Source organism: Candidatus Blochmannia vicinus (assembly GCA_030020825.1).
Lineage (GTDB): Bacteria > Pseudomonadota > Gammaproteobacteria > Enterobacterales > Enterobacteriaceae > Blochmanniella > Blochmanniella vicinus_A.
Map to the genome: position 1 here is coordinate 1 of CP125213.1, position 230,686 is coordinate 230,686.

Annotated in this window: 183 protein-coding genes, 6 tRNA genes, 1 rRNA gene, 1 other RNA gene and 11 pseudogenes (1 of these 202 cut by a window edge); 78 read left to right on the forward strand and 124 right to left on the reverse strand. The window is 27.9% G+C overall.

What is annotated here, in order from left to right:
- A partial coding sequence (locus QMA81_00005; GenBank protein WHL24735.1) for an FtsX-like permease family protein occupies positions 1–1,108 on the forward strand: 1,108 nt, incomplete at its 5' end.
- 471 nt (positions 1,109–1,579) lie between these two features.
- On the opposite strand, the pseudogene purB reads toward QMA81_00005, so the two are convergent.
- Together purB and mnmA are read right to left on the reverse strand one after the other, a co-directional pair.
- Positions 1,580–2,959, reverse strand: a pseudogene (purB, locus tag QMA81_00010) (adenylosuccinate lyase).
- Between the two features lie 468 nt (positions 2,960–3,427).
- Positions 3,428–4,540: a tRNA 2-thiouridine(34) synthase MnmA gene (gene mnmA, locus QMA81_00015; GenBank protein WHL24736.1), complete on the reverse strand. Its 1,113-nt coding sequence runs from the start codon at positions 4,538–4,540 to the stop codon at positions 3,428–3,430.
- A gap of 759 nt (positions 4,541–5,299) precedes the next feature.
- Here mnmA and mntR point away from each other — a divergent pair.
- Entirely contained in the window at positions 5,300–5,716 is a 417-nt protein-coding gene (gene mntR, locus QMA81_00020) for a manganese-binding transcriptional regulator MntR (GenBank protein ID WHL24737.1), read from the forward strand.
- Between the two features lie 458 nt (positions 5,717–6,174).
- On the forward strand, positions 6,175–6,741 hold the full coding sequence (locus QMA81_00025) for a transglycosylase SLT domain-containing protein (GenBank protein ID WHL24738.1): 567 nt from the start codon (positions 6,175–6,177) through the stop codon (positions 6,739–6,741).
- 869 nt (positions 6,742–7,610) lie between these two features.
- Here QMA81_00025 and QMA81_00030 read toward each other — a convergent pair.
- A complete protein-coding gene (locus QMA81_00030) occupies positions 7,611–8,249 on the reverse strand; it encodes a transcriptional regulator (protein ID WHL24739.1) in 639 nt (212 codons plus the stop codon).
- A gap of 606 nt (positions 8,250–8,855) precedes the next feature.
- On the opposite strand from QMA81_00030, the gene QMA81_00035 reads away from it, so the two are divergent.
- Complete coding sequence (locus tag QMA81_00035) at positions 8,856–11,012, forward strand: TonB-dependent copper receptor (protein WHL24740.1); 2,157 nt, start codon at positions 8,856–8,858, stop codon at positions 11,010–11,012.
- A 117-nt stretch (positions 11,013–11,129) separates the two neighbouring features.
- Here the strand turns inward: QMA81_00035 and infA are convergent, their stop codons facing one another.
- Positions 11,130–11,348, reverse strand: a complete 219-nt coding sequence (gene infA, locus QMA81_00040; GenBank protein WHL24741.1) for a translation initiation factor IF-1 — start codon at positions 11,346–11,348, stop codon at positions 11,130–11,132.
- A gap of 352 nt (positions 11,349–11,700) precedes the next feature.
- Positions 11,701–12,675, reverse strand: a complete 975-nt coding sequence (gene trxB / locus QMA81_00045; protein ID WHL24742.1) for a thioredoxin-disulfide reductase — start codon at positions 12,673–12,675, stop codon at positions 11,701–11,703.
- A 499-nt stretch (positions 12,676–13,174) separates the two neighbouring features.
- On the opposite strand from trxB, the pseudogene QMA81_00050 reads away from it, so the two are divergent.
- The 13 genes and pseudogenes from QMA81_00050 to QMA81_00110 all read left to right on the forward strand — a co-directional run bounded on the left by QMA81_00050 (position 13,175) and on the right by QMA81_00110 (position 28,973).
- Positions 13,175–13,723: pseudogene (locus QMA81_00050) on the forward strand (DNA translocase FtsK 4TM domain-containing protein).
- Between the two features lie 693 nt (positions 13,724–14,416).
- Positions 14,417–15,586, forward strand: a pseudogene (locus QMA81_00055) (DNA translocase FtsK).
- A gap of 173 nt (positions 15,587–15,759) precedes the next feature.
- The gene (gene lolA, locus QMA81_00060; GenBank protein WHL24743.1) at positions 15,760–16,377 is read left to right on the forward strand and encodes an outer membrane lipoprotein chaperone LolA; all 618 of its coding nucleotides are present in this window, start codon (positions 15,760–15,762) and stop codon (positions 16,375–16,377) included.
- 683 nt (positions 16,378–17,060) lie between these two features.
- Positions 17,061–18,347 carry a serine--tRNA ligase gene (gene serS / locus QMA81_00065; GenBank protein WHL24744.1) on the forward strand — a complete coding sequence of 429 codons (1,287 nt, stop codon included), beginning with the start codon at positions 17,061–17,063 and terminating at the stop codon, positions 18,345–18,347.
- Positions 18,348–18,650: 303 nt separating this feature from the next.
- Positions 18,651–19,739 (forward strand): 3-phosphoserine/phosphohydroxythreonine transaminase, encoded by a 1,089-nt coding sequence (gene serC / locus QMA81_00070; GenBank protein ID WHL24745.1) that lies wholly within the window; start codon positions 18,651–18,653, stop codon positions 19,737–19,739.
- A 135-nt stretch (positions 19,740–19,874) separates the two neighbouring features.
- Positions 19,875–21,176, forward strand: a pseudogene (aroA, locus tag QMA81_00075) (3-phosphoshikimate 1-carboxyvinyltransferase).
- Positions 21,177–21,307: 131 nt separating this feature from the next.
- A complete protein-coding gene (gene cmk, locus QMA81_00080) occupies positions 21,308–22,033 on the forward strand; it encodes a (d)CMP kinase (protein WHL24746.1) in 726 nt (241 codons plus the stop codon).
- 75 nt (positions 22,034–22,108) lie between these two features.
- On the forward strand, positions 22,109–23,800 hold the full coding sequence (gene rpsA / locus QMA81_00085; GenBank protein WHL24747.1) for a 30S ribosomal protein S1: 1,692 nt from the start codon (positions 22,109–22,111) through the stop codon (positions 23,798–23,800).
- A 343-nt stretch (positions 23,801–24,143) separates the two neighbouring features.
- A complete protein-coding gene (gene msbA, locus QMA81_00090) occupies positions 24,144–25,895 on the forward strand; it encodes a lipid A ABC transporter ATP-binding protein/permease MsbA (GenBank protein WHL24748.1) in 1,752 nt (583 codons plus the stop codon).
- Positions 25,895–26,905 carry a tetraacyldisaccharide 4'-kinase gene (gene lpxK / locus QMA81_00095; protein ID WHL24749.1) on the forward strand — a complete coding sequence of 337 codons (1,011 nt, stop codon included), beginning with the start codon at positions 25,895–25,897 and terminating at the stop codon, positions 26,903–26,905. Before msbA ends, lpxK begins: the two co-directional genes overlap by 1 nt.
- A 207-nt stretch (positions 26,906–27,112) precedes the next feature.
- On the forward strand, positions 27,113–27,295 hold the full coding sequence (locus QMA81_00100) for a Trm112 family protein (GenBank protein ID WHL25286.1): 183 nt from the start codon (positions 27,113–27,115) through the stop codon (positions 27,293–27,295).
- Entirely contained in the window at positions 27,292–28,059 is a 768-nt protein-coding gene (kdsB, locus tag QMA81_00105; GenBank protein WHL24750.1) for a 3-deoxy-manno-octulosonate cytidylyltransferase, read from the forward strand. The genes QMA81_00100 and kdsB overlap by 4 nt, the downstream gene beginning before the upstream one ends.
- A gap of 332 nt (positions 28,060–28,391) precedes the next feature.
- Positions 28,392–28,973: a UbiX family flavin prenyltransferase gene (locus QMA81_00110; protein WHL24751.1), complete on the forward strand. Its 582-nt coding sequence runs from the start codon at positions 28,392–28,394 to the stop codon at positions 28,971–28,973.
- A gap of 150 nt (positions 28,974–29,123) precedes the next feature.
- Here QMA81_00110 and QMA81_00115 read toward each other — a convergent pair whose 3' ends face one another.
- Positions 29,124–31,109, reverse strand: coding sequence for an inverse autotransporter beta domain-containing protein (locus QMA81_00115; GenBank protein ID WHL24752.1), 1,986 nt, complete (start codon positions 31,107–31,109; stop codon positions 29,124–29,126).
- A gap of 257 nt (positions 31,110–31,366) precedes the next feature.
- Between QMA81_00115 and fumC the strand changes: the two genes are divergently transcribed.
- Both fumC and nth read left to right on the forward strand, forming a co-directional pair.
- A complete protein-coding gene (gene fumC / locus QMA81_00120; GenBank protein ID WHL24753.1) occupies positions 31,367–32,767 on the forward strand; it encodes a class II fumarate hydratase in 1,401 nt (466 codons plus the stop codon).
- A gap of 100 nt (positions 32,768–32,867) precedes the next feature.
- Complete coding sequence (nth, locus tag QMA81_00125) at positions 32,868–33,497, forward strand: endonuclease III (GenBank protein WHL24754.1); 630 nt, start codon at positions 32,868–32,870, stop codon at positions 33,495–33,497.
- 121 nt (positions 33,498–33,618) lie between these two features.
- Here the strand turns inward: nth and tyrS are convergent, their stop codons facing one another.
- From tyrS to slyA, 3 genes are all read right to left on the reverse strand, one after another.
- The gene (gene tyrS / locus QMA81_00130; protein WHL24755.1) at positions 33,619–34,902 is read right to left on the reverse strand and encodes a tyrosine--tRNA ligase; all 1,284 of its coding nucleotides are present in this window, start codon (positions 34,900–34,902) and stop codon (positions 33,619–33,621) included.
- Between the two features lie 121 nt (positions 34,903–35,023).
- Complete coding sequence (gene pdxH, locus QMA81_00135; GenBank protein ID WHL24756.1) at positions 35,024–35,674, reverse strand: pyridoxamine 5'-phosphate oxidase; 651 nt, start codon at positions 35,672–35,674, stop codon at positions 35,024–35,026.
- Between the two features lie 298 nt (positions 35,675–35,972).
- The gene (gene slyA, locus QMA81_00140) at positions 35,973–36,407 is read right to left on the reverse strand and encodes a transcriptional regulator SlyA (protein WHL24757.1); all 435 of its coding nucleotides are present in this window, start codon (positions 36,405–36,407) and stop codon (positions 35,973–35,975) included.
- 791 nt (positions 36,408–37,198) lie between these two features.
- Between slyA and rnt the strand changes: the two genes are divergently transcribed.
- A complete protein-coding gene (rnt, locus tag QMA81_00145; protein ID WHL24758.1) occupies positions 37,199–37,852 on the forward strand; it encodes a ribonuclease T in 654 nt (217 codons plus the stop codon).
- A gap of 114 nt (positions 37,853–37,966) precedes the next feature.
- Here rnt and grxD read toward each other — a convergent pair whose 3' ends face one another.
- On the reverse strand, positions 37,967–38,299 hold the full coding sequence (gene grxD, locus QMA81_00150; protein WHL24759.1) for a Grx4 family monothiol glutaredoxin: 333 nt from the start codon (positions 38,297–38,299) through the stop codon (positions 37,967–37,969).
- 122 nt (positions 38,300–38,421) lie between these two features.
- The gene (locus tag QMA81_00155; GenBank protein ID WHL24760.1) at positions 38,422–39,063 is read right to left on the reverse strand and encodes a riboflavin synthase subunit alpha; all 642 of its coding nucleotides are present in this window, start codon (positions 39,061–39,063) and stop codon (positions 38,422–38,424) included.
- Positions 39,064–39,386: 323 nt separating this feature from the next.
- On the opposite strand from QMA81_00155, the gene QMA81_00160 reads away from it, so the two are divergent.
- A tRNA-Val gene (locus QMA81_00160) sits at positions 39,387–39,461 on the forward strand.
- Between the two features lie 316 nt (positions 39,462–39,777).
- Positions 39,778–40,014, forward strand: coding sequence for an LPP leucine zipper domain-containing protein (locus tag QMA81_00165; protein WHL24761.1), 237 nt, complete (start codon positions 39,778–39,780; stop codon positions 40,012–40,014).
- A 207-nt stretch (positions 40,015–40,221) separates the two neighbouring features.
- Here QMA81_00165 and QMA81_00170 read toward each other — a convergent pair whose 3' ends face one another.
- The 16 genes from QMA81_00170 to prfA form a co-directional block, all read right to left on the reverse strand.
- Positions 40,222–40,656, reverse strand: coding sequence for a SufE family protein (locus QMA81_00170; protein ID WHL24762.1), 435 nt, complete (start codon positions 40,654–40,656; stop codon positions 40,222–40,224).
- 21 nt (positions 40,657–40,677) lie between these two features.
- Complete coding sequence (locus tag QMA81_00175; GenBank protein WHL24763.1) at positions 40,678–41,910, reverse strand: SufS family cysteine desulfurase; 1,233 nt, start codon at positions 41,908–41,910, stop codon at positions 40,678–40,680.
- Complete coding sequence (sufD, locus tag QMA81_00180) at positions 41,907–43,196, reverse strand: Fe-S cluster assembly protein SufD (protein WHL24764.1); 1,290 nt, start codon at positions 43,194–43,196, stop codon at positions 41,907–41,909. Before sufD ends, QMA81_00175 begins: the two co-directional genes overlap by 4 nt.
- Entirely contained in the window at positions 43,180–43,917 is a 738-nt protein-coding gene (sufC, locus tag QMA81_00185) for a Fe-S cluster assembly ATPase SufC (protein WHL24765.1), read from the reverse strand. Before sufC ends, sufD begins: the two co-directional genes overlap by 17 nt.
- Positions 43,918–43,970: 53 nt before the next feature.
- On the reverse strand, positions 43,971–45,470 hold the full coding sequence (gene sufB / locus QMA81_00190; GenBank protein WHL24766.1) for a Fe-S cluster assembly protein SufB: 1,500 nt from the start codon (positions 45,468–45,470) through the stop codon (positions 43,971–43,973).
- A gap of 14 nt (positions 45,471–45,484) precedes the next feature.
- Positions 45,485–45,865 (reverse strand): Fe-S cluster assembly scaffold SufA, encoded by a 381-nt coding sequence (gene sufA, locus QMA81_00195; GenBank protein WHL24767.1) that lies wholly within the window; start codon positions 45,863–45,865, stop codon positions 45,485–45,487.
- 395 nt (positions 45,866–46,260) lie between these two features.
- Entirely contained in the window at positions 46,261–47,277 is a 1,017-nt protein-coding gene (locus tag QMA81_00200; protein WHL24768.1) for a lipoate--protein ligase, read from the reverse strand.
- A gap of 354 nt (positions 47,278–47,631) precedes the next feature.
- Positions 47,632–50,022: a phenylalanine--tRNA ligase subunit beta gene (gene pheT, locus QMA81_00205; protein ID WHL24769.1), complete on the reverse strand. Its 2,391-nt coding sequence runs from the start codon at positions 50,020–50,022 to the stop codon at positions 47,632–47,634.
- Positions 50,023–50,037: 15 nt separating this feature from the next.
- Positions 50,038–51,030 (reverse strand): phenylalanine--tRNA ligase subunit alpha, encoded by a 993-nt coding sequence (gene pheS, locus QMA81_00210; protein WHL24770.1) that lies wholly within the window; start codon positions 51,028–51,030, stop codon positions 50,038–50,040.
- A gap of 239 nt (positions 51,031–51,269) precedes the next feature.
- Positions 51,270–51,623 (reverse strand): 50S ribosomal protein L20, encoded by a 354-nt coding sequence (gene rplT, locus QMA81_00215; GenBank protein WHL24771.1) that lies wholly within the window; start codon positions 51,621–51,623, stop codon positions 51,270–51,272.
- 79 nt (positions 51,624–51,702) lie between these two features.
- Entirely contained in the window at positions 51,703–51,900 is a 198-nt protein-coding gene (gene rpmI / locus QMA81_00220; protein WHL24772.1) for a 50S ribosomal protein L35, read from the reverse strand.
- 94 nt (positions 51,901–51,994) lie between these two features.
- A complete protein-coding gene (gene infC / locus QMA81_00225) occupies positions 51,995–52,501 on the reverse strand; it encodes a translation initiation factor IF-3 (protein ID WHL24773.1) in 507 nt (168 codons plus the stop codon).
- A 39-nt stretch (positions 52,502–52,540) separates the two neighbouring features.
- Positions 52,541–54,472 (reverse strand): threonine--tRNA ligase, encoded by a 1,932-nt coding sequence (gene thrS / locus QMA81_00230; protein WHL24774.1) that lies wholly within the window; start codon positions 54,470–54,472, stop codon positions 52,541–52,543.
- A gap of 1,355 nt (positions 54,473–55,827) precedes the next feature.
- Positions 55,828–56,661 (reverse strand): 3-deoxy-8-phosphooctulonate synthase, encoded by an 834-nt coding sequence (gene kdsA, locus QMA81_00235; GenBank protein ID WHL24775.1) that lies wholly within the window; start codon positions 56,659–56,661, stop codon positions 55,828–55,830.
- Positions 56,662–56,858: 197 nt separating this feature from the next.
- On the reverse strand, positions 56,859–57,698 hold the full coding sequence (gene prmC / locus QMA81_00240; protein WHL24776.1) for a peptide chain release factor N(5)-glutamine methyltransferase: 840 nt from the start codon (positions 57,696–57,698) through the stop codon (positions 56,859–56,861).
- Entirely contained in the window at positions 57,698–58,780 is a 1,083-nt protein-coding gene (prfA, locus tag QMA81_00245) for a peptide chain release factor 1 (protein ID WHL24777.1), read from the reverse strand. The genes prmC and prfA overlap by 1 nt, the downstream gene beginning before the upstream one ends.
- 687 nt (positions 58,781–59,467) lie before the next feature.
- Here prfA and lolB point away from each other — a divergent pair.
- The 5 genes from lolB (at position 59,468) to ychF (ending at position 63,947) form a co-directional block, all read left to right on the forward strand.
- Positions 59,468–60,085, forward strand: a complete 618-nt coding sequence (lolB, locus tag QMA81_00250; protein ID WHL24778.1) for a lipoprotein insertase outer membrane protein LolB — start codon at positions 59,468–59,470, stop codon at positions 60,083–60,085.
- Positions 60,082–60,954, forward strand: coding sequence for a 4-(cytidine 5'-diphospho)-2-C-methyl-D-erythritol kinase (gene ispE / locus QMA81_00255; protein WHL24779.1), 873 nt, complete (start codon positions 60,082–60,084; stop codon positions 60,952–60,954). Before lolB ends, ispE begins: the two co-directional genes overlap by 4 nt.
- Positions 60,955–61,045: 91 nt before the next feature.
- On the forward strand, positions 61,046–61,984 hold the full coding sequence (locus tag QMA81_00260; GenBank protein WHL24780.1) for a ribose-phosphate pyrophosphokinase: 939 nt from the start codon (positions 61,046–61,048) through the stop codon (positions 61,982–61,984).
- 205 nt (positions 61,985–62,189) lie between these two features.
- A complete protein-coding gene (gene pth / locus QMA81_00265; GenBank protein ID WHL24781.1) occupies positions 62,190–62,780 on the forward strand; it encodes an aminoacyl-tRNA hydrolase in 591 nt (196 codons plus the stop codon).
- A 90-nt stretch (positions 62,781–62,870) separates the two neighbouring features.
- The gene (gene ychF / locus QMA81_00270) at positions 62,871–63,947 is read left to right on the forward strand and encodes a redox-regulated ATPase YchF (protein ID WHL24782.1); all 1,077 of its coding nucleotides are present in this window, start codon (positions 62,871–62,873) and stop codon (positions 63,945–63,947) included.
- A 96-nt stretch (positions 63,948–64,043) separates the two neighbouring features.
- Here the strand turns inward: ychF and QMA81_00275 are convergent, their stop codons facing one another.
- Together QMA81_00275 and gpmA are read right to left on the reverse strand one after the other, a co-directional pair.
- Entirely contained in the window at positions 64,044–64,754 is a 711-nt protein-coding gene (locus QMA81_00275; GenBank protein WHL24783.1) for a Bax inhibitor-1/YccA family protein, read from the reverse strand.
- A gap of 247 nt (positions 64,755–65,001) precedes the next feature.
- Complete coding sequence (gene gpmA, locus QMA81_00280; GenBank protein ID WHL24784.1) at positions 65,002–65,703, reverse strand: 2,3-diphosphoglycerate-dependent phosphoglycerate mutase; 702 nt, start codon at positions 65,701–65,703, stop codon at positions 65,002–65,004.
- A 303-nt stretch (positions 65,704–66,006) separates the two neighbouring features.
- Here gpmA and pgl point away from each other — a divergent pair, with 303 nt between their 5' ends.
- A complete protein-coding gene (gene pgl, locus QMA81_00285) occupies positions 66,007–67,020 on the forward strand; it encodes a 6-phosphogluconolactonase (protein WHL24785.1) in 1,014 nt (337 codons plus the stop codon).
- A gap of 428 nt (positions 67,021–67,448) precedes the next feature.
- Here pgl and ybgF read toward each other — a convergent pair whose 3' ends face one another.
- The 15 genes from ybgF to QMA81_00360 form a co-directional block, all read right to left on the reverse strand.
- Entirely contained in the window at positions 67,449–68,234 is a 786-nt protein-coding gene (gene ybgF / locus QMA81_00290) for a tol-pal system protein YbgF (protein WHL24786.1), read from the reverse strand.
- Between the two features lie 11 nt (positions 68,235–68,245).
- Positions 68,246–68,770, reverse strand: coding sequence for a peptidoglycan-associated lipoprotein Pal (gene pal / locus QMA81_00295; GenBank protein WHL25287.1), 525 nt, complete (start codon positions 68,768–68,770; stop codon positions 68,246–68,248).
- A 61-nt stretch (positions 68,771–68,831) separates the two neighbouring features.
- Positions 68,832–70,202, reverse strand: coding sequence for a Tol-Pal system beta propeller repeat protein TolB (tolB, locus tag QMA81_00300; protein ID WHL25288.1), 1,371 nt, complete (start codon positions 70,200–70,202; stop codon positions 68,832–68,834).
- Between the two features lie 77 nt (positions 70,203–70,279).
- Complete coding sequence (gene tolA, locus QMA81_00305) at positions 70,280–71,779, reverse strand: cell envelope integrity protein TolA (GenBank protein WHL24787.1); 1,500 nt, start codon at positions 71,777–71,779, stop codon at positions 70,280–70,282.
- A gap of 109 nt (positions 71,780–71,888) precedes the next feature.
- Positions 71,889–72,314, reverse strand: coding sequence for a biopolymer transporter ExbD (locus tag QMA81_00310; GenBank protein WHL24788.1), 426 nt, complete (start codon positions 72,312–72,314; stop codon positions 71,889–71,891).
- A complete protein-coding gene (gene tolQ, locus QMA81_00315; protein WHL24789.1) occupies positions 72,283–73,026 on the reverse strand; it encodes a protein TolQ in 744 nt (247 codons plus the stop codon). The genes QMA81_00310 and tolQ overlap by 32 nt, the downstream gene beginning before the upstream one ends.
- A 297-nt stretch (positions 73,027–73,323) precedes the next feature.
- A complete protein-coding gene (sucD, locus tag QMA81_00320) occupies positions 73,324–74,196 on the reverse strand; it encodes a succinate--CoA ligase subunit alpha (GenBank protein ID WHL24790.1) in 873 nt (290 codons plus the stop codon).
- Positions 74,180–75,370: an ADP-forming succinate--CoA ligase subunit beta gene (sucC, locus tag QMA81_00325; GenBank protein ID WHL24791.1), complete on the reverse strand. Its 1,191-nt coding sequence runs from the start codon at positions 75,368–75,370 to the stop codon at positions 74,180–74,182. Before sucC ends, sucD begins: the two co-directional genes overlap by 17 nt.
- A 119-nt stretch (positions 75,371–75,489) precedes the next feature.
- A complete protein-coding gene (odhB, locus tag QMA81_00330; GenBank protein WHL24792.1) occupies positions 75,490–76,743 on the reverse strand; it encodes a 2-oxoglutarate dehydrogenase complex dihydrolipoyllysine-residue succinyltransferase in 1,254 nt (417 codons plus the stop codon).
- A gap of 18 nt (positions 76,744–76,761) precedes the next feature.
- The gene (locus tag QMA81_00335; protein WHL24793.1) at positions 76,762–79,620 is read right to left on the reverse strand and encodes a 2-oxoglutarate dehydrogenase E1 component; all 2,859 of its coding nucleotides are present in this window, start codon (positions 79,618–79,620) and stop codon (positions 76,762–76,764) included.
- Between the two features lie 211 nt (positions 79,621–79,831).
- The gene (locus QMA81_00340; protein WHL24794.1) at positions 79,832–80,572 is read right to left on the reverse strand and encodes a succinate dehydrogenase iron-sulfur subunit; all 741 of its coding nucleotides are present in this window, start codon (positions 80,570–80,572) and stop codon (positions 79,832–79,834) included.
- Between the two features lie 17 nt (positions 80,573–80,589).
- A complete protein-coding gene (gene sdhA, locus QMA81_00345; protein ID WHL24795.1) occupies positions 80,590–82,374 on the reverse strand; it encodes a succinate dehydrogenase flavoprotein subunit in 1,785 nt (594 codons plus the stop codon).
- Positions 82,375–82,722 (reverse strand): succinate dehydrogenase, hydrophobic membrane anchor protein, encoded by a 348-nt coding sequence (gene sdhD / locus QMA81_00350; GenBank protein ID WHL24796.1) that lies wholly within the window; start codon positions 82,720–82,722, stop codon positions 82,375–82,377.
- Positions 82,698–83,105 carry a succinate dehydrogenase, cytochrome b556 subunit gene (sdhC, locus tag QMA81_00355; protein WHL24797.1) on the reverse strand — a complete coding sequence of 136 codons (408 nt, stop codon included), beginning with the start codon at positions 83,103–83,105 and terminating at the stop codon, positions 82,698–82,700. The genes sdhD and sdhC overlap by 25 nt, the downstream gene beginning before the upstream one ends.
- 1,562 nt (positions 83,106–84,667) lie before the next feature.
- Positions 84,668–86,326: a phosphoglucomutase gene (locus QMA81_00360; protein ID WHL24798.1), complete on the reverse strand. Its 1,659-nt coding sequence runs from the start codon at positions 86,324–86,326 to the stop codon at positions 84,668–84,670.
- 137 nt (positions 86,327–86,463) lie between these two features.
- Here QMA81_00360 and QMA81_00365 point away from each other — a divergent pair, with 137 nt between their 5' ends.
- Together QMA81_00365 and fldA are read left to right on the forward strand one after the other, a co-directional pair.
- Positions 86,464–87,228, forward strand: a complete 765-nt coding sequence (locus QMA81_00365; protein WHL24799.1) for an alpha/beta fold hydrolase — start codon at positions 86,464–86,466, stop codon at positions 87,226–87,228.
- Positions 87,229–87,458: 230 nt separating this feature from the next.
- Complete coding sequence (gene fldA / locus QMA81_00370; protein WHL24800.1) at positions 87,459–87,986, forward strand: flavodoxin FldA; 528 nt, start codon at positions 87,459–87,461, stop codon at positions 87,984–87,986.
- A gap of 134 nt (positions 87,987–88,120) precedes the next feature.
- Here the strand turns inward: fldA and glnS are convergent, their stop codons facing one another.
- Positions 88,121–89,785: a glutamine--tRNA ligase gene (glnS, locus tag QMA81_00375; GenBank protein ID WHL24801.1), complete on the reverse strand. Its 1,665-nt coding sequence runs from the start codon at positions 89,783–89,785 to the stop codon at positions 88,121–88,123.
- 587 nt (positions 89,786–90,372) lie between these two features.
- On the opposite strand from glnS, the gene nagB reads away from it, so the two are divergent.
- From nagB to QMA81_00400, 5 genes are all read left to right on the forward strand, one after another.
- Complete coding sequence (gene nagB, locus QMA81_00380) at positions 90,373–91,176, forward strand: glucosamine-6-phosphate deaminase (GenBank protein WHL25289.1); 804 nt, start codon at positions 90,373–90,375, stop codon at positions 91,174–91,176.
- Positions 91,177–91,186: 10 nt separating this feature from the next.
- On the forward strand, positions 91,187–92,338 hold the full coding sequence (gene nagA, locus QMA81_00385; protein WHL24802.1) for an N-acetylglucosamine-6-phosphate deacetylase: 1,152 nt from the start codon (positions 91,187–91,189) through the stop codon (positions 92,336–92,338).
- A 388-nt stretch (positions 92,339–92,726) separates the two neighbouring features.
- Positions 92,727–92,800 (forward strand) — tRNA-Met (locus QMA81_00390).
- Positions 92,801–92,820: 20 nt separating this feature from the next.
- Positions 92,821–92,902 (forward strand) — tRNA-Leu (locus QMA81_00395).
- Between the two features lie 83 nt (positions 92,903–92,985).
- Positions 92,986–93,057 (forward strand) — tRNA-Gln (locus QMA81_00400).
- Positions 93,058–93,230: 173 nt separating this feature from the next.
- Here the strand turns inward: QMA81_00400 and QMA81_00405 are convergent.
- Positions 93,231–94,406, reverse strand: coding sequence for an FAD-dependent monooxygenase (locus QMA81_00405; protein WHL24803.1), 1,176 nt, complete (start codon positions 94,404–94,406; stop codon positions 93,231–93,233).
- A gap of 409 nt (positions 94,407–94,815) precedes the next feature.
- Here QMA81_00405 and QMA81_00410 point away from each other — a divergent pair, with 409 nt between their 5' ends.
- The 10 genes from QMA81_00410 to rodA all read left to right on the forward strand — a co-directional run bounded on the left by QMA81_00410 (position 94,816) and on the right by rodA (position 107,500).
- Positions 94,816–95,847: a PhoH family protein gene (locus QMA81_00410; GenBank protein ID WHL24804.1), complete on the forward strand. Its 1,032-nt coding sequence runs from the start codon at positions 94,816–94,818 to the stop codon at positions 95,845–95,847.
- Positions 95,848–95,903: 56 nt separating this feature from the next.
- Positions 95,904–96,380: an rRNA maturation RNase YbeY gene (gene ybeY, locus QMA81_00415; protein WHL24805.1), complete on the forward strand. Its 477-nt coding sequence runs from the start codon at positions 95,904–95,906 to the stop codon at positions 96,378–96,380.
- Positions 96,381–96,416: 36 nt separating this feature from the next.
- Positions 96,417–97,307 carry a CNNM family magnesium/cobalt transport protein CorC gene (gene corC, locus QMA81_00420; GenBank protein WHL24806.1) on the forward strand — a complete coding sequence of 297 codons (891 nt, stop codon included), beginning with the start codon at positions 96,417–96,419 and terminating at the stop codon, positions 97,305–97,307.
- Entirely contained in the window at positions 97,304–98,863 is a 1,560-nt protein-coding gene (gene lnt, locus QMA81_00425) for an apolipoprotein N-acyltransferase (GenBank protein WHL24807.1), read from the forward strand. The genes corC and lnt overlap by 4 nt, the downstream gene beginning before the upstream one ends.
- A 204-nt stretch (positions 98,864–99,067) precedes the next feature.
- On the forward strand, positions 99,068–101,683 hold the full coding sequence (gene leuS / locus QMA81_00430; GenBank protein ID WHL24808.1) for a leucine--tRNA ligase: 2,616 nt from the start codon (positions 99,068–99,070) through the stop codon (positions 101,681–101,683).
- Between the two features lie 62 nt (positions 101,684–101,745).
- The gene (gene lptE / locus QMA81_00435) at positions 101,746–102,246 is read left to right on the forward strand and encodes an LPS assembly lipoprotein LptE (GenBank protein ID WHL24809.1); all 501 of its coding nucleotides are present in this window, start codon (positions 101,746–101,748) and stop codon (positions 102,244–102,246) included.
- 63 nt (positions 102,247–102,309) lie between these two features.
- Positions 102,310–103,335: a DNA polymerase III subunit delta gene (holA, locus tag QMA81_00440; protein ID WHL24810.1), complete on the forward strand. Its 1,026-nt coding sequence runs from the start codon at positions 102,310–102,312 to the stop codon at positions 103,333–103,335.
- A 711-nt stretch (positions 103,336–104,046) separates the two neighbouring features.
- Entirely contained in the window at positions 104,047–104,349 is a 303-nt protein-coding gene (rsfS, locus tag QMA81_00445) for a ribosome silencing factor (GenBank protein WHL25290.1), read from the forward strand.
- Positions 104,350–104,473: 124 nt separating this feature from the next.
- Entirely contained in the window at positions 104,474–106,324 is a 1,851-nt protein-coding gene (mrdA, locus tag QMA81_00450) for a peptidoglycan DD-transpeptidase MrdA (protein ID WHL24811.1), read from the forward strand.
- A 63-nt stretch (positions 106,325–106,387) separates the two neighbouring features.
- Positions 106,388–107,500: a rod shape-determining protein RodA gene (gene rodA, locus QMA81_00455; GenBank protein ID WHL24812.1), complete on the forward strand. Its 1,113-nt coding sequence runs from the start codon at positions 106,388–106,390 to the stop codon at positions 107,498–107,500.
- A gap of 338 nt (positions 107,501–107,838) precedes the next feature.
- On the opposite strand, the gene QMA81_00460 is transcribed toward rodA, so the two are convergent.
- Together QMA81_00460 and QMA81_00465 are read right to left on the reverse strand one after the other, a co-directional pair.
- Positions 107,839–108,780, reverse strand: a complete 942-nt coding sequence (locus QMA81_00460; GenBank protein ID WHL24813.1) for a DMT family transporter — start codon at positions 108,778–108,780, stop codon at positions 107,839–107,841.
- Between the two features lie 188 nt (positions 108,781–108,968).
- A tRNA-Arg gene (locus QMA81_00465) sits at positions 108,969–109,042 on the reverse strand.
- A 193-nt stretch (positions 109,043–109,235) separates the two neighbouring features.
- Here QMA81_00465 and folD point away from each other — a divergent pair.
- Entirely contained in the window at positions 109,236–110,087 is an 852-nt protein-coding gene (folD, locus tag QMA81_00470; GenBank protein WHL24814.1) for a bifunctional methylenetetrahydrofolate dehydrogenase/methenyltetrahydrofolate cyclohydrolase FolD, read from the forward strand.
- A 45-nt stretch (positions 110,088–110,132) separates the two neighbouring features.
- Here the strand turns inward: folD and cysS are convergent, their stop codons facing one another.
- The gene (gene cysS, locus QMA81_00475; GenBank protein WHL24815.1) at positions 110,133–111,542 is read right to left on the reverse strand and encodes a cysteine--tRNA ligase; all 1,410 of its coding nucleotides are present in this window, start codon (positions 111,540–111,542) and stop codon (positions 110,133–110,135) included.
- A gap of 351 nt (positions 111,543–111,893) precedes the next feature.
- On the opposite strand from cysS, the gene QMA81_00480 reads away from it, so the two are divergent.
- Together QMA81_00480 and QMA81_00485 are read left to right on the forward strand one after the other, a co-directional pair.
- Positions 111,894–112,175 (forward strand): hypothetical protein, encoded by a 282-nt coding sequence (locus tag QMA81_00480; protein WHL24816.1) that lies wholly within the window; start codon positions 111,894–111,896, stop codon positions 112,173–112,175.
- Complete coding sequence (locus QMA81_00485) at positions 112,142–112,645, forward strand: UDP-2,3-diacylglucosamine diphosphatase (protein WHL24817.1); 504 nt, start codon at positions 112,142–112,144, stop codon at positions 112,643–112,645. The genes QMA81_00480 and QMA81_00485 overlap by 34 nt, the downstream gene beginning before the upstream one ends.
- An 883-nt stretch (positions 112,646–113,528) precedes the next feature.
- Here QMA81_00485 and adk read toward each other — a convergent pair.
- From adk to QMA81_00535, 10 genes are all read right to left on the reverse strand, one after another.
- The gene (gene adk / locus QMA81_00490; GenBank protein WHL24818.1) at positions 113,529–114,194 is read right to left on the reverse strand and encodes an adenylate kinase; all 666 of its coding nucleotides are present in this window, start codon (positions 114,192–114,194) and stop codon (positions 113,529–113,531) included.
- 622 nt (positions 114,195–114,816) lie between these two features.
- Positions 114,817–116,886 (reverse strand): DNA polymerase III subunit gamma/tau, encoded by a 2,070-nt coding sequence (gene dnaX, locus QMA81_00495; GenBank protein WHL24819.1) that lies wholly within the window; start codon positions 116,884–116,886, stop codon positions 114,817–114,819.
- A 68-nt stretch (positions 116,887–116,954) separates the two neighbouring features.
- Positions 116,955–117,509 (reverse strand): adenine phosphoribosyltransferase, encoded by a 555-nt coding sequence (apt, locus tag QMA81_00500; protein ID WHL24820.1) that lies wholly within the window; start codon positions 117,507–117,509, stop codon positions 116,955–116,957.
- Positions 117,510–118,331: 822 nt separating this feature from the next.
- Positions 118,332–118,420: signal recognition particle sRNA small type (ffs, locus tag QMA81_00505), an RNA gene on the reverse strand.
- A 529-nt stretch (positions 118,421–118,949) separates the two neighbouring features.
- Positions 118,950–121,313, reverse strand: coding sequence for an endopeptidase La (gene lon, locus QMA81_00510; protein ID WHL24821.1), 2,364 nt, complete (start codon positions 121,311–121,313; stop codon positions 118,950–118,952).
- 1,300 nt (positions 121,314–122,613) lie between these two features.
- Positions 122,614–123,954 (reverse strand): metalloprotease PmbA, encoded by a 1,341-nt coding sequence (gene pmbA, locus QMA81_00515; GenBank protein ID WHL24822.1) that lies wholly within the window; start codon positions 123,952–123,954, stop codon positions 122,614–122,616.
- Between the two features lie 180 nt (positions 123,955–124,134).
- Positions 124,135–125,610, reverse strand: a complete 1,476-nt coding sequence (gene tldD, locus QMA81_00520) for a metalloprotease TldD (protein ID WHL24823.1) — start codon at positions 125,608–125,610, stop codon at positions 124,135–124,137.
- Positions 125,611–126,095: 485 nt separating this feature from the next.
- Positions 126,096–126,545 (reverse strand): rod shape-determining protein MreD, encoded by a 450-nt coding sequence (gene mreD, locus QMA81_00525; protein WHL24824.1) that lies wholly within the window; start codon positions 126,543–126,545, stop codon positions 126,096–126,098.
- A gap of 77 nt (positions 126,546–126,622) precedes the next feature.
- Positions 126,623–127,438: a rod shape-determining protein MreC gene (gene mreC / locus QMA81_00530; protein ID WHL24825.1), complete on the reverse strand. Its 816-nt coding sequence runs from the start codon at positions 127,436–127,438 to the stop codon at positions 126,623–126,625.
- Between the two features lie 120 nt (positions 127,439–127,558).
- A complete protein-coding gene (locus QMA81_00535) occupies positions 127,559–128,602 on the reverse strand; it encodes a rod shape-determining protein (protein ID WHL24826.1) in 1,044 nt (347 codons plus the stop codon).
- 696 nt (positions 128,603–129,298) lie between these two features.
- On the opposite strand from QMA81_00535, the gene aroQ reads away from it, so the two are divergent.
- The 3 genes from aroQ to accC are packed head-to-tail and all read left to right on the forward strand — an operon-like array spanning position 129,299 to position 131,597.
- Entirely contained in the window at positions 129,299–129,757 is a 459-nt protein-coding gene (gene aroQ, locus QMA81_00540) for a type II 3-dehydroquinate dehydratase (GenBank protein ID WHL24827.1), read from the forward strand.
- Between the two features lie 21 nt (positions 129,758–129,778).
- Positions 129,779–130,231, forward strand: a complete 453-nt coding sequence (gene accB, locus QMA81_00545) for an acetyl-CoA carboxylase biotin carboxyl carrier protein (protein WHL24828.1) — start codon at positions 129,779–129,781, stop codon at positions 130,229–130,231.
- Between the two features lie 10 nt (positions 130,232–130,241).
- Positions 130,242–131,597 carry an acetyl-CoA carboxylase biotin carboxylase subunit gene (gene accC, locus QMA81_00550; GenBank protein WHL24829.1) on the forward strand — a complete coding sequence of 452 codons (1,356 nt, stop codon included), beginning with the start codon at positions 130,242–130,244 and terminating at the stop codon, positions 131,595–131,597.
- A gap of 146 nt (positions 131,598–131,743) precedes the next feature.
- On the opposite strand, the gene gmhB is transcribed toward accC, so the two are convergent.
- On the reverse strand, positions 131,744–132,313 hold the full coding sequence (gmhB, locus tag QMA81_00555) for a D-glycero-beta-D-manno-heptose 1,7-bisphosphate 7-phosphatase (GenBank protein WHL24830.1): 570 nt from the start codon (positions 132,311–132,313) through the stop codon (positions 131,744–131,746).
- A gap of 279 nt (positions 132,314–132,592) precedes the next feature.
- Here gmhB and QMA81_00560 point away from each other — a divergent pair, with 279 nt between their 5' ends.
- A complete protein-coding gene (locus QMA81_00560; protein ID WHL24831.1) occupies positions 132,593–134,329 on the forward strand; it encodes a proline--tRNA ligase in 1,737 nt (578 codons plus the stop codon).
- A gap of 195 nt (positions 134,330–134,524) precedes the next feature.
- Here QMA81_00560 and tilS read toward each other — a convergent pair whose 3' ends face one another.
- The 18 genes and pseudogenes from tilS to rpsB all read right to left on the reverse strand — a co-directional run bounded on the left by tilS (position 134,525) and on the right by rpsB (position 155,631).
- On the reverse strand, positions 134,525–136,057 hold the full coding sequence (gene tilS, locus QMA81_00565; GenBank protein ID WHL24832.1) for a tRNA lysidine(34) synthetase TilS: 1,533 nt from the start codon (positions 136,055–136,057) through the stop codon (positions 134,525–134,527).
- A 142-nt stretch (positions 136,058–136,199) separates the two neighbouring features.
- A complete protein-coding gene (gene accA, locus QMA81_00570) occupies positions 136,200–137,159 on the reverse strand; it encodes an acetyl-CoA carboxylase carboxyl transferase subunit alpha (GenBank protein ID WHL24833.1) in 960 nt (319 codons plus the stop codon).
- Between the two features lie 18 nt (positions 137,160–137,177).
- Positions 137,178–140,675: a DNA polymerase III subunit alpha gene (gene dnaE, locus QMA81_00575; protein WHL24834.1), complete on the reverse strand. Its 3,498-nt coding sequence runs from the start codon at positions 140,673–140,675 to the stop codon at positions 137,178–137,180.
- Between the two features lie 43 nt (positions 140,676–140,718).
- Positions 140,719–141,330, reverse strand: coding sequence for a ribonuclease HII (gene rnhB / locus QMA81_00580; GenBank protein WHL24835.1), 612 nt, complete (start codon positions 141,328–141,330; stop codon positions 140,719–140,721).
- A gap of 36 nt (positions 141,331–141,366) precedes the next feature.
- Positions 141,367–142,509 (reverse strand): lipid-A-disaccharide synthase, encoded by a 1,143-nt coding sequence (lpxB, locus tag QMA81_00585; protein ID WHL25291.1) that lies wholly within the window; start codon positions 142,507–142,509, stop codon positions 141,367–141,369.
- A 9-nt stretch (positions 142,510–142,518) separates the two neighbouring features.
- Positions 142,519–143,307 (reverse strand): acyl-ACP--UDP-N-acetylglucosamine O-acyltransferase, encoded by a 789-nt coding sequence (lpxA, locus tag QMA81_00590; GenBank protein ID WHL24836.1) that lies wholly within the window; start codon positions 143,305–143,307, stop codon positions 142,519–142,521.
- A 4-nt stretch (positions 143,308–143,311) separates the two neighbouring features.
- Positions 143,312–143,764 (reverse strand): 3-hydroxyacyl-ACP dehydratase FabZ, encoded by a 453-nt coding sequence (gene fabZ, locus QMA81_00595; protein ID WHL24837.1) that lies wholly within the window; start codon positions 143,762–143,764, stop codon positions 143,312–143,314.
- A 105-nt stretch (positions 143,765–143,869) separates the two neighbouring features.
- Positions 143,870–144,901, reverse strand: a complete 1,032-nt coding sequence (gene lpxD, locus QMA81_00600) for a UDP-3-O-(3-hydroxymyristoyl)glucosamine N-acyltransferase (protein ID WHL24838.1) — start codon at positions 144,899–144,901, stop codon at positions 143,870–143,872.
- Between the two features lie 3 nt (positions 144,902–144,904).
- A pseudogene (locus tag QMA81_00605) lies at positions 144,905–145,405 on the reverse strand (OmpH family outer membrane protein).
- 78 nt (positions 145,406–145,483) lie between these two features.
- Positions 145,484–147,907 (reverse strand): outer membrane protein assembly factor BamA, encoded by a 2,424-nt coding sequence (bamA, locus tag QMA81_00610; protein ID WHL24839.1) that lies wholly within the window; start codon positions 147,905–147,907, stop codon positions 145,484–145,486.
- A gap of 48 nt (positions 147,908–147,955) precedes the next feature.
- Positions 147,956–149,332 (reverse strand): sigma E protease regulator RseP, encoded by a 1,377-nt coding sequence (gene rseP, locus QMA81_00615; protein WHL24840.1) that lies wholly within the window; start codon positions 149,330–149,332, stop codon positions 147,956–147,958.
- 31 nt (positions 149,333–149,363) lie between these two features.
- Positions 149,364–150,224, reverse strand: a pseudogene (locus QMA81_00620) (phosphatidate cytidylyltransferase).
- A gap of 30 nt (positions 150,225–150,254) precedes the next feature.
- Positions 150,255–150,959 carry a polyprenyl diphosphate synthase gene (uppS, locus tag QMA81_00625; protein ID WHL25292.1) on the reverse strand — a complete coding sequence of 235 codons (705 nt, stop codon included), beginning with the start codon at positions 150,957–150,959 and terminating at the stop codon, positions 150,255–150,257.
- Positions 150,960–151,162: 203 nt separating this feature from the next.
- Positions 151,163–152,356 carry a 1-deoxy-D-xylulose-5-phosphate reductoisomerase gene (gene ispC / locus QMA81_00630; GenBank protein WHL24841.1) on the reverse strand — a complete coding sequence of 398 codons (1,194 nt, stop codon included), beginning with the start codon at positions 152,354–152,356 and terminating at the stop codon, positions 151,163–151,165.
- 96 nt (positions 152,357–152,452) lie between these two features.
- Complete coding sequence (gene frr, locus QMA81_00635; protein ID WHL24842.1) at positions 152,453–153,016, reverse strand: ribosome recycling factor; 564 nt, start codon at positions 153,014–153,016, stop codon at positions 152,453–152,455.
- Between the two features lie 85 nt (positions 153,017–153,101).
- The gene (pyrH, locus tag QMA81_00640) at positions 153,102–153,827 is read right to left on the reverse strand and encodes a UMP kinase (protein ID WHL24843.1); all 726 of its coding nucleotides are present in this window, start codon (positions 153,825–153,827) and stop codon (positions 153,102–153,104) included.
- Between the two features lie 221 nt (positions 153,828–154,048).
- Complete coding sequence (tsf, locus tag QMA81_00645; GenBank protein WHL24844.1) at positions 154,049–154,867, reverse strand: translation elongation factor Ts; 819 nt, start codon at positions 154,865–154,867, stop codon at positions 154,049–154,051.
- Between the two features lie 80 nt (positions 154,868–154,947).
- Positions 154,948–155,631, reverse strand: coding sequence for a 30S ribosomal protein S2 (rpsB, locus tag QMA81_00650; protein ID WHL24845.1), 684 nt, complete (start codon positions 155,629–155,631; stop codon positions 154,948–154,950).
- Between the two features lie 327 nt (positions 155,632–155,958).
- On the opposite strand from rpsB, the gene map reads away from it, so the two are divergent.
- From map to recD, 4 genes are all read left to right on the forward strand, one after another.
- Positions 155,959–156,753, forward strand: a complete 795-nt coding sequence (gene map / locus QMA81_00655; protein WHL24846.1) for a type I methionyl aminopeptidase — start codon at positions 155,959–155,961, stop codon at positions 156,751–156,753.
- Between the two features lie 367 nt (positions 156,754–157,120).
- Entirely contained in the window at positions 157,121–157,945 is an 825-nt protein-coding gene (gene dapD, locus QMA81_00660; GenBank protein WHL24847.1) for a 2,3,4,5-tetrahydropyridine-2,6-dicarboxylate N-succinyltransferase, read from the forward strand.
- A 311-nt stretch (positions 157,946–158,256) separates the two neighbouring features.
- Entirely contained in the window at positions 158,257–161,787 is a 3,531-nt protein-coding gene (recB, locus tag QMA81_00665; GenBank protein WHL24848.1) for an exodeoxyribonuclease V subunit beta, read from the forward strand.
- A gap of 316 nt (positions 161,788–162,103) precedes the next feature.
- Positions 162,104–164,020, forward strand: a complete 1,917-nt coding sequence (recD, locus tag QMA81_00670; protein ID WHL24849.1) for an exodeoxyribonuclease V subunit alpha — start codon at positions 162,104–162,106, stop codon at positions 164,018–164,020.
- A 116-nt stretch (positions 164,021–164,136) separates the two neighbouring features.
- Here recD and recC read toward each other — a convergent pair whose 3' ends face one another.
- The 6 genes and pseudogenes from recC to prfB all read right to left on the reverse strand — a co-directional run bounded on the left by recC (position 164,137) and on the right by prfB (position 173,911).
- On the reverse strand, positions 164,137–167,538 hold the full coding sequence (gene recC / locus QMA81_00675; protein WHL24850.1) for an exodeoxyribonuclease V subunit gamma: 3,402 nt from the start codon (positions 167,536–167,538) through the stop codon (positions 164,137–164,139).
- A 95-nt stretch (positions 167,539–167,633) separates the two neighbouring features.
- Positions 167,634–168,491: a prolipoprotein diacylglyceryl transferase gene (gene lgt / locus QMA81_00680; GenBank protein ID WHL24851.1), complete on the reverse strand. Its 858-nt coding sequence runs from the start codon at positions 168,489–168,491 to the stop codon at positions 167,634–167,636.
- A 194-nt stretch (positions 168,492–168,685) separates the two neighbouring features.
- A pseudogene (gene rppH / locus QMA81_00685) lies at positions 168,686–169,162 on the reverse strand (RNA pyrophosphohydrolase).
- A gap of 640 nt (positions 169,163–169,802) precedes the next feature.
- Entirely contained in the window at positions 169,803–171,071 is a 1,269-nt protein-coding gene (gene lysA, locus QMA81_00690) for a diaminopimelate decarboxylase (protein ID WHL24852.1), read from the reverse strand.
- 206 nt (positions 171,072–171,277) lie between these two features.
- Positions 171,278–172,804 (reverse strand): lysine--tRNA ligase, encoded by a 1,527-nt coding sequence (gene lysS / locus QMA81_00695; GenBank protein WHL24853.1) that lies wholly within the window; start codon positions 172,802–172,804, stop codon positions 171,278–171,280.
- Positions 172,804–173,911 (reverse strand): peptide chain release factor 2 gene (gene prfB, locus QMA81_00700; protein WHL24854.1). Its coding sequence is split into 2 segments (ribosomal slippage): positions 172,804–173,856 and positions 173,858–173,911, totalling 1,107 coding nucleotides; the frame shifts between segments, so codons are not numbered across the junction. Before prfB ends, lysS begins: the two co-directional genes overlap by 1 nt.
- Before the next feature lie 521 nt (positions 173,912–174,432).
- Between prfB and ygfZ the strand changes: the two genes are divergently transcribed.
- Positions 174,433–175,452: a tRNA-modifying protein YgfZ gene (gene ygfZ, locus QMA81_00705; GenBank protein WHL24855.1), complete on the forward strand. Its 1,020-nt coding sequence runs from the start codon at positions 174,433–174,435 to the stop codon at positions 175,450–175,452.
- 23 nt (positions 175,453–175,475) lie between these two features.
- Here the strand turns inward: ygfZ and QMA81_00710 are convergent, their stop codons facing one another.
- The 3 genes from QMA81_00710 to QMA81_00720 all read right to left on the reverse strand — a co-directional run bounded on the left by QMA81_00710 (position 175,476) and on the right by QMA81_00720 (position 177,912).
- Positions 175,476–176,168 carry a hypothetical protein gene (locus tag QMA81_00710; GenBank protein ID WHL25293.1) on the reverse strand — a complete coding sequence of 231 codons (693 nt, stop codon included), beginning with the start codon at positions 176,166–176,168 and terminating at the stop codon, positions 175,476–175,478.
- Positions 176,169–176,722: 554 nt separating this feature from the next.
- Positions 176,723–177,430 carry an FAD-dependent monooxygenase gene (locus tag QMA81_00715; protein WHL24856.1) on the reverse strand — a complete coding sequence of 236 codons (708 nt, stop codon included), beginning with the start codon at positions 177,428–177,430 and terminating at the stop codon, positions 176,723–176,725.
- A 38-nt stretch (positions 177,431–177,468) separates the two neighbouring features.
- On the reverse strand, positions 177,469–177,912 hold the full coding sequence (locus QMA81_00720; protein WHL24857.1) for a hypothetical protein: 444 nt from the start codon (positions 177,910–177,912) through the stop codon (positions 177,469–177,471).
- A gap of 723 nt (positions 177,913–178,635) precedes the next feature.
- Between QMA81_00720 and zapA the strand changes: the two genes are divergently transcribed.
- Both zapA and QMA81_00730 read left to right on the forward strand, forming a co-directional pair.
- A complete protein-coding gene (zapA, locus tag QMA81_00725) occupies positions 178,636–178,980 on the forward strand; it encodes a cell division protein ZapA (GenBank protein ID WHL24858.1) in 345 nt (114 codons plus the stop codon).
- 122 nt (positions 178,981–179,102) lie between these two features.
- A complete protein-coding gene (locus QMA81_00730) occupies positions 179,103–179,714 on the forward strand; it encodes a 5-formyltetrahydrofolate cyclo-ligase (GenBank protein WHL24859.1) in 612 nt (203 codons plus the stop codon).
- A gap of 258 nt (positions 179,715–179,972) precedes the next feature.
- Here QMA81_00730 and rpiA read toward each other — a convergent pair whose 3' ends face one another.
- The 4 genes from rpiA to speB all read right to left on the reverse strand — a co-directional run bounded on the left by rpiA (position 179,973) and on the right by speB (position 184,768).
- Positions 179,973–180,629: a ribose-5-phosphate isomerase RpiA gene (gene rpiA / locus QMA81_00735; GenBank protein WHL24860.1), complete on the reverse strand. Its 657-nt coding sequence runs from the start codon at positions 180,627–180,629 to the stop codon at positions 179,973–179,975.
- Between the two features lie 333 nt (positions 180,630–180,962).
- The gene (gene fbaA, locus QMA81_00740) at positions 180,963–182,045 is read right to left on the reverse strand and encodes a class II fructose-bisphosphate aldolase (GenBank protein ID WHL24861.1); all 1,083 of its coding nucleotides are present in this window, start codon (positions 182,043–182,045) and stop codon (positions 180,963–180,965) included.
- A 111-nt stretch (positions 182,046–182,156) separates the two neighbouring features.
- The gene (locus QMA81_00745; GenBank protein ID WHL24862.1) at positions 182,157–183,332 is read right to left on the reverse strand and encodes a phosphoglycerate kinase; all 1,176 of its coding nucleotides are present in this window, start codon (positions 183,330–183,332) and stop codon (positions 182,157–182,159) included.
- A 518-nt stretch (positions 183,333–183,850) separates the two neighbouring features.
- Positions 183,851–184,768 (reverse strand): agmatinase, encoded by a 918-nt coding sequence (speB, locus tag QMA81_00750; protein WHL24863.1) that lies wholly within the window; start codon positions 184,766–184,768, stop codon positions 183,851–183,853.
- 760 nt (positions 184,769–185,528) lie between these two features.
- On the opposite strand from speB, the gene metK reads away from it, so the two are divergent.
- From metK to QMA81_00775, 5 genes are all read left to right on the forward strand, one after another.
- The gene (gene metK / locus QMA81_00755; GenBank protein ID WHL24864.1) at positions 185,529–186,701 is read left to right on the forward strand and encodes a methionine adenosyltransferase; all 1,173 of its coding nucleotides are present in this window, start codon (positions 185,529–185,531) and stop codon (positions 186,699–186,701) included.
- A 557-nt stretch (positions 186,702–187,258) separates the two neighbouring features.
- Entirely contained in the window at positions 187,259–187,834 is a 576-nt protein-coding gene (locus QMA81_00760) for a YqgE/AlgH family protein (protein ID WHL25294.1), read from the forward strand.
- Entirely contained in the window at positions 187,834–188,262 is a 429-nt protein-coding gene (gene ruvX, locus QMA81_00765; protein ID WHL24865.1) for a Holliday junction resolvase RuvX, read from the forward strand. The genes QMA81_00760 and ruvX overlap by 1 nt, the downstream gene beginning before the upstream one ends.
- 961 nt (positions 188,263–189,223) lie before the next feature.
- Positions 189,224–190,273 carry an A/G-specific adenine glycosylase gene (gene mutY, locus QMA81_00770; GenBank protein WHL24866.1) on the forward strand — a complete coding sequence of 350 codons (1,050 nt, stop codon included), beginning with the start codon at positions 189,224–189,226 and terminating at the stop codon, positions 190,271–190,273.
- A 72-nt stretch (positions 190,274–190,345) separates the two neighbouring features.
- Positions 190,346–190,585: an oxidative damage protection protein gene (locus tag QMA81_00775; GenBank protein ID WHL24867.1), complete on the forward strand. Its 240-nt coding sequence runs from the start codon at positions 190,346–190,348 to the stop codon at positions 190,583–190,585.
- 150 nt (positions 190,586–190,735) lie between these two features.
- On the opposite strand, the pseudogene clpX reads toward QMA81_00775, so the two are convergent.
- Positions 190,736–191,977, reverse strand: a pseudogene (gene clpX, locus QMA81_00780) (ATP-dependent Clp protease ATP-binding subunit ClpX).
- A gap of 174 nt (positions 191,978–192,151) precedes the next feature.
- Positions 192,152–192,736 carry an ATP-dependent Clp endopeptidase proteolytic subunit ClpP gene (clpP, locus tag QMA81_00785; protein WHL25295.1) on the reverse strand — a complete coding sequence of 195 codons (585 nt, stop codon included), beginning with the start codon at positions 192,734–192,736 and terminating at the stop codon, positions 192,152–192,154.
- Positions 192,737–194,552: 1,816 nt separating this feature from the next.
- Between clpP and cyoA the strand changes: the two genes are divergently transcribed.
- The 6 genes from cyoA to QMA81_00815 all read left to right on the forward strand — a co-directional run bounded on the left by cyoA (position 194,553) and on the right by QMA81_00815 (position 200,606).
- A complete protein-coding gene (gene cyoA, locus QMA81_00790) occupies positions 194,553–195,419 on the forward strand; it encodes a ubiquinol oxidase subunit II (protein ID WHL24868.1) in 867 nt (288 codons plus the stop codon).
- A gap of 95 nt (positions 195,420–195,514) precedes the next feature.
- Positions 195,515–197,476 (forward strand): cytochrome o ubiquinol oxidase subunit I, encoded by a 1,962-nt coding sequence (gene cyoB / locus QMA81_00795; protein WHL24869.1) that lies wholly within the window; start codon positions 195,515–195,517, stop codon positions 197,474–197,476.
- Complete coding sequence (gene cyoC / locus QMA81_00800; GenBank protein ID WHL24870.1) at positions 197,469–198,041, forward strand: cytochrome o ubiquinol oxidase subunit III; 573 nt, start codon at positions 197,469–197,471, stop codon at positions 198,039–198,041. The genes cyoB and cyoC overlap by 8 nt, the downstream gene beginning before the upstream one ends.
- 3 nt (positions 198,042–198,044) lie before the next feature.
- Positions 198,045–198,347 (forward strand): cytochrome o ubiquinol oxidase subunit IV, encoded by a 303-nt coding sequence (gene cyoD / locus QMA81_00805; protein ID WHL24871.1) that lies wholly within the window; start codon positions 198,045–198,047, stop codon positions 198,345–198,347.
- Positions 198,348–198,370: 23 nt separating this feature from the next.
- Entirely contained in the window at positions 198,371–199,240 is an 870-nt protein-coding gene (cyoE, locus tag QMA81_00810; GenBank protein WHL24872.1) for a heme o synthase, read from the forward strand.
- Between the two features lie 163 nt (positions 199,241–199,403).
- The gene (locus tag QMA81_00815) at positions 199,404–200,606 is read left to right on the forward strand and encodes an MFS transporter (GenBank protein ID WHL24873.1); all 1,203 of its coding nucleotides are present in this window, start codon (positions 199,404–199,406) and stop codon (positions 200,604–200,606) included.
- Between the two features lie 178 nt (positions 200,607–200,784).
- On the opposite strand, the gene thiI is transcribed toward QMA81_00815, so the two are convergent.
- On the reverse strand, positions 200,785–202,248 hold the full coding sequence (gene thiI, locus QMA81_00820) for a tRNA uracil 4-sulfurtransferase ThiI (GenBank protein ID WHL24874.1): 1,464 nt from the start codon (positions 202,246–202,248) through the stop codon (positions 200,785–200,787).
- A 302-nt stretch (positions 202,249–202,550) separates the two neighbouring features.
- Between thiI and ispA the strand changes: the two genes are divergently transcribed.
- Both ispA and dxs read left to right on the forward strand, forming a co-directional pair.
- Positions 202,551–203,477 carry a (2E,6E)-farnesyl diphosphate synthase gene (gene ispA / locus QMA81_00825; protein WHL24875.1) on the forward strand — a complete coding sequence of 309 codons (927 nt, stop codon included), beginning with the start codon at positions 202,551–202,553 and terminating at the stop codon, positions 203,475–203,477.
- Positions 203,478–203,510: 33 nt separating this feature from the next.
- Complete coding sequence (gene dxs / locus QMA81_00830; protein WHL24876.1) at positions 203,511–205,379, forward strand: 1-deoxy-D-xylulose-5-phosphate synthase; 1,869 nt, start codon at positions 203,511–203,513, stop codon at positions 205,377–205,379.
- A gap of 84 nt (positions 205,380–205,463) precedes the next feature.
- On the opposite strand, the gene QMA81_00835 is transcribed toward dxs, so the two are convergent.
- From QMA81_00835 to tgt, 8 genes and pseudogenes are all read right to left on the reverse strand, one after another.
- On the reverse strand, positions 205,464–205,931 hold the full coding sequence (locus QMA81_00835) for a phosphatidylglycerophosphatase A (protein WHL24877.1): 468 nt from the start codon (positions 205,929–205,931) through the stop codon (positions 205,464–205,466).
- A 106-nt stretch (positions 205,932–206,037) separates the two neighbouring features.
- Positions 206,038–206,457: pseudogene (nusB, locus tag QMA81_00840) on the reverse strand (transcription antitermination factor NusB).
- 37 nt (positions 206,458–206,494) lie between these two features.
- A complete protein-coding gene (ribE, locus tag QMA81_00845; protein WHL24878.1) occupies positions 206,495–206,965 on the reverse strand; it encodes a 6,7-dimethyl-8-ribityllumazine synthase in 471 nt (156 codons plus the stop codon).
- A gap of 96 nt (positions 206,966–207,061) precedes the next feature.
- Entirely contained in the window at positions 207,062–208,192 is a 1,131-nt protein-coding gene (ribD, locus tag QMA81_00850; protein ID WHL24879.1) for a bifunctional diaminohydroxyphosphoribosylaminopyrimidine deaminase/5-amino-6-(5-phosphoribosylamino)uracil reductase RibD, read from the reverse strand.
- A gap of 325 nt (positions 208,193–208,517) precedes the next feature.
- Positions 208,518–209,429, reverse strand: a complete 912-nt coding sequence (gene secF / locus QMA81_00855) for a protein translocase subunit SecF (GenBank protein WHL24880.1) — start codon at positions 209,427–209,429, stop codon at positions 208,518–208,520.
- Between the two features lie 63 nt (positions 209,430–209,492).
- The gene (secD, locus tag QMA81_00860; GenBank protein WHL25296.1) at positions 209,493–211,355 is read right to left on the reverse strand and encodes a protein translocase subunit SecD; all 1,863 of its coding nucleotides are present in this window, start codon (positions 211,353–211,355) and stop codon (positions 209,493–209,495) included.
- 30 nt (positions 211,356–211,385) lie between these two features.
- Positions 211,386–211,733, reverse strand: a complete 348-nt coding sequence (gene yajC, locus QMA81_00865; GenBank protein WHL24881.1) for a preprotein translocase subunit YajC — start codon at positions 211,731–211,733, stop codon at positions 211,386–211,388.
- Positions 211,734–211,804: 71 nt separating this feature from the next.
- Positions 211,805–212,911 carry a tRNA guanosine(34) transglycosylase Tgt gene (tgt, locus tag QMA81_00870; protein ID WHL24882.1) on the reverse strand — a complete coding sequence of 369 codons (1,107 nt, stop codon included), beginning with the start codon at positions 212,909–212,911 and terminating at the stop codon, positions 211,805–211,807.
- Between the two features lie 1,475 nt (positions 212,912–214,386).
- Here tgt and QMA81_00875 point away from each other — a divergent pair.
- Entirely contained in the window at positions 214,387–214,989 is a 603-nt protein-coding gene (locus QMA81_00875; GenBank protein WHL24883.1) for a peroxiredoxin C, read from the forward strand.
- 59 nt (positions 214,990–215,048) lie between these two features.
- Positions 215,049–215,125: transfer RNA gene (locus QMA81_00880), tRNA-Thr, on the forward strand.
- Between the two features lie 155 nt (positions 215,126–215,280).
- On the opposite strand, the gene lpcA is transcribed toward QMA81_00880, so the two are convergent.
- Together lpcA and dnaQ are read right to left on the reverse strand one after the other, a co-directional pair.
- On the reverse strand, positions 215,281–215,868 hold the full coding sequence (lpcA, locus tag QMA81_00885; GenBank protein WHL24884.1) for a D-sedoheptulose 7-phosphate isomerase: 588 nt from the start codon (positions 215,866–215,868) through the stop codon (positions 215,281–215,283).
- A gap of 186 nt (positions 215,869–216,054) precedes the next feature.
- On the reverse strand, positions 216,055–216,813 hold the full coding sequence (gene dnaQ, locus QMA81_00890; protein WHL24885.1) for a DNA polymerase III subunit epsilon: 759 nt from the start codon (positions 216,811–216,813) through the stop codon (positions 216,055–216,057).
- A 61-nt stretch (positions 216,814–216,874) separates the two neighbouring features.
- Between dnaQ and rnhA the strand changes: the two genes are divergently transcribed.
- A complete protein-coding gene (rnhA, locus tag QMA81_00895; GenBank protein WHL24886.1) occupies positions 216,875–217,333 on the forward strand; it encodes a ribonuclease HI in 459 nt (152 codons plus the stop codon).
- 267 nt (positions 217,334–217,600) lie between these two features.
- Complete coding sequence (gene gloB, locus QMA81_00900) at positions 217,601–218,356, forward strand: hydroxyacylglutathione hydrolase (GenBank protein WHL24887.1); 756 nt, start codon at positions 217,601–217,603, stop codon at positions 218,354–218,356.
- 285 nt (positions 218,357–218,641) lie between these two features.
- On the opposite strand, the gene rrf is transcribed toward gloB, so the two are convergent.
- The 3 genes from rrf to QMA81_00915 all read right to left on the reverse strand — a co-directional run bounded on the left by rrf (position 218,642) and on the right by QMA81_00915 (position 220,412).
- A 5S ribosomal RNA gene (gene rrf, locus QMA81_00905) occupies positions 218,642–218,757 on the reverse strand.
- A gap of 178 nt (positions 218,758–218,935) precedes the next feature.
- The gene (gene aroE, locus QMA81_00910) at positions 218,936–219,817 is read right to left on the reverse strand and encodes a shikimate dehydrogenase (GenBank protein ID WHL24888.1); all 882 of its coding nucleotides are present in this window, start codon (positions 219,815–219,817) and stop codon (positions 218,936–218,938) included.
- 25 nt (positions 219,818–219,842) lie between these two features.
- Positions 219,843–220,412: a Sua5/YciO/YrdC/YwlC family protein gene (locus QMA81_00915; GenBank protein WHL24889.1), complete on the reverse strand. Its 570-nt coding sequence runs from the start codon at positions 220,410–220,412 to the stop codon at positions 219,843–219,845.
- A gap of 422 nt (positions 220,413–220,834) precedes the next feature.
- Here QMA81_00915 and def point away from each other — a divergent pair, with 422 nt between their 5' ends.
- Complete coding sequence (gene def, locus QMA81_00920; protein ID WHL24890.1) at positions 220,835–221,326, forward strand: peptide deformylase; 492 nt, start codon at positions 220,835–220,837, stop codon at positions 221,324–221,326.
- Positions 221,327–221,368: 42 nt separating this feature from the next.
- Positions 221,369–222,343 carry a methionyl-tRNA formyltransferase gene (fmt, locus tag QMA81_00925; protein ID WHL24891.1) on the forward strand — a complete coding sequence of 325 codons (975 nt, stop codon included), beginning with the start codon at positions 221,369–221,371 and terminating at the stop codon, positions 222,341–222,343.
- Positions 222,344–222,396: 53 nt separating this feature from the next.
- Here fmt and rplQ read toward each other — a convergent pair whose 3' ends face one another.
- The 17 genes and pseudogenes from rplQ to rplN form a co-directional block, all read right to left on the reverse strand.
- Entirely contained in the window at positions 222,397–222,780 is a 384-nt protein-coding gene (rplQ, locus tag QMA81_00930) for a 50S ribosomal protein L17 (GenBank protein WHL24892.1), read from the reverse strand.
- A gap of 46 nt (positions 222,781–222,826) precedes the next feature.
- Positions 222,827–223,819 (reverse strand): DNA-directed RNA polymerase subunit alpha, encoded by a 993-nt coding sequence (rpoA, locus tag QMA81_00935; protein WHL24893.1) that lies wholly within the window; start codon positions 223,817–223,819, stop codon positions 222,827–222,829.
- Between the two features lie 34 nt (positions 223,820–223,853).
- On the reverse strand, positions 223,854–224,477 hold the full coding sequence (rpsD, locus tag QMA81_00940) for a 30S ribosomal protein S4 (protein WHL24894.1): 624 nt from the start codon (positions 224,475–224,477) through the stop codon (positions 223,854–223,856).
- A 38-nt stretch (positions 224,478–224,515) separates the two neighbouring features.
- Positions 224,516–224,908 carry a 30S ribosomal protein S11 gene (gene rpsK / locus QMA81_00945; protein ID WHL24895.1) on the reverse strand — a complete coding sequence of 131 codons (393 nt, stop codon included), beginning with the start codon at positions 224,906–224,908 and terminating at the stop codon, positions 224,516–224,518.
- Positions 224,909–224,945: 37 nt separating this feature from the next.
- Positions 224,946–225,302 (reverse strand): annotated as a pseudogene (gene rpsM, locus QMA81_00950) (30S ribosomal protein S13).
- 33 nt (positions 225,303–225,335) lie between these two features.
- Positions 225,336–225,452 (reverse strand): 50S ribosomal protein L36, encoded by a 117-nt coding sequence (gene rpmJ, locus QMA81_00955; protein ID WHL24896.1) that lies wholly within the window; start codon positions 225,450–225,452, stop codon positions 225,336–225,338.
- A gap of 42 nt (positions 225,453–225,494) precedes the next feature.
- Positions 225,495–226,829 (reverse strand): preprotein translocase subunit SecY, encoded by a 1,335-nt coding sequence (secY, locus tag QMA81_00960; GenBank protein ID WHL25297.1) that lies wholly within the window; start codon positions 226,827–226,829, stop codon positions 225,495–225,497.
- A gap of 10 nt (positions 226,830–226,839) precedes the next feature.
- Entirely contained in the window at positions 226,840–227,280 is a 441-nt protein-coding gene (gene rplO, locus QMA81_00965; protein ID WHL24897.1) for a 50S ribosomal protein L15, read from the reverse strand.
- 3 nt (positions 227,281–227,283) lie between these two features.
- Complete coding sequence (rpmD, locus tag QMA81_00970) at positions 227,284–227,463, reverse strand: 50S ribosomal protein L30 (protein ID WHL24898.1); 180 nt, start codon at positions 227,461–227,463, stop codon at positions 227,284–227,286.
- Positions 227,447–227,971, reverse strand: coding sequence for a 30S ribosomal protein S5 (gene rpsE, locus QMA81_00975; GenBank protein WHL24899.1), 525 nt, complete (start codon positions 227,969–227,971; stop codon positions 227,447–227,449). Before rpsE ends, rpmD begins: the two co-directional genes overlap by 17 nt.
- Before the next feature lie 15 nt (positions 227,972–227,986).
- Entirely contained in the window at positions 227,987–228,340 is a 354-nt protein-coding gene (gene rplR / locus QMA81_00980; protein ID WHL24900.1) for a 50S ribosomal protein L18, read from the reverse strand.
- 31 nt (positions 228,341–228,371) lie between these two features.
- Positions 228,372–228,941: a 50S ribosomal protein L6 gene (gene rplF / locus QMA81_00985; protein WHL24901.1), complete on the reverse strand. Its 570-nt coding sequence runs from the start codon at positions 228,939–228,941 to the stop codon at positions 228,372–228,374.
- The gene (gene rpsH, locus QMA81_00990) at positions 228,931–229,326 is read right to left on the reverse strand and encodes a 30S ribosomal protein S8 (GenBank protein WHL24902.1); all 396 of its coding nucleotides are present in this window, start codon (positions 229,324–229,326) and stop codon (positions 228,931–228,933) included. Before rpsH ends, rplF begins: the two co-directional genes overlap by 11 nt.
- A 29-nt stretch (positions 229,327–229,355) precedes the next feature.
- On the reverse strand, positions 229,356–229,661 hold the full coding sequence (rpsN, locus tag QMA81_00995; protein ID WHL24903.1) for a 30S ribosomal protein S14: 306 nt from the start codon (positions 229,659–229,661) through the stop codon (positions 229,356–229,358).
- Complete coding sequence (gene rplE / locus QMA81_01000) at positions 229,658–230,236, reverse strand: 50S ribosomal protein L5 (GenBank protein ID WHL24904.1); 579 nt, start codon at positions 230,234–230,236, stop codon at positions 229,658–229,660. The genes rpsN and rplE overlap by 4 nt, the downstream gene beginning before the upstream one ends.
- Before the next feature lie 12 nt (positions 230,237–230,248).
- Positions 230,249–230,569: a 50S ribosomal protein L24 gene (gene rplX, locus QMA81_01005; protein WHL24905.1), complete on the reverse strand. Its 321-nt coding sequence runs from the start codon at positions 230,567–230,569 to the stop codon at positions 230,249–230,251.
- Between the two features lie 14 nt (positions 230,570–230,583).
- A pseudogene (gene rplN / locus QMA81_01010) lies at positions 230,584–230,686 on the reverse strand (50S ribosomal protein L14); it runs 269 nt beyond the window's last position.

Genomic DNA, 230,686 nt, shown 5'->3' on the forward strand with positions numbered 1-230,686 from the left:
TAATGGGTTTAAATATGAATTAAGTCATCGTATTTTATCGGTTGTTCCGCATGTAGAGATTAAGCCAGTAGGTGCATCAATTATTGATTGGTTGACGGTTTTGAAGCGTGTTCGCCAAATGCCAGAGATTATTTATGCAAATCCTTGTATTAATTTTTCCGGAGTTATTGAATTTAATAATAAATGGCATGTGGTTTATGTTAGAAGTGTAGATTTAATGAAGAAAGTAGATGAAGAAACACTATCGTGTTTTATAGAGAAAGATTTTTCTTGGAAATATTTTTATGAAAACACGAAACAGATTATTTTAGGGAAAGGAATATCAGATGTTCTAGGAATTAAGGTAGGTGATTGGATTACTATTTTAATTGCTCATAATTTTCGTATGGATAACAAATTATTATCATCTAAAAAGATTCGTTTACAAGTATCTGGTATATTAAATTTGAATAGCCAATTAGATTGCAATATTGCCGTAATGTCTTTATTAGATATACAACAGCATTTATGTCCTCATAACACATCGGACATTTCAGGAATAGCTATTAAAATTAATGATATTTTTGTTGCTGATAGAATAGCACATAAAATTGAAAAAATATTTAATCATCAGGTTTATGTGAAAAGCTGGATGGATACTTATGGGTATATTTATAGAGATATTCAAATAGTTCGTGTAATTGTATATTTATCAATGATATTAATGATAAGTATCTCTTGTTTTAATGTAATCGCTATGCTTATTTTATCAATAAAAGATAAAAATTACGATATTGCTTTAATTTATGCATTAGGAGGTAAAAATGTTTTAATTAGAGGTATATTTTTTTGGTATGGATTAATTATTTATATTATTTCTGGTGTTATAGGAACTGGATTAGGTGTTTTTACTTCTTTTAAGTTAACAAATTTAATTACAATTTGTAATGATTTATTAGGAAATAAGATTTTATCAAAAGGAATCTATTTTATTAATTTTTTACCTATTAAACTAAATGGGTGGGATGTATTATTAGTTTTAGGTATAACATTATTACTTGGGGTAGTTACTAGTTGGTATACGGTTTTAAAAACAAAAAAAATAGATTTATCTAAAATATTAAAATGAGAAATTACAATTGCGATTTTTTAGAGCATAATATTCGTATGGTGTATGTAATGATATAGTTGAGTTATAAATAGAATATGAACATTAATTATAGACAATAGACAATAGACAATAGACAATAGACAATAGCGTATATATTTTAATATTTATAAATATTGAATTTAATGTTATTCAATGTTTATAAAATATGATTGTATGAACAAATTTTTATAAAATAATATATTTTTATACGGAAAATTATAATATTAGTGTAATACATGACAGGTTGTATCTTTTTGGAAGGTAATTTAATTAAATGAGTAAGTTATAGTATTAATATTTAATTTTTGTTTTATTTCGTTTTATTCTATCGCTATGGAATAGATGCATTAAATTAAATAATACAATAACTAATGCCTTAGCTTTAGGGTATACGTTAATATAAATTTATATAATGAAATGTTGATTTATGAAATTGATGATATAACATAATTATGTTATATCATCAATTTCATTTGCCATCTCTGCCGCTAAACCTATATAATCAGTTGGGGTTATTTTTTGTAAGCGTATTTTTTCCGTTGTTGGTAATGGTAGTGATTCAATAAAATTTTTTATTTTTTCAGGATTAATATCTGTACTGTCGATAAATTTTTTTGTATCTTCATAAGATTTGTGAATATTATATCGTCTCATAACTGTTTGAATAGCTTCGCTTAATACTGGCCAATGCTTGTTTAATTCATTTAATACGTATTTTTTATTAACTATCAATTTTTTTATTCCTTTTAATACGCTATGGTAGGCGATTAAGGCGTATCCTATAGCCATTCCTAAGCTTCTTAGAACGGTAGAATCGCTTAAATCGCGTTGCCAACGTGATATTGGTAACTTTTCAGAAAAATGATTAAATATGGCATTTGCTAATCCTAAGTTTCCTTCAGAATTTTCAAAGTCTATAGGATTTACTTTGTGTGGCATAGTAGAAGATCCAATTGAAACTTTATTATGGTGTTGTTTGAAATAGTTGAGTGAAATATAACCCCATATATCTCTATTAAAATCTATTAAGATTGTATTGAATCGTGTAATACAGTCAGATAATTCAGCAATATAATCATGCGGTTCTATTTGTGTTGTATATGGGTTATATTCAATTCCTAAAGATGTAACAAATTCTTTGCTAAATTTACGCCAATTTATTTCTGGGTATGCTATTGTATGAGCGTTGTAATTCCCTACGGCACCGTTCATTTTACCTAAAATTTTTATTGATTTTAATTGATTATATTGGCGTATTAGTCGATAGGCAATATTAGCCATTTCTTTTCCAATAGTAGAAGGAGTAGCAGGTTGTCCATGAGTTCTGGATAATAAAGGAATGTCTTTATAATTAATACTCATTTTTTTTATTTCATTAATAATTTGTTTCCAAATAGGCAGTAAAATAGTTTTTTTAGCATTAGTAAGCATTAATCCATATGCAAGGTTGTTAATATCATCCGAAGTACAAGCAAAGTGAATAAATTCCCTGATTTTTTTTAAGTTAGGCAGTATACTTATTTTTTCTTTTAAAAAATACTCTATTGCTTTGATATCATGCTGAATAATTTGTTCTATTTCTTTAATACGTTCTGCATCTTTGATATTAAAATTAACTACTAATTTATTTAAAAAGTTATATTCGATTTGTGTAAAAGGAGGTATTTCTTTAATAGCTGTTGTGTGAGCTAGTTTTTGTAACCAATGAATTTCAATTTTCACTCGAAATTTTAATAGACTAAATTCACTAAAAATACTACGTAAGGCATCAGTTTGCGTATAGTAACGACCATCGATAGGTGATACTACGGTTAAAGGTGATAACTTTATCACTTTTTCTCCTTGTATAATTAAACTAATGAAAGGCTTATACTTATATGGTTATTTTTAAGTTTAATTTTTTATAAAAAGAACATGTGTATTTTATAGGTCTTTTGTATATATTTATAATGAAAAACTTTATTTTTTTATAATCATGAGTGATTATATGCATAATATCATTAATATTAAAAATGTATAAAATAATTATAATAAATTGTAATTGATTATAGTTATAAGGATTAATTTTCAATAAATTTATACTAGTGATCTATTAATATTCTTATTTAAATAATTTTATTTTCAGATAAATATTGGAAGTGTTTGAAAGATTTATGCATGTATAATGAAATTAAATATCAAATATAATGGTTATTGAGTTGTGTTTACTTGTAGTAGTGTTTAATATGTTTAATAGTATTAAATTAATATTTAAATTGATATTTTTCATATTTATTGGGAAAGAACAATTTTTAGAACTTAAGTAATAAAAGGGGTAGTTTTTTCAATGATTCCGCCACCTAAACAATTTTCATGTGAGTAAAACACTGCTGATTGTCCTGGTGTAATTGCTGATACTGGTTTTTTTAAAATAACTTTGAGGTTATTATTAAAAAGAGGATATATATGGCATTGGATATCTGGGTGTCTGTATCTAGTTTTTACTGTACAATATAACGGTGATGTAAGTAGGTTTCTTTTTATCCATTTTACTTTTTTAGTGATAAATTCAATAGACATAAGAAGAGGATGACAGTGCTCTTGTGCTGCAATTAACGTATTATTTTTTATGTCCTTATCTATTACGTACCATGGTTTACCATTTCCTCGTTTGATCCCACCTATATTTAATCCTTTTCTTTGTCCTAAGGTATAAAATGGTACTCCTTGATGTGTGCCAATTTTATCGCCATTTACATTAATTATGAATCCTGGTTGTATTGGTATGTAATTACTAATAAAATTTCTAAATTTGCGTTTACCGATGAAACAAATACCAGTAGAATCTTTTTTGTTTGCTGTAATTAAGTTTAATTCCTTAGCGATACTCCTAACTTGTGATTTATTTAATGTTCCGATAGGAAATAAACATTGTTTAAGTTGTGTATGGCTGAGTGTATATAGAAAATAGCTTTGATCTTTATTTTTATCTAAACCACGCATTAGATAAGTTTCTTGATTCGTATCAATACGGCGTACGTAATGTCCAGTTGCAATAAAATCCGCTTCTAAATCTTCACGTGCGAATTCTAAAAAACATTTGAATTTAATTTCTTTGTTACAGAGTATATCAGGATTAGGAGTTCGACCCATTTTGTATTCTTTTAGAAAGACTTGAAATACACTTTCCCAATATTCTTTAGAAAAATTTATGGTATGTAAATATATACCCAAATGATTACAGACAGAGTAAGCATCTGCTAAATCAGATGCTGATGAGCAGTTTTCATTGCTGTCATCATCCTCCCAGTTTTTCATAAATAATCCTTCTACTTTATATCCTTTTTGTTGTAATATCCATGCGGATACAGAAGAATCTACCCCTCCAGATATGCCAACAATCACCTTTTTTTTACGATGTGTATGTAACATAATATTTACGATCAGATAAAATCTAAATTATTTGTGTAATTAACGATTCAACATTAAAATAAATGCACTATTTTTAGTCATTTTCATTATAAAAGCTAGATGGATAGTATTATAAATTTTTTTATATGGCAAATTTTATATTCATAAAGATGTGATGATATAAATGTATATATTGGTAATAATGTATTAAATAATTTATACTATTTTGTTACATGAAATATAAATATCATAATATTTATATTATACAGATAATAACAGTATTATTTAAGTATATGTTATAGTTCATTTATTTATTTTATTAGTACAATCTGGTTATTAGTCTTTTGTTAACTATATAGATAAAATATGATAGAGCTATGTAACTTTTAAAATGTAATTGGGCATTAGTTAAGATATATGTAATGATTATGGATGAGTGTAAATAATTTTCTTTTTTTATTTAATAGTATAGTAGAACATTTGATTTTGTTTTTATCTAGGCAACATTATTATGTTAGTTAATTTTGTTTATATGTTGATTATATCTTTATATTTTTGTATATAGATCATTTAATATATTTATTGCATAAATATAGAGTATTATAATATATATGCATATTTTTATATGCATATAAAAATAAAATAATGGTAAAAATGTTATGTTTTGAAGAGATATTATAATCTATATATGTTGATAAGGTTTATTATTTAGAATGTAGCATGATATATTTGTTACAACTAAAATAATATGGAGATATTGCTTAATCATTCAAAATTTTTATGAAAACAGTAGATAATTCACAGGGATTCATCCAGGTTAGAGCAGCACATCGTCGTGAGCTTATTGATGATTATATTGAGTTGATTTCAGACTTAATCCAAGAATGTGGAGAAGCTCGTCAAGTAGATTTAGCTTTACGATTAGGAGTAACACAACCAACAGTAGCAAAAATGTTAAAGAAATTAACTGCTTATTCATTAATTGAACATAAACGTTACTGTAGGGTATTATTAACAGAACAAGGAAGACGATTAGCTGATGAAAATCATATACGACATAAAATTGTAAGAACATTTCTCATGGATTTGGGTATTAATAAAAAAACTGCTCAGAGAGATTCAGAAGGTATTGAGCATCATGTCAGCAATGAAACATTATTAGCATTTAGGCAGTTTTCTAAACGATTTAATAAATAATTAATATAACACATATTTATTTGATTAAGTTATTTATCGGTAATATGTGCGCGGTTAAAATTTATCAAGATATATGATTATTATGTAATATTTGCATTTGTTTCTGATATATATATAACTTACAGATGTATTATTTCTTTAATAAATGAGATATTTTCTGCTGTATATAGTAAATTTGTACTTTATATATTTTGTGATAGATAATACATATGATATATACACATATATATCATATGTATGTTGTATATAACTGTTTATATGTATTTTGCATTATAGGAAAACAGATTTTTAAAACATAAAATATTGTTTTGTTTCATAATATTATATATATATTAAATATATATTTTGATTGTAAAAATCATAAAATTATGAAGATATATATAATATATATAGTTATTATTTTTTTACTAACAACTTGCATACAACATAATAATAATAATAATTGTAAAGATAATGTTATGCGTACATTATCTAATAATTTAAGATGTAAAGTAATTAATTCTTCTAAACAAATTACATCGTCAATATATAATGATTGCATTCATCGTTGTGCTGTGAATTATGGAGTAGATGCATCTTTAGTGAAAGCTATTATTCAAGTAGAATCTAACTATGATCCTACTGTGATTAGCAAATCTAATGCTGTTGGATTAATGCAGCTTAAAGCAGATACAGCAGGAAGAGATGCTTATCGTTTAAAAGGATGGAAGGGAGAGCCTAGTATTCATGAATTAAAAAATGCTGTTGTTAATATTGATCTTGGTACTGCTTATTTATCTATATTACAAAAACAATTAGAAGGTATTATTGATTTAAAAACTAGACGTTATGCTGTTATTGTTGCTTATGTAAATGGTTTAAGTGCGTTGTTAAAAATATTTGCTATTGATCGTAGTTATGCTATTGAAAAAATAAATAAGCTTAGTCCAGATCAGTTTTACCAATACATACAATCTCATCATCCATCTGCACAGGCACAACGTTATTTATCTAAAGTTAACTCTATTTATGTTGATCAGGATTAATTATTAATATAATTTATATTATAGTGCTTTATTTCAATTAAAAATTTTTATTAATATACTAATAATGATACCATTATTAGTATATTTATTTGCTACAAATTTATATATACTACATATATATATTTTCCCCGCAATTACTTATCAAAGTAAATAATAAAAAGAATTTAAATGATGCTTGATTGTGAGGAATATATTAGTTTCTAAAGTGTATAGAATAAAATGGTATTATAAATATAGTAATAGGTTTATTTTATATTATTTAATTAAAAATTGTTATGAATATAAATGAACTGTATGTGATTTAAATAAATAAGATAAAATGTGCGCTTTTTATTTTGATAAAGATCTTAAAATTGTATATATGAAAGACACGCGTTGAGTTTATTTATGGCTTAATTATGTTTATATAGGGAGGAATTATGTTTTGTTAATGGTCAGAATTATTATAATAAATAATCGTGTTTATATTAAATATAAAGATTGTAATTTTATAATATATCTTTCATGATTAGATTAGCACATTTTTATTAAATGTTTGAAACATAGTCTTTTATAAAAAATATTGTTGTGATAATGATTATTAATTATATGTTGATATTTTTAAATTTTAATAAAAAGGGAGAACTAGCTTTAATTTGATTGATTTTTATGATGCGTATAAATGGAAATTTTTTATTAAATAGTTGTTTTTATTAGAATAAAATGTATTGGATACAAGACATTGGTTCTACAATTGAAAGTAGTTGTTAAAATATATTATGGGTTCTGGATATTTATTAGTTTACTGATTAGTAACTTAGGACTGGAGATCATGCGTGATAGAATAAAGCTTTTATAAGTTAGTTTATTATATCATATCTCTGATTATTTCATGTAATTTCTGTACATTGAATAGTACAGCCACTGCAATCCAATCCCGGTTCTGAATGAAAAGTACAAATACTACATGAGTTTATTTCTTTGCAACAATATAATTTAATGTGATCTTTTTTGGTATATAAATAAACAAAACCGATACTGAATAATATTGCTACCGTTGTTGTGAGAGTCATCATATACTTTATATGAGTTTTTATATTTAGTAAAGCAGAAGATGGTATGTTATTATTTTTATCTATGGTTTTATGTAGAGTAGAAGATATACATGATGGAATTTCTTCATTTATTTTTTCTATAGTTAATTGGCTGTTTAGTTTCAAACCTCGTTTAGGCATAGTTATAATAGATGAAGGATCTAATCCAAAATAGGTTAAAGTTTTTCGTATTAAACTAATTTGTTGGTTTAAGTTTCCGTTAGATGGCTCGAGTCCATAAGCTCTCCATACAATTGAAAATAAATGGTCTCGAGTAACTGGGGTATCGGGATCAATATTTTGTTGTCTAATAAGTTCTTCTAACACTCGTCCCGCAGAATTAGATAATTTCACTGATGCGTTAGAGTCAGTTAACGATGTCAAAATGTATTCTGCGGTATTAAATATTATAGTTGATTGAATGACATATTTCATTTAGTTACTCTATATGAACTGTATACGGATTAAGCAACGTTTATGCCAGCTATTTATATATAATCTAAAATAATAGTATTTTATTATTAAAATTTGTGGTTAACATAATGTTAATAATAAGATCATATCTTTTGGCATTTTCATAATCTATTGTTAGATAGTATAATAATATGCTATAAAAATCTAGCACATTAGTAAATGTGTATTGCTTAATAATAATAGATATATGATATGGTTATATATCTATCTATCTATCTATATCGACGATATAGAAGTTGTTTAGTTAATTCTGATATTACATAAATAATATAATATATATGCATTAAAATTTTAGTTGGTTGTAACATAGAAAGTATTTAGGTTTAATTTATATAAAAATAGTATTTTTATATAAATAATTATATGTATGTATAATTTTTTAAGTATTATGATAGTTAAAATGATTTAAAATAATGTATTTGTATAATTAGAAATATGTGTTTAAGTTTAGGTCATTTGTATTATTAAATCACCTGATATTTTATTGAATAATGTTAATTTTTAACATGTATGTTGTAGTTGTTATATTAGTATTTGTAAAATCATTTAATAACTATGAGTATGGATATGAAATGTAGCACATTTTTCTATAGTTTTAAAACATTAGTTTATAAAATATTGTTTTTGATATATTTTGATTTGATTGTGATTATTTTTAATAACTCTCAAGCTAATTTAAATGATATCTCTATTGGGAACAGATCTAAAAATACTTTAATGTCAGTATCTGATGATATACAAAGAACACCTACATTATGTCATCAAATAAAGATGCATGATGATATAATGACTATTATTTCATTAAAAAATTCTCCATTGATTTTTACTGCTTCTCCTGCAAGGTCCTTGCAATCATTGTATGTAACTGATGCAGCTGATTATTTAAAAAATATCACAGGGTTTACTGCTATTCGTAACGGAGGAGTTAATAGCGAACCAGTTTTTCGTGGGATGTTTGGGTCTCGAATACGTATTTTAATGGATAATGGTGAGATACTTGGCGCTTGTTTTTCTCATATGGATCCTATTAGTGCTTATATTGCTCCAGAAACTTTTGATATTTTAAATATTATTAAAGGGCCTCAGACAGTGCTATGGGGGCCTGTAACATCTGGAGCTACATTGCAATTCGAACGATACAATCCTAGTTTTGATAAATCAAAAATTCAATTACGCAGTAATGTAATGATTGGAGCAAATAATAAAGTAGATAAAAATGTAGATAGTATTATAGGAAGTAAATATGGTTATCTTAGATTAATAGGTAATCTTTCTCAGTCAGACGATTATTATGATGGTAATAAACATAGAGTACATTCCGCGTGGTATAAATGGAATGCTGATGCAATTTTGTCGTTAAATTTAAATGAAGATACACATTTAGAGATTAGTTTAGGGCAAGGCAATGGTAATGCAAATTATGCTGTTCGATCTATGGATGGGTTATGTTTTGCTAGAGAAAGTTATGGAATGAAAGTAGAAATTACAGATATGATGAAAAAATTAGATAAAATTGAGTTGCAAACTTGGCATAATTATGTAAGCCATATTATGGCTGATACTGTATCTCGTGTTACAGGTTTATCTGTTAAAAAGTGTTGTGGTTTTAATAATGATATTGAAAATAATGTTGATCGATTAATATGGGGTGCGCGAGGTATTGCAACAACCCAATGGGATAATATTAAATGTTATAGTGGAGCAGATGTGCAAGTTAATAAACATAGAGAACACGTAAAATCTAGTTCTAACTGGGAAAAAGATATTGTGTCTCAAGATATTGGTATATTTACTGAGTTAATTGTGAATTCATTGTCAAGTAAAAGATTTATTGGAGGTACGCGACTGGAATACAGTGTAGTTAATTTCAATAATTGTTCTAAATACAACAAACGGTATAGTATTACATATCCTGCGGGATTTATACGCTATGAGGATAGTGTGAATCCATTGTTATCGTATTATGTTGGTGTAGGAACAAGTTTTCGTTTTCCTGATTATTGGGAGTTATTTTCTAATAGATTTAATCAAAATATTGATAGTAATGTAGAAAATGTTTTAGAACTAAAACCTGAGAAGGTCGTGCAGATGGATATAGGAGCGAATTTTCAACATCTGCAAATGGGTGGATGGATATCATCTTATGCTGGATATGTTAGAGATTTTATTTTATGTAGTTATTATAATGATATTATACCATATGATGGTGGGATTAATTATACAAAAAATATTAATGCTAAGATATTCGGAACTGAAGTAGGATTAAATTATCAATTTAATGATCATTGGCGCACTGAAAGTAATGTATCATGGTTTTGGGGTGTAAATGTAGATGATAATCGTTCTTTACCTAAAATTCCTCCATTGGAAGGCAAAGTAACATGTCAATGGGTAAAGGGATGTTACAGCATTACTGCTTTGTGGAGATTTTCATTTCCACAATCTAATAATTTATTTATTTCTTCAGTTCCTATTACTTCTGAGAATATGTTATTGAATCCTCGAGCAAATTATAATACTTCAGGATTTGGAGTATTATCTACACATGTAGCATGGACTAACTCTCAATTTTATAAATTTAGCATTGGTGTAGATAATTTGTTAAATCATAATTATAGGGAATATTCTAATTTATATGTGCATAAACGGTTTGGATATCCTACTGGAACATTAATGTATGAACCAGGCCGTGTTTGGTGGATGAAATTGGGGATAGTACTATAAGTTAAAACAGATAAATACAAGAAATTTACAATTTATGTAAACACAGTTCAGTTAGTATATATTTAAAATTGTCTAATTTTTTAAAATATGTATGAAAAGTGTTAATTCTTAATGTTATTATCTGCTACGAAAGATAATTCTTCCTTTACTCAAATCATATGGTGTAAGTTCAACAGTTACTTTATCTCCTGTTAGTATTCGAATATAATTTTTTCTTATTTTTCCAGAAATATGCGCTACAATGATATGTCCATTCTCTAATTTTACACGAAACATTGTATTAGGTAAAGTGTCCAATACGACACCATGCATTTCAAAATTATCTTCTTTTGTCATTAGGCCCTCTGCAAAATTAAATTATAATCTAAAATTTTATCATCAGATATTGGATGATTAAGTAGTATCTAGTGACTAATATTTTAGTTCTAAAAAATTTAAAAAATAGTTACTTGTGCATCTTCTTTGATTATTCTATTATTACTGTGATTGTATTATTACAATGACAGTATTGTCAGTGATAAATAAATATACAGTAAGATTTAGTTTAGTATGAACTTTATTTTATTTACGTATTGCTGTGTATGAAATTTAATGTAAATGAACTTACATATGTAAGTGATGCTATTTATTTTATTTTATCATGAATATGTAGTTGTATAATGATTCTTATTTATTATGATTTATTAAGTCATAAGTTAGTATTATTAATAGTGGATAAGTAGCGCTCAGCATCAATTGCGGCCATACAACCAGAGCCAGCAGCAGTAATTGCTTGACGATAGTTGTGATCCATTACGTCTCCTGCTGCAAATATTCCCGGGATAGAAGTGGCTGTTATGTTTCCATTAGTACCAGACTGTACATAAATGTATCCATTATTGTTTAATACGAGTTGATTGCTGAATATAGCAGTGTTTGGATTATATCCAATAGCAATGAATACACCTTGAAGAATTACAGTGTGTTTTTTATTTAGCTGAGTTACGTCTTTTAAACATAATCCAGTAACATTTATACCATCTCCTAATATTTCTTCAACAATATGATTGAGATGTAAAAAAATATTACCATTTTTCACTTTGTTCATAAGTCTGTTAATTAATATTTTTTCTGCTTTAAACTGATTACGACGGTGAATAAGATGAACTTCAGCGGCAATATTAGATAAGTATAAACTTTCTTCTACTGCTGTATTGCCACCTCCAACTACTGCAACAATTTGTTTTTTGAAGAAAAATCCGTCACATGTAGCACATGAGGATACACCTTTGCCTTTATATTTTTCTTCAGAGGGAAGACCAAGGTTGCGAGCAAATCCTCCTGTACTTATGATTAATGCATCGCATGTATATTCATACATATTTCCATATAAATAAAAAGGGTATTGTTTAAAATCTACTTTAATGATATGATCAGGGATGATTTCGGTGTGTAAATGCACAGCATGTGCGTTCATACGATTCATTAATATAGGTCCGGTAAGATTTTTAGGGTCTCCAGGCCAATTTTCTATATCTGTAGTGGTGTTTAGTTGTCCTCCTATCTCTAATCCAGTAATTAGTACAGGACTTAAATTAGCTCGTGCCGCATAGATGGCTGCGGTATATCCAGCGGGACCTGCTCCCAATATAAGTAACTTGCAATGTTTTTTAATTGTTGTCATGTGATGTACCTCATATAGCAATCGAATAAAATTCGATTGCTTCTTTACTTATATTGTATGTAGTATATTTTAATGTCTTAAATATTAATCTTTAAATTTTATTGTATATATAGTTATATAACAGTAATGATACTAATATGTAGTTAGATAATTTAAATTTTTAAATAAGCTTCAAACAAAAATCATGAAAACACTATTTTCTTCGTCATGTAATAAACTTTCGTGACTACTTTTAATTTATATACCCAGTAACATATTATAAGATTATGCATATAATATATGCAAGTCTTTGTAAAAAATTAAAAATGTTTTTAGTTTTTATTTAATAAATTAATGCTTGTTAAATATGTGTACATAGCGTTTAAATAATGTAGTAAACTAATTATCCTTCATAATCTGTATAAATTGGCATGTTAACATAATTATATATAGATATATATAACATTAAACGTTAAATTTTAATATTAATTTAAAAGTATTATTTTTAAATTTAATAAGAATGTTAGATATATACAGATCACTATTAATATATATTATTGGATATTTAAGTAAAGGAAGAGATATTTTAGTGATTAATTTTATATTCATTAGTATAAGTATAATTTTATTATATTTAATTGTCATATTAATTAGTTTTGATCCGGCAGATCCTGGATGGTTACAGATTAAATGGCATGGATCAATACATAATCTCGGAGGAATTTTAGGAGCAAAACTTTCTGATTTTTTGTTTTTTGTTTTTGGCATTCCAGCTTATATGATTCCGTTTTTTATATTATTTTATATTTTCAGGATTTATGCACGAGGGAGTTGTATTACTATTTTTGAATTTTTTTTTAAATTAATAGGAATATTAATATTATTATTTGTGTGTTGTGGATTAACTAATTTAATTGTTGATGATCTTTTTTATTTTTCTTCTGGAGGCATAGTAGGAAGTATATTATGTGATTTTATTTTATTTCATGAAAAAATAACTTATTATACCAGTTTTATTTTGTTTTTTTTGATCGTAATTATTGATCTTATAGTTTTTTTTAATCGATTTTTTAAGATGATTGTAAAAATTATTAAAAATCAATTATATCTTTTTGTATCTTATTTAAGAGTATTATTTTTGTATGATAAAAAATTTAGATTTAAATTTAATTATCGACAATCATGGCGTAACAAGCGTGCATATCCGTCAATTTTTTCCATGCAAGAATCTAATTTCTTTAAAAAAAAATTGGTAAATAATTTATTAAATATACACATTATCCCTAATGTATCTGAAAATATTAATAGATCTATTAAACAGTTTAATCCTGTTTTAAAAAAAAATTTTTTTAAAAAACAATATATTGTACTAATGAAAATATTTATTAAAAATTTCAGTTTTATTAAAAATCTATTGTCTAACTTTAGATTATGTATAAATAAAGCAAGATTCAAGTATTATATAAAAAAATATATTAATAGCATCTTTTTCGTGCGAAAAAGTCGTTCTATAAGAATTAATAAATATAATAAGAAGGTTTTGAACAATTTTAAAATGTGTTGTATTGAAGAAAAAGAACAAAAAAATAATGTTGTATTGGTGCAAGATTCGGATATGGATCGTGTTGATATAAAAGATAGTCAGAATATAAAACCGATTATGTTTATTAATAAAGATAAAATGCAACATGTATCTTTATTTAAGCATATAGGAGCTTCAATGGTACATAGAAAGTTAGGTTATGATAAGAAAGTTTTTATACTGCCGGATATAAATTTATTAACTACATCTAAATCAGAAAAAAATACGAACTTATTGGAATTAAAAAAAATTTCTCGGTTATTGGAATCCAAATTAGCAGAATATCATATTACAGCAAATGTAGCTAATATTATTTCTGGTCCAGTAATTACTCGATTTGAATTAAATTTATCACCAGGTATAAAATCTTCAAAAATTTCCAGTTTATCACGTGATTTGGCACGTGTTTTATATACAGATTCTGTTAGGGTAGTAGAGGTAATTCCTGGTACTCCATATGTAGGATTAGAAATCCCTAATAAAAAGCGTAGTATAGTATATTTGGGCGATATAATAAGTTCAGAGCAATTTAGGAATATTAATACTCTATTACCGTTAGTTTTAGGTAAAGATGTATCTGGACATCCTTTGATAATAGATTTGAAATCTATGCCTCATTTATTAGTTGCTGGAACTACTGGATCAGGTAAGTCTGTAGGAATTAATGCTATGATTGTTAGTATTTTATATAAGGCAACGCCAGAAGAAGTATGTTTTATTATGATTGATCCTAAAATTTTAGAATTATCAATATATTCAGGTATTCCTCATTTGTTAAAGCAGGTTATTACTGATATGGAAGAAGTTTATGAAGCATTACAATGGTGTATAAAAGAAATGGAGCGTCGTTATAAGCTGATGGCTATACTTGGTGTACGGAATTTGGAAAATTATAATAGACGTATAGAGCAATTTTATTCTAAAAAATATATGCAACACGATACTGCAAGTAAATTTATTAATGATAAAACAGTAACTTTTCCTAATGCTTTGGAAAAATTACCTTATATTGTAATTATTGTAGATGAATTTTCAGATTTGATAGTAACAACAAAAAAAGTAAAAGAGTTAGTAATTCGTTTAACACAAAAAGCTCGTGCTGCTGGAATTCATGTAATATTGGCAACACAAAGACCATCGGTAGATGTGATTACTGGATTAATTAAAGCAAATATCCCAGCACGTATAGCTTTTACTGTGTCAAGTAAAATAGATTCTCATACTATTCTTGGTCAATCTGGAGCAGAATCATTGTTAGGTGTAGGTGATATGTTATATTTGGGGCCTAATTCTTCTGTATCTACCCGAGTGCATGGTGCATTTATAGAAGATCAAGAAATATATGAGGTAGCTAATTTTTGGAAAAACCAGGTGGCTAATTTGTAATCTTTTGGATATACTGAAGAAAGATCATGTTATTACGCATGTAGAATTGTTATATAAGTGTAATAAACATATACATATTTTTGTATGGTCTTAATATACGTGGTGTATATCTATCATGAATAGAAATTTAATTAAATATGATTAATCAAGTAGTATATATCATTTTTTTTAGTGTTGCTGTAATTATTTCAGCAATAGCTGATGATACATCTGTTATCACATTACGAAATCGCCTGAAAAAAATAAATGATTTTTATGCACGGTTTACTCAAAAAGTTATTAGTGCTAATAATGACATATTATTAGAGGGCCATGGGGAACTTTGGGTAAAGCGGCCTAACCTATTTAATTGGCATATGATATTTCCTGAAGAAAATTTTTTAATTTCTGATGGGAAAACACTTTGGTTTTATATTCCTTTTATTAAACAAGTTACTGCGTATTGGTTACAGAATTTTTCTGACAATATTTTATTTATGTTATTTTCTGATAACAACGTATATAAATGGGATAATTATAATGTAATTCAGAAAGGAGATTGTTTTTATTTGATACCAATGTGCGATAATTGTAATTTACAAGAATGTAGAGTTAAAATAAGTGACTGTGGTAGAATTGAGCGGTTTAGTGTTTTTGAAAAAAAAGACCAATATGTAGATTATTATTTATTAGATCAAAATAATAATACAATCGATATAAGAAAATTTAATTTTGCTCTTTCTGAAGATATTCAACTAGATGAGCAAAGAGAATAATATATATTAATTAATAAATTTATATTTAGTCTAATAATTATAAAATTATTATTTTTTCCATATAAAAATTGAAAGTATATGTGGTACGTGTAAGTGAAATCTTATTGTTAAGTTAACAAAAAATTGGTGTATCTTATATATTAATATTATTTTAGGAAAATTTGTTACTTACTTTTAGTAACCCAGTTAAATATTATCATTTTATAATAAAAAATTATATCAAATCTATGATTTGGCGTATTTGTAATAATAGAGTTTTTTGAGGTTATTATATTTATGTACACAATTTTTTAAATGAAATATTAATTGCGCATTACATTAAGTAATGTGAGTGAAATTTTCATATGTTGATGTATTTATTATTTAATTAATATGTAATAAAACTATTTTCGCTATTTATAAATAAAAAATTTAATAAACACTAATTACGTAGTATATATAGTTTTATACTAATTGATAAATTTTATATTGTTCTTATAAGAAAGGACAATTTTTTTAAATAAGGAATACTAATTATTATCATGCTTTATAGTGTGCGTATAAAAATTAATAAATAAATTATTTTTATTAAGAGTGGTATTGCTTTATATAAGCAGAATAAATAAGTGGGCAATTTTATTGTGGTAATTAAAATAAACTATTAATGTTTTCATATCTGATGAAACAGATAATGTAGGTTAAATATGTTAGATCCCAATTTATTGCGTAGCAATCTTGATTTGGTTATTGAAAAACTTGCTCGCAGAAAATTTATATTTAATACCGATAAATTTAGTCAACAAGAGAGTTTGCGTAAGATTTTACAGAAAAAAACTGAAAATTTACAGACTGAACGTAAAGTTAAGGCTAAAATTATAGGAATGGCTAAGATGCGTGGGGAGAATGTGGAATTTTTATGTCAAGAAGCATATGTGTTAGGAAAAAAATTAACTTCACTTAAATTAGAAAGTAAAACATTACAAAAAATAATTAGACAGTATGAATTATCTTTACCAAATATTCCAGATGATCAAGTACCTTATGGATTTAGTGATCAAGATAATTTAGAAATAATGCGTTGGGGGGATCCTGGTCAATATAATTTCCCATTGCAGGATCATACGGAACTGGGTGTGTCGACTAATGGTTTAAGTTTTTCTAACGCAACGAAGTTAACTGGGGCGCGTTTTGTTGTAATGAAAGGACAAATAGCACATTTGCACCGTGCTTTATCTCAATTTATGATAGATTTACATACTAAAACCCATGGATATGAAGAATATTATTTGCCATATCTAGTAAATGAAATGTCTTTATATGGCTCAGGTCAATTACCAAAATTTTATGAAGATTTATTTCATATTAAGTACTTAGGATCTGACACTAATCCTTATACATTAATACCTACCGCTGAAGTACCGTTAATAAATTTAGTTCGTGACGTAATTCTTGATGAACAGGAATTACCAATTAAGATGATTGCTCATACTCCATGTTTTCGTTCTGAAGCTGGATCATATGGTCATAATACTCGTGGGTTGATTAGAATGCATCAATTTGATAAAGTTGAACTAGTGCAAATAGTTCATCCAGATAAATCTATGCAGACACTAGAAGAAATAACTGGTCATGCAGAACAAGTCTTACAATTACTTAAGTTACCATATAGAAAAATGTTATTATGTACGGGGAATATTGGATTTTCTTCTTGTAAAACATATGATTTAGAAGTATGGCTTCCAGCATCCAATACTTATTGCGAGATTTCTTCTTGTTCGAATGTTGGAGATTTTCAAGCGCGTCGTATAAAAGCACGCTATCGGGGAAAGAATCATAGAAAAACAAAATTTTTGCACACTTTAAATGCCTCTGGAGTAGCAGTAGGTAGGGCATTAGCGGCAGTGCTTGAAAATTATCAATTAGAAGACGGGCGTATAGCGATCCCCACAGTATTATATTCATATATGGATGGGATAACACATATTAATTAAATGGACTTAATTAAATGGACTATTGCTTTATGTGTAAAATTATTTTATTCAAAAAATATTTTATGTTTGCTATTTTTATTAAAACTTGGGGGTTTATATGTATATATTATTTATTATTAGTAATTAGGTGGGTGATTTAGCCATAATAGTAATTGAATATATTTATTATGTTTATATGTTGTTTTATATGTATAAGGTGTAATTAACTGTTTATGATAGAAATATTTTCGATATTATTTGTTATGATAATTGATTGCGAAAGATATTATTTTGTTAATTTAAGTATTTCTGATAACTTATTATATGAATAAGATATTTAATTTCAGTGCAGGTCCATCAATGTTGCCAAAACAAGTCTTAAGACAAGTTAAAAAGGAATTATATAATTGGGATAATATGGGTGTGTCTGTGATGGAAATAAGTCATCGCAGCAAAGAATTTTTGCAGTTAATGCAAAACGCAAAACAAGATATACGTGAGCTTCTCGATATTCCAGAAAATTATGAAGTGCTGTTTTGCCATGGTGGGGCTAGGGCACAATTTTCAGCAATTCCTATGAATTTATTAAAAACATCTTCAGAAAATGTTGATTATATAAATACTGGGTATTGGGCATACAGTGCAGCAATAGAAGCAAAAAAATACTGTAATCCGCGCATAATTGATGTGACCAACAAAAAAAATGGATTGTATAATATTCAGCCCATATCTAAATGGGATATTTCTACAAATAGTATTTATATACATTATTGTCCTAACGAAACTATTGATGGAACAGCTATATTCGACACTCCAAATTTTTCTGACAAAATAGTAATAGCAGATTGTTCTTCAACTTTATTATCACGCCCGCTTGATATCAGTCGTTTTGGTATAGTTTATGCTACAGCTCAAAAGAATATTGGTATAGCCGGTCTGACAGTAGTTATTATTAGAAAAGATTTATTGCAAATCCCTCGTCTAGAAATTCCTTCTATTTTAAATTATAAAATTTTAGTTGATAATTATTCAATGTTTAATACACCTGTTACTATGTCTTGGTACATTGCTGGTTTAATATTTAAATGGTTAAAAAAACAAGGAGGACTAAAAAAAATTAATAAACGTAATCAAGAAAAATCTGATTTTTTGTATAATGCTATTGATTCTAGTAATTTTTATTATAATAATGTTGAATTATCTAATCGTTCCTGTATGAATGTTCCTTTTTTTTTAAAAAATAACAAATTAAATGACATTTTTTTAAAAGAATCAATATGTTTTGGATTACGTGGATTACAAGGACACAGAATAGTTGGAGGTATGAGAGCATCATTATATAATGCTATGACATTAGAAGGTGTACAAAAATTAGTTGAATTTATGAAATTATTTTCTGAAAAATATAGTTAAATTAGATGTATAAAGATATTTTGTATAAATGCATTATGTGTTCAATATAATTAGTGTGTATGCTGGTTGTTGAACGATAAATAAGCTGTTTATTTTTATTAATTAAATCTAATTTTGTATAAGAGTTGGTGAAATGTGAATAATTTTATTAAATTAGCTCCTATTGAGAAAATACAGGGCAGCGTTTATCTTCCTGGTTCTAAAAGTATATCAAATCGAGCGTTATTATTAGCAGCGCAATCTGTAGGTACTACTCAATTGGATAATTTGTTGGATAGTGATGATGTGCGTTTTATGTTAGATGCGTTACGTGATCTAGGGATAGTATATCGTCTTTCAAATGACAGAAAACATTGTGAAATTAATGGTATTGGTGGTCCACTGCAATCAAAAAGTAATAACCAATTAATTTTATCTTTGGGTAATGCTGGAACTGCTATGAGACCTCTTATTGCAGCATTGTCTATAAAACCACAGAATGTTATTCTTACTGGCCATCCTCGTATGAAAGATAGGCCCATTTTACATTTAGTAGACGCTTTAAGACAAGGAGGAGCTAGTATTGATTATATGGATTGTGATAATTACCCTCCGGTACGTGTATCTGGAGGATATTATGGAGGTGAAATTTCTATTCAAGGAAATATTTCTAGTCAGTTTTTGTCGTCTATTCTTATGATGGCTCCATTGGCCCCTCAAGATACCTATCTTAAAGTAAAAGGAGCATTAGTATCTAGACCATATATTGATATTACTTTGTCTCTTATGAAAAATTTTGGGATCAATATAGAGCATGATGAAAATTACTGTGTTTTTTATTGTAAAGGAAATGCAGTATATCGATCACCTGGGCATTATTTAGTGGAAGGAGATGCTTCAAGCGCTTCTTATTTTTTGGCAGCTTCAGCTATTAGAGGAGGGACTGTTAGAGTTGTAGGCGTTGGCAAACATAGTAAACAGGGAGATATTTATTTTGCTAATATATTAGAAAGGATGGGAGCAAAGATTGCGTGGAACGATAATTATATAGAATGTAGTCGTGGATCTGATCTTAATGCTGTTGATTTAGATGTTAACGATATTCCTGATGCAGCAATGACTCTTGCTACTACTGCATTATTTGTTAGTAATGGTCCTACAATATTACGTAATATTTACAATTGGAGAATTAAAGAGAGTGATCGATTGGTTGCTATGGCTACTGAATTGAGGAAAATAGGAGCAAAAGTAGTAGAGGGTTATGATTATTTGAAAATAACTCCTCCAATTAAAATAAGATCGGCTTATATTAATACTTACAACGATCATCGAATAGCAATGTGTTTTTCTTTGGCGGCATTATCAGATGTTCCTATAGTAATTAATAATCCTCAATGTACATATAAAACTTTTCCTAATTTTTTTAGACAATTATCTAGTATAAGCATATTACGATAACATTTCATACATGGTGTACGGTGCGTATACGTAAATATATGTTATATATGTGAGTATTTATAATTGTTAAGTTTTATTAAAAAATGTGAAATGTAACTTAATTACAATGAATATTGTTCGCTATAAGGAGATTGTATGTGAACAACATATTTCCAGTTATTACTATTGATGGGCCAAGCGGAGTAGGTAAAGGAACCTTATCTAGAAGGTTGGCAAAAATTCTTGGATGGAATCTATTGGATTCAGGAGTTATTTATCGAGTTTTAGCATTAGTAGTTTTAGAAAATAAGATTAATATTGATCATGAAGAAAAAATAGTAGCACTTATTGATACTATACAAATAGCTTTTATAAATAGTAAAAATAGGTTTGTAATATTATTTAATGGCAAGGAAGTTAAAAAAAATATTTTTTCAGAAAATATAGGAAATTGTGCATCTAAAATTGCTACTTTTTCCCAAGTACGTAAAAGTTTGTTGATATATCAACGTACATTTTGTAAGTATCCGGGACTTGTTGCTGATGGACGTGATATGGGAACAGTAGTGTTTCCTAATGCAGAGTTAAAAATTTTTCTTTATGCTTCCTTTAAAGAAAGAAGGAGTCGTAGATTACATCAGTTGCATAAAAAAAGTTTTAATGTTAGTTTTAGAACTTTATTATCACAAATAAGAGAACGAGACGAACGTGATTACAACCGAAAATTAGCACCGTTGATTCCCGCGATTGGTTCATTGATGTTAGATTCAACTCATTTATCTGCAGAAGAAGTAAAAGCTAAAGTACTTATGTATATTAGAGAGAGTCTAGTATTATCAGCAACAGTACTATATAATATCACTCATAATCAAGGATAGTGATGAGATATTTGCTATAACATCATCAGGTATGGATATATGACGGATGTTAATTAAAAATTGAAGATTATAAAGATGACAGAATCATTTGCTCAGCTATTTGAAGAATCTTTAAAAAAAATAGAAACCTGTCCTGGATCTATTGTTCATGGAGTTGTCGTTTCTATTTCTAAAGATATTGTGTTAGTCGATGCAGGATTAAAATCAGAATCTGCTATTCCTATCGAGCAATTTTATAATTCTCAAGGAGAATTAGAAGTTTCAGTTGGTGATCATGTTGATGTTACATTGGATGCGGTAGAAGATGGGTTTGGAGAGACTGTGTTATCTCGTGAAAAAGCCAAACGTTATGAATCTTGGTTATTATTAGAACAAGCATATCAAGAAATGACCACCGTTACGGGAATTATTAACGGTAAAGTAAAAGGAGGGTTTACTGTTGAAGTAAATGGAGTACGTGCATTTTTACCTGGTTCTTTAGTAGATGTTAAACCAATACGTGATACTTCATTTTTAGAAGGACAAGAGTTTGAATTTAAAGTAATTAAATTAGATCATAAACGTAATAATGTTGTAGTGTCTCGTCGTGCTGTGATTGAATCTGAAAATAGTGTTGAACGCGATCAATTATTAAATAAATTACATGAAGGAATAGAAATTAAAGGAATAGTTAAAAATTTAACCGATTATGGTGCTTTTATTGATCTAGGAGGAGTGGATGGATTACTGCATATTACTGATATGGCGTGGAAACGTGTTAAACATCCTAGCGATATAGTAAATGTTGGAGATGAAATTATTGTCAAAGTATTAAAATTTGATCGAGAACGCATTCGTGTATCTTTAGGCCTGAAGCAATTAAGTGCAGATCCATGGACAGAAATTATTAAACGTTATCAGGAAGGAAATAAACTGATAGGAAAAGTAACGAATTTAACTGATTATGGGTGTTTTATTGAAATTGAGGGCGGAGTAGAAGGATTAGTGCATGTATCTGAAATGGATTGGACTAATAAAAATATTCATCCTTCTAAAGTAGTAACGATAGGGGAATCTGTTGAAGTAATAGTATTAAATATTGATGAGGAACGCCGAAGAATTTCTTTGGGATTAAAACAATGTAAAGTTAATCCATGGCAGAAGTTTTCAGAGATATATAATAGAGGTGATCGAGTGATGGGGAAGATAAAATCGATTACTGATTTTGGTATTTTTATAGGATTAGAAGGAGGTATTGATGGATTAGTGCATCTTTCTGATATTTCTTGGTATTTATCAAATGAAGAAGCTGTAAATAAGTATAAAAAAGGCGATGACATAATGGCTGTAGTTCTACAAGTAGATGCTGAACGGGAACGTATTTCTTTAGGTATTAAACAATTAACAGAAGATCCTTTAAATACCTATTTGGTTACTCATAAAAAAGGGAGCATAGTATCTGGAAGAATAAGTTCTATAGATGAAAAGGGGATCACTGTAATATTAGGTGATGATGCTGTAATTGGTTATTTATGTATGACTGATGTATCACATAATAAGTCAATTGATAAGAGAATGTATACGTCATTGCATGTAGGAAATGATATACAAGCAGTATTAGATGGAGTAGATCGAAAAAATAGAATAGTTACTTTATCTGAATATAATATACGTGATGTAAATAAACAATCAGAAATAAATATTATTGGTAATCATAGAAAAGAGAAAGAAAAAAATTTTTCTAATGTTATGGTAGAGGCATTTAAAGCAGCAACTAAAAGTGAATAATTACTATATTGTTAGTTTTTATGTATGTATGTATGTTAATTTATTGATATGTCATACCAAGGAATATGTCAGTAAATAATAAATAAAAAAATAAATGAAATTGTAGTTATATATATAAAATATTTGTATATATATATTTTGTATAATTAAAGTAAAATTATTTAATAGGAAGTAATAAATGTGTATAGATATGGTAGTATTTGTGTTTTAGAATGGTGTATTTTGTAAGAGTTTATACTGAAGATATTTGATAAATTTTAAACTGTGTTATATCTATAGTTGTATTAAGTAATATTTATTTGTATGTTTTAGTAAAAAATAAACTCTGGTTTCAGGGACATAAATGTCGCAGTACAATAAAAATTATTCTTCTACTTGGAAAACCTTTCGTCGTCTTTGGCCAATAATTTTTCCTTTTAGAGTAGGGTTGGTTGTTGCGACTATTACTTTGATTTTAAACGCAACAAGTGATGCTTTAATGTTAGCCTTATTAAAACCTTTACTTGATGATGGATTTGGAAGAGCTAATAAAGATGTATTCATATGGATGCCATTAGCTTTAGTTGGATTGATGAGCATTCGTGGGTTTAGTGGGTTTGCATCTACTTATTGCATATCCTGGGTATCTGGAAAGGTAGTAATGCAGATGAGACGTGCATTGTTTAAGCATATTATGAATATGCCAGTCTCTTTTTTTGTAAAACAATCTACTGGTACGTTGGTGTCTAGAATTACTTATGATTCTGATCAAGTTGCTTCTTCTTCTTCTGGAGCTTTGATCACTGTTATTCGAGAAGGGGCGTCTATTATTGGTTTGTGTATCATGATGTTTTATTATAGTTGGCAATTATCATTAATTTTGGTATTAATTGCTCCAATAGTATCTATCACTATTAAATTTGTTTCTTCTAGATTCAGAGCAATCAGTAAAAAGATGCAAAGCGCTATGGGTCAATTAACTAGTAGCGCTGAACAGATGCTTAAAGGACATAAAGAAGTGTTGGTTTTTGGAGGGCAACATACAGAAAAAGATAGGTTTAATCATGTAAGTAATTGCATGAGACAGCAAAGTATGAAGATGGTACAGACTTCATCCATTTTTGATCCATTGATCCAATTTGTTGCATCATTAGCATTAGCGTGCGTACTGTATGCAGCGAGTATTCCAAGTGTTATGGAAATGCTTACTGCTGGAACGATTACTGTTATTTTTTCATCTATGATAGTATTGATGAAGCCATTAAAATCTTTAACTAATGTTAGCGCTCAATTTCAGCGTGGAATGGCGGCTTGTCAAACTTTATTTTCCATCTTGGATTTAGAGACAGAAAAAGATCAAGGTACGCTTAATATTAAACGAGTAAATGGACATATTGTTTTTGATAATGTTACATTTTTTTATCCTGATAAAAGCACACCATCTCTTTATAAAATTAATTTTACTATTGAAGCAGGAAAAACAGTTGCTTTAGTGGGGCGGTCTGGTTCTGGAAAATCTACTATCGTAAATTTGTTAACTCGTTTTTATGATATAGATAAAGGGTGTATATTGCTTGATGGTTTTAATTTAAATGATTATAAACTCTCTTCTTTACGTAATCAAATAGCTATAGTATCTCAACATGTTCATTTATTTAATGATACTATAGCTAATAATATAGCGTATGCGCGTAAAAATATTTATTCTAGAGAATCTATTGAAACTGCAGCTAGTATGGCATGTGCTATGGATTTTATTTCTAAAATGAAAAATGGATTGGACACTATTGTAGGAGAGAATGGGATTTTGTTATCCAGCGGACAACGTCAACGTATCGCTATTGCACGTGCTTTATTAAGAGATTGCCCGATTTTAATTTTTGATGAAGCTACTTCTGCTTTAGATTCTGAATCAGAGTATGTTATTTATAAATCACTTGATGCGTTAAAAAAAAATAGAACATCATTGGTTATAGCACATCGTTTATCTACTATTGAAAATGCAGATGAAATATTGGTGATTGAAAATGGTTATATTATAGAACGTGGTGTGCATGAAGTTTTAATACGTCAACAAGGAATTTATGCTCAATTATATAGATTACAATTTTCTTAATGTTTGCTTGTATTTGGTTTAAATCATCATTGTGTTATTTATTTTTGCTACCATTTTCTTGGTTATATGGGTTAGTAAGTACGCTTAATCGTATTAGTTATCAGTATGGATGGCGTAAAGTGTATAGATTTTCAGTACCAATAGTAATTATAGGAAATGTAACAATTGGAGGAAATGGGAAAACTCCAATGGTATTATGGTTAGTAGAACAGTTACAGCATCGTGGTTGGAAGGTTGGAGTTGTTTCACGAGGCTATAAAGGTAAATCGAATAATTATCCAATTGTTATTAATATAAATACTCACAGTAATGAGTGTGGGGATGAACCTATGCTGATTTGGAAGCGTACTGGAGTTTTAGTAGCGGTTTCTCCAAAACGTGCTGACGCAGTTGCTGCGTTATTACGAATACAAAAATTAGATATCATAATAAGTGATGATGGACTGCAACATTATGCACTCTTTAGAGACATAGAATGGGTAGTAGTTAATAGTTTACTTCGATTTGGAAATGGTTGTTGGTTGCCAGCAGGTCCTATGCGTGAGCGAATGAACAGACTACATACAGTACAAGCAATTATTGCAAATGGATCAAAAGAAGATACTCTTTCTGGAGAGGTATTAATGCAATTATATCCTAGTATTGTAGTAAATATGTTAACAGGAGAAAGTAGACCTCTTAATTTTTTGAGTAATGTTGTGGCTATAGCAGGAATTGGATATCCTACACAGTTTTTTTGTACTTTACAAAATTATGGCGTTATTCCTGTTAGAACAGTTTCGTTTTCTGATCATCAGATATATTACGAAAAAATGCTAACGTCCTTGACGAAAAAAGATGAAATATTATTAATGACTGAAAAAGATGCAGTTAAATGCTTAGATTTTGCTCATAATAATTGGTGGTATGTACGTATGGAGGTTAAAATAAATAAAATAGATACAGACAATTTATTATATTCAGTGGAGGATAAAATTAGGTGTTATAAAGACTTTAATTCCAATACATAGTAACCATAGGCATTTATCAACAATATGGTTACTATGTATTGGAATTAAACGAATTTATTATGTATTGGTGATGTAAATGTATTTTTGATTTAGTGATGTAAATTGTCGTAATGGAGTGAGTTATTTTGTATTTATAGAATGAATGTATGTGATAAAGATATGTAAACGTGTGAAAAAATTAATATTTGGCGGGTTCATTATATTATGATGAGATATCAGTTATTAAATATAATTGTATGTCCTATATGTTATTCAAAATTATACTTTGATTTAGAACAAAAAGAATTAATATGTAACATTGATAACTTAGCTTTTCCGATTCGGAAAGGAATTCCTGTTCTTTTAAAAAAAGATGCTCGTAATATTATGCCACAAAAGGACCCAAAATGAATTTTGTAGTAATTATACCTGTCCGATTGTTTTCGACACGTTTTCCAGGGAAAGCTTTAGCAGATATTCACGGAAAACCTATGATTGTTCGTGTTATGGAAAGAGCTTTAGATTCTGGTGCTGATAAAGTAATTATTGCTACTGATAGTGTTCTTATAGCGCAAGCAGTTGAATCGGAACAATCTGAAGGAGAAGTATATTTAACGCGTTCTGATCATCAGTCAGGAACGGAGCGTCTTGCAGAAGTAGCCATTAATTATAAATTTCCAGACAATCAAATTATTGTACATCTTCAAGGAGATGAACCTTTAATTTCCCCTATTATGATTCGTAAAGTTGCTAATACTTTGAATTCGGTTAAACTTACTACTGGTATGGCGACTTTAGCAACATCGTTGAATTCTTTAGAAGAAGCATGTGATGATAATGTCGTTAAAGTTGTTATAAATATGAATAACAATGCTCTTTATTTTTCTCGTTCTATGATTCCATGGAATCGGGGGTACTTTGATAATTATTCAGATAGTAGGCCATCTAGAATTTTATTACGTCATATCGGTATTTATTCGTATCAAGTTAATTTTCTGTATCATTATATTGAATGGACTAAAAGTCCATTAGAACAACTCGAACAGCTTGAACAGCTTAGAGTATTATGGCATGGTGAAAAAATATATGTATCTGTAATTGATAATGTGTTTAATATTAGCGTAGATACCCCAGAATCATTGAGACGTGTTAATATGTTATTTAAAAATAATTAAATAAACTTTTTCTTATAATTAACGCACAATCATATTGTGCGTTAATTATACAATAAGATATGCTTTAAATTATTAGTATTATGAGTAAATATTTTAAGTGTTCTATTTATTATTTTTGTTTCCATATTATTGCTGATATCTTAGTTAAAAACTAATACTATTAATAATAGTAAATATAAAGATATATATTTTTAGTATGGACATGAGATTTTATAAAATATATGAGTAGTTTTTATTAATGATAATGTTAAAAAATATTAAATATTATATAGTACTTCATTATTAAAAATGATTAGTATGTTCATTTGAATTGGTATGGAGTATAAATAATCATGCAGCGCCAATTACGTTTGGTGGTAGGAATATCAGGAGCATCTGGAGGTATTTATGGGGTTCGTGCGTTAACTATGTTAAAAGAATGTAATCTAAATGTAGAATCTCATCTTATTATTACTAGAAATGCATTGATTACATTACAGCAAGAACTGAAGATGAATAAACAAGCTATATATGAATTAGCAGACGTTGTTCATTTTCCACAAGATATGGGAGCATCAGTTGCAAGTGGATCATATCCAACTTTAGGTATGTTAATTGCTCCATGTTCTATAAAGACTATGTCAGAAATTAGTTCGGGAATATCGTCATCGTTGATTAGTCGTGTTGCAGATGTAACGTTAAAAGAAAAGCGCAGATTAGTGTTAATGATTAGGGAAACTCCACTACATTTGGGACATTTGCGTACAATGGTTAAATTAACAGAATTTGGAGCAGTAATTATGCCACCTGTTCCTGCATATTATGTACATCCAAAAACTATAGATGATATTGTGCGTTACACTGTGGCAAGGGCTTTAAATTTATTTGGACTTTATACTAATATTTCTTCTATTTGGTTAGGAATCAAACATTAAAATCATAATAATCTTTTTAAGATATTAAATTGAACATTATCAATATGTAAATAATAGATGTTGATAATTTTGTACGATGTCAATAATTTAGATTTAAAATTTTTAAAAATAAAATTAGTCCAGCAATTTTTAATATATACTGAATAGATTTTAATATTTGGAATTAAAGCTATCATTACTATCGTCTGTATCACAATCCTCGCTAATAGATGATGAAGATTGGTTAAGATTTAATTTTAAAAATATTTGTTCCATATCGCTACTAGGGAGTTTATTTTTTTTGCGTTCTGATATGACATTTTCAAGTTTATTTATATGTTCAGTGGTTCCTATTAAAGAAAATTTGGATTTTTTGTGTATTGACAAACGCTGTGATAAATCATCATTTGCATTAAATTCAATATTAGGATATTCCGGAAAATAATTATCATGTGTTATTTGATATTCATCATGGCTTGAAGAATAAGTTTGATGTTTCTTATTAAAAGGAATTGAGCAAGATGGAGATGATAACAATGTATCATTTGGTGTAGAAGATGCCATTGTTGTTGTTGGTTGTTTTTCTGAAAACAGAACAGGAATTGGAGGGGGAGGAGGTGCTGGAAATACAAAATCATCTTTTACCTTATCAATATTTTGAGTTTTTTCTGTTGCAATATCGTCATTTATAATGGGATAGGGAATTGATATATTATTATCTTTGAAGTTATGATGATCATTTTTGTGTATTGTTGGTGAATATTTGATTGAATTTTCTGTAACATTGATTCCAGAGTCATTATTAGTAGTAATAGCAGAGGAGATATGATTTTGTTGTGCGCTGGATAGTTTATTTTGGTAAAAATTTTTCACCAATATGTGTATATTTTGCTTTTTTTGTTGCTGATCATTATTTTTAGTTGTATTAGTAATATATGAAATAAAAATGTCGTCTTCTCTAGTAATAGGATGGTTAGGTAAATAAAGCGCATAGGTATTACTTGTTATTGGGATAATATTACCTCCTTGATTTTGCAATAAATTAAAATTCCATTGCTCGTATTTATCATTATTATCGTTAGTTTCAATTATTTTAATTTCTCCAGGATAACCTGTTATTTGTTGAGTACATGATAATGGTTTTTTATTATTATGATTATTTAGAAATATGCAATTATTGTATTGAACTACAGTAGGTATAAATGGTTGTATTATAGTGTCAAGATATTTCAATAAGGACATGTTATTGTTTTTATTTGTGTACTGTATTTGTTCTGAAATAGGAGTTCCAAATTGGTAATCAATTAATATTTGACAAGCAGTATTACAATATTTCTTGTTTATAAAAATATTATTTATATTAAAACCTAATATGGGAATAGGTTTATAGTTTAAATCTAATGATAAATAGTAGTCATTATTTTTTGTATTAAAAATTTTTTCATATTTTTTGTCATAAAGAAGTCGTTCTAATTTTATTTTACCAGTAAATGCTAAAAAATATGGAAATTTAATTTGAATATGCATTTGATAACCACTATTTGGGTTTTTTATATCATATTGTTGTAATGATTTTTTAGAAGTAAAAATATTATCTAAATTGTAATAATTACTTAACATGAATAATGTATTATGCAGCCAATATTCTACACCGAAATTAATTGAGCATGGTTGGTTGCTTTGATTAGAAATAGGGCAATGATATAAGGTATTGCATCCAATAGCATGTTTGTTGTTATATAGATGTCTCTTTCCTCCCCCAAAATTTAAAATCTGTTTTGATAAAAGGTTATGTATTCCTAATTGCATAAAGGATAGATTTTCTTGATATATATTATTTTGTACTCGAAATGAATGAAATACGTTTATTGAATCATTTTGTAATTGTATTTTAGATCCATAGGTAGAAGAAAATGGGGATATATAGTTGTAATGACTACGAACATTTGGTTTGCCTATTGTATAGGGATAAATGTTTAGAGTATTATGTTTGTGATCATCATATGCATATAGTTTCATTTTTTGTTGATATGAATCAACTTGAAATATATTATCATTAATATTAAATTTAGTACGGTTTTTGAGTATGTCGCACCAAGCGATTTCGTTATATACAAGCGCTTGTAATACTACTCCTAGTATGATAAATATTAACATATTTAGCTTTTTATATTAATTGGTGTATTTATGTATACAAATAATGTATCCTGTATTTACATCTCAATTTTATTATTTTAAATAAGTCAACAATATACTTGAATTTATTAAATTAATAAAATTTAGTTTTAGAATCTAAACCTAGAAATAATACCATTAATAATTTATATAATGTAAAAATTAGTATATATTTTTGATATTAATAAAAATAAATAAATTGATGAGTTTTATAGTTAAAAATTACTACTACTACTATTATGACGGTACGAATAGAGAAAGATATATTTGGTACAGTATTAGTGTCAAATAATCGGTTATGGGGAGCGCAAACACAACGTGCATTGAAATATTTTAATATTTCTAATGAAAAAATGCCTCTTTCATTAATAAATGCATTAGCACAAATTAAACGTGCAGCAGCACAAGTAAATTATGATTTAGGGCTATTAGATTGTAAACGAGCTCGAGCAATTATGCAAGCTGCAGATGAGGTATTGTCTGGAATACATAAAGGTGAGTTTCCAATATCTGTTTGGCAAACCGGATCCGGAACGCAAAGCAATATGAATATGAATGAGGTTTTGGCTAATCGATCTAACGAATTATTGAATAATGAACAAAATGTAAATAACAAATTTATTCATCCAAATGATCATGTCAATAAAAGTCAAAGTTCAAACGATGTTTTTCCTAGTGCAATGCATATCGCAGCAGTAGTGAATTTAAATGAAAAATTAATACCTAAAGTGAAAATGTTACAAAAAACATTGATTGATAAGTCTGTGGAATTTAATGATATTATTAAAATAGGGCGTACTCATCTTCAAGATGCTACCCCGTTGACTTTGGGGCAAGAAATTTCTGCTTGGGTATCTATGCTAAGGCATAGTATAGATCATATAGAAGTTACCATTCCTCATTTATGTGAGTTAGCGTTAGGAGGTACGGCAGTAGGTACAGGTATTAACACTCATCCGGAATATGCTGAACGTATTGCTGATGTTTTATCACTTATTACTAAATATAATTTTATCAGTTCACCAAATAAATTTGAATCGTTATCAACGTGCGATGCATTGGTACATAGTCATGGTTCTTTAAAAGGTTTAGCAGTTTCTATGATGAAAATTGCTAATGATGTACGTTTATTATCTTCTGGTCCTAGATGTGGTATAGGTGAATTAAGTATTCCTGCAAATGAGCCAGGTAGTTCGATTATGCCCGGTAAAGTTAATCCAACCCAATGTGAATCTATGACTATGTTATGTGCTCAAGTTATGGGGAATGATGTTAGTATAAACATTGGTGGATCATCCGGACATCTTGAGTTGAATGTATATAGACCATTAATTATATATAATTTTCTACAATCGGTACGGTTGCTATCAGATGGTATAGATAGCTTTCATAGATATTGTGTTATAGGAATTCAGCCAAATCATCAACGCATTTTAGAATTACTTGATAGTTCTCTTATGTTGGTTACTGCATTGAATCCTTACATTGGATATGATAAAGCAGCTGAAATTGCTAAAAAAGCACATTTAGAAGGGTTAAGTTTAAAAGAATCTGCGTTGCAATTAGGCTATTTGGATGAAAAACAATTTGATGCGTGGGTTTGCCCTAAAAATATGATTAACTCCTCTAAAATATTATAAAAACTATGATTTTTTGTATGGTGATAATAGATAAGATCTAATTAATAGTAGGTATTATGTATTGCTGTATAAAATAATATAGAAAAATGAAGTTTTATTAATGAATCAAATTAAACGTTATCAAATTTTGTGTAAATTACGAGATAATAATACCTACCCAGTTATTGAATTAATTTATCGATCAGAGTTTGAATTGTTAGTTTCGGTATTACTTTCAGCTAAAACAAGTGATATTCAAGTTAATAAAGCAACGAAGAGGTTGTTTCAAGTAGCTAATACCCCAAAGGGTATGTTACGACTTGGTTTGGATGGGGTAAAAAATTATATTAAATCTATTGGTTTATTTAACACTAAAGCCAAAAATATTATTGAAACTTGTCATTTGTTAGTAGAAAATTATAGCAGCACATTACCATCAAGTCGCGTTGAATTGGAATCTTTACCTGGAGTTGGGCGCAAAACTGCTAATATTATTTTAAATGTGATTTTTGGCCGGCCTACAATTGCAGTGGATACACATGTTTTTAGATTTTGTAATCGTAGTTGTTTTGCTTCAGGAAAGAATGTTTTGTCTGTAGAAAAGAAATTGTTGTCAGTGGTTCCAAAAGAATTTAAAAATAATTGTCATCAGTGGTTAATGTTGCATGGTAGAAATATTTGTAAAGCTAAGCGTCCAAATTGCAGGATTTGTGTAATTAAAGATTTGTGTGAATTTAAGGAAAAAATATAATTTATGTGTGATAGAAACATATGTCATTAAAAATATTATTGAATGATGAGGTATAGATTTTTATATTTTTGTTAAAAATAAAAATTTGGTCACATATTAATGCATTATTATTATAGGAATTTTATTCCCATTTGATTAAACAATAGTGTTTTTTTCCGCGCTTTAACAAGGTAAAACGATCATATAATTTATCAGAAGCATTAAACACATATTCTGTTTTTAATTGTTTTTTTGAGTTTATAGTAATGCTGTTAGACATAATTAATTTTCGTGCTTGTGATCGGGAGGATGCTAAGTTAGATTCTACCAGTGCTTGTTGTAATGTAATGCCTAGCTTGAGTAGTACAGACGGCACGCCATCTTGTAATAATTGTTTGAAGTCATTTAAAGTTAGTTTATGTGTTTGTCCTGTGAAAAGATTATTAGTAATATTTTGAGCAGTTTTTAGTCCTTCTTTTCCATGAACCAATCGGGTAATATTTTCTGCTAATATAGTTTGAGCTTGTGGTTTTGTATTACTAATATTATCTTCTTGTTTTAATTTGTTAATTGTATTTGCATCTATATTGGTAAAGATATTAAGAAAATGATATACCTCTTTATCAGAAGAGTTAATCCAATATTGATAAAATTTATAAGGACTAGTTTTTTTTCCATCTAGCCATATTGTATTTTTTTCTGTTTTTCCAAATTTAATATTATCAGATTTAATGAGTAAAGGTACAGTAAGTCCGTAGACAGTGCTTTTATACATTCGATGTACTAAATCGATGCCTGAAACAATATTTCCCCATTGATCAGAACCTCCGATTTGTAGTATTGCGTCGTATTTTTTATATAAATGAACAAAATCGTAACTTTGTAACAAATTATAGGAAAATTCAGAATAAGAGATGCCATAATTTTTTTTTTGTAATCTTTGTTTTATAGAGTCTTTATTAATCATTTTGTTTACAGAAAAAAATTTTCCAATATCTCTTAAAAATGTTAGGAACGAGATAGAAGATAACCAATCATAATTATTAACTATACAAGCTTGTGGATGTGGGTTACAAGAACAATCTATAAATAGAGAAATTTGATGTTTTATTTTTTCTGACCATTTTTGTACTGTATCAATTAAATTGATGTTTCGATTTGATTTTTTAAAACTTGGATCTCCTATTAATCCAGTCCCTCCTCCTATTAGAATTATAGGGCGATGTCCAAATATCTGAAATTGTCTTAAACATAATAGTGGAACTAAGTGTCCTATATGTAGACTATCAGATGTTGGATCAAATCCACAATATAAAGTTATTGATTTTGATTTTAATATTTCAATCAATGATTTTTTATCTGTAATTTGAGCTATTAAATTACGTTCATATAGATATTGTATTATGTTTAAATTTTTATTGTTCATATAGAAATATTTTAGTAAATTAAATAAGGATGTTATATGTACTTATATATTGGATGTTATTATATTAATTTGATTATATTTCGATATATTATCAAATTTATTGGAATCATAGTAATTATAATTAAGGAGACAAACGGTCAATACACCATGTATGATTATATCGTTGATATATAAATCGGTCATGTAATCTATTTATTCCGCCTTGCCAGAATTCCATGCTATTTATATTAATTTTATATCCACCCCAAAATTCAGGAAATGGTATTTTTTTATCTAAATATTTTTTTTTAAACTCTAAAAATTTATTGTTAAGAATATTTTTAGAGGAGATAACTTTGGATTGATTGGATACCCATGTATTGATTTGGTTATTTTTTGGACGTGTATAAAATTGTTTCAAAACTTCTTTTTCTGAAAGTTTACAAACAATTCCGGTTATCAGTATTTGTCTATCTATTATATTCCAAGGAAAGCATAAACTAACTTTTGGGTTATTAGCCAAATGTATAGCTTTACGACTATTAAGATTAGTAAAAAATATCATTTCTTTATTGTTAAATCCTTTTAATAGTACCATACGTTGATAAGGTTGACCAGTATGATCTACTGTAGCTAAGCACATTGCAGTAGGATCAGGTACTTGCGCAAAATAAGCTTGATTTAACCACATTGAAAACAACTGAATAGGTTGGTCAGTCAAGTCTGAATAACGCAGTTGTCCAAATGTATATTCTCGTCTGATATGAGAGATATTAGTGTTATCTACTGACATAAAATATTGATTTAATATTAATTTTTTTAAAATACAATAACATATTTTGTATTATTACTTAAAATAAATAATAGCATGGGAAAAGGTAGGAATAATAATTAATATATTTTAGTACTTGTAATATAAGCTCGTTTATTATATAGAGGTTACAGTTTATAACTGATAAGTAATAATGATTAAGTATTTATAACAGTATAGGGCTTAAGCTGAGGAAGTTTGTTGTTATAAAGTTTACTTATTACTATATAAGTGTATAGGTACTATTGATAAATATATGTTCTAAATTTTATAGATATTCTTAATTTTTATTATGTAAATTTATGATATTTTTTTCTAATTTAGAAATGATGTTATTTAGAAAAATTATTTCTTCATGATTAATGCCATTAAAAATCTCGTTTCTAGTAATAGAAATGACCCGATTTACTTCGATAATAACAGGTTGAGCCTTTTCAGTTAATTTAATTCGCTTAGCTCGTCGATCATTAACACAAGTGTGTCTGATAATTAATGCTTTTTCTTCAAGTTGGTCCAGTGTTCTTACTAAAGATGGTTGTTCAATTCCTATGGCTTTTGCTAATTGGATTTGAGATTGTTCCGGAGGTAATCGACAAATATTATGTAATGTAATCCAATGTGTTTGTGTGAGTTTTAAAGGCTTTAAACGATGATCAATTAAAGCGCGCCATATTCTTACAAGACGCGCTAAATCTGATCCTAATGGTGATTCCAATTTTTTTTCCTTTTAATTAAGTTTATTTTATTTAGATATGTTATTGATTATAAGTAAGTTAATTACCACTTATATAAGTATATTGTTCATAATAATAAACATGGTATATAATGCATGCTTATGATCATAGGTTAGTAATTGTAATATGTTATTATATAGAATTTAATTCATTAAAGTATAGCATATATTTATTATTGTAGGTAAATTATTTTAATATTTATATTAAAATAATTTACCTACAATAATAAATATTTATATAAAATGTAAAAGTAAATAATTATTAATAATTATTTAAAAAATTTTATTATATTAGCATCATTTATATTTAATTGATAAATATATGAAGTAATTAAAATTAAAATTAATAAGAATAGTATATGTTTTTATGTATGTATAGATTAGTATTATCTATAACTTTGTATAAATAATATATATGATGTTTGTATATTTATATAAAATGAAATTATTATAGTCTATTTTTATATTTTAAATATTTTTGGCGTAAGAAATTGTAATTACTTAATTGAATAAAAATATTTTGTTAATAAATAAATAATAAATTTTAATGGTAGTGTTGTATCAAAATTTTAATTAATATTTTAAACTTGCAGGAATGTTTATGTTTATTAAATTATGTTTACAACAAGTAAATTTGTTGTTTAATAAACTGATTGTGTGTTACATATTAATAATAAAACTGTTGTAATTTTATACAATAAATGGTGAAGATATATTAAAATCTGTGATAATATTAGTCGTTTATTTCATGTAGATATAATCTTATAATAAATATGATTTATAAAGATGATCAAAATACTCTTCGAGCGCGATTTCGCGGGTATTATCCAGTCGTAATTGATGTAGAAACGGCAGGTCTGAATGCTAATACTGACGCTTTATTAGAAATTGCTGTTGTTACTCTTAAAATGGACGCATACGGTTGGTTGTGTGTTGATGATTCCATTAATTTTCATATTAAATCATTTCCTGGAGCTATTATCCAACCAGAATCATTAGCTTTTAATAGAATTGACCTAAATAGTCCTTTAAGATCTGCAGTAACAGAACAGGAAGCATTACGTGAAATTTTTGAAATGGTACGTCAGGGTATTGAAACTCAAGAATGTAGTCGTGCTATTATTGTAGCGCATAATGCGTCTTTTGATCATAGTTTTTTAATGGCAGCAGTAGAGCGTGTAAGTTTTATGAAAAATAATCCATTTCATCCTTTTGTTACATTCGATACTGCTACTTTAAGTGGGTTAGTATTTGGACAAACTGTATTGGCTAAGGCGTGCGCTCGTGCAGGAGTTTTTTTTGATAAAAAAAAAGCACATTCTGCGTTATATGATACTGAGCGTACTGCGATGTTATTTTGTGAATTGGTGAATAGATGGAAAAGACTTGGTGGTTGGCCATTAACTCCTTGCGACTCTAATTTCTAATTAGACTATTGTTTAATAATTTTGTATTTTATGGTAAAAATAAAAATTTTTAGATAATGTATATTATATTATATATAATTTGGTATTATTTTAAAAATAAGTGAACTAATCTAGTTATATATTATGTTGTAACTTAACTTGATCGATTAGAATTTTTAGTTCTCCTGTTCGATGCATATTAATTATTATATCTGAACCGCCTATTAATTTTCCCTTTATCCATAATTGTGGGAAAGTAGGCCAGTTAGAAAATTTTGGTAAAGCATACCTAATATCTAAATGAACTAATACATCAACGTAAAGAAAGGATTGTATATAATAAGTAGACAACACTTGTGCAGCTTTTGAAGAAAAGCCACACTTAGGGGCATCCGGAGTACCTTTCATATATAGGACAACGGTATTTTTTTCTATTTGATTTTTAATTTTTTCTATTACATTATTCATTTGTATTTTTTACTAAAAGCTTAAATTATATTTGATAAATTTATTATGTAATTTTATTTATATTTTCATGTTCCAAAGGAGTTTAGTAGTTATAATCAATTTTTGAATTTAGTTATATATTTTTACTTATTGTCAATATAGGTACTATTTTTTAAATTAATAATTGATAATGTTCTTTCAACACTGTTTATAACAGATTTTGTGATAATGTCAATCTCAATATTTATTATATTACCTATTTGTTTATCTCCAAGTGTTGTTTTTATAGCGGTATATGGAGTTAAACAAACACGTATATAATTATTGAGTATTTTACTTACCGTAAGACTTACTCCTTCTACACCAATTGATCCTTGTTTTAGGATATATTTTTGAAAATATTTATTTCTTATACTAAACCATATTATTTTATTATTTCTTGAAGTAATTATTTTTTTAATTTTTCCAGTGCAATCAATATGTCCAGTCATTAAATGCCCACCAATTTCAGAATGATAACTGAGTGGTCTTTCTATATTGATTAAGTCTCCTATTTTTAACATGTCCATATTGGTTATTTTTAATGTTTCATGTATTAGGTTAAAACTGACTAAATTGCGTTTAATTGCAATAACTGTCAAACAACATCCATTATTTGATATAGAACAACCAATTTTTAAATTTGAAAGCAAATGCATGGGTAATGTAATTGTATATGTTTTAAAATTAGTTGTTTCATTAATTTCATAAACAGGAACGATAGCTTGTATAATACCTGAAAACATATTTTTCAATATACTATCATGTATAATGTCAAATTTTATTTGATTCTCAGTATAACATACACCTTTTTTTTGTTAAACATATCTTGAAGACATTTAAATAACTATAATAAAAATGTGCTTTCATGATATAAGATATGTTCAAAATATTTGATGTGTGATAAAATTATGGGTGGTTTTATTTTTTGATGTATAGATTATTTAATTTTCACTTTTGAGGTATCTTAGTTAAGTTTTAGAAAAAAGTCAAATAATTAAAGTTAGTAGAATAACAGTAATATTGATTAGTGTAAGTAAGTAGTAATAGAGTAGTATTGTTGTTGTGTGCGTTCTTAGCTCAGATTGGTTAGAGCACTACCTTGACATGGTAGAGGTCGATGGTTCAAGTCCATTAGAACGCATTGGTTATAATAGTACAACATTACAACATGTTAAATAAAATGATTGTAGTTATTTGTGCATATATGTGAAAATTGTTTAAACTAATGTATTATAGTAGAACTGAAATTTAAAGTAAAACTGTGATTTTTATTTATATAAAAATATAACGTAGTTGCTGTTTTATATAAAAAATATAAAAAGTTATGGTTATATTATTGTGTTTATTGTATGAAGATTTTTTCGTTAAAAAATAGAAATAAGAAACATATCTTAATAGATATGTTTAATACGAGTTATATATAATTTAAATATATTTAATAAAGGAGAATATTGAAGATGAATCGTAATAGATTAGTATGCTCTGCAATTATTTTAAGTTCTTTTGTATTAGTTAGTTGTGCGAGTACAACTAAAATAAAAGAATTATCTTCTGAAGTACATGATTTAAATGAAAAAATTGATCAGATCAGTAGTGATATAGATAATTTACGTCCTGAAGTAGAAAAAAATAAAAGTGAAGCAGCACGAGCTAATCAACGTATCGATAATCAAGTCACTTCTTATCATAAGTAATTTAAGTAGGAATGTATCAAAATATTTATATATGATTTATGGGTTATCGTTATAACGATAATAGAAAGGAAATAAAACACAACATCATTAATTCCTATCAAATATTTGATAGGAATTAATGATGTTGTGTTTTGATGATTTTATTATCAATTTTAAAAAATACATAATTAATTAATCATTTATTAATGTATGTAGAAATATAAAAAATTATTCTTTATATAAAGCATTAGCTTGGGAATGTATAGAGTTTAATATTAAGTATATTCCTTGGGATCGAGATATGGTTAAGTTTTGTTTTAATTGTAATTGATCTATTAAAAATGGTTTAATATCAATGTTAATAGCTTCTTGTAAGCTTAATCCTTGGTATAAGCTGAAAATTATAGTGATGATTCCTTTGACAATAGCAGAATCACTATATCCGTGTAGTTTTATTAAATTATTGTGGAGAATTATAGAGTGAGTTAAAGCAATCCATGTTTGACTTTGGCATCCGGAAATTAAATGTTTTTTTATTCGCATATTTGTTGGAAAATCAGGTAATAGTTTTCCGAGATGGATTATATACATATATCTTTCTTCCCAATTGATACAACTTAAAAAATTTCGTAGTAATTGAGCTTTTGTTGGGAATTTCGTCATTATTTTGTTTTAGTATAATTATTATTGATTAAGTAAATGTTGTACTTTAGTTAGTCCGTGTGCTAACTGGTCGATATCTTCTTTATTTGTATACATAGCTAACGATGCTCGGCACATACCTGGTACTTTAAAATAATTCATAATAGGTATTGCACAATGATGTCCTGTTCGTATAGCAATACCGTATTGATTTAATAACATTCCAATGTCATATGAATGATGCGTGCCTACATTAAAGGCAATAATGCTACTTTTCATGCTTTTTGGCCCATACAATATTAAACCTGGAATTTTTTGTAATATATTTGTAGCATAATGGATTAGTTGGTCTTCATAAGTATGAATTTTGTCAATTCCTATTGATTTGACATATTCTATAGCATTATTTAATCCTATAATACCACCAATGTTAGGAGAACCTGATTCAAATTTCCAAGGAGAATCTATAAACGTCGTGTCTTGAATTAAACTTACATCTTGAACTATTCCTCCCCCTACTATCCATGGGGGCATTTTTTGAAGTAATTCTTTTTTCCCATACATGACACCAATACCAGAAGGTCCATATATTTTATGTCCGGAAAATACATAAAAATCACAATTTAATTTCTGTACATCTACTGGTTGGTGGGCAATTCCTTGCGCTCCATCTATTAGTATTAAAGCATCGCTTTTTTTTCTCACTATATTAGTTATTTCTATTAATGGGTTAATTGTTCCTAAAACATTAGACATATGTGATATCGATAAGAGTCGAGTACGATGATCTATAAGTTTTGGTAAGCTGGATATATCTAATGTGCCGTTAGGAGTTAATGGTATATAACGCAATATTATTTTTTTGTTTTTTGCTAATATTTGCCATGGAATGATATTGGAGTGGTGTTCCATTTCAGTTATAATAATATTGTCTCCGTAATTTGTAAAATTATGACCCCAACTATTGGCAATTAAGTTAATAGCTTCAGTAGTGTTTTTAACAAAAATAATTTCTTCTCTAGATGCATTAATAAAATTAGCTATACGTAAGCGTGCTTTTTCCATTTGATCAGTCGATTCAGTACTTAACGTATGAATACCTCGATGCACAGCAGCATATTCATTGCGATAATAATTAGCTTGTGCGTCTATAACAATATTGGGTTTTTGAGCAGCTGCAGCGTTATCAAGATAAGTAAGAGGGTGTTGATTTATAATACGACTTAATATAGGAAAATCTGATCTAATTTTTTCTATAGGATACATTGTTATCATGTTACTATCCTTGATAAAGCTTTATTTATTCTTGTCAAAACGGTATCTTGTACTACATCATTTTCAATTGATTCTATAATTTCAACAGAAAAAGCGTAAATCAGCATTTTTAATGCATCTTTTTTTAGAATACCTCGTGTACTTAGATAAAATAGATGTTCAGAATCAATTTGTCCTATTGTTGATCCATGACTACATTTTACATCATCGGAGTAAATCTCAAGTTTAGGAGTGCTACTAATGTTTGCATCTTGGTGTAATAGTAAGTTATTGTTTGTCATTTTTCCGTCAGTTTTAATAGAATTTGGATTTACTTTTATTAATCCATTAAATACACCAGTGCTGCAATCGCATGCAATTATTTTATGTAATTGTCTGCTTATAGCGTGTTCTTGATTGTTATGTTCTAAATAAGTTCGCATATCTCCAATATCTTGTTTTGATAGCAATATTAAGCTATTTAGTGATAAAGATGCTCCTGAGTCATTGATCTGTGCGCTAGTTTGATGACATGTAAGTTTAGGACCAAGAATAACAAAGATACTACTGTCTACATTTGCATACTGTCCTACGTTAATATCATTATGTGCTATATGGTAACTTTCACGATTTTCAAATACTAATTTAATATGGTGTAATTTAGCGTTATTTCCTATTTTCATAGATGCACGTGCACCACTAAAGTGTGCATTTTTATTTACACTAATAAAATGTTCTATAATACAGGTATTGGAATGACGTCCGATTTCAAGATAGTGATAATAATGCGATGTAATTAATTTATTTTTTGTATTAGATCCTTCATTAATATATAATAAATACAGTGGTTTTTTTGTTATTTTTTTCGCAGGCAAAGTTATATGTATTGTTGCATCACTTAGGCATTCAGTTAAATATAAGAACATTTCCGGTTGAATTGGATTAGGTAATGCATAACGATTGGAATTACGATTGATTTTAATTATCCATGGATCAATGTTCTTATCACTTAATTCCGGCGAGAATTTACCGTTGATAAATGTTAGACGATAGGAATCTATAGAAAGTCCTAGTTTTTTATATTTAGATTCGTTAAATTCAATATTTTTGGAGGAGTCGAAATTGTAGGTTAACAATTCTTCAAGTGAAGTGTGTTTCCAATTATCACTTTTGAGATCTGGTAATCCGAGCGTTTCAATGTGTTTCCAGTGCTTATTTATTAGATTTGAATTATTACTATTTTTTTGTTTAAATAATTGGTACCACTCATTTAGTACTCTATTTTTATTATCAAGATAACCAGCCATAGCCTTTTTCCTCAAGCTTTTTGACTAAATCGATATTTCCAGATCTTATAATATGACCTTTGTGTAGTACATGAACATAATCTGGTTTAATGTATTCTAAAATTCTTTGGTAATGTGTGATTATGATAAATGAACGTTTTTTATTACTTAACATATTAAGACCGTTATAAACAATTTTTACTGCGTCTATATCTAAACCAGAATCTGTTTCATCAAGAATACATAGTAATGGTTCCAGCATTATCATTTGAAGGATATCATTGCGTTTTTTTTCACCTCCAGAAAAACCAACGTTTACTGATCTAGTTAAAAGATCAGAGGGCATTTTTAATAATTTCATATTTTTTTGAACAAGTTGGATAAAATCAAATCGATCAATAAGAGATTGATTCCGATATTTCCGTACGGCATTAACAGCACTGTGCAAAAATAATTGATTGCTAATTCCTGGAATATCTACTGGATGCTGAAATGCTACAAAAATTCCTTCACCGGCACGTTCTTCTGGTTTTAGAAGTAATAAATTTTTATCTTTAAATAAAATTTCCCCATCAGTAACAACATAATCTTTTTGACCAGATAGTGTAGCAGATAATGTGCTTTTTCCGGATCCATTAGGTCCCATGATAATATGTATTTCACCTGGATTAATTTCTAGATTTAGTTTTTTCAAAATAGATATATCTTTTACACTGACATTCAAATTTTTTATTGATAACATTATTATTTCTCCTTTTTGAATGACTATGTTTTACGATACTTAAAGTAAAAATTTTATCCAATACTGTGTTCTAGAGTAATTTCCAGCAATTTTTGTGCTTCTATAGAAAATTCTAAAGGTAATTTAGAAAATATATCTTTACAAAATCCATTTACAATCATGGAGATTGCATCATCTTCATTAATACCTCGTTGTCTACAATAAAATAGTTGATTATCGCTTATTCGTGAAGTTGTAGCTTCGTGTTCTAGTTGTGTACTATTATTATTTGATTCTATGATTGGAAATGTATGAGAACCGCACTGTTTACCTATCAACATTGAATCGCATTGTGTAAAATTACGTGAATTTGAAGCAGTTTTTTCAATTTTTACTAATCCTCGATAAGTATTTTGACTATTTCCAAGCGCAATTCCTTTTGAAATGATGGTTGAGTGTGTATTTTTTCCAATATGAATCATTTTTGTCCCGGTATCTGCTTGTTGTATGCCATTAGTAATAGCAACGGAAAAAAATTCTCCAATAGAATTATTTCCTTTTAGGATTACACTTGGATATTTCCAAGTAATGGCAGAACCAGACTCGGATTGAGTCCAAGACATTTTGGCATTTTCTCCAGCACATAGTGCTCGTTTAGTAACGAAGTTTAAAATCCCACCTTGAGAACGTTGATTACCAGAAAACCAATTTTGTACTGTTGAATATTTTACTTGGGCATCTTTTAGTACGATAACTTCTACAACTGCTGCGTGAAGTTGATAATTATTGTGTATTGGAGCCGAACATCCTTCAATGTAGCTGACATAACTGCCTGTATCGGCAATTAAAATAGTGCGTTCAAATTGTCCAGTTTTTTTAGAATTCATACGAAAATAAGTTGATAATTCCATAGGGCAGCGTACATTTTTAGGAATATATATGAACGTACCATCAGATACAACTGCAGCGTTGAGTGCAGCAAAAAAATTATCTTTAAAAGATACTACAGTTCCTAAGTATTGACGTACTAAATCTGGATAATCACGAATGGCGTCGTAAAATGAACAGAAAATAATGCCTTTTTTTAATAAAGTAGTACGGAATGTAGTAGATACAGAAACTGAGTCAAAGATAGCGTCAACTGCTACATTTCCTTTTTCTTGTGTTGGTATACCTAGTTTGTTAAAGGTATGCTTTACTTCTTTGGTTAAGTATTTTGATTTATTTAAAAGAGCATCTGCATTTTTTTTTGTTTTTTGATTTTTTTTATTTTCGATGCATGCTGGAGCGGAAAAATAACTATAAGAATTATAGTCAAGTTTTTGATAATGTCCTTTTAACCAATGTGGTTCTTTCATATTGGACCAGGCATGATAACCTGCAAGTCTAAATTCTAACATCCATTTTGGTTCTGATCTTTTTTCTGAAATAGCACATACTACATTTTCGTCAATACCTTTTTTGAGTTCTTCATTTTTTAATTTAGTAAAAAACCCTTCTTTATAATACAAATTGTTATTTTTGGTTAAATTTTTATTAATATCGTCGTATATGTTAAAGTTATTGCGTATCATAATAATACCTGTTTTTAAATTCCAAAACTTTCACCGCATCCACAAGAAAATTGAGCTTTAGGATTATTAAATTTAAACATATGATTTAATCCTTCTTCTACATAATCTAATTCAGTTCCATCAATAAATGGCATTATATCTAATGGTATAAATAATTTAGCTCCATTACGTTCAAATATTAGGTTATTGTCATTTAACGATACAACTTTAGACATAATATATGTAAATCCCGCGCACCCTGATTTTTTTATGGTTACTTTTAATCCTAAAATGTCAGGATCTTTATTTTTTACATAAAGAATTTGTTTCACTGCTGCATCAGTTAAGGTTAGACCACTCCAAGAAACGTGGTTTTTAAGCATATAATGTGTATTTTGTTTGATATTATTTTTCATTATAAATTACCTTTTAAACTTATTGTGTAATATTTTTATTGTTTTTAATGTATTAGATATTTATAATCGTAAAATATTCTCATGTATTATATGGTTTATTTACATACTGTATTATGTCAACATATAACACAATTTTTATAAAGAGCATAGATTTAATTTGTTTAATCAGTGTTTTTAAATTAATTTTTATACTTTCAAATAGTAAATCTAATTTATTTAGAAGCTATATTATATACATACTGTGATGTATATATGATCTCTTTTGTAAGGTCAATGGAAGTATATTGTGTATAATTTCATTATATTCAGTAAGTATAAATATATATATGTAATTATATTAAAATTAATAAATATATCAGTTAGTGATGAAGATCAATAATAAAACTAATAACAAATTATGATATATTCTTAATTAACCAATCAGAAGCTTCTAATAATTCTTTTTTATGTTGAGGCCAGTTTTTTATCCATTGTTTGCAGCAATATGAAACACTTTTAGAATTGTATGCTATACCTATTAATTTTTTTTCTAACATTTCTAAAGGGTCTGGGTCTAAACAATCGGTAAAAATGTGGCAGCAATCAATTATTCCGCGTTTTATATTAAGATGCAATGTTATACTACCCCAATCAAAATGGGTGTCTAGTTGATGTGTAAATATAGGAGTATTGCCAAAATTCCAGTTCCAGTCACGTTGTTTATTGAATTGATCAGAAAATCCTGGCATATGATAAAAATTATCTATAGAGAATATTTCTGGTTTTACTCTCATTTTGTAATAATCGAAGAATGCTTCTGTTAATCCTTGACATACTTCTTCATGATTAATATCAGGTTTTAATTTATTTAAATTAGCAACACGAGATTGAATAGAGGTAATTCCTTTAGTCTCCAATTTTTTAAGATCTGGATTAAGATAATAAGTAAGCTTAGTAATATCAACATGTAGGAGTAATGTCCCGTGATGAAATTGACATCCAGGTGTTTTACGATATGCAGAGCCACTAATTTTACGTTCTCCTTCTGTTGTATTGATGACAATATCATTTCTTCCAGAGAAGATAGCTTTAATTCCAATACGATTTAATCCATCTAAAACTATATTAGTGGATAGGTTTTTGTTATAATTCTTTTGAGTAGATATAAAAGTAAAACAAGTATTACCTAAGTCATGAAACACAGCGCCACCCCCACTGCTTCTTCTCGCTAATTTAATGCCATCTCGTTCCATACGGCGAGTGTTACATTCTTTCCATGCATTTTGAGCGCGTCCTATTACCACTGTGTTTTGATTTCTCCATAAAAATAGTATAGACTGTTTTTTAGGTATATTTTTAAACATATATTCTTCAAGTGATAAATTAAACCATGGATCATAAGAGTTAGATAATAATAATCTTAAATAACACATAAATCTTCCTCTATCAGGATTGAATATTTAATATATGAACTTTTGTATATTTATACATATATATAAACAGAGTACTATATTATTTTAATAATAATAACTTTTTTAAATTATTTTTATCGAATCATTAGTATTGTAAATAACTTTTATATATTTTTTAATTTTTTTTATAAATTCAAAATGCTTATTTAAATGATTCATATGAAACTTTTTTGTTAAAAACTGTGTAACTAAACAATCAAAATACTTGTGCTTATTTTTATAAAATTTATTTAAAATAATTTTTTAATCTATTTTATTTATTTACTGCTCTGTTAGCAATATTTTAATAAGATTTATATAGGACAATATTTGCTCTTATCTTAAGGTGCCATGAAAACGTTTTATTAAAATTATTGAGTATTTATTAACAATATCAGAAATTTCTTCTTCTTTTAAAGTATGAGTTTTACTTTGTAAAAATAATTTAATAGTAAAACTTTTAAAACCTTTTGGTATACCTTGGCCTTTATAGACATCAGATAACTTAATTTCAACTAAGTGGTTTTTATGGGTAATTTTTCTACATTCGGTAATAACAGATTCTGCAGAAATATTTTCCGGTACTATTATAGAAATATCTCGGTAATTTTTCGGAAATTTAGAAATGGTAGTAATTTTAGATAATGTGGATTTAGAAATCATATTCCATGACAGTTCAAATACTAGTGTGTGTAATCGTAAATTTAGTTTCGTTTGTATAGCAGGATGAACCATGCCAATATATCCAATACATATATTGTTTAAATAAATTGCTGCGCTTTGTCCAGAATGTAGTGCGGGATGCATGAATTTTTTAAATTTTACATAATTTAATTTATTGGTTATGTTTAGTAGTGATTCTACGTCTCCTTTTATATCGTAAAAATCTACCGGATGTTCTGTTAAATCCCAATGTTCATTAAATCTAAAACCAGATCGTATTCCAGCTATCATAAAATTTTGATGCACTTTGTTTTCAGCAGTTTTTTCTGGAATAAAACACATACCGCTTTCAAATAATTTAATTTGTTTTTGTTGTCTATTTTGATTATAAATCATTGATTTGATTAATCCGGGCCATAAAGATAGTCTCATGGTAGACATGTCTGATGTGATTGGATTTTTTAAAATTAATGGAGTTTGTTGTGGGTGTAATAATTTTTGAATGTTAGCATTTACAAAACTATATGTTATTATTTCTTGATAACCACGATCTATTAATAGGTTTTTTACCCTTGATAATGATACAGTTGATGTGTAGTTATGATTTGTTATTAATTTTGTAGGAATGAAAACATGAGGGATGTTGTTGTATCCATTAATACGTATTATTTCTGCTATTAAGTTTTCTTCTATAGAAATATCAAAACGCCAAGTGGGCGTTAGTACCTTCCAGTTATTATTTAAAAATTCAGTTTTAAAACCAAGTCGTGTTAAAATATGTGTGATTTCCTTATCCAGAATACTAAATCCAAGAATTTTTTTTAATTTAGTACGATTTAATATAATATTGCTTGGTTTCGGTAATATATCATTATTTATCATGCTTATTATTGGACCGGGATAACCACCACAGATTTTTAATAATAATGATGTAACGCGATCTAAAGCTAATTTAGATATGCTTGGATCAACTCCTCTTGCATAACGAAAAGAAAAAAGATCATGCATATGATACAGTTTCGATTGACTCGCGATAGTAGATGGTTTAAAAAAAGCAGATTGTAACATGATGTGACAAGTGTTGGAGCAAATGCAGTATTGATTAGGAATAGTTATTCCGGCTATTGATAATGGTTTTTTAAAATCAGAGATCACTATTGTATTGGGAAATAATTTTAAATTATTGTTATTAGAGAGTTTTAATGTTTCTCCGATTTGTGAAAATCGTATGCGTATTATATTACCTTCAATTTTTTCATAATCGATAATATAAACTGGATGCCCCAGTTCTAGTAATACATAATTGGCAATATCAATCACTACATTTACTGAACAGATTCCGCAACGACGTAGTTTTTCTGCTATCCATAAGGGCGTAGGAATAGCGATATGAATGTTTTTTAAAATTCTTCCTAAAAATTGTGGACATGCATCAGGAACTTCAATAGCAATTGGAATAGTTTCATGGATTGTTGGTGTAATTGAATTAATTTTTATTTTTTTTAATTTTAGATGATTGATGGCTGCTATTTCTCTAGAAATTCCGATTATATTAAGACAATCTCCTCTATTAGGAGTAATATTTATTTCAAAGATATTATCATTAAGGTGTAAATAATCATAAAAGTCTTGCCCAATAGGTGCATCCATAGGTAATTCTATTATACCTGCTGTGTGATGAATTATTCCTAATTCTGAAAAGGTACATAGCATGCCCTCTGATTGTTGTCCTTGTATAATAGTTAGTTTAACTTTATGTCCATTTGGTAATATTGATCCCATATTAGCAACAACTGTTCGGATATTTTTACGACAATTAGCAGCATCACAAACAATATTCAATAATTTATTACTACCGTTATTTACTTTTGTTACCCATACATTATTGAAGTTTGGATGTATTTTACATTCTACAATTTCACCAATAACTACTCCATGAAAAATATTAGAAACAGGTTTTACTTCATTAACTTTAAATCCAGCCATAGTTAATTGATTAACTAATTCGATACTACTAATAGATGGGTTCGTCCATTCTCGTATCCACATTTCACTAAATTTCATTCTAACATCTCTACATTATTGAAATTGATTAAGAAATTGTAAATCATTTTTAAAAAAAATACGCATGTCGTTGATGTTGTAAAATAACATTGTTAGTCGTTCTATTCCTATTCCGAAAGCGAATCCTGAAAACTTTTTTGTATTAATATTTGCTTGGTTTAAAATTTTAGGATGTATCATACCACATCCTAATAGTTCTAACCAATTTCCTGTCTTTTGGTCTATTACATCTATTTCTGCAGATGGTTCTGTAAATGGAAAATAAGATGGTCTGAAACGTAAAGCAATTTTTTTTCCGAAGAAATTATATAAAAAGTCATATAATATTTTTTTTAGGTGACATAAATTAATGTTATAATCTACCATTAAACCTTCCATTTGATGAAACATAGGTGTGTGTTTTTGATCATAATCTTTACGATATACTCGTCCAAAAGAGATAATTCGAATAGGAGGATTTGTATTAGCCATGGCACGTATTTGAATACCAGAAGTATGTGTTCGAAGTAATCTTTTTTCATCAAACCAAAAGGTGTCGTGTTCGTCTCTGGAAGGGTGGTATATGGGGATATTTAGTGCATCAAAATTGAAATAATCATCGTCAATTTCTGGTCCGTGTGTTATGGAAAATCCTAAAGTGTTGAAAAAAAGCTTCATACGTTTTATGGTACTTGTTATTGGATGATGTGTGCCTATATCTGATAGGCGTCCTGGTAAAGTGACATCTAGCGTATTAGTAGTTAAGGTTTTTTTTATATTTTTTGATTTTAAAATATTTTTTCGTTCAATGAACAATGTGTATATATCTTTTTTTGCTTGATTAATAGCTGTACCTAATTTAGGTCGTATATCTAATGAATAATTGTTAAGAGTTTTAATTTGTTGATTTAAGTATCCTTTTTTACCTAAAAATTTAACACGTATCGATTCTAAAGTATCTATGCTATTAGATTGTATTATAGCTGATTGTGCTTGCATAACTAGTTTATGTATAAGATCTAATGACATATGTAAATCCTTGTGCTATTATTAATTATATATAGCATTATTTACAATTAAATTTAATTAATATTATATAATGCATGATTGTGTATAAATCTAATTTTTTAGGAAATTATATTTGTATATAATCATTTATTAGTGATTTTTTTATTTGGATTGTTCAAAAAAAATTACTATTGAATGGAAATTTAAAAAATTTAATGTTTAATTAAAATTGTATTTATACTGTAATGGAATACAGATGATTATAAATTAATTTTTGCTTTGTCGACTAAAACAGAAAACGTTTCTTTATCGTAAACAGCTATTTCAGCAAGCATTTTTCTGTTGATGTAAACATCAGATTTGTGTAATCCATTTATTAAATAATTATAAGAAATACCACATATTCGTGACGCAGCGTTGATACGATTAATCCATAATCTACGAAATAAACGTTTCTTCCGACGACGATCCCGATAAGAATATTGTCCAGATTTTATTACTGATTGATAGGCAACACGATACGTACGAGACCTAGCGCCATAGTAACCTGCTGCTTGTTTTAATATTTTTTTATGGCGAGCACGTGCCACTACACTATTTTTGACGCGCGTCATATGTATTATTCTCCTAATAATGCAAAGGATGTGGCATGATATTTAAAACAATCTCTATAATAAGTCAAATTAGATTGTTCTATATATATGGCAAGCATCTCATAATTGTAGTTAAATAAATTTTAGGAAGTATAGATTTTTGACGTAAATGACGTTTATGTTTGGTAGATTTTTTAGTTAAAATATGTCGCATATGAGCATGTTTATATTTATATTTTCCTAAAGCTGTTATTTTAAATCGTTTACTAGCTGCTTGAAGTGTTTTAATTTTAGGCATAAATCAGTCCCGATAATCTCTTTTAAATTGTATGTTTTAACACTAATATGTAAATAATATGATTATTATTTAATCTTTGGATTTTCGTGGCTTATTATTTCTTTTTTGGATTTAAAATCATAGTCATTTGACGCCCTTCAATTTTATTTGATAAAAATTCTACTGTTGTTAATTCATTTAATTCATTACGTATACGGTGTAACATTTTTGTACCAAGTTGATGGTGAATTAATTCACCGCCTCTAAAGCGTAACGTTATCTTTACTTTGTCTCCTTCATTTAGAAATTTAATTAAACTGCGTAATTTAATTTGATAATCTCCTTCATCGGTAGCTGGTCTGAATTTTATTTCTTTAACATGAATCACCTTTTGTTTTTTCTTTTGTTCTTTTGTAGATTTATTTTTTTCATACAGAAATTTACCGTAGTTCATAATTCTACATACAGGTGGATCAGAATTAGGACTGACTTCAACTAAATCAAGACCAATATCTTCAGATTGCTTCAGTGCTTCATGTAAACTAACTACACCAATTTGCTTTCCGTCTACTCCAGTTAAACGAACCTTGTGAGCATTAATTTCTCTATTGATACGATTCAAGCGTATTGATTGTATTTTTTTTCCTGATTTAATAATATGTTATTCCTCCATTTGATGAAAACTGTAATTGTTAATTTCACATAGTAATTTTTTTATAAATACATCAATATTATAGTTAATTAATTTTTTACCACGATAAGTACGTATGGCTACTGTATTTTGATTCATTTCTTTATTACCACAAATCAGCATATAAGGTACACGTTGTAAAGTGTGATAGCGAATTTTAAATCCTATTTTTTCATTTCTCAAGTCTACTTTTGTTCTTATTTGTTTATTTATTAGTTTTTTTTCTATAATAGAAATATACTCAGATTGTTGACTAGTGATATTCATCAGGACAACTTGTGTTGGGGCTAGCCATGTTGGAAATAATCCTGCATATTCTTCTGTAATTAAACCAACAAATCGCTCCATGGAACCAAGGATTGCTCTATGAATCATTACGGGAGCTACACGATTATTGTTATGATCAATATAACGCGCATTTAGTAAATTTGGCAAAGAAAAATCCAGTTGTATTGTACCACACTGCCAAGTTCTATCAAAAGAATCTAGTAAAATAAATTCTATTTTAGGACCATAAAATGCACCATCATTAGGTTGATATTGAAATGAGATATTATTATGCTGAAGTGCAGTAGATAGATATTGTTCTGCTGTATCCCATATTGCATCTGTTCCAATCCGTTTTTTTGGACGAGTAGATAGTTTTACTAAAATTGTTTTAAATCCAAATATATGGTATACATCATACATCATTTTAATACAATGGTTTAATTCATCGAATATTTGTGTTTTTGTGCAAAAAATATGGCCATCATCTTGGGTAAATTCTCGTGTTCTTAATAATCCATGTAAAGATCCAGATGGTTCATTTCTGTGACAATTTCCAAATTCAGCTACACGATAAGGTAAATCTTTATAAGATCTAATATCTTGGTTAAAAATTTGAATATGTCCTGGACAATTCATTGGTTTAACGCAATACTCATGATTTTCTGAAGAAGTAGTAAATATGTGTTCATGATAATTATCCCAATGACCTGTTTTTTTCCATAACGCATGATCAATCATAATAGGGCTTTTAACTTCTTGGTATTTATATATTTTAAGTTGTGTTCGTATAATTTTTTTTAATTCTTGTAACAAAATCCATCCATTTTCATGCCAAAATACCATGCCGGAAGCTTCTTTTTGTATGTGATATAAGTGTAGTTGTTTAGCAAGGTTTCGGTGATCATGTTTTTTATTATTTTGTAATGTATTATGTTTTAACATTTTTAATTGTTGTTTGTTGGCCCAAGTAAAACCATAAATACGTTGTAATTTTTTATTTTTACTACTTCCTCGCCAATAAGATGTAGAAATCTTGTATAATTTAAAATTTCGACAAAAACTAATATTAGGTACATGTGGTCCAAGACACATATCTATATATTCTTCATGATAATATAATCTAATATGTTCAGTTGGATTAATATTATCATTGAGTATGGATACTTTGTATTTTTCTTCAATGGATAAGAAAATTTCTTTGGCTTGGGTCCAATTAACGCTTTTTTTTATAATATTGTAATTTTTATTAGCAAGAAGAATCATGTGTTTTTCTAGAATTATCAGGTCGTTATTAGTAAGGTGATAATCAAGATCTATATCGTAATAAAATCTTGTATTTATTACTGAAGCAATCACCATTTTGGTTACAGGCCATAGTTGTTTTATGGCACGTCCTAATAAATGTGCGCAAGAATGGCAAATTATATTCAATCCTGTATTGTCTTCTGAGCTGATAAATTCTAATGTTGAATCGTGATATATTAAATCTGTAATGTCAATAACTTTACCATTTACTCGTGCAGCTATGAAATTTTTAGACAATGTTGAATCTGTATCTTTAGCAATTTGCAAAGGAGATACCGGATGATTATATTGATATTTATTTCCGTTATTTAGAATGATTACAAGCATTGATGATTCCCTTATATTATTAATATCTTATACGTGTTTGTTATCGTATAAGATATTAACTTTTTAAGTTTATTTTTTAATTTTTTCATCGTATGTCATTTTATGATGTAGAATCACCAAGCATTATGTACCTTATCATATTTTTATTTTATTTTATATATAGACGATATCTATTATGCATTAAATAATTGAAAATCTTATATAAGATTGTAAATTATCGTTGATAATTGTAATAAATTTATTATTATTATTATGTAATATATTTTTAATATAAAACTGAATAATTCTAACATATTATTATTATGTGTAAAAAGTATAAATGTGAAAATTATATTTGATTTAATTGATATAATTTTTAAAATTAATTAATAATGATGATATTAATATGATTTTTATATCTTATAATATAAGATATTCAGATAAATATTCGGATTAAATTACTTTAATATTATATTAAGTACTTATTATTAAGTAGCATTATAATTTTCGTTCAATAAATTTATTTAAAATAATTTTTATGATTTGTATTATTTTGAGGATATAGGAGTTGTTTATTTTTATCTAAATCATTATCAATTTTAATAATTAGTTATTAATTAAATTTAGTTTTTTAAAGTTTTTAATTTTTTGATTGAGATTTTTATTAGATATAAAAACCTTTAAATCTTGAGTAATTCTAACAATAGAACACATTAGAATTTATAGAAAAAGATAATATTTATAGTAATTAGTATTTTTTTATATTTAAACTGTAATGTATTTTTTATGTAAGGGAGAAAGTATAAGTATGTGTTTGTTTTTTGTTTTAATATATTAATATGTAATATAACTTTGATTATATTTTTTATTTGAATTTTTATTTCAAATTATATTATGGGACTTTTAATGTCTATATTTATATAGTATTGTTTAGTATTATAGATATTTTTATTGTATAAAATATGTTTTGTTGTAGAGTTTGGTGAAATTAATAAAAAATTTAAAATATGTATAGTAATGTACATTTGTTTTCTAATATTAGAAAACATGATCGAATATTTGTCAATATTAATTTTAATAGACTTTATTTTTTTAATAATTTAGGCAACTTAAATTAATGATTATTTAATAATTATGCTTTTATATTTATTGTTTGTCTTGATTTAGGATTAAAATTTAATCTTTAAGATGTTGAGTGTTTTCTTTAATTATATTGAACTTATAATATTATTTATCGGTTTTCATAAAAATTATCATGACGTTGTCTTTTTAATCTTCAAGAATTTTTAATTAGATTAAAATAAGATTAATTTACAATTAATTTTTAGTTTAAATAATGTTGTTTTTCGTTATTATTTAATGTAGGTATATAACTTTTAAAAGGATTTAATTAGTTCATCGATAGCTTTCATTTGTTTTAAAAAATGTTCTAGCTTATTTAAGGGTAATGCAGAAGGACCATCGCATTTAGCATAATTTGGATTTGGGTGCGCTTCAAGAAATAATCCAGCGATACCTACTGCTGTACTGGCTCTAGCTATATCATAAATCTGTATGTTCCTGCCTCCAGAAGTAGGACTTAAAGGATTACGTGTTTGCAAAGAATGTGTAACGTCCACTATTATTGGACAACCTTTAGAAATTTGATTCATTATATTAAATCCTAATATGTCTACTATTAAGTTATCATAGCCAAATAAAGTACCTCGTTCACATAAAATTGTCTTGTTATTTTTAAATGAACGACATTTATTAACAATATTTACTATTTGTGTTGGACTCATATATTGTGGTTTTTTTATGTTAATTGCTAGTCCAGTTTTTGCTACAGATTCAATTAAATCTGTTTGACGAGCTAAAAATGCTGGAATTTGTAATACATCTACTACTTCTGATGCAATATTTGCTTGATTAATTTCATGTACGTCAGTCATAAGCTTGACTCCAAACATTTTTTTTAATTCTTGAAATAGGAGTAAACCCTTTTCTAATCCTGGTCCACGATATGAATTAATTGATGAACGGTTTGCTTTGTCGAAAGATGCTTTAAATATATAAGGTATATTTAATTTTTGAGTTATGTGAACATAATGTTCACAAACTTTCATAACTATGTCTCGTGACTCTAAAACATTCATTCCTCCAAATAGTACTAACGGTAAATTATTTGATACTTTTATATCGATAATATCAACTGTTAACTGTTGCATGTATTTCGTTTCCAAATGGTTTAATTTCAAATGTACAGTATTAATTAGATTTTTAAAATTAAATATGTTCTATTATATATTTATACATTTTATTTTTTAAATTTAAATTTTAATAATTTATTTGTAGTTATTTTTAAAATTTGTTTACTTATAATTGTATTATTGTAATAAATAAGATATGTGTGCGATATAAAATATTAATGGGATATCCATTGTCCATATGTTACACGTTCATAATGATGATAATCGCGTATTGTATGGATATGAGTAAATCCAAATTTATAAAATAATGTGCGCATATATCTTCCTTGATTCCAGCCATGTTCTAAAAACAGCCATCCATTTTGATGCAAATGTTGAGTAGAAAGCTTGCAAATTATTGTTAAATCCGATAAACCTGATTGTCCTGATATTAATGCATGTTTAGGTTCAAAATTCATGTCCCTAATTTGTAGACATGAATCATGTTTAGCAATATATGGCGGATTACTGACAATAAGATTAAATTTTTTCCTTACTAGATATTTAAACCAGTTTCCATATATAAATTTTACGTTTTTTAAATTCAGAAAAATTTTATTTTGGCAAGCAATAAATAATGCTTGTTTTTGGCAATCTACTCCTGTAATACTCCAATTTGGTCTTTCTGATGAAAGAGCTAAAGCTATTGTTCCTACTCCAGTACCTAAGTCCAAAACATTTAATCTAGTAGGTGTATATAGTAAGTCAAGAACGTGTTGTACTAAGCATTCAGTGTCTGATCTAGGAATGAATACACCTGGAGCTACTTTAAAATTTAAGGACCAAAATTCTTTTGAACCAATTATATAAGCTATAGGTTCCCCTTTTTTTCTACGATCAATTAATGATTTTAGTTGAATGATGGTATCATACTTTAATAAAGTTTCTCCAAACGCCAACAATTGGGCACGAGGTTTATTTATAACTTTTTCTAAAATAATTTCAGCGTCTCTTTTTGGGCTTATAGATTTTTTTAGATTTAAACTAGCCCAATACAACCACTGATCCCATGTCATTATTCTGACTCTAATAGTTTATCAAGTTGATTAGCTTGATTTTTATCAAATATTGACTGCATCAAAATATCTAAATCTCCGTTCATTATATCATTTAGTTTATATGATGTGAAAGAAATACGATGGTCAGTAATACGACCTTGTTGGAAATTATATGTACGGATGCGATCAGATCGGTCTCCAGTACCTAGTAGGTTACGTCGGGTGCAAGACACTTCTTTTTGTCGACGTTTCATTTCAATAGCATGTAATCTAGAACCCAGTACTGATAATGCTTTAGCTTTATTTTTATGCTGCGATCGTTCGTCCTGGCATTCTACAACTAATCCGCTTGGTATATGGGTAATACGAATTGCCGAATCAGTGGTGTTTACATGTTGTCCTCCTGCACCTGATGATCTAAAAGTATCAATTCTTAAGTCATTCAGATTAATATCAGGAAGTTTAATATTTGGTATTACTGGAATTACAGCGATTGTGCAAGTAGAAGTATGAACCCGACCTTGGGATTCAGTGTGAGGGACTCTTTGTACACGATGCCCTCCAGATTCAAACTTTAATTGCCCATATGTTCCTTTGTCAGGAATCTTTGCAATTATTTCTTTATAACCACCGTATTCGCCATAAGTAGCATTGATAATTTCTATTTTCCATCGACGTATCTCTGAATAACGAGCATACATTCGGAATAATTCTCCTGCAAAAATTGCTGCTTCTTTCCCACCAGTCCCAGCTCGCAATTCTATAAAACAACCTAATTTATCATTAGGGTCTGTAGGTAATAATAGTATTTTTAAATTTTTTTCAAGGTTATACTGATTTAAATAAAATTCTTTTAATTCATCTTGTGCAATGTCATGCATATCTGTATCTGCAAGCATTTCTTTTATATTAGCTATTTCTTGTTGCATATTTAACCAACGTTTAAAACAAATAACTATTTCAGATAAGCGTGCATGTTCTTTAGATAAAACACAAAAACGTTTTTTATCACAAATAACATCAGGTTCATTGAGTAATTTTTCTAATATATTAAAACGTTCTTGTAATACTATTAGTTTTTTAGTAATAGCAGGATTCATATATATTTATGTTAGAGTGATACTTATTTTTTATTTATATGAAAATTATTGATATTAATAACTATCAGTATAATTGAAATTTATATTTTTTGTTTAAATAATATGTTGTAGTTATGTTTGTATGAAATAAATTGTATCTTAATTATATTTATATATAACCTTGAATAGGTATTGTATATTTATTATGAGTAGTATTAAAATAATTAATACTAATGAAATAATATCATATATGTACATGTTTATGTAAAAATTTTAAAAATTTTTTATTTTTTAGATATATAGCAATCAAATTTCTGTTTATTTATATAGTCTACAAAATATTTTTATTAAAGGCTGCACCTGTGTGTATACATATGTTTTTTACTAAAATAGTGTAAATTTTATTACTTAATTTAAACATTTAATTATTATGGGTATTTTACAATGTAATTTATATTATATGATATGTTTCAGTAAATATTTAATAAAGAAAATATTGAGATTTAAAAATTAAATAAATTAATTATATATCGTGTGCTATTATTCAGCGCCTGTTTAAATATTAGATTGGATTAATATTTAATATGATTAAAAGTTGTATTTATGATTAATAGGTGGATGATTTTATGTGAAATATAGTATTAAATATACGTGCAATAAATAAAATCTGAATTTTACATAAAAACACTTTTAAAATTTAATATTTAGATGTATCGACATGTATGTTTTCGATTGTTTGGAATAGCTGTTTTTATTTGTGTTTCTTGCGTTCATCATCGGAATTTTAGCCTTCATGAAGACAAATTAGTAGCGTATATGTGGAATAATCATAAGGAATTAATATCCCATATGCTTAACTATCAAGCACAAGGAGCTATTATTTATATGATTAACAATCAAAGAAAAGGGTATATTCCATTTATTTGGACTAAAGACAATGACAATTGTCATATAAAGTTATTTAATGTTTTTGGATTGACTATAATTTCTATATCTGTAGAAAATGGAGTGGTTTCTATCTTCAGTAATATATCCAGTCAAAATAATAATTTAAAAAATGAAGTTCAAAAATGGTTTGTAGATATTAGTTATTTTTTAGAACAATTACAAAAATGGCTTCTTGGGTTGCCTAATAGCAATTCAGAATATAATTTAAATTCTATCGGTTGTTTATCTCATATAAATTATTGTTATAATAATAAAAATATATCTATACATTATCGTTATTATCATACTAATAGCATACCAATTTTACCTAAAGTTTTGGATGTATATTATGATCAATACTACATAAGGGTAATAATAAATAACTGGAGTATACGATGAATTATAAATGGCCATCTCCAGGAAAACTTAATTTGTTTCTATATATTACTGGGTATCGTGTAAATGATTATCATTACTTACAGACCTTATTTCAATTTATTGATTATGGTGATAGCATCGAAGTATTAGTAACAGATAGTGGTAGAGTTAGATTGTTTACTGAGATGGATGATTTAGTACACTGTGATAATTTGATTGTGCGTGCGGCAAAGTTGTTACAAGATTATTGTTGGCCTGATAAAAAATCATTGTTTGGTGCAGATATTTTTCTTAATAAAGTGTTACCTATCGGTTCTGGTTTAGGTGGGGCTTCTTCTAATGCTGCAACTGTGTTAATGATACTTAATCAGCAATGGCGTTGTTATTTGAATAAAAATATTTTAATGCGTTTAGGTTTGATGTTAGGATCTGATGTACCATTTTTTATATATGGATATTCAGCATTTGCTGAAGGAATTGGCGATGTTCTTACACCAGTTTTTATACCTGAAAAGTGGTATCTTCTTGTCATACCACCGATTAATATTAGCACTTCGTGGGTTTTTCAAATGTATAAATTAAAAAATCGTTTTTATTCTCCATATCGTTCAATGCAAGAGTTATTATCTGTGTCTTTTAGTAATGATTTCGAAGAAATTGTAAAAGAGGTATTTCCTGAAATAAAAATATATTTTAAGCATTTATCACAGTATGCATCCGCACGAATTACGGGAACAGGTTCTTGTATTTTTTCTGAATTTAATACTGAATATCTTGCTTATCAAGTTCAAAGTTATTTGCCATCATGGATAAAAAGTATTGTAACACGAGGAATAAATTTGTCTCCATTACATCAAAAATTATTAAATTCTAATACATTAGTATTATAATTTTTATTTCGTTAATAAACGTTGTTATTTTATTATATAACCTGGAGCATTAATAATATTGTTGAATATAAAACTATGAGATGTTGCTAATATGAAACTTTTTACTGGGAATGCTATTCCAGAGTTGGCTCGATGTATTGCTAATAGATTATATACTAATCTTGGAAAGGCTTCTGTTGGCCGTTTTAGTGATGGCGAAGTAAGTGTGCAAATTAATGAGAATGTACGTGGTGGAGATGTATTTATTATTCAATCTACTTGCGCTCCAACAAATGATAATTTAATGGAATTGATTGTCATGGTAGACGCACTAAGACGTGCATCGGCTGCTAGAATTACTGCTGTAATTCCTTATTTTGGTTATGCTCGTCAAGATAGAAGAGTGCGCTCTTCTAGAGTGCCTATTACTTCTAGAGTTGTAGCAAATTTTTTATCTAGTGTAGGAGTGGATCGTATTTTAACAGTAGATCTACATGCTGAACAAATACAGGGGTTTTTTGATGTACCAGTAGACAATGTTTTTGGAAGCCCAATCTTATTAGAAGATATGATGCAACAAAATTTTAATAACCCTATTGTAGTATCTCCAGATATTGGAGGGGTAATACGTGCTCGCGCCATCGCAAAATTACTTCATGATACTGATATGGCAATCATAGATAAACGAAGATCTCGTGCTAATGTTTCTCAAATTATGCATATTATTGGAGATGTATGTAATCGTGATTGTATATTGGTAGACGATATGATTGATACTGGCGGAACTTTATGTAAAGCTGCAGATGTTTTGAAAGAAAAAGGGGCCCGCCGGGTGTTTGCTTATATTACTCATCCAATTTTTTCTGGTAATGCTTATGAGAATATCCAAAATTCTATGATTGATGAAATTATTGTGTGTGATACTATTCCATTAAAACCAAAAATAAAATCTTTACCTAATGTGCGTGCATTGACTTTGTCTGGTATGCTTGCTGAAACAATTCGTCGTATTAGTAATGAGGAATCTATTTCTGCTATGTTTGAGCATTAAGTGAATGTTTTATATATTTTTATTTTAAAGTATTCTGTTAGTATTTTAAAATGGCTATAAGGGGTTATTAATATTCAGTAGAAGGAAGTATAAAATTGTTTTAAGAAAATATTTATACTTTAATTAATAATTATGTTAGTTATTTAAGTAATAATGTTAAATAAATCTTAATTTATAAGACTGAATAATAATTTGTGTGTACAAGATGACTATTAAACTTATTGTTGGTTTGGGTAATGTTGGAGCAAGTTATTTTAATACTAGGCATAATTTTGGTTCTAAATATGTTGAATTGTTAGCTAAAAAATACAGAGTAATGTTGAGTAAAAGCAATATATTATGTGGGTATATCGGGAAATTAAAATTAGAAAATAATGTTGTGTATTTATTAATACCAGATTTATATATGAATAATAATGGGCTTTCAATATCTAAATGTGTTAATTTTTATCAATTATACATAGAAGAAATTTTGGTAGCGCATGATGAGCTTGATTTACCACCAGGTGTGATACGTATTAAATTAGGTAAAAAAATTAATGATAGTCATAATGGATTAAGGGATATTGTTACTAGATTGAATAATAAATTTAATTTTTATCGATTACGTATTGGAATAGGTCATCCTGGTAAAAAAAGTAAAGTGATTGATTTTGTGTTAAATAAACCATCCATTTATGATCAATTTAGAATTGATAGCGCAATTAATGAAGCAATACTACATACTGAAAGTATAGTGACTAAAAAATTTGTTAAAGTTATGAATCAATTGCATTCTTATAAGTCTGATTTTTAGGAAAATGTTTATTTAGAAAATTTTATTAATTTTTTATAAAATATTGATGATAATGTTTTATTGTATTTAAATTTTAATTATTTAAGTATTATGCAAATTGATTGTGGTATAATTGGCCTGCCTAATGTAGGTAAATCTACATTGTTTAGTTTATTAACTCATGTATCTGTTAAAGCAGACAATTTCCCTTTTTGTACTATCCAACCTAATATATCTATAGTTCATATACCTGATGTGCGTATATATCAGTTAACAGATATTTTTCCGTCACGTAAAACAGTGCATGGCGCGGTAAGATTCATAGATGTTGCCGGTTTAATAAAAGGAGCTGCTCAAGGGGTTGGAATGGGTGTTCAAGTTTTAAATCATATTCGTGCAACAAAAGTGTTGTGTCATGTGGTGCGTTGTTTTGATAATAATCAAATTATTCATGTTTTTAATGATATAGATCCTTGTAGAGATGTTAGTGTTGTTAATACTGAATTAATCTTATTTGATATTTTTCAGTGTGAACAAAGTGTTTGTACTTTGCAAAAAAAGTGTAAGATTGTTGATGATCGTAATAAACAGCAGTTATTTTTATTAAAAAAATGTTTGGATTGTTTGTATAATGGTGTTTTTTTAAGAAAAATACAGTTTTCTAATATAGAAAAAATAAATATTGAAAAACTTAATCTTTTAACTGTTAAGCCAATTATTTATATTGCCAATATTGATGAAAAAACTGTTACAGATAATATTTATTTAAATAGGCTGCGTGCATTAGCATCTAATGAACAAGTACCATTGGTTTCATGTCGCGTAATGTTGTCTTTATTAAAAAGTGAAAATAATTGCATTGAAGTTGCTATGGAACAGAAAGAATGTGTATTACATGATATAAATAATACTATTTTTTCTGTATTGAATTTGTGTACTTTTTTTACTATTAATTTAAATATGACACGGGCTTGGGTATGCATTATTGGAACTACTGCGTTGGAAGCAGCCAAAAAAGTACATAGTGATTTTAAAAAGGGTTTTATTCGTGTTCAAGTTATTAAGTTTAATGATTTTATCATTTATAATGGAGAATTAGGTGTAAAGAGAGCTGGTAAAATATATTATGAGGGGAAGGATTATTGTGTAGAGGATGGAGATATATTGAAGTTTTTATTTAAAATGTAATGTGCGATATATAAGAATACATAATTGGCACATTTGTATTTAAACTTATTTATATAATAAGTTTAAATACAAATGTGCCAATTATGTATTCTATAATTAACGTCGATTTCCAAAAATACGAACTATCATTAAAAATAAATTAATGAAATCTAAATACAAAGTCAATGCGCCTATAATTGAATATTTACGGAACTGATCTTGATTATCTATAGATAAAGAAGCTCCTATAGATTTTAGTTTTTGAGTATCGTATGCAGTTAAACCAACAAAAATTATTACCCCAACATATGTAATTAACCACATTAAAGCTGTGTTTTTTAACCATATATTTACTATTGAAGCTAATATTATTCCAATTAATGCCATGAATGATAAATTGCTAAAACTACTTAAATCCCGCTTAGTAGTATATCCATATAATGTCATAACTCCGAACATACCAGATGTTACTACGAATGCGCTAGATATAGAAGACGTAGTATATAGTATAAATATGCTAGATAAAGTTAATCCTGTTAGCATGGAATATAGCATAAACAATGTAGTTGCTAGAGAACCATTTAATCGTGATACCATGCCAGATAGAACAAATACCAGTGCTAATTGTCCAATAATTAAACTGAAAAATACTATTTGATTGGAAAAAAGTAATTGAAGTATTGCTGGAGTCCTAGAAGCGTACCAAGCAACAAAAGCAGTTAACAATAATCCACAAGACATCCAACCAAATACTTGTGCGATATATGGTTGGATTACATTATTAGCTCGTTCCGATACTGTATTTTGAAAACGGGTAAATCGATCCATACTCATCACCTTCAGAAATAATTGAAATATAAAACACTTTTATGAAGTATATCGTAAGCGAATCATGTGAGCAACAAAATGTTGCATAACATTATTTTAAAAACAAATTAAAAGTTAAATTTATACACAATAACACCTATATCTTAAAAGTACGAATGTTATTGTAGTTAGCTTATCTTTAATAAATATTGAATATAGTATAGTATGTTTGTTTAGTTAAGATTTATGTATAATTCAATATTGTTATTTAATAGTTGTTTAAATAGTAATATTGAATGAGATTTGTATTTTTATCAAATTCATATATTAATGGAACACCAGTTGGTACGTTAATTTGAAATATTTCTGATTCGTTTAAATTATTTAAAAATTTTATTATAGCGCGTATAGAATTACCATGGGCAACAATGATAAGATTTTTATTATTTTTAATATGAGGAACTATAGAATCATTCCAATACGGGATTACTCTATTTAAAGTTAACGCTAAACTTTCACCTTTAGATAATTCGTTAGTATCTATATTATGGTAACGGTTATCATTTGTTGCAATAAATTGGTTATTTTCGCAAATATTAGGGGGAACGACATCAAAACTACGACGCCATTTTTGAATCGTTTCATAGCCGTATTTTTTTACGGCTTCATCTTTATTCAATCCTTGCAGTGTTCCGTAATGTCGTTCATTTAATCTCCAAGATTTTTCAACTGGCAACCATACTTGATCTAGTTGATCTAGTATAATCCATAGAGTATGAATTGCTCGTTTTAATACTGAAGTATATCCATAATTGAAAAAAAAACCATTTTTTTTTAATGTTTGACCAGCGCATTGTGCTTCAGTACGTCCTTTGTTTGATAAATCTATATCAACCCATCCAGTAAATCGATTTTCTTTGTTCCATTGACTTTCTCCATGTCTTATGAGAGCAAGTTTAGTGACATTCATAATTTTATTCTCTTATTTTTATTAATCAATATGTAAATAAATTATATACTGCTTGTTTTAGATTGGCTATGTTATTAGTATATGTAATATTGAGATAATTCTTGAGAATTAAGTTACTTAGTTTATAGTAATATATGCATAAATTAACAATATTTTTTAGAATAGTTAGAAATAACAATTTTTCTCGTTAAATTATATAACTATTTAGTATGGTTTTGTAAGTTTTATATCTGTATATGATATAATGGAAAATGTAATTTCATAATTTGTACGTAGCATATTGTCATAAAAATAAACGAATATATGATGCAAATTGTTTATGTAGCAAGTCCGGAAAGTCAACAAATTTATGTTTGGAAATTGGATAATGTTCATGGATTACTAGAATTAGTTCAAGTAATATCTACTTTTGGAAGTGCCCAGCCTGTAGTAGCGCACCCTAATAAACAATTTTTATATGTTGGGGTACGTCCTAATTTTGGAATTACTGCTTATCATATAAATAAGGAGGGGTTGTTAACAGATGTTGGAACAGTTGAATTACTCAGTAGTCCTACTCATTTGATTAGTGATGCACAAGGTAAATTTTTGTATTGTACATCCTATAGGAATAACACAGTAAGTGTTATTCCTATAGGCGGATCAGGAATACCTGGGCGTCGCCCTGTACAAATTATAGAAGGTTTATTAGGTTGTCATTCTGCTAATATAGATAATAAATGTGCAAATTCACTTTGGGTTCCATGTTTAAAAGAACATTCTGTTAGATTATTTAAAATAAATTCGTTTGGTATTTTAACACCAGATAATCCATATATGATTAAAACTAATATTGGTTCTGGTCCTCGTCATATGATTTTTCATGATTTTAGTTATTGTGCGTATATAATCAATGAATTAACAAGCACTGTTGATGTCATCAAATATGATAATTTACAGAAAATTGCAAGTGTTGTGCAAACAATAAGTATAATACCTGAAGATGTAAGTTTTGAACGATATTGGGCAGCTGATATACATATTACTCCTAATGGCCGTTGGTTATATTGTTCTGATAGAGCGGCTAATATCATTAGTTGTTTTGAGGTGTCAAAAGACACACAAGAATTAAAGTTTGTTCATTATCAATTTACTGAGGAGCAACCACGTGGATTTGCAATTGATTATAAAGGAGAATTTTTGGTTGTTGCAGGGCAAAAATCAAACTATATTTCCTTGTATCAAATTGATATAAATAATGGAAAATTAACTATATTATCTCGTTATTTATCAGGAAGGGGTCCTATGTGGGTTAATATAGTGCCTTTTTATGAATGAATGTAGAAATTGGTTATGTTATTGCATATCTTCATATGTAATCTTATTACATATGAAGATATAGATTATTGTAATTATTAACATGTTTATATTGTTGTGGTTGTTTCAATTTGAATTGAATTATAAAAATAATGGATGTGTATAATATAATTAAATTTAATTATAGATGTATTAAGTAATAGTATGTACTTAAAGGTAAAAATAGGGTTTGTAGTTATGGATTGAGATAGATTTGTGCTGTATTATTACTACAAGTGTAATGATAGTTGTGGATAATGTTAGATTTCTTTATTATTATTTTTATGTTATTTTGTTATTATTTAGTGCATTTAATGTTAATTAAATTTAATTATTGTTTGTGATTGTATATAAGATTGTATAATTTCTACATAATATTTTGTTTTAATATAGTGTTTTGTTGTTTTGTATTATAAATGTATTAGGCGTTTTTGAGCTTGTTTAGCTGCGTCACTATTAGGGTATAATTTACCTACTTGTCTATATATTGTTTTAGCTTTATCTTTTTGCTCTGTTTCTTGCATGATGATACCAATTTTTAATAATGCGTCTGATGCTTTTATTGATTTAGGATAATTTTTTACTACTAAAGCGAAATGATAAGAAGCATCATCTTTATTTCCTTTATTGTAATAAAGTTGTCCTAACCAGTAATGAGAATTAGATTGATAAATTGATTTTGGATATTTTTTTATAAAATTTTGAAAAGCTTCTATTGCTTGATTGTATTGTTTTTTTTCTAATACTAATAATACTGCTTTTTTGTAAGCAGTATCTGCATCAATTATTATTGTATTATTAATTTCTTTATTTTTTTTAGTGTTTGAGCTAATGGATGATTTATCAGATTCATCAGTAGAATAATGTATATTGTTATGTTGTTTTAAGATATTATTTATTTTTTGACATGATTCATTTTGATTATTTATAATTTCTGATATGTGATGTTGCATGTCTTGAATATATCCACGTAATGTGTCAATATCTTGCTGATTTTCAGCTAGTTGTTGTTGTATTTGAATTAAGCATTGACTGTGAACATCGGAAATTTGATGTAATTGATTAATACTTTGATTCCTGTATATTTTATTGTTTGAGTCTTTGGCGTATATAACATTATAATTTGTAATATTCACATATTCAGTGATTAGCATGATGCTTATGTGAAATTTAAATAAAAATGGTAATAATTTCATTATATTAAATATTATTTATATATTAATACAGCACGTCTATTTTTAGAATAAGCTGCCTCGTTATGTCCTAGTACAGCTGGTTTTTCTTTTCCATAGGATACAGTAAATATTTGATCAGATAATATACCTTTACTTTGTAGATATAATTTTATCGAGTTAGCTCGGCGTTCACCTAATGCAATATTATATTCTGGAGTACCGCGTTCATCGGCATGACCTTCAATTTTAATACGATATGATGGATTATTATATAAAAAATTAGCATGAATGTTTAATGTATAAAAAAATTGAGAAGAAATATCATACTGATCTAAAGGAAAATAAATAATATTATTAGATTTTAATTCTTGTATTTTTAGTTCTAATTTTTCATCGGTTACTTTATTATTTTTTGTGTTAATCTGTGCAAACGGATTTAGTTCAATTTTTTTTTGATTATGAATGGTAGTGTGTTTGGGTAACACAGAACATGCAGTTATAATTATACTTATACTTATTGCAAATGTTAATTGTCTAAAAAAATTGTTTAATTTCATTATACGTTTATTATTCATGATTTTGTCAAATTTTTGATTGTAATGAAAACAGCTGAAGATTTTATTCTGCATATAATGGAGACCAAGTCGGGAATCTTATATCTCCTTGCCCTCCTTTTATATGAGCTTTAAAATGTCCATCTGCAGAAATTAATTCTAAATTAGATGTTGTTGTGCAATCTTTAATACTGCTATATACTACCATGGTATTGTTAGGCGCTATACTAGGAGTATCAGCTAATAATACATTTGTTAATATTTCTTCTTGACCAGTTAATAAATTCAATCTAGCAATATTTTGTTTCCCTTGATGTCTATTTATCATTATTATAAATGTTCCGTCTGAACTAACTTGTGGATTTTGATTGCTAGTGTGTAGCCAAGATAATCTTTGGGCATCAGCAGTATTTATATTAATTTTATATATTTGTGGCTTTCCTCCCTGATCAGAAGTATAGGCTATATTTTTATTATCTGGAAACCAACTAGGTTCAGTATTATTGTTTCTGTTTTTAGTTAATTGTCTAATTTCTCCAGATTCTAAGTCCATAATATATAAGTTTAAGCTGCCTGTTTTGGATAAAGCAAAAGCTATTTTTTTACAATCGGGAGAAAAAGCAGGTGCTCCATTATGATTTGGAAAATTAACAATATTATTAATTAGTCCAGTTTGTAATGTTTGGATAACAAGCTCTGAATGGCCAGAAGCAAAAGTGACATAAGCAATTTTTTTTCCGTCTGAAGACCAGGCTGGAGACATTAATGGTTCAGTTGATCGGCAAACCGAAATTTGGTTATGGCCGTCGTAATCAGAAATATGTAATTCATAGGGGTATTTATTATCTTTGATATGCGATATATAAGCAATACGTGCACAAAATGCACCTTGTATACCGGTTAATTTTTCAAAAATTTCATTACTTATAGTGTGAGCTGCGTGACGCAGCCATTTTTTTTCTACTGAATATTGATTTTCTGAAATTATTAATGCAGGATTTCTAGAGGTGTCTATTAGGTGATATGAAATAATATAATTTCCATCGTAATTTATATGTGTTGTTCCTAATACAATAGTATTAATACCTAATTTTTCCCAAAAAGTTGGGATTATATCAGATATTTTAGTGGGTTTATGTGGTAAATATTCTACAGGTACAGTATTAAATTTACTACTATTTCGTAAATCAGAAGCTATTATTAATGCTATATCTTCATCTAGGTTAGATTTACCATTTTGATTATTAATATATTCAAAGGGCATTACAGCAATGGGGTGTCCAGTGTTTACTCCACATGTAATTTCAATATGCATATCTGCTGCAAGCAATGAAAATTGGTACAAACATAATATCAACATTATTGATAGAGATGTTCGTATTAACCAGGTTTTCCATATTGGTGGTGTATTAATTTTTTTTATTATTAAATGCATTGAAAAATTTAGCATGAAAATTAAATTTATTTAATAGATTAATATATTCTTATTTTATGAATGTGTAAATATTTTGTTCATTGGGGAGAAAAATTTAAAATTATGTTTTTAAAAACTTCATATACATCTGTATTTGGTGGTTTAGGTATTTTTGCTGATTTAGCAGCAATAATTGCTGCTTGACATAGCGAAATATCTCCAGATATGGCGGTTATTGATAACAATGTACCATCAGGTGCTAATTTGATGCGCAGGTTACATTTTTTACCAATATAATTAGAAGCATTGTAAAATTTTTGTTGAATTGATTCGCTAATCATGCGTTTATATGTATTAATTTCATTATTTTTAATTATATTTCCTGTAATATCATTATGATTATTATTTGTTTTTATTATAAAGTTTAATTTAATTTTTTCGTTATTTTTTACAGACTTTTGTTTATCAATCAGTGTATTTAATAGATTGCTTAATACGTTAGAATCATGAGGTGTGTCATTTAGTTCATTATGTACTAATGTATTTTTTGTGGATATAGTAGTGTGTTGATGTTTCTTTTTTTCAGGGATGTTATTTATTGTGTGTCCTTCCAATGGACGTTGTGTTTCTGCAATTTTGAATCGATTTGATTGATCTTGATGTTTCTTTTTTTCAGGGATGTTATTTATTGTGTGTCCTTCCAATGGACGTTGTGTTTCTGCAATTTTGAATCGATTTGATTGATCTTGATGTTTCTTTTTTTCAGGGATGTTATTTATTGTGTGTCCTTCCAATGGACGTTGTGTTTCTGCAATTTTGAATCGATTTGATTGATCTTGATGTTTCTTTTTTTCAGGGATGTTATTTATTGTGTGTCCTTCCAATGGACGTTGTGTTTCTGCAATTTTGAATCGATTTGATTGATCTTGATGTTTCTTTTTTTCAGGGATGTTATTTATTGTGTGTCCTTCCAATGGACGTTGTGTTTCTGCAATTTTGAATCGATTTGATTGATCTTGATGTTTCTTTTTTTCAGGGATGTTATTTATTGTGTGTCCTTCCAATGGACGTTGTGTTTCTGCAATTTTGAATCGATTTGATTGATCTTGATGTTTCTTTTTTTCAGGGATGTTATTTATTGTGTGTCCTTCCAATGGACGTTGTGTTTCTGCAATTTTGAATCGATTTGATTGATCTTGATGTTTCTTTTTTTCAGGGATGTTATTTATTGTGTGTCCTTCCAATGGACGTTGTGTTTCTGCAATTTTGAATCGATTTGATTGATCTTGATGTTTCTTTTTTTCAGGGATGTTATTTATTGTGTGTCCTTCCAATGGACGTTGTGTTTCTGCAATTTTGAATCGATTTGATTGATCTTGATGTTTCTTTTTTTCAGGGATGTTATTTATTGTGTGTCCTTCCAATGGACGTTGTGTTTCTGCAATTTTGAATCGATTTGATTGATCTTGATGTTTCTTTTTTTCTATTTTTGTATTAGGCGTTTGTATAAAAGTATTGATTGAGCTTTTATTGTCCGTGGTATTAATAGTATATTGCTGTTTTTTTGCGATTATGTGTCTATTTAATAGTAAACACATAATCGCATGTATAATAATTGATATTATAATAGCAAATTTGAATTTTTTATTATATTTATTGAGTAAATGCACTAATTTCATTGAGTAATATAGAGCGTTTAATATATATCTAAGTGGCAGGATTTGTTATCATTCCAATAGAATGTACACCAATGTTACTTAGTAAACTTAATACTTTAATTATTTCATCATACGCTATAGCTTTAGATGCAGCAATCAGACATGTTATATTAGGAGTAATATATATTTGATGACCTATTTCTGATGAAATTCGATCGAGACATATTTGCTTTATGTGTTTATTATTAATTATAAGATTATAAAGTCCCATCCCTAAAATTTCAATGGTCATTATAAGTTTTTCATTATTAATAACATTTGATGCTACTTCACTATTTGGAAGATTTACTTCAAAGCTTTGTATTAATTTAGATGGTATTATCATAAAAATTATTAAAAGAACTAATAATATATCTAAAAACGGTATGATGTTGATATCTGATTTAATAGCGCGTTTTATTCTCTGTTTCTTCATGTTTATTTTCCTTATTTAGTACAGCGTCAATGTTAAAAAAAATCTGACGATATAGAATTGTGATAAATTCTTCTATAAAATTATTATAATTTTGATCTAAATTATTTATTTGTGTAGTTAAATAATTAAATGCCATAACTGCTGGAATAGCTACGAATAAGCCAATTGCTGTAGAAATTAATGATTCAGCAATGCCTGGTGCAATGATTTGTAAATGAATCATTTGAGTAGCAGTATTATTGGTAGTTTTACCCAATTCGATAAAAACATGCATAATTCCTAGTACGGTTCCAAATAAACCAAGATATGGACTAATGGATCCTATTGTACCAATTAATGGGATATAATCTTCTAATGTTTTTAGTTCTACATTTATTGCAGTATGCATAGTATCTAGTGTTCTGGAGATTATTATTTCAGATGAACAATTTTTTATTTGATATAGCTTATAAAATTCTTTAAAACCTACATAAAAAATTTGTTCAGCGCCGTGTAATTTATTACGACGAGATGAAGATTTTTGATATAAACTAGCTAAATCTATTCCAGACCAAAATTCATTCTCAAATAATTTTAATTTTTTATGAGCTGTATTAAGCGCGAAAACACGATGAAAAATAATACTCCAAGATAAAATAGAGAAGCCAATTAGTATGAATATACTAATTTGTACTAAAATATCAGCTTCTAAAAATAAATCAAAAATATTCATATTGATTATTAATTTTTATGTTGCATACGGGTTTATAATATAAATTATTACAGAAAATACTTTTAATCATATTAAAGGTGATTTAGGACTGACATGGTATAATTATATATATAATAATTGTAAAAATAATAGCTTTTATAAAAGCTGTTAATATTAAACATTTTTTAAAAAATATAGTAAAATGTAACTTACATGTTTAGCTAAACATAAAATAATTAAGTTCTTAAAACTACAATTATTATAAAATAAAATCATTATACTTAAAGTATAATATATATTGTATGTGAATGTTATTTTTTATTGTATATCAATAGATTTGATATATTGACCAATGTTAGTAAAGTTATTAACAACATGCACTCCCGATTTAGACAAAATTGCACATTTTTCGTAAGCAGTACTACCAATTCCAGAAATAATGGCTCCTGCATGTCCCATACGTTTCCCTTTAGGGGCTGTAGCTCCAGCAATATATGCAATGACTGGTTTTTTAATATATCTTTTAATATACATCGCTGTTTTTTCTTCGGATCTTCCTCCGATTTCACCAATCATTACCATTAATAACGTTTGGGGATCTTGTTCAAATAAGGATAATATATCGATAAAACTAGAACCGAGTATTGGATCTCCTCCGATACCAACACATGTAGATTGACCTAATCCAAGATCAGTTATTTGTTTTACTACTTCATATGTTAAAGTACCTGATCTAGATACAAGCCCTACATAGCCTGGTTTATGAATATCACTTGGCATTATCCCAAGCTTGCATTGGCCTGGAGTAATAACTCCCGGGCAATTCGGTCCAATCATACATGTATTATGTTTTTTTAATTGTTGTTTTATTAATAACATGTCTAATATTGGAATTCCTTCGGTAATGCAAACTATTAATTTAATACCTGCATGAATTGATTCCAAAATGGCATCTTTACAAAAAGGAGCTGGTACATAAATAATAGAAGTTGTTGCATGAGTATTATTTATTGCTTCATTAACAGTATTAAATATTGGTACTCCAAGATGAACATGCCCTCCTTTTCCTGGAGTGACTCCGCCTACAATTTTCGTGCCATATTTTAATGCTTGCTGAGAATGAAAGCTAGCGTGTTTACCAGTAAATCCTTGACAAATTATTTTTGTATCTTTGTTAATTAATATTGGCATTTTTTAGTTTTACCGCGGTTACAATTTGTTGAATTGCATAAACTAAGTTATTAGTAACAGTAATGTTGTATTTGCTATCAATTAATCGATTAGTACCTAACTCAGAATTGTTGCCTTCTAATCGAACTACGATAGGAATATGTGTTGTGTTATACGTGGATAATACAGTTATAATGCTGTCAGCAACTAAATCACAGCATACGATACCTCCAAAGATATTTACGAGTATCGCTTTTACTTTAGGATCTTTTAAAATCATATAAAAAGATGACATTATACATTCTTTATTAGCATTTCCTCCGATGTCTAAAAAATTGGCAGGCATTCCACCTAATGATTTAATTACATCCATAGTAGCCATCGCTAATCCAGCTCCGTTGACCATACAACCAACATTTCCATCTAGTGGAACATAATTGATAGAATCCCATTGGTTATTGGACAATGTATTATAGGTTTTATTTATAGTACATATATTTAATAATTCTGATTGTCTAAATTTAGCATTATCATCCATAATAATTTTGGCGTCTAAACAAAAAAATTGATCATTATCAGTGATAGCCAATGGATTTATTTCTATTAACATGAGATCCTTTTTAAGAAGCATATGTGTTGCATCAACGATAATTTTAGCAAATTTATTTATTTTGACTCCAGACAAACCTAATTTGCATGCCAGAATCCGTCCTTGATAAGGATATATTCCGACTAAAGGATTTATGGCTATTTTATGGATAAGATTAGGTGTTTTTTGTACTATTTTTTCAATGTTTATTCCGCCTTGTGTAGAGGCTATGCATATTATTTGTGATTCATCTCTATCAATAAGTATGCTTAAATACAGTTCTTGAACAATTTTAACGGATGGCTCTATTAAAATATGATTTACTAATTCTCCGGTATCAGTTGTTTGATATGTTATTAAATTATTTCCAAGCCACTTAGTAGCAAAAGATAATATATCTGTTATATCGTGTATAACGCGCACTCCTCCAGATTTTGCACGTCCGCCTGCTTGTATTTGACATTTTGCTACCCATGGGCCGTTTTTTATATTACATGATGATATATAATGCTCTATATCACTTAAATTAGCGCACAGGCAACCTTTTAAAACAGGCAAATTATACTTTGATAATAGTTTTTTTGCTTGATATTCATATAGATTCATAATATGCAACCATTTTTACTGTTTTTTGAGGATTTATATAATAATCAAAACTAATAATACTAATTTGTTAATTATATACGCATGTTATACGATTATATGTGTATATGATATAATTATAATTAAATTTCTAAAAACAAACGCATTGGATCTTCTAATAATTCTTTAATATATACCAAAAAGCTTACTGAATCTTTCCCGTCTATTAATCTATGATCATAAGATAAGGCTAAGTACATCATAGGTAAAATTACTATTTTTCCATCTAAAGCTATAGGTCGGTCTTTGATTGCATGCATGCCGAGAATAGCACTTTGAGGAGGATTAATAATAGGGGTGGAAATCAATGAACCAAAAATTCCACCGTTAGTAATAGTAAAATTACCACCATTTAATTCTTCAATTGTTAGTTTTCCATTTTTTCCTTTTTCAGCTAAAGTTTTTATATTTTTCTCGATTTCAGATATACTTAATGTATCAATATTTCGTAATACTGGTGTAATTAATCCACGTACTGTGGATACTGCAATACTTACATCAAAATAATTATAATATACTATTTCTTCTCCATCAATAGATGCATTGATTATGGGAAAATTCTTTAAACCTTCTAAAACTGCTTTTACGTAAAAAGACATTAGTCCTAATTTAATTCCATAACGTTTTTCAAATAATTCTCCATATTTTTTCCGTAATATCGTAATGGGTTGCATATTTACTTCATTGAAAGTAGTCAGCATAGCTGTAGTGTTAGTGACGGCCAGTAGACGTTCTGAAATTTTTTTTCGTAAGCGACTCATCAAGATACGTTTTTCTTTACGATCATTTTTTATATTGTTTATTTGATGATGATCTGTATCTATATAATTTTTTTGATCAGTATAGTGTGTCTTTTTGGTAGAATGAATATGTGTTTCTATATCTTGACGAGTTAGACGTCCTTTTGTTCCGCTGCTTTTAATATTTTGTGGTTGTAAATTGTGTTCTGCTATTAATTTTCGAATAGATGGAGTTAAAATTTTATGGGTTTCCTCCTTGTTTTTTTGGATGATGATACGTTCTTGAGATGCTATTGGTTTAACAGATTTTTGATTTTGAATCATTTGTTGTATATCTTTTTTATCAACAATTTGATCAATAATATTTAGATGGGCTAGAATTTGACCAGATATTACTATTGATCCTTCTTGTTCTAAAATTGATTCTAACGTTCCTGTGTTTGGAGCAGGTACTTCCAGCATTATTTTATCTGTTTCAATTTCAAGTAAAATATCGTCTTGTTTAACTTTATCTCCTGCTTTTTTATGCCAAACAGCAACAGTGGCGTCTGCAACTGATTCGGGTAAATTTGGAACCACAATGTCTACACTACTCATTTTATGTCCTTTTAAAAATTAATTTAGATTTAATGCATCATCAATTATTTTTTTTTGTTGTTGTTGATGTATTGAAAAAAATCCTACTGCAGGCGCAGCAGAATCAGGCCGCCCTATATAATTTAATATGCCATGTGAAGGCATTATGCTGTAAAGATAATGTTGTATATAATTCCAGGCTCCTTGATTTTTAGGTTCTTCTTGACACCAGGTAAAATTTTTTACATGCAAATAGGAATTAAGAATAGTCCGTGCATTTTCATAAGGAAAAGGATATAGTTGTTCAATGCGAATAATAGCTATATTATATTGTTTATTTTTACGTCGTTGACTTAATAAATCATAATATATCTTCCCGGTGCACATTATCACATGATTGGTTTGATGTGGGATGATATTATTATCTATTTCATTAAACACTGTTTTAAATGATCCGTGTACTAAATTTTCTAATGAAGTTGTTACCATAGGATGTCTTAATAGAGATTTTGGAGATATAATAATTAGTGGTTTTTTAATACTATATGTTGCTTGTTGACGTAATACGTGGTAGAGCTGATCTGGAGTAGAAGGTACACAGATATATATGTTATGTTCAGCGCATAATTGTAAATATCGCTCTATTCGAGAAGAAGAATGTTCTGGTCCTTGACCTTCATATCCGTGAGGTAAAAGCATTACTAATCCACATATTTGACCCCATTTTTGTTCGCTTGAACTAATAAATTGATCAATGACGATTTGTGCTCCATTAGAGAAATCTCCAAATTGTGCTTCCCAAATTACTAACATATTATTTGATACACTGGCGTAACCGTATTCAAATGCTAAAGCTGCTTCTTCAGATAAGACTGAATCCCAGACGAAAAAGGATCCTTTTTCATTTGATTTTTTATTAAAATGTGCTAAGGGAGTATATTTTATGCCATTATTTTGATCATATATTATAGCATGTCTATGAAAAAATGTTCCTCGCCCAGCATCTTCTCCAGATAAACGAATAGAAATTCCTTGATCTAATAAAGTCGCATATGCTAGAATCTCTGCCGCTCCCCAATCAAATAATCTATTACCTAACGCCATTTCTATTCTTTCACGGTATATTTTTTCTACTCTAGAATGCATGGTGATACTTGATGGAATATCGTTGATGCTGTAAGCTAAATTTTTTAAGTATTGGTCATCTATTTTATTAGAATGCAGCGTGGTCTTATTATTATTTAAATTATTTGTGCATAGGGAGTTTCGAATATGAATTGGCTGCCATTTTTGTAGAACACAACATTTTTTGTCTAATTTTTCACGATATGCATTAATTATGTTAGAGGTTTCATTTATATTTAGTATTCCATTTTTATTTAAAATATTGGAATAAATATTAAGTAAAGTTGGATGATTGCGAATTTTTTTATACATAAGAGGTTGAGTGACACTTGGTTCATCAGCTTCATTGTGTCCATGTCTACGATAACAAATTAGATCAACCATTACATCACGTTTGAAAGTATTACGAAAATTTAATGCAACACGAGTAACATAAATAACGGCATCTACATCATCAGCATTAACATGGAAAATAGGAGCTTGAATCATTTTTGCAATATCTGTACAATACTGTGTAGAGCGAATATCGCGGATATTAGATGTTGTAAATCCTACTTGATTATTGATAATAATATGTATTGTTCCTCCTACGTCATATGCATCAGTTTTAGACATATTAAAAGTTTCTTGAACTATTCCTTGAGCACTAATTGCTGCATCTCCATGTATTGAGATTGGAAGTACTATATTATTTTCTTTTTTATTATTGTTATGGTTCGATTTTTTTAGTAGCTGATCAATTTGTGCTCTAGCGCACCCCATGACTACTGGGCTAACGATTTCTAGGTGAGAAGGATTGCATAATAAAGATAAATGTATGATTTGTTTATTAACTGTAATATCTGAGTAAAATCCTTGATGATATTTTACATCTCCACTGCCAAATGTAGTTTGGTGTTTATCGGAAAATTCATTAAATAAATCTTTAGGGTTTTTACCTAAAATATTAATTAAAACATTTAGGCGCCCCCGATGAGCCATTCCTAAAAATATTTCTTGAATATTGTGATGATAAACGGAATAACGTATAATTTCTTTTAACATAGGAATTAAAGCATCACCTCCTTCTAATGAGAATCTTTTAACTCCTGGAAATTTTGTTCCTAAATAGCGTTCTATCCCTTCTGCTGCAATGATTTCTTTAAGAAATTGTTTTTTTTCGTTAGAATTAAAATTGAAAATTCCTGCTGTGGATTCAAAATAATTTTGAATCCACAGCATTGTATTTATATCAAGAATATGCATATATTCTATGCCTATAGAGTTGCAATAAGTTTTTTTAAGGAATTGATATATTTCTGACAAAGTCATTGATCCTTTGTTTATCCCAAAAAGCTTCATATCGAATTTTTTGTGAATATTTTGTAAGGAGAAGTTATAATTTTCTAAGTTTAAAAGATTATTTTCAGATTTATGGTTCCATAATTTTAAAGGGTCTAATGTAGAATGTTGATGTCCGTATGTTCTAAAAGAGTGTATCAATTGTGCTATCTGTACGTAAGTAATATTGCTACAATACGTATCAGTTGGTATGTATGATTCATTAGGTGTAGTATTATTTTTTAGTTGAATATAAGTATTATTTGTTAAATTATCAAAAGATTCGTGTTTAGATTTTTTTTCAATAAATAATTGTGTAAAGATTTTTGCCCAACTAGAATCTATAGAATTAGGATTTTTTAAAAAATCCTCATAAATTTGCTCTATGTAAGATTGATTATTTTTTGACAAATAAGAAGAATCTAACCAATTTTTTAGTGTGTTATTATGCATTAAAAAAATCCTTATATTCTGTTACATTTATATTTTAATACCTAATGTTTAGTTAATTAACTTAATCAAGTATTATACTATTAATAAATTAATTCTTAACTACATTAATTGTTATAATCATGCATAGATATTTTGATATTTTCATTAAATTGTTATCTGTATGTTATTTTAAATCATTTTTATAATTATTATTACTGTTTATTATATTGTGTTATGTAATGCCTATTACATCTTTTGCTAACATTCGTTTAATGTGACCTATAGCCTTAGCTGGATTTAATTTTTTGGGACATACATTAACGCAATTCATAATATTATGGCAACGAAAAACGCTAAAAGAATCTTTAAAATTCTTCAGCCTTTCTTTCTGATTGGTATCACGGCTGTCCATTAAAAAACGATATAATGCTAATAATCCAGCAGGCCCGATGAATTTATCTGGATTCCACCAAAAAGAGGGGCAAGAACTGGAGCAACACGCACATAATATACATTCATAAGATCCATCTAATTTAGATCGTTCCTCTGGAGATTGTAAGTATTCATGTGGTAATTTAGGTTGTTGATTAGAGTAATCATTAATTAGAAATGGTTGCACTCTTTCATATTGAAGATAAAATTGACTCATATCTACTACCAAATCACGAATTACTGGAAACCCAGGTAATGGACGTACTACAATTGTGTTACGATGATTATCATCATATAATTTTGTTAAGGAAGTGATACATGCTAGATTGTTTGTGCCATTTATATTCATTCCATCGGAACCACATACTCCTTCTCTGCAAGAACGACGAAATGTTAAAGTTGAGTCCTGTTCTTTTAATTTAATTAAAGCATCCAATAATGTCATGTTTTTTACATGTAATAAATTAAGAGTATAGTTTTGCATATAGGGACTTTTATTGAATTCAGGATGATAACGATAAATAGAAAATTTAATTTGCATATTTTAAGACTCTATTTTTAATATATACGGATTTTTGGAGGAAAAGGAGAACGAAATTTTGGTTGCATATTTACATTACGGCGAATCATAATGTCATTTTTTGGTAAATATAACGTATGACATAGCCAATTTTTATCATCACGCATAGGAAAATCATAACGACTATGAGCTCCTCTGCTTTCAGTTCTAAAAATTGAAGCCATGGCAGTTACATAAGCAGTTTCTAATAAATTATCCAGTTCTAAACATTCAACACGTTGTGTATTAAATGTGTAAGATGTATCGCCTAAAGTAGCATAATTTAATCGATTACGTATTTCTTTTAGCTCTGATAAACCTTTCAACATTTTTTCTTTTTCTTTAAAAACAGAAAAATTATTTTGCATACACAATTGTAAATCCTGACGTATTGTTACTGGATTTTCTTTTGTTCCTGATTTACTATTATTATTCCAACGAATATAACGGGCTAATGATATTTCTATATCAGAATTGGTAGGGCCACGAACTGGCCATTCTTCTTCTGACAAGTATGATTGTATATATGTTCCGGTAGCATGTCCAAATACGATCAAATCTAGCAAAGAATTTCCACCAAGTCGATTTGCTCCGTGTACTGATACGCAAGCAGTTTCTCCAACTGCAAATAAACCTGGTACTGTTGTATCAATTCCTGCATTATTTATAGTGATTACTTCTCCATGTACTGTCGTAGGGATACCACCCATCATGTAATGACAAGTTGGAAATACTGGAATTAATTCTTTTACAGGATCTATACAGGAAAAAGTACGTACTAATTCTAAAATACCAGGTAATCGTAATTCTAGTAATTCTTTGCCCAAATGATCTATCTTTAATTTGACATGTGGTCCGCATGAGCCCGAATAACCTCTGCCTTCTTGAATTTCTAGCATAATTGCTCGAGCTACTACATCTCGACCAGCCAAATCTTTCGCTTTAGGAGCATATCGTTCCATAAATCTTTCTCCTAAAATATTTAAAAGATATCCTCCTTCACCACGACATCCTTCGCTTACTAAAATTCCAACGCCAGCTATCCCAGTAGGATGAAATTGCCACATTTCCATATCTTGAGCAGGAATACCTGCACGCAATATCATTCCAATTCCATCACCGGTGTTTATATGAGCATTGGTAGTGGATTGATAAATACGGCCTCCTCCTCCAGTCGCAAGTACTGTAGCGCGTGCTTTGAAATATACTAATTCTCCTGTTTCAATAGAAAAGGCAGTACAACCAAGTATTCTCCCGTCTTGGTTTTGTACTAAATCTAATGCGTACCATTCTGAAAATATAGTTGTTTTATTTTTTAAATTTTGTTGATATAAAGTATGTAACAATGCATGTCCAGTACGATCAGCAGCTGCAGCAGTACGTGCTGCTTGTTTTTTGCCATAATATAAGGTTTGTCCTCCAAATGGACGTTGGTAAATACGACCGTTTTTTGATCTAGAAAATGGTAATCCCATATGTTCTAATTCTAAAACTGCTTTAGGTCCTGTTTTACACATGTATTCAATAGCATTTTGATCACCTATGTAATCAGATCCTTTAATAGTGTCATACATATGCCATTGCCAATCATCTTCGTGATTATTACCAAGAGCAACTGTAATTCCTCCTTGAGCCGACACTGTATGTGAACGCGTAGGAAATACTTTAGATATTAGGGCGCAAGAGAATCCCATTTTAGAAACTTGCAGGGCAACGCGCATACCTGCTCCGCCAGCTCCAATGACAACAGAAAAAAATTCTTTAACTGGTATATGATGGCGCATCTACACACTCCAAATAATAATTATTCCGAATAATAGGTACATGAATAGTACAGAATTAGTTATCCATATGCTTATTTGTTTTAATACAATTAATTTTATATAATCTTCTAAAACATGACGTATGCCAATCCAAGTATGACTTAAAGCAGAAATTAAGGCTATTATGCTAAAAATTTTAGTGATATTTTTGCTAAAAAAATTATACCATTCATCATAGGATAAAATGTTAGTAAAAATAATAAAGGTGGATATATACATAATATATAATAATATTAGAATGGCGGAAATCCGAACTAATAACCATTCATATACTCCATGACATTTTAAGGTCGATTTAATGGGTACCATATTAAAATTCCACTTAGAACAGATAACAAAATAGTTAAGGTAAATATAATTTTTACGCTTATTTTTCCTATTAGTAGTGTTTGCTCCAAATATCCAAAATCCATTAAAATTTGACGAATGCCAGCAGCTATATGATAGATCGTCACTATTGTAATTATCCAAAACAAAAATTTTAAAATATAATAATTCATTAATAAACAGTTATAAATTTTATAAAATTCGTTATTGGAAGATAAAGATAATTTTAACAGCCAAAGAATTGGTCCAATGATTATGAATAATAAAATTCCCGAGATTCTATGTAAAATGGAAGCAATAGCAGTGATAGGAAATCGTATGGTCCTGATGTTTAAATGTATTGGTTTTTGATGTTTTTTGATCATATAAATACTCTTAAGTTATATAATGATGAGTTTTATATCTAAAAAATCATACAACAAAAGATAACCAATTATGTAATAATTGATTATTATTATGATTTATATTGCAAATACAATTTTTTAATAATATATCATTTTTTAACCTGAAATCTTAAGGTTACGTTAATCTCTATCATATTATAACAAATGACAAGCCTATATGTAATACTATATCTTGTATATTATTAACAATTTAATAATATTATAAAATTTGAAATGGATTCAGTTATTTGTTATGCTTAAGAAATAATATATTTTACAACAATAAGGTAAGATTAATTATAAATTTTATTTTTAGTCTATATCATAGACTAATTTAGTATTATTGACTTTTTTAATATCTACGATACTTCATTGGAAGTATCGTAGATATTAAAAAATGAGGATTATATATATTATTTTGTAAAAAATTGATGTATTTATCAGTCTTCTTAAAGAGAAGATATATACAGTTTAATAGGATACTAGTGAATAAATAGTTTTGGGCATTTTATTTGGTAATTTCTTTTATACTTATCTATTTTATAGATTTTAAAAATTTATTGTTTATGGATGAAAAATTAATTATATCAATAGTAGATTTGTAACGAATAAATAGTATTAATGTATTTCATTAAATTTTTTATAAATTATTAAAGTTATAGAATCATTAAACACCACAAAATTTGTAATTGTTGTAATGAAAATAAAATGTATTATAAATAGGTTCGTTTAAGAATGTTTTAAGTTTTTATTTAGTATTAATATTTTTGTTATTTTTTAATACATTAAGTAAAGGTTGTACGTTTTATTTATTCTTAAAAATAAGTTGTTATATTGATTTTAATTGTATAAACGTTGTATTTTTACCTGTCCATGAATATTATTAATTTGATTATTAATAAATATGTTTATGGTCATTTAAATAGATATATATAGATCATGATTATTTAGTATAGTGGTTCAAAGCATGTACAATATTATTTATGAAAATAATAATAAATTTATTTATCTATTTATTGAAAATATTATCGATAAAATATGTATGTTTTAATATATAGATGTCATTGATTATAGTAATAATTACAGCATTAAGATAGGTTATTTGAATGATTGTATTATATTATATAAAAATTATTTTAGCACTAATTTTTATATAAAGATTGTTTTAAAAGATATGGATATTTTAAATATTCATATTTACTATGGTTTCATATAATTAATTTTTATAGGGTGAATAATAGATTTGATAAGAATAAGAAATGATACTAAAAGATATATATTTTCATAAAAATGAAAATATATATTAATTATGTGTTGTATAATGATTATGGAAAATCAATAAAAATGGCATTAATGATTGTTATAATAGCTGAACTTTTATTCCAAAACAATATATGTAAAGAATGGACTACTAAATAGTAAATATCTATGATATAGCAATGACCGGGCGTAAATTATTACGTGTGAAGATATTATTGAATAATGATAATAATAGTAACCAATGAATAGTTATTTATTTTAAATCATATGTTATACGCATTTTATTAGGATGTATTTATTATAGTATAGACGGTGTCTATTATTTCTCTTTCAATTTTTTTTCTATGAGAGACATGTAAAAAACTTTCGCAATAAATTTTATATACTGGCTCCGTTCCAGATAATCTACATGCTGCCCAGCCGTTTTGAGTTATTATTTTTACACCATCCATGGATATGTGATGTTTTAATGGTATTATATTTAAGATTCTAATGATAGGATCGTCCGCTAATTCTGGCATATTAATTTGATTAAACAAAGTATTAGAAATAAGAGATTTTTGTGCGTAATTAATAGGTAATTGAATACGATTGTAACTAGACATATCAAAATTTTTGATTAGCTGATCATAATACTTCTGTAAAGATTTGCCGCTAACAGCAATAATTTCAGCTGCTAATAAACACATAATAATTCCATCTTTGTCAGTAGACCATGGAGAACAAGAAAAATCTAAAAAGGATGCTCCTGCGCTGTCCTCTCCTACAAAACCTAAATAATTATTAAATAATCCTTTTACAAACCATTTAAAACCCACTGGTACTTCTAATAGTTGACGATTAAGATTATGTGCTACCCGATTGATCATAATACTAGATACATAAGTTTTTCCTATAGATAATGAACAATTACACCATAATGGACGATTATTGAAAAGATAATCAGCTGCGATAGTAAGGTAATGATTGGGTTTAATTAGACCAAAAGGAGTAATGATGCCATGTCTATCACAGTCGGGATCATTAACTAAAGTTAGGTCAAAATTTTTAGATGATTTTAATACCCCAGTCATTGCAAGTTCCGAAGAGCAGTCCATTCGGATACAGCCGTCGTAGTCAAGATGCATAAAACTAAAGGTTTTGTCAATTTTTTTACTGATTAAATTTAAATTTAATTGATAATATTGGGCAATATTTTGCCAATAATCTATACTTGATCCACCTAAAGGATGTACTCCTAACTTTAAACCAGATGTTTGTATAGCTTTCATATTAATTATTGTAGATAGTTTTTTTACATAATTCAAAACAAAATCTTGTGTATGTATATACCCGCTTTTCCAAGCGTTATCTAATGTCATACGATGTACATTTTGTAAATTATTTGTTAGAAACTGATTAGCGGTTTGTTCAATTTTACGAGTAATATTAGTAGAAGCTGGCCCTCCATATATTGAGTTATATTTTATTCCACCATCTTCAGGCGGATTATGAGAAGATGTAATAATAATGCCATCAGCTTTTTTTGTATGATTATTATGATGATTTTTGTTGTATTGAGTAATAGCATGAGAAATAGCAGGAGTTGGAGTATAACCGTTTTTTTTTTGTACAATAACGTCAATATAATTAGCTGCTAATACTTCAAGTACAGATATAAATGCTGGTTCGGAAAGAGCATGAGTGTCTTTTCCGACGTAACATGGTCCAGTTATACCTTGTTGTGTACGTATTTGTACAATTGACTGACTAATTGCTAATATATGTGCTTCATTAAAGCTGCATTTTTGAGAACTTCCGCGATGACCCGATGTACCAAATATAACGTTATGAGTATTATTGCTTGGATCTGGAGATAAAGCGTAATATTGCGTTATTAATCGAGATGTATTAACAGTTTCATTCTGTGATGCGGGTTTTCCCGCACGAATGTGATTCTTCATATAGAGATTTCCTTAATTGATTATTTTAAAAAATAACTGCATATATTGATTAAATGAGCACTTTTGTATATATATAAATATATGTTGTTTGATTGTGATTAATAAAATATTTAAACATAATTATTATAATATATATTATGCAGCTTAATTATAGATTACGAATTTTTAAAACTATATGTCAGAGAATACCAATAGTAATGATCCATGGACTTTTTGGTAATCTTAGTAATCTTGGAGTAATTGCTGAAAGTTTAGCTCGGTATTGCTGTGTTGTGCAAGTTGATTTACGTAATCATGGTCGTTCTCCCCATGAAAAATCTATGACTTATTCTATAATGGCAAGAGATATTTTGGACTTACTTGATCAGTTATTAATAAAGAAATGTATAGTTATTGGTCATTCAATGGGTGGAAAAGTTGCGATGAAACTGTGTACGTTGGCACCTACACGTGTAAGCAAGGTTGTAGTTATTGATATAGCTCCGGTAAAATATAATATCCTCAAGCATGATAATGTTTTTAATGCGATTGAGTGTGTTAATTTATCCGGAGTAAAAAATAAAGATGAAGCTGCATACCTTATGCAGCAGTATTTTATTGATCAAACATTAATATTATTTCTATTAAAATCTTTCCGTCAAGGATCTTGGATGTTTAATTTTTCGTCTATTAGAGATAATTATAAGAATATTAGTGATTGGAATACATACCAAACTTGGTGGGGTCCAATATTATTTATTAAGGGTTCATTATCTTCATATATTAATGATTGTTATTTACATGATATATATCATCAATTTCCTCAGGCATGTATTCGTATGATATCTAATGCAAGTCATTGGGTACATTGGGATAATCCCTTACATGTATTAAGTACAATTAATGAATTTGTTATTCATTAATTTTGGTAGATATCTAAATATATATATTTGACTTTACCGTTTCGTTGCAAAGATTTAATTTAATTATAAATACTGATATAAGTAATTATTGAATTGATTAGATATTGTATTAATGGTATTATGCAGAATTACAGCAATATTAATACTTTAATGTTGTAGGGTTAGGTACGTGATTAATTTGATAATAGAGAAACGTATTTGTGTACAAATAAATATAAGGTTGGAATATTATGAGCGCCGCATCAGTAGGTATTTTTTTTAGTAGCGATACGGGCAATACTGAAAAACTTGCTAAAATGATTCAAACACGATTAGGACAGGATGTTGCAGATGTTTTTGATATAGCTGTAAGTTCTAAAGAAGATATAGAAAATTATGATAAGTTATTATTTGGTATTCCTACTTGGTATTATGGAGAACCCCAATGCGATTGGGATGATTTTCTACCTGTATTAAGAAATATTGACTTTTCTGGAAAAAAAGTAGCAATTTTTGGATGTGGAGATCAGGAAGATTATTCGGAATATTTTTGTGATGCGATGAGTATTTTATATGATATTACTTTAAAAAATGGCGCCGTGGTTATTGGATCATGGCCTGCATCTGGTTATCATTTTAACACATCAAAAAGCTTAATGAGCACAGATAAATTTGTTGGATTAGCCATTGATGAGGATCGCCAACCTGAAATGACAGAGATACGTGTTCGACATTGGGTTAATCAAATTTGTGATGAGATGAAAATTAATTGTGCATAGAAAATTAATTATACTGCTATTTTTTATTTGATTAAAGTTATAATAGGTCTAATTTTAAAAATTATATACAATAGGTGTTAGTTGGGTTTATGGTCATATATAGTGTATGTGTATAACAGTTTTAAGTTTATTTGTTAGTAGTGTTTGGATTCTTTCAAGGTTACTGTTCTATTGAATACTAGGTAAGATTTTTTAGAAAGTTGATTATCTATAATGAAGTATCCTTCACGTTCAATTTGGTAAGGACCAGGATTATTAAATTTAACTATATTTTCTTCAACAATGCCTTGTGAGATCATTAAGGATTTAGGGTTAATATTATCTATAAAATGACTCATTATGGAAGGATTGGGACTAGTAAATAGTGTATCATATAGACGAAATTCTGCTGGTGTGTTTTTTGTTGCTGATACCCAGTGAATAACTCCAGTTATTTTTCTACCATCTGTTGGGTTTCTATGTAAAGTGTATGGGTCATAACTACAGTAAATGCAAATGATATTCCCATTATTGTCTTTTTCTATATTTTCTGCTTTTATGACATAAGCGTATCTTAATCGTATTTCTTTGCCTAATGTTAATTTGTAGCGTTCGTCATTGTTTAATATCTCGCAACAAAAATCAAGACGATCAATAAAAATTTCTTGACTAAAAATTACGTAACGGACCCCCATTTTAGGGTTATTAGGATGATTTGGCATTTCAATTTTTTCTTCATATCCCACAGGTAAATTATTAATAATAATTTTTATTGGATTGATTACCGCCATAATCCGCGGGGCATGTTTGTTTAAATCTGATCGAATACACGATTCTAAAAGTGATAATTTTGTTTGACTTTCTTGTTTACTAATCCCGATACGATGACAAAATTCCCGAATGGATCTGGCCGTATATCCTCTGCGTCGTAATCCAGAGATGGTAGGCATACGAGGGTCATCCCATCCTTCAACTATTTTTTTTGTAACTAAAATATTGAGTTTACGTTTAGATGTAATCACATATTCTAAATTAAGACGAGAAAATTCATATTGAGTAGGACGGGTATCGATATCAATATTATTTAGTATCCAATTATACAAAATACGATTATCTTGGAATTCTAAAGTACATAGAGAATGAGTAATACCTTCTATTGCATCTGAAATGCAATGACTAAAATCGTATGTTGGATATATACACCAATTTTCTCCGGTACGATGATGTGGAGTATATTTAATACGATATAACACTGGATCTCGCATTACTATAGAAGAAGAAGACATATTAATTTTAGCACGTAAACAAGCGCCACCTTCTGGAAAATATCCATTTTTCATTTTATAAAAATAAATTAAATTTTCCTCAATACTGCGAGATCGGTATGGACTATTTTTTCCAGGATGTATTAATGTGCCGCGATACTTTCTGATTTCGTCTGTGGATAGTTCATCTACATATGCTAATCCTTTTTTAATTAATTTGATAGCGTAGTTATATAATTCTTTAATGTAATCTGATGAATAATGTATATCTCCATTCCATATAAACCCAAGCCATTGAATATCATATTTAATAGCTTCAACATATTCTTTATGTTCTTTTTCTGGATTGGTATCATCAAATCGTAAATTGCATTGACCATGATAATATTGAGCAATATAAAAATTGAGACAAATGGCTTTAGCATGTCCAATGTGTAAATATCCATTGGGTTCTGGGGGGAAGCGTGTACGTACATTAGTATGTTTTTTTGATTTTAAATCTTTATTAATAATACGGTGAATAAAATTAGGTCGATAGTTAATAAGAATCTTCATTTGTTTATCCTTTTACATGGATATAATCCGTTTATTAATATATATTGTATTTTATATTGTAACAATAATGTTTTGCATATAATTAATATTAAAATAGCGTTGACCAGAATAAATATTATTTTTATAATTAAGATATATTTTCATTGTAAACTAATACGTAATTATATTAATTATTCTTTACATAAAATATATTATGTGCCATGTGTATTTTACATTGTTAAATTGTGATTTATAGATATTTATTTTTATGGAAGATATATAATAATATGTAAGAGTTTTGTGTTAATATTGTAAATTGTACTATATTTGGTATAATCCACTTATTTTAGTTTATTTTAAGTTTAAATAGCAGTCTTTAGAACTAATGAATGTAGATGTGTAAATTACATTGGAATTATAAATATGAATGATATATATAAGTTTGTTTATAACAGGTAATAGGACTGTGCCCTGCGTTTATTAGTAATTCATTAGTGTTAGTAATAATTTTCAAATAAATGTTTTAGTGTTTAATTTTTTGTTGAGAATTTTTTTAAAATAATTATAGAGCAGTTTAATTATTAATGTTATGGAACAGAGATTTATACATGAGGGTAATATTTCTTGATACTGCTGATCACGTGGCTCAATGGGTTGCGCACTATGTTGTTTACCGTATTAATTCTTTTAGTCCTACTATTGAAAACCCATTTGTATTGGGATTACCTGCAGGTAGAACACCAATAAAAACTTATGAAAATATTATATCAATGTATCAGTCTAGTCAAGTTAGTTTTAAATATGTAGTAATATTTACTATGGACGAATATCTTGGTTTATCTTGTGAAGATCCTAAAAGTTATCATGCTTTTATACATACAAATTTTATTAATCATGTTGATATCCCTAAAGAGAATGTTTATGTTTTGAATGGAAATACTGACAATATTAAAGCTGAATGTCAACAATACGAAGAAAAAATAAAATCGTACGGAGGTGTTCATTTGTTTATAGGAGGGGTTGGAAGTGATGGGCATCTTGCTTTTAATGAGCCAGGTTCTTCTTTAACATCGCGTACCAGAATTAAAAACTTAAGTAAAGTAACTCGGGTATCAAATGCTAATTTTTTTAATAATAATGTTAGTGCTGTACCTAAATTTGCATTAACTGTTGGAATTGCTACATTATTGGAATCACGAGAAATAATGATAATTGCAACTGGACTAAATAAGGCTGAAGCAGTAAAGGCGGCAATTGAAGGTAGTATTAATCATATGTGGACTGTTAGTTGTTTACAGTTACATCCTAAGTCAATTTTGGTGTGCGATGAGTTGTCAACTATGGAGTTAAAAATAAAAACGGTTAAATATTTTCAAGAATTAGAAATCAATAACCAAACGATCATAATATAGTTCTTAAAATATGTATGCTTTAATTAATAGTACAATCTATACCGGTAAGGAAATTCTTAGTGATCACGCGCTTGTAGTTTCTAAAGGAATTATTAGAACTATTTGTTCTATTAACGAGTTACCTAAGAATATAGATATACACGATCTTTCAGGGTCTATATTGACACCTGGATTTATAGATTTGCAAGTTAATGGATGTGGCGGAACACAATTTAATGATTATATAAATGAGATATCAATATATACATTGAAAACAATGCAAATAACCAATCAGTTTTCAGGTTGTACTAGTTTTCTTCCAACATTAATTACTAGCAGCGATGTTTTTATTAGAAGAGCTGTCAGAGTTATGCGTGGGTTTTTATCTCAGAATAAAAATCAAGCTTTAGGATTGCATTTAGAAGGTCCGTTTATAAATGTTAGAAGAAGGGGTATACATAATCCTAAATTAATTCGTTCGCTGACAGAAGAGATGGTAAGTTATTTGTGCGATAATAGTGATGTTATTAAAAAAATAACTCTTGCTCCTGAACAATTAAAGATGACATTTATGCAGAAGTTACATGAATCTGGGATTTGTGTTTCAATTGGACATTCTAATGCTACTTATCAACAAACACGGGTTAGTTTTTTATGTGGTGTTAGTTTTGGAACTCATTTATTTAATGCTATGCCTCCGTTAATTGCTCGTGAACCTGGTGTTATTGGTGCTATTTTTGATACACCAGAAATATACTGTAGTGTTATAGCAGATGGGTTTCATGTCCATTGGGCTAGTATTAGATATGCTAAAAAGATTAAAGGAGATCGTTTAATTTTAGTAACTGATGCTACTAGTCCTGCAGGGACTGGTAAGGAAAAATCTAATTTTATTTTTTCTAACAGAATTATATATCATCGTAATCATATGTGCGTGGATAGTAGAGGGGTGCTTAGTGGATCAACTTTAACAATGATACGAGCAATAAAAAATAGTGTCAAATATGTTGGAATACCGTTAGATGAAGCTTTGCGTATGGCTACTTTATATCCAGCAAAAGCTATAAGAGTGGATCATTATTTAGGTAGTTTAGAAATAAATAAAATTGCTAATTTAACCGTTTTTAATCAAGACTATAAAATACAAAAAACAATTGTTAATGGTAAAATAGTTAGTATGTAATTTTCATGATTTTTATGTATTTGTGGTATTGATATTATTAAGTGTAATTGAGGTAGAATTTTAAATTCTCTGTTACTGCAAAAAAGTGAGTGGTTTACTTTTTTTTTGATAAAACCAAATTATTATACATAAAGTAGTATTAGTATTATTTTGTACGATAATGATTTTAATTTTTGATTAAATAATTGTTTTATTTACTTAAATATAATTAGAAAAATATTTATTATTAAAAATAAAAAATATTATAGGATCATATGATAATTTTATTCATTTTATTATTTAGATAAATATACAAGAAGATCGACAGTTATTTTGCAATTGCTACATAATAATAAATTATTATCTAGATAATTAATTGAATATTGTGATTCAAGTCAATTGAAATTTTGGCTACGTAGCTCAGTAGGTTAGAGCGCAGCACTCATAATGCTGAGGTCACAGGTTCAAGTCCCGTCGTAGCTATTAGTATAAGCAGATATCACGCGGGAGTGGCGAAATAGGTAGACGCGTCAGAATTAGGATCTGATACTGATAAGTATACGAGTTCAAATCTCGTCTCCCGTATGTTATTTATCGAAATTAGTATAATAAAAGAATAAATGTAAAAAGTATAAAATGTGCGCGTGAATACTACGTCTGAGTGATCATGGGGCATAGCCAAACGGTAAGGCAGCGGGTTTTGATCCCGTCATTCCCAGGTTCGAATCCTGGTGCCCCAGTTAGCTAATAGTTATTAAATTATACTGTCTCTATATAGAGACAGTATAATTTAATATAATTGTATATATGATAGACATGTTATGTATTTGTACATGGTTTGTGATTAACAATAGATTGGATATTTGCTGTATATATATGATGATATGAAGAGTTATACAAGAAAAAGATATTATTATATGCCTAAAGCATATAATAATATCTTTTTCTTTAAGTAAGCAGAACGTTCAATTGTCATAAATGCAACATTTCTTGCTATTTTAAGTGGCCAAAAATTGTTATGAAAAACAAAGTATAGCCAATCTATGCTAGTTTGCATTAGGAAGGAATCGTATTTACGGGTATTTTGATAGGATATTAAAACTTCTGAAACACTTGAATGTTCATCAAAAACACGTGAATTACTTAATAAATGAGATAAGCTTGTAACATCTCGAAGCCCTAAATTTATTCCTTGTCCTACTAAAGGATGCAAAGAATGCGCAGCATCGCCAACTAATGCTCCTCCTGGAGTTATATAACTGTACGCACGTTGACGAATGAGTGGAGCTACAGCTATGTTATATAGCTTAACGTTACCTAATTGGTCTTGAAAATTATTTTTAATTTCTTTTTCTAACATTTCTGTAGGTAATTGTTGTAGTTTTTGAATATATTCGGGAGTGTTATACCACATTAATGATCCCCAATGATTATGTAGAGGTAAAAACCCTATAGGACCATAAGGAGTAAAGATTTGCCAAACTGTGCCATATTGGTATTTTTTAGTTTTGATAGTAAGTAACATACAACATTGATGATATTTCCAACCAATTACTCCGATTCCTAATTTTTTTCGAATCTGAGAATAAATTCCATCAGCTCCTATTAATAGACGACTGATGATTGTGGTACCGTTATCAAGAAGACATCGCCAAGAGAAACCGTCATAATACATAGAGACTAGTATAGATGGGCAACATAGCGTTATTGTTTTAAAGTTTATAAAATTTTCCCACAACGCCAATTGTAAACGGTTATTTTCGACAATGAATCCCATTTTAGATACGCCTACGGATATAGCGTGAAAGGTTATTTTTGCCGATGGCCATTCCCATGCTTCTAAATGATGAAATGGAGTGCAGAAATTAGAAGGAATTTTTTCCCATGTATTAATTTTTTTTAAGAATTCTACCGAAGCATAATTAATGGCAGCAACTCGGATATATGGTGTTGTGTTTTTTTTAATTGGAATAGGATATTTATGGTCTACTATAATTACTTTAATTCCAGATTGAGAAAGACGTAATGCTAAAGATGCGCCTATGATACCGCCGCCAAATATTAACACATCACACAGTAATTTTTTCATAATATCTTATGATTTATTTAATGTAAGGGTCAATTTATACACAATGTGTGTTTAATGATATTATTAAGATTATATATAAGTAAATAATTATTTATGCATAAATATATAACATATAAAACTATATATTTAAATAAATATTAAAAATTTTATGGGATTTAATTATAAATTTTATATTCTTAATATATGATTAAGTACATTTTAATCTTAAAAATAGAGCATATGATATGATAATATCAATAATTGGTTAATTTTTATGAATAATTGTATATTTAATGTGTGTTAGTATATAATACCGTATATTATTTTTCATAACTTATAATATATGTTTATTGGTATTATTTATTTTAAAAAGGTGTTAAATGCAGTGATATTATTAACTATTTTAGTTCCGATAATTTGGGAGTGATATTTGAATTTAGTAACTAAAGAAATTAGATTACAACCAGTCAATAATAAACGTTTGATAAGTCTATGTGGCCCTTTAGATGAGAATTTGAAACAATTAGAATATCAATTGAGCATTACTATCAATAGGTACAATAATTTTTTTAGATTAATAGGCCCGCCAATTTCAGTTGAAATAGCTACTGATGTTTTAGTGTCTTTGTATTCGGAAACAAAATCTGAATATGGAATGATTAATGATATCAATCCAGAACAGATATATTTGACTATTAAAAAGATTCAAATATTGAAAAACAAATTAAAATATACGAAGGAAATTAGAAATACTTCAGTAAGAATTGAAACAAAACATGGAATAATCAAACCTCGCACAGAAAATCAAGCACAATATATTTCTAATATTTTTAATCATGATGTTACTTTTGGTATAGGACCTGCAGGAACTGGAAAAACGTATCTAGCAATAGCTGCTGCGGTAGATTTATTGGAACGTCAAAAAAATAAACATATTATTTTAACTCGCCCTGCTATTGAAGCCGGAGAGAAATTAGGATTTTTGCCAGGAGATCTCCATCAAAAATCTGACCCCTATGTTCGGCCGTTATATGATGCCTTATTTAATATAATTGGATATGAAAGAGTAGAGAAATTAATACAAAAAAAAATAATAGAAGTAGCTCCATTGGCTTACATGCGTGGACGTACACTGGATGATTCTGTCATCATCCTTGATGAAAGTCAAAATACAACTATTACTCAAATGAAGATGTTTTTAACACGTATTGGATTTCGCTCTACAGTGATTATTACTGGAGATATTACACAAATCGATTTACCATCCAATCAATCATCTGGATTGGCACATGCTATTAAAGTATTGCCTATCATTAAAGATATTAGTTTTAATTTTTTTAATAAAGAAGATTCGGTGCGTCACTCTATAGTAACTCGGATAATAGATGCATATGAAGCATGGGATAGTAATAAAAGCATCTTAGACGAAAGTTATGATAGATATAAGAATAATTGTAAATAAAATTATCAAGAAATAAATAGTGACGATTAAAATTATTGTAATAAGAGGATTTATTGATGGCAAATAATCAAATAATTCTTGATTTGCAATTAGCATGTAAAAATTTACATGGATTACCTAGTAGAAAATTGTTCAAATCATGGATGCGCGGTATATTTTCTGCGTATAAAAAAAAAATAGAATTAACTATTCGTATAGTAGATACGAAAGAAATGCGTTATTTAAATTGGTATTATTTAGGAAAAAATTATCCTACTAATGTTTTATCATTTTCCTTTACACCACCGTTAGGAATTCCATCTTCATTACTCGGAGATATAGTACTTTGCCGTCAAGTGATTGAGTATGAAGCTAAGAAAAGAAATGTGCCATCTACTAGCGCGCATTGGGCGCATATGATGATTCATGGCTCATTGCATTTATTAGGATATAATCATCTTCTTGATACAGAGGCTATATTAATGAAACGAGCAGAAATAAGTATACTGCAGCAATGCGGATATCAAACGTGTTGTTCTATTATACATAGGTAATTTAAATTTCTATAAGATATAGTATAATTAAACATTATGAATGACCATAATTTAGAGGAGAATGTTAGTTCTATTCGTAAAAAGAGCTTTTTTGCTTTCATATTACATCATCTCTTTCATAGTAGTCCTAAAAATCGTGATGATTTGCTAAATTTAATACGTGATTTTGAACAAAATTCTTTGATAGATGCAGATACTCGAGATATGCTAGAAGGGGTTATGGATATTGTTGAACAAAAAGTTAGAGATATTATGGTTCCTAGAGCACAAATTATTTTTTTAAAAAATACTCAAACTTGGGATGAACAGCTTTCTATTATTATAGAGTCTGCTCATTCTAGATTTCCAGTATTATGCGGTAATCAGGATAGAATTAAAGGAGTGTTAATTGCTAAAGATTTACTACCATTCATATTAAAAAAATCTCAATCATGTAGTATTGATAAAATTTTGCGCCCAGCTTTAGTAGTACCAGAACATAAAGGCGTAGACAGAATGTTACAAGAATTTCGTATACAACACTGCCATATGGCTATTGTGATAGACGAATTTGGAGGCATGTCTGGGCTTATTACTATTGAAGACATATTGGAGTTGATTGTTGGGGAAATTGAGGATGAATATGATAATAAAGATAGTTGTGATATTCGTCAGATAAGTCAATATACTTTTATTGTTAATGCATTAACCCCTGTTATAGATTTTAATAAAATGTTTAATACCTGTTTTTATAATGAAGAAATAGATACTGTTGGAGGTTTTGTGATGCAATCTTTTGGGCATTTACCTACAAATGGGGAATCTATAAATATTTTAGGTTATAAGTTTAAAGTTACACTTACAGATAGTCATCGTATTATGCAATTACTTGTACAAATTCCTAAAAATTCATTATATATATCTAAACAAAATAATTTTCATACATGATGTTTGTTGTTACCGTATATTATAAATACAAACAATTTTTTTGGTTGTTTATAGTATTATTGTTTGGAGCATTCGGTGTTTTAGGATTTTCTCCATATAATTTCTGGCCAGCTAGTATTGTTTCATTAACTGTTTTATTAAAAATAGTTTTAGAGTTTACTACTTTAAAACAAGTAGTATGGTATGCTTTTTTTTGGGGTATTGGTTTTTTTGGTAGTGGGTTACAATGGATTTATATAAGTATAGATAAATTTAGTAATATGTGTAGTTGTGTAAATACTGCATTAATAGTTTGTTTCGTTTTATATCTGACATTGTTTCCTATATTATTTTCTGTTTTACTTACGGTAATACGCTTAAATACAACTATATGGTGTGCAGCAGGGGTTGCTCCAGTATTATGGTTAATTATTGAATATATTAGAGGACATATATTTACTGGATTTCCGTGGTTACAGTTTGGTTATAGTCAAATTGATGGGCCTTTCAAAGGAATTGCCCCTATTTTTGGGGTGGAAGGTATCACGTTTATTCTTGTTTTAGTAAGTGGATTAATAGCGGTATCTATTAAAAGAGCACAGTTATCATTAATGGTTATATCTTTAGGGATATTGTTGTTTCTATGGCCTTTAGCATGGATACAATGGTATCATGTACAACCACAGCGTGCTGTAGATGTTTCTTTAGTACAAGGTAATATTAACCAACACATAAAGTGGGACGCTAATTATTTAAAAAAAATCATCCAAATATATTTGGATCATACTTTACCCTTGCTTGGGAAAACAAAAATAGTTATTTGGCCGGAATCAGCTATCCCAGGGAATGAAATTGATCATAATCAATTTTTAACGTTATTAGATTATCAATTAAGGCAAGATCAAACAAATTTGATTACTGGAATTATTGGAATACGTTATATTAAAAACGAATACTATTATTACAATAGTATTATAGTAATTGGAGAATCTAAACCTTACAAATATCCGAGTTATAATCGGTATGATAAACATCATTTAGTATTATGTTCTGAAAGGTTTCCATTCCAAAGGTTTTTTAGTCCATTGCTACGTTTATTTAATATTCCTGTTCCTTTTATGCAAAAAGGCTATTATTTTCAACCACAATTGACTGCATCATTTATCAAAATGACTGCTGTTATTTGTTATGAAATAATTCTTGGTAAGCAAATTCGCGATAATTTTAAACCTGATACTGATTTTTTATTAACTGTTGCAAATAACGCATGGTTTGGTAATTCTATTGGTCCATGGCAATATTTTCAAATGGCGCGCATGCGTGCTTTGGAATTAGGAAGACCTTTATTATGTAGCACTAACAATGGAGTTACTGCTATTGTGAATGCGGATGGTTCTATTCAAGCGCAATTGCCTCAATTTAGTTCAACAGTACTTAATGATACAGTTATTCCAACTACAGGTTTAACGCCGTATGCAAGGTTTGGATCTTGGTTTTTTTTAGGTATCATTACTATATATGTTATTTTACTCTTTAAATTTGGAAATCATGTATTTTTAATAAAAAATTTTTATTAAATCTATAAAATGCGTAGTGTGTAATGGTATGAAATTTCGAATTTATGTATAAGATTTATTTTTATTAATGATGTGTATTTATTACTATTTAATTGTTAGTGTTTAATTTTAATAAAAAATAGTTTTGATCTAAAAATATTGATATTCTTAATTAATTTAAGTTTTAATTACCAATTAATAATTTTTATTTATAGTGAAGTCGTTATGCAAAAATCGTATTCTCCAAGTAAAATTGAAAGCATTATTCAGAAATATTGGTACAAAAATAAGACTTTTTCAGTAGTAGAAGATAGTAGTAAAAAGAAGTATTATTGTTTATCTATGATTCCATATCCATCTGGAAACTTACATATGGGTCATGTGCGTAATTATACAATTGGAGATGTAATTTCTAGATATCAACGTATGCTTGGAAAAAATGTATTACAACCTATAGGTTGGGATGCTTTTGGGTTGCCTGCAGAACATGCTGCAATTATAAATAATACAGATCCAGAAATTTGGACAAAATCTAATATTTGTTACATGAAAAGTCAGTTACAATCATTGGGTTTTGCTTACGATTGGAGCAGAGAGATTATAACTTGTCAATCTCAATATTATCGATGGGAGCAATGGTTTTTTACTATTTTATATAAAAAAGGTTTGGTATATAAAAAAACTTCATCAGTAAATTGGTGTCCATATCATAAAACAGTTTTGGCAAATGAGCAAGTTATTAATAATTGTTGTTGGCGTTGTCATACTCGTGTGAAATATAAAAAAATTCCGCAATGGTTCATAAAAATTACTGATTATGCAGATCAATTGTTGTATGGGTTAGATCAATTAAAAAATTGGCCTAAACAAGTAAAAATTATGCAAAAAAATTGGATAGGACGTTCGGAAGGGGTAAATGTTACTTTTAATATTGAGAATCGTGATGATACGTTAACAGTATATATAACCCGATTAGATATTTTCATGGGAATTACTTGTTTATTAGTATCTATAGATCATCCGATAGTGTTAAAAATAGCAGCAATTGATCTAAATTTAGCTCATTTTATTAAAAGATATGAGAATTTTAATATTAAATCGAGTAAAATAAATGTTTGTTTTTTTGAAAAAAAAGGAATGCCTATTAATATTTATGCGATACATCCAATTACTAATAGTAGATTGCCAATTTGGGTTGCTAATTTTGTAATACCTATTGAATCCGATGGAATAGGTGCAGCTATGTTGGTTCCAGCCCATAATCAACAAGATTGGGAGTTTGCTCATAAATATAGTCTACCAGTTAAAACTGTCATAAAGAATCTGGATGGAACTGAACCAAGCGTTATAATTAAAGCAATGACTGGAGATGGAATATTATTTAATTCTGGTGAGTTTAATGGATTAAGGTCTTGTATGGCGTCTAATATAATTGCTACAGCATTAATTGCACGTGGTATAGCTCAACATAAGATACATTATCGTTTAAAAGATTGGTGTATCTCACGTCAGCGTTATTGGGGAGTGCCTATTCCTATGATAACATTAGAAAATGGTGTCGTTAAACCGGTTTTTTTTGATCAATTACCGGTAATTCTTCCAAAAAAAATAGCATTTATGCAAAGTAATAGAAATAATAAACATGTAGATAGTTCTTTGAAGATGTATTCGAATTGGATGAAAACTACTTATAAAGGACAAACAGCTATTCGTGATACTGATACTTTTGATACTTTTATGGAATCTTCTTGGTATTATGCTCGTTATACATGTCCTCATTATGACAAATCTATGTTGGATACACGTTCTGCTAATTATTGGTTACCAATTGATCAATATATAGGTGGCATTGAACATGCCATTATGCATTTATTGTATTTTCGTTTTTTTCATAAATTAATGCGCGATGAAGGATTAGTTTGTTCTGATGAACCTGCAATACGTTTATTATGTCAGGGTATGGTATTAGCAGATTCATTTTATTATTTATCTACTAATGATCAGCGTATATGGGTGGATCCAACTCATGTTAAAATAATAAAACGTGATAAAATAGGACATATTGCAAAGGCTGTAGATAAAGATGGACGTGATTTAATTTATGCCGGAATGTGTAAAATGTCAAAGTCAAAAAATAATGGTATTGATCCCAATATAATTATTAAAAAATATGGAGCAGATACAGTACGTTTTTTTATAATGTTTGCTGCTCCAATTGGAGCAGCATTAGAATGGAAAGAATCTGGATTGGAGGGTGCTAAGCGTTTTCTTAAGCGTGTTTGGAGTTTAGTATATCAACATATCCAAGGTGGGCCTGTGGATAAATTGGACGGTTTAATGCTTAATTATACGCAAAAATTTATTCGATATAATATACATAAAACCATAGAAAAAGTTACTGATGATATTGATCGTAGACAATCATTTAATACTGCTTTAGCTGCAATTATGAAATTAGTGAATGAATTATACAACGTTCCAAAAAAAAGTATGCAAGATAGAGCAGTGTTGCAAGAAGCTTTATTAGTAATAGTCCGATTGCTATATCCGTTTACCCCACATATTAGTTTTATTTTATGGAAGGCTTTAGGAGGTTTAAGAGATATTGATCATGCAAAATGGCCAACTGTAGATATACAAGCAATAAGAAATGACAGGACGCTTATCATAGTGCAAATTAATGGAAAAATGAGACATAAAATATATGTACCACTGAATAGTGATAAGAATGTAATTTATAAATTATTAGAATCAGAGAATATTTTGAATAAATATCTTATTGGAAAAAAAATAAATAATATAATCTATGTTCCAAATAGAGTGATCAATATTATTATATAGTGAACGTTGAACATTCTTTGCATATAAAGAATTATCTTTTAATAATTGTAAGTATTGTTACTATGATTATGTTTGAAAGTTGTGGTTATCGATTGTGTACAAATATAGCGGAAAAAAAGTCACAAATAATTAATAATATGAGTTCTATATCATTACGTAGCTATGATCCATTTGGACCAATAACTCGTGCTATACTGACTGAGTTGCATGTTAACCAAATTGGTGTTGTTGATGATATAAGTAATAACTTATGCGCACAAGAAGTCCATATTCCTTGTTTACGTATTCTTGGTGCTTCAGAAAAGTATATAACTACTTTTGTTTTTCAGAATGGAAACGAAGCTGGATATCAATTAATATTGCATATACGAACTAATTTATTCATACCAAATAAAAATTGTTGTCCTATTAATATTCGTGTGTATCGTTCTTTTATACGAAATCCTGGCAGTGCTTTATTTAAAGATACACAAGAAAATGATATACGTCAAGATATGTATCGAGATGCAGCACAACAACTTATACGTCAATTATTTTTAAGATTTGATGATTTTTATAATTGAGATATGTGACAAAATTATTTTTGTATCTAATATTGATATTTTATTTTGTCATTAAGGTATGTCATGATACGGATATATCCAGAACAATTATTTTTAGAGTTAAAAAAAGAACTTAAGTCTGTGTATTTATTGCTAGGAAATGATTCTTATCTTTTGCAAGAGAGTTATCTTAGTATTATAAAGGCAGCTAAGATATTAAATTTTAATACGTCTGTCAATTTAGAATTGGATATATATTCTGATTGGAAGGATGTATTTAATTTATTTAAAACGACAAATTTATTTGAAAAACGAAAAATATTTTCGTTGAAATTTACTCAAAATTATCCTATTTCTTATTTTAATAAAAATATTCCTTTATTATTTCCGTTGCTTCATGATGATTTAGTATTAATTATATATATTCAGGAATCGAAGCAAATGAGTAAAAATAATATTTGGTTACAATATTTTAATAAGAAAGGAATATTTGTTGATTGTAGCACACTCACGTATGGACGGATGACAGTATGGGTAGAAAATCAAGCGAAGCATATGAAACTCGTTATAGAAAATTTAGCTTGTCAATTGTTATGTTATTATTATGAAGGTAGTTTAATTTTGTTGAATCAAATGTTACAAAATTTATCTTTAATTTATCCTGATGGAAATTTAAATTTTGCACGTGTCAGAAAAGTAGTTACTGATTCAGCATATTTTAATATTAACCATTGGGTGGAAGCAATTTTAGTAGGTAAGAAACAACGTGCTGATCGAATTTTACGGCAGTTGGAATATATGGAAGTTGATTTAGAAAAATTGTTGCATAAAATTAAATCTGAAGTATTAACAATAATTAATATAAAATATGGTATGGCACAAAGAAAATCATTTTTTAGCTTATTAAAACAATATAAAATATACAAAGAGTATCATTGCACATTGTTGTCTAGAGCGGTGAAACGGTTAAGTTTGTCTAAATTATATCAATCAGTTGGACTATTAGTACAAATAGAATTAAGATACAAACAGGATTATATTTCTCTTTCATGGTCTAGTTTTGAGGTATTGTCGGCTATATTATGTTACGATGAAAAAATTAATATATAATTTTTGTAAGTAATACCATGTACTATTTTGGTCTTATTTATAAAAAGGCTTTAAAAGTTTTATGTGATAACTATATCATAGTTGTTGTAATACGATATGTAGATTATTTATATAATATATATATTGCAGTTATGAAAATAGATTGTAACAAAAAATTTAATTGGTTACGGTTAAATCATATTAATATACATGGAAAGTGGTTTTTGATTTTCACTATTAATAGGTGAAGTATGTATGTGTGATTGTATGTAATTATTTTGATAATAATCTAAAATACTGAAAATTTATAATTATTATTGTATTAATTTTTTTATAGCGAAAGCTATGATATAAGACACATAGTTAATATTTGTACTTTTTGAATCGACAATATGTTTTATTTGAGTTTTATTAAAAATTAATAATACAGTAGATAAATGTATAATATGTGCGTAAATAATAGCTATTTTTATTAAAATTGATAGAATGTTTTTAAATAATAATACGATTTATAAAACAGAATATGTTAAAAAATAAAGTTCTATTTATTTAGTGCATAGACTAAGGTATTGAATATTACTTTATAAAATTGTTTGTATTTATTTAAAAATTGTAAATTTGTAAAATAATTATTGTGTTACATAATAGATATTGTACATTGATGATGTTTATATAACGATATAAACATCATACAAATATGTATTTAGGCGTTAAACTGTGCAATCCGATATTTTGAAAGAATTTGTAGTTAATATTATTAATAATATACAAGGACAAGATATTATATGTTTTGACATGTATGGCAAAACATATATTACGGATGTTATGATTATCTGTACTGGGATGTCTAGTCGGCATGTAATTTCAATATCTCAAGAGATATTGAAAAAATCCCGTGGGATAGGTGTGAAACCTTATGGTATAGAAGGTATGAATTTTGGAGAATGGGTTTTAGTAGACTTGGGTGATGTAGTTATACATGTGATGCAGAAAGAAATTCGTACTCTGTATGAGTTAGAAAAGCTTTGGTGTTAGTATAAATAAAGAGTTTATTTGTAAATACACCTGTTGTGTGTATTTACAAATATTTCACTTGTTATATAAGTAGTTATATACTTATATCAATTATTGATATTAGATATAAGTAAACTTTAATTACATGAAGTTAAATGATTCTCAAATTTTTTATAATTATTCGGCCGAGTTATTGTTGTTTGCACGTCGTGTAACTATTGCGTGTGTTTTTGTTTTATTAATCACTAGTATTCTATTTATTCATTTATATCAGATACAAATAGTTAATTTTAATATGTATACTACTCGTTCTAACGAAAACCGTATTAAGATTATTCCTATTCCGCCCAAAAGAGGTATTATTTATGACCGTAATGGAATAGCTTTAGCATTAAATCGAACCATTTACCAGTTAGAAATAACACCAGAAAATACAATTAATTTAAATCAAACGATTCATGAATTACAGTCATTATTAAATTTAAGTGATTACGATATAGTGCGTTTTGAAAAAGCTCGAAAACGTTCTTCTCAATTTGAGTCATTGCCTATTAAGATTGGTTTAACAGAAGAACAACAAGCTCGATTTGCTGTTAATAGATTTAGATTTTCAGGGGTAACAATGAAAAGTTATCAACGTCGTTACTATCCTTATGGATCTGATTTAAGTCATGTAATTGGATATATTTCTAAGATTAATGAGGAAGAAATAAAAAGATTGAGTAAACAAGGTATTTTAGGTAAGTATATTTCTGCTCCTAATATAGGAAAATTAGGTATTGAACGTTATTATGAAAATATTTTACATGGTACTCCAGGTTACGGAGCTGTAGAAATAAATAGTCGTGGGAAAATTATTAGAAAATTATATAAAAGATATCCAATTCCAGGAAGAAGTATTGTTTTAACATTAGATTTGAATTTACAACAATATATTGTAAAATTGCTATTAGGTAGTCGATCTTCTGTAATAGTCATTGATCCGAGAAATGGCGGAATTAAAGCTTTGATTTCAAATCCTAGTTATGACCCAAATTTATTTGTCGATGGTATATCTAATACAGAATATAGTCTTTTATTGAAAGATAATAATTGTCCTTTGCTTAATCGTGCCACTCAGGGGATATATCCTCCTGCATCTACAGTAAAACCTTATATTTCTGTATCTGCTTTAATTTTAGGAGTAATTAATCAAAATTTTCTATTTTCTGATCCTGGTTGGTGGCAATTACCTGGTTCAGAAAAACGTTTTCGTGATTGGAAACGATGGGGGCATGGAGAATTAAATATTACAAAAGCTCTTGAAGAATCTTCTGATACTTTTTTTTATCAAATAGCTTATAAGATGGGAATAGATAGTTTGTCTGAATGGATGAAAAAATTTGGATATGGTAGATATACTGGTATTGATTTATTTGAAGAATTAACTGGTGTTATGCCGACTAAAGCGTGGAAAATACAACGGTTTAACAAACCATGGTATCAAGGAGATACAATCCCGGTAGGTATAGGACAGGGATATTGGACTGCTACTCCTGTACAAATGTCTAAGGCATTAATTACTTTAATTAATGATGGCAATGTGCTTATTCCTCATTTGCTTGATAGTATTTTATTAGAAAAAGATTATATTCCGTACCATCAAACGGAATGCGATCAAGTAGGTGATCCAAAATCGGATGTATGGAAAATTGCTAAAGATGGGATGTTCGGAGCAGCTAATCGTCCAAATGGGACAGTTAGTAGTAGTTTTTCTGACGCTTCATATAAAGCAGCAGCTAAATCTGGCACAGCACAATTATTTAGTTTAAAAAGTAATCAAAACTATGATCCAAACAGAATATCTGAGTATCTTAGAGATCATAAATTGATGACCGCATTTGCCCCATATGAAAATCCTACGATAGCAGTAGTAGTAATTTTAGAAAATGCTAAAACTGGAATATCAATAGGAACAATTACAAGAAAAATATTTGATTATGCTTTATTACAATGAATGAATATTTGATTGTGCTGTTTTATTTATTTTTGTCAATCTAACTAATTATTAAATGTATTCATGAATCAAATTATTCGACGGAATTCATTATGGGATAAGTATCATATTGATTTAACATTATTTTTACTTATTATTTTTTTATTGTTATATGGAACATTTATAATGTGGAGCGCGTGTGGTCAAAATTTTGAAATGATGCGACTAAAAATATTGCAAATTATAGGAGGATTATTGCTTATGTTTTTTTTAGCGCAGATTTCACCTAGAGTTTATGAATTTTGGGCGCCTTATATATATTTTTTGTGTCTTATATTATTAATATCAGTTAATATGATTGGACAAATTAGCAAAGGAGCACAGCGTTGGTTAGATTTTGGTATAATAAGGTTTCAACCATCAGAAATAGTAAAAATTTCTGTTTTGCTTATGGTGTCATATTATGTTGATAGAGGACGACATCCACCATCTTTTAAAAATGTTGCCATAGCGCTATTATTAATTATAATTCCTACTATATTTATGTTAACACAACCAGATTTGGGAACAGCGATTTTAACGGTTAGTGCTGGTTTGTTTGTATTATTTTTATCTGGAATTAGTTGGAAATTAATTATATTTACGTTATTGCTCATGGTTTTGTTTACTCCTATATTTTGGTTTGTTTGCATGCATGAATATCAGAGGTCCAGAATAACGATATTATTGCATCCAGAAATTGATCCATTAGGTGCTGGATATCATATTATTCAATCAAAAATTGCTATTGGTTCAGGTGGTTTAACTGGAAAAGGATGGTTACATGGGACACAATCACAATTAGAATTTTTGCCAGAACGTCATACTGATTTTATTTTTGCGGTAATAGGGGAAGAGTTAGGATTGTTGGGAATATTAATATTATTAATGTTGTATTTAGGAATTATATTTCGTGGATTTATTATTGCGGTTAAAATAAAACATATGTTTGGCCGACTAATTATTGGTAGTTTTATGTTAGTGTTATTTATGTATATTTTTGTAAATATTGGTATGGTTAGCGGTTTATTACCAGTAGTAGGTATTCCCTTGCCATTAATAAGTTATGGGGGTTCATCTTTGTTAGTATTAATGGCTGGATTTGGCATAGTTATGTCAATGAATGGACATAGAAAAATGATTTCTAAAATTTTATAATAATTTTAATTTATAACGTAATGAAATTAATAATTAACATTGTTGTTGTATTGATAATATTAGGTTGAAAATTTTAAAGCTTAAAATATATGAAAAGTATTTATATATACATAAAATGTATTATCATTACATATAATACAAAACATTTTATTAAGTAAATTAGTTATATATGTTATAAATGTGTTTTTTAATGTAGAGATATAATATATGTTATAATATAATAAATGTCCTAATTATTTTAGGTTAGAAAATATCACTGAGTTCATTTAGTTTTAGTTTACTGAATTAATTAGTTAGTTTATATGGTAAAATGATAATATATGATTGAAAAAGTTATTTTAGCGCGTGTTTTTTTGAATTTGCATGATACATGTAACTCCAGAAATTAATAAAAACATTCCAATTAAAATTAAAGGAGATGGCCATAGTTGGCGATGTATAAATGAGTATATTAAACCTGCTATAGTTTCTACTACAATTAGTGGGCCTATTAATGTTGTTGGTAATCTTTGACTGGCTTCGTTCCAAAAGAATGTGCCTAACCAAGAGCAACAAAATCCAATTAAGATCATTAATAAAATAAAAAAAACTGGTCTGGGACCAAAGGGCAATATAAATTCATCTTGCATAAGATCTGAACAACAGATACATACAAAGCAATAAACGAGACATGATAATGGTAATGTAACTACTCCTTGTGCGTTGGCCCAAGTCATAGGTTTATTATATGGATGTGTTTTTAGCCAACGTGCATTTCTCAATGCATACCACGCCCAGCATAAAACAGAAATCATTGCTAAAATTATTCCACTTATATATTGCCATATGTTAAATATGAAAAATTCAGATTTTAGTTCAGAAACGTTTACGCATAATAATCCTATTCCCATTAGAAATAATGATGTTAGTAAAGTATGATATGGCAATTTTTGTTCATTATTAGAAATAATATGTGTTGTTATAGTTAACATTAAAGGTAAGGTTCCAATAATAGCTGTTGAAATCGGAGCTCCAACACGTTGGATAGCGCTTGTTAAGCATGTATAATACACTAAATGGCCTGCTAAGACTAATTTTATTGCTTCTAACCAATCTTGCAACAATAACTTACGTAACCGTGCTCTATCGTACCATGATAGTGGTATTGAGATTAATCCAAATGCAATGTAACGACCAGATGCTTGTAATATACTGGGATATTCTGGTATTAATAAGGGACCAATAAAGATCAACCCCCACAACAATCCTGAGATTACAGCAAAAGCAATTCCTAGTATCATAATACCTTTATTGTACTAATTAAACATATGGATACTATTATTTAGTGAAAATCTATTTTTATTAAGTTAAAAGTATATATTGTTGAGTATACACATTTCGATTAAATAGTGTTATATGATTATTTGATTAAGACTTATTTATTCATATTAATTTAGGTTTATATACTACAAGTATATACTATGGATAATACGCCCTATAGGATTCGAACCTATAACTTACAGCTTAGAAGGCTGTTACTCTATCCAATTGAGTTAAGGGCGCATTAACATGTCATGTTTTGTACATATTTTTAAAAAAGAACAATAGTGTTCTGGTATTTACCTAATTAAGTTAAATATTTTCTTTTTGAAAAAAGATGTGTAAAAGAAAGTGTATAATTTAGAGTTAATAGTAATATATATTTATAAAAATAACATCATCGTATTAATATAAAATTATTGGATATATTATTGAAATGATTGCTAAGGTAATTGATGGTAAATATGTGTCTGAAGAAATAAAGCAAAAGATAGCTAAACAAGTATGCCAGAATGTAAATTCTGGAAAGCGCGCGCCGGGATTAGCTATGATCTTGATAGGCCATGATCCAGTTTCTAAAATATATGTAGCTAACAAAAAAAAAGCATGTGAACAAGTTGGTTTTATTTCGTTTCTTTATATTTTGCCTGTTACCACAACCGAAAATGAAATTTTTCAATTGATAGAAACTCTAAATAACGATGATCGTGTAGATGGTATTTTAATTCAATTGCCATTACCAAATAAATTAAAAAAAGTAAGTATTTTTGAGCATATTGCTCCTGATAAAGATGTAGATGGTTTTCATCCATATAATATCGGTCGTTTATGTCAACGATCTCCTACACTGCGTCCTTGTACTTCTAAAGGTATTATTACTTTATTGGAATGGTATAATATAGATATGTTTGTATTGAATGCAGTTGTAATCGGAGCGTCAAATATTGTTGGTCGTCCTATGACGATGGAATTATTATTGGCGGGATGTACTGTGTCAATTACGCATCGTTTTACTCAGAATTTAAAAGTGTATCTTGAACATGCTGATTTATTGGTTGTGGCAGTAGGAATGGCAAATTTTATTCCTGGTAGCTGGATAAAACGAGGATCTATAGTAGTAGATGTTGGTATTAATCGTTTAAATAATGGAGATATAGTTGGTGATGTTCATTTTTCTAGCGCTTATGAACGTGCTGCATATATTACGCCTGTTCCAGGTGGAGTGGGTCCTATGACGGTGGCTACGCTTATTCAAAATACTTTACAAGCCTACTACAATCATCTTTGATAAGAGATGGATGTTTGTAGCTTATTCTCTATTTTAACTGCTTTATTACGTATTTGTATTATTACAATGCCATTTTGTTATTCCTGTAGGACTATCTTCTAATGTTATTCCCATGACAGTTAGTTTATTTCTTATTTTGTCAGATAATTCCCATTGGCTGTTTTTTCGAGCATCTTCACGACGTTTAATTAATTTTTGAATCTTTTTAATATGAAACTTTTTATTATTTTTTAATGTTATTTTTTTTAAAAATATTTCTGGATTTTGATGCAATAATCCAATAATGTTTGCTAAATATTTTAAAGTAGCTGCTATTCTTGGAGTGAGCGAATGACGCTTAACTTTTAAATAATTTAATTTATGTGCTATGTCAAATAGTACTGAATATGCTTCTGGCGTATTGAAATCATCATTCATTTTAGAGATGAATTTAGATATAAAGCAGTTTTCATCATAAGGTTTAACATCGGAATTAGGTTTAGTATCTCTTAAAGCAATATAAAGTCGTTTCAAGGATGATTGTGCGCTTTTGAGACTATTATCATCATATTTTAATTGGTTACGATAATGAGCAGACATTAAAAAATATCTTATTGTTTCAGGATCATAACGTCTTAAAATGTCACGTATAGTAAAAAAATTATTTGATGATTTTGACATTTTTTCATGGTTTAATAATAGCATACCAGAGTGCATCCATATTTTTGCATAAGGCATGTTATAAGCGCAAACAGATTGAGCAATTTCATTATCGTGATGCGGAAAAATTAAATCAGATCCTCCACCATGAATATCTAATTGATTACCGAAAATAGAATGGTTCATAGCAGAACATTCAATATGCCATCCTGGACGCCCTGCTCCCCATGGAGATTGCCAACAGGGTTCGCCTGGTTTAGATGTTTTCCAAAGCACAAAATCTATAGGAGGATTTTTTATGTTTGATGTTTTTAAAATATTGTGAATTTCAGATATTTTTTTTTTCTTAGATAATATTCCGTAGTTATGCATGGTTTTTACAGAAAACATTATATCTCCATTAGAAGATATATATGCGTGTTTTTTTTTGATTAGTAGGTGAATAAATTTAATAATTATATCAATATGATCGGTTACTTTTGGTTCGTAATTTGGACGTAATATATTTAATGAATCTAAATCTAAATGCATTTCTTGAATCATACGATTAGTTAACTGTTTAGTTGTTTCATTATTTTCATAAGCTCTTTTTATAATTTTATCATCTATATCTGTAATGTTACGAACATAATTTACTTGATATCTACAGTGACGCAAATAACGGATAATAGTATCAAATGTTAGAAATGTTCTAGCATGTCCAAGATGGCATAAATCGTATACTGTAGCACCGCAAACATATATCTTAATTTTTCCATCAACAAGAGGTATAAGTTTTTCTTTTTTTCTTGTTAAAGTATTAAAAATTTTGAGCATTTTAATTTATTCTGTAACGCTAATATATTGAGTGTTCATAGTATATAAGTACTGATAGTAATTTATATACTTTTTAAATAAAATTACTATAAATAATTTATGTTAACAATAATATTGATAATTATAACTTTAATGATAGAATATAACATATGTTTTTTTTACAATAAATACATGATTAATGTTTATTGTGTAATTGAAATGTTTGCGACTGATGATTATATTGTGTTAAATGATTGATTATGTATATATATTGATATAATGAATTTTATTCAGTTGGTTATATTTTTAATTAGATAATTTTAATATAGAATATTAAAAAATTTATAAAAATAATTATTTTATTTAGTAGATATGTCAATTTTGTTTATTTCAGATATTCATTTGCGTTCGGAATCTCCAGATGTCACTGATGGATTTTTGCATTTTTTAAATTATTGCGCAGTACGCGCTCAATCTCTTTATATTTTAGGAGATTTGTTTGAGATTTGGTTAGGAGATGATGATTATAAATCATTACATATTAATATTGCTAAAGCTTTAAAAAGATTAAATAAAAAAAAATTTCATGTTATTTTATTCATGGCAATCGTGATTTTTTGTTGGGAAAACAGTACGCTAAGGCTTGTGGAATGACGTTATTATCTTCAAAACAAGTTTTAAAATTAGAATCAGGGAAAAAGGTAGTCATTTTACATGGAGATACTTTATGTTCTAAGGATAAATCATATCGATTATTTAGAAAATTTTTTAGAAATATTGTAGCACAACGGTTATTTTTGTTATTACCGTTATCTATACGTTCACGTATGTTTAGTATTATTCGTTCATGTTGTGTACGACATAAACAATGTAAATCAAAAAAAAAATTGGATATTAATTTGAGAATGGCTACAGATATATTAATTAAGAATAATGCAGATATTATGATTCATGGACATACTCATCAACCAATGATTTATAAAATTTTTGGATCTAAAAAAGATATTTTAAATATAATGGCATTAGGGAGTTGGAATACATGTGGTTCAATGATAGAAATAAATGAAGAGAATAATAATATTACATTTATGGAATTCCCGATACGCAAAATAGTTAAAAATTAAATTATATTTCTATTTTTAATTGTTATAGTATACTATAACAATTAAATTTTTACTATGTTTGAAAGAAGATGTAATGGGTTTTTATATTTCTTACGTAAATAAGAAATATAAAATGAGAATTTTGATTTAGGTATTATTTGTTGTGATTATTTAATATATTTTTGGTGTAGTTCTATTTTATTGAAAGAGATCTTGATTATGATTGTTTTAAATATTTTTAGTGTTTTTATTTTTTAATTTTTAAAATTTCTAATAAGTAGTGGTTTGACTGAAATGTGTATTATTATCATTTTTTAGATTTAATTTTATATAGAACTAGTTTTTATTTAGAAGAATTTTAAACTTCTTTTTATAAAGAAAATAATACATAAATATTATGTCTTACATTTAGAGAGTTGTGAATTGTTGTTCCTGTGTGTGCAATGCAATGCAAAAGGTTTTATTTAGGAAATTAATGTTTAAGTAGAATTTTAGAATATTTTAAAATAAGTTTTATGATATAATATTTATTAATGCTTAAATAAGAAATTTAATCATGTTTTATGTAAAATGTTTAGACTATTTATAATAGTCCGTAATAGGCAAACAGATATCTCTATAATAAAAGTTATACATAATAGTATTTATATGTTACTAACTGAAATTAATATTTATTGGCGGTTCTGCTCGTAAATTTTTATTTAAATTATAGTGTAAATTTTTGAATAATATGGTAGATAGTTTTTATTTAGTTAGTTAATGTTTTATGTTAGGATTAAAAATAATCATAATTTTTATTATAACAGTTAATACCGTTCTTAATTTTAAAAATTATAGTGCAGTAAATCAGTAAGGTTTCTATCATAAAAATTATTAAATTTTATGATTCTTAATTTAAACTAAATTATTTGTTAATTAATAAACTAATTAATTCTTCATAGATTTCAGTAATTTTTCTATTTCCATCAATCGAAAAATATTGTAAGTTTTTAACTTTAGACTCGTGTCGATAATAATCTAATACTGGTTCAGTATATTGGTAGTAATTATGCAATCGTTTACGTATAGCTTGTTCACAATCATCTTTTCGGGTAGTTAAAGATTCACCGGTAATGTCATCTAATCCAAAAATTTTAGGTGGGTTAAATTGCATATGATATGTTCTACCAGAATCTATATGTATTCGTCTACCTGTAATACGATTAATAACTATAGAGTCTGATATAACGAATTCTATGACGTAATTTACAAAAATTTTATACTTTTTCATAAATTCTGCTTGTAGGATTGTTCTAGGAAATCCATCTAATAAAAATCCATTATAGCAATCGTTTTTATTAATACGCGCGTTAATTAACTGAACCATAAAATCATCATTTACTAAATTTCCGGTATGCATCACATTTATTACATTTTTTTTAATTTTGTGAGATTGATATGGATTTTTAGTAAATGATTGACGTAACATCATACCTGTAGAAATATTTGGGATGTTATATTTATTTGAAATAAGATGAGCTTGAGTCCCTTTTCCAGATCCAGGAGGACCAAGAAATATAATACGTATCAAATTTAATTCTCGATTAAAATCATATAAAATTGTTAAATAATATTTATAATATACTGCATCATTATTTTTTTTAGATATAAGGAGAGTATTATTTAAATATACACGTAAAGAATGTCAATTTCACATTGATGTCCAAAAGCACTATTATACCATAAGTTAGATATTGATTATTATATTTTATTAATTGATTATTATAGACTATAAGAGTGTATTTTATTGCATTTTTATATTTGATAAGATGTATTGTATATGTTATATCTGTTACAGATAGTAATGAAATAATTAATTAAAAATGAAAGACATATTTAATAGATCAAAATTATTTATGTATAATCTTGAATTAATTTTTTGTTTACTGCTATTATTTAGTAACTTATTTTTAATTTTTAATAAGATAAATTCTATTCATAATAGGTTTAAATCTCATTTTAAATGGTTAAATATGTAAAATAACAGTTATATAATAATTGATGGGTTTTTATGTTGTAGTAACAATAAATAATGTAATTACAAATTATATATATACATAAAAATGATTGAAAGTTAATCTAATGGTTAACTCATTTATATATGATATAAATAGATAAATAGTAAGTTTTATATAATGAGTGTTATGTTGATATTAAATTATTTTAATCTCATTTTCGTCAATTTCAGCATCAAAAAAAGTTTTGATTATTTTGATATATGGATCTTTTGAAAATTCTTGTTTTATTTTTGATATTTTTTCTTTATATAAAATATACATATGTTCTATTGGTGTTTTTATGTCGTAATTATCATCCTTTTTTATATGCAGTGTGATTGGTATACCGATATTATTGCTAAGTGATTCCTGTATTATTTCATGCAATTTTATAGAATTTAAATGTTGATAATTAGAACGAACATGTAGGCATATTTCATTTGAAGAAATTTTTTCTTTCCAAGAATTCATAACTAATTTTTTTGCTGTTTTTGGCAATGTCAATCGGTATATTTGTGATGTCCATGAATCGTTTCTCATTGCTTGTTGAAGTATTTCTTTTGTGAAATTAGACATATTTTGATGATTTTTACTACAGTTTTTGTTATTATTATCATTCTTATTGTATTCTAAAGAATTTAATAAATCTTTATTAATTTTATTAATGTTGTTATTAGAATTATTTTTTATAACGTTTTTATTAATGTTGGAAAATCGTTCTAATATGCCTTTTGTTGTTTTTTGAGATTTTGAAATTAAATTTGATTTTTTTTCTATTTTATTTAATTTGTTGTTTTCTTTATATTGTAATAGTTTTGAACGAGCTTCCAATATTTTAGAAGTAGTAGTTATATTATCGATGTTAGATGTAGGTTTTGGTGATTTTGATTTGGTGTTATTGGTATTATTATTAGATTTTTTTACATTTAAACATAACATATCGTTTATTTTCTTTTGGTTTGTTGTATTTAATAGACTTTTATCTTGATTATTATTTTTTGGTTGAATATCACCAATGATAGTAGGTTGTTTATCGTTTGTATTGAATATACGATTATTATTTGAACGAATAAAATCTGAAGATACATTGTTATTATCATTATTACATTTTTTATTTGTTGTATTTTCGTCTGGACGAAAAGCAAATGCGCGCAGCATGGTCATTTCTATTCCCATACGATGGTTAGGAGTATAAGGTAATTCTCGACGACCTAATAGAAATATTTGATAATATAATTGTACATTTTCTGGGGTAATATGATTGCTTAATTTATATATGCGTTGGTTTATATTTTGTATAGTATTATTACTTTCTTTTTTTATAGAATTCAATAGAAATTGACCTATAGCTATTTTTTGTAAGATAGTAAGTATTTCACTTAAAAGATTATCCCAATCAATTCCTAAAATTTCATAGTTTTCTATTTGGTGCATTATGTCATGTATACTTCCGTGTATTAAGTTTTCAATTAAAGATAGTGGATGTTCTATATTTAATATACCAAACATATCATCAATGACATTATTGGTTATTTCGTTATTGCCTAATACAATAGCTTGTTCGGCTAAACTAAGCGCATCACGCATACTTCCTTTTGATGCGTGAGCTAATATTTCTAAAGCAGAAGATTCTATCTTTATATTTTCTTTATTAAAGATATATGTTAGTTGAGTTATAATATGAGAAATGCTTAGTGGTTTTAGGCAAAATTGTAGGCATCGCGATAATATGGTTGCTGGTAATTTTTGATATTCAGTAGTAATTAAAATAAATTTGACATGAGCAGGTGGTTCTTCTAATGTTTTTAATAAAGCATTAAAACTGTGACGTGATAACATATGTACTTCATCTATGAGGTATACTTTAAAGCGACCTCGTGATGGCATGTATTGTACGTTATTTAAAAATTCTCTGGTATCTTCTACTTTAGTACGTGATGCTGCATCTATTTCGATAAGATCAATAAAACAGCCTGATTCAATATCTTGGCAATTATTACATTGCCCGCACATATTAGATGTTAATCCTTGTTCGCAGTTTAATCCTTTTGCAAATAATCGGGCAATGGTAGTCTTTCCTACTCCTCTTGTTCCGGTTAATATATAAGCTTGGTGAATTTTATTTAATGAAAAACTATGTGTAATTGCTTTAATAATATGTTTTTGTCCCACAATATCGGAAAATTTCTTTGGACGCCACTTACGGGCAAGTACTTGATAATTCATAATATATAACTCGTATAAGAATTTTATAAATAGAAAAATTCAATTTAATTGGTTTAGTGAATATATTTTTAATAATCAGAAAACATTACTAAACTGTAAGAATTTATTCCTATTTTTTTTAATAATGATTTACCACCTAAATTTTCTAAATCTATTAGAAATCCAGCATGGTTTACTTCTCCTCCCAATCGTCTAATTAATTTTACTACTGCTGCAATTGTTCCGCCTGTCGCTAATAAATCATCTATAATTAAAACTTTATCACCTGGTATAATAGAATCGGCATGTATTTCTAGGCATCCACTATCATACTCTAAAATATATGGTTCACTAATAGTTGCGCGCGGTAATCTCCCTGATTTACGAGCAGGGATAAAACCCAGCTTCAATATTAATGCTAATGGAGCGCTAAATAAAAATCCTCTTGCTTCTATTCCTACTATTTTAGTTAATTTATAGTCTTGATAATGATGGGCTAGAAGAGTAATGCTTGTTGAATATGCTTGTGGATTTTTTAATAATTCAGTTATATCGCGAAATAAAATGCCTTGTTTTGGGTAATTAGGTACAAATTTAATATTTTTTTTGATTAATTCTAATTGTTGATCCATAACATGCATCATATTTGATTCCAAAATATAAAAAATAATTTAAATTTAATTTATATATCTATACAGAAATTTTGTGCAGATTAAACTTCATAATATTGTGATTATAAGTATAAATTCCATATTTTATATAAGCTATTTTTTACATGATCAAATGACTGGATACTGTAAATAGTTGTATTTTTAGTATAATTAATTCACATAGTATATGTGAATTAATTATATATCTATGTTTAGGTAAAATTTCAAGTGTTTATTTTAAATTATATATAAATTTATTAAATAAAATATTTTAAAGTATAATAGTACCATTGCTATAGATATTTAAATATATAACTAATCTATTGATATTTATGATAGTTTATAAAATTTAATTATAAATAAATTTTTTAATAAATAACAGAATTTATGATTTATATAAGTAAATATATGACTAATGCCAGTGATTATTTAATTATTTAGATATTTTCTTAAGTTACAATGTATATTACAAAAATATACATTTCAAAGATTGAAAATTATTAGTTCTTACAAATTTAATTTATTAAATTTTTATTAAACTAACAATTAAAAATTGTGTACTTAATAATATTTTGATTAAGTAAAACTATAGCAGTATAATGCTTTTTAAGAAGTAAAATATACCATTATTTAATAAATTGGTATCTTAATTGTTGATTTTTATTACTTGTTTATTTAAATAATAAACAATTTTCTACTAATAGTAGAGTAGTAGAGATTAAAATACAATTAAATGTATTATATTATTGTTATAATAGCAATTGTTTACTTTATTTTAATGTTTGTTCGTATACTTACAGTAAGAGTATTTTACTGGGATGCTAATAAAGAACCATTTTAATTTTTTGCTACGGCTGCTTCCTTCCAGACCTGACCGGTTTTACAAAAATTATCATGTATAATCTAATAGCATCCCTTTTAAGGATTATCTGTGATTATTTTAAATATTTCAAGAAATAATTACATATTTCAGTATAAATATTGCGTTTAAATGTAAAATATATTTTGTTTGTAAATACTGTAATTTAGTATATTTTGAATATTAAAATTAGTTTATTAATATTTTGTGAAATAAATTTTATTTTTTGTTGTTATAGATAGTGTGATTTGTATGTACTTTATAATGTTTGAATAATCGGAAACATATGGAGTTAAATAGTTACATGTGGTCTTCTGATTTTTAATATTGCAGTATTGGTTCTATTAATACAGAATTGTTCTATTGTTAAAAATTTAGAGTAATTAAGAATTAACAGTTTTTGTTAGGATTATATTGATTTCCTAAAATTAGGAAATCAATATAATCCTATTTGAATAATTCAACCTCATAGCTGCAATTTTTTAAATTTATTGATATATAGCGGTAATATAATGAGAAACAAATATTTCTACATTTATATTATATGTTTTGTTTTGTACAAATATTTTATAATTTCATGATAATGATGTATTAGGTATTGTTTCATAATGAAATGGGGCATTTTGTAGTGCTAATATTAAAACTTCGTCTATTTGCTTGACTGGGTGAATATCTAAGTTATTTACTACAATGGAAGGCATATCTTCCAGGTCTCTTTTATTTTCGTACGGTATTAATACTGTTTTAATACCTCCTCGATGTGCTGCTAATAATTTTTCCTTTAAACCTCCGATAGGCAATACTTGTCCTCTCAAAGTTATTTCTCCTGTCATAGCTACACTAGATTTAACGGAATTTCCTGTTAGACAAGAAACTAAAGCAGTACACATAGCAATTCCAGCACTAGGTCCATCTTTAGGAGTGGCTCCTTCAGGAACATGTACATGAATATCTTTTTTATCATAAAAATCAGTATTAATGCCTAATTTATCTGCACGTGCTCGTACTACAGTTAATGCGGCTTGAATAGATTCTTGCATAACTTCACCTAAGGAACCAGTGTAAGTTAATTTTCCTTTTCCAGGAACACAAGCAGTTTCGATTGTTAAAAGATCTCCTCCTACTTCAGTCCAGGCTAGACCAGTTACCTGTCCAACACGGTTTTCTTGGTCTGCACGGGTGCAATCGTAACGTTGTACTCCAAGAAAATTTTTTAGATTGTTTTTATCAATGGTTATATATTTAATTTTTTTATTCATTAATAGCATTTTAACTGTTTTTCGACATAATTTTGAAATTTCACGTTCTAAATTACGTACCCCCGCTTCACGCGTATAATGTCGAATAATTCCTATTAAAGCATCATCTTGAATGGTTAATTCTTCTGGTTTTAAAGCATTACGTTCTATTTGTTTAGTTAATAAGTGTTGTCGTGCTATATTTAATTTCTCGTCTTCGGTATAACCAGATAATCGGATTACTTCCATTCGATCTAATAAAGGACTTGGGATATTCATTGAATTGGAAGTAGCGACAAACATAACATCAGATAAATCGTAATCTATTTCTAAATAATGATCATTGAAAGCAGTATTTTGTTCGGGATCTAACACCTCTAATAAGGCAGCGGCTGGATCTCCGCGCATATCTAAAGACATTTTATCTATTTCATCTAAAAGAAATAATGGATTTCTTACACCAATTTTAGACATCTTCTGTATAAGTTTGCCAGGCATAGATCCAATATAAGTACGGCGGTGGCCTCTAATTTCTGCTTCATCACGCATTCCACCTAAAGCCATACGTACATATTTACGCCCAGTAGCTTTAGCAATAGACTGTCCAAGTGATGTTTTTCCTACTCCAGGCGGTCCTACTAAACATAAAATAGGTCCTTTTATTTTATTAATTCTGTTTTGTACCGCTAAATATTCTAAAATACGGTCTTTAACGCGCTCTAATCCATAATGATCTTTGTCCAGACTTTCTTGAGCTTTAAGTATATCTTTTTTCATTTTACTTCTTGCATGCCATGGAACTGATAGAATCCAATCAATATACCCACGCACTACAGTAGCTTCAGCTGACATAGGAGACATTAACTTTAACTTTTGCCATTCTGATTCTACTTTATCTCGTGCTTCTTTAGGCATTTTAGCCGCTTCTATTTTTCGTTTAAGAGCTTCATTTTCATCAATGATATCATCTAGCTCTCCTAGTTCTTTTTGAATAGCTTTCATTTGTTCATTTAAGTAATACTCACGTTGGCTTTTTTCCATTTGTTTTTTTACACGATTTCGAATACGTTTTTCGACTTGTAGTAGTTCAATTTCTGATTCCATCATTGCTATTAAATATTCTAGTCGTTTTGTAACATCTGACATTTCTAATATTGATTGTTTGTCATTTAATTTTAGTGGCATATGAGCGGAAATAGTATCAGCAAGACGATCTGCATTGTTAATATTATTTAGTGACACTAAAACTTCAGGTGGGATTTTTTTGTTAAGTTTAAGATATCCTTCAAATTGATTAATAACAGCACGCATTAGTATCTCTTGTTCACGTTCGTTTAATATTTTAGGCGCTAAAGAGCTTACATTAGCCTTAAAGTGGTTTCCGGTATCTGTTAATTCAATGATACGAGCTCGAGTTAGTCCTTCAACTAATACCTTTACTGTCCCATCTGGTAGTTTTAGCATCTGTAATATCATGGATATTGTGCCAATTGAAAAAAGGTCATTGATATTTGGTTCATCAGTTGATGCTTCTTTTTGAGCTACCAACATAATTTTTTTGTCACCATTCATAGCAGATTCAAGGCATCTAATTGATTTGTCTCGGCCAACAAACAGCGGAATTACCATGTGTGGATATACCACTACATCACGCAGAGGTAATACAGGGATTTCAATGCTCTCAGGTTGCTCAGTATTCATAGAGCTATCTCTCTTGGTTAAAGCTTTCCAGATTATAACATTTTAAATATCTAGTTATATTATTATTATTAACTAGATATTTAAAGGATATGGGGGTAAATCAATTATATTCAATATTGAGCATTATGAAAAGAAAAATAAATAATTATTTATTGGTGAATTGGCTTATCATTCAATATTTATTGAAATTTTAGTGATTTTAAAATTCTATTTTTTAATTGAATTTTTGATTTTCAATCATTTTTTATTTTTTTAAAAAATATTTAGTATTTTTAACATTAAATGGAATTATTAATTATTTTAAATTTTAAATATAATTATTTATTTTGTCGAAAATATAGTAGTATAACAGGTAATTATCATATATCTATTTTAGATTGATATCGAATTAATTACATGATTTAAAACTATATTAATTATATTTTTGATTTAATTTATTAATTATTTTAAATAAAAAATTTTTATTTAATTTTTAAAATAAATAAGTAAAATAGAAAGTCATTGTTTGTTTTAAATTGAATATTATTCATAAAAATCAATAATATTAATAGTATAGTTGCAAATTTAATTTAATTTCGATCTCTATATATTAGAGTGACATATTGATCTCATTTTGAAGTGGTTAATATTTATTTTGAAAAAATATTTTTGTTGTAAAATGATTTCAATTTATATTTCTAAATCAGAAACTAATAGTATTATTCAAAAATATTTATTCTTAATAATTTTAGATATAACTATTGCATATGTGTAAATATGTATATTATATGCACGTATCCTTATAAAGAATGAATAATTGTAGGAGATAAATGTCTTGAATGCGCTAAGTCATGTGTTACTAAATTTTTTGAGAATCTGTTTATATAAATAGGTTGTTCATATTTAAATTTTTATGATGCTGTAATGAATGGTGAGTAGCTAAATACTGATAGTACTGTGAGGCTTCACATAATATTATAATATATTTGATCATAATATTATGTAAAATTATATAAGGTATCAGAATAGTTCTCGTGTTTAACTTCAAAAAATTTTATTTATACATCTTATCTTAAATAAGATGTAGTGATTGTTTATTAAGTGCTGATGAGATGTTATTTTTATTTATTATTTAATTCTATGTACTGATTATTCGTCGATGATGAATAATCTATAATACTTAAATTATAATTAAGTATATGTGAAAAGCACAATTTATTTTTTGAATGCAGATACTATTGTGGAATATAGTATCTGTGCATTAATCTAGTTATGTGATTTTTATTTAATAATAAAAATCCCGTATGTTTTATTATTTATTTTAAGATCCTGCTATCTTCATGGAAGATATTAATACAGACCCACAATGAATATGGCCTCTTGTTTCAGTATCACATCCAATAGAAACAATATTACAGAACATTTTTTTTAAATTCCCAGCGATAGTAATTTCATTTACTGGATATTGAATATTTCCGTTTTCTACCCAAAATCCAGATACTCCACGTGAATAATTTCCGGTGATAATATTAATTCCTTGCCCCATTATACTAGTGACAATCAGTCCACGATGCATGTTTTTTATTAATTCTATAAAACTTAAATTTTGAGAACTAATATACCAATTATAAATACCATCAGCATGACCAGTAGTTTTTAGGCCTATTTTACGCGCAGAATAACTATTTAAAATCCAACTATTCAACATCCCATTTTTTACGATAGTACGATTTAGTGTTTGTACTCCTTCACTATCAAACGGAGCAGAGCCTAAGCCTTTTAGGATATGTGGACGTTCCTGAATCGATATCCAAGAAGGGAAAATTTTTTTCTTCAAATAATTTAATAAAAAAGTAGATTTTTGGTATACATTGTTTCCGCAAATAGCTTCTGCTAAATGATGGAATAGACTCGTGGCTATTTCAGCAGAAAACAATACTGGAGATTCTGTTGTTTTAATTTTTTTTGAATGTAAATGATCTAATGCTCGTTGAGCACATTCTTGTCCAACCCATTCTGGTGAACGTAAATTATTGAATGAACGGCTTAATGTATATGCGTAATTTTGTTCCATAATACCATTACTTGAAGCAACTACACTACAACATAAAGAATATTGGCTACTGGTGTAACTTTGTAACATACCATGACTATTTCCAAACACTTTAGTAGTAAAATAGCCGTTAAATTTACTTCCTTCGGTAGAAATAATACGTTTATCATGATTTAATGCTGTTTTTTCTGCTGTAGATGCTAAAGCTGCACCTAATTTAGTATTTAAACCAATGGGATGAAATAGGTCAAGATTCATAGAATTGAATGCTAATAATTCTTTATCGGCAATACCAGAATATGGATCTGGGGAGGTATAACATGCTATATTTGCTGCGGCTTCAATAGTACGAATTATTGCTTTTTCATTTAAATTACTTGAAAGAGCAGTTCCTTTTCTTTTTTGACGAAATATAGTTATATCTAAGATGTTATGACTATTAAATTCAACATTCTCCAGTTTTTCGTAACGAGTGCTAACAGTAATTCCTGTGGTTTTAATGATTGATACTTCTACTTCATTTGAATATGCATGTGCTAAATTTAAAGCTCGATCTACTATATTTTCTAGAAAGTTATGTTGTTGTGTCATATTATATACTATATCCATATTATTCTCCTATAGTAAGAATCCTTTATCAAAAAATAGATTTTTGAAATATATATTATATAACAAATATCAAGTACTGATATGATTTTATATCGCAGCACATATATATAAAGTAATTATATTTGATAACACATAATTATTATTTAATTACTACTAGTAATTAAATAATATATAAATTAACTAGTTGGTCCCTCCAACAGTAATTTTATTTAATTTTATTGTCGGTTGACCTACTCCAACTGGTATACTTTGTCCGTTTTTTATACATGTTCCTATTCCTTTATCTAAAGATAAATCATTTCCAACCATAGAAATATTTTTCATTATTTCTATTCCTGATCCTATTAAAGTGGCTCCTTTTATAGATTTTGTTATATGACCTTTTTCAATTAAAAAAGCTTCAGATGCAGAAAATACAAATTTTCCCGATGTAATATCTACTTGCCCCCCATCAAAATTTGAAGCATATACTCCGTAATCTACACTGTTAATAATTTCTTCAGGAGTTGATTGGCCTGCTAGCATATAAGTATTAGTCATGCGTGGCATAGGTAAAGTAGCGTAAGATTCACGCCTACCATTTCCTGTTGAATCGCATCCCATTAGTTTAGCATTTAATTTATCTTGCATATATCCTACTAGAATACCATTTTTAATTAAAATATTATATTGACCAGGAACCCCTTCATCATCAATAGTTAAGGATCCACGTAATTCTTTTAGTGTTGCATCATCTACTATTGTACATAATTCAGATGCTACTACGTTCCCAATTTTGTTAGTAAATACAGAACTACCTCGTCTATTGAAATCTCCTTCTAGTCCATGGCCTACTGCTTCATGTAATAAAATACCGGGCCAACCTGATCCTAAAACTACTGTCATCACTCCTGCTGGAGCTGCTATAGATTCAAGATTAATTAGTCCCATTCGGACAGCATCTCTTGCCCAGTGGTCGGCTTTCGTGTCTCCTTCTATAATGGAACTAAAAAAATCATATCCAAATCTTCCACCACCACCACTTATTCCTTGTTCTCGTTTTCCGTTCTGTTCTACTTGTACTAATATAGATAAGCGCACTAATGGTCGAATATCAGCGGCTAAAGTACCATCTGTAGCTGTTACTAAAATTTGTTCATAAACACCTGATAAATTGGCATTAACTTTTTGTACTCTAGAATCAGTAGTTCGCGCTATTTTATCTATTCTCATTAATAATTCAATTTTTTCTTCTTTAGATACGCTAGATAATGGATTTATATAGGAATATATGGGTGGGTAAGTATATTGATGAGTAGAACGAACATATTTGTGTTTAGGAGCAACAACAACGGTATTATTACAGTGACGTTTATTAGTAATGCTAGTAGCAGCTTTCATGCTACATATCAATGCATCTAAAGTTAATTGATCGGTGTAAGCAAACCCTGTTTGCTCACCTGTAATTACTCGTATGCCAGCACCTTGATCTATAGCATAAGATCCAGATCTTATAATACTATCTTCAAGAGTCCATGTTTCGTGAAAACACGATTGAAAATAAAGATCCGCATAATCTACTTGAAATTTTTCTGTCATATTTAATAAATATGATAGATCATCATGTTGTAATTTATTGGGTGCGAGTAATTGTTCGCTAACAATATCTAAATTCATATAACTCCTATTGATACTATCAGATTAATGTTCTATATAACCACAATTTATTAATATATTCAAACTTTATATTATTTCATTTTCTATTAATTTTTAGCATAACTTTTTTATTAAATATTAATTTTAAGTTTATAGTTTTTAATTTAGTTTATGCATTTAATTACGATGTTTGGAGATGTAAGTTTTATATTAATTCGAATACCTTATTTTTATTAAAACCTATAAATCTTATTCTCAGTATACTGTATTTTGGAAGATTAAATAACATTTTTAAAAATATTGTTATTTGTTATGATTAAATATATATATATGCGTATATTTAATAATTTTAATTAATGTTTTAAAGTAAAAATATCTATAATTTGATAAGTTAATTCAAAGTTTATATAGATTAATTTCAAGGATTGTTTATTTATAACAGAGATTCGGTATTTAGTTACTCTTAATAGTAGTTGAAATAGTATTTCAAGCAGTATTGTTGTATATTAATTTCGACGAATTTTTCGCATCAAAAAAATTAAAAATGGCCATGATCCTCCATCTAATAAACAATTCCAAAATATTTCTGGTGTAGTAATAAATACTTTAATCATTAAAAATTTTACTAAAAATATAATACTTTGATTAATAAATGAAAGAAATGTCACAATAAAAGATTGCTGCCAAATGGATACATACCTAAAGCAGTGAATATTTCGTGTTGCTAAATACGCGAGGATGCTTAGAGATAAAGAGTGTATCCCTAAAGTAGATCCCAGAACTATATCTGTTATTAACCCCAAAATAAATCCAGTGCCTATGCTTACTTGATTTGGAAGTACTGTGATCCAATGAATTAATAATATCATTATCCAAGACGGTTGCATCCACCATATTTGTAGTGAAAAGGGAATTATTTGTAACGTAATTGCAACCATAAAGGAACTATACACCATCCATAGTTTATAACCATAAAATTTATGCATTTTTATGCATTACTTTTATTTAAATATTCTTAGATTCAATGTTATTATTACTCCCAAATTAATATTGCATAACGTAAGCATTGTAATTTAACTGTTGGATGCGCTCGAATGACAGTAAAATCTTGCTCTGGTTTTACCATTATATTGGATACTGTTGCTACTGGATATCCTTCTGGGAAACGGCCATCTAATCCAGATGTTACTAATGTATCGCCGATGCATATGTCAATATTTCCTGGATATTCTGCACGTAAATCTGTGTTATATCCGCAACCCATTAAAATAAAACGGATATTGTTTCGTTTTATTTGTACAGGTAGAGCATGTTTAGGATTACAAATTAACATAACTCGGCTACTAAATGTATTAGTAGAAACTACTTGTCCTATTATTCCCGTATCAGTGATAACTGGTTGTCCTATATAGACATCGTTATTTGTTCCTTGACTTATAAGAACTTGATTGTCGTATGGATCTGTGTTAACAAAAAGAATTTTAGTAATTATTTTTCGTTTATTATAACATAGCGGAGAGTGAAGTAACTTACGTAATTTTCTATTTTCTTGTTTATATTGATCTATTAATAATAATTCACTGTTTTTTAAAAATAATTCCTGACGTAATGTATGATTTTCTAATATTAATTTATTAGACTCTTTTAATGTTTTTGAAACATAATCGAATATATAGCGTGGTTTATCGCATAAGAAATACAATAAATAAACAGAATTTTCTACGTAGTTTTTAAACTGAAGGAACATATTTAATTTTCCATCAGCAATAATTATAATAGTAGACATAATGATTGCTAAAAATAAACGTAACTCTAAATAGGGAAATTTATTACTTATAGCACTATACATAAGATTAATACCTTTGACTCCAATGATATGTATTGAACACATTACAAAGGAAATATAATTTCACTTATATGATTTTATCAACTGAAAATATATAGTTCATTCATAGTGATAGTTTTAAAATTATTCTTCACTAAATAAATCTCGACCGTGTACATCGATCATATCAAGGGCCTTACCGCCGCCTCGTGCAACACAGGTAAGTGGGTCTTCTGCTATTACTACAGGAATACTGGTTTCTTTTATTAATAGACGATCGATATTTTTTAATAATGCCCCTCCTCCAGTCAATACCATACCATATTCAGAAATATCAGATGCTAATTCCGGTGGACATTGTTCTAATGCCGCCATAACTGCGCTAACAATGCCAGTTAACGGTTCTTGTAACGCTTCTAAAATTTCATTGTTATTTAGTACAAAACTCCGTGGTATACCCTCTGCTAAATTTCGCCCACGTACTTTTATTTCACGTAGTTCATCGTCTAAATATGCAGAACCTATAGTATGTTTTATTCTTTCTGAGGTTACTTCTCCAATTAGGGAACCGTAATGGCGTCGTACATAACTAATAATTGCTTCATCAAATCGGTCTCCTCCAATCCTAACGGACGAGGAATATACTACTCCATTAAGTGAAATTACTGCTACTTCGGTAGTACCTCCTCCAATATCTACTACCATTGATCCAGTAGCTTCTGATACCGGCAACCCTGCCCCAATAGCTGCTGCCATAGGTTCTTCTATTAAAAAAACTTCACGTGCTCCTGCTCCTTGCGCAGATTCACGTATAGCTCTACGTTCAACTTGTGTAGCACCTACCGGGACACATACTAATACTCTAGGACTAGGCCTCATGAAGCTATTACTATGTACCTGTTTGATAAAATGTTGTAACATTTTTTCAGTAATAAAAAAATCAGCTATTACTCCGTCTTTCATAGGACGAATAGCTGCAATGTTTCCTGGGGTTCGTCCTAGCATTTGCTTAGCTGCATATCCAACAGCGGCTACACTTTTAGGCATGCCTCCACGATCTTGTCGAATGGCAACAACAGAGGGTTCGTTTAAAACAATACCTTGTCCTTTTAAATAAATAAGAGTATTAGCAGTGCCTAAATCAATAGATAAATCACTAGAAAATATACCACGGAATTTTTTAAACATAATAATTACAAATAATGTTATTATTTTTTTTTAAATTATCCATTTGTACAGATCCTCTTGAAGAATGGTGAAAACAAAATAGCCATACAATACCAATAAATATATTTTATGGTTTTTATGCTATAGGTATTACATATTATTCAATTTTTTATCTATTTGAATATTATGGTAAAATACCAATTATATTGAAATACTCCATATTATATATGGATATAAACAGACTACATAATAAATATAATTATATATGTATTGTAAATTATGCTGCATAATATTTACAATAGTGTATTAATATTATTTTAATATATATTAACTGTAATTAGGATAAAACAATGACTGTAAGTGTGTATTGAAAATATTATTGCTTAAGATTATAATGATAGGGCTTAAAAGAATAAGTTTTCTTCATGTCATATAATTATACGATAAATACTGTTATGATTTAATAAAAATTAAAAAATGATAATTAGATTATGTGTTTGCTAGTGTTATTGGTCTTTTATTTTTTGATACAGCAGATTAAAGATGATTTGGTTATATATAAATAATAATTGTTCTTATAGTAATATTTTATGAATACTAAAAATTTTTTTATATTATATGAATAGATGTTAATTGCAAGTTTCGTATAACATAATCAATTTTATTAATGATGATGGTATATATTATGTTTATATTTAATGAGAATATGTGAGTGTAATGATAAATAAATTTCGTATTTTGTTAATAAATGGACCCAATTTAAATTTATTAGGTACACGTGAACCACATATTTATGGTGATAAAACCTTATCTGATATTATCGTAAGTTTGTATAAAACATCTGATTCTTTAGGTATGCATATGGATCATTTTCAATCCAATGCAGAACATGAATTGATTAATTATGTACATAAAAGTTACAATAATGCAGATTTTATGATAATCAATCCTGCAGCTTTTACTCATACTAGTATAGCGTTACGAGATGCAATTTTGTCCGTAAACATTTCTTTTATAGAAATTCATCTTTCTAATATATATACAAGGGAAAAATTCAGATATCGTTCATATTTATCTGATATCGCTCTTGGGGTGATTTGTGGATTTGGAGTACATGGATACCATTTTGCTTTACATATGGCGTATAAATATTTATCTAAAAAAATTAATAAGTAATATATTAAACATAGGTTTTCTATGGATATTCGTAAAATTAAAAAATTAATCGCATTAATTGAATCATCTAATATTTCTAAGTTAGAAATTTATGAAGGAAATAAAATAGTACGTATTACTCGCTCTGAGTCTAACATATCATCTCCTTCAACATGTTTACCTATGACAAAGAATTCAGAAAAACCAATATGTACTTCAAATATAGAAACGAACTATAAAGATATTAAATTAGTAGACAGTGGACATGTTATACGTTCACCAATGGTAGGTATTTTTTATATTACTCCTAGTCCAGATTCTAATCCATTTATATCAATAGGACAGACAGTTGAAGTTGGAGATACTTTATGTATTGTTGAAGCCATGAAAGTTATGAATCAAATTCAATCAGATAAATCAGGTATAGTAAAAGCAATTTTACTTGATAATGGGCAACCAGTTGAATTTAATGAACCATTACTTATTATCAAATAATGAGAATAGAATGTTAGATAAAATTGTCATTGCAAATCGAGGAGAAATAGCACTACGCATCTTACGTGCGTGTAAAGAATTAGGAATAAAGACAGTGGCTGTCTACTCAACTATAGATCGTGATTTAAAACATGTGCTTTTAGCAGATGAAACTATTTGTATAGGTCCTCCACCTGCAATAAATAGTTATTTAAACATTCCAGCTATTATTTCAGCTGCAGAAATTACTGGATCATCAGGAATTCATCCTGGTTATGGATTTTTGTCAGAAGATGCTAATTTTGCAGAACAAGTAGAGCGTTCTGGTTTTGTTTTTATTGGACCATGTTCAGAAACTATTCGTTTAATGGGAAATAAAATATCTGCTATAGATATTATGAAAAAATCAGGGGTTATGACTGTTCCAAGTTGGAATTATGAACTTAATAAGAATATAAATGATAATTTTTCTAATTTTTCATATCAGAATTTACATATTAATTATCCAATTATTATAAAATCTGCTCATGGAGGAGGAGGCCGAGGCATGTGTGTAGTGAGAAAAGAATCAGATTTACAAGATGCTATACGTATGATGCGATTGGAATCAAAAAATATGTTTAATAATGATTCTATTTATATAGAGCAATATTTGGAAAATCCAAGACACATAGAGATACAGATTTTATCTGATGGTAAAGGAAATATAATTTATCTGACAGAACGAGATTGTTCTATACAAAGGAGACGCCAAAAAATAGTAGAGGAAACTCCCGCATTAGGTATTAGCTCTAAAATGCAGCAATATATAGGGGAAAGTTGCGTGCGGGTTTGTTACAGTATTGGGTATCGCGGAGTAGGCACATTTGAATTTTTATATGAAAATGGTGAATTCTTTTTCATAGAAATGAATACTCGCATTCAAGTTGAGCATCCGATTACAGAAATGGTTACCGGAATAGATCTCATTAAAGAGCAATTAAAAATTGCTTCTGGATATACATTAGATATTAAACAACATACTGTTAAATCTGTAGGACATGCTATAGAATGTCGTATAAATGCTGAAGATTCGTATAGTTTTATACCTAGTTCGGGACGTATTACTAGGTTTCATGCGCCTGGAGGATTAGGTGTACGTTGGGAATCTCATATTTATTCTGGATACTCAGTGCCATCTTATTATGATTCAATGATAGGAAAATTAATTTGTTTTGGAGAAACACGCGGTATAGCCGTTGCTCGAATGAAAAATGCATTATCTGAATTAATTATTGATGGTATTAATACTAATATTGAATTACAATTAAAAATTGTGACTGATGAATCATTTCAAAAAGGCAATAATATTAATGTTCATTATTTAGAAAATAAATTTAATATATAGATATAAGATAAATAAGACAAGTCTTATATAAAAGTGGTTGTTGGTTTTAATTCTAAATAAAAAGGGTGTGTGTTAAGTCTTTAAGTATAGGGAACAGTGTAATTAAATAAACCAAATAAAATGTAAAAAAAAGATTATAAACCGGGTTATATTGTTTTTATATTTTTATGTGTTGTTATCATATTTGGTAGGAATGCTAAGCTTTTTATAATCCAAGTTGCTATATTTTTGGATTTTTTTGTTGTTTCTTTTCCGCTACATACTAATACGTTAGTCCCAATACCTGCTGATTGTCCTGCTAACATATCATTTTCAGTATCTCCTACCATATAAGAATTATTCATATTGATATTGAAACGTTGTTTTGCATCTAATAACATGCCTGGGTTAGGTTTGCGGCATAAACAGATTTTTTTAAATTTTTTTACTATTCCTTTCGAATGGTGTGGGCAAAAATAAATAGCATCTATATATACATGATATAATCTCAGATAAAAAATCATCCATTTTGTTAGCAACAAAAAGTCATGTTTAGTAAATAAACCTCGTGCTATTCCGGATTGGTTAGTAACTATAATTAAAAAAAAATTCATTTTTTTTAAAATTATCATTGCATCTATAACATTTTCGATGAAAAAAAAATTATTAATGTTATGTACATAATGTTTGTCTACATTAATTGTACCATCTCGGTCCATAAATATAGCATTATTCATATTTTTATTTTATATATATTTTGTAGTTATAAATGTGTATTTAATAAATGTCGTTAAAAAATTTATATTATTCTAATTCTAACGTATAATTATATATTCTATTTTAGAATACTGGGCGACATGGTATACAAATATTTTATCATAAGTATATTGTTATATTTATTCTATAAAATAGTAAAATTTTGTAATCAAATGTCATAGTATATATAAATATACTAATTTTTTATTATTTGTTGTTATTAATAATGATAATAAAATCTTTCATATTAGGCAATGATAATGCGTACCAGTCAATATTTGTTAGCTACTCTTAAAGAAGCACCTAAAAGTTGTAAAGCAATTAGTCATCAATTAATGTTACGAGCAGGATTAATCCGTCAAGTATCGTCTGGTCTTTATACTTGGTTGCCAACCGGTCTACGTGTATTACGAAGAATAGAAAATATCATTCGAGAGGAAATGAATAAAATTGGTGCTATTGAAATATCTATGCCGATAGTTCAACCTGCAAAATTATGGAAAAAAAGCGGTCGTTGGATAGAGTATGGTACAGAATTATTACGTTTTAAAAATCGTAATAATCGAGAATTTGTATTAGGTCCAACTCATGAAGAAATGATTTCTGAAATTATCTGTAAAGAAATAATGTTTTATAAACAGTTTCCATTAAATGTATATCAAATTCATACTAAATATCGAGATGAAGCGCGCCCTAGAGCTGGAATAATACGTGCTAGAGAATTTATTATGAAAGATGGATATTCTTTTCATGTAAGTCAAGAATCTCTTCAAAATACATATAACAACATGTACCAAATATATCATACGATTTTTAATCGAATTGGATTAAATTTTTGTGTTGTTCAGGCTGAATCTGGTAAGATCGGAGGAATATTATCTCATGAGTTTCAGGCATATTCTGAAAATGGTGAAGATAACATAGCAGTACCTATAATACTCGACAATTCAGGTGATTTTAAACTAAAGAATAACGCTTCTCCTATTAAAATACAACCAAAAATAGCTGTAGAAACTATGCGATTAATAGAAGCTCCTCATGTTAGTTCCATAGAAGAATTAATCAATCAATTTAATTTGTCTATACATCAAGTTGTGAAAACGATAATTGTTCGTGTTAAAAATAAATATATAAATAATTCTTGTTCTTTATTAGGATTAGTAATTCGAGCTGATCATCAGATTAGTTATGAAAAAATTGCGATGATTCCGGAAATATCGGTTCCTTTATCTTATATTAATCCAAAAGATATTTATGTACTGACTGGGGCGCATCCCAATTTGTTGGGAGCTATTAATTTATCTATACCATATATTGTAGATTATAATGTAGCTGTAATGAGTGATTTTGTCGCTGGATCTGATGTGAGCGGTAAGTATTTTTTTGGGGTGAATTGGAATCGTGATATACCTCTTCCAAAAGTAGCAGATTTACATGCAGTGTTACACAATAATTTATATGTTAATGATAATAATATGTTATTGGTTCATAACTGTATTGAGATAGGACATATTTTTCAATTAGGACAAAAATACTCAAAATTAGGGCTTAGTTATATAAAAAAAAATAATAAACATAATTTAATAGTAGAAATGGGATGTTATGGGATAGGGATCACTCGGATTATTGCTGTGATTATCGAACAAAATCATGATAAAAACGGAATTTTATGGCCGGAATCCATAGCTCCATTCAGATTAGCTATTATACCAATTGATATGTATCGTTCTGTTAATGTAAGAAATATTACAGAAAAAATTTATAAGCAACTTTTATTTTCTATAGGGGTGGATATATTAGTTGATGATCGCAAAGAACATCCAGGGACAATGTTTGCTGATATAGATCTGATTGGAATACCACATATTATCATTATTAGTGATCGTTGTTTAGCTAATCAGGAAGTAGAATATAAATATCGTAAAAAAAATGAGATTAAAAAAATTAAACTTGAAACATTAATACAATATTTGGTCAAAAAAATTGTTTATTTATGAATGTCTTACTAAGTTTTAATAATAAAGAAGTATTTATATCAAAATAAAATTTTTAGTAATATTACAGGCATATATGTTGTATATGATAGTGGTGATTTAGGCGAAATCAGGTAATTTATGTTTTAAAAGATAAATAAGTTTTTGTATCTTTATACTAGGATTTGTTATTTCCATTGTAATGGATAATAATTCATTTTATTTAAGGTAGTAATTAATACTATTTTTAAAAATTTTATAAAAGACAATGTCTTCTTGTAACCAAGATATTTTACATGATATATTATTTTCGTTTGTGATCTTCCCGTTTTTAGTAATGAATATTCCTATAGCGGTAATCAAGGTTTTATTATAGAACAGTAAAGGAATACGACTTCTTAACCATGGAGGTATTTTTAATTCTTGCCAAATTTTTTTTAAACTTCGACCACGATTTCTACCTATAATATGTAATAATCCATCTACATGCCCAAAAATAATTGATATTTTTTCATCAGATTTTGGAGCTTGAATGAAACAATGTGTTAATATTTTTTTAGATTTTTCAAAAATATTAGAAGTATTTAATGGAAAATTTATGTTTAAGTTAGGATTTAGTATCTCTTTAGATAAAGATTCATTAAGTTTTAATGGTTGATATATTAACATGCCTAAGTTATTCGGTAATGCTATTGTGTTATGTATTATTTTCCAAGATAATGTAACTTTGTTTAAAGAAGATTTCATACTTATTGGTAAAATATATAATTTTTTTCGAAAACGACGACATAAGCATGTATCTAATTGTAATATTGGAGTAGCATCCTTTCGGCTTAATACTACTTCTTTCCAGATGCGATTTATAAGTTGATAAGAAGGCATGTTTATAGAAAAGTTAGCTAACCAACGACGTAGTAAAGCATGTCTTTTTGGTATACTGCATTGGAATAATGGTCTAAATAATAAAGAACCATCTGATATGTCAATTAATTTCTGTAAAGATTCTGACAAAAGTTCATTTAATAAATCTTCTTGGTCTCTACATAACTGTGCAGTACGAGCAACAACTTGATTAAAACCAGGCCAACGTTGATATAGTGATGGTAAAATTTTTGTACGTAAAAAATTACGGTCAAAACGCATATTTGTATTAGTATCATCTTCAATCCAAGTGAGATTATTGTTATGAGCATATATTTCTAATTGTTTACGAGAACAATCTAATAAAGGCCTTAATAATTTATGTTTATTAGCATATAAAGCATTTCTGGCTATGCCACTTAATCCAGCTGGACCACTTCCTCTTTTTAAAGCAAGGAATAAACTTTCCACTTGGTCATTCATGTGATGTGCAGTTAAAAGTGTTTCTTCTGAATGTAAATGATTATACAGATTTTTATAACGAAGATTTCGAGCTAATTCTTCTATATTTCGTTGTTTATTTTTTGAATTATAACAATTAATATAAATTATAGAAAAAGGTATATTTCGTTTTTTACATTGTTCAGAGCAATGATTGGCCCAATTATTGGCATAATTACTAATACCATGATGTACATAAATTGCTCGCAAAATTAATGAAGACGATGTTAAGTTATGAGTACTGTTTTTTAAAGTTGTTAAAATATCTAGAAGTACTGTAGAATCTAGACCTCCACTGTAAGATAATAGTAATTTCTTATGTCCTATAAGACAATTAGTTACTTTATGATATAACTTACAACCTTCTGGAAACGTATTTGTTGCGAACATAATTTTTATTAATATAGGTCATATGAAGTAGTAATGGCTTAATAATTATAATAATGTATATGTTTAATATTTAGTTCTTGATGAATAATTTATATGCATTACGGATACTGTTGATTCTTTAATAACATACATTATTAAAAAATTAACAGTATCCGTAATGCATTAATCTATTATATCGTCGATTTAATAAATCCTGTTCTTTGAAAGAATCTAATTCAGTTAAATCTAATAATAATTGTGTTTTTAATGAAATAGATGTAGCTAGTATATCTCTATGTGCTCCGCCTAATGGTTCAGGAATCACACTGTCAATCAGTTTAAGTTTTTTCAATCGGAAAGCAGTAATACCCATTGCTTCAGCAGCAATAGGAGCTTTTTTAACATTTTTCCATAAAATCGATGCACATCCTTCTGGAGATATTACAGAATATGTACTATACTGTAACATGTTGACTTTATCTCCAATACTTATGGCCAGAGCTCCTCCGGAACCGCCTTCTCCAATTACAGTACAAATAATTGGTATTTTTAATACCGACATTGTACGTAAGTTTTTAGCTATTGCTGCAGACTGTCCGCGTTTTTCTGCTCCTATTCCAGGATAGGCGCCCGGAGTGTCAATAAAAGTAATAAGGGGAATTTTAAATCGTTCTGCCATTTTCATAATACGTAGTGCTTTTCGATATCCTTCTGGAGCAGGCATACCAAAATTTCGTTTAATTTTTTCTTTAGTATCGCGTCCTTTTTGATGTCCAATAATCATGACCGGACGAGAATTGAGTCTTGCTATTCCTCCTATAATAGCTTTATCATCTGCATATATTCGATCACCAGATAATTCGTCAAAATCATTAAATATGCGTTCTATGTAATCTAAAGTATATGGACGGTTAGGATGTCGTGCTAGCTGGGCAATTTGCCAAGAATTTAGGTTAGAAAAAATTTTTTGAGTAAGATCGATTTTTTTTGAACGAAGACGGTTAATTTCTTCATTGATATTTATTTCTAATTTTTTATGTGGATGTGCTATCGATGCTAAAGAATTAATTTTTTCTTCTAAATCTAGGATAGGTTTTTCAAAATCAATAAAATTTAGACCCATAAAATTCCTGTTGTTAAATTAATATAATTCTAATTTGACTTGTTTATTTCCAACAAGACTACGTAGATCATTTAGTAACTGATTGGTTAAGGTAATATACCATGTTTCTCCACAATGTAATCTTATTTGCATACCATTTTTTTGATAAAAAAAATATATTGGTAAAGTTCCAAATTTATTTTTTTCTAAAAAAACACGAATATTAGTTAATAACTGATTATCAATTTGTTTATTGTTTAATATAATAGATAAACTGCGTACGTTTTTTTTATAAATATCATTTATGTCTTTTAATTTGTGCGCGATTATTTTACAATGGCTATGTATCTTATCAAGACTGATTATTCCCGTAACAAATAAAAAATTGTTTTCTTTTAAACAATATTGGTATTTATTAATTAGTTTTTCAAATATCACTATTTCTAGTCGACCTGAATAATCTTCTATAATACAAAATATAATATGTTTACCTTGTTTGTTTAATTTTGTTCGTATTGATATAATCAAACCAAAAACATGTATGATTTTATTGGGTTTTTCCAATATAGCATCTTTTATCTTAGCGGTATTAGGTATGCAGTGTTTTATTATTTTTATGTATTGAATAGTAGGATGATTAGTTAAATATAACCCTAGAGCTTCTTTTTCTTTTTCTAATAATAGTTGATTAGACCACTGTAGTATGGTTTGATTATATGTAGATACTATTTTAGTACCTGTATTTAAACATATTTCGAATATATCTGTTTGTCCGCTATATTTATTTTTAATGTCTTGATTAACGCGTTTTAGTACATCATTAAGGGATTCTATTAGTTTTGCGCGATGTATTCCGAAAGAATCAAAGGCTCCAGAGAGAATTAATTTTTCAGTTATACGATAATTTATTTTTGTATTATCGACACGAACACAGAAATCAAATAATCCTTTAAACTTACCATCTTGCTTACGAGATCTTATTATTGCTTCTATAGAAGTTTTTCCTATTCCTTTTATAGCTCCGAATCCATAGACAATTTCTTTATTTTCATTTACGTAAAAATAATATTGACTAGTATTGATATTTGGCGATAGAACTGTAAGGTTCATGTTTTTACATTCACTTATTAGATGCACTATTTTATTTAAATTGTCCATATCGGAACTTAATGCTGCTGCCATAAATTCAGAAGGATAGTGTGTTTTTAACCATAATGTTTGATAAGATATTAAAGCATATGCAGCAGAATGAGATTTATTAAATCCATAACCAGCGAATTTTTCTACAAGATCAAAAATTTTCATTGACAATGTAGTATCAACCCCATTTTTTATAGCACCTAAATTAAAAAAAGAACGTTGTTTAGCCATATCTTCCGGTTTTTTTTTTCCAATAGCACGTCTTAATATATCTGCTTGTCCTAATGTATAACCTGATAATACTTGTGCTATTTGCATTACTTGTTCTTGATATAGAATAATTCCGTAAGTTGATTCCAATACTGGACGTAGAGATTCATGTTGCCATTTAGAATCGGGATAAGAAATAGTTTCATATCCATGTTTTCTGTTAATAAAATTATCTACCATACCTGATTGTAATGGACCAGGCCTAAATAAGGCAATTAATGCTATTAAATCTTCAAAACAATCTGGTTTTAGTCGCTTAATTAATTCTTTTATACCGTGTGACTCTAACTGAAATATTGCAGTAGTTTCTGAGGATTGAAGCATGTGAAAGCTTTTTTGATCGTGTAATGATATTGAGTATATGTCAATAGCAGTGAGATTATGTTTAAGATATGTATTATTAATCATTTTTAATGTACGATTAATAATAGTTAAAGTACGTAAACCAAGAAAATCAAATTTTATTAAACCAATACGTTCAATGTCATCTTTATCAAATTGAGTCATTGAGTGAATATTGTCGTTATCATAATATAAAGGAGAAAAATCGGTAATTTTTGTTGGCGCAATTACTACTCCTCCTGCATGCTTGCTAACGTTTCTAACGATACCTTCTAATTGACGAGCCATATCTATTAATGTTTTAATATCTTCATTATTTTTATAAAGTAATTCAAGTTGAGGTTCGATGGAGAAAGCTTTTTTTAACGTTATTCCGGGTTCTAATGGAATTAATTTAGCAATACGATTAATAAATGTATAAGGATAGCCTAATACACGTCCTACATCACGAACCACTACTTTAGCTGCCATGGTTCCAAATGTAATGATCTGAGATACAGAATCTGATCCATAAGTTTTTGAAACATGGTCGATTACTGAATCACGGCGTTCCATACAAAAATCAATATCTAGATCAGGCATAGATATACGTTCTGGGTTAAGAAAACGTTCGAACAGTAAATCAAATTTTAATGGATCAAGTTCTGTAATTTTTAAAGCGTAGGCTACCAATGAACTAGCGCCAGATCCTCTTCCAGGTCCAACTGGAATGTCATTATTTTTAGCCCATTTAATAAATTCCATAACAATTAAAAAATAACTGGGGAAGTCCATATTATTAATTACTTGCAATTCATGTTTTAATCGTAAATCATATGGTTTTCGATTAGTAAGACGTTCTTTAGCTTTTGGAAACAAAAAAATCAAGCGTTCTTCTAATCCTTTTTCTGCATGCATGACAAGAAAGTCTTTAGCAGACATGGATCCAGTAGGAAATTGCGGTAAAAAAGATTTATCTAAATTAATGGTAAAATTACATCTGTAAGCAATTTCTATACTATTTGTTAAAGATTCTGGTATATCAGCAAATAATTTACACATTTCTTGTTCATTTTTCATAAATTGCTGTGTACTATATTTGCATAATTTTTTAGTGTTATTTAATGTGGTACCATTATGTATAGCTACACGAATTTCGTGTGCTAAAAAGTCTTTCTTATTAATAAAACGTACATCGTTTGTGGCTACTGTCGGCAATCCTTTGATTTTTGATAGTTCTATTGCTAATTGTAAGTAAGATTCTTCATGTTGACGGTCAGTTCGTATTAATTCTAAATAATATCTATTTGGGAAATATTTTGTATAAAAGCATATACATTGTTCTATCTTTGATTTTTCATCTCTTAATAAATATCTTCCAATATCTCCTTTATGTCCTCCAGAAAGTATAATTAAACCGTTATTATGTTCTATGAACCAATGACGTTTAATTGTAGGAGTAATATCATTTTTTTTATTTTTATATGCTTTTGAGATGAGTATAATTAAATTATAATAACCTTGTTTATTGGCTACTAAACATGTTAGTTCGCTAGGTTCATTACCTATAATATCATCTTGTATTAAAAAATCAGCCCCAATAATTGGTTTAATGCCTGCTTTATAAGCATAGTCATAGAATTTGATGAATCCAAATAGATTATTAAAATCAGTGAGAGCTAATGCAGGCATCTTAAGGACTGCTGCTCTTTTTATTAATTTATTTACTGTAGCTAACCCATCAATCATGGAGTAATCGCTATGTACATGTAAATGAATAAAACGTGGCTTTTTATCATAGTTCATAAATTATAATTAATAATATATATTCGATTTATCTAAATAAAAGTTATTTTTTGATGTGAAAAATCTTATTTTTTATGGGTGCAAAACTTTTTCGATGATGTGATATAGGACCATATAATTCTAATTGATTTAGGTGGAAAGCAGTAGGATATCCTTTGTTTTGAGCAAATCCATATTTTGGATATTGTATATCTAACATAACCATGTCCTGATCACGAGTAACTTTAGCTATAATAGAAGCTGCGCTTATAATTGGAATTTTAGAATCTCCTTTTTTAAAACACTGATAAGGTGTGTCTACAAATTTTGGAGCATGATTTCCATCTATTAAAATCAAATCTGGTTTAATAGATAAATTTTGTACTGCTCGTTTCATTGCTAACAATCGAGCTTGCAAAATGTTAAAACGATCAATTTCTGCAACATCAGCACATCCGATACTCCAATCTAATGCATTTTGTATAATATTTTTATATAAATTAAGTCGCTTATTGTTGCTTAGTTTTTTAGAATCAGTTAATCCAAAAATTGGTTGTGTTGGGTGTAATATTACAGATGCAGCTATTACTGATCCAACTAGTGATCCACATCCTGCTTCATCTACACCTGCAATTAATTTTAATTTTTTTGACAAATGGTATTTTTGATATGTCATATAATTTTTATACCTATGTGTTCAATAATATTGTTGTCACTTAATTAATCTTAAAACAGCACGAGCTGCTTGTTCATCTGCGTTATATTTAATACTGTCATGTAATTGTTGAAATTTTTTTTGTAATATTACACGTTGATTATCATCATAATTTAGTAAATTAATTAATGTTTGTGCTAAGTTTTTAGGAATACAGTCGTTTTGAATAAATTCTTTTACTAATTCATGACCTGCTAATAAATTAGGTAATGATATCCAAGGGATATTTATTAAATACTTGGCTAACATAAATGTTAGGGGATGCATGCGATAAGCTACAACCATTGGACATTTTACTAACATGCATTCTAAAGTTGCTGTGCCAGCAGTCACTAAAGAAATATCTGCTGCCATTATTATTTCCCATGTTGTTTTATTATTTAGTATACGATATTTAACTGATGTTGATGCAAGCTTAATAAATTGTTTGATAGATGTTTGATTAGCTAATGGCACTAAAATTTCAAGATCAGGAAAATGATTTTTTAATAATTCAGCGCATGCTAAAAAATCATGAGTTAACATCTTAATTTCTCTGATTCTACTACCTGGTAATAATGCTAAACAATATATGTCATGCGGAATGTTTAATTTTTGACGAGCAGAAATTTTATCTGGATTGAGTGGTATTTGATCTGCTAATGAATGTCCAATGAATTGACATGGTATATTAAAATGATCGTATATTTTTTTTTCAAATGGAAAAATAGTTAAAATATTATCGGTAGCTTTTTTAAGCGCAAAAATACGGTTTTTTCTCCATGCCCATACTGATGGGCTAACATAATGAATTGTATGAATTCCATATTTTTTTAAACGAGTTTCTAATGAAATATTAAAATCTGGAGAATCAATACCGATAAAAACATCAGGTTTTAAGTTAACAAATTTACGAATTAAATTTCTACGAATATGTAATAATCGTGGTAGTTTCATAATAATTTCAGCTAAGCCCATTACTGATAATTCTTCCATATTATACCAAGATTTCATATGCTCAGATTGCATGTAAGGACCGCCAATTCCAAAAAAACATACTTTTTTTAGGTATTTTCTTAATGCCCGAATTAATCCTGCTCCTAATATATCTCCAGAAACTTCTCCTGCTACTATACCTATAATAATAGTACGATTGTTCATAGACATTGTTTAACGAATAATTCCTCTTTGAGAATGTATTAAAAAATCTACAAATTTATTGATGATAGGATGTTCAATGGCTAATAGTTTTAAAGCTATTTTGGCTGACTCAACAGTTTTGTTGCTGCGATATAGTATTTTATAAGCATCTCTAATAGCGTGTACGGAAGAACGGCTAAAACCTCGTCGTTTTAATCCTTCAATATTTAATCCAAAAGGTGTCGCGTGATTGCCTTGAGCTATTATGAATGGGGGGATATCTTGAACTACTCCGGAACATCCACCAATCATAACATGAGTTCCAATGAGGCAAAATTGATGAATTGCGGTCATTCCCCCGATAATAGTGTAATCATCTATTCTTACATGACCTCCTAAAGTAACGTTATTGGCCATGACACAATGATCTCCTATTATACAATCATGAGCAATGTGTACATTAATCATGAATAAATTACTATTTCCTATTTTAGTAACTTGTTTCCCTTGTATAGTACCACGATGAATAGTAACGTTTTCTCTGATTTTGTTATAGTGACCGATTTCTATGCGAGTGGGTTCTGTTGCATATTTTAAATCTTGATTTACTTCTCCAAGAGAAGCAAATTGATAGATTTGATTGTTTTCTCCAATTTGAGTAATTCCATTAATTACAATATGAGACTTTAGAACAGTTCGTGCTCCTATTTCAACTTGTGCGCCAATAAAACAAAATGGCCCAATGTATACATTATCGTGGATGATAGCTCCCTTTTCTATTATAGAACTAGGATGTATAATGGCAGATTGGTTAATCATCAGTTTAAATTTCCTTTCTACGAGCACACATCATTGATGCTTCACAAGCCATTTCTTTATTTACTGTGGCAATTCCTTTAAATCGAGCAATACCACGTCTTTCTTTAATAAATTCAACATCAAGTATCATTTGATCACCAGGTTGTACCGGGCGCTTAAATCTAGCTGAATCGATGGCAGCAAAATAATATAATTCTCCTGGAGCTAATTTACCTGTACTTTTGAAGGCTAAAATACCTGTAGCTTGAGCCATGGCTTCTAAAATTAATACTCCAGGGAAAATAGGTTTTCCTGGGAAATGACCTTGAAAAAATGGTTCATTAAAAGAAACATTTTTTATTGCTCTTAAAAATTTTCCCTTTTCAAAATTTAGTACGCGATCAACGAGTAAAAATGGAAATCGATGTGGTAAAAGTTCTAAAACTTCTTCAATATGCAAAATACAAGTATCAGTCATCAAGATTTTTTATTCCTGTTTAAGATAAAAAGTCGCATTCATAACGTTTATCCTGTTAATCCTAACAGGATAAAGAATAAACTGCCCTAATTATCTTAAAAAAAATTATAGGCACAGCAGTTTTTTTAGTTTTTGTTCTATGGTTTTCATACGTTTATTTATACTACTAATTCGCATGATCAATGCGACAGTTTTCCACCATATTGTCTTTGGTTGAACAGGAATACCTGATGAATAAATACCAGGTTGTGTTATTGGTTTCATTACCATGCTCATTCCAGTTATTGTAACTTTGTCGCAAATATTAATGTGACCATTGATAACACTGGCTCCACCTATCATGCAGTATCGTCCTATAGTTAAACTTCCTGCCATAATAACACCGCCTGCTATCGCAGTATGTGCACCAATTACGACATTATGTGCAATTTGACATTGATTATCAATAATCACTCCGTTTTCAATTGTGGTATCATCTAATGTCCCACGATCAATGGTAGTACAAGCGCCTATTTCTACATTATTTCCAATTTTTACTTTTCCTAAATGAGGAATTTTAATCCAAACACCGTGATTATTAATGTATCCAAATCCATCAGAACCAATTATGGTTCCAGATTGTATTGAACAGAATTCACCAATTTCTACTTCATGGCATATAGTAACATTAGCCCACAACCGGGTGCCTGTTCCTATTTTTGCTTTTTTTCCTATGAAACTACCAGGGCCAATTATTATATCATCACCTAAAATTACTCTGGACTCTATCACTGTATTAGCACCAATTCTTACTCTTTTTCCTAGTATCACATCCGGGGCAATGATTGCCCCGGATGTGATACTTGTAGTGGGTTTAGAAACATTGTCCACTAATTGTGCAATTTTGATATATGCAAGATAAGGATCTTTTACTACTAATGCTGCAACCTTACAGAAAACTAAATTATTTTTAGATAATATTACTGCTGAAGCACGACAAGAACTTAATTGATTTAAAAATCTTTGATCTTTTAAAAAAGTTATATGGCCTATTTGTGCATTATTTATAGAAGCAATGCCAGTAATAATTATGTTTTTGTCGCCATATAATTTAGCACCTAACTGTAGTGCTAAGTCAGACAGCCGCATTTCAATCATAATTTATCCAACTTGTTTCATTACGGAATTAGTAATATCTGTAATATGAGCGTTGTAATACACTATGGCGTTGGTATCTATGACTATGTCATAGTTTTCTTTTTTAGCTACATTAGATACTACTTTGTGAATTATATTAAGAATTTTATCTCTTTCTTCTGTTTGACGTGAATGATTTTCTTGTTGAAATGTTTTAGCTTTATTAGAGAAAATTTCTCGTTGATTTATTAATGATTTTTCTAATTCACTACGTTCAGTTGCTTTCATAGTAGCGCCATCTTGTTGTAATGTTTGTATTTTCATTTGTAAATCCTGCTCCATATTTTCTAATTCGGTAGCACGATCTTTAAATTCATATTCAAGTTGTTTGATTATATTTGCGCGTTGTGAAGATTGTTGAAAGATATTGGAGACATTAACTATTGCAATTTTATTTGCAGCGCTAACGGGATTAATTTGTATGATCCAAATAATTATACTTAATACATATGTCCACTTTTTCACTGTAAACCCCTTAGTTTAATAAAATACAAAATTTATTATGTTGATGTAATATTTATTGTGCTTGTACAATATCTAAATTTACCATGTTTTTCCAATACTAAATTGAAACGGTTCTTCTATATCTCCGAGGTATTTTTTTATTAATTTTGAATAAGAAAAAATTATTGGTCCAACTGGGGACATCCATTTTAATGCCATACCACCAGACATACGAATATTACTTGGAATACTATAATCTATAATACCAGCTCTTTGTGTTACTTCTGTATTTTTCCAAAAAGTATCCCATACAGTACCTGTATCTAAGAAAAGAGAAATACGTGCTATATCAGAGTATTGTACATTAAAAAATGTAATAGGGATAATTAACTCAGTTTTAAACAGAGTCATCGCATTTCCGCCAACAGAATCTTGAGAATTTTGTATTGAACATGTAGCATAGTTTTTTTCAGAGTAGTTACTATGATAATATGCGGCTTTTGGACCTATACTATTTAATCTAAATCCACGTATTGTTCCAATACCTCCAGCGTAAAAATTATCGTAAAAGGGACTTTCTTTTTTATGTATACTTCCTGCATAACCAGCATGTATGGAACTCATTAATATCCAATGACAATTTTGATCTAAAGGTATATATTTTTTGCTATTAATTATAATTTTATAATATTGATTGTTAGAACCAGGTAATGCTAATGTACTCGATACATTAGCATGCATCCCATTCGTCGGAAAATAGGCGTGATTAGTGTTGTTAAAAGTCCATCCTGAAGCTAATAAAAAATCATTTGTGTTAAAATTGATGGTATTACTAAAAGTTTTATTATTAGTTGTTGTTTTTGAATGAATTTTTGTAGATGTTAGATAACGACATATTGCTACTTGAGGGGCTATTTTACTTAGATGATTAGATGCATAATTTAATCCTATATTAAATGTATTGTATTTAATAATTGGATATAAATAATTAATGTTAATTCCACAATTTTTTAAATTATAATCTGATAAACCCGTATTATTAGTATTTAAATTATTATGAAATATTTTTCCGCCTATGCTAATATTGTTAACGGTGCAATAAGGTTTTAAAGCTGATATTTCAGAATAAGTTTGATAGTGATTTCTGGTACTAGCAATAGATATAGCATTTCCTGAACCTAATACATTTTCTTGGTACATTCCAAATTGTAAATTCATACCGCTCTCTGTTCCAAATCCGACACTTAAGTTTAAATTACCAGTATTGTGTTCTTCAACTTTGTAAACAATATCAATTTGATTTAATGTATTTGGAACATGCTCAATATAAGTATTTACAGTTTTAAAATAACCAAGGCGTTTAAGTCGATTTTGATCTTGAATAATACGGGTGTAATCTAATTGCATCTGTTCTGTTTGATGTATTTCTCTTCGAATTACTTCATCTTTAGTAATGTTATTACCTTCACAGCGTATTTCACGTACATAAAAATGATATCCTACATCAACATATATGCACAATTTTATTGTTTTATTGTTTTCATCCATTTTTGGATCAATTGATATGATAGGTTGAATATACCCATGTTTGCTTAGTAAATATCGTATTTTGTATTCTATTTCTTGAATTTGATTATTATTATATAGTCCTCCAGAAGAAATTTTAATGTATTCCTTAATATTATGGAAATAATCTAATATATTTCCATATAATTCTAAAGAATCAAACGAATATTGCATGCCTTCAGTAATATATAAAGATAAATAAATATTTTTTTTATCTGGTGTAAAATCAATTTGTGTTTCATCAATATGGAATTTGGCATAACCATGGTTTACATAAAAATTATACAGTGTGTTTAAATCATCAAATAATTTTTGTTTTTGATATTTTTGCTTAGATAATATATCCCACCATTTAATTTTTCTGTATAATTTAAATTGTGACAAAAGTTGTTTGGTATGGAATACATGATTACCAAAAATTTTGATTTGTTGCACTGTAGCGGTTTTGCCTTCGGTAAATGTTATTTGTAGATCAATTCGGTTTCTTGGTAGAGGTATAGCTACAGCTTTGATTTTGGCTGTAAATTTACCAAAATTATGGTATAAATTTTCCAATTCTTTTTTTGCTTCAAAAATATAAAATTCATTAAATGGTTGGCCTAATTGTATTTTTTTTTCATTTAATACATTTTTTATTATATCTTCTTTAATTATTTTATTTCCATAAAAATTAATGTTATCAATAATTGGACGTTCTTTTACTCGAATTATAATTATTCCTGTTGTATCGTTAGATATGTTAATTTCTTCAAAATATTCTGTAGAAAATAACGTTTTAATACTATTTGCAATATCTTCATCATTAATAATGGCCCCAATTTTTAAGGGTAAATTAAACAATACTGTATCTGAAGAAATTCTTTTTAATCCATCAAAATAGATTTTTTTTATGACACAATCAGCGTTATACGCTATGTCACTAATTACTAATAATAATACTATAAATATTTTTTTCATCACATTATTATTATATTAATATTTTTAATTCAATTATATTTGTTATTACTATAATTTAAATATATCGTTTAAAAATGCTAAGCACATCATTAATATGAGCATAATAGATCCGATGATATAACCAATTTTTTTTATTTTTTTTGATATTGCTTTTCCTTTTATTTTTTCTATTATAAAAAAGAATAGGTGTCCGCCATCTAATGTTGGAAGAGGTAATAAATTGACAATTCCTAAATTAATACTGATTAATGATAAAAACATGAGATAATAGATTAGTCCGGATTGAGCTGATTCTCCTGCTCCTTTTGCTATTGCAATCGGTCCCCCTAGGTGGGTTATTCTAATATCTCCGGCAATTAATTTGAATAATGTGTTAGTTGTTAGGCACATTAATGTCCAAGTTTTTTTGAAGGCGTGTAGTATAGACGTATACAAGTTATATCGATGGATTGAATAATTTTCTGTTGGGATGTCATTAATAATCTTTGGTAAAATACCTATTATATCTTCAACTTTATCAGAATGAATCAGATTTTTTTTATTTGGTGTTAAATTTAAATTTATTATTTTATTTTCCCGTTCCACAGAAATTTTATAATTTTTTTCTGGATTATTTTTAATAGCTGTGGTAACTGATTCCCAGCGATATATTAATTGATCATCAATTGATATAATTTTGTCTCCAATTTTTAAACCAGCTCGTTGTGCAGCGGAATTAGGTTTTATTTCAGATAAGATTGGGACAATGTTTGTATTAAAAGGAAGAATACCTAATGTTATTATGGGGTCTTTTTTATTAGTAAGATTGTTAAACCAGTTACGAGATAAATTAATTATATAGGTTTTAACACACCTATTATTTATTGATGCTGTAGAAATAATAAGTTCTTTTTTACCTATGCTATTGAAAATTTCTAAGCGGACTGAATCCCAATCATGTGTTTGAATATTGTTAATTGATGTAATTTCTACACCAGACTGTATTCCTGATTGAGCAATAATGGAATTGGGTATGACAGAATGTATTATTGGTTTATATATAGGTATCCCTATTATAAAAATAATTACATATAATATAATAGAGAAAATAAAATTAAATATAGGCCCTGAGGCTACGATAATGCTTTTTCTCCAAATATGTTGGTGATTAAAAGCATTATTATTTCCTTGATTGCAATAGATTGATGTTTCTTCTTGCGTATTATATAATTTTACATATCCGCCAAGAAGAATGGCGGAGATCGCGTATTCAGTATCATTTGAATCACGTCGACTCCATAAAATGGGACCAAAGCCTATAGAAAATCTCTCTACTTTTACTTTTAAAACCCGTGCTGCTATAAAATGTCCAAATTCATGGACTGTGATAAGTATTCCTAATGCAAGGACAAATGCAGCTAAGTTCCAAAAAAAATTTAATAACATGATTTTTATGCATTCATTATTTTATTTATTATTAATATTGGCTTAATAATATCAGACAAGTAAAAATTGGGACTGCAGCAACTAAGCTATCTATACGATCTAATATTCCCCCATGTCCAGGAATTAGATTGCCGCTATCTTTTACACCAGATTCTCTTTTAAACATACTCTCAGTTAAGTCTCCTATTATAGAAGTTATAATTGCGATGATAGAATAAATAAATATGATAGATGGATTTATAATATTTATCGGTATATATTTTATAAATAACCATGCAGTGCCTATTGATATTAGCATACCTCCGATAAATCCTTCCCAGGTTTTTTTAGGAGATATAGTTTTTAATAATTTATGTTTTCCTAATATTTTTCCAATGACATATGCACTGGAATCATTAATCCAGACTAACATTATAATATATAGTAACCACCATTGTCCGATAATGTTATTATTGATACAATTAAATTGATGTAACGTTAATATCCCCCAAAAAAATGGTAAAATTGTTACTATTCCGAAAAAAAACTGCAATATGTTAGATTTTCTCCAGAAAATAGCAGAATCAGGATAAGATAATATTAATATAAATGCTAATATCCACCATATGATAATAATGCTGCTGAAAATACACCAAAAAATACGCCAGTTACTAAAATATAAATAATTTTGAAATGTCATAATTATTGCTGTAGCACATAATAATCCAAAGATAATACACATCCACGTTCGGTGTGTATAAATGGGAAAATTCATTATTTTACCCCATTCCCATGCACTGATTAAACAGATAATAGATACAATAATTGAGAACTGTATAATAGGTAATAAAAATACTATAGAAATAGTAACAGGGATCAAGATAAACATACTAATTAAACGATTTCTTAACACATATTTTCCTTATTTTTGTGCTTTTTTAAACTAAATAGATGCGCTGTTCCCGAATCTTCGCTCTCGTTTCATAAAAGTATTTAATGCTTTTTTAAATGTAATATCATTAAAATCAGGCCATAATACATCTGTAAAAAATAATTCAGCATACGCTATTTGCCAAAGTAAAAAATTACTAATACGATGTTCCCCTCCCGTTCGAATCACTAAATCTACTGGGGCTAATTCATGCATACACACATATCTGCATAAAGTATCTTCGTCAATTTGATTAGGAGTTAATATTCCTTGTTGTACTTGTGTGGCGAGTTGTTTTACTCCTTGAATGATATCCCATCGTCCTCCATAATTTGCAGCAATATTAAGTTTTAGTCCACTGTTGTTAGAGGTTAGTTTTTCAGAACGGCGTATATTTCTTTGTAATTCAATAGTAAATCTATTAGTATCTCCGATGATTTGTAGTTTAATATTATTCTTATGTAGAGCATCGATTTCACTATTTAGTGCCTGATCGAATAATTGCATTAAGCAATTAATTTCTTTATTGGGTCGTTTCCAATTTTCGCTACTAAATGCATATAGAGTTAACGCATCAAATCTATAATTAACGGCAAAATGAACAGCACGTCGAACCGCACCAAATCCAGCTTGATGTCCAATAATACGTAATTTCCCTCGTGTTTTTGCCCAGCGGCCATTACCATCCATGATAATGGCAACATGGCGTGGTAACAAATCAGATGAAAAAGTGCTAAGGTCTTGATTATATTGAGATAATGTCACACTTATTTATTTTCCAAACTAAATACTTATATATTAATTAAAAATATTACTTTTAAAAATAAATACTAATAATTATAGACGGATTAAATTTCTACATAATTTTATGTCATTAAAAGTGTAATAATATGATAATTTGTTTAAAACAACATCGATTATCATACAATACATATTGACATTGCTTTTTTACGAGCTTTTTGATCAATATATAAAACATCTTCTATATCATTAGGATCATCTAAATTTATTTCATCAAGTACATGACGAATAATATCAGGGATTTCAGTGAAGGAGATCATTCTATTTAAAAATGCTTCTACGGCAACTTCATTTGCTGCGTTTAAAATAATGGTTGCTGCTTGACTACAATTATCAGCGTCTATTGCTAATTGTAAGCACGGGTATTTTTGATTATCTAATTGATCAAAGGATAATTTGTTAAGACAGTCTATGTTTATATTAGATAAGGTTTTCAATTTAATTCTATTAGGATAAGCCATTGCATATGTAATAGGAATTGTCATATCTGGAGGAGCTAAATGTGCTAAGATGTTTCCATCCGTATAGTATACCATAGCGTGAACAATAGATTGCGGATGTAATAAGATTTCTATCTCATGAGGCGCAGCGTTAAATAAATGGCGTGCTTCTATATATTCTAATCCTTTATTCATCATGGTAGCAGAATCTACTGATATTTTACGTCCCATAGACCAATTGGGATGAATACAAGCTTGTTCTGGTGTTATTGTAACTAGTTTTTCTTGTGGCATTTTAAAAAAAAATCCTCCAGATGCGGTTAATACAATACGAGAAATGCCATACTCAGATAAAGATAAATGTCCTAAATTTTTTTGACATGCTACTGGTAAATTTTGAAAAATTGCATTATGCTCGCTATCTATAGGTAGTATACATGAATGGTATCGTCTGGATTCTTGCATAAACAATTTTCCACAAGTAACTAAAATTTCTTTATTTGCTAACAATATCTTTTTCCCAGCACGTAATGCAGAAAAAGTAGGTTTTAATCCAGCAATTCCAACTATAGCCGACATAACCATATCAACATTATCAATCGCTGTTAATTCACAGGCGTTTATTAATCCAGATAGTACTTCAATATCATGTTTTCCAGCTGTGATTAAATTTTTTTTTAATGCTTTTGCAGCATCTTCACATATCATACATGCAAATTTAGGTTTCGTCATCATACACTGTTCCGTCATTACAGGAACATTATTTTTAGCTATCAATGCGTATACGGAAAACTTATCGGGATGTTGTTGTATTACGGAAAGGGTGGCCTTTCCAATAGATCCGGTACTACCTAGAATTGTTAAAGATTGCATATGTGTAAGCCATGGTGTTTATAGAGAGTATATAAATTAAAAAATTATGCTCGTTGTTTACATATATAGGGTTGTATATAGCTTATAATCTAATATTTAAAATTTCATTAATTCTGATTCTTTTTCTATTGAGATAATATCAATTTTTTTAATCCAAATATTAGTTAATTTTTGAATTTTTTTTTGAAAATCGTGTTCTTCATCTTCATTAATCTCTTTTTTTTTAATCAAAATTTTTATTTTATCATTAGCAATACGACGTATATTTCTTATAGATATTTTACTTTTTTCTGATTCAGTTCGTACCATTTTTATTAAAGTATGACGACGTTCTTCAGTTAATGAAGGTAATGTAACTTGAATAATATTACCATTAGAAACAGGAATTAGTCCTAAATTAGACATGAAAATAGCTTTTTCTATTGATTTAATTATTTTCTGATCAAAAACAGTAATAGCTAATGTACGCGAGTTTTTTGCTATAGTATTTGCTAATTGAGATAATGGAGTTGGTGTTCCATAATAATCTATTCGGATATTATTTAACATATTTGGAGAAATACGACCTATATGAATGTTATTTATGTTTACTTTAAAGTTTTTGATGCATTTTTCCATATCTGTTTCTGAATTTGTTTGAATGTTACTAATTGTATTCATCACATCATATATCTCTAGTTTATATTTTTATATTAAAAAGTGGATTTATGTAAATTTTATATTTAATTTTAGTAAATTTTTTAAATTATTTGGTTATTAAAGTTCCTTCTTTATATCCCATTATTATTCTTTTTAATGCTCCAAGTTTATTGATATTAAATATACGTATTGGCAAGTTATGTTCTCGTGCTAATGTAAATGCAGTTAAATCCATAACTTTTAGCTCACGCTCTAATACATCTCGATAACTTAATTGTTCATATAATGTAGCATCAGGATGTTGAATTGGATCAGTGGAAAATACTCCATCTACTTTAGTTGCTTTAAGTACTACATCTGCTTTAACTTCAATACCGCGTAAACAGGCTGCAGAATCAGTAGTAAACAAGGGATTGCCAGTGCCAGCAGCAAAAATTACTACCCAATTATTAGAGAGCAGATTAATCGCTTTTACCCAATTATAATGATCACACACTCCACTTAGTGGAATAGCTGACATTAAATGGGAATGAACATAAGCGCGATGTAATGCGCTCCTCATAGCTAACCCATTCATTATAGTTGCTAACATCCCAATATGGTCTCCGACTATTCGATTCATACCAGACTTTGCTAATCTAGTGCCACGAAATAGATTACCTCCTCCCATAACGATACCAATTTGAACACCTATGCTCACCAGTTCTTTAACTTCTATAACCATCCGATTTAACACAGTGGTATCTATTCCAAAACCTTCGGCACCTTGTAGAGCTTCTCCGCTCATTTTAAGCACGATACGCCGATAAATTGGTTTTGTGTGAGTTACCATTAATTATATTCCTCACAAAAAATGGTATAAATAGAAGCAGGCGCTAACTTAGTTAAGTTATTAAAGTAAAATATGTATGTCAATAATTATTCTGATTAATTAATGTAATTAATATAATTTCTATTCTCAAAATATTGAATATATTTGCTTCAAAAAATTAATGATAATCTGCTATATTTAAGTAATTAAATGTTTTATATTGATAATTATTAAATATTAATTTACATATTTTCACCTAATTCAAAACGAGCAAAATTATTAATTTTGATATGATACTCGGTTAATAATTGTTCAATCGTTTTGTTTATATCCATTATGAAGTCTTGTTTTATTAAAACAATGTCATTTAAAAATTTATTCATACGTCCTTCAGTTATTTTTTCTGCAATTTTATATGATTTTCCAGATTTTATGGCAATATCCATTTGAATATGGTATTCATGAATCATTATATCTTTTGGGATATCATCTACATTAATGTATTTTGGGTTTTTAGCTGCGATATGCATAGCAATATGTTTAACTAAATCAGCAGTCACATCGCCACTAACATTTACTATTACCCCAATTTTAGAGCCATGTACATAACATCCTAAAAAATTACCTGTTAATACAATAATCCTACGAATATTTATATTTTCTCCAACTTTTGAAATTATATTGGAACGTTTTTCTTCAAATCTAGTTTTTAATATATCAATATTGTTAATTTTTTCATTTAATGCTGTAATTTTAACAGTTTCAGCGAATTCTTGAAAAGTAGTATCTTTGGCTACAAAATCAGTTTCACAATTTATTTCTATCATAACACCATATTGTCTATTGGATGTAGTTTCTACTGCGATTAAGCCTGATGATGTTGTGCGTCCAGATTTTTTAGAAGCAGTTTTTAGGCCAGATTTTCTCATATTGTCTATGGCTAATTCAATATTTCCATTGGCTTTAATTAAAGCCTGTTTACATTCTACAACACCAATGCTAGTACGTTTACGTAATTCTTTAATTAAGTCATTATTAATTTTAATTATTTTTTTTTCCATAGTAATATCGCCATATTAGAGTATATATGATTCTACACGTTTTATGATCAATATAATTTGCGTGTAGCTATTATTATTAATTATTGAGCGCAATTTATATGTATTACATTGGATATTATATCTAAATATAGATTAATCGCACGTATGGCATCATCGTTACCTGGAATAATAAAGTCTATTTCATCTGGATTAGAATTTGTATCAACGATTGCAAAGACTGGAATTCCTAAACTATTTGCTTCTTTTATAGCAATATGTTCATGTGTTGCACCAACAGCAAAAATTGCATCTGGTAACCCACCCATGTTTTTAATACCTCCCAAACTATTTTCTAAATTAATAAGCTCGCGATTTAATATTAATGCTTCTTTTTTGGTTAATTTTTTAAAAGTACCATCTTGAGATTGAATTTCTAAGTCTTTTAGACGTTTTATAGATTGGCGTACTGTTTTCCAATTGGTTAACATTCCTCCTAACCAGCGATGATTGACAAAAAATTGATTACAGGCAAGTGCTGTTTTTTTAATAGCTTCACTGGCTGCACGTTTGGTGCCTACAAATAAAATTTTTCCCTTTAATGAAGCAATTTTATTTAATTCAACTAAAGCTTGTTTAAACATTAATATAGTTGTTTCTAAATTAATAATATGTATTTTATTACGAACACCAAAAATAAAAGGTTTCATTTTAGGGTTCCAATAACGAGTTTGGTGACCAAAATGAACACCGGCTTGAAGCATGTCACGTATAGAAAGTTTTTCCATTATTATACACCTCGGTTGATTGTTAAATATATTGTCTATAATATTTATGATTGTTCGTATCTAAACATAGATAGATTGTATTGTATATGTTATAATGAACTTAATAAGTCAAGAATAAAGAATAGTTTTTTACAATAGAATAAACAGGGAAATAATTAATAGATATTTTGCAATAAAATATACTTATTTACTACTAATAGTTATAAACAAGAGGTTGAATTTAATGTAATTTATTTTCATTCGGAAAATTATCTTGTATGTTTTATCATATAGTAGAAATGTTAGGATGTTTCGTATTCATCAGTATTAAGTTTGTAGTTGTATATTATGACGATTATTATTAAAACATCTGAAGATGTAGAAAAAATGAGGATTGCCGGAAAATTAGCCGCAGAAGTATTAGAAATGATTGAGCCCTATATTCAACCTGGAATTAGTACTGGAAAATTAGATACAATTTGTCATCATTATATTACGAAAATACAACATGCTATTTCTGCTCCTCTTGGTTATCATGGATTTCCTAAATCTATTTGTACTTCAGTTAATGATGTAGTATGTCATGGAATTCCAAATGATTTACATAAATTGAAAGAAGGCGATATTATAAATATTGATATTACAGTAATTAAAGATGGCTTGTATGCTGATACTTCTAAAATGTTTATCGTTGGTCAATCAACAAAGTTGGGATATGATTTATGTCAAGTTACTCAAAAAAGTCTTTATTTAGCAATTCACATGATTAAACCAGGAATACGTTTGAAAAAAGTAGGTCAAACTATTCAAAGATTTGTGGAGAATCAAAATTTTTCAATAGTAAGAGAATATTGTGGACATGGGATTGGAAAATTTTTCCATGAGGATCCTCATGTATTACATTATGATACTGACGATAAAGGTGTTATATTACAATCTGGAATGACGTTAACAATAGAACCTATGGTAAACGCGGGGAGTCGTCATATTTATACTGAAAATGATGGATGGACAGTAAAAACACGAGATCATAATTTGTCTGCACAATATGAACATACTATTGTTATTACAGAAAATGGATGTGAAGTTTTAACGTTACGTTCTGATGAATCTTTCCCATTTACTATTAGTCATAGTAATTAGTAGTATATATTTTGTGTTGAAGATTTTTAAATAAATATATTATAAATTATAATGAATAGATTAATTGGAATAAGTGCAATATTACAGATATATATGCAGAAATTTATATGTGTGTATCGTTGAATAAATTTATTAATGATGTACGTTGTTTAATACATATAAATAATAATGTGATAAGGTTATAAATTAAAGTTATGGGTCTACTTATGAAATATGGAAAGATTTTTTGATATAGGATGTGACTAAAATTGTAGATATGTTGAGTGTAAATTCACGGTATATTATATAAATAAACAAAGCAATTATTTTTAAAATTTAATTAAAAAATAAGATTTTAAATACATTATATGTCATGGACGCAAAATATATGAATCAGTTACAAAAAATAATAGAAAGCGTTTTTGATAAAAAAGAACATATTTCAAAAAGTGATATTGATTGTATTGTTAGAGATGCTATCTATGAAACTATAGATGGATTAGATAGTGGCAAATTGCGTATATCAGAAAAAATTAATGATAGGTGGGTTACTTATCAATGGCTAAAAAAGGCAATTCTCCTGTCATTTTACATTTTAGATAATAAATTAATAACTTGGGGTGATGGTCGTTTTTTTGATAAGTTTTCTATAAAATTTTCTGGATGGTCTGCAGCACGTTTTCAAAATAAAAAATTGCGGGTAATTCCACCAGCTACAGTACGTTATGGAGCTTATATTGCTGATAATATAGTAATTATGCCTTCTTATATTAATATTGGTGCTTATGTTGATACGGGCACTATGATTGATACTTGGGCTACAGTTGGGTCTTGTGCACAGATTGGGAAATACGTCCATTTATCTGGAGGTGTTGGTATTGGAGGAGTTTTAGAGCCAATTCAAACTAATCCAACTATTATTGAGGATAATTGTTTTATTGGGTCTCGTTCTGAAATTGTCGAAGGCGTGATTGTTGAAAAAGGGGCTGTAATTTCTATGGGAGTATTTATAGGACAAAGCACTAAAATATATGATCGAGATAGTGGAAATATATACTATGGACGTGTTCCATCTGGTTCAGTTGTAGTTCCTGGAAGTCTACCGTCTAAAGATGGTAGTGTTAATACTTATTGCGCAGTAATCGTAAAAACAGTAGATTCTAAAACTAAAGATAAAACCAAGATCAATGAGTTGCTGCGCGATATATATTAATAAAATAATTTTTATTTATTTAAGATTTTGTATTGTGGTTATTGTTTATATTTTCTATTTAGATTAAATTTTAGTTTTATTTTTTTATTTATATATAAAAATTGATTGATAACTAATTTCATAAATGATTTTTAAAAAATATTATTCTTATCCTTAATAAATATTATCTACTTATGAAATAAGTAGATAATATTTCTAGTGTCATTTTTGTGCCAATTATTTATATTATTTTAGGTAAATACTATAACAATACAGTTTTTAATCATATTAAATAGCTTTGGTTGCATTTAAGCATGATGAGATTATAGATTATGTATAACTTAAATGTTTTAGAATTGCCTTTGTATGGAATGCATTTAATTGAAGCTTCAGCAGGAACTGGTAAAACATATACACTGATAATAATTTATCTTAGGTTATTATTATGTTTGGGGAGCAAATCAGATTTTTCTCGTCCTTTAACAGTAAAAGAAATTCTCGTAGTCACTTTTACTCAATCTGCAGTACAAGAATTACGTTATCGAATAAGAGAAAATATTCGTCAATTTCGATTAGATTGTATACGTGGATGTAGTAGCAATTTTTTATTTTCTAAATTGTTATCGAAAATATGTAATATGAGTTTAGCTATAAATCAATTATCTGAAGCAGAAAAAAGAATTAATCAAGCATCTATATTCACCATTCATAGTTTTTGTCAAAACATTCTAAATCGTAATACAATTGAATTAAATATGTTGTTTAATACAAATATTATTGATAATGAAACTACATTATATCAACAGGTATGCACTGATTTTTGGAGACAGAATTTTTATGTGCTTCCATTAAATATAGTAAGCTTAATTAAAGAATATTGGAATGATCCAAATGCTCTTTTAAATGATATTTTTCCTTATATTTATGGATCTAGACCTAATTTTTATGACTATGATGAGTATGAAGAAAAAAAAAATATTATAACTTATTATGAACAGATTTTAATTTATATTAATAGTGTTAAAAAGAAATGGCGTGAAAATGAAAGTAGTATAATTGTTGTTATTAATGCCTATAATATTAATCGTAGAGTATACAACAAAAAAAATTTAATGCGTTGGATAAGTATAATTAATCAATGGGCTGAACAACTAACAATTAATCACATTATACCTAATGAGTTAAAACGTTTTAGGGAAACAGAGTTAAAAGTACATAATGATCATAGATTTAGTCATGTATATTTTTTGTTTCATACTATAGAAAAATTGTATAAGCAGTTATCTTTATTTAAAGCATTAATATTTAATATCGCAATAAATGAAGTGCGTAATAATCTAAATGATACTCAAAATTTAAGATCAGACATCACTTTTAACGATCTTATTAATGTTTTAGTTACTAGTTTAATTAAAGATAAAGAAAATAAATTAGCATGTATAATACGTGCAAGTTATCCAGTAGCAATTATTGATGAATTTCAAGATACAGATCAGCAACAATTTAAGATATTTTATATATTGTATAATAATTATTCAGAAAATGGTCTTATTTTAATAGGAGATCCCAAGCAATCAATTTATGCTTTTCGTGGAGCAGATATATTTGCATATATGAAAATACGTCGAACAGTATACAATAAATATAATCTTAATATTAATTGGCGTTCTTCATCAGGTATAGTTAATGCTGTTAATAAATTATTTCAATTTATACCTAATCCATTTGTTTTTGAAGATATTCCTTTTATTCCTTCGGTAGCAGCTAGTAAAAATAGTATGTATCGATTTGTGTTGAACAATCAATTACAAACATCTATGTGTTTTTGGGTGCATCCTGATAATCTAATTACAATAGATGACTATAAACAAGCAATGGCAAGGGAATGCGCTGTTGTTTTATGTAATTTATTGCACGAAATACATAATGGGACGGCTTGGTTAGAAGACGAAAAACATAAAAGAAAATTAAAAATATCAGACATAGCTGTATTAGTACGAAGTCACGAAGAAGCATCGCTTATTCGTGCTGCTTTATCGCAAGTAAATATATCAACAGTATTTTTATCTGATCCTAAAAGTATTTTTGAAACAATAGAATCTTATGAATTATTATTATTGTTAAGAGCAATCCTATTTCCAAAGAGGCATATAATTTGCACTGCTTTAACAACTGTTTTTTTTGGGTTAAATGCAACTGAAATTGAAAAAATTAATAATAATGAATCTAAATGGGAACAAATACTTGAAGAATTTGTTGAATATTATTCGATTTGGAAAAAACAAGGCGTGTACCTAATGATACAGAAAATAATTTTTTTCTATAAAGTACCAGAGAAATTATTATCTATACAAAGAGGTGAAATTAGTTTGGTAAATATTTTACATTTAGGTGAGTTATTGCAAAATGTTTCAATACAATTACAAGATGAATATGCGCTTATAGAATGGTTAATATTAAAAACAACACAACCAAAAAATAAGAGAGTATCTGACCAAACCTTACGATTGGGTAATAATTATCAATCAATAAAAATTAGTACAATACATAAATCTAAAGGATTAGAATTTCCATTAATATTTTTACCGTTTGCTGCAGACTTCAATTATAAAAAAAACAACCTTTTCCATGATAGGAAATCATATGAATCTTATTTAGATTTTAACGTATCGGGATTAAATTCAATATTGGCAGATGAAGAGCGTTTGTCAGAAGATTTAAGATTATTATATGTAGCAATGACTCGCAGCATTTATCATTGCTCTATAGGTATTGGTTCAGTAATACGCAGATATAAAAAGAAATCTAATATTAATGATTTACATCATAGCGCTTTGGGATATTTAATTCAAAAAAAAACCTCTGGCAATGTAGAAACATTAAAGAAAAATTTAAAAAGGTTAAGTGTTTGTTCAAATGGTGATATTTCTTTTCGTGTTATTCCACATTTTCAAAAAACGTGTGCTTATGTACCATCTATTATATCTAATCAATTTTTATCTGCAAAAAAATGGAAAGTATCTTCAAATTACACTCCATGGAGTATGACAAGTTTTAGCGCATTGAAAAATTCTGCTGTTGAAACATATTTAGATTATCAGAAACAATTAGGTACTAATAAAGATACTCAATTTCAAAAAAATGATATTTTATTAACCCCGCACACTTTCCCTAAAGGGAAAGTGTGCGGGAGGTTTTTTCATAGCATTTTTGAAATTTTAGATTTTAAAAAATTTTTGGATATGAAATGGTTACGCATACATATGGAAAGATATAATATTGATCCTATTTGGAAATATCTCATTCGAGAGTGGATATATATAATACTTAATACCCCTCTTGATAATGAAAATTTAACTCTTTCACAGATAATTGATGAAAATAAGAAAACTGAGTTTAAATTTTATTTACCAATCAATACATATTTGACACCACAAGAATTAGATTGTTTATGTAAATATTATGATCCTTTATCACGCAGATCCGAATCGCTTGATTTTTTAGGACTAACAGGAATGTTACAAGGTTTTATTGATTTAATTTTTTATTGGAATCATCGATATTATTTGTTGGATTACAAAACTAATTGGTTAGGAATAAATAATAATTCTTACGTCTGTTCTAAAATAGAACAAGAAATGATTAAATGTCGTTATGAATTGCAATATCAACTTTATACTTTAGCGTTGCATCGATTCTTACGTAATAAACTTATATCTTATGACTATGAAAAAGACTTTGGAGGAGTGTATTATTTATTTATACGAGGAATGGATGGAACACCATTTAGTAATGGTATTTATTTTACCCGTCCACTATCGATATTTATTAGTAAATTAGATGATTTGTTTTCTAGAGGATAATAAAAATAGCGTTACGTACATAATACTTAATTTTTTATAAAAAACTATAAAAGTATATATTTATATAAATAAATTGAATGCGATATAAAATTTTATAAAGATTAGCACATTTATTCATTTTAAGGGTGAAAATAATGTATATGCAATATAATTATGTATAATAAGTCATTGGACTGTAAAGGCATATAGATTATTGATATAAAATTGAAAATTAATAATTGTCCGTTTTTGATTAAAAGCGCATAATTTTTTTGATAATTAATGTAACAATGTAATATGATTAACTATAATAAGATAAATTTTATGATTTTTGTGCATGAAAGATATTATTAAAAGAGCTTTAAAATTAGAGTTGTGGAATACATTAGATGTGCAATTTGCTGATGTGTTAACTTTGCCTTTTTCTGATAATAATAAGTATAATATAAAAGAAGCCTTAATATTAGCTAGCGCGACATTAAGTGCACATGTTAGATTTGGCCATGTTTGTTTACCTTTGCATTTAATTACTTTCGATAGATTATTTCAAGGAAATCATCCTGAATTAGTCCATGTGATATATAAAAAATTAGGAAAATTATCAATAGATGCTTGGCAGGAATTATTATTTTCTTGTTCTGCAGTGAGCGATGGGTCGAAAGTTACACCGTTAGTATTGGAAAATAAGCGTTTATATTTATACCACATGTGGAAAGATGAATGCATAGTTGCGCAATTTTTTAATTATAAATGTCAGTCAAATATTTTGCAAAAAGAAAAAATAATTTCTGTGTTAAATCAATTATTTCCTATAATTTATACAGAAATTGACTGGCATAAAATAGCTACTGCTATTGGAATAACACATCAAAGAGTGTTAATTTCTGGAGGACCTGGTACTGGAAAAACATCTATTATAGCTAAAATAATAGCGGCGTTATTGTTATGTAGTAATAATCGTAATGACCTAAAAATAAAAATGATTGCTCCAACAGGAAAAGCGGCAGCACTTTTAACTGAATATTTTAAAATAAATATAAATAATATTTCACAATTAGATAAAACTTGTTTACATAATTTACCGGAGAAAGCTACTACTTTACATAGTTTATTAGGAACACAATTATATAAGAAAAATATTCAATATGATTGTTTAAATCTTATGAACTTAGATCTTTTGGTCATTGATGAAGCTTCTATGGTAAGCTTGTCTATGTTTGCTCAGTTATTTTTGATACTTTCACCCCAAACAAGAGTTATTTTTTTTGGTGATCAATATCAATTATATCCAGTAGAGCCTGGATCTGTATTTAAAGATATATGTCAGTTTGCTAGTTTTCAATATTCTTATAAACGTTATCAAGAAATTATAGAGCTTACAGGTTATGAATTTCCTATTGTATCTTACTCTGAATCACCTACACATTATAATTATAACAGTATTATTGATGGTATGTGTATACTGAGGAAAAATTATCGATTTAGTGCACGATCAGGAATTAGTAAATTGGCTGATGCTATAAATTTGGGGGATTATACTCGTGTTTTATCATTATTGACTTCAAACATATATAAGGATCTATATTATATCTATATTACAAGAAAAGAAAGTTATATGAATATGATTGTTAATTGCGCAATGGAATATTCTAACTATTTACAAAAATTACAACATACTAAAATGTCTAAAATAAATATTTTAGAATCTTTTAATCGTTATCGAATATTATGTGCATTACGTGATGGTCCATTTGGTGTAATAAGAATTAATTATTGTATTGAGAAAATATTAAGTGAAAAAGGATTAATTAAATTAGATAATTCTGGTAACTATATAGGTAGACCTATTATTATATTACGTAATAAACCATCTTTAGGATTATGTAATGGAGATGTTGGAGTATTGTTACTAAATGATCAGAATAAATTATCTGCATATTTTATTTTACCGGAAAATAGAATAAAAGTTGTGCAGTTATATCAATTACCGGAATATGAAACATGTTTTTCTATGACTATACATAAATCACAAGGGTCTGAGTTTAAATATATTGCAATAATATTACCTAATAAACACATGCCAATATTAACACGAGAGTTACTGTATACTGCTGTTACTAGATCTCGTCAATGTCTTTTTTTATATGCAACAGATCATGTAATTATGCGCAGCATTAATCTTGTCACAAAACGTTATAGTGGATTATACGATAGAATAAAAGAACACGTAATATTATATGATTCAATAAATTAAAATTTTTGTTTTTGTTTATAGAGAGTTTACTATATGGTTAAACATACCCATCTAATGTTTAGTAATTTAGGATTTTTTAAGCATGTTTCTCTTGGTACATCACATATTTTGAGTTATCATATTATTCTATGTTTCATAAAATTGAAAAAGTAATGTTCTGCAGTTGTAGTAATTTTAGAAATATATTCTTCACTTAAGTCAAATGGAATAATTTTACGTAAATAAGGGTCTTGGCTCTCTCTAAACGGGGAATATTTAGTACCTTTCCACATTTGTATTAATTTTTCATGCGCTTCTTTTTGACAAGAAGGGTTTGAAGATATTTTTCTAGTATTCCAGTCAAATACATGATTTATCCAAGCTCCCCCAGACCGATATAATAATAGTACTGGTGTGTTTACTCCAGTACAGTAACCTAATATTAAAATTATCAGTAACTTTTTTGCATGCAGTTTTGAGAAATTAGGAAAATGCCATACATCACCAACACCAAATAGTCTACTATCTCCTTTTCCACCCATAGCACAATATGTGATGTGTTCTAACCATAATAATAATATGTCTTTCATAGAAAGATATTGAGCTTTCCAACGCATTAATCCATTTTTTTGAACTGTAGTTAATTGTCCAACTAGTTCAATTGTATCAAATACTAAAGAAATATCTAAGTTATGTTTTTCAATACAATGGTGTTCTTTTATTTGATTTGCTAATACTTTCATTTTCGAGTGTTGTTTCATCCAGAATAGCTCTCCAAATGCGCCGTGAGGTAGAATTCCGGAAGCACATGTACTAGAATATAATTCATCAATATTTTTATCATAAATTAAGTAATTGGTTAATTTTGTATTTAGTTCGTATCGATTTAATCCATCTACAGAGAAAGGTTCATCATTTAGTAATTTTAATGTATTTTGATCAAAATACACGTTTAAACGTTTTTGAAACCACATACGTACTGGATGACGATAAAAATTATATAAGTCTTGAAATATTATTTTTTTTATGGCGCAATGGGGAAGTGAAGTATTAAAATTTGGGCAGATCGCTAAAGAGTTAGGGGTATTAATATTTAGTGTGGGCAGCCATTCTTTGGCAAAACTCTGTTTTTTACTGTTAGGATTGAAATTTTCGGGAGAAAAAGGAAATGGATTATGCCATTGACATAAGCGTTGACGTATATATTTTATGTTAATATCTATTTCTATATTTTTAAATTCTTTTAAATAAAAATTTAAAGCAATATATTCAAAAAGTTCGTTAATTAACGTAGAAGGATAATTTATGGTATTGTCATAAATTGAGTGTTCAATGAAGCTAATATATATTTGTTCTTGAGCTATTAAAAATGCTAGTAAAAATGAATAACAATCTTTTTCGTATATGTTATTATCGTTTTTTCGTGGATTTTTAGCTATTAAGTTAAAGTCTGGAAGAATTGTATTACGGGGAAATGAATTATCATTCATACCTAAAAAACATACTACTTTACAAGGAATACAAAAGGCTGGAGTAATATCACAAAAATTAATTACATTTGGTATAAATCGATGTATTATTTTATTTTGATGTAATTTATAATATAATTTTTCTCGTAAAGCTGTTATATTGATAGTTTGGGTATATTCTGCTTGTATACCTGATTCTAATATATTTCTGCAGCAATCTTTTAATAAAAATAAAATTTTATTATCTTTTGAATCTAGATGATCGTAACAAAAAAAATCATCAATTATTTCTTTAAAATAAAATATCCATTTTTTTAGTGTATAAGAGTGATTCAATCGATCTCTCCATTTTTTTAATGTTTTTAAAAATTCTCCTAATTGACCAATAATATTAGGATGTTCTCTAATTGTTGTATCATCGTATGGGAGAATTTTCTCCCATATTTTATTTTGGTTTTTTACAGCATAACCTAATAACATTCGAGTTAATCCAAAATTCCAAGTATTTTGATTAGTAATGGGAAAATTAAAGTTATGCATGGTGACATCATCAAGACCCCACCTAATACCAGATTTAATTATCCATTGGCTTAATAATTCAATTTTTTCTTTATCCATATTAAATCGAGAAGCGATAGATGGTACTGTTAAAAATGACAAAATTTCTTCAGAGGTAAATCTACTAGATGATATGTTAAGTATATTTAGAAAAGTTGATATAATTGGATGCGTATTTTTTTTATGCTTATCTGCAATATTAAATGGTAAGTGTCGACCTTGCATATTATTGAATACAGTTTGAATGGCTGGTTCATAACGATGTATATCAGAAGCCATGACTATGATATCTCCTGGAGTCAATAATGGATTATTTGTAATCATTAACAGTAAATTGTTATGTAACACTTCTATTTCACGTTGAATACTATGGCAAATATGACAGGTAATTGATTGATCTGTTGGCATTAAAATATATCGTTGACGGGGTTTTGATGTTGGAATATTGTTGTAAGTTTGTATATTTTTTCTGTAATTATGAAATTCTAAGATATCTTTTTGTATAATGTGAAGTACAGAGTCTTTTTTAGGAATGATAAATGATTTTAGTTCAATTTTATCTGTGAATTGAGTAAATAGAAATAAAGTATTACGAGCAGTATTGCTCCATGAATTTAATAAAGGATGATGTACATTAGTATTATTGTCGCAGTTATGAATATGAGTAAAAATAGACGAAGATGAATATAAGGCATGATTGCTATATAATTGGCTGACTTGTTGTGTTGTGATATATGAATTTTGATCAGACATATTATCAGGATTATGATCATAAGGATTTATAAACCATAAATAAATATCAATATGGTAACTTAAAAATTTTAAAATTTTACAATATATAGGAGGTATAGATGTTACTCCAAAAATAAATATTCTACTTGGTAGATTCCAATTTATTTTTTTTAAATTTTTAAGAAAATAGATACAGCGTTGTAAAGGATTAATATTATTGTTTGGTTTTTGCTGATTCTGATTACATTGTGTATTTTCCAGGAAACAACGCCATATTTCTGATTGCCAAATTTGATGTGTATTATCTAAATAATCTATTATTTTATGAGATTGCCAACTATTTAACCAATCAGGACGATATATCAAATATTGGGTAAATAGATTAACAAGTTGCTCAGAAAATTGACTGATTTTTTGTTGATTTACATCATGATTCAGATATTTTTCTATAATAGGGCAATTTTTTTTAATTTGTGTTTGAGATAATATTTTCATAAATTTCCAATACATAATAGAACGAGAAAAATTCTTTACCATGGAATCATTAGGTTTTATGTTATTAACAATATTCTGTATAAAAGATGTTAAAGTCATAAATGTGATATTGCATACGATACCAAAGTGGTTGGCTAATTCTATTTGTATCCATTGATCTATAATACTATTTTCTGTTAATATTATCTCAGATTGCATTGGATTAGATAATAATTTATTCGACATGATGCTAATTAATAGTTTTTTGAATAAATTTGCTTGATTAGAATGATAAATAGTCAACATTATTTTATAACTTTATTAAAGTAAAGAAGATATATGTTATAAATATATATTTTTTTAACATATAATTTTTAGTTTTATTTATTATAATTTTTTGATTATATTCGATAGTTTTTATAAGAAATATAGATTATAATTGTTCCAGATATGATCATAGGAAGTGATAAGATTTGACCCATAGTGGCTATGTTGTAAATTAATCCTAAATGACTATCAGGTTGACGAAAAAACTCCGTTATAATACGAAACAAACCATAAAAAATAAGAAATAATCCAGATACGCTACCTACAGGACGTGGTTTACACGTAAATTTTTTTATGATAAAAAACAAGATTATTCCTTCTAAAAACATCTCATATAATTGAGATGGATGGCGAGGAAGCGCGCCATATCTATCAAATAGTAATTGCCATTTAGGATGATCTGGTAGTATTAGTAAATCTTGATATATAGAATTAGGAAATAACATAGCCCAAGGAGTATCAACAGCTATTCGGCCCCATAATTCTCCATTAATAAAATTTCCCAATCTACCTAGGCCTAGGCCAAATGGTATTACTGGAATTATAAAGTCTGATACTTGGAAAAAAGTTAAATTTTTTCTATAAGAAAACCATATGATTGATATAATCACTCCTATTAAACCACCATGAAAAGACATACCTCCTTCCCATATATTAAAAATCCACAGTAAATTTTGAGTAAAAAAAGACCATTGATAAAATAATACATATCCAATGCGTCCGCCCAGCACAACACCTAAAAAGCATAAACATAATAAATGTTCTATGTCTTTATCAGTCCATGAAATATTATTAGAATGCCGTGCACGATATAATAATGAGCACATAGCATAAATAAAACCTAACCCATACATCATGCCGTACCAATGTAATGAAATAGGTCCTATTTTAAAAATTACTGGATTACATGTGTGATAATAGAAATATGGCATATTTGATGATATATAATGTTCTGAGATGTTTATTATTAGATTCGGTTTTTAACCACAATATTGGAATAATATAAAATCAATAAAAATTTAATTTGTAATGAATATTCACATGTGTTTTAATGAAAATTTCATTTCATTTTTTATTAAATATACTCTATGGTATTTTATTTTTTAGAATATATGATAATCTAATTTTAGGATATTATCCTATTAACAAATTCTTGCATTACTTTTCTATATACATTTCTTTTAAAAAATACAACACGGCGTATAGGATACCACAAGCTGACCCATTGCCAACTATCAAATGTGTAATCTCTATTATTTTTTATGTTGATTCTCGTATCCTGAGATAAAAGCTTTAATAAAAACCATTTTTGTTTTTGTCCAAAACAAATTGGTCTAATTTTCCAGCGGATTAATTGTTTAGGTAATTCGTAACGTATCCAATATTGTGTAGAAGACAAAATGCATACATCTTGATAATTTAATCCTATTTCTTCAAATAGTTCTCTGTACATTGCTTGTTCTGGAGTTTCGCCGACATTAATTCCACCTTGAGGAAATTGCCAACAATAATGTTGGTTACATCTTCGAGCCCATAATACCTGCTCATGAGTATTACATAGCACAATTCCGACATTTAATCGATAACCATTACTGTCAATCACTAGATTTCCTTAGTTTTATTGAAATATTTTATCAATTTAGTAGATATTATGAAAATGTGTGATTACGTCATATAAAATAAGACGGATATCATTAATTTTTATTAAAGTGTATCATGACTATGTATATTTATTTATATACTGATACCATCAGTATATAAATAAATATACATATTATATGCTATCTTTTAATTAAGTTTAATTCAAGAATTTTGAATATAGTTTTATATGCTTAATTAATTAATGATTTTTATAAAATATTTAATTAAAAAATTTATAATTATTGAATTAGATTTGTTATTTAGATAATAAATATTATTAAAAATTTAATAAAATGTGTAGATGATACATTTTATAAAAATTATTAATGACAGTAATTAATGGTTATTTCAACAAGAAAACGCAGAAATATGTGAAATATATATATACTGTATTTTACAGTTTATTATTTTTATTTAAAAATATGTACTAAAGAATTATTGTTAAATATAATGAAAATAAAATTAGTGAAATGTTAGTTTCATTAAATTGAAGTTTTAAAAGATGCAATTATTAAATTAAGTATATTAAAAATTTTGCATGATATTGTATTGATTAATACATAATAACATTATCTAATAATTAAAAGACTTTTTACATAAAATTATTCTGTTATTTCTAACATCAATAAATCTTCTAATTTTTGCTTTCGACGAATTTGGCGCATTTGTCCATTTTCAAATAGAACTTCTGGTAATAATGGGCGGGTATTATAATTGGAAGACATTGAAGCACCGTATGCCCCGGTGTCGTGAAATATTAAATAATCCCCTACTTTTGCTGAATACGGTAATTTACGTGTTAATATTGTTCCGTTCATGTTTTGTGTAAAAATATCTCCAGATTCACATAATGGACCTCCAACAACAGTATCACGTAATGCTTCTAAAGTAATATTTCGATAATCTCCAGGTATTAATGAAATACGATGATAACTACCGTACATTACTGGACGCATTAGATCATTATATCCTGCATCTATTAATATAAAATGACGACGCCCCATTTCTTTTACTGCTCTAATTTGTGTAATTAATATTCCTGACTCAGCAACAAGAAAGCGACCAGGTTCTATTTCTAATTTTACCGCGTGTCCTAGATGTTGGCTAATGCGTTTTCTTGTATCATCCCATAAATGAAAATAATGGTTTACATTCAATACCGTATCATTATGTTGATACGGTATTGTTAATCCTCCTCCAGCAGAAATAAGCTGTATGTCTGTTTTGTATTTCAATATTTGTTGGGCCATGGCATTACATACTTTAGATAAGTGACTATAATGCACTCCAGAACCAATGTGCATGTGAAGCCCAATTAACTGTAGATTGTAATGATAGACATAGGAGAGAGCTGTTAATATATCCTCATGCCAAATACCATGTTTGCTATTTTCTCCTCCAGTATTAGTTTTTTGATTGTGTCCATGTCCAAATCCAGGGTTAATACGCAACCATATTTTATGTCCAGGAGAACAAGCTCCCAATTGTGTTAGCATATCTATCGATCCTGCATTAACAGTGATATTCAATTCTAATATTCTAAACAATGTTTCTTTTTCTAAAATATCAGCAGTGAAAACTATTTCGTCATTTTGTTTTCCTGTATTAAAACCAGCTAGTAATGCTCGCTCGATTTCTCCTAAAGAAACAGCATCTACTTTAACTCCATGGCTGTGCATTAATCGTAGAATATGAATATTAGAACAAGATTTTTGAGCGAATCGTATAATATCAAATTGTTTTAATTGTGTAATACGATTAATTATGACCGATGCATCATATACCCATACTGGGCCTTTATATTTTTGATGTAATTTTATTAAGTCTTTATGATTAAGGATATTCATTTGAGTAAAGATATTATGTGTCATGTTATATTTATAATTTTATTAAGATATGATTTAGTATCGAAATATTTTAAAATTTTATCACTGAATATAGTTAAACGTAATCAGAATATAGATCTGTATTATTAAAATTTAATTAATATTATTTTGTTTTTAATAAATATTAAACCCTAAATATATTGTGTAGTATTATAATAATTTTTAGTTATATATTAGACAGTATAAAGATTTTATTTTGGACGAAGTGTAGGAAACAAAATTACATCACGAATAGTATGTTTATCGGTTAATAACATTATCAAACGATCGATGCCTATTCCAATACCTGCTGTAGGGGGTAATCCGTATTCTAACGCAATTAAATAATCTTCATCATAATTTGTGTGAATGTTATTATTTTTGTTATCTTTTTTTTCTTTTGCTTGTTTTAAAAAACGTTCTTTTTGATCTTCTGGATCATTTAACTCTGAAAAACCATTTCCTATTTCTTTGCCAGCAATGAAGAGTTCAAAACGGTCAGCAAGTTTTGGATCATTATCGTTACGACGTGCTAATGGAGATATTTCTATTGGATAAGAAGTAATACAGGTTGGTTGAATTATTTTTTTTTCTATTATCTCTTCAAAAATAACCATGTGTATTTTATTTAATGTCCAGTAATTATTAATTGCAATTCCAAATGATTCCGCAATAGAAATAGCGGTATATATATCGTCTAAATTTTTGGATCTAGTTTCTGGTAGGTAATAATAAATTGCTTCTTTTATACTCATTTTAGCGAAAGGATTATTAAAGTTTAATTCATAATTTCCATAATGAACTATGTTACTACCTAACACTCTCTGTGTTACTGAACGTAGTAAATTTTGTACTAATATAATTATATCATGGTAATCGGCATAAGCCATGTATACTTCCATCATTGTGAATTCAGGATTATGATATGAGGATATTCCTTCGTTACGAAAGTTACGATTTATTTCAAATATTCGCTCAAAACCACCTATCACTAGTTTTTTTAAATATAATTCTGGAGCAATACGTAGATAAATATCTATTCCTAATTTATTATGATGTGTAATAAAAGGGTTGGCTATAGCCCCTCCAGCAATTGTATGCATCATTGGTGTTTCTACTTCCATAAAATTATTTTTTTCCATAAATTGACGTATTTCGTAAATAATTAGAGAACGTATTTTAAATATTTCTCTTGTGTCTTCATTAATAATTAAATCCAAATATCTTTGACGATATTTTTTTTCTTGATTATTCAAACCATGGAATTTATCTGGTAATGGACGTAATGATTTAGTTAATAATCTAATTTCTTTACAATGTATTGATAGTTCCCCAGTACGTGTTTTAAATAATGTACCGTGTGCTCCTAATATATCTCCTAGATCCCATTGTTTTACATGCTCTTCATATACATTCGTTGCTAACGAATTAGCAGTAATATACAACTGAATGCAACCATCAACGTCTCGTAAAGTTATAAAAGATGCTTTTCCCATAATACGTTGACTTATTATGCGGCCTGCTATATTTACTTTAATGTTTAATTGTATTAATTCTGTGTTAGATGTATGTTTGTATTTTTTATGTAATTGATTAGAAGTAGAATCACGACGAAAATCATTTGGAAACGCTATACCTTTTTCTCGAATCTTTGATAGTTTTTTTTGACGAATACTTAATTCATCATCGATATTAAATTTTTGATATAGTTGATGTTTTGAGTGTACGTATTTAGGCATTATAAATCTCGCTTAGAATATTTTTTGATACTGATTTGTATAAAATCATCTAAATCTCCATCTAAAACAGCTTTGATGTTACGTTTTTCAAAACCAGTACGTAAATCTTTGACTCTAGAATGATCTAAAATATAAGATCGTATTTGATTTCCCCAAGTAATATTTACTTTATTATCTTCTCTTATTTTTTTTTCATAATTTTTTTTTTGTAATTCAAGTTCATATAATTTAGCTTTTAGTTGTTTCATTGCTTGATTTTTATTTTTATGTTGCGAGCGATCACTTTGACATTGAGTAACGGTATTTGTTGGTATATGTGTGATGCGTACTGCAGATTCTGTACGATTAACATGTTGACCTCCTGCTCCAGATGCTCGATAAACATCATAGCGTAGATCTTCTGGGCGAATGTGAATATTGATACTATCATCTAATTCTGGGTATACAAACACTGAAGCAAATGAAGTATGACGTTTTTTAGCGGAATCAAAAGGACTTTTGCGTACTAGTCTGTGTACACCAGATTCAGTATGTAACCAGCCGTATGCGTACGGCCCAATAACTTGAACAGTAGCAGATTTTATTCCAGTTATTTCTCCTGTTGATTCTTCAGTGATGTCAGTTATAAAACCTTTATGATTCATCCACCGTAAATACATACGTAATAACATACCTGCCCAATCTTGTGCGTCTATACCTCCAGATCCTGATTGAATATCGACATAGCAATTAGCATGGTCATATTTTCCTATAAATATACGACTAATCTCCAATTGAGATAATGTACGTTCTGAAGCAATTAATTGATCATGAATTTCAGAAATTAAGTTGTCGTCACATTCTTCTGTTAATTCTAGTAGATCATTTAGATCCACTAAGTTTTTATAAAGCTGATCAATAATGTTAATAAAATTTTTTAAAGAAGAAGATTGTTGATTGAGAAGTTTTGCTATATTAGGGTTTTTCCAAACATCAGATGATTTTAATTTGGCACTAACTATTTTTAAACATTTTTTTTTGGAATTATAGTCAAAAATCATCCTTAAACTTAAGTATTTTATTTAACATGAGTTGAATATGTTGTTTAATAAGTTTTATATCTATCATAAAAATTTTGTTCCTTAAAGCGTATGAGTACTATATTGTATCATTCTACATACGTGTAGAATGATACAATATAATTAAATAAAAATTTTGATGTACATATATAAAAAGATGTATTCACATCATGACATATCTTATCATATAAGATTAATTTAATCTTTAATTATAATTTATGTGAATTTATTATATAGTCTTAACGCAAATAGACTATGTCTATATTTTTTATTTGTTTTATATTAGGTAATGTTTTTAACAACTATATATATTTTAATTAATAAAATAGTATTTTTAATTATTATCATATATATATGATATATTGATTTATATTTATGATTTTAATCATTACATAAAATAAAAACTAATTAAATTATTTAATTATAAAATAAATTGTACATTATAATAATCAATATTTTTAAAAAGTTTAATCTTATTAAATTAAATATTTATATACTTCAAAATAATAAGATTACATAATTTATGATGTGTAATATTTATTAATATTTTTATTTATAAGGAGACATATTATGTCGCCTAATATAGTTTTTTCAAAGCAGTATCCTGTATCTTCAGAAGATTTACCATTAACATTTATATCTTTAGAAGAATGGGTTTTAGTAAGATCATCTGGACCAGATGTTATAAAATATTTACACAATCAATTTACTTGCGATATTAAAAACTTAGATAAATCTGAATACAGGTTTTCAGCATATTGTAATCCAAAAGGTAAAATGATTAGCAATATGTATGTTTTTTATCTTAAAAATCAAGAAATGGCTTTTATTGCACGTCTAAATATATGTGAAAAACAAATTGTAGAAATGAAAAAATATATAGTTTCTTATAATGTTGCTATTACTCCTGATTATAACGCAACACTTATCGGAGTTGCTGGAGTTAATGCAAGAAAATATTTAAGCATGTTTTTTTCGGTTGTTCCAACTGAAAACCATACAGTAGTACATGAAAAAGATATTACTTTACTATATTTCAGCGCTCCAACAGAACGTTTTTTATTAATTATTAATAACAGATCAACATTAGATCACTTGTTGAGTAAAAAAAACTCTTTTTGTATACAATTTAACGATAGTTGTCAATGGGCATTATTAGATATAGAAGCAGGTTATCCGATTATTGAGTTAGTAACTAGTGAGTTATTTGTGCCTCAAGCAGTTAACATGGATGTATTACAGGGGATTAGTTTTAATAAAGGTTGTTATCTTGGGCAAGAATCTATTGCACGTATTCAGTATCGTGGGAATAATAATAAAGAGTTATATCGATTAATTGGATCCATTGATGATTGTAAGAATAAACACAAATTTCCTGCAGCTGGTGATTGGGTAGAATTAAAACTAAATAATCAACATTGGAAAAATATTGGCGTTATTTTGCAATCTTTTCAAATTAAAAAAAATAATGTATGGTTGCAAGCAGTACTCAATAGATCGATTTTAAATTTCTCAGAATTAAGAATTACAAATATGAAAACTCATGACAGTTTTATTTTTTCTATTATTGATTCTAATAAATTTAAATAATTTTTAATTTTATATAAATATTTTTAATCAGAATGATTTTGTAGCAACCATTTTGGTACATCATCTAAACCCATAATATGATGTAGTATATGTATTTTTAAATTGGGCATGGTGTTAATGAGATGAAAAATAAAATATTGTACGTATTTTAAGAAATAATTCTTATTATGAAGTAACATATGAATATATGGGATATTTATTAGATTTTTAGTTATCCTATATTTTGTGTTGCGTTCATAATATTTTAAATAATCATAATCTCCAATATCTTTATTATTTTTTCTTAGTTTCTTTAGATAATTTGATAGAACTATTGCATCCATAAGTTCTGAATTAATGTTTTGAAAAAATAAAGGAGATATAAGATATGCAGCTTTTCCTAGCAGTATTAAACGGTGATTTATAAAGTTATGCGCATATTGCATTTTCGGTATAAAAATTTTATGTTTTGCATTGTTATGTATAATGCATGGACCTAATATATTGCAGATTTCAATTAAATCATAATTAACATATTGAGCAGAGTTGGATACGTATAAATACTTTTTAGCTGTATTCGGTGGTAATAACCAAAAAACAGAGCAAAGATGCGTATTTTTTAATGGTAATAATATTAATAAGCCATTATTGTGAATAATAAAACGAAGAGTGTTTTTGTGGCTTCTTTCAGTACAAATAGTAGTTGTCAATCCATAATATTTTGTATCTTTAAACATTAACGAAATACTTGCATTTTTTCTTATTAATGAATCGATTCCATCTGCACCTACTACTAATTTAGCTGTGAATATATAGTTATTATTTACTGTAATAAGCGCTAAATCTTCATGGTAACTTATTGTATCAGGTGAATGTGAATCTATAAATATAACATTTCTTAATTGTCGCGCACGACTAACTAGAGCTTGATATATTAAGTAGTCGTCAATAATATATCCTAATTCAAGGTATCCTAAATAACCGGAATTAAAAACAGTTTTTTTTATATTATTCTTTTTAAGAATTTCTAATTTATATAATAAACTAGAAAAGTGTGCTATGTTTTGGTTCCATATTTTTAAATACTGAAGTATTTTTAAGCTGGTGATATTAACTAAAGACGCTTTAATATTCCGTTGATCTGTTGCAGAAAAATTTGAATGATTTCTATGTTCTATGATTGCAATACGAAAACAATCATTTAACCCACAAGCTAATGCGAGACCAGAAATTCCTTGATTTATAATAAGTATATCAAAATTTTCCACATTATTGTTTACTTAAATAAAAATTAATCGGTTTTCCAATTTAATATTGTATTTACTAAAAGACGTTGCAGAAAAGTACTATAACTAAAAAAAAATAAACCTACGTTTCGAGCTACAATCAATGGTAAATAATGATTACTGAATAAACGTACTAATCCATCGGTGATTTTAATAGTTCTATATTGATCTAAATATCTGTGTTTCTGATATTTATTTAACACGGAATAATCTCCAATATCTATGTTTTGATATAATGCTTGTGTAATTATTTTTGATAAAACTACAATATCACGTAATCCAAGATTAAATCCTTGTCCAGCTATAGGATGTAAATTCTGAGCTGCGTTGCCAACTAATGCCAGTCTGTGACTAATGTGGCTTTGAGCACGTGTTAGCCAGAGATCATAAAAATATCGTGTTTCTATATTTAAAATTTTTCCTAATTTCCACCCAAATATATTTTGCAATTCTTGAGAAAATTTTTTTTTGTCCCATTTAGATACTTCTTGTTGTTGTTTATTAGATATGCACCAAATCAAAAAACTAAAATTATTGGACATAGGTAACACAGCTAATGGTCCATGTTCTGTAAATTTTTCAAAAGCTCTTCCAAAATGAGGTATTTCAGTAGTAATTCTAGAAACCACAGCAATTTGTTGATAATTATACCTAAACCATTTCATACCGCAGTTAGTAGCTAGCGTTGAATAGGCACCGTCTGCTGCTACCATTAATTTTGAAACTATTTGATGACCATTATCTAAGGTGATTATATTTTTTTTTTTTCTCGTTTAATTTTTCTTAGAGTAGCGGGACAATATATGGTTACGCTTGATTTGTTTTGCAAAAAATTAAATATCTTTTTTCTAAAAAGATTTAGTTCAATAACATAACCTAATTCTGATAATTGATGATCTTGAGCATTGATGAATACTTCATGTAATCTATTATATTCGCTAATTTCTACTTTTTTTATAATAGTAGTGCAAGAAGATAAAATTGAAGCTATATTAATTCGTATCAATTCATAATAAGCGCCTCGTGATAATGCTATGACATGAGGAGGATATGTATTTAAAGATAATTGTGTATCATAACAATAATGAGAGTGTTGTTCTATTAAAGATATTTCTAAATCCCCTTTAGTCAATTTAAATAACATTAACGCTAGTATCGCGCCTGTCATTCCTCCACCATGTATAATAATAGACATAAAGTATTTATTTGACACGTAAATATAAAAAATTGTAGTAGTGAAAAACTATAACATATAAATTAGTATGATGAGATTTAATATGCTAATATTTAGTATATTTATTATATTATAGTGCATTTTATTTAAGTTTGGCCTTTAAAGTATATTGTATATATTTAAATATTTTGACAGAAACGCATTATTTAATTGCAAAATATATATCAGTTAAATTTAATTTGGCTATACTGTTGATACATGATTTAAAATCATAATCCACCATGACACCATTATGGTATAATATGTGAATAATCATATACTATTAGAATATAACTGTGAGTTATGTCTTTTATAAAAAATAATCTTATATTTTAAGTTAAATTAGTGCTCACTTGTAATAACGGAATTATTTGGTACATTTTAATATATTTTAGAGTTTATACATATAAGTATATTTGTTTAGATTAATCTGATAAGATAATCTAATGACATAGATTATATTAAAATCTGTATATAGTCTATATAAATATTTTATAAGGTTTTAAGATATTTGATTTTTTAAATCACAATTAAATAAATATTAATTTTCTTAATTTTTACAAAAAATTTTATGGTAGAATAGAAATAGTTTTACTTTTTTAAGATATATAAAAGTATAAGTGTCGCATGTATATAAATTACATGATACGAATTAATTATGTTGTACGATAATTGAAATATAAGATAAAATACCAGGAAAGAAATATGCCTGAAAAACCAATAGATATTCAAATTTTTGGCCGAACATTACGAATTAATTGTCCGTCTAAAAAAAAAGATGCTTTAAATAAAGCAGTAGAAGATTTAACTAAACGTTTACAGGATTTAAAGATCAAAACAAGAGTGACTAATGCTGAACAATTAGTATTTATAGCTGCTTTAAACATATGTTATGAATTAGCCCAAGAAAAATTGAAAACACGTGAATATTCGGCTAATATTGAGCAACATATTCTATTATTACAAAAAACAATCGAGAAAGCTTTAATTACGCACGCTCATATTACTGAGCGAATTGATGGAACATTAGAATGCTCTAAACATATATAATAGATTATATTTTTTGTATGAAATGATAGAATAATAAATATGATCATGCATTATGTTTTATTTTAATCTTATCTTAGAATAAGTAAGGTATGCATTTATGAGATTCCGCGATAATAAATAATATGTATATTTTTAATAAGAAGTTATATAAAAAATCTATTCGTGAGTATATAAGAATAGTACGCCGTTCTTTGACATTTAAAGAGCAGTACACGGCAGCTCAATTACTCACTAATAAGATTATGACTATGGATTGCGTACATGAATCAAAACGTATAGCAGTATTTATTGATTGTGATGGAGAAATAAGAACTTCTTTGCTTATTCGGACTTTATTATGTATGAATAAACAAATATATTTACCAGTTCTACCTTGTTCAGAAGAAAAAGGTTTATTATTTTTACAATATACATTTTCCACACCTCTAATATATAATCGTTTAAATATATATGAACCTGAATGGAATGTTAATTCCGTTATATCTATAGAGAAACTAAATGTTATATTCGTTCCGTTAGTTGCGTTTGATAATTATGGAAATCGATTAGGAATGGGTGGTGGTTTTTATGATAGAACCTTAAAAAATTGGAAATATCAGAGTAATTATATACCTATAGGATTAGCATATGACTTTCAAAGAATACCTACTCAATTACTTCCTATGGAAAAATGGGATCTCACGCTACCAGAAATTGTCACCCCATCTTATCGTTTAATTTCAGATGTTTATTAGATAATAATAATATGTTTTGTTTTATAAGTTGTGTATTATTTTTATGATATTTTATTTCTATAAATAGGTTGTATTTTCTTAAACATAAATAGTTAATTTTTGTAATTTTCATAAGAAATGTTAATTAATTCAGTGTATTCCAAAATTTTTTGATGTTTAGTCATGATAAAAATGTGTATATTTTAGCATGACTAAACATTCGAACTATTTTATGTGGTTTATATATGTATTTAAAATTAAATTTTAAATGTATAAAAATTAAATGACTATTTTTATGCCTTCTTTTGTTCCAATTAATATGATATCTGCTCGTCTTTGTGCAAATATTCCAACACTTACCACTCCTGGGATATTGTTAATTTTTGTTTCTAGTAACGATGCATTAGAAATTTTCATATTGTATACATCCAAAATATTATTACCATTTTCAGTAATTACATTATGTCTATATTCTGGTAAACCACCTAAACGTATTAATTCTCTTGCTACTAATGAACGAGCCATAGGAATAACTTCTATTGGTAATGGTCCGCGTCCTAATATATTTACTTGTTTACTGCTGTCAACAATACAAATAAATTTTTTAGCTGCAGCAGCGATAATTTTTTCTTTGGTTAAGGCTCCTCCCCCACCTTTAATCATTTGCATATGAGTATCAATTTCATCTGCACTATCAACATATACATCTAGCTCATTTAAATTGTTAAGATTGTATATAGGAATACCCAATTTTTTTAACTGATTAGATGAATAGTTTGAGCTAGAAACCACACCTTCTACTTTTTCTTTTATACTACTCAATGCTTCAATAAAATATGTAACGGTTGAACCTGTTCCTATCCCTATAATTTTACTAGATTGAATATATTTTAGGGCTGCCCAAGCTACTGATTTTTTTAATTTATTTTTTATCATATTGCACCTATACGTGATGTATATTATATATTTAGTGCATACTATTTTTAATCTATTATTGTTTGATTTCTAAAAAGGATTTTCATTTACTATAGATCAAAAATGATATTTAATGCAAATTAAACCCATACATTGTGCCATTTTATTATACAATGTATGGTAATTTTCTGATTTGAACAACAGATTTTATAATTTATATTGACATTTAAATTAAATATTGTTTATGAGTATATTTGGTAGTATTCATCGGATTTAATTTGGAACTATTTCGATTTTATTGATGTATAAATTTATTTTAATATATTTAAAAATTTTATGAATAAAAAATGATTCTTACAAAATGTTGATAGCATTTAAAGTAGAAAATACTTTTTCTAAATGTTTAACCATTGATTTTTGCCCTGCACGAATCCAAATCCGTGGGTCATAAAATTTTTTATTTGGTTGTTCGTATCCATGTGGGTTACCTAATTGAGTTTGGAGAAAATTTTTATTGTGTTGATAATATTTTAAAATTCCTTCCCAAGTAGCCCATTGTATATCGGTATCAATGTTCATTTTTACAATACCATAACTGATGGCTTCTTTAATTTCTTTTTCTGTAGACCCAGACCCTCCATGAAATACTAAACTTAAAAAGTTATTAGGTAATCCAAATTTTTTAGAAACATATTTTTGTGATTTCTGAAGTATTTTTGGATCTAATCGCACATTTCCAGGCTTGTATACACCATGAACATTCCCAAATGATGCAGCTATAATAAACCTTGGGCTGATAATATGTAATTTTTCATAAGCATAAGCTATAGCTTCTGGATTTGTATATAAAAGTTCATGATTTAAATGATGATGATCAATACCATCTTCTTCCCCTCCAGTACAACCTAACTCTATTTCTAAAGTCATATTTAATTTGTCCATACGACTTAAATATTTTGAGCTAATTTCTATATTTTCTTTTAAGGATTCTTCAGATAGATCTATCATATGTGATGAAAATAATGGGTTACCGGTCTTATAAAAATGTTTAGATCCTAAATCTAGTAAAGCATCAATCCAAGATAAATTCTTTTTAGTGCAATGATCAGTATGCAAAATAACAGGGATATTATAGTGTCTAGCAATATGATGTACGTGTAAACTTCCAGAAATAGCTCCTAATACTGCTGTAGAATCATCATCTTTATGATTATTTAAACCATATCCTGCCATAAAAGCAGATCCTTTTTTAGAAAACTGTAAAATAATTGGAGACCGCATATTAGCTGCAGCTTCTAATGCTGCATTAATTGAATCCATACCTATACAATTTACTGCCGGCAAAGCAAAATTATTTTTCTTCGCAAAATCAAATATCTTCTGTACATCGTTGCCAGTAACTACACCTGGTTTTATAGAATCAATAATTTTAATCATTTATTTTCTTCTTTTTTGGTGAATATATATATTCATATAGTATTATTTATATACGTGCTATATGTATCTTCATACATGATACTTATTAATCCATAATATGTATACTTTTAATTATTTAATAGCATGTTTTTCAAGCATTTTTACCGATGGAAAGGTTTTTCCTTCAATAAATTCTAAGAAAGCACCACCTCCGGTAGAAATATAAGAAATCTGATTAGAAACACCAAATAAATCAATAGCCATTAAAGTATCGCCTCCGCCAACAATAGAAAAAGCATTGCTTTTAGCAATAGCATGAGATATCATTTCTGTTCCTATTCTAAAATTTGGAAATTCAAATACTCCAATAGGACCGTTCCAAAGAATAGTTTTAGCACATTTTAAAATATCTAGTATTCTAGCAATAGATTCATCACCTAAGTCAAGGATTTGTTCATCATCTTTAATATCAATTACAGCTTTCATAGTTGCTTGAGCAGTTTCTGAAAATTCTGTACTTACTCTTACGTCAGTAAGAGTAGGTATATCGCAATTTTCTAAAAGACGTTTTGCTGTAAGTATTAGTTCTTCTTCATATAAAGATTTACCTACTTTTTTCCCTTGAGCTGCTAAGAAGGTATTTGCGATACCCCCTCCTACTATGAGGTAATCTGAAATCTTTGACAGGGAATCTAAAACAGTTAATTTACTGGACACTTTAGATCCTCCAACTATTGCAACCATTGGCCTCATAGGATTATGTAATGCCTTACTTAGAGCTTCCAATTCTTTTTGTAGTAAGAGCCCAGAACAAGCTAAAGAAACAAATTTGCTTATACCGTGCGTAGAAGCTTGTGTACGATGAGCGCTGCCAAATGCATCCATGACAAATACATCACATAACATCGCATATTTTTTTGATAAAATTTCATCATCTTTTTTTTCTCCTTTATTAAATCGTACATTTTCTAAAATTAGCAGTTCTTTTTCCGAAAAATTTGTACCCTCTAAATAATCTGTAACTAGCCTTATTTTTTTTATATCTTGAGTAATTAATTGTTTTTTTAAATATTCAACCACGGGCTGTAAAGAAAATTGTGCATCGTAATTTCCTTCTGTTGGTCTACCTAGATGAGAAGCTACCATAACGTATTTACTTTTACTTAAAGCTAATTTAATAGTAGGTAGTGATGCATTAATTTTTCTATTAGAAGTAATAACTCCATTTTTAACAGGTACGTTTAAATCAGAACGAATTAAAACACGCTTATCCGTTAGATCTAAATCACTTATTTTTATGATATTCATAATGGAAAACCTTTTATGTATAAAGAAACATATTAATAAAAGAATCATATATTAATAATAAAAATATTTTTCTTTCGCTATATATTATACTTAACAATTAAGTTTATTCTTTAGCAATTAATTTTTTAATAATAATATACGATTTGGAATAAATTTAAGTTGTTATTAATTAATTAACCAATTAATAACATGAAAACTCTTAAAAAATTAATGTGTTGTAAGCAGTATATGGTATACTGGTGGTATTGGTATTTATATAGGCAAATATGAATTATCTTATCGAAATATGGTTATCTTTGATTTACCTATAAATAACTTAATTTTTAAGTTATTTATAGGTTTGATATTATAATCACATAGTAATTAGGCTATAATAATTAGCTAATATTATTAGTATTTATTTGATATCAATATTAAGCATTTAGAATAAGATGTAACCTTATAAGCTAAGATTGTCGTTTTGTATGGTTATTAATTAATAACTGTTAAATAATTAATAATTATACGAAATTAATTATTTAGGTTTTTAATTTTACTTGGGTGTAAAGCATTTCTAATCCCAATGTAGCAGCTGCTAAAGCAGTGATTTGCGCACAATCATAAGCTGGAGCTACTTCTACTAAATCAATACCTATAATATTTAAGTTGGTAAAACTTCGTATTAATTTTAGAACACGATAACTTGTTAATCCGCCAATTACTGGAGTCCCAGTGCCAGGCGCTATAGCTGGATCTAAGCAATCAATATCGAATGTTAAATATATTGGAAAAGATTTAACAACTGATTTTATTTTATTTATGATAATATCTATGTTAATATTGTTAATATATTCTGTATCTAATACTGTAAATCCGAAATTATTTTTGTATTCAGTACGAATGCCGATTTGTATTGAATGTATAGGATCGATTAATTCTTCATTTAGTGCATGTAATATAATAACACCATGATCATATTTACTATCATTGTCGTAGTAGTCTGCATGCGCATCAAAGTGTATTATTGCTAATTTTCCAAAAATTTTTGAATATGCACGTAATATAGGTAATGTGATGTAATGATCACCTCCAAGTGATAGCATTTTTTTTCCAGAAATCAGTAAATTTTCAGCATGATTTTGTAAGGAATTTACGAAATCTTGTATATTTCCAGATTTATATATTAAATCTCCACAATCAACTACATGTAAATTTTCTCGTATATTAAAGCTCCAAGGCCAACGACAATGTTCCCAGGCTAAATTTATGGAGGCTTGTCTAATAGCAGTGGGTCCAAACCTACTGCCTGGTCGTCCAGAAGTAGCCATGTCAAAAGGGACGCCAGTAATCACCCAATCACTGTTATTATTATAAGGATCGAATTCTAATGGAAATCTTAAAAATCCAAAAGTGTTTGAAAACAAAGAGTTATCATATTTATAATTTAAAGTATACATGTATTTCCTTTGCTTAATTAATGTAATGAACGACTTATTATATATAAAATATAGTTTTGAGTAAAATTAAATAGGGTATTAATATAAATTAATAATATTTTAATATTTATATAATTTATTGATAAATTTGATATAAATCGGCTTTATAACTTATAAATTTTAGGAACGTATTTAAGTGAATTTATACATGAAACATATAATTATACCTATATAATAGGTTATATTCGCCACCTGTAATTCTAAAATTTAATTTTTAGGTGATTAAATTCATAAATAAATTATATTGAAACTTACTATTAATTTTAATTATTTTATAAATATGAAAACGTAAAGATATTTTTTAAAATGATAAATAAAGTAAGTTTTTATTTGCGTAGCTAGTAAGTATTTATTAGAATTTGGTGATGTATTTGTACGGCGCAAACTATGCTGGGATAATGTTTATTATTTTTAATAAACCAATTTAAATATATGTGATAATGGAAGCGAGTAAGTGTAAATATAAAAATTAATGTTTTTTGATATAAACAATAGATGAAAAGTATTTGTACGGCAGGAATTCTTTATAAGAATATTTGACTATAATTTATTAATTGAACAATATTTAAATTATTTTTTAAATAAATAAGATAAATGTTAGCATCTTAGTAATCCCATATAGATGGGTTGCTACGTGTAGTTTACTTAAAATATTTACTACATATATAGCAGATTTTGCTGATAGTAAGTTTTATACTCTATATTTACAGGGATATAATGAATGACGCAATATTTATTTACATCTGAATCTGTATCAGAAGGACACCCAGATAAAATTGCAGATCAAATTTCTGATTCAGTATTAGATTCTATTTTAGCGCAAGATCCAAGAGCTCGCGTTGCATGTGAAACATTTATAAAAACAGGTGTAGTAGTAATGGGGGGGGAAATTACCACTACTGCTTGGGTAAATATGGAAGAAATTGCTAGAAATACTATTCGTGATATTGGTTATGTTCGTGCAGATATGGGACTTGATGCAAATTCTTGCGTGATATTAAGTGTGATTAATAAACAATCTTCAGAGATTAAACATAGCATAGATCATCATCATAGTAATGTTTTAAAACAGAGGGCAGGTGATCAGGGATTAATGTTTGGGTATGCTACTAATGAAACTAATGTTTTAATGCCTGCTCCGATAACATACGCGCATCTTTTAATCAAAAGAAAGTCTCAGATGAGAAAAAAAGGAGTGTTACCTTGGTTAGGATTAGATGCTAAAAGTCAGGTAACAGTTGCTTATGAAGATGGAAAGATAATTGGAATAGCTGCAGTTGTTTTGTCCATTCAACATACTTGCGATATAAAATTGATAGATTTACAAGAAGCTGTGATGGAAGAAATTATTAAACCAGTATTACCTAAAAAATGGTTGTCTGATAATACTAAATTTTTTATTAATCCTGGGGGTTGTTTTATTGTTGGAGGACCTATTAGTGATTGTGGTTTAACTGGAAGAAAAATTATAGTAGACACTTATGGAGGCATGGCTAGACATGGTGGAGGGTCATTTTCTGGAAAAGATCCATCAAAAGTAGATCGTTCAGCCGCTTATGGGGCAAGGTATGTAGCTAAGAATATTGTAGCAGCTGGGTTAGCAGATCGTTGTGAGCTTCAAGTTTCTTATGCAATTGGAATGTCAAATCCGATATCTATTAGTATTGAAACTTTTGGCACAGAGAAAACCTCACATGATATTTTGATAAAGCTGATAAATAATTTTTTTGATTTCCGTCCTTATGGTTTAATTACTATGTTAGATTTGTTAAAACCAATTTATAGAGACACAGCTGTATATGGACATTTTGGTCGTGAACATTTTCCTTGGGAAAAAGTTGATAAAGTAGAATTACTTCGTGATGCGGCTGGTTTAAAATTTATATCTCCGTAATATTTTGTATATTTATTATTTGATTAATATGTAATGATATTGTTAATATGGGGTTTGTAGCAAAAATATTTATAAATTGATAATAGGCTATATATGAATAGATTTTTATATTTATAAAAATTATATGAATGATTATTATTATGTTTTTAAGTAATTTTTATTATAAATACAGTAGAATTTGAAAGTTTTATTTTAATGTATATATTAAACAAATACATTTTTATATTATAAAATAGTGGAGTATATTTTTATAATTAAGGGAAAGAATCTTTTATAGAGTGCATTTTTACAAAGAATTTATGATGGAATAAAAACAGGATTATTATAAGTGTAATAACTATTTATAGTTTGATCCTAGATAGGTCTTTTATTTAAATAAATTTCTATTAGTAATTGATGAGAGAATCATCAACTATGTGGTTGTAATTAATAATGATTAAAATTTTTTGTATATAATAGTTTAAATTAATTATAGCATTTTTTATAAAAATTAATTAATTATCATTTCTTAAACTTTGTATCCTTAATAAAAGAGATTTATAAAATAATTTATGTTAATGCATGAGATAACAAATTTACAAAATTATTTTCTAATAGCTATGCCCGCTCTGAAAGATCCGTTATTCAAACAGTCAGTAGTATATATTTGTGAGCATAATGATACAGGAGCTATGGGTATAGTTATCAATAAACTAGTTGAAAAATGTACAGTAGAAACTATATTGCATAATTTGAAGGTTGTATCTCCTGTACGAGACCCATCTATTCGATTAAATAATCCAGTATTTTCTGGAGGTCCTTTATTAGATGATCGGGGTTTTATTTTACATACTCCTAAAAAAGGTTTTGGATCCAGTGTTAATATTTCTTCAAAAGCTATGATCACTACATCTAGAGATATCTTAGAAACTTTAGGAACTCCTAATCAACCAAAAGATGTATTGGTAGCACTTGGTTATTCTGGTTGGTCTAAAGGTCAATTAGAACATGAGTTAATGGAAAATGCTTGGCTTACTGTTCCTGCTAATGAAACAATTTTATTTCATACTCCTATTATTGCTCGTTGGCGTGCAGCTGCAAAAATATTAGGAATTGATATTCGTAATATCACAGATCAAACAGGTCGCGCTTAATGTCAGCTGTTAATATAATAATGGGTTTTGATTTTGGCACTAAAAATATAGGAATCGCAATTGGTCAAAAATTGACTTACACTGTACGGCCTCTTACTGTATTGCAATCGCAATCTGGTATACCTAATTGGGGGGGGATCAAAAATGTTTATAATATATGGAAACCAGTAGTAATGATAGTAGGATTACCTTTGAAGATAAATGGAGAGGAACAGTCTATTACTATTTTAGCAAGAAGGTTTGCTAAACAATTAAAGAAACAGTTTCCTGTTACAGTAAAGATGCATGATGAGCGGTTTAGTACGAGTGAAGCGCGTTTAGATTATTTTGAAAATCATCACAATTATTTATGTGTGCGACGGGATATCAAAATAAATGCAATTGCAGCTGGAGTAATTTTAAAAAGTTGGTTGAATCAGTCTTTTTAAATATGAGGGAATAATATTTCTGTACATAAGTATTTTGATAATAAATATTAGAAGCTTTAATATTATGATAATTTAAAAAATTAAATAATTATTTTTTAGTTTGTTGTTTAATAATTTTTAGTGAATAATATTAAAGGTAATATTGTGATATGTATATTTTTAAATAAAAAATATGATTTTTTAGTATATATATAGTTAATATTGTTTAATGAAAAGTATAGATGATTTTTAAAGGATTTATTTTATATAGAATTGAATATATGTATTACGGTGAAAATATTTATTGATTTTTAGAAAAAATTAAATATTTTTTATTTTTGCATGATCTAATCAAAATTAAAAGGTTATATTAAATTTAAATTGAAGATTGCATCACATATGTTTTATTAATTGATTTTTAATTAAACAAGCGGGGTTTATCGGTATTTATTTTTTGAATATGCATCCTGATTAAATAAATGTAAGTGTAAATAAAAATTGAATTAGGAGTATTCACGACTAATAAAATAAATTCATATCTTATTTAGAATACAAATTAATGTAAGTATTACACTAAATAAGTAGAATATTTATTTTTGGTAAATATTTATAATAATTAATTATTTTTATAAAAGTAAATATTCATTACTTGTTAATAATAAGAAGTATTTTTGATTCGCAGATTTTGTGTTTTATGAATCATTAAAAATATTGGTTATTAAATTTTTGTAGAGTTAATGTATTTTTTATTAACATTGTTATTTTTAAAAACTAAATATTTATAAAATTATGTATTAATTTTATGCTCTAAATTCTTATGTTTTGTTTATATTAGAATGTTTTTGATTATTTTGAAATATATCGGTCGGTATTTATATTGAGTTTACTTTTTAACTTATACAATATCCTTTAGCAAAATTCAGATTGATTATAGAACATACCAGTTATATGTAATGTAAATTTAGTATCGTAAAATATATATATGGCTCAAAATTTGATTTTTTCGAAAAAAATATTACTTTGGTATCAAAAGTATAGAACGCAAGATTTACCATGGCAATTGAATAAAACAATGTATAAAACATGGTTATCTGAAATTATGTTGCAACAAACACAAGTAAAAACTGTAATTTTCTACTATAAACGATTTATTATAAGATTCCCAACAATTATACAGTTGGCAGACGCAGAATTAGACGAAGTATTATTTTTATGGAGTGGATTAGGTTATTATGCACGGGCTAGAAATTTGCATAAAACGGCTAGAATTATTGTTAAGTATTATTGTGGTAATTTTCCAAAAGATTTAGATATACTTATTTCCTTTCCTGGTATTGGAAGATCTACTGCAGGAGCTATATTGTCGTTGACATTGGATCAACATCATCCTATTCTTGATGGTAATATAAAACGAATATTAACAAGATATTATGCTTTTGATTATTATTTGTTAGAAAATAAATCCAAGATAAATAATAAACTGTGGTTATTGAGTGAACAATTACTTCCTGATACAGGAACGGGAGTATTTAATCAAGCTATGATGGATCTAGGAAGATTAATATGCACTAATACATGTCCATCCTGCAAAGATTGTCCTCTTCAGGAAGATTGTCAAGCTTTTTTGAATCATAAAGTTAATTTATATCCTAGAAAAGAACCAACAAAAAAGTTATTAAAAAAAACTATCTGGTTTTTATTGTTATTATTACAACGTCGTAAAGTAAAAATGATATGGCTTGAGAAAAGATCATATCAGATGATTTGGGGAGGGTTATTTTGTTTTCCTGAATTTTCTAATATTAATATGTTGAATATATGGCTATTAAATTATCATCTTCACGATGATCAATACATAAAATTATCTATTTTAAAACATAGATTAAGTAATATTGATTTAGAAATTAGACCAATATTACTTAATCTAAATAAAAAGATAGATTGTAAAAAAGATGGGATCTGGTATGATTTAATGGATCCTCCAAGTGTTGGGTTGCCTAATCCAATTTCTATAATATTACGGAGATTGTAATTATAATTGTATTAAAAATATTGAGGAAAATTTAAATTAAAAAATAATTACTGCAACAAAAGATTTATAATAATGTCTAAAATAATTTATTGTGTTTTTTTAAAAAAATATGCTGAGGGACTAGATGCTCCGTGTTATCCAGGATCGTTAGGAAAATATATCTATGAGAATATTTCTAAAGATGCATGGAAGAAATGGAAAAATAAAGAAATTATTTTAATAAATGAAAATAAATTAAATATGATGAATATTTCAGATCGTATAGTACTTGAAAAAGAAATGAAATTTTTTTTGTTTGGAAAGGATTTTTAAATACAAAAATTATTAATTACGTCAATATCAATAATTGGGTAATTTCTTTTTTATTGACGCTATTTTTAAAAATGGTATTAATATAATTATAAAAATAATTTTTATCTAAATTGCATAATGTACTGTATATAGTTTATTGAGGTAAGTATTTTATTTAGGATCAGATAATTTATGTTTATTGCAAATTAATAGTGGTTTTGAATCTCCAAATACTACTGATTCATCGATTATGACTTTGTCTATATTGTTTTGAGAAGGTAATTCATACATTATATCTAGTAATATATCTTCTAAAATAGTTCTAAGTCCACGAGCACCAATTTTTCTTTTCATAGCATTGTTAGCAATAGCAGTTAATGATGTTTCTGAAAATTCCAACTTTACTCCATCTATATGGAATAAAGTTTCGTATTGTTTTATTAAGGCATTTTTTGGTTCTTTTAATATTTTTATTAATTCTTTTTCTCCCAGTTCATCTAAAACAGAAATTATTGGAAGTCTTCCAATGAATTCTGGAATTAGACCAAATTTGATTAAATCTTCTGGTTCAATTTTTTTTAACAATGAATATTCAGTATTTTGAACTGTATTGTTATTTTCTGAGATTTGAAAACCAATTGTACGTTTGTTGGTAGTGCGTTTCTGAATAATTTGATGTAAACCAAAAAAAGCACCTCCACAAATAAAAAGAATATTGGTCGTATCTACTTGTATGAATTCTTGTTGTGGATGTTTTCGTCCCCCTTGTGGTGGTACTGCCGTTATAGTTCCTTCTATTAATTTTAATAAAGCTTGTTGTACTCCTTCTCCGGAGACATCTCGGGTGATAGAAGGATTTTCTGATTTCCTAGAAATTTTATCTATTTCGTCTATATAAATAATACCTTGTTGTGCTTTATTTACATCATAATTACATCGTTGTAATAATTTTTGTACAACGTTTTCTACATCTTCACCTACATATCCTGCTTCTGTTAAGGTAGTAGCATCTGATATAGCAAACGGCACGTTAAGAAAACTAGCTAATGTTTCTGCTAATAACGTTTTTCCACTTCCTGTAGGTCCGATTAATAAAATATTACTTTTAAATAATTTTATACCATTATCACATATATATGTATTTTCATTACGTAAACGTTTATAATGATTATATACTGCTACTGCGAGTACTTTTTTAGTATGTTCTTGTCCAATTACATAATCATCTAAATGACTTTTAATTTCACAGGGTGTTGGAAATTTAATGAAATTTTCATTGATTACTTTATCTTTAAGTTCTTGATTAATTATATCTTTACATAAACCAATACATGTATCACAAATATGTGCTGATACTCCGGCAATTAATTTTAATACTTGATTTTGGTCTTTTCCACAAAATGAACAATATAGTGTATTTTTTGAATGATTTTGATGATTATCGTTCACAGTTTAATATCCTTACTTTTGATGCTTAATCAATGTAAATGAACTGCAGATCTATTTGAAAATAAAAATAAATTCAGATATAAATTATGTTCATAGATAATGATAATAGTAAAATATAAAATAGATAATGATACGAATTTATATTCGTTGGGACAATATACGATCTACCAATCCATATTTCATAGCTTCATCAGCAGATAAAAAACAATCTCGTTCTGTATCTTTGCTAATTGTATCAACAGATTGTCCTGTATGTTTTGCCATTAGCTCATTTATATTATTTTTAATTTTTAATATTTCTTTGGTATGAATAGCAATATCAGTAGCTTGTCCCTGAAAACATCCTAATGGCTGATGAATCATGATTCGAGCGTTCGGTAAACAAAATCGTTTGCCTTTAGTACCAGAAGCTAATAGAAAAGCACTCATAGAGGCAGCTTGCCCCATACAAAATGTACTAACGTCAGGTTTTACAAATTGTATGGTGTCATATATTGACATGCCTGCAGTTATCAATCCTCCTGGAGAATTAATATATAAATGGATGTCTTTTTTTGAATTTTCTGATTCTAAAAACATTATCTGCGCAACGATTAAATTAGCTATATTATCTTCTATTGTCCCTGTCATAAAAATAATTCTTTCTTTCAGTAGCAAAGAAAATATATCATACACACGATCTCCTCTAATAGTTTGTTCTATTACTGTTGGTACTATTACCATATTCTGACAACAATAAGGTGCTTTAAAATTGTTTGGATATTTCCATAGCATGCACTGTATCCTCTTTTATTGAATATCTGTGAAATAGAAGTATTATTTACATCCTGATATAATACAATTTGTAGAAAATTTCAAATTAAATTTAATGATCGGGTTTTTATTAATTAAAATAGTTATGTTGTGTTATAGTCTTTAATAACTTATTACCTGTCGGATATTTAATTGTTATAATAAAATCATTTATATATATGTTGTTTCGTTTCTATCGTAGTGTGTATATAAATTTATTATCACATTCTGTAAATGTTTATTACAAAATGTAATCATAATGTATAAATTTATTGAATGCAGTATCTTTTTTAAATTTTGATCAATTAAGAATAAAAATAAACTGTTTTTTGTGTTAAAGAAGATCGTAGAGATATTTTATGGCTATAATATTGGCTGTAAACAATTTTATTTTTTATCAGATATTAAATTAATCTAATTTAAAAATTATTAAATTTAAATGATGATTAACATCAGTATTTTAGATAGTTTGATTGAATAGTAATGTAGTTTTATACGGTATTTATCCCGGGTTCTAAGATTAAATTTTATTAAAAATTTAGAATAATTTTTTTGAATGTGTATTAATACCATATTTTATATTAATTTGTTATTTTAAATGATCAAATATATTTATTATTAATATAGCAGTCAATTTAATAGTATTAAAATGCTATACCATTTTAGGTTGATATTTCGCTTTGTATAGTATTTATTAAATAATATAATATTATGTTGTAGTATGGATTACAATGTTTCAATATCATTTTTATATCATTCCAAAATTTAGAATTTTTATGCTTTAAAATAATAAAAACTATGCATTTTCTTTAAATTTTATTGATAATATTTATGTGTGAATCTTAACATTTATATTAATAAATAGTTTTGTATATTATAATTAAAATATTTAATCATGAATTGATAAAGATTTAATTATTTTTATAATTTATCGTAGTAATATTAAAAATAATATTATTTTTGATATTTATTTTATTGCTGTGTTGCGCATGTATAATGTGTTTTATATGTAGCTATACTTATATTGCGAGAGTATATATAATTTTGCTATTATATATCGGTAGTGTATAGGCTTATATAGCAAATTATACTAATTATATTACTTATTTTAAATAACAAGGGAAATAGAATTATAATTTATTAATTTTGTTATAATTTTCTGATAAATAATGATTTTGTAATTTTTAAAAAGAAATAATAATTTTAACATGAAACTTTTATGAAGATGTATATTTTAAGATATGATAAATCCAGTGTAATATGCCATACATAACGATACTTCAAGATAAGTGATAATATAATTAATGGATTTTCATAAGTTTTTAATGTTTTTAAATAATTATGTGTGTATTTAATTTATTTTTATTAATTTTATAGACGGAATATAATAAGTAAAATATGAAATTATGTAAAGTTACCAATGTATATAATAAATCTATAATGTAATTATAATTTAATTAATTAATTTAAATTATATAGTATAGTAGTATTAGAATTGATTATGTATGTAAATCCAAATATTTAGATAACTAATTTTAAGTGATTAAATATTTTATTTTATTTTTAAATTATATAACAAAATTAATTTCAGTTATATATACATATGATTATAATCTAATGCTTATTAGGAAGTAATAAATATAGAACAATTTTTAGGTATATATTAATTTATTTACATTAATAAAGACTTGCGGTAAAATGGTCAATTCAGAAATTAAATATATATAATTACATTAAAATTTGTTGTATGAAATTCAGTGTATATAATATAAGAAAATATGTGTGTTATTGTTTTCTGTATAGTTTAATAGCAATATTAAGTGGGTGTAATGATTTGGTATTGTTATATCCTAAGGGTCAAATTGGGATAGAAGAACGTTCGCTAATTTTGACTGCATTTGCGTTAATGCTCACCATAGTCATCCCAGTAATTGGAATGACAATTTTTTTTACCATAAAATATAGAGCATCTAATATTAAAAATATAAAATATAATCCTAATTGGAAAAATTCTAGAAAAATAGAATTTGTGATATGGTTTGTGCCAATTTTAATTATTATTTTTTTAGGAGTTCTCACTTGGGAATCTACTCATAAATTAGATCCCAAAAAACCTATTACATCTTATTCTGTGCAACCAATAATTATTGATGTTATATCATTAGATTGGAAATGGCTTTTTATTTATCCGAAGCAAAATATAGCAGTTATTAATGAACTTGTTTTTCCAAAATGCGTACCTATCAAGTTTAATGTTACTTCTAATTCAGTTATGAATTCTTTTTTTATTCCTCAATTAGGAGGACAAATTTATGCAATGGCTGGAATGCATACAGAATTAAATTTAATAGCTAACGAAGTAGGACACTATAAAGGTGTTTCATCAAATTTTAGTGGGCAGGGATTTTCTAATATGAAATTTACTGTTTTTGTTACACAAACTGAAAAAGAATTTGAAGAATGGATACAAAAAGTTCAAAAATCATCTTATCACATTGATAATATGTCAATGTATGAAGAGTTAGCTAAACCTAGTGAACATCATCCGATAATTTATTTTTCTAATGTACAGTCTAATTTGTTTTATAATGTGATTAATAAATTTAAACATTAAAAGAAAGAATATTTTTGGTATTTAATTTTTAATTATTTAATATAAAAATGATATATTTTTTAGTGATATTATAAATATATAGGGATAATAAAGTAATGTTTGGAAAATTGACAACACATTCTATTCCATATAATGATCCAATTATTATATCGACAATTGTCATCATTCTTTTTATTGGAACAATACTTATTGGTATTATTTCATATTATAATAAGTGGCAATATATTTGGGATGAATGGATTACTTCTGTAGATCATAAAAAAATCGGGATCATGTATATTGTAGTTGCATGTGTTATGTTTTTACGTGGTTTTGCTGATGCGATTATGATGAGAGCTCAACAAGCTTTGTCTTCCTCTGGGTTGTATGAATTTCTTTCAGCTCATCACTATAATCAAGTAATTACTGCTCATGGTGTAATTATGATTATATTTATGGCTACTCCTTTTGTAATAGGATTAATGAATTTGATAGTTCCGTTACAAATTGGAGCAAGAGATGTTGCTTTTCCTTTCTTGAATTCTTTAAGTTTTTGGTTGTTTATGGTGGGCGTAATTTTAATAAATCTTTCTTTAGGGATAGGGGAATTTGCACAAACAGGATGGGCGGGCTATCCACCATTATCAAGTAAAGAATACAGTCCTGGTGTTGGTGTTGATTATTGGATATGGAGTATACAAATTTCAGGAATAGGCACTACTTTAACTGGCATAAATTTTTTTACCACAATCTTGTATATGAGAGCTCCAGGATTATCAATGATGAAAATGCCAGTATTTACTTGGACTGCATTATGTACAAATACGTTAATCATTGCAGCTTTTCCAATTTTAACTGTTACTATTGCATTATTAACGTTAGATCGTTATCTGGGAACCCATTTCTTTACTAACGATTTGGGTGGAAATATGATGATGTATATTAATTTATTTTGGGCTTGGGGACATCCAGAAGTATATATTCTAGTTTTGCCTGTGTTTGGTGTATTTTCAGAAGTTGTTTCTACTTTTTCACAAAAGAAATTATTCGGATATACTTCGTTAGTATGGGCTACTATCGCCATTACTGTATTATCTTTTTGTGTATGGTTACATCATTTTTTTACCATGGGAGCAGGTGCTAATGTTAACGCATTTTTTGGTATTATGACTATGGTAATTGCCATTCCTACTGGTGTGAAAATTTTTAATTGGTTATTTACTATGTATCGAGGAAAAATTATTTTTACTTCTCCGATGTTGTGGACTATTGGATTTATTATTACATTTTCTATAGGAGGAATGACCGGAGTATTATTAGCTGTACCCGGAGCTGATTTTGTATTACATAATAGTTTATTTTTAATTGCTCATTTTCATAATGTTATTATTGGGGGTGTGTTATTTGGTTGTTTTGCTGGCGCTACTTATTGGTTTCCTAAAGCTTTTGGGTATATGTTAAATGAACAATGGGGAAAAAGAGCTTTTTGGTTTTGGATTATTGGATTTTATATAGCATTTATGCCGTTGTATATTTTAGGATTTATGGGTATGACTCGCAGATTAAGTCAGAATATTGATCCAATATTTTCATCAATGTTAATAACGGCATCAATAGGTACTATATTAATTGGATTAGGTATTATGTGTCAATGTATTCAAGTAATAGTCAGTATTTTAAATCGGGATAAATACAAAGATTTAAATGGAAATCCGTGGAATGGATCTACTTTAGAGTGGTCTGTCCTTTCTCCTCCGCCATTTTATAATTTTGCAATTATTCCTATAATAAATGATGATCGTGATGCTTTTTGGTATGTACAAAATAATAAAAATATTAGTTTTTGTCCTGACCGATATAAATCAATACATATGCCTAAAAATACTTATTCTGGAATTTTGATATCTTTTTTTAGTTTATTATTTGGATTTAGCATGATTTGGTATATATGGTGGTTAGTTATTTTGAGTATATTTGGAATTATTGCAACTTGGATTATGCATACATTTAACGAGAATACAGAATATACTGTTTCAGTAGAGAAAATTAAAGAAGTTGAATATATCAATAATGTATAAACACAAGAATTTAAATAAAAAAACAATATTTGGTTTTTGGTTGTATATAATGAGTGATTGTATTTTATTTGCAAGCTTGTTCGCAATATACTCAGTATTATGCAATGGTATAGAAAATTTTTCTTTGGCTAAGGAAATGTTTAAGTTACCTCTTATATTTTCAGAGACTTGTTGCTTGTTATTAAGCAGTTTTACTTATGGTAAGGTTATGATATGTGCAGAAAAATCATGTGTGAAACAAGTAAATATCTGGATGGGGATGACTTTTTTTTTAGGTCTATTTTTTATTGGTATGGAAATCTATGAATTTTTTCATTTAATTAAATCTGGCTACAGTCCACGTCAAAACGCATTTCTTTCTTCTTTTTTTACTTTAGTAGGAACCCATGGACTACATGTAATGGCGGGACTTATTTGGATTATAGTAATGATTGTACATATTGCATTTCAAGGATTAACTAAAATTAACTACATACGATTGCAATGCTTAAGCTTATTTTGGCATTTTCTTGATATCATATGGATATGCGTATTTACTGAAGTATATTTGATGGGAGTACTGTAATTTATGAAAAATGCTTATACACATAATGCATATTTGATTGGGTTTATATTATCTATAATTTTAACAATAATTCCGTTTTTTATGGTTACGTATAACATAACTAATAATAAGATATTAACGAATATTATTATATCGTGTGCAGTAATTCAGATTTTTGTTCATTTGATTTGCTTTTTACATTTAGGAAATGTATCTCATCAATTATGGAATTTGATATTTTTGATATTTACAGTATTTATTGTTTTTATCCTGGTATTCGGAAGTATATGGATTATGACGCATTTACATCATAATTTGATGATTTGAATATAATCAAACAATTTTATTTTATGAATAGATATTATTTACACTTAATTAAACCGGGGATCGTTATAGGAAACGTAATGTCGTCTATAGGGGGATTTTTAATAGCATCACGAGGTCAGATGTATAATCTTTTGTTTATTAAAATGATTATAGGGATATCATTAGTTATAGCTTCTAGTTGTGTATTAAATAATATTATTGATCGAGATATTGATTCGGTTATGGAAAGAACTAAAAATAGAGTGTTAGTACAATATAGTAACTTGCTTTTAAATAAAAGTATATTATATGCAATAATTTTAAGTATATTTGGGTTTTTATGTTTGAGTTATACAAAAAATTTTTTAATAGTATATTTAGCAGCAGCAGGTTTATTAATATACGTTGGTATATATAGTTTGTGGATGAAACGTAGGTCTATTTATAGCATAATAGTTGGAAGTATTTCAGGAGCAATGCCCCCAGTAATTGGATATTGTACTGTTACAAATAGGTTTGATACGGGAGCCTTAATATTATTAATGATTTTCAGTTTGTGGCAAATCCCACATTCTTATTCTATTACTATCTTACGATTACATGACTATAAAGTAGCTTTAATTCCGACTTTTCCTATTAAAAAAGGGGTGAAGTTAACTAAGAATCATATGATTGTATATATCATTGGATTTATTGTAGCAACTATATTATTTACTGTAATGGGATATACTAGTTATATATTTTTAATAATAATTAGTATTATGAATTTATGGTGGTTATATATAGGATCGTATGGGTATAAAATAATTAATAATGATAGTGTATGGGCAAAGAAAATGTTTCAATTATCTATTATTATTGTAGTATCTTTAAATTTACTTTTATCTTTAGATCCTATTTTATTTCATATATAAATGATTTATTATTATAAATTATATTTTTATGTTCTTAAATTTATTTTGATTAGTAACATTAATTACAGTTATGTTTTAGAGTATAAATTTAAAATTAGTTTAATATTATAAACGATTGTGGATTTTTATTTTAATATCTATACATTTAGATATTAAAATAACTATGCTAGTTTGTATTCAGGGTATTGATGTATTTTTTATTTCAATGACTAATAAAGAATTTTATATTATACTAGGATTGGGCATAATATTTGCGCTTCGTATGTCAGGTGTATTTATGATTTTACCCGTCCTAACTATTCATGTTACTTCTATTACAGGAGTAAATGGACATTTAATAGGTATAGCGATTGGAATATATGGTTTAATGCAAATAATATTTCAATTACCATTTGGATTAATGTCTGACAAAATTGGACGAAAGCCTGTTATTATTGGAGGTCTAATTTTATTTGCTCTTGGCAGCGAAATAGCAGCTGTTACCAATAATATTTGGGGGCTTATTATTGGACGTGCACTGCAGGGGTCAGGAGCTATAAGTAGTTCGTTGATAGCATTGTTGTTAGAATCGATCAGAGAACAACATCATATAAAAGCCATGGCTGCAATTGGAATAAGTTTTGGTATTACTTTTGCTATTTCTATGATTTGTGGCCCAATTATTACAGACATGTTTGGATTACATGGGTTATTTCATACTATTACTATATTGACCGTATTAGCAATAATATTTACTTATATTGTGATAACACCAATTTCTTTTTATCCTATAAAAAATAATGAAAATTTATTTGTTACGTTTAATAAAATTAAAAAAATATTTGCGCATGCTCAATTGATAAAACTAAATTTTAGTATATTTTGCGTGCATACTATTTTAATCCTAAATTTTATCGCTTTGCCTAAAGCGATGATAAATTTAGGATTTTTACTTGAAGAACATTGGAAAATTTATAGCATTATTATGATAATCTCTGCAATCGCAGTGTGTACATGTCTTATATGTTCTGAAGGTAAAAATTATACAGGAAAAGTATTAATTATTTGTATGAATATTTTATTTTTATCTGAATTAATTATGTTGACGAATATGTGTCATTACCGAATGTTTTTATGTGGCATGCAGTTATTTTTTATAGCATTTAATTTAATTGAAGCAATATTGCCTACCTTAATCAGTAAAGCATCGCCAACAAAATATAAAGGTACTACTATTAGTATTTATTCTATTGGACAGTTTTTAGGTGTAGGATTCGGGGGAATTTTAGGTGGATTTTTATTAGAAATAAAGGGAATATGGTTGGTATTATTTTTTGCATTAATCATATCAACGTTGTGTATTATGATGAGTTATATGTTACGATAATTTTTTTAATATATTTTGTAAAAATTGCAATGAACATTTTGATAGTATTTGACACTGCAAGAAAAACTTAATTATTTTTATATAAAAGAATGGAATTAATAATTTTTACGAACATAAATATACTAAACATATATTTATGTGGCTATTTTAGCATAATATGTGTGGTGGTTTTAATAAATTAATGAGGAGGTGATGGAGGTCGGTAAATCTTTATATTACGAAATCCTTGTTTATATAGATACATAGCCTGTAATCGACTCATTATGCCATGGTCACAATATAGTGCATATATTTTGTTTGGATCTAATTTAGAAAATTGATCGATTAATTTATAAAAAGGTATCTTTTTTATTTCTATATTAGTTAAATAAATAGGATTATTTTTCTGTTCAGTTTCTGTACGTATATCTAATATTATATCATTGTTATTTAATATTTTTTTAGTTTCTACTTCAAATAAATGTTGATGGATCATTTGATCAGGTATGTGATGCACATCTATTATACAAGATTGAGATACTGCACGATCTAATATAGTAAAATCAAAATTATTTTCTTCAAGTTCGATGCGTTTTTCTGTAGTTTTTGCAGCTGATTTTTGAGATATGGTACCACAATATTCTGGAACAGATTTTGAAAATATTTCTGTTCCTATTTTACGAGCTAAATTAATGATCTTTTCTTTGTCATAAGAAATTAAAGGGCGAAATATCATATGATTAGATACACTATCAATGAGCGCTAGATTAGCTAAGGTTTGACTAGATACCTGTCCTAATACTTCTCCTGTTATTAATGCGGTTATTTTCCATCGATCAGCTACTAATGATGCAGAGCGTATCATCATACGTTTTAATACTATTCCTATTTGATTATCTTTTATTTTAGCAACGATCTCTTTAATTACTTCTGAAAAATCAATAGAAATAAATTTTATTTTATGAGAACTACTAAATTTATTCCATAGATAATATATTATTCTAGACACTTCAATAGTATGCATAGGTGTTCCTAAATTAAAGAAACAATAGTTCACTTTACATCCACGTCGGATTAACATGTAACTAGCAACTGCTGAATCAAATCCTCCTGAAATTAATGATATAAGTTCTTGTTGTGTACCTATTGGTAATCCTCCTAATCCTTCAAAACGTTCGATAATTATAAAAAGTTGATTATTCTTAATTTCTAAATATATAATTTTTTCAGGTTTTATTAAATTAACTCTAGTATTTTTTATGTTTTGACACAGTTTTTGTCCCAAATAATGTTCGATTGCCTGAGAAGTAAAATTATGTGTGCCATGACGTTTAACTCGTACGCAAAAATCTTTTCCTGATAATTTGATATCACGGTTTAAGCAAAGTATAAGATTTTTGTAAATATCCTCTAAGGAACTAAATACACTTTCTTTAACTAGTAAAAAATGATGAATACCAGGAATATTCATTAAAATAGTACATATTTTTTGGTTATTATTAGATCTTATTTCAAGATAATCCCAATGACGTATAATTGATGCTGATTCTTTATTTTTTTTTAAAATAGCCTTAATGTTGGCAACAAGAATTTTTATAAAGAATATCCGTACAGAACGACTTTTTATTGTAATTTCCGGTGAAAATTTGATGATTATTTTCATATTAATATTTGTAGTATTCTAAAAGACGCATGAGAATTAATATTCTATATTAAATCTATCATATTAGATAAATATTAATTATCTTAATATAATCTGATTACTTCTTGTATGGACATAAGAAGTTTAATGCGTTATTTTATAGTTTATTGTAGGATGCATGCAAATGATATTTAAATTTGTTAAAATAACTCGCAACTACAATAACATATTAAATATTCTTATATATATAATTACGTATATGAATGTAATTCAAGTAGGAACATATTAGTCAAATTTTTGGTTTTTTGATATGTTGAAATATTATGCTTATGCTTGATTTTATTAATGAGTTGCATGATAGCTGTGAACAAGTAGATGATGCTATTGAACACTATCTAGTTATGTTTCTTAACCGGGACGTATCTATTCTTTCTCAAGCAATACGTTATAGTGTTTTATTGGGCGGAAAGCGGTTACGTCCTTTTTTAGTTTATCAAATAGGAAAGTTATTTGGTATTAAATCTTCAAAACTTAATGCTCCAGCAGCAGCTATTGAATGTATGCATGCTTATTCTTTAATTCATGATGATTTACCTGTCATGGATAATGATAAATTACGTAGAGGATATCCGACATGTCATGTTAAGTTTGGTGAAGCTATTGCTATTTTAGCAGGAGATGCGCTACATACGTTGGCTTTTACTATTCTTACAGAAGCACATATGTCAACAATTACAGACCAAGATCGTTTGAAAATGATTGCCACATTAGCTTCTGCTAGTGGCGCTAATGGAATGTGTTTAGGCCAATCTTTAGATTTAATTAATAAAAATAATAAGAATGTATCAGTTACACAATTAGAAACTATATACCAATACAAAACAGGGTCGTTAATTCGAGCGGCAGTTCGTATTGGAGCTTTATCGGCGGGAAATAAAAGTCGTGATGCATTAGCACTTTTAGATCATTATGCTACAACCATAGGTTTAGCTTTTCAAATACGAGATGATATTATAGATGCTTCGTTGAATGTGTATGATAACAAAAAAAGAGCTCAAGTACGAAGTATACAATCGAAACATGATAACCCAAATACTTATTCAAAAGTATTTGGGTTAAGTGCGGCTCGATCTAAAGCTGAAGAATTATATTTTGAATCATTAACATCTTTAAAATATATTGCTAAATTAGGTTATAACACTAGTATTTTATCTGAATTTTCACGTTATATCATTGAACGTAGTGATTAATTTTTTAAACGTAATATATTAAATAAATTTAATATGAACTGCAGCTTACATGAATACTCCGTGTTAGATTTAATCAATACTCCAAAAGAGTTACGAAGATTATCTGAAGATGATTTAATGAAATTGTGTAATGAATTACGCCAATTTCTTTTAACTAGTGTTAGTAGATCTAGTGGACATTTTGCGTCTGGATTGGGAACTATAGAACTTACTGTAGCATTACATTATATATATAATACCCCATTTGATTATTTAATTTGGGATGTTGGGCATCAAGCGTATCCACATAAGATTCTGACAGGTCGTCGTGAGCTTATTTTTAGCATTAGAAATCGAAATGGATTACATCCATTTCCTTGTCGTAATGAAAGTGAATATGATGTGTTATCGGTAGGACATTCTTCTACTTCTATTAGCGCGGGATTAGGATTAGCAGTCGCTGCAGAACGCGAAATGTTAGGACGCCGTACAGTATGTGTTATAGGAGATGGAGCAATAACTGCTGGTATGGCTTTTGAAGCAATGAATCATGCTGGATCCATCAAATCTGATTTATTAGTTATATTAAATGATAATGAAATGTCTATCTCAAAAAACGTGGGAGCATTGAATAATCATTATGCTCATATTTTTTCAAAAAAAACATATTCTGATTTAAAATTAGATAATAATATACTATCCGATAGTTTTATGGCCAAAAAATTCATTGAAGATACGGATAATAAAATTAGGAATTTTAGCACGTCGAGTTCGTTATTCTCACAACTTGGTTTTAATTATATTGGACCTATCAATGGACATAATGTATTAGAATTAGTACATATTTTAAGAAATATACGTAATATGAAAGGACCTCAATTTTTACATGTTATTACTAAAAAGGGTTTTGGATATAAACCTGCAGAACAAGATCCTATCAAATGGCATGCAGTGCCAAAGTTTGATCTTAAAATCGGGTCATTACCTATAGAAAATACTAAAAATATAACTTATTCTGAAATTTTCGGTGATTGGTTATGCCAAGTTGCAGCTCATGATAATAAAGTTATAGGGATTACACCTGCTATGCGGGAAGGTTCAGGAATGAATATGTTTTCTCAGAAATATCCAAAACAGTATTTTGATGTTGCGATTGCTGAGCAGCATGCTGTAACATTTGCTGCTGGTTTGGCTATAGCAGGATATAAACCAGTTGTTGCTATTTATTCAACATTTTTACAACGCGCATATGATCAGGTAATTCATGATGTGGCCATTCAAAGCTTACCTGTTTTATTTGCTGTCGACCGAGGAGGTATTGTTGGAGCAGATGGACAAACGCACCAAGGTGCTTTTGATTTATCTTATTTACGTTGTATTCCAAATATGATAATCATGGCTCCAAGTGACGCTTATGAATGTAAATTAATGTTATATACAGGATATCATTATCAATATGGGCCTAGTGTTGTACGTTATCCTAAAGGATATGCTGTTGTTCCCTCTAATCCCGATTCGAAAAAATTATATATTCTCCCATTAAGTAAAGGTGTAATACGTCGTCAAGGACATTACATTGCTATTCTTAATTTTGGAACTTTATTGCGATCGGCTTATGATGTCGCATGTGAATTGGACGCAACATTAGTAGATATGAGATTTATTAAACCATTAGATGAGATTTTAATAAAAACCCTTGCTAAAAATCATCGATTTCTAATAACTTTAGAAGAAAATACAATAATAGGTGGAGCGGGAAGTGGTGTAAACGAGTGTATTATGCAGAATAAATTATTGATCCCGGTTTTAAATATTGGTTTGCCTGATTTTTTTATTCCTCAAGGTTCGCAATCAGAAATATTATCTGAGCTTGGATTAGATAGCATAGGAATTTATAAAAAAATTATGACATGGATATATTAAATTATTATCGGTTATAATGTGATGTCGATATTTTAAATAATAAACCAACGTACAAAATTATTGATATTTATTTTATAAAATACTTTAATTGTATAATTTCATCAGAAACAAAATAATACCAACAGATATGACACTCGCTAATATATCATCAATGATAATTCCTAACCCACCTTTTATTGTATGATCACACCAGGAAATTGGCCAAGGTTTTATAATATCTAATATCCTAAATAATATAAATGCAATAATTATCCATAGCCAATTGTCTGTAGGAATTATAGTTAATATAGTCCACATACCAATAAATTCATCCCAAACAATTGATTTATGATCGTGAATACCAATTATTTTAGTAGCTTGATCACAAAAAAATATGCCAAATCCTATTCCTGTAATCAGGAATAAAAAATAAAACTGATATGAAAATAAATATATTAATATCCACCATATTGGTATTGCCAATAAAGATGCTACGGTCCCTACGGGTATATAATTAATTGTCCCTAATCCGAAACCAGTAGCTAATAAATAGCTCACTCTAGATAACTTCATATTACTTTTATTGCATTTATAGAAAAGTATAAGTAAGAAAATAAATTATTTTTTATTAAAATTTAGTTTTTATTTTATAAGTATTAATCATATGTCGATCATACGATTATTTTTTATTAATACAAGTCTGAGCAACTATTTTATCTAATACTCCATTTACAAATCTATGACTTTTTTCAGCTCCAAAAATTTTTACAAGTTCAATTGCTTCATTAATAGCAACTTTATATGGTATGTCATTACATTTTATCAGTTCGAATAATGCAATACGTAAAACTACATGTTCAATGTATCCTAGTTTTTCTAAATCTCGAGATAGATGTGGTATCATTAATTTATCTAGTTCTTCTGCAAAATTTATTACTCCAATATATAATTTATGGAAGTAAGAAGTATTGAAATTTTGAATATCTCGCTCTATTATAATATAGTTTTCTATTTCTTTAGCATTATTTTTGGATAGTTTCCAAGAATACAATGCTTGTAACGCACATTCACGAGCACGTCTTCGGCTAATTGTTTTCACATAATTCCTTTTATAAGCTTATTATATATTGCCAAAATTATTTTTTAATTATTTGTAATATATTAATCATTTCTAAAACGGTTAAAGCAGCTTCTGATCCTTTGTTATTATTCTTGATACCTGAACGTTCTATAGCTTGACTAATATTATCTGTAGTAAGTAATCCAAATCCAATGGGCAGTGTATTTTCTATTGAAATATTAGATAAACCAGAGCTGCACTCTTTTGCAATTAATTCAAAATGCATAGTAAGACCACGAATCACCGTCCCTAGAGCTATTACTCCATCGTATTTGTGGCTAATAGCCAATGCCTTTACAATTAATGGCAACTCATAAGTTCCTGGAACCCATATTGTAGTTATGTTTTCATCTTTTATGTGCCCGATTCTTTTTAAAATGTCTAAAGCACCTTCAAGTAAATTATTATTAATGAAACGATTAAATCTAGCTACAGCGATAGCAATTTTTGCTTTGTTTGCTGTAGTACTTCCTTCAATAACATTCATAACAATCCTTATTATTTATTATGTAAATTACATTATTTATATTTGTGTATAAATGTATTGTAGCACAATATTAAAATAACTGATAAGCACAATATATTATATGTTTTTTGGTATTAATCTTAAACGAATATCTGGTCCAACGTTTTTTATATCGATTAACTCAAAAGACTTAATATCATTAAGACATTTAATATTCGGTAATAAACATAAAGGTCTCGCATCAGATCCTAAAAATTTTATAGCTTGGTACAAAATAAGTTCATCTACTAATCCAATATCCAATAGTATTCCTGAGAAGGTAGCTCCTGCTTCTACCCAAATATTATTAATTTCCCGATATGCAAGATGTTGCATTAGTTCTGTGAGATTCACGCGACGGTGGCCATTATAGTAATTAATTGATGGTAGTAATAATTGTTCTACTGCTGGAGGCCAATCTCGGTGATCTTTTTTCAAGCGAACAAGTAAAATTTTTCCCTCGTATCGCATAATGCGATGTGTTGGAAGTACTCTATTTGCGCTATCAATAATTACTCGTAATGGTTGTCTAATTTTATTATTTGCATAAATACATTTTATTTCATCTGAAAAACATGACCAGCGTACATTCAATTTTGGATTATCTGCTAAAACAGTGCCAGCGGTGGAAAGAATGGCATCACTTTCTGCACGAAAATGCTGAACATCCTGACGTGCTTGAATAGATGTAATCCATTTACTTTCTCCAGAAGACATAGCTGTTCTACCATCTAAAGATGCAGCTAATTTTAATTTAATCCACGGAAATCCAGTGCGTATGCGTTTAATAAATCCTCGATTTATTGATTCTGCTTCAGATAACATAAGGCTATTATGTTGTACTTCAATACCTGCTTGTTTTAATACACGCAATCCTCTGCCTCTAGCATAAAAATGAGGATCTAGCATAGCTACTACAACTCGTTTAATTCCTGCGTTAATCAATGCAGAAGTACAAGGGGGGGTACGTCCGTAATGGCTACATGGTTCTAAAGTAATATAGGCAGTTGCTCCTTGTGATAAATTTCCAGCAACACGTAATGCATGTATTTCAGCATGTGCTTCTCCAGCTCGTATATGATATCCTTCTCCTACAATTTTATTATTACGAACAATAACGCATCCTACATTAGGATTAGGCATTGTGGTAAATCGTCCTTTCCATGCCAATTGTAATGCTCGTGTTAAATATGTTTTGTCATGCAGCATGATATAGATTTGTCATAGTATCTTAAGATTGTAAAACTAAATGTAATTTTTATATGAGCTTGATTTTTATTAATAACAATAATTATTTACATCCGATACTATAAGAGCATATTTATTTAAATCTTTTGATTAATTTATCACTAAATGTTAGTGATAAATTAAAATTATACATGCATACCATTTATATGGTATGCAGATTATTATAGATATAACTTTTTAAAATATAATCATATATTGATTGTAAGTTATGCTCTAAAAAAACGATTATATATTCAGTTCATTAACTAAATATATAAAATATTAGTAATAAAACATTTTATTTTATTTAGTTATTTTTAATAAAATGATTACGCGTGGTACCAAGTTTAAACGCTAACACTGAAGCAATGTATATAGAAGACATTGTCCCAATAATAGAGCCAATCAGTAAAGTTGTTACAAATCCGCGTAACATAGTTCCTCCAAAAATTAATAATATAAATAGTACCATAATAGTCGTAACTGAAGTTATAATAGTTCTATTTAGTACCTGACTTAATGATATATTAAAAATATCTATAGATTTTACTGTAGATATGCGACGGAAATTTTCTCTAATTCTATCAAAAATGACAATCTTGTCATTGATAGAGTAACCAATCGCTGACATTAGCGCAGCAATAATGGTTGAATCTATCTTAGTAGCCAGTAAAGATAAAGTACCCGAAATAACTATTATATCATATATTAAAGATACAACAACTCCAGTAGCTAATCTCCATTCAAAACGAAACGTTATATATATTAAGATACATATTAATGCTACTAATATAGCTAGTATTCCTGTATTTATCAATTGGTTACTAACACTCGGACCAATCCAATTTGCTTGTTTAATAAAAAATTTTTGAGCTATAGTCTTTTCTAAAATATGTAATACATTATTTATAGTGTTTTGGTTAATTTGATTGTTATTAGAATCTAATGGAACTCGTATTCCTATATCTTTGGGAGATCCAAAATGTTGTATTATAGTATTTTTAAATCCTGATTGTACTAAAATTTTTTGAATTTTAATGGGATCTATATTTTTTTCTGAAATAATTTCAATTAATATACCTCCGGTAAAATCTAATCCCCAATTAAAACCGCGCACTGCCATAGTACAACATGAAATAAAAAATAAAAATATTGATAAAAAAAATATTATACGTCTCCATGAAAGAAAGTCATAAACTTTATAGTAAGTGTCATTCATTTAAGTAGATTAAATTAAAATTATATTAATAATATAATATATAGTTTTAAAAATTCAATAAAGTTAAATAGATAATTTATTCACGTTTTTTTTTCCATATACTAAATTAACAACAGCGCGAGTACCAATGATGGATGTAAACATTGATGTCCCTACCCCAATGATCGTAGTAATGGCAAATCCTTTAATTGGTCCTGTTCCAATTAAATATAATATAATAGAGGTAATAATAGTTGTAATATTTGCGTCTACAATGCTAGTAAATGCTTTACGATACCCTGTATGTATAGCATATTGTACCGGTTTACCTTGTTTTAATTCTTCTTTGATCCTTTCATTAATTAACACATTTGCATCTACAGCTACGGATAAAGTCAATATAATCCCTGCTATGCTTGGCATAGTTAATACCATGCCTGGGATTATAGACATTGTACTTATCATAAGTATCAAATTAGCAATGAGTGCAATACTAGCAATTAATCCAAAATAATGGTACCACAAAACCATAAAACATATAGAAGTTAATATTCCTAAAGTACAAGCGGTAAATCCTTGTGTGATGTTTTTTTTACCAAGCATAGGGCCAATAATTCGTTCTTCTTCAATATGAACAGGTGTTGTTAGAGTTCCCATACGTAATAATAGTGATAGATGACGTGCTTCATTTAAATTATTAATTCCAACAATACGGAAACTATTACCTAATTGAGATTGAATAGTAGCAATATTGATAATTTTTTCATGTTTGATGAGAAGTGGATGGCCTGTAGAATCTTTTTCTCCACTATCTTTATATTCTACAAATAAAGTAGCTATAGTTTTTCCAATATTGTTTTTGGTAAAGTTTGAAATAATCGAGCTACCTATTTTATCTAAAGTAATATTTACTTGAGGACGATTATATTCATCTAAGCTAATATTGGAATTTATAATATAATTTCCAGATAAAATTATTTTTTTGTATAATGGCACTAAATAACCATTATTAGTCAGTTTTATTTCAGAATCTTCTGGAATCAAATCATTATTTATTTCAAAGTCATTTATTTTTGAATTAACTAGACGGAATTCTAGACTTGCTGTTGTGCTAAGTATTTTTTTAACTTTTTTGATATCTTGAATGCCAGGTAATTCTATAATAATACGATCAATTCCGTTACGTTGTACTAATGGTTCAGTAATACCTAATTGGTGTATACGATGATATAAAATAGTAGAATTTTGTTGTACAGCACGCTCACATATTTCATGTTTTTTCTTTTCAGAAAAAATAATATGTAGTTTGTCATCTTCTATTCTATGTATTAGTAAATCATGATTTATTTCGGATAGCGGTATAATTGCTTTATTTCTATAGTTAGAATTTTGAAAATTAATTTCAATTCCATGATTTTTAATTTTATACATTTTTATATAGGGAATTTTTTTTTCAAATAAGGTAGTCTTTAAAGTATCAATATATTGTTCTTGTAATTTATTTAGTATAATTTCTGTATTTACATGTATTACAAAATATATTCCCCCACATAAATCTAATCCTAACTTTATAGGTTTAGCTTTTATTACAGATAGCCAATATGGTGCCGCTGGAGTAGTACAAAGAAATATTTGATATTTATTTATAAAAATAGTTGATAATTTTTGATAAGCTTTTAGTTGATCTCTTTCATAGAAAAACTGTATTAAAATTTTATTTGTTTGTAATGAAATAGATTTATTAGTTATTTTTTCGTTTTCTAGTATTTTTTTTATTTGAGATAATAAAATATTATCAAGTGTTTGATGATTTTCTTCTGTAATATATTGAGTAATATATATTGTAGGTTTATCTCCATATAAACTGGGTAATGTATAGATTATACCAGTAGTAAATACTAGTATAACTGCAAGATATTTCCATAAAGAATAATGATTTAACACCAGTTTTTATCTCAAGGTACATAATATTAGGAATTATAGTGCTTTCATCGTACCTTTAGGTAAAATGGCGGTAACACAATCGCGTTTAATTAATATTTCATTGCCACTGGTATCATTTTTTTCGTTGAGAATAATAAAAATATAGCCTGTTTCTGTAATTCTGACTACACGGCCTATTAGCCCTCCATTGGTTAGAATCTCATCTCCTTTTGAGATAGAATTTAATAATTCTTTATGAATTTTATTGCGTTTTTGTTGTGGTCTAAAAATCATAAAATAGAAAATGCCAGCAAATATTGCTAACATAATTGCTAAAGAATATGGATTGCTCTGGGAATTCGAATTGGTACTTGCCCAAGCAGTATTAATAAATATATTCATGTATATTTCCTATGATATAAAATAGTTGTGTTGTTAGTTTAATTCAAAAAATATTTAATTTTAATTTAATATTAAATACGATTAATGCGCTGATAAAAGATATCGATAAATTTTTGCAATGATTTCATTTTTATGGCTTGGCGTAAGTCCTCCATTAAATTCTGGTAATATCGTAAGTTATGAATGGTGTTTAAACGTACACCAAGAATTTCTTTACAACGATCTAAGTGATGCAAGTACGAACGACTATAATATTGACAAGTATAACAATCACAGTTCTTATCTACTGGGGAAGTATCTTTTTTATATTGTGTATTACGAATTTTAATTATTCCATCAGAAACAAATAAATATCCATTACGAGCATTACGAGTGGGTATAACGCAATCAAACATATCAATACCCTGACGTACAGCTTCTATCAAGTCCTCTGGCTTACCAGCGCCCATTAAGTAACGTGGTTTATTTTTAGGAATAGTTTTACATATATGAGATAAAATGCGATACATTTCTTTTTTTGGTTCTCCTACTGATAAACCTCCTATTGCATATCCATCAAAACCAATATTTATTAATTCTTTTGTCGATATATCTCTTAAATGTTCATACATGCCTCCTTGAATAATGGCAAACAACATATTTGAATTATGTAATGCATCAAAACGCAAACGGCTGCGTTCAGCCCAGTGTAAAGATAGGTCTACTGATTTTTTTATGTAATCCCAAGTATTAGGATAAGATACGCATTCATCAAATATCATAACTATATCAGATTCTAAATCATGTTGAGTTTCTATAGATTTTTCTGGAGTTAAAAATACAAGATGCCCGTCTATAGGACTCCTAAAGTATACTCCTTCTTTTGTAATCATGCGTATTTTACTTAAACTAAATATTTGAAATCCTCCTGAATCTGTAATTATAGGGCCCATCCAGTTCATAAATTTATGTAAGTTACCATGTAATTTTATAATATTTGAACCAGGACGTAACCATAAATGAAAAGTGTTACTTAAAATAATTTGTGTTCCACTTTCTTTAATTTCTTCTGAAGTTAAGGTTTTTATAGATCCACAGGTTCCCACGGGCATAAAGGCAGGCGTATCTACTATCCCTCGGTTACAAATAAGCCTACCAAGTCGAGCGTAACCATCTGTTTGTAATAATTGAAATGTCATAATTTTTATCCTAATTAAATAAATATTTATCAATCAAATACAAATATGATGGAACTAATTATAGATTCATATAAGTTATTATGAATCTATATGCAGATATGTTATAAATCACGAATATATTGTATTTTGTAATTACATATATATACTATATATGATATAGTTCATGATTCTTAGCGAATATAAAATGACATTTTTCATTTTTTGATACAATTGTTATTAATTTCAATAAAAACCGTTTAAATATATTATTTAAAATAAAATGAATTATCATACTATGTATGATATATATAGGTGTAATATTAGTATTCGGTTGCTTCATATTAGTTGATGTATATTTATTATTTGATATATATGTTTTTATTTTAATGTAGTGGTTAACCATCATTTATGAATATTCGTATATGTTTATTGTATTAGTATAATTTTATTTTGATAGTTTGTATTAATTAATAAAATAAGACGATCTATATAAAACTATGAAACCATTTGCATATCATTGCATAATTTGGTTAATACAAAATTATCGAAAATATTACTTAACTATTGAAATAGTTATCTAAATTTAGTTTTTATATCATAATTTTTTGATATGTTGTTTATAATTTGTTTATTCATGTATTAAAATGCAACTGGATAGATATCTAGTTGTATTTTAATATTATTTGTATGACTTGTGCATCATTGTCATTAATAAATAAATTTTGTAAAATATTTTATAGAAATTATTAAATATGTATTCACTATTTTAGTGTATATATTTTCATTATTTAATGATGTGATGTTATATCAGGTATCAATTTTATTAATTGAAAAATTATATATAATTAATCTTTCTATGAAAATAGAAATTTCTCCATTATTATATTTATATAGCTAACTAGAATTATTTTAATATTATTAAATATCAAATTATTCTAATACTAATTTTTGGAATATTTAAAGTAATCTAATATAACTATTAGTTAATTATTTTCATACTGTGATTTTGATTGATTAAATTTTTTATTTAAATAATAGATATTTAATAATTTAGTTTATAAACAGTTTGAATAAAAAATTCATTATAAAGTAATGTATATATTTTATTTAAATTTTTATAGTTAAATATTAATTTTTTCAATCAATAGTTTATATATAAACTATTGATTGAAAATCATATATATAATGCAACATATAAAAATTATTATTTTAATAGAGAAAATATATTTATTTTTGACATGCATGATATATTGTAACGACATATATATGTATATTTATTGTATATAATAATCCGATAAACAATTTTTTATAAAAATAATAAAAATTATCAACAATTATTTTTTAAAGAATAATAATTTTTATTTAATGATATTTTCTTTGATATTATTTGCATAAGAATAGGTTAAACGGTAAAATAAGATATTGATTATTAGTGTGAGATTAATTTATATATTTAATATGTTCATATCTTCACAAAAGTTGAGAGGTCAATATATATGGTGTTAGTTAGCCGTTGTGCCCCAGATTTTACTTCTTCTGCAGTATTAGGAAATGGTGAAATTGTAGATAATTTTAATTTATTGGATTATATTGATAAAAAGGAAGCAATAGTATTTTTTTGGCCTATGGATTTTACTTTTGTTTGTCCATCAGAATTGATTGCTTGTAATAAACGTTATGTTGAATTTCAGAAAAGAAATGTAGAAGTTATTGGAGTTTCTATAGATTCAGTTTTCGTACACAGTGCTTGGAGGCAAATCCCTGTAAGTCAGGGAGGAATTGGAGCGTTACAGTATATTATGGTTTCTGATGTAAAACATGAAATTATAAAAAAATACGGTATTGAACATTTAGATAAAGGAATTGCTTTACGTGCTTCTTTTCTAATAGATAAATTAGGAGTGATACGACATCAGGTGGTGAATGATTTACCATTTGGTAGAAATTTTGATGAGATGTTACGTATGGTAGATGCATTACAGTTCCATGAGACTCATGGTCTTTTATGTCCTGCTCAATGGAATAAAGATAAAGAGGGATTAGAAGCATCTCAAAAGGGAGTAATGAATTATCTTATTGATAATTTTTCCCAATTATAAAATAGTATATTTAATATATATAGAGATAGATGTGTTAATTTTTTGTGTAATTAATTTATGCCGATATAGCTCATATAATAGGCAGAGCAGCGCATTCGTAATGCGAAAGATATAGGTTCAAATCCTATTATCGGCATAAAAATGTAACTAGGATTTTAAACCATACTGTGAAGTATGGTGCGGAGTTTAGACCTGGAGAGTGATTGAAATTAAATATTTTACTATTTTATTTGTATGATGTGATAAAAGATTGTTTTGTGTATTATAAATTCATATTAATTTTAGTTCTTTTTAAGAAAAAGATATCATTTCTTTTTCTATTATAAGAATAAGTAGATGAATGATTTTAATATGAATTTCTTGAATATGATCAAAATAACTAAAATACGGTACACAAATTTCTATATTTATAGAATTGGATAGTTTACTCTCTTTTTTTTTCCCGGTTAAAAAGATTGTTTTCATATTTTTTTTATGCGCCGCTTCTATAGCATATAAGATATTAGTTGATTCACCAGAAGTAGAGATAGCAAATAGTAAATCTTTTTCATTTCCGATAGACTCAACATAGCGAGAGAATACATATTCATAACCAAAATCGTTACTGACACATGATAAGTATGATGGATCAGAAATCGCAATAGCTGCATAGCCTACGCGATTGTTTCTATAACGTCCGGTTAGTTCTTCTGAAAAGTGCATTGCATTACAGTGTGAACCACCATTCCCACAGGACAATACTTTTCCTCCTGTTTTAAAAGTATTAGCAATAAGTTTTGCAGACGATTCTACTGCATGAATATTATGTTTTTCATGGGTAAAAATCTTCATCATTTTTATGGTTTCATTAAATTCATTGTAAATTAAATCATGATACATAATCACTCCTATAAAACAAGAACATATATGGGATAAATATAATATTGTAATTGTAATAAATTGTATTATATCGTATATAATAATCAAATATATAAATTTCTTTAACTATTATTAATAATAAATATATTCTCATTTGGGTTGTGTAATTTATTTGAAACATAGTTAAGCAACTTATTATTTATTATATTATGATTTCTGCCGCCATATACAGTTTTTATTCATTTCCTGTATACGATCTAAATATTCTTCATGGGCTAATTTTTCTTGTTCATCAGCATAAACAATTTTTAATGATGTTGTACTAGTGCTAATGTATTTTATGTTGTTATTTAATTGGGTTATATTATTAATTTTGTTATTTGACATATTTGCTATTTTCATAAATTCCATTTTTGTTTGTTCTCCGCTCATGGATAAGAATACGTTAGCTAAAATTCGTGCATCAATTAATGCGCTATGTAGGTTTCGTCGTTTATCATTATTAATGAAATAACGTTCGCATAATGCATCTAAATTATTACGTTGCCCTGGAAATTTTTTACGAGCTAATTTTAAGGTGTCAATTATAGTACAATAAGATTCTATTTTTTTTTGGTTTTTATTACATATTTGTAACTCTTGATTAAGAAAACCTAGATCGAATGGAGCATTGTGAATAATTAATTCGCTATTGCTAATAAACATTAAAAATTCATTTATTATTTCTGAAAAAGTTGGTTTATCCTTTAAAAATTGATCGCTAATTCCGTGTATTTGAAAAGCTTCAATATCAACTCCTCGATTTGGTTTAAGGTACACATGAAATTTATTATCAGTTAAATGACGGTTGATGATTTCTACTGCACCAATCTCAATAATTCTATGGCCTTCATAATGAAGGCCAAATTTATTCATACCAGTGGTTTCGGTATCTAGAACAATTTGTCGTATAATATTAGTGCTCATATATTTTTTATTTGTGTCACACTAGTTTAATTTATAATTAATATTATAATATATCCTATATATGTATAAAAAAATAGAAATTTTTACTGATGGATCATGTCTTGGTAATCCAGGGCCAGGTGGTTGTGCTGCTATATTACGATATAAACAACATAAAAAAGAGTTTAGCATTGGATATCGTTTAACTACTAATAATCGTATGGAATTAATGGCAGCTATTATTGCGTTAGAATCACTTAAAAATCCATGTCAAATTATTTTAAATACTGATAGTCAATATTTGTTACATGGGATGACTCAATGGATTCATATATGGAAAAAACATCGTTGGAAAACTGCTGAAGAAAAATTAGTAAAAAATATTGATTTATGGCAACGTTTAGACATAGCGATAAAATCGCATTCCATTATGCAATGGAATTGGTTAAAAAGTCATACTGGCCATCCAGATAATGAACGGTGTGATCAATTAGCTCGATTAGCTGCTAAATATCCTCTAAATGAAGATTTTTATCAATAATAATAATATATTATGCAGCAATTTTTTTACCTATATAAATATATATTTTTTTGCATATGAAAAATTTTCATAAATTATATTATATATGTTATTTCTATTTTTAGTAGCATGATATATTTAAAAATAATTATTGAATTTTTATGGTGTATTATATTTGTACTTGACAAATTTAGTCCAAAATACTAAGAACTACAAATTCTATACATTTGTGTTTCTAAAAATTTTTAAAATATTTATTAGCTATTTATTAAATAACTACAATTAATTATGAATATTATTAGAGTCCCAGCATTAAATACTAATTATATTTGGATTCTATATAATTATAGAAATGAATGCATAGTTGTTGATCCTGGAGAAGCAATAGCAGTATTAAAAATTTTAAAAAGATTTCAATTTGTGTTACGGGCAATTCTATTAACTCATAATCATGCTGATCATGTCAATGGGGTGAGTACATTAATACAATATTTTCCAAAAACAATTATTTATGGCCCTGAGGAAACTAAAAATAGTTGTATTCATGTTGTAGTATCAGAAGGAGACGACTTTATATTATTACAGAAAAAATTCAGGGTATTTCATTTTCCTGGGCATACATTAGGGCACATAGGATTTTACAGTGCGCCTTGGTTATTTTGTGGTGATACCGTATTTTCTGCAGGTTGTGGTACATTTTGCGCGGGACTTGCGAAAAAGATGTATGAGTCTTTTATAAAAATTCAGAATTTTCCTTGTAATACTTTAATTTTTAGTGGGCATGAATACACATTACTTAATGTTAATTTTGCTATTTTTATGTTACCTCATGATCAGTTTATTATTAATTATCGTAATAAAGTTATTAAATTACGTGAAAAAAATAAATCCACTGTACCAACAACGGTAGGTTTAGAACTGAAAGTTAATCCTTTTTTTCGTTGTAGTAACGTAGATATAAGAAGATCACTGCATTTATCGTCTGATATTAAGGAAAAATGGCAGATTTTTTATGAATTGCGCAAAAAAAAAGATCTGTTTTAATTTTTTATTCTGGCATTTTTATAAAATATAGAAATAAACTGTATAAATCTACATATAATAGAAATTTTACTTATTTTTGTTCTCATTTTTCTATAAAATAGATCGTTATGATGTTGTAGTAACGTCTACATTTAGATAGAATATTTCTTCTTAAGAAATAAAAGAAAACCCGTGTTCTATAATAATGTTATTAATTGTGTATATTAAATTTGTAATAAAAACAATTTTTTCTTTTTTTATATTTTTCTAGTTTTTAATAAAAACTAGATTACCTAGAATAAATTCACTTGGCAGCCCCCTACTCTCGCATAGGGAAACCCCACACTACCATCGGTACTACGACATTTCACTTCTGAGTTCGGAATGGGATCAGGTGGTACTATCGCGCTAACGCCGCCAAGTTAGTTTCACAACTGATATACTATACAAATATTTTAATAACCACCACCACGAAATATTATATATTATTTTAAAGTTTTTATAAAGTAAAATATATTTAAATTCGTAAGATTTATTCTACAAGAATAAATCTTACGAATAAAGAATTTTTGCATACTATTTTTTATAAAAATTATATCACTACATATAAAGAGTAGATCTTAAATGATTTAATATAGGATCAACAGAAGGAAATACATCATGCCATAATAAAAATGCATGAGCTGCTTGTTCTACTAACATACCTAATCCGTCTGAGCAATAGTTTGATCCATATTTTTTACACCATGTTATGAATGATGTATCTTGTTTTTGGTAAAATAAATCGTAACATTTAGTTAAAGGAGTAATGATAGAAGGCGGGATTTTTGGAATAGCATTAATCATACTGCTAGTCGTAGCGTTAATAATTAAATTATATTTATTAGCATTATAACCTAATTCGCATAAAGGCATACATTCTATATTTTTATATCCTATATTATGGCAATAAAATGCTAATTGTTGGGCTGTATGAAATGTTCTGTTTACTATATATATGTCACATTCTGTTACTGTGGGTAATAATGCAAGAATAATTCCTTTTGAAGCGCCTCCAGCACCGATTAATAAAATATTTATTTTTGTAGATGTGTCGTCGTGGTGTGTTGTTGTAGTAATACAATTGTTTTCGTTGATCCAATTAAGACGTTTTAAATCACTAATAAATCCTACGCCATCGGTATTATCTCCTAATAAAATTTCATTTTTTAGTTTTTTAATTGTATTAACTGAACGAGCTATTTTAGCCCGTTCAGTTAATTGATGACATATAAAGTATGCGCGTTCTTTAAATGGAGCAGTAATATTTGCACCTAATCCATCTGATTTAAAAAAACTATATAATAGATTTTCAAAGTTATTTTGTGATACTAATTTTAAATCATATTCTTTTTTAATTCCGGTTTCATTTGCAAATAATGCGTAAATTTCAGCTGATTTACTATGCTCAATTGGATTACCAAAAACAGCAAAGGCACTCATTTATGTATCTCCTTAATAATAGAAATTATCCACGAATTAATTTATCAGTTATAATATCTCTAATTTCTGAAGGATTAGGTCTTCCAAGTACGTCTTCATACATGATGGGTATGTCATACCCAAATTGCTTGTATACCTCTGTGATAGTACGCGCAGGAGGTTGTCCAGATAGATTTGCGCTAGTAGACACCAAAGGTTTTCCAAAGGCTAAACAAAGATGCTGAATTGGTTCAAAGTAACTGATTCTTACTGCTAAGGAAGAAAATTGACCTGTTAGCCAATATGGACTATTCATTCTTGCTGGAAATACCCATGTCGTCGGTTTAGGCCAAATGGAAAAAGCTCGAGACCGTTGTTTTTCATTTAAGCAACTATCGTCAATATATTTTAGTAATTGTGTGTAATTGGCAGCAATTAAAATTAAACCTTTTTTCCATGATCTATTTTTTATTTTCAACAAAGTATGTATTGCAGATTTATTATCAGGATCACATCCTAATCCAAACACTGACTCTGTTGGATAAATAATTACTTTGCCTTGATATAGTTGCACAAGCAACTCTTTTATATTTGATGAAAAAAATATTTTTGTCATAGATTATTGTTTAGTAAAATAGCATATAGTATTCCTTAATCTAAATCGCTGTTTATAAGATACTTTTAAAGTTATTAATCAATTAATTTTTCTTAAGTTTATATATAAAATTATAATATTTCAAGTCTTGATATTTATATATTATATAGATATGATTTAATATCTTTATTACATATTTGTGTTGTAATATATTCAATATTCTATATATACTTATGTATATAATTATATTTAGTTACATGTATTTGATTCTTTAATTAGATTTTAAGTTCCAGAAGTTGAGTATTGCTAAAATTTTTTTAAAATAAATGAATATATATGTTTGGTCATAAATATGAAGATTTTATATTTTTTTTGAATTATATCCATAATTGATCAGATCATATACAATTTACCTAAAATTTAATTTTAATAATTTTTTATTTATGTCGATATTGGAAATATTGCGTTACCCTGATAAACGTCTCAGAAAAATTGCTAATCCTGTTATTACAGTCTCTGATGATACTAGGCAGATTGTAAATGATATGTTTGACACGATGTATTTTAATAAAGGTATTGGTTTAGCTGCAACACAAGTTAATATTCAACAACAAATTATTGTTATTGATCTTTACGTAAAAGATAAGCAACAGCTAGTTCTTATCAATCCTAATATTATAAAAAGAACAGGTATTATTTGTATGACTGAAAGTTGTTTGTCTATTCCTCAAATACATGAAATCATTCCTCGTTCAGAAAATGTAACAGTTCAGTCATTAGACCAAAATGGTAGTAAATTTGAAATAGAAGCAAATAATTTATTAGCAATTTGTATTCAACATGAAGTAGACCATTTATGTGGTAAGCTTTTTATTGATTATTTATCTCCACTAAAAATTAAAAAAATTTATAAAAAAATAAAAAAATTATCTTAAATATTAGAACGTATTTATTTTATTTTTAGTATATTATACATTATGGAACACATAAAATCATTACGTATTGCTTTTTTTGGAACTACAAATTTTGCGGTGTGGCACTTATATACGTTAGTTTATTTTTCTATACATCAAATAATAGCGATTTTTACTCAGGAAATACAGGTATCAAAACGTAGATCTTTTTTATCTTTACACGATATGGCAGAAAAGCACAATATATCGTTATTTCAATCTAATTTTTTATCCATTTCTGAAATGATTCACATTGTTAAAAAACTTAATGTGGATTTAATAGTGGTTGTATCTTATGGATTAATTTTACCTGAAGAAATATTGAATATACCGAGACTAGGGTGCATTAATGTACATGGTTCATTATTACCTCGTTGGCGTGGTCCAGCACCAATCCAACGTGCGTTAGAATATGGTGATAATATTACAGGTATAACTATTATACGAATGGATTTGGGTATTGACACTGGTGATATTTTACACATGATGCCTTGTAATATTTTACCAAAAGATACAAGTTATACCCTTTCTAATAGATTAGCAAAGATGGGATCCTCTATGTTACTAAAAGTATTGGATCAGATTATTTTAGGAACATATACGCTAATACCTCAAGATTCAACTTATGCTACATATGCACATAAATTAACTAAACAAGAAGCACGTATTGATTGGAAGTTATCAGCAAATCAATTAGAGCGATGTGTCCGTGCTTTTAATCCATGGCCAATTAGTTATTTTTTAGTAAAAAATTGTCGTATTAGAGTATGGAGCTCTGAAATAGGTAACCGAAATACGGTGGACTATTGTCATCATTCGTCATCATCTCTGCTACCTGGTACTATATTATCAATTAATCCATATGGTATTTATGTTGTTACTGGTTCTGGGATATTAATACTTACTATGTTACAAATGTCAGGTAAAAAAAGAACGTTGATACGTGATATCCTCAATGCATATAAAGAATGGTTTATACCTAATTCCATGTTAGAATAAAATGAATTATATAAATTCATAGTTTTGTTATGAGGTGTAGTATTTATTTTTAATTATTGTTTTATATTTTTTATTATTTTAGATCGTTCCACTAGTTCGATATATGCCATTGGAGCATTGTCTCCCTTACGTGATCTACATTTTAAAACACGAGTGTATCCTCCAGGACGATTAAAAAAATGTGGGCTGATTTGTGTAAATAATTTTGTAACAATGTTATTGTTTCTAATTTTAGAAAAAATTAAACGCCGGTTTGCAACTGTATCTATTTTACTGCACGTAATTAATGGTTCAATAATACGACGTAGAGCTTTGGCTTTAGATAAAGTAGTTTTTATAATTTGATAGGTTACCAATGAAATAACCATGTTCCGAAACATAGCCTTACGATGAGCACTGGTTTTATTTAATTTAGAGCCACTTTTTCGATGATGCATAATACATATTACCTCAATTATATTATAATGATAAATTATAAATATGTTAACCATCTAAAATATTTGTCGGAGGCCAATTTTCCAAACGCATTCCTAAAGATAATCCACGAGAAGCTAATACATCTTTTATCTCTGTTAATGATTTTTTTCCTAAGTTAGGAGTTTTTAATAACTCCACTTCTGTTCGTTGTACTAAATCACCAATATAATGAATAGATTCTGCTTTTAAACAATTAGCAGAGCGTACAGTCAGTTCTAAATCATCAACAAGACGTAATAAAATTGGATCGAATTCTGGTTTTTCTTCTTTATGTTCTGGTTGATGTATATCTTTCAAATCAATAAAAGCCACTAATTGTTCGGATAAAATTGTAGCTGCACGCCTAATTGCTTCTTCAGGTTCTATAGTGCCATTAGTTTCCATGTCAATAATTAGTTTATCTAAATCTGTACGTTGTTCAACACGAGCAGCTTCTACGTTATAAGAAATTCTTTCTACTGGACTATAACATGCGTCTAATAATAATCGACCAATTGGTAAGGTATCTGATTCAGGATTAAATCTAGAAGAAGCTGGGACATAACCTCTTCCCCGTTGTACTTTTATACGCATATTAATAGATGCGTTCTTATCGGTTATATGACATATAACATGATTTGGAGTAATAATTTTTACATTATTGGTATCATATGTAATATCGTTTGCGACCACAGGACCGATACCAGATTTTTTTAAAGTTAGAATAATGTGATCTTTTCCTTCAATTCTAATAGCTAATTTCTTTAGATTAAGTAAAATTTCTAAAATATCTTCTTGTATACCTTCTTTTGTAGTGTATTCGTGCAGTACTCCGTCAATTTCAACTTCTGTTATCGCATATCCAGGCATTGAGGAAAGTAAAATACGACGTAGGGCGTTTCCTAAAGTATGCCCAAATCCTCGTTCCAATGGTTCTAAAGTAACTTTGGAGTGAGTGTTAGTAATTTGTTCAATATCTACTAAACGTGGTTTTAAAAATTCTGTTGCAGAGTTCTGCATTGCTGCCTCTCTTTTATTATCTTACAATATTTGTTTATTTTGAATATAATTCCACAATCAGATGTTCATCGATATTTGCAGATAATTCGTTGCGTTCTGGATAACGTTTAAATATGCCTTGCAATTCAACAGGATCAATTTCAATCCATGCTAATTTTTCTCGTTGCTGCTCAGAAAGTTCTAAAGCAGCACGAATTCTGGATTGATTCCGTGATTTTTTACGGATCTTAATAATTGTATTAGGCATAACTTGATATGAAGCTATATTAACAATATGGTCATTAACCATAATGGATTTATGGCTTACTAATTGACGAGCTTCAGCACGTGTTGCTCCAAATCCCATACGATATATAATATTATCTAATCTACTTTCTAATAATTTCAGTAAATTTTCACCGGTGTTTCCTTTAATACGCGTAGCTTTTTTATAATAATTAGAAAATTGACGTTCTAAGATACCATACATACGTCTAACTTTTTGTTTTTCTCGTAACTGTATTCCATAATCTGACAACCGAGATTTACGTATATTATGTTGCCCTGGGGGTTGTTCAGGTTTACATTTGGAATCAATTGGACGAATTCCAGATTTTAAAAATAGGTCTGTTCCTTCACGACGACTGAGTTTAAGTTTAGGTCCTAAATATTTTGCCATATACTTGATTTCCTTGAAAATAACATTAGTGTGTCTTTTTAGACACGGCGTTTTTTGGAAGGACGGCAACCATTATGAGGGATCGGAGTAACATCAGTAATACTAGTGATATTGAATCCTGATGCGTTTAATGCTCGTACTGCAGATTCACGCCCTGGTCCAGGCCCTTTGACCATAACTTCTAAATTTTTTACTCCATATTCTTGCACTATTTCAGCACACCGTTCTGCTGCTATTTGTGCAGCGAATGGTGTGGATTTTCGAGATCCACGAAACCCAGAGCCGCCAGCTGTAGTCCATCCCAAAGTATTACCTTGTTTATCACTAATAGTGATTATAGTATTATTAAAAGATGCATGTATGTGTGCCACACCATCTAAAATTTGTTTTTTGAGTCGTCTGCGCGCTCGAAGATTGGATGATTTAATCATATGTGTTTTTATATTTCTTTTATTAAATTTACTTAAGTTATTTGTTTATTGATTTGCGAGGACCTTTACGGGTTCTTGCGTTTGTTCTAGTTCTTTGACCTCGTACTGGTAGATTACGACGATGTCGTAATCCGCGGTAAGTGCCAAGATCAATCAATCGTTTAATGTTTAGAGTTACCTCTCGGCGTAAATCTCCTTCTACGATATATTTGTCTACTGCATCACGTAATTTATCTATATAGACTTCAGATAATTTACACAGTTTCAAATTTTCATTTATTCCTATATTTGAACAAATTAATCGAGCACGAGATTTACCAATTCCGTAAATGGACATTAAAGCAATAACGGTATGTTTGTGATCAGGAATATTGATACCTGCTATACGTACCACTATTTATACTCCTAAAATTGATATTAATAAAAATTATCCTTGTCGTTGTTTGTGTTTTGGATCTATACGACAAACAACTCGAACGATGTTGTGTCTTTTTACAATTTCACAATGACGACAGAACTTTTTTACTGACGCACGTACTTTCATGATTTTTTCCTATATATAAAATAAAGTTTAAAAATTTTTTAATTAGTGATTAAAATGTTTCAGATTTGCTTTTTTTAGTACAGATTCATACTGACTAGACATCATTAAAGTTTGTATTTGCACCATAAAATCCATGATCACCACAACTACAATAAGTAAAGATGTACCTCCAAAATAAAAAGGGACTTTCATAGCAATTCTCATAAACTCTGGTACTAGACAAATAAATGTAACATATATCGCTCCAATGAAAGTTAAACGAATCATAATTTTATTGATATATTTTGATGTTTGTTCTCCTGGTCTAATTCCAGGAACAAATGCTCCAGATTTTTTTAAATTTTCGGCTGTTTCACGTGGATTAAATACTAAAGATGTGTAAAAAAAACAAAAAAACATAATAGCTGCTGCGTAAAGTAAAATATATAATGGTTGGCCTGGTTGTAGATATAAAGACATGATAGTTAACCATTGCCAACTGGTGCTGCTTCCAAACCAAGAAACAACGGTTCCTGGAAATAAGATTACACTGGAAGCAAAAATAGCAGGAATAACACCAGCCATATTTACTTTAAGCGGTAAGTGTGTGTTTTGAGCAGCATAAACACGCCGACCTTGCTGACGTTGAGCATAATGCACTAGAATTCGACGTTGTCCTCTCTCCATAAATACAACGAAAAAAGTAATACTAAATATTAAACAGACAACTAAAATTAATATGAAGAAATGTAATTCATCTTGTCTTACTTGTTCTATAGTATGGCCTATAGCTAGTGGTAATCCAGCGATTATTCCTGAAAAAATAATAACTGAAATTCCGTTTCCTATTCCTTTGTTAGTAATTTGATCACCTAACCACATTAAAAAAACAGTCCCACAAACAAGACTAATAATTGCAATACAATAAAAAGAAAATCCTGGATTAATCACTAATCCAGGTACACTAGGCAAACTAGTTACAATACCTACTGATTGTAATATTCCCAGTATTAAAGTACCATAACGAATATACTGGTTAATTAGTTTTCTTCCACTCTCTCCTTCTTTTTTAATTTCTATTAAAGCAGGATGTACCGCGGTTAATAGTTGCACAATAATTGAGGATGAAATATATGGCATAATTCCTAAACTAAAAATAGAAGCGCGGCTTAAGGATCCTCCAGAAAACATGTTAAACATTTCAATAATAGTGCCTTGTTGTTGTTCGATAATTTTTGATAAAACAATTAAATCTACTCCCGGGATTGGAATAAATGATCCTATACGGAAAATAATCAAAGCAGTAATCACAAATATAATTCTTCGTTTTAATTCGTACAACCCACCTTGTACACTTTTAAAAGTATATTTAGATTGCCATTTTTTAGTAACTATCATCATTAATTTTTTAATTACCTCTTATTTGTCCACCTACAGCTTGAATAGCAATTTGTGCTCCTTTGCTAATGCGCAAGCTACTATGTAGTATGATAGGACATTTTATTTCTCCAGACATTATAATTTTAACAAACTTAATTTTTTTCTTAATAATATTATGTTCTTTTAGTACATTCACGTCTATTATTTTGTTGGGAATACAGGATAAAGCAGATAATTTAATTTCTTGGGTAACCATAGATTTATGAGATATAAATCCAAATTTTGGTAACCTACGGTATAAAGGAGTTTGTCCGCCTTCAAATCCAAGACGTATTTTACCTCCAGAACGAGATTTTTGTCCTTTATGACCACGCCCTCCTGTTTTACCTAATCCAGATCCTATACCTCGGCCTACTCGTTTATTTAAACGTTTAGATCCTTTAGAAGGAGAAATAGTATTAAGATACATTATTTATTCCTCCACTTTAATCATGTAAGAAATTAAATTAATCATACCACGGATAGAAGGTGTATCAATCCTTTTAACAGTATTTCTGATATGGGATAATCCCAGTCCACGTAAAGTTGCTTTATGTTTTGGCAGGCACCCAATAGAACTTTTAGTTTGGGTCAATTTAATAGTTTTTAACATAATTATAATAACCTAAAATTTCTTTGATAGATTTACCCCTTTTTTCTGCAATCATTTGGGGAGATTTCATGTTTTGTAATGCATTCAGAGTTGCACGAACTATATTAATAGGATTTGTAGATCCATAAGCTTTTGCTAGCACATTATGTATTCCAACTACTTCTAAAATAGCACGCATTGTAGTTCCAGCGATAATTCCAGTTCCTTCAGAAGCAGGTTGCATGTAAATATGAGAACCTGTATACGTTCCTTTGACTACATGTTGTAAAGTTCCTTTATATAGGGAAACAATTATCATATTACGACGAGCTTTTTCCATTGATTTTTGAATAGCCGATGGAACTTCACGAGCTTTACCGTAACCAAATCCTACACGACCATTTGTATCGCCCACTACAGTTAATGCTGTAAAACTAAATACACGACCGCCTTTAACAGTTTTAGAGACTCGGTTTACTGTAATTAATTTTTCTTGCAATTCACCAGGCTGTTTATCGATATATTTCATGTTATTTTCCTTAATTTAAAATATCAGCCCAGCTTGTCTAGCGTGATTCGCTAACATTTGTACTCTACCATGATATTTAAATCCAGAACGATCAAAAGATACACTTGTAATATTTTTTTTTGTTGCACGTTCTGCAATAATTTTTCCTACTATAGCTGCAGCTTTTTTATTACTAGTTGTTTGCACTTGATTTGAAATTATTTTTTCCGTAGTAGAAGCTGTCACTAATACATTTGAGTTATCTTGTGAAATTATTTGCGCATAAATATGCTTACAAGTCCTATGTATTACTAATCTAGTTGCTCCTAATTTATATAATTTCTTTCGTACTTTTTTAGCTCTTTTAATACGAGCATCTTTTTTATTCATATTACATTATTCTCTATATGATTGATAATAATTATCTTTTTTTAGTATCTTTACTATGTATTATTTCATTAATGTAGCGAATACCTTTTCCCTTAAAAGGTTCAGGAGGACGAAGTGATCTTAAATCTGCTGCAATTTGCCCAACAATTTGCTTATTTATCCCTGTTATAATAATTTCGGTTTGGCTTGGACATGTCGCTGTAATTTCTACAGGTAATGTATAATTAATAGAATGAGAAAATCCTATAGTTAGGTTTATTATATTATTTTTAATAGCTATACGATAACCTATCCCTATTAATTGCAATTTTTTAGTGAACCCTGTTGTAACACCAGTAATCATACTATTAATTAATGCGCTCGTTGTTCCGATTAATGCTTTATTTTTATTATTAACATTTTCGGTGGTATATACCACTAGTTTTTTTTCATCATGTAATTGCACATCAATTGATTTATGTAATTTTAAAGTTAATGTACCAAGTATACCTGTAACATAAATGCAACGGTCTTGTAGTTTTATTGTTGTTGTATTTTTAGGAATAAGAATGATTGTTTTATATATATGTGGCGTATAAATATGTTTAGCATCAGGATACATAACATATAATCTCCCCACCAACATTAAGCTGACGAGCTTTATTATCTGTAATTATACCTTTAGAAGTAGAAATAATAACAATTCCCATTCCAGACATTACTTGAGGTAATTCTTTTCTCTTTCTATAGATACGTAATCCAGGGCGACTAATACGCTGTATAGTATCTATGACAGGTTTCCTTTTTTGATAATATTTTAGAAATATTTCTAAAATAGGTTTAACATTATTTTTAATATTATATTTCTTTATAAATCCTTCTTCTGCTAATACATTAGCAATCGCTATCTTCATTGTGGAAGATGGGGTGCAAATTTTTTCTTTTTTAGAAATTTGCCCATTACGTATAGTAGTTAACATTTCTGCAATCGAATCTTGCATGCTCATTGTGTAGGACTCCGACAGTAAATAATTAGTTACCAACTAGCTTTTCTTAAACCAGGTATTTCTCCGCGCATGGCAGCTTCACGTAACTTCATACGACTTAATCCAAATTTTCTTAAAAAAGCATGAGGACGTCCAGTGTGACGACAACGATTACGTCGTCTAGATGGGCTAGAATCGCGTGGTAAAGTCTGTAATTTCAAAACAGCGTTCCAACGTTCTTTGTTAGAAACACGTTGATTAACGATGATTTTTTTTAGAGAAATCCGTTGTGTATAATATTTATTAACTAACTTTAAACGTTTTATTTCGCGCGCTTTTACGGATTCTTTAGTCATGCTTTAACTCTCCTATTTGAAGGGATAGGATACGATTGTTTTCTAAATGGAAAACGACAAGCGGATAACAAAGCATGTGCTTCATTATCAGAAATAGCATTCGTAGTTATAGTGATATCCATTCCTCGCACGTCATCAACAGTATCATAATCAATCTCAGGAAAGATAATTTGCTCACGTATTCCAATGCTGTAATTACCATGGCCATCAAAAGATTTAATAGATAAACCTCTAAAATCACGAATACGAGGCATAGCAATAGAAATGAATCTCTCAACAAATTCCCACATACGTGTTCCTCGTAAAGTTACTTTACATCCAATTGGCTGGCCTTGCCGAATTTTAAAACTAGAAATAGATTTACGTGCTTTAGTTACAATTGGTTTTTGTCCTGAAATTTTCATTAAATCTTCTGTTGCTTTTTCTAAAAAAATTTTATTGGTAATAGATTTTCCCACTCCCATATTAATAGTAATTTTTTTAATTGTAGGAACTTGCATAACAGATTGGTACTTAAATTTTTGCATTAAACTTTGTATTACATTATTTTTATAATAGTCATATAAATTAGTCATATATTGTTCCAGCTACTTAATTACGTCTCCATTAGACTTAAAAATTCGTATTTTTTTACCATTTTTTATTTTAAATCCTACACGATCTGCTTTATTTAAAGTAGCATTAAATATTGCAATATTAGATAAATCGACAGACGCTTCCTTTTCAATAATGCCTCCTGGTTGATTTTTGTTTGGGATGGGTTTTTGATGTTTTTTTACTAAATTTATTCCTGTTACTATAGCTCTATTTTTATCATAAAAAATGTGCTTTACTTTTCCTTTTTTTCCTTTATCTTTTCCACTTAATACGATAACTTCATCATTACATTTAATTTTAGCGGCTGCCATTATAACAATCTCCATCAAAGTACTTCGGGAGCTAAAGAAATAATCTTCATAAATTTCTCGTTACGTAATTCACGAGTTACTGGTCCAAAAATACGAGTGCCTACAGGTTGAGCACTT

What these genes read in the sequence shown, in the direction of transcription:
- mnmA (WHL24736.1), bottom strand. Translation starts at nt 4,540, where the DNA reads ATGTTACATACACATCGTAAAAAAAAGGTGATTGTTGGCATATCTGGA.
- mntR (WHL24737.1), top strand. Translation starts at nt 5,300, where the DNA reads ATGAAAACAGTAGATAATTCACAGGGATTCATCCAGGTTAGAGCAGCA.
- QMA81_00025 (WHL24738.1), top strand. Translation starts at nt 6,175, where the DNA reads ATGCGTACATTATCTAATAATTTAAGATGTAAAGTAATTAATTCTTCT.
- QMA81_00030 (WHL24739.1), bottom strand. Translation starts at nt 8,249, where the DNA reads ATGAAATATGTCATTCAATCAACTATAATATTTAATACCGCAGAATAC.
- QMA81_00035 (WHL24740.1), top strand. Translation starts at nt 8,856, where the DNA reads ATGAAATGTAGCACATTTTTCTATAGTTTTAAAACATTAGTTTATAAA.
- infA (WHL24741.1), bottom strand. Translation starts at nt 11,348, where the DNA reads ATGACAAAAGAAGATAATTTTGAAATGCATGGTGTCGTATTGGACACT.
- trxB (WHL24742.1), bottom strand. Translation starts at nt 12,675, where the DNA reads ATGACAACAATTAAAAAACATTGCAAGTTACTTATATTGGGAGCAGGT.
- lolA (WHL24743.1), top strand. Translation starts at nt 15,760, where the DNA reads ATGATTAATCAAGTAGTATATATCATTTTTTTTAGTGTTGCTGTAATT.
- serS (WHL24744.1), top strand. Translation starts at nt 17,061, where the DNA reads ATGTTAGATCCCAATTTATTGCGTAGCAATCTTGATTTGGTTATTGAA.
- serC (WHL24745.1), top strand. Translation starts at nt 18,651, where the DNA reads ATGAATAAGATATTTAATTTCAGTGCAGGTCCATCAATGTTGCCAAAA.
- rpsA (WHL24747.1), top strand. Translation starts at nt 22,109, where the DNA reads ATGACAGAATCATTTGCTCAGCTATTTGAAGAATCTTTAAAAAAAATA.
- msbA (WHL24748.1), top strand. Translation starts at nt 24,144, where the DNA reads ATGTCGCAGTACAATAAAAATTATTCTTCTACTTGGAAAACCTTTCGT.
- lpxK (WHL24749.1), top strand. Translation starts at nt 25,895, where the DNA reads ATGTTTGCTTGTATTTGGTTTAAATCATCATTGTGTTATTTATTTTTG.
- QMA81_00100 (WHL25286.1), top strand. Translation starts at nt 27,113, where the DNA reads ATGAGATATCAGTTATTAAATATAATTGTATGTCCTATATGTTATTCA.
- kdsB (WHL24750.1), top strand. Translation starts at nt 27,292, where the DNA reads ATGAATTTTGTAGTAATTATACCTGTCCGATTGTTTTCGACACGTTTT.
- QMA81_00110 (WHL24751.1), top strand. Translation starts at nt 28,392, where the DNA reads ATGCAGCGCCAATTACGTTTGGTGGTAGGAATATCAGGAGCATCTGGA.
- QMA81_00115 (WHL24752.1), bottom strand. Translation starts at nt 31,109, where the DNA reads ATGTTAATATTTATCATACTAGGAGTAGTATTACAAGCGCTTGTATAT.
- fumC (WHL24753.1), top strand. Translation starts at nt 31,367, where the DNA reads ATGACGGTACGAATAGAGAAAGATATATTTGGTACAGTATTAGTGTCA.
- nth (WHL24754.1), top strand. Translation starts at nt 32,868, where the DNA reads ATGAATCAAATTAAACGTTATCAAATTTTGTGTAAATTACGAGATAAT.
- tyrS (WHL24755.1), bottom strand. Translation starts at nt 34,902, where the DNA reads ATGAACAATAAAAATTTAAACATAATACAATATCTATATGAACGTAAT.
- pdxH (WHL24756.1), bottom strand. Translation starts at nt 35,674, where the DNA reads ATGTCAGTAGATAACACTAATATCTCTCATATCAGACGAGAATATACA.
- rnt (WHL24758.1), top strand. Translation starts at nt 37,199, where the DNA reads ATGATTTATAAAGATGATCAAAATACTCTTCGAGCGCGATTTCGCGGG.
- grxD (WHL24759.1), bottom strand. Translation starts at nt 38,299, where the DNA reads ATGAATAATGTAATAGAAAAAATTAAAAATCAAATAGAAAAAAATACC.
- QMA81_00155 (WHL24760.1), bottom strand. Translation starts at nt 39,063, where the DNA reads ATGTTTTCAGGTATTATACAAGCTATCGTTCCTGTTTATGAAATTAAT.
- QMA81_00165 (WHL24761.1), top strand. Translation starts at nt 39,778, where the DNA reads ATGAATCGTAATAGATTAGTATGCTCTGCAATTATTTTAAGTTCTTTT.
- QMA81_00170 (WHL24762.1), bottom strand. Translation starts at nt 40,656, where the DNA reads ATGACGAAATTCCCAACAAAAGCTCAATTACTACGAAATTTTTTAAGT.
- QMA81_00175 (WHL24763.1), bottom strand. Translation starts at nt 41,910, where the DNA reads ATGATAACAATGTATCCTATAGAAAAAATTAGATCAGATTTTCCTATA.
- sufD (WHL24764.1), bottom strand. Translation starts at nt 43,196, where the DNA reads ATGGCTGGTTATCTTGATAATAAAAATAGAGTACTAAATGAGTGGTAC.
- sufC (WHL24765.1), bottom strand. Translation starts at nt 43,917, where the DNA reads ATGTTATCAATAAAAAATTTGAATGTCAGTGTAAAAGATATATCTATT.
- sufB (WHL24766.1), bottom strand. Translation starts at nt 45,470, where the DNA reads ATGATACGCAATAACTTTAACATATACGACGATATTAATAAAAATTTA.
- sufA (WHL24767.1), bottom strand. Translation starts at nt 45,865, where the DNA reads ATGAAAAATAATATCAAACAAAATACACATTATATGCTTAAAAACCAC.
- QMA81_00200 (WHL24768.1), bottom strand. Translation starts at nt 47,277, where the DNA reads ATGTGTTATTTAAGATTATTATTATCTAACTCTTATGATCCATGGTTT.
- pheT (WHL24769.1), bottom strand. Translation starts at nt 50,022, where the DNA reads ATGAAATTTAGTGAAATGTGGATACGAGAATGGACGAACCCATCTATT.
- pheS (WHL24770.1), bottom strand. Translation starts at nt 51,030, where the DNA reads ATGTCATTAGATCTTATACATAAACTAGTTATGCAAGCACAATCAGCT.
- rplT (WHL24771.1), bottom strand. Translation starts at nt 51,623, where the DNA reads ATGACGCGCGTCAAAAATAGTGTAGTGGCACGTGCTCGCCATAAAAAA.
- rpmI (WHL24772.1), bottom strand. Translation starts at nt 51,900, where the DNA reads ATGCCTAAAATTAAAACACTTCAAGCAGCTAGTAAACGATTTAAAATA.
- thrS (WHL24774.1), bottom strand. Translation starts at nt 54,472, where the DNA reads ATGCTTGTAATCATTCTAAATAACGGAAATAAATATCAATATAATCAT.
- kdsA (WHL24775.1), bottom strand. Translation starts at nt 56,661, where the DNA reads ATGCAACAGTTAACAGTTGATATTATCGATATAAAAGTATCAAATAAT.
- prmC (WHL24776.1), bottom strand. Translation starts at nt 57,698, where the DNA reads ATGACATGGGATCAGTGGTTGTATTGGGCTAGTTTAAATCTAAAAAAA.
- prfA (WHL24777.1), bottom strand. Translation starts at nt 58,780, where the DNA reads ATGAATCCTGCTATTACTAAAAAACTAATAGTATTACAAGAACGTTTT.
- lolB (WHL24778.1), top strand. Translation starts at nt 59,468, where the DNA reads ATGTATCGACATGTATGTTTTCGATTGTTTGGAATAGCTGTTTTTATT.
- ispE (WHL24779.1), top strand. Translation starts at nt 60,082, where the DNA reads ATGAATTATAAATGGCCATCTCCAGGAAAACTTAATTTGTTTCTATAT.
- QMA81_00260 (WHL24780.1), top strand. Translation starts at nt 61,046, where the DNA reads ATGAAACTTTTTACTGGGAATGCTATTCCAGAGTTGGCTCGATGTATT.
- pth (WHL24781.1), top strand. Translation starts at nt 62,190, where the DNA reads ATGACTATTAAACTTATTGTTGGTTTGGGTAATGTTGGAGCAAGTTAT.
- ychF (WHL24782.1), top strand. Translation starts at nt 62,871, where the DNA reads ATGCAAATTGATTGTGGTATAATTGGCCTGCCTAATGTAGGTAAATCT.
- QMA81_00275 (WHL24783.1), bottom strand. Translation starts at nt 64,754, where the DNA reads ATGGATCGATTTACCCGTTTTCAAAATACAGTATCGGAACGAGCTAAT.
- gpmA (WHL24784.1), bottom strand. Translation starts at nt 65,703, where the DNA reads ATGAATGTCACTAAACTTGCTCTCATAAGACATGGAGAAAGTCAATGG.
- pgl (WHL24785.1), top strand. Translation starts at nt 66,007, where the DNA reads ATGATGCAAATTGTTTATGTAGCAAGTCCGGAAAGTCAACAAATTTAT.
- ybgF (WHL24786.1), bottom strand. Translation starts at nt 68,234, where the DNA reads ATGAAATTATTACCATTTTTATTTAAATTTCACATAAGCATCATGCTA.
- pal (WHL25287.1), bottom strand. Translation starts at nt 68,770, where the DNA reads ATGAAATTAAACAATTTTTTTAGACAATTAACATTTGCAATAAGTATA.
- tolB (WHL25288.1), bottom strand. Translation starts at nt 70,202, where the DNA reads ATGCATTTAATAATAAAAAAAATTAATACACCACCAATATGGAAAACC.
- tolA (WHL24787.1), bottom strand. Translation starts at nt 71,779, where the DNA reads ATGTGTTTACTATTAAATAGACACATAATCGCAAAAAAACAGCAATAT.
- QMA81_00310 (WHL24788.1), bottom strand. Translation starts at nt 72,314, where the DNA reads ATGAAGAAACAGAGAATAAAACGCGCTATTAAATCAGATATCAACATC.
- tolQ (WHL24789.1), bottom strand. Translation starts at nt 73,026, where the DNA reads ATGAATATTTTTGATTTATTTTTAGAAGCTGATATTTTAGTACAAATT.
- sucD (WHL24790.1), bottom strand. Translation starts at nt 74,196, where the DNA reads ATGCCAATATTAATTAACAAAGATACAAAAATAATTTGTCAAGGATTT.
- sucC (WHL24791.1), bottom strand. Translation starts at nt 75,370, where the DNA reads ATGAATCTATATGAATATCAAGCAAAAAAACTATTATCAAAGTATAAT.
- odhB (WHL24792.1), bottom strand. Translation starts at nt 76,743, where the DNA reads ATGAGTAGTGTAGACATTGTGGTTCCAAATTTACCCGAATCAGTTGCA.
- QMA81_00335 (WHL24793.1), bottom strand. Translation starts at nt 79,620, where the DNA reads ATGCATAATAACACACTAAAAAATTGGTTAGATTCTTCTTATTTGTCA.
- QMA81_00340 (WHL24794.1), bottom strand. Translation starts at nt 80,572, where the DNA reads ATGCAAATTAAATTTTCTATTTATCGTTATCATCCTGAATTCAATAAA.
- sdhA (WHL24795.1), bottom strand. Translation starts at nt 82,374, where the DNA reads ATGCGCCATCATATACCAGTTAAAGAATTTTTTTCTGTTGTCATTGGA.
- sdhD (WHL24796.1), bottom strand. Translation starts at nt 82,722, where the DNA reads ATGGTACCCATTAAATCGACCTTAAAATGTCATGGAGTATATGAATGG.
- sdhC (WHL24797.1), bottom strand. Translation starts at nt 83,105, where the DNA reads ATGATCAAAAAACATCAAAAACCAATACATTTAAACATCAGGACCATA.
- QMA81_00360 (WHL24798.1), bottom strand. Translation starts at nt 86,326, where the DNA reads ATGAAGAATCACATTCGTGCGGGAAAACCCGCATCACAGAATGAAACT.
- QMA81_00365 (WHL24799.1), top strand. Translation starts at nt 86,464, where the DNA reads ATGCAGCTTAATTATAGATTACGAATTTTTAAAACTATATGTCAGAGA.
- fldA (WHL24800.1), top strand. Translation starts at nt 87,459, where the DNA reads ATGAGCGCCGCATCAGTAGGTATTTTTTTTAGTAGCGATACGGGCAAT.
- glnS (WHL24801.1), bottom strand. Translation starts at nt 89,785, where the DNA reads ATGAAGATTCTTATTAACTATCGACCTAATTTTATTCACCGTATTATT.
- nagB (WHL25289.1), top strand. Translation starts at nt 90,373, where the DNA reads ATGAGGGTAATATTTCTTGATACTGCTGATCACGTGGCTCAATGGGTT.
- nagA (WHL24802.1), top strand. Translation starts at nt 91,187, where the DNA reads ATGTATGCTTTAATTAATAGTACAATCTATACCGGTAAGGAAATTCTT.
- QMA81_00405 (WHL24803.1), bottom strand. Translation starts at nt 94,406, where the DNA reads ATGAAAAAATTACTGTGTGATGTGTTAATATTTGGCGGCGGTATCATA.
- ybeY (WHL24805.1), top strand. Translation starts at nt 95,904, where the DNA reads ATGGCAAATAATCAAATAATTCTTGATTTGCAATTAGCATGTAAAAAT.
- corC (WHL24806.1), top strand. Translation starts at nt 96,417, where the DNA reads ATGAATGACCATAATTTAGAGGAGAATGTTAGTTCTATTCGTAAAAAG.
- lnt (WHL24807.1), top strand. Translation starts at nt 97,304, where the DNA reads ATGATGTTTGTTGTTACCGTATATTATAAATACAAACAATTTTTTTGG.
- leuS (WHL24808.1), top strand. Translation starts at nt 99,068, where the DNA reads ATGCAAAAATCGTATTCTCCAAGTAAAATTGAAAGCATTATTCAGAAA.
- lptE (WHL24809.1), top strand. Translation starts at nt 101,746, where the DNA reads ATGATTATGTTTGAAAGTTGTGGTTATCGATTGTGTACAAATATAGCG.
- holA (WHL24810.1), top strand. Translation starts at nt 102,310, where the DNA reads ATGATACGGATATATCCAGAACAATTATTTTTAGAGTTAAAAAAAGAA.
- mrdA (WHL24811.1), top strand. Translation starts at nt 104,474, where the DNA reads ATGAAGTTAAATGATTCTCAAATTTTTTATAATTATTCGGCCGAGTTA.
- rodA (WHL24812.1), top strand. Translation starts at nt 106,388, where the DNA reads ATGAATCAAATTATTCGACGGAATTCATTATGGGATAAGTATCATATT.
- QMA81_00460 (WHL24813.1), bottom strand. Translation starts at nt 108,780, where the DNA reads ATGATACTAGGAATTGCTTTTGCTGTAATCTCAGGATTGTTGTGGGGG.
- folD (WHL24814.1), top strand. Translation starts at nt 109,236, where the DNA reads ATGATTGCTAAGGTAATTGATGGTAAATATGTGTCTGAAGAAATAAAG.
- cysS (WHL24815.1), bottom strand. Translation starts at nt 111,542, where the DNA reads ATGCTCAAAATTTTTAATACTTTAACAAGAAAAAAAGAAAAACTTATA.
- QMA81_00480 (WHL24816.1), top strand. Translation starts at nt 111,894, where the DNA reads ATGTCAATTTTGTTTATTTCAGATATTCATTTGCGTTCGGAATCTCCA.
- dnaX (WHL24819.1), bottom strand. Translation starts at nt 116,886, where the DNA reads ATGAATTATCAAGTACTTGCCCGTAAGTGGCGTCCAAAGAAATTTTCC.
- apt (WHL24820.1), bottom strand. Translation starts at nt 117,509, where the DNA reads ATGATGCATGTTATGGATCAACAATTAGAATTAATCAAAAAAAATATT.
- lon (WHL24821.1), bottom strand. Translation starts at nt 121,313, where the DNA reads ATGAATACTGAGCAACCTGAGAGCATTGAAATCCCTGTATTACCTCTG.
- pmbA (WHL24822.1), bottom strand. Translation starts at nt 123,954, where the DNA reads ATGGATATAGTATATAATATGACACAACAACATAACTTTCTAGAAAAT.
- tldD (WHL24823.1), bottom strand. Translation starts at nt 125,610, where the DNA reads ATGAATTTAGATATTGTTAGCGAACAATTACTCGCACCCAATAAATTA.
- mreD (WHL24824.1), bottom strand. Translation starts at nt 126,545, where the DNA reads ATGGTGTATAGTTCCTTTATGGTTGCAATTACGTTACAAATAATTCCC.
- mreC (WHL24825.1), bottom strand. Translation starts at nt 127,438, where the DNA reads ATGTATAGTGCTATAAGTAATAAATTTCCCTATTTAGAGTTACGTTTA.
- QMA81_00535 (WHL24826.1), bottom strand. Translation starts at nt 128,602, where the DNA reads ATGTTTAAAAAATTCCGTGGTATATTTTCTAGTGATTTATCTATTGAT.
- aroQ (WHL24827.1), top strand. Translation starts at nt 129,299, where the DNA reads ATGATAAATAAATTTCGTATTTTGTTAATAAATGGACCCAATTTAAAT.
- accB (WHL24828.1), top strand. Translation starts at nt 129,779, where the DNA reads ATGGATATTCGTAAAATTAAAAAATTAATCGCATTAATTGAATCATCT.
- accC (WHL24829.1), top strand. Translation starts at nt 130,242, where the DNA reads ATGTTAGATAAAATTGTCATTGCAAATCGAGGAGAAATAGCACTACGC.
- gmhB (WHL24830.1), bottom strand. Translation starts at nt 132,313, where the DNA reads ATGAATAATGCTATATTTATGGACCGAGATGGTACAATTAATGTAGAC.
- QMA81_00560 (WHL24831.1), top strand. Translation starts at nt 132,593, where the DNA reads ATGCGTACCAGTCAATATTTGTTAGCTACTCTTAAAGAAGCACCTAAA.
- tilS (WHL24832.1), bottom strand. Translation starts at nt 136,057, where the DNA reads ATGTTCGCAACAAATACGTTTCCAGAAGGTTGTAAGTTATATCATAAA.
- accA (WHL24833.1), bottom strand. Translation starts at nt 137,159, where the DNA reads ATGGGTCTAAATTTTATTGATTTTGAAAAACCTATCCTAGATTTAGAA.
- dnaE (WHL24834.1), bottom strand. Translation starts at nt 140,675, where the DNA reads ATGAACTATGATAAAAAGCCACGTTTTATTCATTTACATGTACATAGC.
- rnhB (WHL24835.1), bottom strand. Translation starts at nt 141,330, where the DNA reads ATGACATATCAAAAATACCATTTGTCAAAAAAATTAAAATTAATTGCA.
- lpxB (WHL25291.1), bottom strand. Translation starts at nt 142,509, where the DNA reads ATGAACAATCGTACTATTATTATAGGTATAGTAGCAGGAGAAGTTTCT.
- lpxA (WHL24836.1), bottom strand. Translation starts at nt 143,307, where the DNA reads ATGATTAACCAATCTGCCATTATACATCCTAGTTCTATAATAGAAAAG.
- fabZ (WHL24837.1), bottom strand. Translation starts at nt 143,764, where the DNA reads ATGACTGATACTTGTATTTTGCATATTGAAGAAGTTTTAGAACTTTTA.
- lpxD (WHL24838.1), bottom strand. Translation starts at nt 144,901, where the DNA reads ATGATTGAAATGCGGCTGTCTGACTTAGCACTACAGTTAGGTGCTAAA.
- bamA (WHL24839.1), bottom strand. Translation starts at nt 147,907, where the DNA reads ATGAAAAAAATATTTATAGTATTATTATTAGTAATTAGTGACATAGCG.
- rseP (WHL24840.1), bottom strand. Translation starts at nt 149,332, where the DNA reads ATGTTATTAAATTTTTTTTGGAACTTAGCTGCATTTGTCCTTGCATTA.
- ispC (WHL24841.1), bottom strand. Translation starts at nt 152,356, where the DNA reads ATGCAATCTTTAACAATTCTAGGTAGTACCGGATCTATTGGAAAGGCC.
- frr (WHL24842.1), bottom strand. Translation starts at nt 153,016, where the DNA reads ATGAATACAATTAGTAACATTCAAACAAATTCAGAAACAGATATGGAA.
- pyrH (WHL24843.1), bottom strand. Translation starts at nt 153,827, where the DNA reads ATGGTAACTCACACAAAACCAATTTATCGGCGTATCGTGCTTAAAATG.
- tsf (WHL24844.1), bottom strand. Translation starts at nt 154,867, where the DNA reads ATGGAAAAAAAAATAATTAAAATTAATAATGACTTAATTAAAGAATTA.
- rpsB (WHL24845.1), bottom strand. Translation starts at nt 155,631, where the DNA reads ATGGAAAAACTTTCTATACGTGACATGCTTCAAGCCGGTGTTCATTTT.
- map (WHL24846.1), top strand. Translation starts at nt 155,959, where the DNA reads ATGACGATTATTATTAAAACATCTGAAGATGTAGAAAAAATGAGGATT.
- dapD (WHL24847.1), top strand. Translation starts at nt 157,121, where the DNA reads ATGAATCAGTTACAAAAAATAATAGAAAGCGTTTTTGATAAAAAAGAA.
- recB (WHL24848.1), top strand. Translation starts at nt 158,257, where the DNA reads ATGTATAACTTAAATGTTTTAGAATTGCCTTTGTATGGAATGCATTTA.
- recD (WHL24849.1), top strand. Translation starts at nt 162,104, where the DNA reads ATGAAAGATATTATTAAAAGAGCTTTAAAATTAGAGTTGTGGAATACA.
- recC (WHL24850.1), bottom strand. Translation starts at nt 167,538, where the DNA reads ATGTTGACTATTTATCATTCTAATCAAGCAAATTTATTCAAAAAACTA.
- lgt (WHL24851.1), bottom strand. Translation starts at nt 168,491, where the DNA reads ATGCCATATTTCTATTATCACACATGTAATCCAGTAATTTTTAAAATA.
- lysA (WHL24852.1), bottom strand. Translation starts at nt 171,071, where the DNA reads ATGACACATAATATCTTTACTCAAATGAATATCCTTAATCATAAAGAC.
- lysS (WHL24853.1), bottom strand. Translation starts at nt 172,804, where the DNA reads ATGCCTAAATACGTACACTCAAAACATCAACTATATCAAAAATTTAAT.
- ygfZ (WHL24855.1), top strand. Translation starts at nt 174,433, where the DNA reads ATGTCGCCTAATATAGTTTTTTCAAAGCAGTATCCTGTATCTTCAGAA.
- QMA81_00710 (WHL25293.1), bottom strand. Translation starts at nt 176,168, where the DNA reads ATGTTTAAAGATACAAAATATTATGGATTGACAACTACTATTTGTACT.
- QMA81_00715 (WHL24856.1), bottom strand. Translation starts at nt 177,430, where the DNA reads ATGGTAGCAGCAGACGGTGCCTATTCAACGCTAGCTACTAACTGCGGT.
- QMA81_00720 (WHL24857.1), bottom strand. Translation starts at nt 177,912, where the DNA reads ATGTCTATTATTATACATGGTGGAGGAATGACAGGCGCGATACTAGCG.
- zapA (WHL24858.1), top strand. Translation starts at nt 178,636, where the DNA reads ATGCCTGAAAAACCAATAGATATTCAAATTTTTGGCCGAACATTACGA.
- QMA81_00730 (WHL24859.1), top strand. Translation starts at nt 179,103, where the DNA reads ATGTATATTTTTAATAAGAAGTTATATAAAAAATCTATTCGTGAGTAT.
- rpiA (WHL24860.1), bottom strand. Translation starts at nt 180,629, where the DNA reads ATGATAAAAAATAAATTAAAAAAATCAGTAGCTTGGGCAGCCCTAAAA.
- fbaA (WHL24861.1), bottom strand. Translation starts at nt 182,045, where the DNA reads ATGATTAAAATTATTGATTCTATAAAACCAGGTGTAGTTACTGGCAAC.
- QMA81_00745 (WHL24862.1), bottom strand. Translation starts at nt 183,332, where the DNA reads ATGAATATCATAAAAATAAGTGATTTAGATCTAACGGATAAGCGTGTT.
- speB (WHL24863.1), bottom strand. Translation starts at nt 184,768, where the DNA reads ATGTATACTTTAAATTATAAATATGATAACTCTTTGTTTTCAAACACT.
- metK (WHL24864.1), top strand. Translation starts at nt 185,529, where the DNA reads ATGACGCAATATTTATTTACATCTGAATCTGTATCAGAAGGACACCCA.
- QMA81_00760 (WHL25294.1), top strand. Translation starts at nt 187,259, where the DNA reads ATGCATGAGATAACAAATTTACAAAATTATTTTCTAATAGCTATGCCC.
- ruvX (WHL24865.1), top strand. Translation starts at nt 187,834, where the DNA reads ATGTCAGCTGTTAATATAATAATGGGTTTTGATTTTGGCACTAAAAAT.
- mutY (WHL24866.1), top strand. Translation starts at nt 189,224, where the DNA reads ATGGCTCAAAATTTGATTTTTTCGAAAAAAATATTACTTTGGTATCAA.
- QMA81_00775 (WHL24867.1), top strand. Translation starts at nt 190,346, where the DNA reads ATGTCTAAAATAATTTATTGTGTTTTTTTAAAAAAATATGCTGAGGGA.
- clpP (WHL25295.1), bottom strand. Translation starts at nt 192,736, where the DNA reads ATGGTAATAGTACCAACAGTAATAGAACAAACTATTAGAGGAGATCGT.
- cyoA (WHL24868.1), top strand. Translation starts at nt 194,553, where the DNA reads ATGAAATTCAGTGTATATAATATAAGAAAATATGTGTGTTATTGTTTT.
- cyoB (WHL24869.1), top strand. Translation starts at nt 195,515, where the DNA reads ATGTTTGGAAAATTGACAACACATTCTATTCCATATAATGATCCAATT.
- cyoC (WHL24870.1), top strand. Translation starts at nt 197,469, where the DNA reads ATGTATAAACACAAGAATTTAAATAAAAAAACAATATTTGGTTTTTGG.
- cyoD (WHL24871.1), top strand. Translation starts at nt 198,045, where the DNA reads ATGAAAAATGCTTATACACATAATGCATATTTGATTGGGTTTATATTA.
- cyoE (WHL24872.1), top strand. Translation starts at nt 198,371, where the DNA reads ATGAATAGATATTATTTACACTTAATTAAACCGGGGATCGTTATAGGA.
- QMA81_00815 (WHL24873.1), top strand. Translation starts at nt 199,404, where the DNA reads ATGCTAGTTTGTATTCAGGGTATTGATGTATTTTTTATTTCAATGACT.
- thiI (WHL24874.1), bottom strand. Translation starts at nt 202,248, where the DNA reads ATGAAAATAATCATCAAATTTTCACCGGAAATTACAATAAAAAGTCGT.
- ispA (WHL24875.1), top strand. Translation starts at nt 202,551, where the DNA reads ATGCTTATGCTTGATTTTATTAATGAGTTGCATGATAGCTGTGAACAA.
- dxs (WHL24876.1), top strand. Translation starts at nt 203,511, where the DNA reads ATGAACTGCAGCTTACATGAATACTCCGTGTTAGATTTAATCAATACT.
- QMA81_00835 (WHL24877.1), bottom strand. Translation starts at nt 205,931, where the DNA reads ATGAAGTTATCTAGAGTGAGCTATTTATTAGCTACTGGTTTCGGATTA.
- ribE (WHL24878.1), bottom strand. Translation starts at nt 206,965, where the DNA reads ATGAATGTTATTGAAGGAAGTACTACAGCAAACAAAGCAAAAATTGCT.
- ribD (WHL24879.1), bottom strand. Translation starts at nt 208,192, where the DNA reads ATGCTGCATGACAAAACATATTTAACACGAGCATTACAATTGGCATGG.
- secF (WHL24880.1), bottom strand. Translation starts at nt 209,429, where the DNA reads ATGAATGACACTTACTATAAAGTTTATGACTTTCTTTCATGGAGACGT.
- yajC (WHL24881.1), bottom strand. Translation starts at nt 211,733, where the DNA reads ATGAATATATTTATTAATACTGCTTGGGCAAGTACCAATTCGAATTCC.
- tgt (WHL24882.1), bottom strand. Translation starts at nt 212,911, where the DNA reads ATGACATTTCAATTATTACAAACAGATGGTTACGCTCGACTTGGTAGG.
- QMA81_00875 (WHL24883.1), top strand. Translation starts at nt 214,387, where the DNA reads ATGGTGTTAGTTAGCCGTTGTGCCCCAGATTTTACTTCTTCTGCAGTA.
- lpcA (WHL24884.1), bottom strand. Translation starts at nt 215,868, where the DNA reads ATGTATCATGATTTAATTTACAATGAATTTAATGAAACCATAAAAATG.
- dnaQ (WHL24885.1), bottom strand. Translation starts at nt 216,813, where the DNA reads ATGAGCACTAATATTATACGACAAATTGTTCTAGATACCGAAACCACT.
- rnhA (WHL24886.1), top strand. Translation starts at nt 216,875, where the DNA reads ATGTATAAAAAAATAGAAATTTTTACTGATGGATCATGTCTTGGTAAT.
- gloB (WHL24887.1), top strand. Translation starts at nt 217,601, where the DNA reads ATGAATATTATTAGAGTCCCAGCATTAAATACTAATTATATTTGGATT.
- aroE (WHL24888.1), bottom strand. Translation starts at nt 219,817, where the DNA reads ATGAGTGCCTTTGCTGTTTTTGGTAATCCAATTGAGCATAGTAAATCA.
- QMA81_00915 (WHL24889.1), bottom strand. Translation starts at nt 220,412, where the DNA reads ATGACAAAAATATTTTTTTCATCAAATATAAAAGAGTTGCTTGTGCAA.
- def (WHL24890.1), top strand. Translation starts at nt 220,835, where the DNA reads ATGTCGATATTGGAAATATTGCGTTACCCTGATAAACGTCTCAGAAAA.
- fmt (WHL24891.1), top strand. Translation starts at nt 221,369, where the DNA reads ATGGAACACATAAAATCATTACGTATTGCTTTTTTTGGAACTACAAAT.
- rplQ (WHL24892.1), bottom strand. Translation starts at nt 222,780, where the DNA reads ATGCATCATCGAAAAAGTGGCTCTAAATTAAATAAAACCAGTGCTCAT.
- rpoA (WHL24893.1), bottom strand. Translation starts at nt 223,819, where the DNA reads ATGCAGAACTCTGCAACAGAATTTTTAAAACCACGTTTAGTAGATATT.
- rpsD (WHL24894.1), bottom strand. Translation starts at nt 224,477, where the DNA reads ATGGCAAAATATTTAGGACCTAAACTTAAACTCAGTCGTCGTGAAGGA.
- rpsK (WHL24895.1), bottom strand. Translation starts at nt 224,908, where the DNA reads ATGATTAAATCATCCAATCTTCGAGCGCGCAGACGACTCAAAAAACAA.
- rpmJ (WHL24896.1), bottom strand. Translation starts at nt 225,452, where the DNA reads ATGAAAGTACGTGCGTCAGTAAAAAAGTTCTGTCGTCATTGTGAAATT.
- secY (WHL25297.1), bottom strand. Translation starts at nt 226,829, where the DNA reads ATGATAGTTACTAAAAAATGGCAATCTAAATATACTTTTAAAAGTGTA.
- rplO (WHL24897.1), bottom strand. Translation starts at nt 227,280, where the DNA reads ATGTATCTTAATACTATTTCTCCTTCTAAAGGATCTAAACGTTTAAAT.
- rpmD (WHL24898.1), bottom strand. Translation starts at nt 227,463, where the DNA reads ATGTTAAAAACTATTAAATTGACCCAAACTAAAAGTTCTATTGGGTGC.
- rpsE (WHL24899.1), bottom strand. Translation starts at nt 227,971, where the DNA reads ATGAAATATATCGATAAACAGCCTGGTGAATTGCAAGAAAAATTAATT.
- rplR (WHL24900.1), bottom strand. Translation starts at nt 228,340, where the DNA reads ATGAATAAAAAAGATGCTCGTATTAAAAGAGCTAAAAAAGTACGAAAG.
- rplF (WHL24901.1), bottom strand. Translation starts at nt 228,941, where the DNA reads ATGTATCCTGATGCTAAACATATTTATACGCCACATATATATAAAACA.
- rpsH (WHL24902.1), bottom strand. Translation starts at nt 229,326, where the DNA reads ATGAGCATGCAAGATTCGATTGCAGAAATGTTAACTACTATACGTAAT.
- rpsN (WHL24903.1), bottom strand. Translation starts at nt 229,661, where the DNA reads ATGACTAAAGAATCCGTAAAAGCGCGCGAAATAAAACGTTTAAAGTTA.
- rplE (WHL24904.1), bottom strand. Translation starts at nt 230,236, where the DNA reads ATGACTAATTTATATGACTATTATAAAAATAATGTAATACAAAGTTTA.
- rplX (WHL24905.1), bottom strand. Translation starts at nt 230,569, where the DNA reads ATGGCAGCCGCTAAAATTAAATGTAATGATGAAGTTATCGTATTAAGT.